This is a genomic window from Thalassospira sp. B30-1 (genome assembly GCF_015767575.1).
GTDB lineage: Bacteria > Pseudomonadota > Alphaproteobacteria > Rhodospirillales > Thalassospiraceae > Thalassospira > Thalassospira xiamenensis.
On sequence record NZ_CP065232.1, the window covers coordinates 555,632 to 786,317 of the forward strand.

The window sequence follows — 230,686 nt, forward strand, 5'->3', positions numbered from 1 at the left end:
AACCATTCCCGAGCGCGATGAAATATTGATGATCGAGCCCGATTTACGCTGGCGCATGGCCCTGATGGCGTAGCGACATCCCATAAATGTACCGTCAAGATTAACCTGATGGACTGCGCGCCAGTCGGCAAGAGATGCATTTTCCGGATCATGTGCGACGATGCCGTCTTCAAAACCAGTAATGCCGGCATTGTTGACCATGACATCAATGGCCGGATAGGCATCGGCAAGTTTTTGCCAGTCATCCTCGTTGCCGACATCAAGGCGCATGGTTTTGCAACCTGCCTCCTTGGCAAATGCCAGAAGCGCACCTTCGTCTCGGTCAGTTGCTATGACGTCAGCACCTTCTTTGATAAAGGCTGTTGAAATCGCAGCACCAATGCCGCGCGCCGCGCCGGTTATGATGCAAATCCGGTTTTCAAGTCGTTTCATGGTCGCTTCGTTCCCTGTTCGGCCTTTGATGGCCTTTGCCGGTTTCGGTGTTATAGCCAAAAAGAAAGCGGCGCGTCCATCGACGCGCCGCCATCTTTTGTACGGTGTGGGCAGGGAAAGCTTAGCTACCCAAACCTTTTTCCATCACCAGATCAAGGCGACGGGCAAAGCTGACCGGGTCGGGCAGGGCTTCGCCTTCAAGGATGCGGGCCTGATCAAGCAACAGCAGGGCGGCGTCATGAAGGATCGGGGTCTTGGCATCCTTGATGGCAATGTCCGACAGCTTTTTGATCAGGCTGTGTTTCGGGTTGATTTCAAGGATACGCGGGCTGATTTCATCAACACGGTTATGCTGCTTCATCAGGCGTTCCATCCGCAAATCCATACCGGTTTCATCGGCAATCAGGCAGCAGGCCGAACTGGTCAGGCGATCTGATTCACGGACATCCTTGATGCTGGTGCCAAGTGCGATCTTGATCGATGCGATCAGGGCATCAAGGGACGCATCGGATGCGGCATCGTCTTTCTTGTCGTCCTTGTCATCATCCTTGTCATCGGATTTGACGTCGGCAAGGTCTGCACCGCCACGGGTGACCGATTTGAAGTCTTTTTCTTCAAACTGGCCAACAGATGGCAACCAGAATTCATCCACCGGATCGGTCAACAGCAGAACTTCGATGCCCTTGGCGGCAAAACCTTCAAGCTGCGGGCTGCGTTTGAGCGCATCGACGTCTTCGCCGCTGATGTAATAGATCGCCTTCTGACCATCCTTCATGCGGCTGACATAGTCGGCAAGCGTTGTCCAGCCATCCGAATGCGTGGAACGGAAACGTGCCAGTTTCAGGATGCGGTCGCGGTTGGTGTAGTCTTCATACAGGCCTTCCTTGACGACAGAACCGAAGTTTTCCCAGAAGGTTTCGAAACCTTTCGAGTCTTTATTCGATGCGGTTTCAAGTTCGGACAGGAGTTTTTTGGTCAGGCCGTTTTTGATTTTGGTCAGGACCGGGTTGTGTTGCAGCATTTCGCGTGAAATGTTCAGCGGCAGATCCTGGCTGTCGACAACACCGGACACAAACCGCAACCAAGGCGGCAGAAGGTCATCCGCACCCTCGGTGATGAAGACCTTGCGGACATAAAGTTTCAGATGGCCTTTGCGCGCCGGATCATAAAGATCGAACGGGCGCATGGTCGGCAGGAACAGAAGACCGGTATATTCAATCGCACCTTCGGCCTGATAGTGGATCGTTTTCCACGGATCGTCGAAGGCGTGCGAATTGTGTTTGTAGAACTCTTTGTACTGTTCGTCGGTAATGTCGGATTTCGGACGGGTCCAGAGTGCCGATGCCTCGTTCAGCGTTTCGTCATTGCCGTCTGCCTTCATCAGGACAACCGGGATGCCGATATGATCGGAGTAGGTTTTGACGATATGACGCAGGCGATATTCTTCGGTGAATTCCTTGAAATCATCGGTCAGATGCAGGGTGATCTGGGTGCCGTGGCCTTCCATTTCGGCCTCAGCGATGGTGTATTCGCCCTTGCCATCCGATGACCATTTCCACGCCTGATCTTCACCGGCCTTTTTCGTGACGACGTCGACCTGACCCGCAACCATGAAGGCGGAATAGAAACCGACGCCGAACTGACCGATCAGGTCAACATCCTTGGCTTTGTCAGATTTCGACAGGGCCTCGACGAATTTCGCGGTGCCTGAATTGGCAATCGTGCCAAGGTTTTCAATCAGGTCGGTTTTGTTCATCCCGATCCCGTTATCGGCAATCGTCAGAACATTACGGACGTTATCGGTCAGAAGACGAACCTTGAATTCTGAATCCCCTGCGAGCAGTTCCGGTTTTGCAATCGCCTCGTAGCGCAGCTTGTCGCAGGCGTCCGACGCATTGGAAATGAGCTCGCGCAGGAAGATGTCCTTGTTCGAATAAAGCGAATGGACAACGATATCGAGCAGGCGGCTGACTTCAGCCTCGAACCGCATTTTTTCTTCCGTCATGACCTCTGTGTTCTCCTGTAATTTCAATCCACTATGTGCAATTTGCGCTGCTGGGTCCCGATTTGGCAACCTTCAGGCAGTGCTTGATATGCGTCAACGCATCTTGCAGCGCAAGCCCTGTATCCTAAGTATATAAAAAGACGGTTTCATTACAGGGCACGAGGCTTGCGGAAGTTGTCTTGGGTCCTGTCCTGCCCCGAAACGGCAAACGTTTCGGATAATTGCAAGGTGCAATGCCTTGTGAATGTCTCAGGCTCTATAACAGGAGGCCGCAATATGAAGGTTCCCGTTCAAATCACCTACCGTGATGTTGATCAATCAGATGCGCTGGACGAGCGGATCCGCTTCAAGGTGCAAAAACTGGAAGAAACCTTCGACCGCATGACAAGTTGTCATGTCATCGTGGAAAGACCCCATGCATCCCACGCACAGGGAAACCGCTATGCGGTTCATTTCGGAATTCATGTGCCGGGTAAGGAGATTATGGTTAAGCGCGACAGTGCCGATCATGCGCACGAGGATGTCTATATCGCGCTCAAAAACAGCTATCAGGCCGCGCGCCGTCAACTCAAGGAATATGTCGACCGGATGCGCGCCCACTAGGGTTCCTGTTAACAACAGCGAGTAATTGAAATGACGGGGCGGTCAGTTGACCGCCCCGTTCATGATATCGTGACCTCCGGCATTTCGGCCCGGACTTGTGGATAGCGGCCCTCGCGCAATGTGCGCGCCCACCATTTCAGATCATTGACCATGTGTTTAAGGGCCGCCTCGGACCCGGCTTTGTCGATCGGATAACCATTCGGATCAAACTGGTCCCAGACATTGGCAAAGCTGACAACGTCGCGCATGGTCACGACATGCAATTCGGCAAAAACCAGTCGCAATTGTTCGACCGCCCGCAAACCACCCGACATTCCGCCATAGGACACAAATGCCAATGGCTTTCGGCGCCATTCGGGCTTGGCGGCGTCGATCAGCAATTTCAGTTCGCCGGTAAAGCTGTGATTGTATTCCGGGGTGACAACGAGGAAGGCATCGGCTTCGGCAAGAACGGATTGGAGTTCGGCAACACCGGGATGCGCATTGCCGACGTGACGGGATGGCAGATCGAGCTTCGCCGGATCGATAATATCAACCGACAGATCCGGATCTGTTTTCAGGATTTTGATCGCCCAGTCGGCAACTGTGTCGCAGAACCGGTCTTCACGGGCACTGCCATAGATCAGTGCAAGATTGAAAGTCTCTTTCATGACGTCACTCCTTGATTATTTCGCAGCAAGGAGTAAATCTATAGAACCTTAACAATAGTTGAGGTCAATGATGAATTTCAAGCGCATCAGAACGCCATGAAAAAATAACGGAAAGGGCAGGAAAATGGTGAAACCCGGGCCATTGCACCGCTATCTCAGTGTGGGTGAAGTCGCCAAAAGAAGCGGACTTGCCGTATCAGCGATCCATTTTTACGAGCGTAAGGGGCTGATCGCCTCGATCAGAACGGATGGCAATCAGCGACGCTTTCCGCGCGGTATCCTGCGCCGGGTCGCGATCATCAAGGTCGCACAACGCACCGGCATTCCGTTGGCCGAAATCGGGAATGCGTTATCGGGGCTGCCAATTAACCGGGCCCCGACGACACAGGACTGGGAAAAGCTCTCGTCGCGGTGGCGTGATGATCTTGATGCCCGGATCGAACAATTGACCCTGCTGCGCGATCAATTGGGCAAATGCATCGGGTGTGGCTGCCTTTCGATCAGCGACTGCCCGCTTCGCAACCCGTCGGATGAACTGGCAACGGATGGTCCCGGTGCGCGGTTGCTTGAACTTGATGACGCACAGGATCACGAACCGTCAGATGGAACGTCTTGATCCTTAACGGAATGCATTGGGATACTCTTGCCGATGCGGCAGAATGCTTGACATTGTGCGATGCGGCGTGTTGAAAGGCGCATTGATCTAGGCGCGCGAAATCATCCGCGATGCCTGCTGGAAAAGTTTGATGCAGATTTCAACCCGAACCGGTCCCCGTATCCTTGCCATATTGGGGCCCACCAACACCGGCAAGACCCATCTGGCCATGGAACGGATGTTGGCGCATACCTCGGGTATGATCGGTTTTCCGCTGCGGCTTCTGGCGCGCGAAAACTATGATCGCGCGGTCGCCCGTGTTGGCAAGGGTGCGGTGGCCCTGATCACCGGCGAAGAACGCATCCTTCCGAAATCAGCACGCTATTTCCTGTGTACGGTCGAAGCCATGCCGGTCAACAAGCAGGTTGATTTTCTGGCCATCGATGAAATCCAGATGTGTGCCGATCCCGAACGCGGGCACGTATTTACCGACCGGCTGTTGCATGCGCGCGGTATCAGCGAAACCATGTTCATGGGGGCGGAAACCATCCGTCCGGTGATCCGTCAACTGATCGACAATGTCGAATTTGATACGCGCGCACGGTTTTCGACTCTGACCTATAACGGATCGAAAAAGATCCAGCGTCTGCCATCACAATCCGCCGTCGTGACATTTTCCGCACAGGAAGTTTACGCCGTTGCCGAATTGGTCCGCCGCCAGAAGGGCGGAGCGGCCGTGGTGCTTGGCGCGCTTAGCCCGCGCACGCGCAATGCCCAGGTCGAGATGTTCCAGAATGGCGAGGTCGAACACCTGATTGCGACCGACGCGATTGGCATGGGGCTTAATCTTGAACTGAACCATGTGGCCTTTGCGGCCCTTCACAAGTTTGACGGTCAGTTCAATCGCGGGCTTTCGGCGGCGGAAACCGCCCAGATCGCCGGGCGCGCCGGACGTCATATGAATGACGGCACCTTTGGGGTGACGGGCAATCTTTCGGGGATCGATCCCGATATTATCGAACAGATCGAAGCCCACGAATTCGAACCGCTTGCCAAAGTCTTCTGGCGCAATGCGCGACTGGATTTCAGAACCGTCGATGCCTTGCAGAAATCGCTGCGCAAGCGCTCGGACAATCCGACACTTGTTCTGGCGCGCGAACCGGTCGATGAAGTCATGCTGGCGCATTTATCGCAGAACGAAGACGTCGCGCGCATCGCATCGGCCCCGGATCGGGTGCAATTATTGTGGGAAGTCTGCCAGATTCCGGACTTCAGAAATATCCATACCGATGCGCATCCAAGGCTGCTAACATCTATCTATCGCTATCTGGCAAAACCAAATAGTAAACTGCCGGTCGACTGGTTGGGCGAACAAGTCTTGCGCCTGGACCGTTATGATGGTGATATCGATCAGTTGTCATCACGGTTGGCGGGTATTCGCGTCTGGACTTATGTATCGCACAAGCATCACTGGCTCGAAGATGCCAATCATTGGCAGGAACGTACGCGGGCCATTGAGGATAAGCTCTCTGATGTGCTACATGAACGCCTGACCCAAAGGTTCGTTGACAGACGAACTTCGGTTTTATTGAAAAGTCTCAAGGACAAGTCTGAACTCATGTCTACCATCACTGCGAATGGTGAAGTCCAGGTCGAAGGTGAATACGTCGGCCGACTGGAAGGATTCCGTTTCATCGCCGATGAAACCGATGCTGCGTTTGAAGGCAAGGCAATCGCCAGTGCTGCACGTCGTGCACTGACTGGCGAGATTGCGCAGCGTGTCAAACAACTGGAAACCGATGAAGACGACAAATTCGCGGTGAATGGTCAACTGGAAGTCCTGTGGAACGGGGCGGTTGTCGGTGGGCTGAAAAAGGGCGACACCGTCCTCAGCCCCGACGTCCAGGTCATTGACAGCGAGTTTTTTGACGGCCCGACCCGCGAACGCGTACGGACCCGGCTTCAGAATTTCGTCAACGCCCATATCGAAGCGCGCCTGAAAATGCTGACCCGCCTGCGCGATTGTCAGCTTCCCGGTCCGATTCGCGGCCTTCTGTTCCAATTGAACGAAGGTCTGGGCTGTGTGCCGCGTGCCGATCTTGAAAGCCTGATCAAGGATCTTTCGGATGAAGACCGCAAGGCGCTGGCCAAGCTTGGCGTGCGGTTGGGGGTTGAAACGGTTCATGTGCTTGACGCGCTGAAACCCGATCCCGTCGAACTGCGTGGCATCCTTTGGGCGATTTCGCGCGAACTTGATGCGCTTCCCGAACTGCCACCGGCAGGTCGCACATCGGTTCCAAATGATCGCAGCAATTCCAAGGGCTTCTATCTGGCTGCCGGTTACATGCCGGTCGGGCCGCTTGCCGCACGTGTCGACATGCTGGAACGTTTTGCCGCATTGCTGCGCCAGAAGGCGCGCGAAAATGATGGCAAGGTAAAACCCGATCCCGATCTGCTGTCGCTTCTGGGCTGCACGGTCGAGCAGGCCGAAGGCGTGTTTACCGCACTTGGCTGGCGTGCCGAGGTGGTCAAGGTCAGCAAGGCTGAACTTGATGCCAAGGAAGCTGCTAAAAAGGCTTCTGAACCTGCTTCTGAACCTGCTGCTGTGAGTGCAGATGCACCGGAAGCTCCTGCTGAAGCCGCCAATGCCGATGAAGCGGCCAAAGAAGCACCGGCCGACGCCGTCAGCGAAACGCCCGCCGAAGAAGCGGCCCCGGCAGCCGGTGAAGCCGAAGCCGAGCCGGAATTCGTCGAGGTTAAATATTTTGTCCGTGTCGACCGCCGCAAGCGCGGTGGTGCTGGCAAAGGCCAGCGTGGCGGTCCGCGCCAGGAAGCCCATGGCAAAGGCGCGCCGAAAGGCAAAGGCGGTCAACGCCCGAACCGTGGCGGCCCGAACAAGGGCGGCGACCGTGGTGGCAAAGGTCAGGGGCGTCCGAACAATGCACCGGCCAAAAACAATCAGATCAACGAGGATTCGCCATTTGCCAAGCTGAAGGAAATGCTGGCGGCAAAGGGCTGATCCCGACCTGTTTTCTGTGATGCGGCGACCCTTTGCGGGGTCGCCGCATTGCGTTTGGGATGGTAAAATCAATCCATGACACTTGATCAGACAGGCAGCAAAGTCCGTATCGATAAATGGCTATGGTATGCGCGGTTCTATAAGACCCGTTCGCTTGCCAGCAAGGCATGCCAGTCGGGCCATATCGTTCTGAACGGTCAGTCCGTCTCCAAAGCCAGCGTTACGGTCGTTGTTGGGGATCGGCTGCAATTCTTTCAGGGCCCGCATCTGCGCGTGATCGAAGTGGTGGCACCTGGCGAACGACGTGGCCCCGCCCCCGAAGCCCAGCAGCTTTACGTTGATCACTCGCCACCACGTGTGGCGAAAAAAGAGGTCGCGGCCGATATCCGAACCGCTCCGATTGCTGAACGCGAAGCTGGCAGCGGACGTCCGACCAAGGCCGAAAGGCGCGCAACGGACCGGTTGCGCGGCGATGAATAACTTTTACAGGCTGTAATCTGATCTGACACCAGGTACGGCGCGAACAACATACCGGGTTGTAGAACCTTCAGGATTTTCTTGCCTCCAGCATAGGCATGGGCTATTGATACTATATCAAGGTATAATACACCTACTTTAGTATGGTTTCGCTTCGACTTGGAGAATGACTGCGTTATGAAACGCAAGCCTGGCCTGCATATCGGCACTTTGTCACATCTGGGGGCAGGCCGTTTTGCCATATTGCTCGCAGCATTTGTGATCAACCTGCTGTCGCTGGCACTGCCGGTGACCCTGTTGCAGGTCTATGACCGTGTGCTGCCCCATAATGCCATCCCGACTTTGACCTTGCTTATACTCGGGGTTTTTGGCGCGTTGGTGCTTGAAGCGGCTTTGCGCCTTGGTCGGGCCTACATATCGTCGCTGTCGGCGGCAAAGTTCGAACATAAAAGTTCGCAGGCTGCTGTCGGTCATTTGTTGGCGACAAGTCTTTCCGATTACGAAAAAACCGCACCTGGCCTGCATCTTCAGCGGCTGAACAGTCTGAATGTCCTGCGTGACTTTTATGCCGGGCAGGCAATCGGGGCGGTGATCGATCTGCCGTTCATTATCCTGTTCCTTGGTTTGATTGCCATTATCGGTGGCAAGCTCGTGCTGGTACCGCTGGGCATTCTGTTTGCCTTCATGCTGACCGCGATGATCCTGGGGCGGCGGTTGCGTCGCGCGCTTGATGAACGCAGTCAGGCCGACGAGCGGCGCTATAATTTCATTATCGAAACCCTGACCGGCATTCACACCATCAAGGCGATGGCGATGGAAAACCTGATGATCCGTCGCCATGATCAACTGCAAATCCAGTGTTCGGAGGATGACCTTGTCGCCGCGCGTTGCGCCCATGCCGCGATCAATTCAAGTGCCAGCTTTTCGATGATCACGATGATCCTTGTTGCCGGTGTCGGCAGTCTTCTGGTTATCAATGCCGATCTGACAGTGGGTGGGCTTGCCGCCTGCACGATGCTGGCCGGGCGTTCGATCCAGCCGCTGCAACGTGCCATGGGTCTTTGGACCCAGTTTCAAAGCATTCGGGTTGCGCGTGATCGGTGCCGCGAACTTTTCCGTCTGCCGCCCGAAGATGCCGACGATGCTGCTGAAATGCCGCCGCTTGAAGGGCGTATCGAGCTTGAAGATGTCAGTTTTTCGCACGCGGGCGGGGACACAGTTTTTGAAAATCTGACGCTTGCGATACAGCCCGGTGAATCTGTTGCAATCACCGGTGAAAACGGCACCGGTAAAACCACCTTGCTGTGGCTTCTGATGGGGGCGTTACGCCCTGATCGCGGTTCGGTGCGGCTTGATGGTCGTGATCCCGGTAAATATGCATCGGAATCGATCCGCCGCCAGATTGCCTATCTGCCGCAACATGGTGTGATGTTCAAGGGAACGATCCTTGAAAACATCACATCCTTCCGCAAGGAAATCGGCACGGATCGTGTTGTGGAAATTTCACGGCGTCTGGGGCTTGATGAAATCGTCATGCGCATGCCCGACGGTTACGATACCGAAGTGGGCGGGCAGGCATCCGAAACCCTGCCGCGCGGCGTAAAGCAGCGTATCGCGATTGCGCGTGCCCTGATCGACTATCCGCGCATCGTGCTGTTTGACGAAGCCAACAGTTCGCTTGATATCGCGGGTGACAACATTCTTGCCGGTCTTCTGATTGAACTTCGCAAACATTGTACGCTGGTGATGGTATCGCACCGACCGTCACTGATCGCCCTTGCCGACAGACAATATCGCCTGATGGAAAAACGTCTGGTGCCGGTCCTGCGGCGCAGCGGCACCCAGCCGGTGATCGAGGCAGAAGAAGTCGCACGCGCAGGAGGCCGGTCATGAATATCGAAAACATGGACTTCGCGCTGAATTACCGCATGGGCCTTGCCAGCAATGACGCCCAGTCGGATTTTGATGCCTGCCTGTGGCCTTTGTTGCAGGCGCTTGGCTGGCGTGGGCTGCCCCGTCAGGTCGCAGAAGCATTGCCGCATATGGACGAGGCCCTTGATCTGACCGATTTTCGCAATGTGCTGGCGAACCTGAATTACCGGTCGCGCGAAATCGATACCACATTTGATCGGATCGATGATCGGTTGATGCCCTGTCTGTTCGTGCCCGATAACGGCACCGCACTTGTGGTGATCAAGCCGGAAAATGCTGGCATCCGGGTGTTTGATGGCGGCACCAGCCGCGAAATGGTGATCAAGCCGGTCAATCTTCCCGGGCGGTTGTTCCAGTTTACCCAGGCTGGGCGTCACGAACGGTTTTTTGAAGAGGACAAACGCGGCTGGTTTGGCGGAATAACCGACCGGTTTTCCGCCCTCGGTGGACAGCTTTTGCTGATTACCCTGATGCTGAACCTGATGGCGCTGGCCAGCCCGATTTTCGTAATGGGGATCTATGACCGGGTCATTGGAACGCGGTCGATCCCCATGTTGATCCAGTTCGGGATCGGCATGGGGATTGTCCTGATCCTTGACTGGGTCCTGCGCAATCTGCGCAGCCAGATGGTCAGCCATTTTGGGGCGCGCCTTGATACACTTGTCAGCAGTGCCATTTTCGAACGGCTTCTGTCCCTGCCACCCGCCTTTACCGAACGTGCCCCGGTCGGGGTTCAGATTTCGCGGATTCGCGATTTTGAAAGCGTCCGCGAATTCTTTAGCGGCCCGATGGCGCTTGTCATTCTGGAAATGCCCTTCCTGCCGATCTTCCTGATTGTTCTGGCGATCCTTGGGGGGTGGCTTGCACTTATCCCGATTGGGCTGATCGTTGTTTTTGTCCTGATCGGCCTGGTGTCTTTTCCGGTGGTATCACGACGGGTTTCGGAACTTGGCCGCAATGGTGCGAACCGTCAGGAATTCCTTGTCGAAACGGTCGGCAAGATGCAGGCGTTGAAATATACAGGCACAGAACATCGCTGGCTGTCGCGTTTCCGCGATATTTCGGCCGATACGGCTTATGCCGGGTTCCGGGTGGCAATGATCAATAATCTGATCAACACATCGGCACAGATTCTGATGGTCTCATCCGGGGCGCTTATCCTTGCCTTTGGCGCGGTTCAGGTCATGGCGGGTTCAATGACCGTCGGCGCACTTGTGGCATCGATGATGCTGGCATGGCGTGTACTTGGCCCGATCAATCAGGCGTTTGTCGGTATGCCGCGGCTGGCACAGCTTCGCGGGTCTGTCCGGCAGATAAACCGTCTGATGACGCTGGCACCGGAACGTGATCTGGTGCCGCGCACGGTTGGCCAACGCCGTTTCGAGGGCAATGTCACCTTCTCGCGTGTCAGCTTCCGATATACGCCGGACTCCGATCCGGCTCTGGTCGGGGTGAATTTCGATATCAAGGCCGGACAGGTGGTTGCGGTTGTCGGATCGAACGGGGCGGGCAAGTCATCGCTGATCAAATTGATCGCCGGGATGTATCAGCCACAGGCCGGTGCTGTTCTGATCGACGGCGCGGACATCCGCCAGATGGATCCGCAAACCTTGCGTCAGTCCATTTCCTATGTGCCGCAGGATGTTGAATTTTTCCGTGGATCAATTGCGCAAAACCTGCGCCTTGCCAATCCGATCGCATCACCCGATGAATTGCGGATGGCCTGTATGTCGGCGGGTATTCTTTCGGAAATCGAAGCCCTGCCCGACGGTTTTGAAACACGGATCGGCGATCAGCATTCCTCGCGCTTTTCGACAAGCTTCCTGCAACGCCTGGCACTTGCGCGTGCCTTTGTCCGCGAAGCACCGATCATCCTGTTTGACGAGCCGACCAATGGTCTGGATCAAAAAGCGGATCGGGCATTCCAGCATGCGATCAACCGTCTGCGCGGCGGATCGACGATTTTCCTGATTACCCATCGGCCAAGCCATCTTGATCTGGCCGACCGCATCATTGTTCTTGAAGCAGGTCAGGTGCGCGCCGATGCGCCGCCAGCACGCATCAAGCAGCAGGTGCTTGACGGAGGTTTCCTATGAGCGAAGCAGTTCAGAACACCGCAATTGAACGGTTCCGCCAGTCGCGCCGTATGGCACGCTATCTGTCACATGCCGTCTTGCTCGAAGAAGGCGGGATTTCGGTCTTTGTCCGTTCGGCAATGGTGATGCTTTCGGTTGGCTTTATCGCGCTGATCGCGTGGGCGGCAACCACCCAGATCAAGGAAACGGCAACCACCTTCGGGCAGGTCATGCCGACCGGGGCGGTTAACAAGATCCAGCATCTTGAAGGTGGCATCATTTCCGAAATCATGGTGCGGGATGGTGACTTGGTCGAAAAAGACCAGGTTCTGATGCGGTTGAAACCCGAAGCATCACAGGCCGAACTGTCGCAGGCCGAAACCAGACTGGCCAGCCTGCGTCTTGAAGCCGAACGTTATCGCGCACTTGCCGAATCGCGCGATCCCGACTTCACCCTGCTGATGGACCAGTATCCGGAACTGGCAAAAAACCAGCAGGAAATCTATCGGATCAAAACCGACCTTGATAGCAGCCAGCGCGAAATCCTTGACGTTCAGATCAAGGAACGCAACGCCGAACTGGCCCAGCTCCAGCAGCAGGAAGGGACTTTGCGCCGTTCTGTCGAATTGCTTAACCAAGAAGTGACGATGCGCCGCTCGCTGTATGAACAGGGGCTGAACTCCAAGGTCCTGTTCCTCAATATCCAGCGTGAATTGAACGAAGCGCAGGGCAATCTTTCAAGTGTCATTGCGGAAATGGCGCGTGCGCGTGAAACCATCGCCGAAGCCAATCTGCGCCAGAACGAACTTCGAAACAGCCAGCGCGAGGAAGCGCTAAGTGAACTGGGGCGGCTTGGCGGTGAAATTGCCCAGGCCGATGAAGCGCTGCGCAAGCTTAAGGACCGTGTCGCGCGACTTGAAATCCGCGCCCCGTCCAAGGGTTATATCAAGGGGCTGCAATTTACCACGATCGGCGGGGTGATTGCCCCGGCACAGGTGGTCATGGAGCTGGTTCCGACCGATGATGCACTGGTCGCGGAAACCCGGATTTCGACCGAGGATATCGGTCATGTTCATCTTGGACAGCCGGTGACTGTTAAAGTCAGTGCATTTGACTATATACGATATGGTAGTATCAGTGGTGAATTGGTATCGATATCGGCCTCTACTTTTGTTGATGAAGATGGACGACCGTATTATAAAGGACGGGTGGCACTTGATTCCGACCGGGTCGGTGAGGGTGCCCGCGCTCAGCCGATTATCCCTGGCATGACGGTTCAGGCCGACATCCAGACGGGTGAAAGGACATTGCTGCAATATCTGCTCAAGCCGGTTTATGTCTCGCTTGATCAGGCATTTAGCGAACGCTGAGTTTTCATAATGGTCCCGCTGGAAATGTTCATTTCATTTCTACTGCCTGGCCGCACGTTTCTCTGGTAAAACAGAGGATTCTATACTTTTGTATAGAAATGCGGATCAGGGATTCCCGTCCCGCATTTCTCGGAGAATGGGCTAGATGGCGGACGATCCTCGCGACGCAGAAGACACTCGCAACGAACTGGGCGGAAACCGGGCAGATACCGGTACCGGCGGTGATGATCTTATGCGTGATGATCGCAGTGGCGATGACCCGGACGAGCATGTCGAACTGCATGGTGATCAGAATGGCGATGGTGGCATTCCCAACGAACAGTTGGGCAGTGTTCATTATGGCAATCAGGTCAATAACCCGCAGGGCGAAGACCAACGCCAGTTCCGCCAGCGCAACGCGGGCGATCAACGGGCCGAGGAAACAACCCAGGCCGACGCCACGGAAAAGCAGATAAAGGCCGAGGCCGAGCGGGTCGAGCTTGAAAACAATATCGATACGGTTGGCGAGGGCGCTGAAACTGCTGGTGGCAGCTCAGGAAACGACCCGGTTTCCCTGCGGTCAAACGATGCAGGTGGTGCTGATAACCCGCAACCGGTTTCAACACCCGATACGACCATTGTGCCTGGCGCCCGCGAAGGCGGTGGTGGCCGCTCCGGTCAAAATATTGAAACTGATTTTGCGCCCCGGTCCGCACCGGCATCAGAGGCTGCTGTTGCGGCGGCTGATGTCAGTGCGACGGCTTCCGCCGAACTGGACGAGGTTCTGGAACTCGAAACCCGGAACGAGGTGCCAAAAGTCGCCGACGCACCAAGCCTTTCTGCCACGGATGTTGCCGGTGACGAAGACAGTGCGATCTCGCTTGATGTCTCTGCCGCTCTTCGTGACCTTGATGGCGGCGATGAAACCCTTTCGATCACGATTTCCGGCGTGCCTGATGGGGCGGTTTTATCGGCCGGCACGGATAACGGCGATGGCACATGGTCACTGACGCCAGATCAGCTCGCGGGCCTGACGATCACACCGGGCGGGAACTACAATGGCAGCTTTGATCTTTCAGTAACCGCAACCAGCACCGAGGCCAATGGCAGCACATCATCGACAAGCACAAGCTTCACGGTCGATGTCGAAGCCGTTGCCGATGGTGCAACGCTTGATGTCGGCGATGCCGCCGGTGCCGAAGACAGTGCGATTGCCCTCTCGATTGATACCGAACTGCTCGATGCGAACGAGGGCATCTCGATCACCATCTCAGGCGTTCCCGATGGTGCAACCCTGTCCGCCGGAACCGACAATGGTGACGGCACCTGGACCCTCGACGTCGCCGATCTCGACGGCTTGACAATCACGCCGGGCGAAAATTTCAGCGGCAGCTTCGACCTGACCGTATCTGTCTCGACAACTGACGGCACCGATAGCGCAGTCGTTGTCGAAGAGATTACGGTTGATGTTGCGGGGATCGCAGACGCGCCGACATTGGATGTGTCGGATGCGAGCGGGTCCGAAGACAATGCGATTGCACTCGATATTGACGCGGGTCTAACGGACAGCTCCGAAGTTCTCAATGTCACGATCAGCGGCGTGCCACAGGGCGCGACCCTGTCAGCCGGTACCGATAACGGTGATGGCACTTGGACTCTAAGTCCCGATCAGCTTGCAGGCCTGACGATCACGCCAGCGGATGATTTCAGCGGATCGTTTGATCTGACCGTCACCGCGCAGTCTGCGGATGGCAACGATGTTGCGACCACAACGGGCCGGATTACGGTTGATGTTGCCGGTGTTGCCGATGCTCCGACGCTGGATGTCTCTAACGCCAGTGGTTCGGAAGATTCTGCGATTGCACTCGACATTGATGCAGGCCTGACGGACAGCTCCGAAGTTCTCACCGTTACGATTAGTGGCGTGCCAGAAGGTGCGACCTTGTCTGCGGGTACTGATAATGGTGATGGCACTTGGACTCTGAGTCCCGATCAGCTTGCAGGCCTGACGATCACGCCAGCGGATGATTTCAGCGGATCGTTTGATCTGACGGTGACGGCCCAGTCTGCGGATGGCAGCGACATTGCGACAGCGACGGATACGATCACGGTTGATGTTGCAGGCGTTGCCGATGCCCCGACATTGGACGTTTCTGATGCCAGTGGTTCAGAAGATACGGCGATTGCGCTTGATATTGATGCAGGCTTGACGGACAGCTCCGAAGTTCTCTCTGTTACGATTAGTGGCGTGCCAGAAGGTGCTACCTTGTCTGCAGGTACCGATAACGGTGACGGCAGTTGGACGCTGTCAGCAACCGACCTGAACGGCCTGACGATCACACCAGCGGATGATTTTAGCGGATCGTTTGACCTGACGGTGACCGCGCAGTCAGCGGATGGTGAAGATGTTGCGACCACAACGGGCAGTATTACTGTTGATGTCGCAGGTGTTGCCGATGCACCGACGTTGGATGTCTCTGACGCCAGTAGTTCGGAAGATTCAGCCATTGCTCTCGATATTGATGCAGGCCTGACGGACAGCGGCGAAGTCCTGACGGTGACCATCTCCGGTGTTCCGGAAGGTGCGAACCTGTCTGCGGGTACTGATAATGGTGACGGTAGCTGGACTCTAAGTCCAGATCAGCTTGCAGGACTGACGATTACCCCGGCGGATGATTTCAGTGGGTCGTTTGATCTGGCTGTGACGGCGCAGTCAGCGGATGGTGAAGATGTTGCGACGAGCAGCGGCACGATCACTGTTGATGTTACGGGTGTGGCCGATACGCCGACGCTGGAAGTCTCTGACGCCAGTGGTTCAGAAGATTCGGCGATTACGCTCGACATTGACGCAGGCCTGACGGATAGCTCCGAAGTCCTGACGGTGACCATCTCGGGTGTTCCGGAAGGGGCAACCTTGTCCGCCGGAACCAACAATGGTGATGGCAGTTGGACTCTAAGTCCCGATCAGCTCGCAGGCCTGACGATCACGCCAGCGGATGATTTTAGCGGGTCGTTTGATTTGACCGTCACCGCGCAGTCGGCTGATGGTGACGATGTTGCGACGAGCAGCGGCACGATCACTGTTGATGTTACGGGTGTGGCGGATACGCCGACATTGGACGTTTCTGATGCCCGTGGTTCGGAAGATACGGCGATTGCGCTTGATATTGATGCAGGCCTGACGGACAGCTCCGAAGTTCTAACCGTTACGATCAGCGGCGTGCCAGAGGGCGCGACCCTGTCAGCCGGTACCGATAACGGTGATGGCAGTTGGACTCTAAGTCCCGATCAGCTTGCAGGCCTGACGATTAACCCGTCGGATGATTTCTCCGGCAGCTTCGAGCTTGGTGTGACGGCAACGTCTGCCGATGGCGAAGATATCGCGACCACAACAGGCAGCATTACGGTTGATGTCTCGGGTGTTGCCGATGCGCCGACGTTGGATGTCTCTGACGCCAGTGGTTCGGAAGATTCTGCGATTGCACTCGACATTGATGCAGGTCTGACGGATAGCTCCGAAGTTCTGACCGTTACGATCAGCGGCGTGCCAGAGGGCGCGACCCTGTCAGCCGGTACCGATAACGGTGATGGCAGCTGGACTCTAAGTCCCGATCAGCTTGCAGGCCTGACGATCACGCCAGCGGATGATTTCTCCGGCAGCTTCGAGCTTGGTGTGACGGCAACGTCTGCCGATGGCGAAGATATCGCGACAAAAACGGGCAGTATTACTGTTGATGTCGCAGGTGTCGCCGATGACCCGACGTTGGATGTTACGGATGCATCTGGCAACGAAGATTCTGCGATTGCACTCGACATTGATGCAGGCCTGACGGACAGCTCCGAAGTTCTGAGTGTCACGATCAGCGGCGTTCCGGAAGGTGCGACCCTGTCAGCCGGTACCGATAACGGTGATGGCAGTTGGACGCTGTCAGCAACCGACCTGAACGGCCTGACGATCACACCAGCGGACGATTTCAGCGGATCGTTTGACCTGATGGTCACCGCGCAATCTGCGGATGGTGAAGATGTTGCGACCACAACAGGCAGCATTACGGTTGATGTTGCCGGTGTTGCCGATGCTCCGACGCTGGATGTCTCCGGCGCCAGTGGTTTGGAAGATTCGGCCATTACGCTCGACATTGACGCAGGCCTGACGGACAGCGGTGAAGTTCTAACCGTTACGATCAGTGGTGTGCCAGAAGGTGCGAAGCTGTCTGCGGGCACCGATAACGGTGATGGCAGCTGGACGCTATCTGCTGCCGACCTGAACGGTCTGACGATTACACCAGCGGATGATTTTAGCGGATCGTTTGACCTTACGGTCACCGCGCAGTCTGCGGATGGCAACGATGTTGCGACCACAACGGGCAGCATTACGGTTGATGTCGCAGATGTTGCCGATGCTCCGACGCTGGAAGTTTCGGATGCTTCGGGTTACGAAGATTCTGCGATTGCACTCGATATTGACGCGGGCCTGACGGACAGCTCCGAAGTTCTAACCGTTACGATCAGCGGCGTTCCGGATGGTGCAACCTTGTCGGCTGGAACCAATAATGGTGATGGCAGATGGACGCTGTCAGCAGCCGACCTCAACGGCCTGTCGATTACCCCGGCGGAGGACTTTAGTGGATCGTTTGATCTGACAGTCACCGCGCAGTCTGCTGATGGCAGCGATATCGCCACCGCGACGGATACGATTACGGTTGATGTCGCGGGTGTTGCCGATACGCCGACGTTGGATGTCTCTGACACCAGTGGTTCAGAAGATTCGGCGATTACGCTCGACATTGACGCAGGCCTGACGGACTCCAGCGAAGTGCTGACGGTGACCATCTCTGGTGTCCCGGAAGGGGCAACTTTGTCCGCGGGCACCGATAACGGTGACGGCACCTGGGCTCTTGGTTCCGATCAACTCGCAGGCCTGACGATCACGCCAGCAGATGATTTCTCCGGCAGCTTCGAGCTTGGTGTGACCGCAACGTCGGCAGATGGTTCTGATGTAGCAACCACGACCGGTTCAATCACGGTTGATGTTGCCGGTGTGGCCGATGCACCGACGCTGGAAGTATCGGATGCTTCGGGTTACGAAGACCGGCCAATTGCGCTTGATCTTGACGCTGTCCTGACAGACGCCAGTGAAGTTCTCTCTGTCACCATCTCCGGTTTTCCGGATGGCGCAAGGCTCTCTGCCGGTACGAACAATGGTGACGGCAGCTGGACGCTGAGCCCGGATCAACTTGATGGCCTCAGAGTCAGGCCGCCGTACAACTATAGTGGCGCGTTTGAGCTTGATGTAACGGCCCAGTCTGTGGACGGGTCGGATATTGCCACGACAAGCGGCTCAATCACGGTTGATGTCGAAGGCGTCGCAGACCGACCGACGCTTGATGTGTCGGATGCGCAGGGTCTTGAGGATACAGCGATTGCGCTCGATATTGATGCCGCGCTGACAGATTCCAGCGAGGTGTTGAGCGTCACCGTAAGCGGTGTGCCCGATGGTGCGGAACTGTCTGCCGGGACCGACAATGGTGACGGCACATGGACGTTGGATGCCGATGAGCTTGCAGGACTGACGATCACACCACCGGAAAACTTCAGTGGCGCGTTTGATCTTAAGGTGGTCGCACGATCCACAGATGGCGATTCTGTTGCATCAACATCCGATCCGGTGCGTCTTCTGACGCGCAGCGGCAACAGCACAATTACCGTTGAGGTGACCGGTGTCGCGGATGCTCCGACACTCGAAGTAAGTGATGCGTCTGGCAACGAGGACAATGTTATTGCCCTCGACATTGATGCCGGTCTGACGGATTCCAGCGAAACTCTGACGGTCACGATCTCTGGTGTTCCGAATGGTGCAACCCTGTCTGCGGGCACCGACAATGGTGATGGCACCTGGACGCTGGGCTCTGATCAGCTTGAAGGTCTGACGATCACCCCGGCGGATGACTTCAGCGGTTCGTTTGATCTGGGTGTGATGGCGACCTCTGCCGATGGTTCAGACGTTGCGACCACGACGGGTTCGATTACGGTTGATGTTGCCGGTGTTGCGGATGCACCGACGCTCGGCGTCAGTGATGCCAGCGGCAACGAAGACAGTGCCATTGCTTTGAATATTGACGCTGGTTTGGCTGATTCCACTGAAACGCTGACAATTACGATTAGCGGGGTCCCAGAAGGTGCGACGCTGTCGGTAGGTACTGACAACGGTGACGGTACATGGACACTGACAAGTGATGAACTGGAAGGTATCAGCGTTACACCACCGTCTGATTTCAGCGGTAGTTTTGACCTTGAAATTACTGCAAGTACGCAGGATGGCACCGATATCGCATCGGTTACCGACACCGTTATGGTGGACGTGGCCGGTGTGGCCGACGCGCCGACGCTTGATGTCAGTGACGCGTCTGGCAACGAGGACAATGGTATCGCCCTCGACATCGACGCCGCTCTTGCTGACAGCTCGGAGACTCTCACTGTCACCATTAGGGGCGTTCCGAATGGCGCGACCCTGTCGGCAGGGACCGATAATGGCGACGGGACCTGGACGCTGGGTTCGGATCAGCTTGACGGTCTGACGATTACGCCTGCGGATGACTTCAGTGGTTCGTTTGATCTTGATGTGACGGCGTCCTCTGCCGATGGTTCAGACGTTGCGACCACGACGGGTTCGATTACGGTTGATGTCGCTGGTGTTGCGGATGCGCCGACACTGGAAGTATCTGACGCCTCTGGCGACGAAGACAGTGCGATTGCACTTGATATTGACGCAGGCCTGACGGACAGCTCCGAAGTACTGACAGTGACCATCTCCGGTGTTCCGGATGGGGCAACCCTGTCTGCGGGCACCGATAACGGAGATGGCACCTGGACGTTGACCCCTGCACAGCTTGAAGCTCTTACGATCACACCATCGGAGAACTATTGGGGCAACTTTGAGCTGACCGTTACGGCCACATCGGTTGATGGTGAGGACAGTGCAAGCATCTCACAGGTGCTGCAGATCGAAGTGATTGACGATCCGAATGAGAGCGTGATTGGTACGACCGGTTCTGATGAAATCACGACCGCTGAAGGTAATGATTATGTAGAAGGCCTGAGCGGCAACGATATTATCAATTCCGGTACAGGTAATGATACCAACTATGGCGGCAGCGGCGATGACATTATTGATGCAGGCGAGGGTAATGATATCGTCTATGGCGGCAGCGGCCATGACATCATTGATGCCGGTCAGGGTAATGATACCGTCCATGGCGGCAGCGGACGTGACACGATCAGCGGCGGCGAGGGTGAGGATTATATCAATGCCGGTGGCTCGGATGACATTGTAACTGGCGGTGCCGGAGACGACACGATCTACGGTGGCAACGGTCGTGACACGATTTCGGGCGGCGACGGCAGTGATTACATTAATGCCGGAAATTCTGATGACATCGTGGATGGCGGTGCAGGTAACGACACCGTTATTGGCGGCGGCGGCAAGGATACCCTTGATGGGGGTGACGGCACGGATACGCTTTATGGCGGTAGTTCCAACGACAGGCTGACAGGGTCGGGCGATGACAGGCTTTATGGCGAGGCCGGAAATGACGAGATCAATTACACCGTCGATCTGAGCGCAGAGGGAACCGGCATTGTCGATGGCGGTTCAAACACCGATACATTGAAGCTTTATCTGAGTTCGGATCAGCTTTCAGGCGATGGTGTTCTTGAAGCATTGCAGGACCTCAAAGCCCATGTCGAAAGCGGTGAGGGCGGCAGCCTGATGCTTGACGCACTCGGGGTCGAGGTCAGCAATATCGAGAATCTCGAAATTTATGTCGATGGTGCGTCCTATAACCCGGCGGCAGAGGCTCCGGCACTGGATGTCGCTGATGCCACGGGTGCCGAGGATGGCGGCGCGATTGCCCTTGATATTGATGCGTCGCTTGGCGACGCAACCGAAATCCTGAGCATCACCATTTCTGGTGTGCCCGAAGGTGCCACCCTGTCTGCCGGAACCGATAACGGAGACGGTAGCTGGACGCTGGAGGCCGCAGACCTTGAAGGTTTGACGATTACACCGGCCGATGATTACAGCGGTACATTCGATCTTAGCGTTACGGCAACTTCAAGTGCTGGCGATGACAGTGCATCGACCAGCCAGGTCATCACTGTTGATGTCAGTGCAGTTGCAGATGCACCGACTTTGACCGTGTCGGATGCATCGGGCAGCGAAGACAGCGCGATTGGTCTGGATGTCGATGCGGGGCTGACAGATACCAGCGAAACGATGACCATCACCATCAGCGGTGTTCCCGATGGGGCCAGCCTGTCGGCTGGGACCAATAACGGTGATGGCAGCTGGACGTTGTCAGCAACCGACCTGAACGGTCTGACGATCACACCAGCGAATGACTTCAGTGGTTCGTTTGATTTGACGGTGACGGCGCAGTCGGCTGATGGTGACGATGTTGCGACGAGCAGCGGCACGATCACTGTTGATGTTGCCGGTGTCGCCGATGCGCCGACGCTTGAAGTCTCTGACACCAGTGGTTCAGAAGATTCTGCGATTGCGCTCGATATTGACGCAGGCCTGACGGACAGCTCCGAAGTTCTAACCGTTACGATCAGCGGCGTGCCTGAAGGTGCGACCTTGTCCGCCGGAACCAACAACGGCGATGGCAGTTGGACATTATCTGCTGCCGACCTGAACGGTCTGACGATCACACCAGCGGATGACTTCAGCGGATCGTTTGACCTGACGGTCACGGCGCAGTCGGCTGATAGTGACGATGTTGCGACGAGCAGCGGCACGATCACTGTTGATGTCACGGGTGTCGCCGATGCGCCGACTTTGGGAGTCTCTGACGCCAGTGGTTCGGAAGATTCGGCGATTGCACTCGACATTGACGCAGGCCTGACGGACAGCTCCGAAGTTCTAAGTGTCACGATCAGCGGCGTGCCAGAGGGCGCGACCCTGTCAGCCGGTACCGATAACGGTGATGGCAGCTGGACTCTAAGTCCCGATCAGCTTGCAGGCCTGACGATTACCCCGTCGGATGATTTCTCCGGCAGCTTCGAGCTTGGTGTGACGGCAACGTCTGCCGATGGCGAAGATATCGCGACCACAACGGGCAGTATTACGGTTGATGTTGCTGGTGTTGCCGATGCGCCGACGCTGGAAGTCTCTGACACCAGTGGTTCGGAAGATTCGGCGATTGCACTCGACATTGATGCAGGCCTGACGGACAGCTCCGAAGTTCTGAGTGTCACGATCAGCGGCGTTCCGGAAGGTGCGACCCTGTCAGCCGGTACCGATAACGGTGATGGCAGCTGGACTCTAAGTCCCGCTCAGCTTGCAGGCCTGACGATTACCCCGTCGGATGATTTCTCCGGCAGCTTCGAGCTTGGTGTGACGGCAACGTCTGCCGATGGCGAAGATATCGCGACCACAACGGGCAGTATTACTGTTGATGTTGCAGGTGTGGCAGATACGCCGACATTGGAAGTTTCTGATGCCAGTGGTTCGGAAGATTCGGCGATTACGCTCGACATTGACGCAGGCCTGACGGACAGCGGTGAAGTTCTAACCGTTACGATCAGCGGCGTGCCTGAAGGTGCGACCTTGTCTGCCGGTGCCGATAACGGTGACGGCAGTTGGACACTGTCGGCGGCTGACCTGAACGGCCTGACGATCACACCAGCGGACGATTTCAGCGGATCGTTTGATCTGGCGGTCACCGCGCAATCTGCGGATGGTGACGATGTTGCGACGAGCAGCGGAACGATCACTGTTGATGTTACGGGTGTGGCCGATACGCCGACGTTGGATGACTCTGATGCCAGTGGTTCAGAAGATTCGGCCATTGCGCTGGATATTGATGCTGGTCTCACGGACTCCAGCGAAGTTCTAACCGTTACGATCAGTGGCGTGCCAGAAGGTGCGAACCTTTCTGCCGGTACCGATAACGGTGACGGCAGTTGGACGCTGTCGGCGGCCGACCTGAACGGTCTGACGATCACGCCAGCGGATGACTTCAGCGGATCGTTTGACCTGACCGTCACCGCGCAGTCGGCTGATGGTGATGATGTTGCGACCACAACAGGCAGCATTACGGTTGATGTTGCCGGTGTTGCCGATGCGCCGACGCTGGAAGTTTCGGATGCATCTGGTAACGAAGATTCGGCCATTGCGCTCGATATTGACGCAGGCCTGACGGACAGCTCCGAGGTTCTGAGTGTCACGATCAGCGGCGTGCCGGAAGGTGCGACGTTGTCTGCCGGAACCAACAACGGCGATGGCAGCTGGACATTATCTGCTGCCGACCTGAATGGTTTGACGATCACCCCGGCGGATGATTTTAGCGGATCGTTCGATCTGACGGTGACTGCGCAGTCAGCGGATGGCAGCGACATTGCGACAGCGACGGATACGATCACGGTTGACGTCACAGGTGTAGCAGATTTACCGACGCTTGATGCCGCAGATGCCTCTGGCTCCGAAGACAGCGCGATTGCTCTGGATATTGATGCCGGTCTGACGGATAGCTCCGAAGTTCTCACCGTTACGATTAGTGGCGTGCCAGAAGGTGCAACCTTGTCGGCAGGTACGGATAACGGCGATGGCAGCTGGACCTTGTCGACGGTCGACCTCAACGGTCTGTCGATTACCCCGGCGGAGGACTTTAGTGGTTCATTTGATCTGACGGTGACCGCGCAGTCTGCGGATGGCAGCGATATCGCCACCGCGACGGATACGATTACGGTTGATGTGGCGGGTGTCGCCGATGCGCCGACACTGGAAGTATCCAATGCAAGCGGATACGAAGACAGGACAATTGCGCTGGACATCGATGCGGGCGTAACGGATTCGAGCGAAGCCTTGACCGTTACCATTTCCGGCGTTCCGGATGGTGCAAGGCTGACGGCAGGCACGAACAATGGTGATGGAAGCTGGACTCTTGATGCTGGAGACCTGGATGGTCTCAGGATCCGTCCGGTTCACAACTATAGTGGTTCGTTTGATCTTGGTGTCACGGCACAATCTGCGGATGGAAGCGATATTGCCAGCGCAAGCGGCATCATCACAGTTGAGGTTGCGGGCGTTGCCGACAGGCCATTGCTTGATGTGTCTGATGCATCGGGCAATGAAGATTCAGCTATCGCTCTGGATATTGATGCATCGCTCACCGATGATAGCGAAGTTCTGACAGTTACGGTAAGCGGCGTTCCGGAGGGAGCCATCCTCTCGGCAGGCACCAATAATGGCGATGGCAGCTGGACGCTGGGGGCTGACGACCTTGAAGGCCTGACAATCACCCCGCCTGAAAACTTTAGCGGTTCTTTCGACCTTTCTGTTGTTGCCCGGTCCACAGACGGAGATTCTTCGGCATCGACATCAGACCCAATTCGGTTAACGCGCACCCCACATTTTGGGAGCAACACGATCACCGTAGAGGTCACGGGGGTTGCAGATGCCCCGACACTTGATGTTGCGGACGCCAGTGGTTCCGAAGACAGCGCAATTGCACTTGATATTGATGCGGGCCTGACGGACAGCTCCGAAGTTCTGAGTGTCACGATCAGCGGCGTGCCAGAGGGCGCGACCCTGTCAGCCGGTACCGATAACGGTGATGGCAGTTGGACTCTAAGTCCCGATCAGCTTGCAGGCCTGACGATTACCCCGTCGGATGATTTCTCCGGCAGCTTCGAGCTTGGTGTGACGGCAACGTCTGCCGATGGCGAAGATATCGCGACAACAACGGGCAGTATTACTGTTGATGTCGCAGGTGTCGCCGATGCCCCGACGTTGGATGTTACGGATGCATCTGGCAACGAAGATTCTGCGATTGCACTCGACATCGATGCAGGCCTGACGGATTCCGGCGAAGTGCTGACGGTAACCATCTCCGGCGTTCCGGAAGGTGCGACCTTGTCTGCTGGAACAGATAACGGTGATGGCACATGGACGCTGGGTTCGGGCGATCTTGAAGGCCTGACGATCACGCCAGCGGATGATTTCTCCGGTAGCTTCGAGCTTGGTGTGACGGCAACGTCTGCCGATGGCGAAGATATCGCGACCACAACAGACAGCATTACGGTTGATGTTGCCGGTGTCGCCGATGCGCCGACGCTGGAAGTCTCTGACACCAGTGGTTCAGAAGATTCGGCGATTGCACTCGACATTGACGCAGGCCTGACGGACAGCTCCGAAGTTCTGACCTTTACGATCAGCAGCGTGCCAGAGGGCGCGACCCTGTCAGCCGGTACCGATAACGGTGACGGCAGCTGGACTCTAAGTCCCGATCAGCTTGCAGGCCTGACGATCACGCCAGCTGATGATTTTAGCGGATCGTTTGATCTGATGGTGACGGCAACGTCTGCCGATGGCGAAGATATCGCGACCACAACGGGCAGTATTACTGTTGATGTCGCAGGTGTCGCCGATGCGCCGACGTTGGATGTTACGGATGCATCTGGCAACGAAGATTCGGCGATTGCACTCGACATTGATGCAGGCCTGACGGACAGCTCCGAAGTTCTAACCGTTACGATCAGCGGCGTGCCAGAAGGTGCGACCTTGTCTGCAGGTACCGATAACGGTGACGGCAGTTGGACGCTGTCAGCAACCGACCTGAACGGCCTGACGATCACACCAGCGGATGACTTCAGCGGATCGCTTGACCTGACGGTCACCGCGCAATCTACGGATGGCAGCGACATTGCGACGAGCAGCGGCACGATCACTGTTGATGTTGCAGGCGTTGCTGACGCACCGACTTTGAACGTCTCTGAGTCGAGTGGTTCGGAAGATTCCGCCATTGCGCTGGATATTGATGCTGGTCTCACGGACTCCAGCGAAGTTTTGACCGTCACGATTAGCGGCGTGCCAGAAGGTGCGACCTTGTCCGCCGGAACCAACAACGGTGACGGCAGTTGGACACTGTCGGCGGCTGACCTGAACGGTCTGACGATTACACCAGCGGATGATTTTAGCGGATCGTTTGACCTGACAGTCACCGCGCAATCTGCGGATGGCAGCGACATTGTGACCACAACAGGCAGAATTACGGTTGATGTTGCCGGTGTTGCCGATGCGCCGACGCTGGAAGTCTCTGACACCAGTGGTTCAGAAGATTCTGCGATTGCACTCGACATTGATGCAGGCCTGACGGATAGCGGTGAAGTTCTAACCGTTACGATCAGTTGTGTGCCAGAAGGTGCGGCCTTATCTGCCGGTACCGATAACGGTGATGGCAGTTGGACACTGTCGGCGGCTGACCTGAACGGTCTGACGATTACACCAGCGGATGATTTTAGCGGATCGTTTGATCTGGCGGTCACCGCGCAATCTGCGGATGGCAGCGACATTGCGACCACAACAGGCAGCATTACGGTTGATGTTGCCGGTGTTGCCGATGCGCCGACACTTGATCTGTCTGATGCCAGTGGGGACGAGGGCAATGCTGTTGCGCTTGATATCGACGCAGGCCTGACGGACAGCAGTGAGACCCTGACGATTATCATCAGTGGTGTACCGGGCGGTGCGACCCTGTCTGCCGGGACCGATAACGGGAACGGTACCTGGACGCTGAGCCCGGCCCAGTTGAGTGGCCTGAGCCTGACCCCGGCAAGTGATTATTTCGGGACGTTCGAGCTGACGGTCTCGGCCCAGTCGCGTGATGGCAGCGATACCGCCACGACGACGGCGATCCTTCTGGTCACGATTGAGGAAGAAGCCGCCGATCCCAATGAAACCCGTTGGGGGTCGGAAGCAAGCGAGATGTTCCAGACCGGTTCCGGCAACGATACCATCGGCGCGGGTGGCGGTCATGACACCATCTGGACCAATGCGGGCAACGATACGATCTGGGCCGGGAACGGCAATGACGTCATTTATGCCGGTGACGGTGATGACAGCATCACCGGCGATGGGGGCAGCGATTATATCAATGCCGGTGCGGGCAATGACATCGTCCATGGTGGCGAGGGCACGAATACCATCTATGCCGGAGAAGGTAATGACTATGTCACCGGCGGCAGCGGCGATGACAAAATCCACGCCAGCGGTGGTGACAATATTGTCTATGCCAACGAAGGTACGAACACCGTTCAGACCGGCGAGGGCAACGACACCATCTATACCGGCAGCGGCCGGGACACCATTGTTGGGGGGGATGGCAACAACGTCGTCAATGCAGGTGAAGGCGATAACCGCATCTGGACCGGGACCGGCAATGACACGATCCGTGTCGGAAGCGATGACGATTATATCGATGCCGGGGATGGCGACAACACGATCACGGGCGGCGAAGGCCGCAATACCATCCTTGGCGGCAGTGGCGATGACAGCATCACGACCGGCAGCGGTAAGGATACGGTCGCGTCTGGTGACGGCAATGATCGCATTGATGTTGGCGGCGGGGATAATACCGTATGGGGCGAGGGCGGCAACGACTCGATCCATGGCGGATACGGTGATGACACCTTCCTTGGCGGTGACGGTAACGACATCCTGAATGCGGACGGCGGATCGAACTATTTTGACGGCGGATCGGGCAACGATACCCTAACCACCGGCTGGGGGCGCGATACGCTGTATGGCGGATCGGGTGACGACACGATTGATGGCGGTGGCGACAAAGACCGTCTTTATGGTGACGATGGCAATGACACCCTGATTGGCGGTGCGGGGAAAGATACCCTGTCTGGTGGTGCCGGGAATGACATGCTGCTGGGTGGGGATGATGACGACACGCTGATTGGCGGCACCGGCGATGACCAGCTTTACGGTGGTGGCGGGTCGGATCTGTTTATTTTCAACATGGGTGACGGGGCGGACCATGTGGACGGTGGGGCCAATGGATGGACCACCGATACCATCGAATTGCATAGTGCCAATGGTGGCAATATCGATTCGAGTGACTGGACCCTGGTTCTGGATGAAGGCAGCATTACGAAATCGAAACACAACTATATGGAACTCTCCACCGATTCGTCGGGAACCATTGTGTTTTCTGATGGAACCGAGTTGACATTTTCCAATGTCGAACGTATCGAGTGGTGACGAAAAGACGATTTGGATGCCGTCGGGACGCAATCTCGGCGGCATTGTCGGTTTTCTGGGGGAACTCACCCTGTCGCGATTGACAGCCATGGTGTGAAGTCCTATACAGCGGACCTCGAATTTTATCGGATTACCTTTATTAGAACGGAGTAAGTGCAGTGAAGCGCACCTACCAGCCAAGCAAACTCGTACGGAAACGCCGCCACGGCTTCCGTTCCCGCAGCGCGACCGTCGGTGGCCGCCGTGTGCTTACCGCACGCCGCGCCAAGGGCCGCAAGCGTCTGTCGGCCTAATGTTGTGACCGTTTCGGTGGAACGCTTGAAAAAGCGCGCAGAGTTTCTTCGCGTCGCAGGCACCCGCCGGAAATGGGTTACACAAGGATTGATCCTTCAGGGCGCTCCGCGTCCCGGGATCAAACCGGACACAGAATACGCCGGTGAAGATCGACTTGCACGAGTCGGGTTTACCGTCACCAAAAAGGTGGGCAAGGCCGTCGTTCGCAATCGCGTTCGGCGGCGTTTGCGTGCCGTGGCGGACCAATTGATGGCGGATATGGCATTGCCCGGTTGGGATTATGTCGTGATCGGTCGTCAGCAGACCATTGACCGGGATTTTGAAAAACTGGTTGATGATATGCGGTTTGCCCTGCGGCGTATTCCGGATGCCAAACCTTCCGCCCCCGATAGCCAGCGCCCCCGCAAGGGACGTGGATCAAGGCCCGGTGGTGCGACGAAGGCAGGAGACTCTGCTAAATGAGTAACCTTCCCGGATCGAATGTGGGCCCCTTGGCGCGTCTTCTTCAAATCGCGGTTCGCGGCTACCAGCTCTTTTTATCGCCCTATATCGGGTGGTCCTGCAGATATCAGCCGACCTGTTCGGCTTATATGATGGAGGCACTTGCCCGCCATGGGGCAATAAAAGGCGGCTGGATGGGTTTTAAACGGATAATGCGTTGCCATCCATGGGGTGGTCATGGTTATGATCCCGTGCCCGGATGTGGCTGTGAACAAAACAAAGCGCCGTCGGAGGATGAACTCCGGTTAACGGCGCTTTAGTCATGTAAATAGAATACCGGTCAGGCGTCTTGCGCCGCCGGACGAAAGCGGAAAGAGGCGATGAACGAACAACGTAACCTGTGGATTGCGATTGCAGCTTCGGTCGCAATCCTTGTCGGGTTCCAATTCTTTTTCGCTCCCGAACCTGCGCCGCAGGATCGAGAAGCGCAAGTTCGCGAACAACTTGACGTCAATGGCAATACTGCTCCGCAGTCTGCCTCGAACGTGCCCAGCGTACCAGGTGGTGCAGCACCGGCGGCTCCGGTCGTCAACCGCGACGCAGCACTTGCAAAAGCTCCGCGTATCAAGATTGAAACCCCGCGCGTCGAGGGTTCGATCCGTCTGGTTGGTGGCGTGATTGACGACATCCAGTTGCAGGATTACCGCGAGACCGAAGAACCGGACAGCCCGCTGATCCACGTTCTGAACCCGACCGGTAGCGACAATGCGTACTTTGCCGAATTCGGCTGGGTTGCCGCAGACAGGTCGGTCAGTGTTCCCAATAGCGACACCCAGTGGACGGCAAGCTCCAACGAGCTTACCCCGTCAAAACCGGTAACGCTGAGCTGGAACAACGGCAGCGGCCTGACCTTCAACCGCGAGATTTCGATCGACGACAATTATATGTTCTCGATCAAGCAGTCGGTGAAAAACGACAGTGGTTCGGACGTTACGCTGTATCCGTACGGCCTGATTTCGCGCAAGGGCAAGCCGACCACGGCAGGGTTCTATATCCTGCATGAAGGTCCGCTTGGCGTCATTGACGGCACCCTGACGGAAATCGATTATGACGATCTTGCCGAAGACGGTGCCGTGGAAAAGAAAACCACTGGCGGCTGGCTTGGCATTACCGACAAATACTGGCTGGTTGCGCTGGCACCGTCCTCGGACGAGGCACTGACCACGCGTTTCAGCCACCATGTTGCCGAGAATTCCGACAAGTACCAGACGGATTATCTTGGTGCGGCCCGCACGGTTGCGGCCGGTTCCGAAGCCGCTTCGGAAACCCGTCTGTTTGCCGGTGCCAAGGAAGTGTCGCTTCTTGATCAGTATGCCAATGACTATGGTATTACGAATTTCGACCTCGCGATTGATTTCGGCTGGTTCTACTTCCTGACCAAACCGTTCTTCCTGTTCCTGCAGTGGCTGAACCATCTGGTGGGCAACTTCGGCGTTTCCATCCTGATCTTCACGGTCCTTGTGAAGGCGGTGATGTATCCGCTGGCCAACAAGTCGTACAAATCCATGAGTGCGATGAAGAAACTGCAGCCGCAAATCACCAAGATGCGCGAGCAGTTCAAGGATGACCGTCAGCGTCAGCAGCAGGAAATGATGGCGCTTTACAAGCGCGAGAAGATCAACCCGGCATCGGGTTGCCTGCCGATCGTGGTCCAGATTCCGGTGTTCTTCGCACTTTACAAGGTGCTGTTCGTGAACATCGAAATGCGTCACGCACCGTTCTTTGGCTGGATTCAGGACCTTTCGGCACCGGACCCGACCTCGCTGTTCAATCTGTTTGGCCTGATCCCGTGGGATCCGCCGCAGATGCTGATGATCGGTGTCTGGCCGCTGATCATGGGGGTCACCATGTTCCTGCAGCAGAAACTGAACCCGGCACCGGCTGATCCGACGCAGGCCAAGATCATGATGTTCCTGCCGCTGATCTTTACCTTCATGCTGGCAAGCTTCCCGGCGGGTCTTGTGATCTACTGGGCATGGAACAACCTGCTGTCGATCGCACAACAGCGTTACATCATGTACAAAATGGGGATTTGATCCCCATCCTCTCCGCGGGGCGGGCAACCGTCCCCGCGGGGCTCAAGGAACGACAATGACCGAAGAAAAATTGCCATCGGCAACTGCAATCCCGACATTTGAATCGGCTCAGATCGAAGCCGGGCGGAAACTGTTTTCCCGCCCGGTTACTTTCATGTTGGGGGTGGCGCAACTTGAACAGTTGCCCCCCGAAGACAAGATCGAAATCTGCCTTGCCGGGCGGTCCAATGTGGGAAAATCCAGCCTTTTTAATGCCATAACCGGTCGCAAGGATATGGCCCGGACGTCGAACACGCCCGGCCGTACCCAGCAGCTGAACTATTTCGATCTGGATGGGGCGCTTAATATCGTCGATCTGCCGGGCTATGGATTTGCCAAGGCCCCCAAGGATATCGTCGATACATGGCAGAATGTGATCAAGCAATATCTGCGCGGGCGGGTCACGTTGCGGCGCGTGTTTGTTTTGATCGATTCCCGGCACGGCTTCATGAAAGCCGATCTTGAAATGATGAAGATGCTGGATGAGGCCGCCGTGTCTTATCAGATCGTTCTGACCAAGGCCGACAAGCTCAAAAAAGGCCAGATGGAAAAACGCATTCGCGAAGTGGTCGAAGCGGTGAAAAAACACCCCGCCGCCCTGTCGCAGCTTTTTGCGACATCAAGCGAAAAAGGCACCGGCCTTGAAGCGCTTCGCGCAGAAATCGCAACGCTGCTATAATCACCCGATAGCGCTCGTATAACATTGGGGAGAAGACATGAACGAAGAAGTCCGTTCTGAAGAAGAAAGCTCGGAATCCAACGCTTACCGGACATTGGCACGCGCCAAGGTCCTGTCCGAGGCTCTTCCCTATATGCGACGCTATAACGGTCAGACGATCGTGGTCAAATATGGCGGGCATGCCATGGGGGACCCGGAACTGGCCCGCCTGTTTGCCCAGGATATGGTGCTGTTAAAGCAGGTCGGCATGAACCCGATTGTGGTTCATGGCGGCGGTCCGCAGATCGGCCAGATGCTCAAGGAACTTAACATCCAGTCCGAATTCGTTGATGGCCTTCGCGTCACCGATCAGCAGACCATTGACGTTGTCGAAATGGTTCTGGCTGGCAAGATCAACAAGGAAATCGTTTCGAACATAAACCGTGCAGGGGGTGTCAGCGTTGGTCTGTGTGGCAAGGATGCCCATCTGATCAAGGCGCGCAAACTTCAACGCACCAAACGCGATCCCGAAAGCAATATCGAGAAGGTCCTTGATCTGGGCTTTGTCGGCGAACCGGTTGAGGTCAATCCGCATGTGCTTGATTGCTTCATCAATACCGACATTATTCCGGTAATTGCACCGATAGGGGTTGGTGAAGACGGTCAGACATACAATATCAATGCTGATACGGCTGCCGGTGCCATTGCACAGGCTGTCGGTGCCCGTCGCCTTTATATGCTGACTGATGTCAAAGGTATCCTTGATGCCGATAAGCAACTGGTGCGTGACGCGGATATCGACAGTATCAATGCAATGATTGCCGATGGCACGATCCAGGGCGGTATGATCCCGAAAACGGAAACCTGCATGGATGCAGTCCGCAATGGGGTCGAGGCCGCGGTAATCGTCGATGGTCGTGCACCGCATGCGGTCCTGCTTGAACTCTTCACCGAACGCGGGGCCGGAACAATGATCCGGAGCAGCTGATTTAAGTCCTTTCGGCTGTAGATCACCGAGTGATTACCATTATGGATGCGTGGCTGAAGCCCGCGGATTAGGCTAAGTTCCTTGCGAACGAGATGCCTCCGCGGGCTCACGGTCTCTGAAATATGATGGGTAATCAACAGGTGGAGCACCGTTGTGACAGCGACGGATCATCAAGTCTCGAAGCACTGGGATTATGCCAAGGCAACGCTGGATGCTTTGCGCGATCACGGGCTGCGTCCGACACCCGAACTTTACCATGTCTGGTTCGTTTATTACGCCGAGGAAAACCCCGAAATCCTCCGCGTGATTGATGCTGTCAAAGCAACCGGCGAGACGATTGGCGAAGAAACGCTGCTGCAACTTTACTACCGCTATATCTTTGACCGGCAGGCGGCTGATTTTCTTCAGCGCGGCATGGAAGATTTTTCCGATGTTGTCGAAAATAGCGATGCCTGCCTTTCCAGCACCCGCGACGAGCTGCGTGTTTATAGCGATGTGCTGGGCAAGGCGGAAATATCCCTGAAAACCGGCAAAAAGGCCGACGAAGTCATTCACAATGTGGTCCTGCATACCGGGCGGATGCAAACGACTGTCGAAAGCCTGCATGAACAGCTTGGCGACTATCTGAAGACAATCGCCCATCTGCAACGTGAACTGCATGAAACCCGCGAACGATCCTACACCGATGGCCTGACCCGTGTTTCCAACCGCATGCATTTCGAGGAAGTCCTGGCCAGTTGCTGCGTTGAATTTGATAGCGGCGACATTGACGAACCATTTTGCGTGATGATGGTCGATCTTGATCAGTTCAAGGCGGTGAACGACAAATACGGCCATCGGATCGGCGATGAAATCCTTGTTCTGATCGCGTCCATGATCAAAGCCAATACCAAGGGACGGGATCTGGTGGCGCGCTATGGCGGGGACGAGTTTGCAATCCTGCTGCCACAAACACCGCTCAGGGATGCGATGATGCTGGCCGATGATATGAGCAAGCGGATTGCCGCCCGCGAGGTGCGCGCCAAATCAAGCGGGACGTCATTCGGTCACATGACCGTTTCGGTCGGTGTGGCCGAATATGTTAAGGGCGAAGGGGCCGCAAAGGTCGTTGATCGCGCGGATAGTGCGCTCTATCGGGCCAAGAGGGATGGCCGCAATCGCAATTTTGCCGCCGAATAGAATTCCGTCCGTGCTTGATGCATGTGTGCCATGAACCGGCCAGACTTGCATTAAAACTGCTAAAAGCGTATGTAACCAGCGCCCGGCAAGGCGATTGAGCTTGCCGGACTTTCCGTACTGGCAGCAGGCAAATCATTGGCTGGCGCCGACGGAAGTGTTTTGCAAACCGGAATGGATCCTTAAAAGGGCGAGCATGACAGAGCCGCGCGTCGTTACATTTGGTTGTCGCCTGAACACCTATGAATCCGAGGTGATGCGCGACCATGCCAAAAATGCCGGTCTTGATGATGCGATCATTATCAATACATGCGCGGTTACGACCGAGGCAGAACGCCAGGCCCGTCAAAGCATCCGTCGCCTGCGTCGTGAAAACCCCAATGCCAAGATTTTCGTGACCGGCTGCGCTGTTCAGGTCAATCCTGACAAATTCGCCAAAATGACCGAGATCGACCGTATCTTTGGCAATGATGCCAAGATGAAGGCCGAAACCTTCCTGATGCCCGAACATGAACGTGTCGTGGTCAACGACATCATGTCGGTCGAGGAAACCGCAAGCCATCTGGTTTCCGGCTTCGAAGGCCGCGCACGCGCCTTTGTGCAGGTCCAGAACGGCTGTGATCATCGCTGCACATTCTGCATCATCCCGTTTGGTCGCGGCAATTCGCGCAGCGTCCCCATGGGCGAGATCGTCAGTCAGGTCCGTGAACTGGTCGCCAACGGTTACGGCGAAGTGGTTCTGACCGGGGTGGATATCACCTCCTATGGTCATGATCTGCCGGGCAAGCCGACATTGGGGCAGATGGCACGCCGTCTTCTCGCCCAGGTGCCCGAACTGCCGCGCCTGCGGATTTCATCGATTGACCCGGTCGAGGTCGACGAGGATATCTTCCGCCTGATCGAAACCGAACCACGCCTGATGCCCCATATGCATATCAGCCTTCAGGCGGGTGACGACATGGTGCTCAAACGCATGAAACGTCGCCATCTGCGTCAGGATGTCATCGATTTCTGCAACAAGGTACGCGGACTTCGGGCCGATGTAACCTTCGGCGCCGATATCATTGCAGGTTTCCCTACCGAAACCGATGAAATGGCGGAAAATACCCTGCGTCTGGTTGATGAATGCGGGTTGATTTACCTGCATGTGTTCCCCTATTCCGCCCGTCCGGGAACACCGGCGGCCCGTATGCCCCAGGTGCCCAAGGATATCCGCAAGGAACGCGCCGGCGCGCTTCGTGATGCCGGTGAAATTCAGTTGAACAATTTCCTGAAATCACGCATCGGCCTGACCGAAAATGTGTTGGTGGAAAAGGAAAATACCGGACATACGGAGCATTTTGCTCCCGTTACGCTCGATCGCGTGATAGAACCGGGCACGATTGCAAAGGCCAAAGTCATTGGCGTTGAAGACGGAAAATTGAAAGCGGAGCTTGCGGGATGAGTGAAGAGGGGAAAAAAAGCTGGTTTGCCCGACTGAAAGACGGGTTGAAACGCTCCTCCTCGAAACTGACCACCGGGATTGCAGATATCTTCACCAAGCGCCGTCTGGATGATGATGCGCTTGAAGAATTCGAAGATCTGCTGATCACATCCGATCTGGGTGTCACCACGGCGGCAAAACTGGGCGCAGAATTGTCGCGCACCCGTTTCGACAAAGAAGTCGATCCCGCCGAGATTCAGGAATTCATCGCCACCGAAGTCGCCAAAATCCTTGAACCCGTGGCAAAGCCGCTGGTGATTGATGCGACCAAAAAGCCCCATGTGATCCTTGTGGTTGGCGTTAATGGATCGGGCAAAACCACTACAATCGGAAAACTTGCCAAAACCTATCGCGATCAGGGGCTCAAGGTCATGATGGCGGCGGGCGATACATTCCGTGCTGCCGCTGTTGAACAGCTCAAAGTCTGGGGCGAACGGACCGGATGCCCGGTGATTGCGCGTGATACCGGGGCCGATGCCGCCGGGCTTGCCTTTGATGCGATTGATCAGGCCAAGCGCGAAGGTTATGACCTTTTGCTGATTGATACGGCCGGGCGTTTACAGAACAAGGCGCATCTGATGGACGAACTTAAAAAGATCGTCCGTGTCATTCACAAACGCGATGAAACCGCCCCGCATGATACGTTGCTGGTGCTTGATGCCACCACCGGACAGAATGCCCATTCCCAGGTCGAAGTCTTTTCCGAGGCAACCAATGTCACCGGCCTGATCGTGACCAAGCTGGATGGCACGGCAAAGGGCGGCGTTGTTGTCGCACTGGCCGAAAAATTTGCCAAACCGGTTCATGCGATCGGTGTTGGCGAAAGTGCCGAGGATCTTCGCCCGTTCGAGGCCAAATCATTTGCCCGCAGTCTGGCCGGGCTCGAAGACTGAGCCGCCAGACATCAAATCAGAAAAAGGCGGGGAAAATCCCGCCTTTTCTATGCCTGGAATTCATCCAGACTTTGCTGCAAATCACCGATAAGCTCCTTCATATCCTTAAGGGGCGCGGATATGTCGCCCGGAATATCGTCAAGAGCACATAGATCAAGTGTCTTTCCGAGTTCGACGGACTGGTTTTTCAGACCCCGCGCAAGGCGCATATCGGCATCGGGCAGCATCCAGGACATTGCCCGGTCACGTAACTGTTCCAGACTGTGCAAATCCGGATCGGGGGACGATGTCGGCAGGCCATAGGGCCGAAGGGCCAGTTCAAGACGGCGATTGATGTCACGCAGGCGATTGGCGGTATCGTGGCAGATCGCCTTCATCTGGTTGTCTGTGGCCATGGGGTAGATGGCCGATAGCCGCAGCGAAAGGTCAAGCGCGTCGAGCGCAACGTCATTGACGATTTCCTGATCCTGAAACGATGCCGTGCGGTCCGTTTCGCCGTGAAAGGCGTTGGGGGCGAAAACCGGAAGGACCTTGGCCTCCAGGGTGAAGTGCGCAGGCAACTGGCTGATGATTTCGCCGTCGGCCAGAATGGGTTCACCTTCGCCACCTTCAAGGCGGATGTCGTCGCATTCCTGACTGATCGCATATGAGCTGTCATCAACCGAGCCAAACAGCAATTCAGCCGCAATATCCATGCCCGACAATGTGTCGACATTGGCCTGAATGGCAAACATGTGAAGTTTGCCGTCATCAAGGCGTTTGTTTTCGCGCGGACGCAAACCGCCGCCAAAATACTGGCCATTGGTAACCGTCAACTGGCGCAGTTTCAGATTTCTTGCCGGATTGTCGCCACAGGTCACACTCAGTTCCAGTGGCTTCATGTCGTTCCAGCTTTGCCAGTTCGCCACCGCATAGCTGATGGCCCCGGTCCAGCGTTTCAGATCCGGGTCAATGCGTTTTCGGGCATCGGCGGGGACGCCGATACTGGCCGCATTCACAAAGCTCTTGCCATTGACCCGCCCGATATCAAGCATGGCAATCTGGCCATTGATTGCCGCGCGCGCGGCCTGAAGGATATCGTCGGGGATATACAGGCTGCGGGCAAAATCGTTTGCCGTGCCAAGCGGCAGGGGAACCATCACCACGCCCGCCTTGATCACGGTATCGATAACCGCATTGATCGTTCCATCACCGCCGCCGATCACGACAATATCGCCCCGTTCGCAGGACACGCTGATGAAGTCATTCATGGCGACGGGATCGTCACACAGTTCCAGTTCGGCCCGATAACCGGCATCCTCGAAAATGGCCCGCAATGGTTCTGCACCATTGTCCCGCCATGCGTCGGGCACCTTGTGGCGTGTCAGAAGGATACAAACCTTGCCTGTCAACTCGGTCGATTTCACCTTGATGCCTCCAAAACGGGTGCGGGACTTGCTGCCTGTTTACCATGCTCAAACAGAACGGCAAGATTGAGACACAAAACCGGCGCCAATCTGGCGCCGGTTTTGTAACATGTGATTTAGGAAATGGTTGCGCGAAGCATCCATGCCGCTTCTTCGTGAACGCCAATGCGTTCCGTCAGAAGGTCGGCCGTCTTGACGTCCTCTGCCGCTTCGGCCTCTGCAACACCTTCGCGCAACAGGCGCGATACGCTATCGTGGTCTTCGACCAGTTCCTTGACCATGTCATTGGCCGGAAGAAGTTTGGTCTGATCCTTGACCACGGAATGTTCCATCATTTCCGCAAGGCCGGTGGGGGCCTGGAAGCCGATTGCACGAATGCGTTCTGCCATATCGTCAATCGCTTCGTTCAGGTCCTCATATTGCTCTTCGGTCATTTTATGCAGCGAATAGAAAGCCGGACCGACCACGTTCCAGTGAACCCCGCGCGTTTTGGCATACAGTACGTGCGACGAGCCAATGATCTTGGTCAGCATCTTGGCCAGTTCGCGACGGTCTTTGCGGTCGACGCCGGTTTTGACCGGAAATTCTTTCGCAACGCTCTGCATACTGCTGTGTGCCATTTTTAACTCCTGTATTTCTTTATAACGTTCTGTCGTTCTGACCCCGACCCCGTTATTGGCGGCCGGGCATATCCCGAACGCATGCCCCAAAAACGTCACCCGAAAGCAAAGGTTCCAGAAAATAAAATCGGAATAATTGGAACATTCTTTTGGATCACCCGTTTGAATGGGCAAGCAGTGCGAAAGAAAAAGCGCTGTTGTTTAATAACCAGGAGGTTGTGATGCTTAATAAAACTGTTCTGATGGCTGGTACTATTATGATGTCTGTTGCCGTGACTGCACCGGCTTATGCAGATGCATCGAAAAGCTCGGATCAGACAGGCACGATGGCAACCGACGACGCGATGAAAGCGGATGCCGAAAAAATGGGTGACAAAGCCGCGGCCGAATATGATCAGGCCAAGGAATTCACCTATGAGCAAAAGAACGAGTTCCTCGCCTGGGTTGAAGAAAAATCCAATCAGCTTGGCGAGAAATACGATGAAGTATCCGCAAATGTCAGCGATGACAGCGAGGATGCTGTCGATGAACTCGCCGAAGCATGGGATGGTGCGAAGGTAAATCTGAGCGAGGCCTATGAAGATACCAAGGATGCATCGGCAGAGACGTGGGAAAACGTAAAAGCCAATACCCTTGAGGCACTTGATAATGCCGAACAGGCGCTCTCGGACGATCACACCACCGAATAAGACATCACAACCTTAACTCGGTGAAGTGGTGTTCCGGGTGTTGGCGGCCCACCCTTAACGGGTGGGCCGTTACTTGTTTGACCGTGTATCAAGAGCATCCATGGAAAAGAAAAACAGAAAATCAAACAAAGGCGGCTTTCGGCGATGGTGGCGTTTATGGCAACTTCGTCTTGAAAAGCTCGCCTCCGGTCGCAAGGGCCTTGGGGGCATCACTGTTGCGTCGTTTCTTGAAACCACCATCATTCCCATACCAATCGAAATCCTGATTGCCCCGATCATGGCCGCATCCCGTCGGCGTGGGGCAATCGTTGCGACGGTGACCCTCGCAGGCAGCGTCGCAGGAGCGGTGTTTCTGTATCTGGTGGCTTATGGGCTATCAGATGAATTTGTCCGCCCTCTTGTTGAACTGTCCGGCGGGCAGCAGGAATTTCAGAAGGTCGAACAACAGTTCCGGGACGGCGGTTTCTGGGTGGTTTTTGCAATCAGCATTGCACCGGTTCCGATGCAGCTTGCCGCGATTGCCGCCGGGGCAACAGCATATCCCTTCTGGCTGTTTCTGATCGCAATCGGGATATCGCGTGCCTTGCGATATTACGGGTTGTGGTTGCTGGTTCTGGGATTTGGTGTCGGTATCGCCCGTCTTTTCGAGGGCAAGAAACCTGACAGGCTTGAAAAGCCCGAGAAAGGTGATTCGGTTTAATCCGAAAACACGCAAAATCGAGATAGAAATAACAAAGCCCGGCTATTTGCCGGGCTTTTTTCAGAGATATTGAAAAAAAATCTCTTCGGACTATTCCGCTTCAATCCGGAAATCGGTGGTGGTTTTGCCTTCGGTTTCCGGATCTTCGACATCCTCGGAGACCAAGCCGCGGCGAATCAGTTCACGAATGGCTGCTGCTCGGGTTGGCATGCGATGCTCAAATCGCCAGTCGTCGATGAACTTCAGCTCATCGTCGTCGAGCATAATCTGAAGCTTTTCAGTTCGTTTCGAGGTTGACACTCGTGGGCCCTCATTAAGTTCAGACGTTCTAGGGTGCGTCTGAAACCATTGATACGCAACGTGTTCAGAAATTTTGGAGTAACTTACGTTACCTCCGTTTTCTACATATTACAACCAGGTTCCTGAACTGAACCAGTCAACGCAACCTGATCAAGTAATGTAAAGTAATGATTAAGTGTTATCTGCGTATAATGATCATATTGATGTGATTATGTTTGTTGAGCTTGTTGTTGTTGTTAATGATTTGAAGCAGGTTCATTGTATTGCCTAAGTGAACCATACGATTTTACTTTAAATAATATTTTCTTTTGTTACGGTGGGGACATCCAAAAACGGAGGTTGTGATGTCTGATCAAGTTATGAACGAAATTGAAGATCACGTTCCCGCTCTGCGTCGCCATGCTTATCGGCTGACCAGCAGCATGGACCGTGCACAGGATCTCGTGCAGGACACCTTGCTGAAAGCCATCAGCAAGAAAGATCAGTTTGAAGAAGGCACCAGCCTTAAAGCCTGGTTGCACCGGATTCTGTTCAACACATTCATTTCGGGCAAACGTCGGGAGAAAACCCGCGGGCATCATGTCGACTGGGATGACCTTGGCGATGTGTATGGACATGGCAGTAATCAGATGGCCCGTTTGCAATTGCGTGATGCCGATCGTATCCTTGGTGAACTTCCTGAACAGGAACGTCAGGCGATCCTTTTGACGGCTGTTGATGAAGTTTCCTATCAGGACGCCGCCGACCAGATGAATGTCGAGATTGGCACGGTCAAATCCCGTGTAGGTCGCGCACGCCGGAAGCTGCGTTCTTCCGTCGGCCGTATCGAAGCCCGGGAACACGCATCGCGGTTCGTGGGGGAGGCAGCCTAATGACCCATGTGCTTGCTGTTTACGGCAAGGACGACATCGTAAGTTACGTGCACGGATCCATTGACGATGAAGACAAGGGCGATATCGAAGATCTTGTCCAATCGGATCCGCGCGCCGCAGGAATTGTCCGTGATTTCGAAAAAGATCATTTAAGTGACGGAAAGACAGTTGATCTCCTGCGTTACCGTCGTCTTAAAAAATTGAAGTCTCTGGCTTCTGGTGCCGGTCTCCTGCATGAGTGATGCGTTAAATGCAATAGTGCATTGAAGCGAAAATTTATTGACTTTGTTGACCAACGGTCAGATAAAGTATGCATCGGAGTTGATCGTCTTTTCCCTCAACGTCTAAGGCCCTTCTCCGAAATCGGCCGGAACCTCTTGGTTTCGGCCCTTTTTTTGTCTTGATGCTGCCTTGCCAGCGATGAGGCCGCGAATCGATGATCTCCATCCCCGTGCGGAGATGAATTTCGCGTCATGGTTATGAGCCATGCATCAAAACTGTCATTTGGATTTTTTGAAAATAATCCCGACATATATGTCTGGCATGTTTCCGTGTGGCCCGGCTTTATGCGCCTCCGGCACAATCGGTATCCCAACTTTGCGTAACGGATCCGCCGTTTTGATGTTCGGCCATGCATGAATTGGGGGTTGCCAGAGGCAAGGCTAGCGGTGATAAATCTCTCGCTCAATACAACAATAAGAAAAAGGAGCAACTTATTATGGTATCCGACGTCCACGGATCGGTCCGCGATCTGTTTGAATTTACTGACGCCGAAAAGGCAATTGCCCGTATCAAGGAAATTTATACGACGGGTGCGGAATCTGTTCGCGACGCCTTCACCCGCTTTGGAAACGGTCAACAATCCTCGCCTGTGCGCGCCTATTACCCGTATCTCGGGATCGAGGTGCCGCCCGAGAAATTGCATGTCGAAAGCACCCTGTCCTACGGTGCGCCGCGTGACCCCGGCATTTATGGCACGACGCTGACGCGCCCGGACCTGTTTGAACAATATTACCGTGAACAGATCGAACTTCTGCTGAAAAACCACGATGTGCCGGTCGTTGTCGGTGTGTCGGATCGTCCGATCCCATTGCCGTTTCTTGTTGAAACCGCAACCGACAATATCGGCCCGACCGACATCCGCCAGCTTCAGATGATCTTCGATATGCCCGATCTGGCGCGCACCGATGATGATATCGCCAATGGTGTGCATTACGGCATTACCGAGGGGCCAAAGCCGTTATCGCTGTTTTCAGGCGAACGTGTTGACTACTCGCTGGCGCGTTTGCGGCATTACACCGCGACATTGCCGGAACATTTCCAGAAATTCGTGCTGTTCACCAACTATCAGCGCTATGTCGACGAATTCATCGAATTCGCCAAGCTCCAGCTTGAAGACCCCCAAAGCCCCTATGTCGCCTTTGTCGAACCAGGCCCGAAAGTCCATGTTCGCAAAAACGCGCCAAAAGGCTGGGTCGAAAGCGGCGAACCGGTCGCACAACTGCCGCAGATGCCGTCCTATCACCTGATCCGTGAAGACGGGCTTGGGGTGACGTTGGTGAATATCGGCGTTGGTCCGTCAAATGCCAAAACCGCAACCGACCATATTGCCGTTCTGCGCCCGCATTGCTGGTTGATGCTGGGCCATTGTGCCGGTCTTCGGCGCAGCCAGCTTCTTGGCGATTATGTTCTGGCCCATGGTTATGTGCGCGATGATCATGTGCTCGACTCCGATTTGCCGCTCTGGATTCCGGTGCCCCCGATTGCAGAGGTGCAGGTCGCCCTTGCCAATTCGGTGGCCAAGATCACCGGTCTTAAAGGGCGCGAAATGAAGGCCCGCATGCGGACCGGGACCGTGGCGACCACGGATAACCGGAACTGGGAACTGCGTTACAGCGAATTGTTTGTCCGCCTGAACCAGTCGCGGGCGATTGCGGTGGATATGGAAAGCGCCACGATTGCTGCCAACGGTTTCCGTTTCCGTGTGCCTTACGGCACGTTGCTGTGCGTTTCCGATAAACCGGTGCACGGCGAACTGAAACTGCCGGGCATGGCCAACAACTTCTATCGCCAGCGTATCGGGCAACACCTTCAGGTCGGTCTTGATACCATCGATACCCTGCGAAACGAGGTCAACCAGCTGCATTCGCGCAAACTGCGTTCCCTTGACGAGCCGGCCTTCCGCTAGGTCCTCCTGACATTCACGAGAACGCCCGTTGCCTCACGGCGGCGGGCGTTTCAGACCGCTGACACCACACTCCCAACCTGATCGTCATACCATTTCGATGGGATGTGGATTCCGGCTCTGTGCCCCGAATGACGATTTGATCAATCGCCCGGCTAATCCCGCCAGCCAACCAACCCCGGACCGCTGACAAAGCATTGTCAACCTGATCGTCATTCCCGCGACGGCAGGAATCCAGTCTCTTTCAACGGGGCATGGATTCCGGGTCTGCGCTTCGCTGCGCCCGGAATGACAGTTTTGATCAATTGCTAAACGCCACCAACCAGAGGGGCCGCGAACCGAACCCTGCTGCCTCGAACAAACGCTGCTCGCTCCCGGTTGCCCCAAAACACACCTCACCCCAAGGGCAACGGCGTTGCGGCATGGCAGACACACAAATCCCGCCATCTATCACCGGCCTTTCGGCATCTCCGAACGCACCATCGGCCCGCTGGCAACCGATCCTGCCAGCCAATCCCGACCAGACGATCCCGTGCCGATCCCGTGCCGATCCAATCCGGGCGCAATTCGGGCCCGCTGATTCTCGGCATTGTCACGCTTCAACGACCGGACTGGACTGAACTGGACCGAACCAACTTCGTCCCGGTTCTCGCTGCCCCGAACCAACACCCTTACCCTAAGGGCACATCTCTCCCGTCATGATAAACACCCGTTTTTCGTAAATTTCCCTCGGCCTCACGGCCCAGACGCACCACCGCCGTAATGACTTTTCCATGCGCCAGTGACGGCCCGTTGGCGATACCGCCAGCGTCCTTTCAGACAATCAGATCGCTGTCCCGTCATCATCCCATTCCTGTTTTTGCCGCCCGAAACGCAAAAAACCCGCAAAAGCGAATCACGCTTTGCGGGTTTTGTCTCCGGACCCATTTGTCCTGTTGACTTTATCTTTATGCCACAACGAAAAGAACAAATCAAGAACTTTCTTCCAGAAAGCCGGAAAAAGTTCCCAATCAAAGCTCGGCACGGAAAGAATGGTATATTTTTCAATATCTTAGCCGGGCGTTTTGTGATGGTTTGATGAAGTCGGCAAAACCGGCTGCTTTGGGCTTTGGCCCTGCCATTGCATCCATTATCCTTCGCCCTTGGTTCCATCGGGACCGCAGTGATCTGAGCACGGGGAAAGCATGACCGACCAAAACCTGGCCAAGCCCGATTTACGCCTTTGGCAGATTTTCCTGATTTTTCTGCGTCTGGGTCTAACCAGCTTTGGCGGGCCGGTCGCCCATATCGGCTATTTCCGCGAAGAATTCGTTCTGCGCCGCAGGTGGCTTTCGGATGCAACCTATGGCGATCTGGTTGCACTTTGCCAATTCGCGCCCGGTCCGGCCAGTTCGCAGGTCGGCATGGGGATCGGCATGTCGCTGGGCGGGCTTGCCGGTGCCTTTGTAGCATGGCTCGGTTTTACCATGCCATCGGCAATCGTTCTGGCCGCACTCGGGCTTGGCCTTTCGGCGGCTGATCTGGCGGCGACCGGGCCGGTGATCTGGGGGCTTAAGCTGGTTGCGGTTGGTGTGGTGGCGCATGCGCTTGTCGGTATGGCACGCAGCTTATGCCCGGATGTCCCGCGCGCCATACTGGCGTTGATTGCGGCGGCGTTGATGATTGCGATCAACAGTGTTGGCATGCAGGCAATTGTGATTATCGGCGGGGCCTTTGCCGGTTTTGTGTTTCTGCGCGGTGATCATGGAAAGGTAGAGGGAAGCCTTGGTGCAGGCCTATCGCCGAAGGGGGCCATATGTGCCTTGGGCCTGTTTGTTCTGTTGCTGATCGGGTTGCCTTTATTGGCCAATATTGTCCCATCGCCCTGGCTTGCGGTGTTTGACGGGTTTTATCGCAGTGGCGCACTGGTTTTCGGCGGCGGGCATGTGGTGCTGCCGCTGTTGCAGGAAGCCGTGGTTGCCCCCGGATGGGTCGATCTGGATGTGTTTCTTGCCGGTTACGGTGCAACCCAAGCCGTGCCGGGGCCGATCTTTACGTTTGCGGCCTATCTGGGGGCTGTGTTGCAAAATGGTGCCGGGGGAATTTGGGGCGCTTCTGTGGCCCTGATCGCGATTTTCCTGCCCGCGTTTCTTCTGGTGATCGGATTGTTGCCGTTCTGGGATCGCGTGCGGCATATGCCCAAAATGCGCGCCGGACTGGCCGGGATCAATGCGGCGGTTGTCGGTTTGCTGGCATCGGTTTTATATGACCCGATCTGGACCGGAACCATCCATGACGTAAAGGACGTGGTTATTGTGGCCCTTGCGTTCGTCGTTTTGCAATGGCGCGTAATGCCGGTCTGGGCGCTTGTTCTGGCCGGGGGTGCCGGCGGGGCAGTGATGGGTGTTTTGGGTTTCGCCGGGGCAATCGCCTGATCCGAAATTTAGATCCATGGATCCCTTATTCCGCGACCTGACGGGCACTTTCGACTTCTACGGTCGTATCCCCGTTGCGGGCGACAATATCGGGAAACAGGGCCGCAATCGATCCGACAAAGCGACGCAGATCAAAGGCATCTCTGTCGCGCGTCAGTCCCAGACGCACGATCACCAGGTCCTTTGATGGAATGATGCTGATCGATTGTCCGTCATGACCAAGGGCAAAGAACGCGTCATCCGGAACAGGCGGCCCATCGTCACGCAGATTTCCATCGCTATCGCGTGCCCCCGGAAGTTCAAGCCACCAATGTGCGCCATAGATGCCGTTTGGTGCGGCGGGGGCCGGGGTGACGGAATAATCGACCCAACCCGCGGGCAGCAGCCGTTCATCGTTCCAGACGCCATCCTGCAGGAACAATTGGCCAATCTTGGCCCAATCCCGCGCGGTGGCATGCATGAAGCTCGACCCGATGAAATAACCGTCCTGATCTGTTTCAATGACGGCATTGCCAATGCCAAGCGGCCGGAACAGCAAATCAAACGGAATACGCTGATAGCTTTGGGACGAGCCACTGATATTGCGCATCGCAGCCGACAGAATGTTTGTCGCCCCGGAATTATAGGCAAAGACGGTGCCCGGACGATGTTCAAGCGGGCGGGCAACAGCAAATCCGGCGGCCGCCGGTTCGACAAACAGCATCTGAACCACGTCCGATAACGGGTTCCAATAGCTTTCATCAAATGCCAGCCCGCTGCTCATATGCAGCAATTGGTCATAGGTGATAACCGAACGCGGATCGTTAAGCTGTGATTGCCATTCATTGATCAGGACCGGGCCGTCAACGCCGGGGAGCATATGTTCCTGCTGCATGCGGCCAAGCAGGGCATTGAAGACGCTTTTGGTCATTGACCAGCCGGGCAGGGGGGTGCTGGCGGTGATGCCGGGTGCATAACGTTCGGCAATGACCTTGCCCCGGTGCAAAACAACAATAGCCCGGCTGCGCCGCGAGGCATTGGTGCCCGGTTCGTCCATGGCGTCTGCAAGAATGGTGCTAAAGGCGCGCCGGTCAATATTGCCGGGCACGGATGCCGTTCGAAGCGGCTGGGCCGGGATCGGGCGAAGTAACGGGCTTGTCGTGCGAAGCTGTTCTATGCGTGCCGGATCATCGGAAAGTGTGCAGCCCAGATTGGGCCGATAAACAGCAATCCGTTTGCGAAAACCGAATGCATGCGCGCTGACCGTCTGATGACGCAAATCGACATTGGCGGTAATCAGCGACAAAGCAGGATTGTTATCGGCCAGAACATCTTCTTCAAGTGCCCGGTTCGATGGCAGGCCATTCACAAAAATGGCCGAACACATGATTTTGGCCGTATAGCCCGCGCCGACCGGTGCCAGCCAGATAAAGAACGCGGAAATCACAAGAATGCCAAGCAATATCATGCCGATAAAGGTGGCTTTAATCCAGGTCATTCCGTTTCCCTTGTGCAGAGCGTTATGTGCTCCTCGTATTTGATCAGGGAAGAAGGGTCGCCTGCTTTGCGGGATAGGTCAAGACAGCGCATTGTATAGTCGGACTAATCCGTGGCTACGATGCGGACCGCGCGGTATCGAAGCGAAATGACAAATCCCGCAAGGTAAAATCCGGCCAGCAGAAATGCCGCCCCCTGCCAGCTTGCCCAGTCGATCATGGCACCGGCGACCGGTGGAACAATCACAACGAAAATCTCGGCAAACTGGGCCAGCATCCCCTGAAGGGCGGGCATCGAAAGATCGCGACCGGCAATGCGCGGCAAAAGGGCAAAACATGTACCGGCAACCGATCCCTGCCCGATATTGAACAGGATTAATGCCAAGACGCTGATCACGATGTTCTGACTGACAAACAGGGCGAAGATGGCGGCTGCCATCACCGGAAGGCCGATGGCAAGGATCCGGCGGCCCGGGACATCGCGGCCCAAAATCATGCCGGCGCCGACGCTTCCGATAATGTTTCCGGCAATCGCGGTGGTGCCGATGATGGCGGCAGCCAAAGGAATGCTGATTGAAAGATTATCGGCCATCATGGCGGGCATGAACGCAAGGGCGGCGGACGTTGCCCCGGCAAAGGCCGCGAATGTCAGCGCAACCTGCATCGCCGGACGGGATTTCAGGACGCCGGAAATACCCGATGTCAGGGACCGGTTGAAATGCTGGTCGCGCGGTTTGGTCAGCAACATCAGGGCAGGCAGAAGAACGGCAACCGGGACGGTGCAGGCAACAACCGCCATGCGCCAGTCAAGCCATGCGACAATCGCGGCACTGGTCCAGTTCCCCATGGCAATGCCGACCGGGATAAAGGTGCCCCAGATGCTCATGGCCATGGCGACGGTTTTCGGATTGCCCAGATTGGCCATCCAGCTTGGCGCGCCCACCACAATCAGAAGATATCCGATACTGGTGACAAGGCGCCCGACATAAAGCATTCCGGTGTTTGATGCTGTTGCAAAGATTGCGGCCCCGATGATCATCATGATGCCGCCCAGAAACAGCGAACGGCGTAATCCGGCCTGTGCGGCCCAGACGCCTGCGGGAATCGCAAAAAGGGCCCCTGCCGCCGTGATCAGCGATGCGACAAGACCGAACTGCGCCTGACTAAGATCAAAACCGGCACGAAGATCGGGGGCAATCGGCCCCACCAGACCAACCTGCATCGAGGCAGTCAATCCAAGGCCATACAGAACAAAAATTGCAAAAATCGGTGGCATGAGGGGCAATCCGTTACGTCAGCAAACTGTCTGGTCGGGGCAAACCAGAAGAACGGATTTCTTTTAGCTGAAACCCGTTGCAACGATCCACGTATGAAATATGCGAGAAACGGTTATGCAGGTGGGTGGTCAAAGCCGGTCGTCAGACGAACGGCGGTACCATCGGACAGGAAAAAACGTTCCCACAGGATGAATTTATCGACAATCGGCATCGGCGGGCCGTTGCGCCCGGATGTTGCGAAACTCAGGTGATCGGCCTGATCTTCGTGCCAGCCCATATGATGCAGGCGTTTTTCCGCCTGTGCGATTTCCGGCGTGGCAAAGCGCCAAAGGGATGTGCCAAGAAGATCACCAGAATCCCGTTGCCATTCCTTTTCGCGCGGTCCCGATGCGCACAGCAAACGATGGCTGCGATCCTCGATCAGATGAACACGTTGCCGCGAATGGATCACCAGCCGTTTGATCGCCTGATCCAATCGGAAATTGCGGTTGCGCGTCATCATCTGATGCAAAAGGTCGATCTGAAGCGGGGCGGGCGTTTGCAAACCCTTTTCCCATCGCGATACGGTTGCCTGTGTCACGCCGACAATATCGGCAAGGCGTGCCTGTTTGATCTCGCTTTCGCGGCGCCATTGGCGCAGGCGGCGACCAAATTCAGGATCGGGTGCTGTCGGGGGCAGTAACTTCATTGCTTAACATCGCCTGACATTTCGAAAGGCAGCCCACCATAACACAGCCGGGAAATCAATAAAGGTTCAGGACGCAGCGCCAAGGCGATAGATATCGATCTGGCAGCGGCCATATTTTCGGCTATCAAGGGTTTCAAGGCCGTCGACTTCCGGTGCCGGTTCGCGCGGATCGCGTTCGGCAATGATCAGCGTTTCATCATTGATCCAACCGGCATTTGCCAGTCCCGTAATACTGGGGCCAAGCAAATCCTTCTGATAGGGCGGATCAAGAAACACCATGCTGGCCGGTTCGGGGGCACGTGGCGGTTTGGTCGCGTCGGCACGTTGAACGCGGGTTTTATCACCCAGTTTCAGATCGGCGATATTCTGTTCGATGGCGGCCAGTGCACCGCGATCAAGGTCAAAGAAAACCGCCTTTTGCGCACCGCGTGAAATGGCTTCAAGGCCGAGCGCCCCGGAACCGGCATAGGCATCCAGAATAAGCCCGTCATAAAGCGGGTTCTGGTCGTCCTCGTACCAGCGCGATGCATGTGTCAGGATGTTAAACAGGGCTTCGCGAACGCGATCCAGTGTCGGGCGTGTATCGCGCCCGGTGGGGGCGGTCAAAAGCCGCCCGCGAAGACTTCCGCCAACAATCCGCATTCTGCCTTAACCCTTTTTGCCGCGCGGACGATTGCCCGCCGGTTTCGATCCGCTGCGTCCCGCCGGGCGGTTGCCGGGTTTGCCATCGGCAATGCTGCCGCGGTTGTTGCCACCGGTATTGCCAGACGGCTTGCCGCGACCCCCACCAAACGATTTGCCGCCATCGTTGTTACGCTCACCACCGGCTTTGCCACCGGGCGCATAACGCCCGCGGCCTTTGTTGGCCGGGCGGTTTGTATTGTCGCGATCATCAAAACGATTATCCCGGTCGTCCCGAGTACCGCGGTCATTACGATCTTCGCGGTTTTCCCGCGCCGGGCCGCTACGCGATACTTCTCCGCGTGCGACGGCCGGTTTGGCGCGATTACCCGGACGTGTCCGGTTTTCAAAGCTGTTCTCGGTCCGGGTGTCATCGGTGCTGGCGTTTGGGTTGCTGCCCTGCTGGCGGCGGCGGGGGGCGGCGGGTTTGCCAAATACGGTACGCGGTGCCTTGGGGCGGCCGGTACCACCGCGGGCGACCGATTTCTTTTCGGAAACCTTGCTGTAATCACCCTTGAAGAACGCGGCCAGCTGTTCTTTCATCACCTTGCCGGTGATTTCCTCGCAATCGCCAGGTGCCAGATTGCCCAACTGGAACGGGCCATAGGATACACGCATCAGGCGCGTCACCGGCCAGCCAAGATGTTCCATCACGCGGCGGATTTCACGGTTTTTGCCTTCGCGAAGGGTTACGGTCATCCAGGCGTTGCTGTCTTTCTGAACGTCAACTTCGGCCTGAATCGACCCGTAATTGATCCCATCAACCGTGACACCGTCTTCAAGCTGTTTGAGTTTTGCCTCGTCAATCCGGCCATGCACGCGCACCCGATACCGGCGTGCCCAGCCGGTGGCGGGCAGTTCAAGATAACGGGCAAGCTCGCCATCATTGGTCAGCAGCAAAAGACCTTCGGAATTCAGATCAAGGCGCCCGACCGAAATCACGCGCGGCATGTAGCTTGGCAGATGTTCGAAAACCGTATCGCGGCCCTGCTCGTCGCGGTGGCTGGTGACCAGCCCGCGTTTTTTAAACAGACGCCACAGACGCGGCTTTTCCTTTTGCGGCAAGGGTTTGCCATTGACGTAAATTTCGTCTTCGTCGGTGACGGTCACGGCCGGGCTGTCAAGCACCTTGCCGTTTAGCTTCACCAGACCTTCCTCGATCATGCGTTCGGCGTCGCGTCGCGAACAAACGCCGGAACGGGCAATGCGTTTGGCAATGCGTTCGGGTTTGCTTTCTTCGGTATCTTCGGTCGGGTTCGGGGTCTGGTCGCTCATTTGCGGGCCTCGGAAATCAGGGCGTCGAAGATTTTCGCATCGCCCGAACTGATATGAAATTCAGGATGCCATTGCACCCCAAGACAATAACGATATCCCGGATGCTCAATCCCCTCGATCACGCCATCCGGGGCGACGGAATTGATGATCACATTCGGGCCAACCTTATCAACGGCCTGATGATGCGCGGAATTGACCGACAGGCTTTTGACATCGCCAACAATGCGCGAAAGCAGGGTATCGGCTTCGACGGTCACATCATGCCCCGGCTCGTTGCGCGGGTTGGGCTGTTCATGCGCCAGACAGTTTTCAACACTGTCTGGGATATGCTGGATCAATGACCCGCCAAGGATCACGTTCAACAATTGCTGCCCGCCGCAAATGCCCAGAACCGGCATATTGCGTTTCAGCGCACCTTCGGCCATCGCCCATTCAAACTTGGTGCGGCGGTCTTTGGTGATCACCGTGTCATGGCGTTCTTCGGCACCAAACAGACTGGGATCGACATCAAACGCACCGCCAGTAACCACAAGCCCGTCAATCAGATCGAGCAGATCGGGAACCAGTTCCACCTCGTGGGGCAGGGGCATCGGAATGCCACCCGCCGCCGTGACCGCACCGGCATAGTTTTCACGCAGCGCATACCACGGAAATTTGGAATAGCCACCGGGTTCCTCGGAATCAAGGGTAATGCCGATGATCGGTTTTCTGGCACTCATGTTCTGTCAAATCCCGTTGGTGGTGGCAGTTGGTCGCTATGTTTGCTGGCGATGCCATGAATTTGGCCGGAAACTAACCCCGGTGCGTTAGAAGGGCAACGGCAATTCACGCATATGTGCAATCGGTCGCGATCTTATCACCGCTTGACCGATCCTTGCACAGATTGCAATCTCATATGCTTAACGCCTGATAAAAAACAAAACAAATCAAACCCGCAATGTGCCTGTTGGGGGCAATTGCTTTTCCGGGATGGAAAACAGATCATGAGCGCAGACAGCTTTATGGATATGGCGCTAGATGAGGCGCGCGCCGCCGCAAGGCGCGGTGAGGTGCCGGTTGGTGCTGTTCTGGTCGATGCCGACAGTGGCGAGGTCTTGGCACGTGCCGGCAACCTGACCGAGGAACTCAATGATCCGACAGCCCATGCCGAAATCCTTGTGATCCGTGCCGCTGCCGGGGCCAAGGGCGAACCGCGCCTGCCCAATTGTGATCTGTATGTCACGCTGGAACCTTGCCCGATGTGTGCCGCCGCCATTTCATTTGCCCGCCTGCGGCGGGTTTATTTCGGGGCCTATGATCCCAAAAGCGGTGGCATCGATCACGGTCCGCGCGTGTTCGAAAGCACAAGCTGCCATCACCGCCCCGAAGTCTATGGCGGGATTGGCGAGGTCGAGGCGGGCAAGCTTTTGAAGGATTTCTTTGGGTCGCTGCGCTAAGTTCCAAGACCAAAAGCAAAGGCCCGCCAATTTGGCGGGCCTTTGATCTATTCTCTGGTCTGCCCCCGAAGTCCTGGCAAATGCTGGAACATCCAGGTTTCGCTAAGCGGCGCATCACCACGTTTCAGATACATCCGCAAATCAACCGGCTCATTGCCCTCGACTTTAAGGTCAAACGCCGCACGCCAGATGCGGGTATCCATGATCGGTTCGATCTTGGTGCGGACAATTTCCCCGCGCGAGGTTGAAACAATGACTTCCGGGAACTCGCCATAGGCCAGGGTTCCAAGGATTTCCCCCTCGAATTCGACCGAAAATTTCAATTCGTCCTTCGGTCGGACCGTGCCGGGATTGCCACCGCGGCCCATACGGGTGGCGGTCGCATGGGCAAGCTTGTCCATCGGGAACGGATTCTGTGCCTGCCAATACAGGCGATAACGGAACTGATAGCTATTGCCTGCCTTGGCCGGAGCATTCGGCACCCAGAAGGCTCCGATATTGTCATGAATTTCATCGTCGGTCGGGATTTCGACAAGCTGCACGGCCCCGTCTTCCCATGCGCCAAGCGGTTCGACCCACAGGCTGGGGCGGCGGTGATAACGCACACCGTCAAGATAATGGCTGACTTCGCGGTCACGCTGCATCAGGCCAAAACCACGCGGGTTTTTGTCACCGAATGCTGATGTGCGGATGATTTCCGGATTGTTCAACTGACGCCAGATGCGTTCGCCATTTCCGGTCCAAAGCTCCAGCCCGTCGCTGTCATGGACTTCGGGACGCCAGTCAAAGCGGAACGATTTGTTCTGTTCCGAATACCAGAACATGCTGGTCAGCGGTGCGATGCCAAGGCGTTCGATATCCTTGCGCAGGAACAGGTGTTTTTCGACATCCATGGTCACACCTTCGCCGCGCGTCAGATAGAACCGATAGGCACCCGTGATGCTGGGGCCATCCAGCAGGGCATAGACCGTGACCGGGGCATTGGCCGATTTCGCGGGCTCGATATAAAATTCGCGGAAATCGGGGAATTCTTCGGGCTGGGACGTTGCCGTATTGACGACAATACCGCGCGCAGACAGGCCATATTGACCTTCATCGCCAATCGCACGGAAATAGGATGCGCCAAGAAACGCTGCCCAGTCCTGTGTTTTCCAGTCATCACGTTCGACATTTTCATGCAGACGGAACCCGGCAAAACCGCTGTTTTCCGAAAGCTTGCGCGCGATGCTGTCTTCGGGCATGTCGAAATAGTCGGGCGTATAAACCACTTCGCGCGATTTGCCACCGTCAACCAGATGCATATGCACCGGTTTGGCAAAATACATGCCGAGATGAAAGAAGGTCAGCGGATAGGTGCCCGAACCATCGGCGTATGGCGAAAATTCGCGCTTGTAATGCAGCTTGCCATGAATGTCGTAATCGATCTTGCCGACAATTTCGGGATCGGGGGCGACAGGCGGCTCGTAAGGCGATTTTGCCATGGCTTCGGCGCGTTTGATCAGGGCGTCAAAGCTGAAGCTTTGCGGTTCGCCAAGATCAAGTTTTTCGTTCGCGGCCGAGGCACCATTGACCATCGACATGCCCGGCAGGATCAGCCCGGCAGCGGCCATGGATTTCAGAAATCGTCTGCGTTCCACAGAAGTCGTCATCAATCAGGTCCCGTTAATTTAAGATGTCCGGAACTATACCGGACAGTGTGGACGTAATCGGGATAAAACATGGCGAATTCAAGATCGTAATATCTGCATTTTTCGCATAGCGGTATGCCAGATGTCTGCCTAAATAAACTTGCAATCATTGAAATGGCGAGGTCGCCATCGCAGAAAGGCATGTTCATGCAGCAAACCGTTATGGGAAAGCCCGGGCAGAGAGCCATTTTCCATCAGGCGGAACAGAACGGTCTGCGACTGGCGATCAAGGGGCGTCTGGTCGCGCTGATCCTGATGGGGGTCTGGCTTGTGGCGTCGCGGTCGGGTGACCCGTTACGTGCCATTGAATATCTGATTGCGCTTGGTGTCTTTGCCGGGTTTGGCATCATCCATTACCGGATTATCGGATCATCCTATGACCGGAACTGGATCAAGTATCTGTTCATTGCACTTGATATCGGGTTCCTGTCGCTTCTGATTGCGACCCAACCGGTATTTGACAATGTCGATCTGCCCCAGGCGGTGATTTTCCGCACGCCGATCTTCCCATTCTATTTTATCGTTGTTGGTGTTGCGGCGTTCAGTTTTTCGCCCGGCCTTGTTTTGTGGGCCGGTATGTGCGGGGCGGCCGGGTGGCTTGGTGCGTTTCTTTATGCCATCCGTGATATGGATGAGACCTATGACTGGCAGGATATCGGCACATCTCCCGATACCCAGACTTTTGTGACCTATTTCTTCAGCCCCGATTTTATCGGCGCCTGGAGCCGCGCACAGGAAGCCCTCTCGCTGGTTGTTGTTGCCATTCTGATTGGTCTGGTCATGTGGCGTGCGCGCCATACGGTGCGCCGCCAGATCGAGGCGGAACAGGAACGTAGCGCCATTTCCGATATTTTCGGACAATATGTGCCGCCCGCCATTGCCGAAGTGCTGATTTCCAAACGCGGATCGCTGGCCCCGGTCGAGCGTGAGGCAACCATCCTGTTTGCCGATCTGGCCGATTTCACCAAGCTGACCGAAACCATCGGCCCGAAAGGAATTGTCGAGGTTCTCAATACCTATTTCGATGCAGTGTCACAGATCATTACCCGTCATCATGGTGTGATTACCCAGTTTCAGGGCGATGCGGTACTGGCGACTTTCAATGTTCCGGTCGAGGATGCCGACCATGCCAGATGTGCCGTGCGGGCCGCACGCGAGATTTCCGATCTTGTGCAAAGTCGGGATTTCGCCGGGATTCATGTTCGTACGCGTATCGGGATATGCACCGGCACGGTGATTGCTGGCAGTGTCGGCGGGGGTGGGCGTCAGAACTATACCGTGCATGGCGATACGGTAAATATGGCGGCCCGATTGGAAGTGATGAACAAGGAACTGGGAACCGACGTTCTGATTTCTGCAACGACGGCACAGTATCTGACCGCAGAAGATTTTCGCAAGATCGGGCAAATGGATGTCCGTGGGCTTTCCGAACCGATTGATCTGTTTACCTTTGCCACGGCTGATGAACGGAATGTCGCGACTGGCAATGTGCCCGTGACAGCGACCTGATTATTGGCAAAGTTTTCGCGCATGAAAATGAAAAAAAGGAACGGCATCCATTCGATACCGTTCCTTGCGGGTTCTGCGCCGGGTTAGCCGGTGCAGCGGGGCTTTTAAAGCCTGAATGCTATTGTATGGGCTGGCGATACATCACCATTCCGGCGTGATACAGAACACCGTCCTCGAAATATCCGTCGGCGGTAAAACCGGTATCATCCCAGTAATCGATGTGATTGCCGGAAATTTCATAACGTCCCTGATAGGCAGACGGGCGATTGCCGCGCGCCTCGTCATAACGTCCGATGGCCAGCAATTCCTGACGGATATTGCCGTCTGCCGTGACCCACATGCCAACATAGGGATGCGGGTCGTTCGATGTGGTTCCGGACATGACGGTTTCCTCCTGTGCGGTGGCGGTGCTGGAAAACAGCATCAGAAGACTGGCGATAGAAGACGCAAACATATGACGTGCCATGTGGGCCTCCTTGGGCGTTACGGATCAATATGCCGATGCGGTCGGGCGCACGATGATCTCGTTGACATCGACGCTTTCGGGCTGGGCGATTGCGTAAAGCACCGACCATGCAATGGAAATCGGGCTGAGTGCGGTTTTGCGCAGTTCACCGAGAAACCCTTTGGCATTGTCATCGGTAATGTCGTTGCCAAGTTCTGTTTCGGTAACGCCCGGCGAAATGGTGGTGACGCGGATATCGCGGCTTTCCTGACGCAGGCCATCGGAAATCGCCCAGACGGCATATTTCGTGGCGCAGTAAACGGCTGCAGTCGGGGATACCAGATGTGCGCCAATGGATGCGGTATTGATGATGTGGCCGCTACCCTGTTCCTTGAACAATGGCAGACCGGCGGCAATGCCATTCAGGACGCCGCGAATATTGACGTCGATCATCTTGTTCCACTCGTCAATTTTCAGTTCGGCAAGCGGCGACAAGGGCATGACACCGGCATTGTTGAAGATCACATCAACGCGGCCATAGGTGTTTTTGGCGAAATAGATCAGTGCTTCGACGTCGTCGGCATCGGTGACATCAACCGCGCGACATGTGGCGGTGCCGCCTTCGGCTTCGATTTCGGCGACGATGGAATGAAGCTTTGCCGTGCGTCGGGCCGCAAGAACGACCTTTGCACCATTTTCGGCCAGAAGTTTTGCCGTGGCCTCGCCAATTCCGCTGCTGGCACCGGTAATGACGACAACCTTGTTTTCAACATTGTTGGACATAAGCGACATGACATCCTCCTTGTCTGGATCATGGCGCTTACTGTGATTGCAAATGGTGGCCTGATGAATACACAGAACTCTTGATCAATTGCCTGATTCTCCAGACAGGGTGAAAACCGCTTTTCAGGATGGTTTTGGTTGCTATAGTTCATATTAGAGAAACAAAGGAGTTTGGCGATGCCTGTGTTTGAAGAGATGTCTGAGCTGATTGACAGATACTGCGAAGGCGAAGGTGTTGCCGAGACGCCGGTAAAGGCGGTGCATCTGTATCGTGCGACCGGGCCGTCGATGAAAGTTCCGACAATCTACAAGCCATGCCTTTGCATTATCGCGTCAGGTGCCAAAGAGGTCACTCTGGGCGAGGCGGTTTTCAGTTATGCGCCCGGAAAGTATCTGGTGGCGTCGGTCGACCTGCCGATTGTCGGCTGTGTGACAAATGCCAGTGCAGCACTTCCGTATCGCAGTTTGTCGATTGAACTGGATGGTCAGATGTTGGGCGATCTTGTCACCCAGATTGATCTTCAGGTCGGCTCGGCATCCGAAAGCGATTGCGGTCTTCATGTCGATAACGCCAGCGATACCTTGCTGGATGCCGTGATGCGCCTGTTGCGCCTGTGCGATGAGAAAGACGATATTTCGGTGATGGCGCCGATGCTTCTGCGCGAAGTGCATTATCGCCTTCTGCGCGGCCTTCAGGGGGCCAGGATTGCGCAAATCGGCATGGGCGGCAGCAACATGCAACGCATTTCCAAGATCATCCGCCTTATGAAGGACGATTTTGCCGCACCGCTTCGGGTCGATGATCTGGCGGCACAGGCGAATATGAGCCCGTCTTCCTTCCATCATCATTTCAAGCAGGTAACCTCCATGAGCCCGCTTCAGTATCAGAAACGCCTTCGCCTGACGATGGCGCGCCAGATGATGCTGACCGAAATGAAGGATGCGGCAACCGCGGCCTATGAAGTCGGATATGAAAGCGCATCACAATTCAGCCGTGAATATGCCCGCATGTTTGGCGCGCCACCGATGCGCGATGTCTCGGCGATCCTTGGGCGGCTGGGCGGCGATGGCACGGCGGCGGCGAACGCCTATTGAAAATTGTAATCATTGCGATTTATTCGCAATTGGCTTGACCGGCCTTCGTGACTATGTGACACCGATAGATGTCAGTATCCGACAAGGATAAAGGGAATTCGAAGCCGTCCGTGAAGACGGTTAACCGAAGCTGCCCCCGCAACTGTAGGCGGTGAGTGTTTCCTTCTGAAAGCCACTGGGATATTTCCCGGGAAGGCAGGAAAACACAACGACCCGCGAGCCAGGAGACCTGCTGACATGAATACGACGGACCGGGCGGGGTGCCCCGGAGGATGTCGGTATATGTCACCGTTCCGGGCGGGCTGAAAGCCATTGGACCGCCCTTGGATCCCGGCATTTCCCGCCATTTTTCAGCACTTTAGCCAGTCCCTTGACCATAGTAGCTTTGATGTTATGTTATAACATAACATTTATTGGTTTGGTATGTCCGGTCGGGAAATGAAATTCCCGATCAGCATATCCATGAAAGGACGCAAAGTGATTGAACTGAACAAAAAGGTTCTTGCAGTCGGGGTGTTTGCTGCAGGACTGGCTTCTTTCGCGCAATACGCATCTGCCACGGAATATCCGCTCACACTGGAAAATTGTGGTCGAACCCTGACCTTTGATCAGGCTCCGAACCGTGTCGTATCGCTTGGCCAAAGCAGCACTGAACTGCTTTATCTTCTGGGACTGACCGACAGGGTGGTCGGAACGGCCGTATGGCTTGGCCCGGTGCAGGAACAGTTTCGCGACGTCAACGCCACCATTCCGCGTCTGGCAGACAACGATCCCAGCTTTGAAAGTGTGGTCGGCCAGAAACCCGATATGGTCGCAACCCAGTTCCAATGGCATATCGGCCCGAATGGCAAGGTCGGAACGATTGACCAGTTTGCTGAACTTTCAATCCCGGTCTATACCGCACCAGCCGATTGCGTCGGTAAGGACAACACCACGGGCGGTGACGGAACGCGGATTGATGCCTTTTCGATGGATCAGATCTATCAGGGGATAGCCGACCTTTCGAAAATCTTCGATGTCGAGGAACGCGGCGCAGATCTGATTGCCGATTTCAAAGCCCGCGAACAGGCTGCGCGCGAAAAAGTTGCCGCCGTGAATGGCAAGGGAATTTCGGCACTGTTCTGGTTTTCCAGCGCCGAAATCGATGTTGATCCGTTTGTTGCCGGGCAGAAAGGCGCACCGGCCTATGTCATGTCGATCCTTGGTGTGGAGAATGTCATCGACAGTGATGATGAATGGCCCACAGTCGGGTGGGAAACCATCGCACGAACCAATCCCGATATCATTGCGATTGGCAAAATGGATCGTCGCCGTTTTCCGGCCGATGACTGGGAACTGAAAATGCAGTTCCTGAAATCCGATCCGGTAACCCGTCAGATGAATGCGGTCAAAAGCGGAAATATCGTCGTCATGGATGCCCAGTCGATGAACCCGACCATGCGGACAATCGACGGCATTGAAACCCTGGCCAAGGCAATCGAGGCGTTCGAGGCAACCCAGTGATCGGGCCAATGATCGGGAATATCATTTCCAGCCCCGTTTTCATGAAACGCATCAGCGTGGCATTTGCCGCGCTGATGTTGCTGGCAGCGGTCCTGGCGGTTGCCGCATCGGTGGGCGAAACAGCGATCCCGGTGGGCACGGTGATCAATACGATTGCCAATCATTTGTGGGATGCCGGTCATCCGGTGGATGCGATTGATGCCGGTATAATCTGGAACTATCGGCTGAGCCGCGCCATCGTTGCCGCAAGTTGCGGGGCGGCCTTGGCCGTTTCCGGTGCGGTCCTGCAGGCGCTTTTGCGCAACAGTCTTGCCGATCCCTATCTGCTCGGCATTTCGGCCGGGGCATCGACCGGTGCGGTCAGCATCGTGATCCTAGGTCTTGGGGCCGGGATGCTTTCGCTGTCACTTGGTGCATTTATCGGCGCAGTGGCGGCATTCGCCTTTGTGACCCTTCTGGCGTTACAGGCCGGGCGCGGCACGGGGGCGATCATTCTGGCCGGGATTGCCGGATCGCAGATGTTCAATGCCCTGACATCCTTCATTGTCACCAAATCGGCTAGTGCCGAGCAGGCGCGCGGCATCATGTTCTGGCTTCTGGGCAATCTTAGCGGCGTGCGCTGGCCCGATGTGTGGCTGGCTTTACCCGTGGCTCTTGTCGGGCTTGTCGTGTGTCTTTGGCATGCTCGCGCACTTGATGCCTTTACATTTGGTAGGGAATCCGCCGCATCGCTTGGTGTTCCGGTCAGGCGTGTGTATGCGATCCTGATTGCCGCGTCCGCGATGATGACCGCGGTAATGGTCAGTATTGTTGGCTCCATTGGTTTTGTCGGGCTCGTGATCCCGCATGCGGCGCGCTTTTTTGTCGGAACGCGCCATGGGCTGCTATTACCGCTATCGGCATTGATTGGCGCACTGTTTCTGGTCTGTGCCGATGTGATTTCACGCGTGATCGTTCCGGGGCAGGTTTTGCCAATCGGGGTGATTACCGCCCTTGTCGGGGCCCCGGCCTTTGCCCTGATCCTGTGTCACGGAAGGATTTTGCGATGACCCTGGAACTGCGCGATATCGTCTGGTCTGCCGGGTATCGCAAGATCATCAAAAATGTCTCCCTCCGGGTTGAACCGGGCGAGTTCCTTGGCCTGATCGGGCCAAATGGGTCGGGCAAAACCAGTTTGATGTCGGTTTTGGCCGGTATTCGTCCACCTGATCAGGGGCGTGCGATGCTGGCAGGGCAGGACATGAAAAAGCATGGTCGTCGCAAACTGGCCCGGCAGATCGGCTTTGTCGAACAGCAGGCCGATACCACGGACCGCCTGACCGCGCGCGAGGCGGTGGCACTTGGACGCACACCTTATCTCAGCATGCTGTCGCCTTGGTCGGAACGCGATGATGCGATTGTGGAACGCGCCCTTGGTGATGTCGACATGACTCATCTGGCCGACCGGTTCTGGCATACACTTTCGGGCGGTGAGAAGCAGCGGGTTCATATTGCGCGTGCGCTGGCGCAGGAGCCGAAATTCCTTCTGCTGGATGAACCGACAAACCATCTGGATATCCGCCATCAGCTTGGATTGCTGGAACTGGTGCGCGAATTGCCGGTTACCGTGGTCGCAGCCTTGCACGATCTGAACCATGCCGCGATGTATTGCGACCGGATTGCCATGATGCGTGACGGGGAACTGGTGGGGATCGGCAGTCCTGCCGATATTCTGACGACCCAAAATCTGCGCGATGTGTTCGGTGTGGATGCCACCATCGAACATGGCCCTAACGGGCAATGCGCGGTGCGCTATCACGCAGGCATGAAAAAAGACCGGGCTGCATGACCCGGTCTTTTCCAATTCAAAGGCTTACTTCTGTTCGCGGGCAATCGCGCGCCAGCCGATATCACGACGGCAAAAACCACCCGGCCAGTTAATGGCATCAACCGCTTCATAGGCGCGTTTCTGTGCCTCGGTCACCGACGTGCCACGTGCGGTAACGCCAAGAACACGCCCCCCCGTCGCGGTCAGTTTGTCACCATCCATTTTCGTGCCCGCATGCAGGACCTTGACCTTGTCCATCGCATCGGCATCGGCCACGTTTTTGATCTCGGTGCCTTTGTCGTAGCTGCCCGGATACCCCTTGGCGGCCATGACAACGACCATGGCGGTTTCGTCATGCCATTCGGGTTTGACGGTATCGAGTTTTCCGGTTGCCGCCCCATCAAGGATATCAAGCACATCCGATTTCAGACGCGTCATCAGAACCTGGCATTCCGGATCGCCAAAACGGATGTTGTATTCGATCAGTTTCGGATTGCCCGCATCGTCAATCATCAGACCGGCAAACAGGACGCCCTTGAACGGATGGCCTTCGGCGGCCATGCCCTTGACGGTCGGAACAATGATCTGTTCCATGACCTTGTCCTCAACCGACTGCGTAAAGACCGGGGCGGGGGAATAGGCACCCATACCACCGGTATTCGGGCCGGTATCGCCCTCGCCGACGGCCTTGTGATCCTGTGCGGCAATTAGCGGAATGACGTTTTCCCCGTCACAAACCGCAAAGAAAGATGCTTCTTCGCCAGTCATGAATTCCTCGATCACCAGCTCCGCACCGGCATCGCCGAATTTGCCACCGACCATGCATTCGTCAATCGCCGCAAGGGCTTCGTCGATTGTCTGGCAGATCGTCACACCCTTGCCCGCGGCAAGGCCGTCGGTTTTGACAACAATCGGCGCACCGTGCTTTTCAACAAAGGCGCGGGCATCGTCGGGCGTGGTGAAACGGCCATAGGCCGCGGACGGGACGCCAAACTTTGACACCATGTCCTTCATGAAACCCTTGGAGCCTTCAAGCTGTGCCGCCGCCTTCGAACAGCCAAACGATTTGATGCCAGCCGCATCCAGCGCATCGACAAGGCCCGCGACCAGCGGGGCTTCGGGGCCGACAACCACCAGATCGACAGCATTGTCGGTGGCAAATTTCACAAGGCCGTCAATATCGCTGTCTGAAATGGCGACACATTCTGCTGAATCGGCAATCCCGGCATTGCCCGGCGCACACCAAAGCTTGGTCAGTCGCGGGCTTTTGGCAATTGCCCAGCACAATGCATGTTCACGTCCGCCACCGCCAACGACCAGAACCTTCATGATTTTAACCTCGATTACGTGTCCGACTGCTTGATGGTCCAGACGGGATGAACTAGGCTTGCACCCCATCCCGCTTGAAAATTTATGCGGGCTTTTAGCATAAAGTGCCCTTGATGACGCAAGATTTGTTCGACCCGTTTGCCCCGATGCCCGAAGAGCCCGCGAAACCGGGAAATCTGCCCGAATTTTCGGTCTCCGATCTTTCCAACGCGCTTAAACGCACGGTCGAGGATGCGTTTTCTTTCGTGCGTGTGCGCGGCGAGATTTCCGGCTTCAAGCGCGCAAGCAGCGGTCATCTGTATCTGGCACTCAAAGACGATCAGGCGGTGCTGGATGGTGTTTGCTGGCGCGGGCAGGCATCCAAACTTGGCATCGCACCCGAAGACGGTATGGAAGTCATTGTAACCGGCCGACTGACGACATTCCCGGGCCGGTCGAAATACCAGATTGTCATCGAAACGATGGAGGTTGCCGGCGAAGGCGCGCTTCTGAAACTTCTGGAAGAACGCAAAAAGAAACTTGCTGCCGAAGGACTGTTTGATGCGGATCGCAAAAAGCCGATCCCGTTCCTGCCCGATGTCATCGGGATTGTAACATCCCCGACCGGGGCGGTGATCCGCGATATCATGCATCGGCTGCGCGAACGTTTCCCGCGCCGGGTTCTGTTATGGCCCGTATTGGTACAGGGAACCGGTGCCGCCGAACAGGTCGCGCAGGCCGTGCGCGGTTTCAATGATCTTTTGCCCTATGGCAATATTCCGCGCCCCGATGTCCTGATTGTTGCGCGCGGTGGCGGATCGCTTGAAGACCTTTGGGCATTTAACGAGGAAATCATTGCCCGCGCGGTGGCGGAATCCGACATTCCGGTGATTTCTGCAGTCGGTCATGAAACCGATACCACCCTGATTGATTTTGTGTCTGACCTGCGTGCGCCTACTCCGACGGGGGCCGCGGAAAAGGCCGTTCCGGTGCGGCTTGATCTGATCGGTCAGGTCGAGGAAGACGGCCTTCGTCTGACGCAGGCGGTCCGTCGGCTTGGTGTGGAAAAACGCACCGCCCTTGAAAGTCTTGCGCGTGGTCTTGGCGATCCGCGCCGGATGCTTGAGGAACGCAGCCAGACCCTTGATAACTGGGCCGACCGGCTGCCTCGTGCAGCAGGCAGTGTCTTGCAGCAGGCGCGCGCACGCCTGAACGAAGCCGGGGCACGGTTGGTTAGCCCGCGTGAACAGCTTTCGGAAAAACGCGGGCGATTGGAAAATGCCGGTCTGCGACTGGATGGAGCGATCAAATCGGCCATCCAGATGCAAAAGGCACGTCTTGATCAGGCCGCCGCCGGACTTCGCCCGGCAAATGCCAGACGCGATATCACACGCGACCGCAAACAGATCGATGATCTGGCCGGTCGGATGCAGGCGGCGGTTAAAAATATCCTGAACCGCGAAGCCGAAGGACTGGCGCGGTATGATCGTCTTTTGGAAAGCTATTCGTATCGCAATGTTCTCAAACGCGGCTTTGCCGTGGTGCGCGGTGCGGATGAAGGTTTGATTGGCAAAGCATCGGATTTAATTGCCGGGCAGGGTTACATTCTGGAAATGCAGGATGGACGTGCCGATGTAACAGCAGGGACGTATTCCTCTGGAGCATCCGAGGCGGCACCGGTTGCCACGGTCGCGCCGAAATCGGCTGCCAAACCGAAACCGGCCCGGAAAAAAGACCCGGCCCCCAAAGATGACGACAGGCAAGGGAGCCTTCTGTAATGCGTTTCGCAATGAAGATGTTTTTGGCGGCAACCGGTTTGATGGCGTCATGCGTTGGGGCAATCGCGGCCGAGCCGACCTATCAGGGCCAGTTTGTTCAGGGCGGCATCGTGTTCGGTCAGGCCGAACCCGGAAGCAGCATCCTTCTGGATGGCAAGCCCATTGATACGATTGGCCCGGACGGGGCGTTTATCCTTGGCTTCCCCCGCGATTACGAGGGGCCGGCGAAGCTGACACTGCGCAAGGCTGATGGGGCAGTCGAAGAATATGCTTATGATATCGGTGATCGAGAATTTGATATCCAGCGGATTGATGGCCTGCCGCCCAAGATGGTGACGCCGGACCCTGAGGTCATGGAACGGATCAGGGATGACTCGCGTCAGGCCCGCGAAGCCCGCATCGAACGGTTTACGCAGGAATTTTACAAGAACGGCTTTATCTGGCCGGTTCTGGGTCCGATCAGCGGTGTCTATGGATCACAACGCATCTTGAATGGTGAACCGCGCGCCCCGCATTGGGGGGTGGATATTGCCGTTCCCACCGGCACACAGGTCGTGGCCCCGGCGGACGGGATTGTGACGCTGGCGCATCCCGATATGTATTTTTCCGGGGCGACCCTGTTTATTGATCACGGGCTTGGCATGGTTTCGGCGTTTTTGCATCTGTCGGAAATCGATGTGAAAGTCGGCGATGTCGTTCGGCAGGGTGATCCGATTGCCAAGGTCGGGGCAAGTGGCCGGGCAACCGGGCCGCATCTGGATTGGCGGATCAATGTCGGGGATGCCCGTGTTGACGCCGCCCTGCTTGTGCCGCCGATGGAAGATGCACAAAAGGCCGCGAAAATGAAGGCCAGCAATTGATGACGAATAAACAATAAGGAACCTCTGCCATGAAAAAGCACGGAGCCGTCGCCGCAGGACATGATGTCACCGCACGCGCGGCTGCCGATGTGCTTGAGGCGGGCGGCAATGCCTTTGATGCGGTCACTGCGGCGATGTGGACGGCGTGCGTGGCGGAGCCGGTTCTGGCATCATTGGGCGGGAGTGGTTTTGTCATGGCACGCCCGGCGGGAAAACCGCCCCGGCTTTATGATTTTTTTGTCGAAACCCCGCTTGCCAAACGCCCGCGCGAAGAACTTGAATTCGAAAGCCGGTTTGCGACATTTTCCGGTGGCGTTACCCAGGAATTTCACGGCGGATACGGTTCGGTTGCAACACCGGGCGTGGTTGCCGGTATTTTCAAGCTGCATGACGATCTTGGATCCCTGCCGATGGCGATGCTGGCCGAACCGGCAATTACAGCCGCACGCGACGGGATCAAGCTGGATGCGTTTCAACGGTATGTCATGGGGATCGTAACCCCGCTTCTGGCATTTTCCAAAGATAGCCGGGCCGTTTTCGGTGCGCCGGGGCATCAGGATGAAGACGGATTTGAATTGCCGGACGAGGGCTCCATTCTTCGTCAGGCTGATATGGCCGATAGCATTGAATATCTGCTGCGGATCGGGGCCGATGGCTTTTATCACGGCGATCTTGGTCATGCGCTGGTGACCGAATGCCGGGAATATGGCGGCTATCTGACAGGGGCGGATTTGGCGGCATACCGCGTTCTGGTCCGTGATCCGCTTTTGATTGCCGGGCGCAACGGGCGGTTTGTTTTAAACCCGCCACCGGCGTCGGGCGGGGTTTTGGTTGGCTTCGGGCTTAAGCTTGCGCGCGAAATAGAACTCGGGGCATTTGGATCGGCCCGTCATCTCGAAGCCATTTCGCGCATTCTTCATGCCACCGGGCTGGCACGTAGCGAACATGGCGCAAGCCCGACAATCCTTGCCGACGAATTCTGCGAATCCTACCGGTCTATGATTGGCGAACGCCCGCTTAGCCAGAATGGCACGACCCATATTTCCGTGGTTGATGGCGATGGCAATCTTGCCGCGGCGACGATTTCAAACGGGTCCTGTTCCGGGCGCATGGTGCCGGGGACTGGTATCATGCTCAATAACATGCTGGGCGAAGCCGATCTGTCAACCGACGGGTTCCATCACTGGCCATGCGGTGTGCGGATGACATCGATGATGACTCCGGCCCTGTATCTGGCGGGCAATGGTGATGCGATTGCACTTGGTTCTGGCGGGTCAAACCGCATTCGTTCGACCATGTTGCAGGTGATGCTGAATATCGATGCCTATGACATGACCCTGCATGGGGCGGTGGCGGCACCGCGGCTTCATGTCGAAGACAGTCTTTTGTCTGTCGAACCGGGATTTGACGGATCGCTTCTGGATGGCCTTAGCCTTGAAGACCAGCAACGCTGGGATACGGAGGATATGTTCTTTGGCGGTGTTCACGCCGCCAAGGTCAGTGGTGACGGCAGGAAATTCAATGCGGTTGGTGATGCCCGACGCAATGGCCACCAAGTGGTGATTGCCGACCTGTAATCCGGTTTGAACTGACCTAACGCGGAATTTCGTCGGCAGGGCGGACGTCAAGCAATGGGGCCGCATCAATCTTTTCCGCATTCATCATTGTCGCGACCCGCTGCATGGATGACAGAAGCTGCGTTTTTTCCCAATCGGGCAGGGCTTCGAATTGGGATATGAATTCTTCGTGCAGCATGGTTGGGGCTGCTTTCAGGACGTTCTGACCTGCCTCTGTCAGAACCGTATTGACCACGCGCTTGTCCGTGGTGCTGCGGCGGCGTTCTGCCAGCCCGCGCTGTTCAAGGCGGTTCAGGATTGTTGTGACCGTTGCCTGGCTAAGGGACACATGATTGGAAATGCGGCGCACCGTAACGTTCTGCAATTCGTCAATCGCGCGCAGGACCATCACCTGCGGGATGGTCAGACCACAGGCTTTCATCATGCGTTTGGAATGCAGATCGGTTGCGCGAATGATTTGGCGCAATGCAACCAGAATGTCCTGCCAATAGGCCTGTGTCATTATTTCTTAGTTTCCTCGGACGATCGCTCTTGAGCCAGTCGGTAACGGGGTTTGATCACATTATCAACGCAATTTGTCCTGCAACAAAGGATGCTGATCCTAATTTCCCCGAATGCGGCGTGTGGCGAAAAAGATCATCGCGAAAATAGCGATCAGGACAAGCGTTACACCCGCGATCAACATCGCCTGATTCAGGCGCAGATCATATTCCTGTTTGCGTTCGACATAGACAATAACCTGTCGGCGCAACTGATCCATTTCCGGTGTGATGTCGAAGCTGGTCCGATACATTGTTGCCCCGGCACGGGACAGAAGGTCGTTGGTTTTATTGAGACGTTCGATGAACATGGCAAAACGTTCTTCGGTTGCAGCCAGTTCATCAAGCGGGCTTTCTTCCGCGTCGCGATCTTTGGCACGTGCAATCGATAGTTTGGCTTGCGTCAGGTTATCGTTGTCTTCGGCAATGCAATCTGACAGTGATTTCTTTTCGCCGCTGGCACCGCATTCGATCTGGCGATCACCGAATTTTTCGACCGCTTCTTGCAGATGTGTGCGCAACTGCTGATCAAGCTCGGCAATCCGTATGCGCACATTTTTTGAACTGCTTTCGATCTTGCCGATGTCGCCCTCAAGCGCAAAGGACGGCCAGACCGCAAACATCGATGCAATAAGGATCAGGAAAAGCGGGACGACGAAACGCAGCAAAAAGAAACTTCCCCGGAGATGGTGGTGAGGTGGCCACCAGTCTGGTGCAAGGTCGTTCCAATTAGGTTAATGCCAGCGTGATAATTGTCGCTTAGTTCGGCCAGCGTTTGTGAAGCCAAAGCCATTGTGCCGGCCGTTCACGGATCCAGCCTTCCATGATGGCGTTCACTTCGGTCATGATACGAAGGACATCTGCCTCGCGGTCTTCGGTGGGGATAATTGTCAGCGCCGGATAAAACGTCATCCGGAAATTGGCACCGCTCAACCTTTCGACCCTCACCGGAATGACCGGGCAATCGTATTTCAGGGCAAATTGTGCCAGTGCGGGGGCCGTCATCGCATCGCGGCCAAAGAAAGGTACGGCGATCCCGTTATTGAGCTTCTGATCGACCAATAGGGCTGCGTGGCCACCTTTTTTCAGGAAGGCGGCAAATTTTCGTGCACCTTTGGCACCCTTTGGCACCAGTTCGCCGCGAAATCCCTTGCGAACGCTTTTGAAAAGTTTATCGACCCAGGGGTTATCCGGTGCGCGATAAATGGTCATCATTTCCATATCAAGCGCATCGCCAATCTTGGTCGAAACTTCCCAGTTCCCCATATGGCCGGTAAAGAACAGACCGGGTTTGTTATCTTCCCTTGTCGCCATACCGTTTTCCAGACCGACGATTTCAAGGCGGGGGCTTCCGCAATCCAGCGTTGGAAGATGGGGAATTTCTGCCGCACTACGACCGAGATTCTCCCACATATCTGTAATGATGGCTTCGATTTCTTCGGCTGACTTTTCCGGAAAAGCCTTGACGAGATTATTTCGGGCTTTCTTGCTTTGCCCAAGTTTCGGGCCAATCGCGCGCAGAAGCCGACCGCCGATAGCAGACGCAAGATCAATCGGCATGACCTTGAAAAAGCCAAACAGCAAATAGGCGCCAAGCCCCTGTAAAGGGTGGGAAACATATTTCTGGCGTGCTTTGTAAAAGGCGCTGCGTTCAGCCATCAGACAATACCGCTTTAATGATTTTCTCAAGCTGGTCCGGGGCTTCGAATTCCAGTTTGATGCCAAGTGTGCTTATGCCGTTGCGCGCCGCGACAGGCAAGCGCATCAGATCTTTTTCCGTTGTTACCAGATCCGCGTTCAGGGCTGCGGCCCTTTGGCGCAGGTCAGCCAGTTCATTCGGGCGAAACGGATGATGGTCCGCGAAATCGACGGTGGCAACAATATTGGCACCAACGGTACGCAGGCTGTCATGGAATTTCGCCGGGCGGGCAATGCCCGCAAATGCAAGGACCCTGCGACCGTCAAACTCGACACCGTTGCAAGGCACAACTCGGGCTCTCAGAACCGGGACAGAGGCAGGAAGATTTGCCAGAAATGGCGGATTTCCATCGCCAATCAGGATGATGGCGTGGACTTTTGCCAAGCCCTGTTCAAGTGTTTCGCGCATCGGCCCAGCCGGGATCACGCGACCATTCCCAATGCCGAAACCACTATCGACAACGGCAAAGCTGCAATCCTTGATCACGGACGGGTTTTGCAGTCCGTCATCCATGATAATCGCATCGGCCCCGGCATTACGGGCGGTTTCGGCCCCCATGCCCCGGTCACGCGAAACCCACGTTGTGGCGGTATGTGCCAAAAGCAGCGGCTCATCACCGACATCGGAGGCCGTATCGGTCGCCGGATCAACGCGATGCGGGCCGATTTCACGCCCGCCATAGCCACGGCTCAGAAAATGGGCGTTGATGCCTATATGGTGCAGCGTGTGATAAAGCGCGATTGCCGTCGGGGTTTTTCCAGCACCGCCGATGGTAAAATTGCCAACGCAGAAAACCTTGCATCCGGGATGACGCATGGTTGTTTTCATGGCGCGAATGCCCGCACCCGCCCGCCACAGCAGCGACAGGGGCGATAATGCCTTGGCCCAGAAACCATCCGCTTGCCAGAAATCAGGGGCGCGCATTGGCGGCCTCGCTGATTAAAAGCGGCGCGATTGCATCCATCGTCCGATCAAGCACCTCGGCCTTGGAATTGGCATATTCCAGCGCAGCATTTGCCAGTTCCCGGGCCTTTTCCGGATATGTCAGAAGGGTATCAACCTGCCGGGCCAGATCATCGATGTCGGCAACCGGACGGCATGCCCTGGCGGCAAGAAGTTCGCGGCTGATTTCGTTAAAGTTGCTCATATCCGGGCCATGCAGGATCGCACAGCCAAGCCTTGCTGGTTCCAGCGGGTTTTGCCCACCCGATGCGCAAAGGGTTTTGCCGATCAGGCATACCGGTGCAAGCCGGTAATAAAGCCCCATCTCGCCCATGGTGTCGCCAAGATAAACATCAACCTGATCGGTAATCACATGGCCAAGGCTTCGGCGCGCGACGCGCAGGCCCTTTGCGATCAGGTCGGTTTCGATATCGTTGGCCCGATCAGAATGGCGGGGAACGATCACCGTCAGAAGGTTTTCATGTTTGCTGGCAAGGCTTTTATGAACCTGTGCGCATGCGGCTTCTTCGCCGTCAAACGTACTTGCGGCAAGCCATACGGCACGATTGCCAATCTGTGTCCTGAGTTCGGACAACGTGTCGCTATCAACCGGCAGGGCGGGGGCTGCGAATTTCAGGTTCCCGACCGCACGAACATCGGTTCCGCCCAATGCGATGAAACGCCCGGTTTCCTCTGCCCCCTGACTTAGGATCAGGTCAAAGGCCGAAATCACCGGGGTAATGAAGGAAGGGAACCGGGAATAGCTTTTAAAACTTCGGGACGAGATACGACCGTTCAGAAGTGCCAGTCTGGTCCCCGCCTTTTTGGCCTTTGTCAGAATGTTGGGCCAGAAATCGCTTTCAAGCCAAAGTGCGACATCAGGTTTCCAGTGGTGCAGGAAACGCGCAACGCAGACCTGTCGGTCAATTGGAATAAACTGATGGATCACACCTTCCGGAAGGCGTTGATACATCATTGCCGCGGATGTGACGGTGCCGGTGGTGACAAGTATCGACACATCGGGAAAACGCGCGCGAAGGGCATCAATCACCGGCAGGGCGGAAAGGGATTCGCCAACGCTGGCCCCGTGTATCCAGACCAGCTTTCCCTTCGGGCGCAATGCGCTGGCATGACCGAACCGTTCGCCGATCCTTCCTGCATCTTCCTTGCCGCGTTTTTTGCGCCGTTGCAGATAAAGACCAAGTACCGGACCCAAAAGCCGTGTCGCAACGCGATAGGCGTAAAACAGGCTCATTTGGCCGTTTCCTGTTCTGCCGCCGCCGCCACGGCCGACCGCTTCTGTTTGGGAAGTTCATCCGGTCCGGCTGGTTCAATCACGTCAAGGCCAAGCTTGGCATCGCTTTCCTGTGTCAGCTTGGTCAAAGCTGCTTCAAGTTCCAGCCGCTTTTCTTCCAATCCGTCGTCATCCAGATCGCGCGGGATATGGATGGGATCGCCCCAGCTAAAGACACCTTTTGAAAATGGAAGCGGCAAAACAAACCGGTCCCAGCTGCCAAAAACGCGGCGTCTTGAGGCAGAATAGGTCAGTGGGAAAATCGGGACTTCGGCCAGTCGTGCGGCCTGAACGATGCCATCGGAAATCCGCATGCGTGGTCCGCGCGGTCCATCCGGGGTCATGCCGACGACTTCGCCGGACTTGAGGGCCTTGAGAATACGCCGCAACGCTGCTGCGCCGCCCTTGCCTTGTCCGGTTGACCCGGCAATTGTCGCAATTCCGAAATGACCGATGGTGCGGGAAATGATTTCACCGTCGCGATGCGATGAAATCAGCATGTTAAACGGTCGGTTCCCCGCAACCGAACGCCATGTATAGGGCATCATCAGCAACCGCTGATGCCAGAAAGCCACGATAAAGGGTTTTCCTTCGGTCAGGAAATGCGCAGGATGATCGCCACCTTCCGTGTGCCAGCGACCGGTAAGACGAATGAACCGGATATAGGTTGCCGCAAGCCAGCACAAAGTGCTGCGCGCCTGATCGCTTTTTATGATCCGCTTATGAAACTGCACGCCAGTTTATCCCGATTTCTGTCGGCCTAGTTATCGCTCTCTTCCGAGAATTGCAGATTATAGAGATTGGCGTAAGCCCCTCCAAGCGCAAGCAATTCTTCATGGCGTCCCTGTTCGGTAACATGCCCGTTCTGAATGACGCAAATTTTGTCGGCATCGACAATCGTCGAAAGGCGGTGCGCGATGACAAGCGTCGTCCGTCCTTTCATCAATTCGGTCAGGGCCCCCTGAATGTGGCGTTCGGATTCCGTATCAAGGGCTGATGTTGCCTCGTCCAGAAGCAGGATCGGGGCGTTTTTCAGCATCGCACGTGCAATCGCGATCCGCTGGCGCTGGCCGCCTGAAAGCTTCACACCATGTTCGCCGACAATGGTGTCATAACCGTTTTCAAGTTGCAGGATGAAATCATGGGCTGCTGCATGACGCGCGGCTTCTTCGATTTCGGCATCGCTTGCGCCAAATCGGCCATAGGCGATGTTGGATCGAACCGTATCGTCAAACAGCGTGATTTCCTGGCTGACCAGTGCGGTCGCTGATCGCAGGCTTTCCAGCGTTACATCGCGGATATCCTGACCATCAATCGTGATTGCACCGGCATTGATATCATAGAACCGCGGGATCAGGTTCAGGATGGTCGATTTACCGGCCCCTGATGGCCCGACAAGGGCAATCGTCTGACCGGCCTCTATATCAAGGCTGATGTTACGCAGCGCCGTCGTTTCATTGTTATAAGAAAAGGAAACATCCTTGAACTGGATGGCGCCACCCTTGACCTGAAGCGTTTTGGCATCGTCGGCATCGCGAATTTCCGGTTCGATATCAAGGACGGTAAACACGCGCTGCGATGCTGCAAGACCGGCCTGCAGATTGATATTGATATTGGCAAGGCGCTTGACCGGCTCGTAGGCCAGCAACAGGGCGGTGATGAACGAAAAGAAACTGCCTGGATCGCTTGCCCCGTCAATGACGCGGCTACCGCCGTAAATAATGATGGTCGTGATCGCAGCGCCGCCGAGTGTTTCCATGATAGGGGACGAACGTGCACTGACTTTCTGCGCCTTGAAGCTCAGATCAAAGACGGTTTCAACAAGCTTTTCCATCCGCGAACATTCATAGGGCTCCATGCCATAAGCTTTGACATGGCGGACACCTTGGAAGGTTTGTTCAAGGAGGGTTGCAAATTCACCGATCTGCTGCTGGGTGTTGGCGGAAACCTTGCGCATGCGCTTGCCCAGACGGGCAATCGGCAGAATGGCGGCGGGAAACACCGTGAACGCAATGATGGCAAGCTGCCAATCCTGATAGAACATGACGCCAATCAGCACGATGGCGGTCAAAAAGTCCTTGCCAAAGCCGGTCAGTGATACGGAAACGGCGGCCCGCATCGCGGTGATATCGCTGGTGAAACGCGTGATCAGTTTGCCGGTATTGGTATTGTGGAAGAACCCGATATCAAGCCGGATGACATGTTCGTAAAGCTTGTTCTGAATATCGGCAAGGATGCGACCACCGACATAGCTCATCAAAACCGACTGCCCATAGTTGGCAAAGCCTTTCAGCGCAAAAGCCGCAAGGACGGCAACCCCGACAGGGACCAGCATCGCCGGGTTCTTTTTGACAAAGACCTCGTTAATCACCGGATCCATCAGATAGGCATAACCGCCAGTCGCGGCAGCCATAAGCGCCATGCAAATCAGAGCCAGAACAATCTTGCCGAAATAAGGGGCAACCGCATCCTGAACGATGCGTCTGATCATTGGCCACGTATTCCAATGTTCCGTCGTGTGATCTAGCGAATGCTTTGGCAATGAATTCTTCCCGGTCGTGCGACGCCATTTCCGATTGTGTCAGTCCGACACTATCTATATGGATGAGGCATCATGGATATCTTGATCTTTCCGGGCTGTTGCTAGCATGCCCGGGCAGGTGCGGCAAGCCGCAGCAACGTAACTTAACTGATACTGACAGGGCCTGCAGGAATGCAGGCCACGAAAAACGACATATAAGATAAAAAAATGACAGAGCAACTCCACGATATCGTGGAACAGACGATTGCCCAAGGTGTTGGCGCACGGGTTTTTCCATTGCGGTGGAAAGGACGGCGTATCTGGATCAAACAGGCTGTCCGGCCAAAGCAAAAGGGCTGGCACCGCTTGCAGCGTTTTGTCGCAACCCTGACGCGGATACCGATGTTGCGCCCGACAGTGTCGCCAGGCGGCAAGGCCGGTCTGGCAAGCGAGGCTGAAGTCCTTCATGCCCTGAACCGTGCAGGCGTTCTGGTGCCTGATCTTCTCGAAGTCGCCGATAACTGGATCGCTATTGGCGATAACGGGGCGATCTTGCAAACCGTAATCAGCGATGCGGTCAAGGGTGGGGATGAAGCACGTGTTGCTGAACTGATTGCCATGGCCGGAACTGCATTGGCGGATTTGCATGCCAATGGTTTTGCGCATGGCGCCCCTCTTTTGCGCAACATGACCATTCGGGATGATGGCAGGATCGGTTTTATTGATTTCGAAGAAGACCCCAATAAACGTATGCCATTGCCCGACGCACAGGCGCGCGACATTCTGCTGTTTGTGTTTTCCATACAGCGCGGTTTTAAACGTCGTCCCGATCTTTTGCGTTCCGGATGGCAGGCTTATCTGAGCCGCAGTGGCATGACCGCACCACAGATGAAACCTCTGTCCCGTATCGTGGCGGTTATCCGGCCGGTTTATGTCGCGCTTAAACCGTTCCGTCGGTGGCTTGGGACGGATGCGATCAATGCGATGCGGGCATATGGCACTCTACGCCGAAGCCTGCGAGGGAAAGAAACCCCGCAGGACGGATCCCAGCTTGCCAGATAATAAATAAATGGCTGCCAGTTATTGCGCCGGCATGACAATCGCCGGTTCTTTTGCTTCGGTTATGTCTTCAACGGCCAGACGTTTGGCTGCCGCCCCGTCAAACCCGCCTGAAAACGGTGCCAGATTGTGCAGGAACTGACTGGCGGAATTGCGCCAGCTATATTGTTCTGCGAGTGCGCGCGCATCCTTGCCGTCAAGTTCAAGGGCCGCCATCGCCGCCTTGCGAAGGTCGGCATCAATGGCGCCTGCCTTGGTCCCGCGCACGATGTCGGCTGGTCCCTGAACCGGGAAAACCGCAACCGGTGTTCCGGACGCCATCGCCTCAAGGATGACAAGGCCGAAAGTGTCGGTTTTGCTTGGGAAGACAAAAACGTCTGCCGATGCGAAACAGACAGCCAGTTCTTCGCCAACCTTTTTCCCAAGAAACTGTGCATTCGGGTATTTCGATTTGAGTTCCGCCAGTTGCGGCCCGTCGCCGACAACAAATTTTGTCCCCGGTAGGTCAAGGTCAAGGAAATGGCCGATATTCTTTTCAACCGCCACCCGACCGACAAACAGCCAGTGCGGTTTTGGGAAATCCCCGAAACTTGCATCGGGTCGCGGTTTGAACAGGTTAAGGTCAACACCCCGCGACCAGATATTCAGCCTGTTAAAGCCGCGATCAGCCAGCTCTTCGCGAAGCGATTCCGTGGCCACCATGACCGATTGTGATTTGTTATGGAACCGCCGCATCCCGCGATAGGAAATCGAAAGCGGCAGCCGTGTCCGCGCATGCAGATATTCCGGGAACCGGGTGTGATAGGCTGATGAAAACGGTAGTTCGCGTTTCAGGCAATAAGCACGTGCCGCCTGACCCAATGGGCCCTCGGTCGCGATATGGATCGCAACCGGTTGCAGGGCATCAATCATCCGGGCCAGTTTGCGTTTGGCAAACAGGGCCAACCGGATTTCAGGATAGGTCGGGCAGGGGATCGTCCGGAATTGATCAGGCGAGATGATATGCACATCATGTCCCATCTCGCCCAGTTCGCTGCGCACGGTTTCAAGGGTGCGCACCACACCATTTACCTGAGGATACCAGGCATCGGATACGATCAAAATTCTCATGCGGTCTTTCCAATTGGCGTGCCGCTGTTCTTTTTGGAACTGGCATTGGCAGCACGGTTATTGTCCCCGACAACCCGAAACAGCGACATCAGTTTGCCCAATCCAAGGGATGGGGCACTGGCAGCATCGCGGCCGGGTTGGGAATGTGTCATCGCCATCTGGCGCATTTCAGCCCAGTACAGCAGTTCAAGCTTGCCGTTCTGGTCTTCGGTAAGGGCCGTGCAGCTTTCAACCCAGTCGCCGTCATTGCAGTAAAGGACATCGCCAATCATGCGTTTTTCTGCATGATGGATATGGCCGCATACAACACCGTCCACCTTGCGCTTGGCAGCTTCGTGGGCGACGGCATTTTCAAAATTGCAGACGAACTGAACGGCGTTCTTGACCCGGTTCTTAAGATAGGCCGACAGTGACCAGTATCCGTAACCCAGTTTGCGACGGATGCCGTTATAATAACGGTTCAGGACAATCGCGAGGTTGTAGGCCGTATCACCCAGATAGGCGAGCCACTTGGCATATTTGACCACACCGTCAAACTCGTCGCCGTGAATGATCAGAAGCTTTCTGCCATCCGCCGTCTCGTGAATGTCGTTCATCTTGACTTCGACATGTCCAAAGGTCATATCGACAAACTCACGGGCGAATTCATCATGGTTGCCGGGGACAAAAATGACCTTTGCCCCGTTCTTGGCCTTTTCCATGATTGTCGTGATAACGGCGTGGTGGCTTTCGGGCCAGTACCAGCTTTTCTTGAGCCGCCAGCCGTCAATGATATCGCCGACCAGATAATAGGTATCTGCCGTCACTTCATTGAGGAAATCCAAAAGAAGATCTGCCTGACATCCACGCGTTCCGAGATGGACGTCTGAAATCCAGACCGTGCGGTAATGCGGTTGCAGCGTCATCGCTGTCATTGCCGCTCCTCCGTATCCTGCCAAAAGGATGGCTGGAATTCGACGGTTTTACATGCCGAATAGTGTCCCCAACCAGTAATGGTTTAAAACAAATCGCGCGAATATATAACCCGTTCATATAAATTTATCGGTTCTGTCAATATACTGTTACATGTTTCATTTTCTATAAAGAGAACGCGAAAGTAATGTTTCATTTTTATTACGGAAGTTTTTCGCAATGACCCATTCCGGGGTGACTGTTATCTTCAATCCGCGCGCTGGCGGGAATAAACAACGTTTCCTTTCAAGCATTTTGCAAAAAGCCGGTGTAAAGGTTGAATTGTTACAGACAACCCATCCCGGTCATGCCCGCGAACTGGCGCGCAAGGTGCGTGCCCATCAACGGCTGTTTGTTGCCGGTGGCGATGGATCACTGAACGAGGCCCTCAACGGCCTGCTTGATGCCCAGATCGAAGGTCACGAAGTCCCGCCGCTTGGCATCATTCCGCTGGGAACTGCCAATGTTCTGGCGGTCGAGGTCGGGCTTGAAATCCGCGCACAGGCGATTGCCGATTATATCAACAATCCGGCCCAGGTTTGGGTGCGGCCCGGTCTGGTCAATGGCCGGGCATTCTTTTTGATGGTCGGCATGGGGGCGGATGCCGATACGGTCGCAAATGTGTCACTGAAACTCAAAAGACTGATCGGCAAGGGTGCCTATGTGATCGAAGGTTTGCGCAATATTATCTTTCCGCATCACCGCGATTTCGAAGTTAATATCGGGCGCGAACAATATCGCGTTGCCGGTGTGGTTGCGACCCATGCCAAGCATTATGGCGGGGCGTTTGTGATTTCCCCCGATGCCAAACTGACCGATAACAGTCTTGATGTCGTGCTGATGCCCGGCAGCGGCTTTATGGCGCTGGCACGCTACGGGATTGCTTTGACCCTGAACCGTTTGCATGCGCAAACCGACGTGTCGGTCGTGCAGACCGAACGTCTGACCATCACCAGCCATTGCGGCCCCGCACCCTTGCAGATTGACGGCGAAAGTGCCGGTAAACTGCCGTGTGAAATCAGCCTGTCACCTTATCCGGTGCGGGTTATGGTGCCTCAGGCCTATGCCGACCAATGCAATGGCCGCCAAAATGAAAACAGGGATGCGCAAAACGCACCCCTGTTACAAATCACATCCAGATAAAAAGTCGGCTTATTGCCCGGCCAGCGTCATGCCATCAATCCGGATTGTCGGGGCATTCGTGCCGTATTTGAAGGTCAGGTCATTGGCCGGAACAGCCGTTTTGAACATGTCCTTCAGGTTTCCGGCAACCGTGATTTCGGAAACCGGATAGGCCAGTTCGCCATTTTCGATCCAGAAGCCCGATGCCCCGCGCGAATAATCACCTGTCACGCCGTTGACACTGCTGCCGATCATTTCGGTGATGTAAAGGCCCTGCTTGATATCCTTGATCATGTCGGCGGGCGAAATGGTGCCCGGTTCCATGTAAAGGTTGGTGGTGGATGGTCCCGGCAGGCTTCCGGCCCCGCGCGATGCGTTGCCGGTCGATTTCAGGCCAAGCTGGCGGGCGGACCGCAAATCCATGATCCAGGTCTTCAGAACACCATTTTCAATCAGATGGCGTTTCTCGTTGGCGACGCCTTCGGCGTCAAACGGTTTGGACCGCAGGCCACGTTTGCGGTGCGGGTTATCAATGATGTTGATCCCCGGCGCAAAGATTTCCTTGCCCATGGCATCCAGAAGGAAGCTGGTGCCGCGTGCAATGCCCGATCCGTTGATCGCACCGGCCAGATGGCCGACGAGGGATGCCGAAACACGCGGATCATAAATCACCGGCACCTGCGTGCTTTTCACCTTGCGCGGGTTCAACCGTTTCAGGGTCTTTTCCGCCGCTTTCAGGCCAATCTCGACCGGATCGCGCAGATCGGTCGAAAACACCGCACTGTCATAATCATAATCGCGTTCCATCCCGGTGCCGGTTCCGGCAAGGACCGATACGGAAATGTGGCTGCCGCTGCCGGCATAGGAATTGGCAAAGCCGTTGGTCGCGGCAAGCGTGATCTGGTGGGTGCCCCAACCGGCATCCGCGCCCTCGGAATTGGTGATACCTTCAACCGACCGTGCAGCCTCTTCACAGGCGGTCGCCCATGCCATCAGTTTTTCCTGGCTGACTTCGCCCGGCTCGCAAAGCTCAAGCGCCTCGACATCAAATGTTTCGGCCAGTTCGGAGGGATCGGCAATGCCACAGAACGGGTCTTCGGGGGCGTTTTTCGCCATCGCAACGGCGCGCTCGACCAGTTCGTTCAACGCGCTTTCGCTGGTATCCGATGACGACACAACCGCCTGCTGCTTGCCGATCAGAACACGCAGGCCAAGATCGGCCCCCTCGGATCGTTCAAGCTTTTCCATCTTGCCCAGTCGCTGCGATACCGAAAGTGACGTGCCTTCGACATAAACGGCATCCGCATCGTCGGCACCCGCCTTTTTTGCGCGCGCCAGCAGGTCGGTGATGCGATCGAGTGTCATATCGGTTTTGGGCATGGAAGCTCCCTTTGGTCGGAATGTGGTTTCCTATGGTTATAGGCAGGCTGATCGCTTTTCGCAAAGGGCAAGAAAAGGCAGTCGCCTGAAAGACCCAACCAGATACCGTCTGACGCACATTTGAATGATCCATTTGGCGAAAGCCGATCTTTGGTCATTTTTTCTTCGCAAGTTGCTATTATGACCTGAAATCCGAACCGGGACGAACCGGAAACCTGCAAGAGAATGACGGGAAACACACGTGCGAAACCTGTTTGTGGCAACACTGCTTCTGGGCACTTCCCTGACGATGTTGCAAGCTGATGCGCAAGAAGCCAAAACCGCGGCACCAAGCGATACGATGGCAGCACCAGTCACCGCCAATGATCTTTACCGCGAAATGCGCATTCAGGCCGGACAATATGCCGCGCAAAACCGTCATCAGGTTCTGGTCGGGGATTTTACCTGTGACGATATCAATGACCAGATCGTCGGCTGGGTGGATCGTGACAATCCCGAGGGACCGTTTTTCGATGTCCTGATGGTCACCAGGCACAATGGTCAATTACATTCCGAATTCAAACAGATCCCGTTTGCGCAATCGGAACAATACGCCCTTTGCATCGACGATAAAACCGCCCCGCCGGTCATGAGCTGGCAGGTCAACGACCCTGAATATATCCGCGATGTCATTGGCAATGGCGACCTTTGCAATATCGCCGTGCGGGTCGATGATTTCATGTGCGACGCGCCGCAATTCTTCTGGTCGGAAAAGCCGGACGAAAGCGGCGAACACTGGATGTTCTTCCGGAATTGAGGCAAGAGACTATGCGTGATATAATGCGCATATATGATGCACATGAATTATGGGCGGAATTATGGGCGCTGTTACGAACAAACATACCCGCAAGGCAACCAATGTCAGTCTTGATTCCGAACTTCTGGAAACGGCAAAGCAGCTTGGAATCAATATTTCACGCAGTGCCGAGGCCGGACTGAGAGACGCCGTCTTAAAACGACAGGCCGAAATCTGGAAAAAGGAAAACAGTGCGGCGATACAGGCCAGCAATGACTATGTTGAAACGCACGGTATTCCACTGGCATCGCATCGAAAATTCTGATGGCACGTTATGATATCCATAAGCTTGCCAACGGATATGTTGTGGATGTGCAGGCCGATCTTCTTGCCGATATGAACACGCGTGTGGTTGTGCCGCTTCGTCCGCATTCGGAAATACCAAAACCAATCGGGCGTTTGAACCCGGTCATTATGATTGGCGACACCCGATGGGTTTTGCTTCCACAGTTCATTGCGACAGTAACAGTCGCCGAACTCGGAGAGGTGGTCGGTGAGTTTTCTGAAAAATTCGTCCTCACCGACGCACTGGACATGGTGTTTCAGGGAATTTAATCCCGCCAGATTTTCTTGCCCGATCCCGGCAATCCGTATCGATCCCATTTGGCATCAACCCGGTCGATAATCTCGTCTTCCATGAAGATCTTTTCTCCCCATTCCCGATGGGTTTCGGGGGGCAGCTTGTTGGTGGCGTCAAGGCCAAGCTTGCCGCCAAGGCCGCTTTCGGGTGATGCGAAATCAAGATAATCGATCGGTGTTTCGGTCACGGTGGTGATGTCGCGCACCGGGTCCATGCGGGTCGAAATCGCCCACATCACGTCTTTCCAGTCGCGCACATCAATATCGTCATCCACCACAATGACGAATTTCGTATACATGAATTGCCGCAGGAACGACCACACCCCCATCATCACGCGCTTGGCATGCCCCGGATAGGCCTTCTTCATCGATACGACCGCGATGCGATACGAACATCCTTCGGGTGGCAGCCAGAAATCAACGATTTCGGGGAATTGCTGCTGCAATAATGGCACGAAAACATCGTTAAGCGCCTCACCAAGCACCGACGGCTCATCTGGCGGGCGACCGGTAAAGGTCGACAGATAGATCGGCTTTTTGCGCATGGTGATTGCGGTGATGTTAAAGACCGGGAATTCCTCGACCGAGTTATAATAACCGGTATGGTCGCCATACGGCCCTTCGGGCGCGTATTCATCCAGCGACACATAACCTTCCAGAATGATCTCGGCGGTCGCCGGGACTTTCAGCGGAACGGTTTTGCACTCCACCAGCTCGACCTTCTCCCCGCGCAGCAATCCGGCAAACTGATATTCTGAAAGCGTATCGGGAACCGGGGTCACGGCGGCAAGGATCGTACCCGGATCGGCACCAAGGACGATTGCGGCGGGCAACGGATCGCGCTTTTCCTTTTTCCAGCGCGCATGATGCTGCGCCCCGCCGCGATGTTTCAGCCAGCGCATGATCGCCTTGTTCTTGCCCAGAACCTGCATGCGATAGATGCCAAGATTGAACACATCGCGTTTATCGCCGCCTTTTTCATTGGCGGTCGGGCCTTGTGTCACCACCAGCGGCCACGTGATCAGCGGGGCCGGCTCCCCCGGCCAGCAGGACTGGATCGGCAATTTTGAAAGGTCAATGTCATCGCCCTGAAGAACGATTTCCTGACAGGGGGCCTTGGAAACCGTTTTGGGCTTCATTGCCATCACGGTTTTGGCCAATGGCAGCATTGAAAATGCTTCCCTGAGGCTTCCGGGCGGTTCGGGCTGTTTGAGAAATGCCAGCGTTTCACCGACTTCGCGCAATTCTTCGGGTTTGCGGTTCATGCCGGCCGCCACGCGGTCCACGGTGCCAAAAAGGTTCACAAGAACCGGGATGTCATATTTCTGGCCATCTTCGCCAATGACATTTTCAAACAGAACTGCCGGGCCACCTTCGGCCAGAAGGCGCGTCTGGATTTCCGTCATCTCAAGATAGGGCGAAACCGGTTCGCTCACCCGGACCAGACGGTTTGTCTTTTCAAGCGCGTCGATGAAATCGCGAAGGGATTGATAGGGCATGGGCACCACAATCTGTGAAGTCGGTCGGTCTGAGCTGGCAATAGCGGGGCCAGCGACAAACCGGGCCAACAATAAATCTGTTGTTTCACGAATTAATACGGTGCAGGCGCGATGTCCAGCATCCACTCCCTTATCGGTGGGGAAGGGAGCAGATGCCAGACAGGAAAATTACGACGAGCGATTGGTGTAATAGGCGACGTTTCCATCATTATCGACGGTCGCCAGCTGCCCCGCCTTGGTCAGGACCGACATGCAATCGTCTTCTTCATCCCGTCCCCAAAGACACAGATATTGCCCCTGTTCGATGGTCCAGAGTTTTTCGCGCATGCCGCGATCACCATCCTCGTCAATCCAGGTGATCGATGCCTTGCCATTCTGGAAATAGGTGACATTCACATTGGTTTCCTTGCCCTCGTCACGATAGGAAAAGGTCTGATCATTGATCGTATTGACCAATGCGGTACCGGTTAACGGGCTGTATCCCGACGCAACAACCGTCGCACTGGCTTCTTCCATGTCGTCACTTTGAACATCAATATCCGGGGTCGCCGATGGTGTGCCGCAGGCAGACAGGGCCGCGGTGATCGAAATAACGCCAGCAAGACCGGCACGCTTGATATGTGTTATGTTCATTTTGTTTTCCTTTTGCTCTTTGTGCCCACCAAATCATTTGGGATATCTGCTGCCCAAAGCGGCGATCCGGCAGAGCGAACCGTCAGAATAAAAAGGAAAATTGTCGCCTTCTGGTCGTCCATGCGTCGACTGAATGGCAATATTGACCAAATTGGTGGTGTCGGTCGCAGACGGATTTGGTTATACAAGGGCAGGAAACCGGGTTGCGCAGCACCACCCTGCACGGCCTGTCGACATTCACCAAAGCATGAAGGACGCACAGATGGCCAAGTACTGGGTTATCGGGGGCACCTATCAGGATACCGGTTTTGACAAGCCGATCGGCGAAGAAACCAAAGTCGGTCCGTTTGGCAGCTTCGAAGACGCGGAAAAAGAATGGTCCAAAATGGCATGGCAGTCGGTTGACGACGCCAATTCGCGTTACCGCATCGAACGCCTTGAAGAATACTGGGTTGTCGGTGGCGAATACGAAACCACCGATTTCGAAAAGCCGGTCGGCGGCGAAGAAGAACGCCACGGCCCGTTTGCGACCTTCAAGGATGCCGAAAAGGCATGGTCGAAACTGGCATGGCAGCACGTTGATAACTGCAACTGCCGTTATCGCGTCGTTGAAGGCTGAATCGGGCTTCGAACCGGAGCCGATCGAGAAATAGAAAACGCGCGCAAGACATCCTTGCGCGCGTTTTCATATTGGTACTTCGTGCCTTACGAGGACGGGCTATTTATCGCGATCTGGCAAAAGCTGCCAGATACGGGTGTATTTGGTGTCGACATCCTCGACCGCGACATCGACTGGCACGTCATAGGTTTCAAGTTCGTCGATATTGTGCGTCGGGGCATATGTCCGGCCCGGATCGGCAAGAATGACCCGCGTGCCAAGCCGTGCCTCGCCCATCAGCCATTGCAATACCGCATTGGCCATATCCTGCTGATAGCAGACATCACCGGCAAAAATCACATCCCAGCGACGGGTTGCCGATTGGGTGCCGACAAAGTTTTCGGTGGTGGTTTCAAAGGCAACGCCATTGCGTTCGGCGTTCAGGCGGGTTGCCGTAATCGCCACCGGATCAATGTCGTTTGCCAGAATGCTGTCCGCACCGGCCATGACACACGCAATCGCCTGCATGCCGCCGCCACACGCAAAATCCAGAACCTTTTTGCCGCGCACCAATTCCGGATGATCAAGGATATATCGCGTAATCGCCTGTCCGCCCGGCCACGCAAACGCCCAATAGGGCGGCGGGATATCCAGCACGCCAAGGATATCCTCGGTCGCCTGCCAAAGTGGCGTGATATGCGTTGCCAGATACATTTCGATTTCGGGCGCCAATGGCACCCGTGCCGGCACGGTAAATGTATCGATCAGATCGGCAAACCGCGGATCGTCGACTTCGGGGACCAAGGCATCGGCGAAAACATTATCGGTCATGATCGGCCCATATCGGGGTGAAACGGATTGCCGGGGCTTACTTGCTTTGTGCCTCGGGCGCAAGTGAAGTCGCCTTCGGGTTTTCGTCAGGCTTCTGGCTGTTCTGGGCATTGCGGCCAAGATACAGCAAAATATCACGCGGCTTTGCCTTTGGCATATCGGGCCCCATATGAAGCTGCGCCCCGCGGACAAGGGCGATGACCGGTGGTTCGCATCCCTGAACGTCAATGAAATCGTCCCAGCCGAATTCGTCGGTCAGACGGGTTTGCCGGATTTCGGCACCATGCCGGAAATCCTCCCGAATGTCGTCGGTTGTCATCGGTTCGGAAAACAGTGGCAACCCGCCCAATGTCTGGCTATGGCGTTTCGGGTCTTCGGGCGATCCGTGCATGCCGGTCTGAAAAACGGCGCGGCGGCCAAATTCCGGCGCGAAATCGGTACAGACCAGCGTGTTATAGGCATCGTTATCCGTGGTCGCGATCAGCGTGCCAAGCGATGAAGTATCAAGGTGATGTTCGAAAACTTCCGAAAGCACTTCCCCGTAATAGGTTGGCAATCCGGCCTCGCGTGCCAGACGCATGCTGTGCCAGCGGCTGTCGGCAAGAACAACCGGAATGTCGAGCTCGACCAGACGCTTGGCGAAATCAATCGTCCAGCGATGCGCACCGACAATCAGAACACCCGGCGGTCCTTTGACCGCCAGATCGAGCTGGCGGGCCATCGGTCGGATTGAAAAGCCGTGCAACACAACGGTCGAAAATACCATCGCAAAGGCCAGCGGGATCAAAAGTGCCCCGTCGGCATAACCAAGTTCGACAAGTTCGGTCCCGAACAGGCCGGAAACCGCGACCGCCACAATCCCGCGCGGCGCGATCCAGCCAACCAGAAGCCGTTCTTTCCAGCTCACCCTTGAAAAGGCCAGCGAACCGATCACCGAAACCGGCCGCACGATAAACAGCATGGCCAGAACAAAAAGCCCATGCCCCCATGTCAGTTCGGCAATCATCGACCATTCAAGCGTCGCGGTCAGGATGATGAACACGCTGGACACCAGAATAACCGTCAGGGTTTCCTTGAACCGGCGGATTTCATCAATCGCCAGCAAATGGGCATTGCCAATCGTCAGGCCCAGCACGGTTACGGCCAGCAACCCACTTTCTTCCTGAATTTCATTGGCCCCGGCAAAGCAGGTCAGAAGCACGCCAAGAACAAGCGGGGCTTTCAGGAATTCGGGAATCCAGCCACGCTTGAAAATCTGAACCGTCCCCAGACCAAACGCCAGGCCGATCAGAACCGCCAGCAGAATGTTGATCGCCAGATGACCGACGGCTGCGCCAAAGCCGTTGCCATGCTGGCTTGCGGCAATGACTTCGTAAGCCAGCACCGCAAACAGGGCCCCGATAGGGTCATTCACGATGCCTTCCCATTTCAGAAGCGTCGCCGGGCGCTTGGACAGTCGGGCATGACGCAACAGCGGTGCAATCACCGTCGGGCCGGTCACGATCATGATCCCGCCAAACAGGGCCGCCACCGGCCATGAAAGATCGGCCAGATAATGCGCCGCCCCCGCACCCAGAAGCCACGCCACAAGCGGGGCAATGGTGGTCAGGCGGATCACACCGCTGACACTGTGCGTCAGTTCCCGAAAATCAAGCGCAAGCCCGCCTTCAAACAGGATCACCGCGACCGCCACCGCAACAAGCGGCTGCAACAATGTACCGAAATCATTGACCGGATCGATCAGATCGGTTCCCGGTCCCAGCAGCAGGCCGACGATGGACAGCAAAACGATTGCCGGAATACCGGCCCGCCATGCGAACCATTGCGCCCCGACACCCGCAAGGATCAATCCGGCAATCATCAGGGCAAGCGGTGCGATCATGGGCGGTCTTTCGATAATGGTGCAGATGAAGGATGGATCAGCCCGTATGCGGGCCTAAACTAAAGCCCGGTCCCGACCAGATTGGCAATGATGATGGCAGCCAGCACCATCAAACCGAAATCACGGTTTGATTTAAACCGTTTCAGGCAGTTCGCGGAATCATCAAGTTTGACCGTGGCAACCTGCCACGCCAGATGCAAACACGCCGGTGCCAGAAGCGGGAAGTAAATCCAGTGCAGTCCGGCCAGCACACCCGAAACACCCAGCAAAAGGGTGGTTACGGTATAAAACCCCATCGCCCATCGCGGTGTTGCATCGCCAAGCCGAAGCGCCAGTGACTTTACCCCGATCTTGATGTCGTCATCCTTGTCCTGATGGGCATAAATGGTGTCGTAACCAAGCGTCCAGAAGAAGCCCGCAACATACATCGCAACCGCCGCCGGTGCGACAGTTCCGGTGACAGCCGCCCAGCCGACAAGCGCCCCCCAGTTGAATGTCAGCCCCAGAACCGCCTGCGGCCAATAGGTAATGCGCTTCATGAACGGATAGGTAATGACAAGCGGCAGGGAACAGATACCGACAATAATCGCCTCGATCCGGAACTGCACCAGCACGGCAAGCCCGATCAGAAGCAGCAGGCCCAGAAACGCGATTGCCTGCCAGACCTTGACCTGGCCGCTGGGAATCGGGCGGGTTGCCGTGCGTTCGACCTTGCCGTCAAAATTGCGATCCGCCAGATCGTTGACGACGCAACCGGCCCCGCGCATGATCAATGCACCAATGGCAAAATAAACCATCATCAACAGGCTGGGCGCGCCGTCGCTTGCCATGGCGGTTGACCACCAGCAAGGCAGAAGCAGAAGCCATGTGCCAATCGGACGGTCAAGTCGTGCCAGCTTAAGATACGGCCGACTGGCCAACGGCGCGAACCGGTCGATCCAGCCATCAGACGGCATATCGTTCTTCGTGTTCTGTATCGGTTGGTTGACCTGTGACATAATTGGCCTATGTAACTCTTTAACAAACTGAACTTCGCCGCATAACCGGCCTGGGGACATATATGACAGACGACGCCACCCGCGCCCGGCAACGCCTATTCGTTTCCGATCCTATCACGCCGGGATGCGAGATCGAACTCGCACCTGAACAGTCTCATTACCTTGAACATGTGATGCGCCTCAAGCCCGGAACGCCAATCAAGATATTTAATGGTCTTGATGGTGAATGGCTGGCGACCATCGATCACCTTCGCAAAAAGAAGGGCACCTTGACCGCCGAACGGCAATTGCGTGACCAGATTGTCGAACGCGGCCCGATCCTGGCTTTTGCGCCAATCAAAAAGCAGCGCCTTGATTTTCTGATCGAAAAGTCGGTCGAAATGGGAGTTGGCACCCTGCAACCGATTGTCACTGCACACGGCATTACCGACAAGGTCCGCCTTGATCGTTTGCAGGCCCAGGTGATCGAGGCCGCCGAGCAATGCGAACGCCTCAGCGTGCCGGAAATTGCCCCACCGGTAAAATTGCTTGATTGGCTCGCGGACTGGCCGGAAAACCGGCATTTGCTGTTCTGTGACGAGACGGGATCGGGCTCACCAATTGGTGAAGTGTTAAGTCAGCTATTGGCAAAGGGCGCTGGCTCGGCTATCGACAACGACAATGTTGTTAACCATGCAATCGTGATTGGACCCGAAGGCGGCTTTAGCGCCGACGAAATTGAACGCATCCGCAAACAGCCTTTTGCAACGCCTGTAAGCCTTGGTCCGCGTATCTTGCGGGCCGAAACTGCGGCAATTGCTGCTTTGTCCGTGTTTCAGGATCGCATCGGCGACTGGTCGATACCTCCGGTCACGAGAGATTAGGGGAAGCCCTTATGACTGTCAGCGCCTCCACCGGCGACAGCCCGGTCATCGAAAGCCGTCGTCAGCTTGTCGAATGGTTCGAGTCCGGATGTACACCGAAAAAAGACTGGGCCATCGGCACAGAACACGAAAAATTCGCCTTTACCCGTAACGATCTTCGCCCGATCCCGTATGACGGCGAACGGGGGGTAAAGACCCTTCTGACACAACTTGCCGAACGCTTTGATTGGGAACCGATCATTGAAAACGGCAATGTGATTGCGCTTACCAAGGATAATTGTTCCGTCTCGCTTGAACCGGGCGGGCAGATCGAATTGTCCGGTGCGCCGCTTAAAAACATCCACCAGACCTGTGGCGAAGTGCATCAGCATCTTCATGAAATCCGCGAAATCTGCGGTGATCTTGATATCGAAATGCTTGGTGTCGGCCATCAGCCGAAATGGGAACGCAAGGATATCCCGTGGATGCCCAAGGGCCGCTACGCGATCATGCGTGACTATATGCCCAAGGTCGGCAATCTTGGTCTGGACATGATGCTTCGGACCTCGACCATTCAGGTCAATCTGGATTTCGCCTCCGAAGCCGACATGATCAAGAAATTCAGAACGTCGCTGGCACTTCAGCCGGTTGCGACCGCGCTGTTTGCCGCATCCCCGTTCGTGGATGGCAAACCAAGCGGCTATCTGTCTTCACGATCCCATGTCTGGACCGATACCGACCCGGACCGTTGCGGCATGCTGCCCTTCGTGTTCGAAGACGGTTTTGGCTTTGAACGCTATGTCGATTACATGCTCGATGTGCCGATGTATTTCGTTTATCGCGATGGCAAATACATCAATGCCGCAGGCAAATCGTTCCGTGATTTCATGGCCGGAAAGCTTGACGTTCTGCCGGGTGAACGCCCGACGATGAATGACTGGTCCGATCACATGACGACCGCCTTCCCCGAAGTGCGTCTCAAGAAGTTTCTTGAAATGCGCGGTGCGGATGGTGGCCCGTGGAAACGCATCTGCGCGCTTCCGGCCCTTTGGGTTGGTCTGTTGTATGATGACGCGGCACTGGATGCGGCATGGGATCTGGTCAAGGATCTCAGCCATGCAGAACGCGAAGCCCTTCGCGACGATGTGCCGCGTACCGCCCTTGCCACGAAGTTCAGGAACGGCACCGTTCAGGACCTCGCCAAGGATGTGCTGGCCGTCTCCAAACAGGGGCTTAAGGCGCGCGGTCGCATGGATGCCTATGGCGACGATGAAAGCCATTTCCTCGACAGCCTCGAAGACGTCGCCGAAAGCGGCCGTACCCTGGCCGAGGAATTCCTCGATAAATATGAAACCGAATGGAACGGATCGGTTGATCCGCTGTTCCGGGAATACGCCTATTAGACATTGTGAAGTGGCGGTGAATAATCACCGCCATTTTTCACTTTTCGTGAATAATGAAAGTTCTGCCGTGATGACGACCAAAGCCAACCCTTGCGAAACCATGTCCGATGTACGTGCGAATGTGGACCGGGTGGACAGGCTTCTGGTGGCGCTGATGGCGGAACGGTTGAACTATATCGAACAGGCCGCGCGCATCAAACCGACCCGGGATGCCGTGCGTGACGAAGACCGGATCGAGGACGTGATCACCAAGGTCCGCGCCCAGTGCCGCATTGATGGCTTTGACGAAGACATGGCCGAACGGATGTGGCGGGCGATGATGGAAGATTTCATCGCCCACGAATTCGTCAAATGGGATGATCTGCGCAAGTAACCGGTTGCCGGTTACTTACTGTGCGGCAAGTTGATCCGCGCTGTTTGCAAACCAGTCCCGAACCGCGTTGATATCGCTTTCTTTCATGCCAAGGCCAAGCTTGGTTCGTCGCCAAAGAACATCCTCGGCGGACCGGGCCCACTCGTGCGTCATCAGGAAACGGAGTTCCGCCTCAAACAGGTTGGGCGCAACTTCCCGACCCAGATCACCAATTGCCTTGGCATCCGGTGCAATATCAAACAGGCGCGTGCCATAACAGCGCGCCCAGCGATGGGCGATCTGTTCGGGCAGCCAGTTCAATTTTGTTCTGACACCGGCCAAGAACCGGTCGAAATTGCCATCACTCATGTCCCCACCCGGCAGAACCGATGTCGCGGTCCAGTCCGATGCATCATTGCCCAGAACCGGACAAAGCTTTTGCAGGGCATGTTCGGCCAACCGGCGATAGGTGGTGATCTTCCCGCCATAGATCGACAGGATCGCGGGGGCATCGCCGTCCCCGGTATCCAGATCAAACACGTAATCGCGCGTGACCGCCGATGCGTTGCTGTTCTTGTCATCATAAAGCGGCCGGACACCGGCATAATCCCAAACGATATCGGCCCGCGTTAACGGTGTCGCCAGATAGCCATTGACCAGATCAAGCAGGTAATCGATTTCGTCATCATTGATCTTCACCTCGGCCGGATCGCCGTCATAGGGCACATCCGTCGTCCCGATCAGGGTGTAATCCTGCTGATAGGGGATGGCAAAGGCAATGCGGCCGTCCCCGTTCTGGAAGATATAGCAATGATCATGCGGGTGAATGCGCGGCACGACAAAATGGCTGCCCTTGACCAGCCGTAACCCTGCGGCCTTGTCGCCAAGCCCGGCACGGTTGACCATTTCGGTCACCCAAGGGCCTGCGGCATTGACCACGGCTTTTGCCGAAACGCTGGTTTCTTTGCCGTCTTCGGCTTGCAGTGTCGCGGTCCAGCCATCCGTTCCGCGCACAAGGGCGGCACAGCGCGTCCGGGTTTTGATCACCGCCCCGCGTGCCTGCGCATCAAGGGCGTTCAGCACGACAAGCCGCGCATCATCAACCCAGCAATCGGAATAGGAAAAGCCGCTGGTGAACTGGTCCAGAAGCGGTTTGCCTTCTTTCGTGCCGTTCAGGGATAGCGCACGGGACCCCGGCAGGCGTTTGCGCTTTGCCAGATGGTCATAAAGAAACAACCCGGCCCGCAGCATCCATTTGGGCCGAAGCCCTTTATGGTGCGGCAGGACGAAGGTCAGTGGCCAGATGATATGCGGGGCGGCAGCCAGAAGAACCTCGCGTTCCTGCAAGGCTTCGCGCACCAGCCGGAACTCGTAATGTTCAAGATACCGCAGACCGCCATGGATCAGTTTGGTCGAGGATGAAGACGTGGCCGAGGCAAGGTCGCGCTGTTCGACCAGAAGGACGGACAGACCGCGACCGGCGGCATCACGGGCAATACCCGCACCATTGATGCCGCCGCCTACGACCAGAAGGTCGTAATGTTCAGACACGTCAGATCACCTTTTTGCGCAGCCAGGCCGCCAAGGCCTCGCCCACGATCACAAGACCGATGATCGCCAGAAGAATGGTGGCAACCGTCTGCCAGGCAAAGGTGTCAATTGCGCCTTGCAGGACAATACCGATCCCGCCGGCACCAACCAGACCCAGAACCGTACTTTCGCGGAGGTTGATGTCCCAGCGCAGGATCGAAACCGCAAAGAAGGTCGGCATGACCTGTGGCACAACCCCGTAAATCAGGATTTTGAACCGCGATGCACCGACGGACTCAAGCGCCTCGATCGGAGCCCGGTCGATTTCCTCGATCGCCTCGCCCAGCAATTTGCCGATAAAGCCGATCGAACGGAAAATAATCGCCAGAATACCGGCCATCACGCCGGGGCCGAAAATCGCCACAAACAGCAGCGCCCAGATGATGGTATTCACCGACCGCGACGACACCAGAATGAACCGGCCAATCCAAAGCGTCAGCTTGTTCGGTGTGGTGTTCTGGGCCGCGATCAGGGCAATCGGCAATGAAAGGAATACCGCAAAAAACGTTGCAATCGTCGCAATATTGACGGTTTCAAGCAACGTGATGGCGATCATTTCCCAATCATTAAGCGACGGCGGATACATGCGCGAAAAAAGATCGCCCATCTGTTGCGGGGCATCCCAAAGCCACGGCCAGATGATGTTGATCGTCGAAAGCGACCAGACCGTTGCCAGCACGACACCGCCATACATGGCAAAGCGCAGCCAGCGTTGTTTGGGGGTATAGCGTGACCATTCGCGTTCGGCGATGGCGTCCGGTCCGGTGTTTTTTGTTGTCGTTACCATATGTTCCTCCGGATCCGGCCGCTTATGGCTTCGCTGATCAGGATGACGCCGATAATGCAAAGCGTGATCGCAAGCGCGAAGTCATAGTCATAGCGCCGAAACGCATTCATCAGGGTCGATCCGATCCCGCCCGCACCCACAATGCCGACCACGGCGGATGCACGCAGGTTACTGTCAAGCTGATAGATCGAAAGACCGATCTGGCGGGGCATGATTTGCGGGATCACGGCATAAAGCATGGTGATGAATGTCCCGCCCCCGGCCGCCCGGATGGCTTCGACCTGGCCCCAGTCGATTTCCTCGATCCGTTCGGCCAGCATTTTGGCAACGAAACCGATGGAATAGATCGTCAGGGTCAGAATCCCCGCCAGCGGACCAAAACCGACCGCCTTGACGAACAGGATGGCAACGATCACCGGATGGAAACTGCGTGCGATAATGATCGTGGCACGCCCGATGTTATAAAGCCATTTGGGCGCAATATTGGATGCGGCGGCAAAGGCAATCGGCACGCTGAGCATCACACCGGCAAGGGTTGCAACGATGGCGATCTTGATGCTTTCAAGAAAACCCTGCAACACCAGTTCACCCCGGATCATGTCCGGCGGGAAAGCGCCCTTGAAAATACGGATGGCGCGCGGAATGCCTTCCTGAATACGTTCCCAGTTAAACGGCAGGCTGGTGACCGCCCACACGACATAGGCCAATACGCCAAGAATAATCGCCCAGCGTATCGCCGGATTGGCGATAAAGGGCGGCTTTTTCCAAGTGCGATGGCCCGTTGTTTTTTCAACGGAGCTGGTCATTGCGATACCACCTCGCGCAGGGATTCCGCATCACCGGTTTCGCCGCGTTCTTCTGCCGGAACCCCGGCATAGATTTCATCCATGGCATCCTGGGTAAGGTCGGTCGGCACACTGTCAAAGATGATGCGACCAAACCGCATGCCGACGATGCGCTGGGTATATTCCTTGGCCTCGGTGACATTGTGGATATTGATCAGAACCGGCAGGTGCAGCTCGGATGCAAGCGCACGCAGCAATTCCATGATCTGTCGGGATGTTTTGGGGTCAAGCGACGCGGTCGGTTCATCGGCCAGCAGGATTTCAGGTTCCTGCATCAAGGCACGAACGACGCCGACGCGCTGGCGTTCGCCACCCGATAATTCATCGGCGCGTTTGTTGGCATAATGGGCAATGCCGACACGTTCCATCAATTGAAACGCACGATCAATGTCGCTTTGGGGGAAATTGCGCGTCATGGCGCGCCAGGTCGGGACATATCCCAACCGTCCCGACAGAACATTTTCCATCACCGTCAAGCGGTTGATTAGGTTAAAACCCTGAAAAATCATGCCGATACGACGACGCGCCAGACGCAACTCGCCACCCGACAAAGTCGTCAGTTCGGTGCCGTTAAGGTCAATCGAGCCCGATGTCGGTTCGACCAGACGGTTAATACAGCGCAAAAGCGTGCTTTTACCAGCGCCCGATGCCCCAATGATGGCAACGACGCTTTCGCCCGGAACTTCAAGGTTCAGGTCCTTGAGAACGGCCTCATCCTTGCCATAGCGTTTGACCAGATCTTTGATACGCAGCATCACGATACCTTGAAAAAAGACTACCGGGACCGAAAATCGATCCCGGCAGAAGCAGTTTGAAAAAAGGGATTACTTCAGGTTGTCCGGGGTGTATTTCACACCGTTGGCAGCCTGGATTTCACGAATGACGTCCCAGTCTTTCTGATAGGTGACCGGTACGAATTTGGTGACACCCTTGAATTCTTCGCCAAGTGCCGTGCCCTTCATGTCGAAGGTAAAGAAGGCTTCCTTGATCTTTTCGATCAGTTCGGGCTTCAGGTTATAGGCATAGTTGAACGAAGTGGTCGGGAACGGCTTGCTTTCATAAAGGATTTTGACGTCAGCCGGATCGTACAGATCACGCTGGGCCATGCGTTCAACCACTTCGGATGCGACCGGGGCGGCGTCATAGTCACCGGCGACAACGCCCAGCATCGACTGGTCGTGCGAACCGGAATAGACGACTTCGTAATCCTGTTCCGGGACGATGCCCTGACCGGGCAGAAGGGCGCGCGGTGCAAGGTTGCCCGAGTTCGAGGTCGGGGACGTATGGGCAACACGTTTGCCTTTAAGATCGGCAAGCGAATTGATGCCGCTGTCAACCCGGGTATAAAGCTGCAATGTGTAACCAAAACGGCCATCATCCGCCCCCATCAGGGCAAACGGAACCGCACCGGCAAGGTTAACCGCAAACGGGGTCGGCCCGGTCGAGAAACCGGCAACATGCAGACGGCCGCTGCGCATGGCTTCGACTTCGGCGGAATTCGACTGAACCGCAAAGAAATGAACATCCTTGCCGGTTACTTTTTCAAGATGTTCAAGGAACGGTTCCCAGATATCGGCATAAACCGCCGGGTCTTCGACCGGGGTATAGGCAAATACGAGGGTGTCGGGGTCAACCTGCTGATCGGCAGCCGGTGCATCGGCGACCAGATCGCCATCCATGTCGCAATACATCTGGTCAAGATCGCCGCGTGCGATGCAATCATCGGCCGCATATGCCTGGGTGCTGCCAAAGCTCATCATGCCGATGGCGGCAAGCACCGTAGAAACTTTCAAAAAGTCTGTTTTTTTCGCATGTGAAAACATGTGGTCGAACCTTTCTTCCCTGTAAACGCTGGTAAAGCGCCATTTTTAATGTGGTTTTGTTGGTTTTATTGTTGCTTTTATCAACATTATAGAAGGTCAAAAAGTTGGAAAAGCAACACAAAACTGTAACAAATGGTTACAAAGATTGCTGCTAACCTTGCCGGAATGAGGTGTGATCAAAGGTATTCAGGGGAGAGAGCGTCTTTGCGTATCGGAAAAAAAGAACGTCAGCAGCGCATTCTTCAGGAGCTGCAAATCCATCCGCATGTGAGAGTTGCCACATTGGCGGAGCGATTCGATGTGGCAACTGAAACAATTCGCCGTGATCTTGATGCGCTAAGCGAAAATGGCCTGATCAAGCGCGAATTCGGCGGCGCATCGGCACAACCGATGGGCCATCAACCCGATCTGGCGCAGCGACAGATGACCGCGGTTGCCGGGTTCGAACGGATCGGCATCATGGCCGGAACCATGATCCGGCCGGGTGATGTGATCATGATCGATGCCGGTTCCACCGTCAGTCAGCTTGCCCCCTATATGGCCCAGAATCCCGGCGCATTGCGGCGCACGGTTCTGACCAATTGCTATGCGGTGGTGCATGGCATGGGCGAACAGGCGGTGATTGATGACGTCATCATGTGCCCGGGGCAGTTCGATCCACGTGAAAATGCGGTTTACGGCAATGATACCGTCGAATTCCTGCGCCGTTTCCACGCCAACAAGGCTTTTATCGGGGCATCGGGTGTTGCATGGCAGGGGTTTAGTGACGTTAACCGTCGCGCGGTTGCGGTCAAGCGCGCCATGATGGAACGGTCCGATGAAACCTGGCTGATGGTCGATCACACCAAGTTCGATCAGCGTTACCTTGAAAACATCGCACCGCTCGAAGCCCTGACCGGGGTGATCACGGATCGTTTGCCGCCTGAAAAACTGCTATCCCATCTTGATCGCATCGGCGTTCAGATTGTCGCATGGCAGGACAATGTTTCCGCAGATCATGGGGCAATCGTCGGCTGATATTTTATTGCTGGCGATAAAACTGCATTTTTTCAACATAGTGACTTTGCGCGAACGATCATTTGCGCCCATATTCGGGAACGGCAAAAGATAATTGCCTGCCGGGTTCCCGCCCCGGTCAGTATGTTTTCTGACACGGAGGATTTCTATCGTGACCAATCCAGTGACCACCCGCACCGAACAGGACACCATGGGCAGCATCGATGTGCCTGCGGACCGGTATTGGGGGGCGCAGACCCAGCGATCCAAACAGAATTTCCGCATTGGCGGCGAACGGATGCCCGATGCCCTGATCCGGGCGTTCGGGATACAGAAACTTGCCGCCGCACGCGCCAATGCTGCCCTTGGCAATCTGGATGCCAACCTTGCCGAGGCAATCGAGGCCGCCGCGCGCGAAGTCGCCGATGGCAAGCTTCTTGATCACTTCCCGCTTGTCGTCTGGCAGACCGGCAGTGGCACGCAGACCAACATGAATGCCAACGAGGTCATCGCCAACCGCGCGTGCGAAATCCTTGGCAGGCCGATGGGCAAACGCGATCCTGTTCATCCCAACGATCATGTCAATCGCGGGCAGTCGTCCAATGACAGCTTCCCCGCCGCCATGCATATCGCGGCTGTGGTCGAGATCGAAGAAAACCTGAAACCGGCCCTGGCCCATTTGCGAAGTGCGCTGGATGCCAAGGTCGAAGCCTTTGCCGATATCGTCAAAATCGGCCGCACCCACATGCAGGATGCGGTGCCGCTGACTTTGGGGCAGGAATTCTCGGGCTATGCCGCCCAGATCGCGCTTGGCCTTGATCGGATTGATGATGCGCTGGTCCGGCTTCGCAAACTGGCACAGGGCGGGACTGCCCTTGGCACCGGCCTTAACGCGCCAAAGGGCTTTGACGTCGAATTTGCCAAACAGGTATCCGATATCACCGGCCTGAAATTCGAAACGGCGGCCAACAAATTCGAAGCCCTTGCCGCTCACGATGCCTGTGTCGAGATGTCGGGTGTGCTGAACGTGCTGGCGACGTCGCTGATGAAGATCGGCAATGATATCCGTCTGCTGGGGTCCGGGCCGCGTTGCGGGCTTGGTGAACTGGTGCTGCCCGCGAACGAGCCGGGATCATCGATCATGCCGGGCAAGGTCAACCCGACCCAGGCCGAAGCCCTGACCATGGTTTGTGCGCAGGTGATCGGCAACCATGTTGCGGTCACGGTTGGCGGGTCAAACGGTCATCTGGATCTGAACGTGTTCAAACCGGTGATCATTTATAACCTGCTGCAATCGATCCGCCTGATCGCCGATGCCTCGGTCAGCTTTGCCGATAACTGCATCGTCGGCCTTGAAGCCGATCAGGAAAAAATCGATCACTATGTCGAACAAAGCCTGATGCTGGTGACCGCCCTGGCACCCCATATCGGTTACGACAATGCCGCCGCCGTCGCCAAAAAGGCGCACAAGGATCGGAGCAGCCTTAAGGAAGCAACCATTGCGCTCGGCTTCCTTGACGGGGCGAAGTTCGATGAACTGGTCCGCGCACGCGATATGATCTGATGTGATGGGATGATGCGGGCCGGTTTTGACCGGCCCGTTCTTTATCTGCCTATCGGGATGCGAATGCACCGTTCAGCATCGCGGGCACAATCGCCTTATGAAACGGCATGATGGTGCCAAGATACATCCGACCCAGCATATTGTGCCGCCGGATCAGGGTGCTGGACCGGATCACCGTCTGCCCGCACTGGAATTTTTCGACCTCTACCGTCAGGCGAAAATCAAGATGCCGGTCATCCATGCCCAGCACGATGAAATCGTCCCCGCGCTCGATCACCGGGAAAAGGCCGATGACATCGGCGTCCGGTTCGGGCGCGGTTTTAAGGCCCAGTGGCCGGACCATCGCGTTACGCAGCGCCAGCAGATACCCCATCCAGACCGGCCTGCCATCCATGATTTTTTGCGCGGCGCGTTCGGGCGTGATGTCGGGATCGTCAATCGTGATCGCAAAACTGTCCGCCCAATCGGCGTCGATCATCGCAGGATGGGGCAGGGATATCGGAACAGCCATCGCGTAGGGCAAAAACGTATCCTTTCGATCAGCCTGGATCAGCTTTTTCGGCGGTGATCGTGCCCCAATTGTTACCCTGCGGCAATGATATATCTCATTGTCGCGGGGGGTAAATTCAGGCATACCCAATCCATGCGTATTCGTACCAAACCGATGCTGTCACATATGAATATCCGGGCTGCGGGCAAACTCCTGCGGGTCTGGATGCTGGCATTCGTCATCCTGATGACCGGGGTGACGCAATCGGGTTTCGTAAGCGCGATGTTTGGCGGTGCCAATGGCAATGGGGTAACCGCCATTACCGGGGCAAATGCCGCCCCGGGTGGGGATGTGATTTTCATCTGCACGGCGGATGGTGTGCGCGCGGTATCGTTTGGCGATGCCGGACCCAATGCCACATCGCAAAATTCCGGCGGGCATTCTGCCGGTCATGGTTTCTGTTCGCTTTGTGCGTCCCATCATGGGGCGATGGCAAATCTGGATGTGCCGTTTGGCGCACCGGTTTCGATCATCCATGATGCCGAATATGTGCAAGCCCGCCTGCTTGCCGCCACGATCACATTGCCGCGTACGCGCTATTCCCGCGCACCACCGCTTTCCATCTGATTTCCCGATACACCCGAAATCAAATCACCGGTGTGATGCAACCAATCCACACCGGATCAGGATGGAAACAAAGATCATGAAAAAACTGTTTGCTGTTGTCGCGACCCTTGCCGGTCTGTTTGCTGCCACTCAATCGTTCGCGGCTGATATCGAAGTCAGGGATGCCTGGGCCAAGGCATCGCTTGGCAAGGTGCCAAACGGTGCAGCCTTCCTGACGGTGGAAAATACCGGCATGGCGGATCGCATTGTCGGGGTGAAATCCGATCTGGCCGATAAAACCGAACTGCACACGCATATCATGGAAAACAACGTCATGAAGATGCGCCCGGTCGAAGGCGGGATCGATGTGCCGATGCATGGCGAAGTCCTGTTCAAACCGGGCAGCTATCACGTCATGCTGATCGGCCTGCACAAGCCGCTGGTCGAAGGCGAAAAAATCGACGTGACCCTGACCTTTGAAAAGGCGGGCGACATACCGGTGACCATTGATGTGATGGATACCATGTCCAAAGGCCCGCATGGTGATGCCGGGATGGATCACGGCAACATGAAAATGGGCGATCAGGAACACAAGGGCCACTAGGCCGCGATTTCACTGATCGATCAATCCACCGATACAGAAAATACCAGGGGGACGGTTTGCACCGTTCCCCTTTTTTGTCATGATGGTCGGCCATCATCCACCCCATGCAGGGAAGTGCGCCATGTCCCGCGATATCACCATCGACCAATTGATCGAAAAACTCGGCCTGCAACCTCATCCCGAAGGCGGCTTTTACGCCGAAACATTCCGCGCGCTGGAAACCTGCAATCCGGGCAACCGGTATCTTGGCGTGCGATCAACGGGGACCGCGATCTATTACCTGCTGACCCCCGATACCTTCTCAGGCATGCATATCCTGACCAGTGACGAGATTTTCCATCATTACCTTGGCGATCCGGTCGAACAGCTGCAACTTTATGCCGATGGCAGTCATCGGCTGGTTGAAATCGGCAATGACCTGCTGGCGGGGCAGAAACCGCAAATGATCGTGCCGAAAAATGTCTGGCAGGGGGCGCGCCTGAAACAAGGTGGCAAATTTGCCCTTCTGGGCTGTACGGTGGCACCCGGTTTTGACTTCGCCGATTTCGCCATGGGCAAGCGGGCCGACCTGTCGTCGAAATGGCCGGCGGCGGCAACGATGATTGCCGCCTTGACGCGCGACTGAATTTCGGGCGCAATCAGCCGGTCACCCATTTTTCACAGGACTTCCCGAAATGCAGCTCGATACATGGTTGCTGTTTTCCGGCGCGGCCTTGGCGCTTTCGATGGCCCCCGGACCGAATAATCTTCTCGCGATGTTCAATGGCGCGCGTCATGGCGTTGCGTCAGCCGCCATTGGCGGGGCTGGACGTCTGCTGGCTTTTGCCCTGATGATCGTTGTGACGGCCATGGGGCTTGGCGTGGTGCTTGCGGCCAGCGAAACCGCCTTCATGATCATCAAGTGGGGTGGGGCGATCTATCTGGTTTATCTGGGCCTCAAAAGCTGGCGAACCAAAGTTGCCGAGCCGGAGATTCCCGGTGATAGCGTCGGTTTCGTCGCTCATCCCGGTGCGATGTCACTGGCCCGGACGGAATTCCTGACCGCAATCGGCAATCCCAAGGCGATCTTGATCTTTACCGCCTTCTTCCCGCAATTCCTTGATCAGGCCGGTTCATATGGCCCGCAATTCGCGATCATGGGGGTGACCTTCATCGCGATGGAGGCCTGTGTCCTTCTCGGATACGGGCTTGTCGGCGGGCAGGTAAAGGGGCTGATCCGTTCCGCCCGCCACATGCGCTGGCTCAACCGCATCAGCGGCAGCCTCCTGATCGCCGCAGGGGTGCTGCTGGCCCTGACGGACCGCACGCGTAGTAGCGCCTGATCCGCGACGGTTTGCGGATGTGATGGTCCTAGCCATCACTTTTTCAGGATGGCGCTGGTGATGACATTGAACAGATGATCCGCACGTGGTGCCGATGATGGCTGATCGCCAAGCCAGGCAAGTGCGCCCACCATCGCAAACAGGTCTCCGCCATCAATATCGGTGCGTGCGACGCCTTTTTCCTGTGCCCGGACAAGAAGCCTTGTCCCCGCGGCTTTCATGGTAACGCACGACGCATGAAGAGCGGACTCTTCATCCTCAATGGCGGCCACCATCGCGGCAATGACGCCGCGATAGTCGTTCGCGCACGCAACAAGATCACGTAACCACGATACCAGCGCATCATCCGGCGAACTTGCGGTTTCGCGTTCGCGCGCTGATTCTTTCAGCCCGTCAAAGCTCTCGCGAAGCAGGGTTTCAAGCAGTGCCTCGCGCGTTGGAAAATGTCGGTACAGCGTACCAAGTCCCACCCCGGCTTTGCGGGCGATGTCGCGCAAAGATGCTTCCGCCCCCTGATCCTTGACAACCTCTCGCGCGATGGCAAGCAGATGTTCGTAGTTCTTCTTTGCGTCGGCTCGCATATGTTCCTCTTGACAAACGGAGCACTGCTCCATAAATGCGGATCAGTGCTCCGATTATGGATAGCATATATGCGATGAAAGAAGAAGCAGTGATGACAAAGATGATGAAGGCGGTCCGTCAGCACGCGTTCGGCGGGCCCGAGGTCATGCGCTACGAGGACGCGCCGATACCTGATCCGGGACCGGGTGAAATAAGGGTCCGGGTGCACGCGGTCGGGATTAATCCCCCTGATTGGTATCTGCGTGATGGCTACAGGATGCTTCCGCCGGAATGGCAGCCGCAAATATCCTTCCCGGTGATACTTGGAACCGACATATCAGGTGTCGTTGACGCCGTTTCTGATGATGTTACCGGCTTTGCGCCAGAAGACGACGTTTACGCCATGGTTCGTTTCCCGTCGGGTCTTGCCGGGGGAAGCAGGGCCTATGCGCAATATGTCACGGTCCCTGCATCGGAAGCCGCGCCCAAGCCGGACGGGATTGATCATGTGCATGCGGCGGGGGTACCAATGTCGCTTCTGACCGCTTGGCAGTTCCTGGTTGATCTGGGACATGACGAACCAAATCCGCTTCAGTCCTATCAGCATAAGCCGGTTGAACTTTCGGGGAAAACCGTTCTGGTGAATGGCGCTGCCGGTGGTGTTGGGCATTTTGCCGTGCAGGTCGCAAAACTCAAGGGTGCCAGGGTCATCGCGGTTGCGTCTGGCAAACACGAGGCGCTTCTGCGCGACTTGGGGGCTGACGAGTTTATCGATTATACGAAAACCCCACCCGAAGACGTCGTGCGGGATCTTGATCTTGTGATTGATGCCCTTGGCGGACCGACCGCCGGGCGTTTCCTGCCCACGATCAAACGGGGTGGTGCCCTTTTCCCGGTGTTCCCGCTGGGCTTTTCCAGTCACGAAGAAGCCGAAAAGCTTGGCATTACGGTATCGGCAACGCAGGTTCGCTCGAACGGTGATCAATTGGCGGAGCTTGCCGGTCTGCTGAGTGACGGCACAGTTCGCGTCGTGCTCGACAGCACATACCCGCTTGCCGATGCCCGCAAGGCTCATGAACGTGCGGCCAAAGGGCACATTCAGGGCAAGATCGTGCTTGTGGTGGAATGACATGATCATCCTGATGGGGCACATTCATGTTGATCCACATGAAATTGATCAGTTCATCGCCGACGTTCAGGTGATCGCGCGCAATGCAAAACCCGAAAAAGGCTGTCTTTTTTATGCGGTTAATCCTGATGCGGCATGCCCGGGGCGTCTCGTGATTGCCGAACGTTGGCGCGATCAATCGTCATTGAAAGCCCATCTTGAAACACCAGAGGTTTTAGACTTCGTGCATAACTGGCAAGGCAGGATGAGAAGCGGGATACAGCAATATCAGGCCACGCACGAAGAAACATTCTTGGGCTGAGTTTTGTTCTCAGGGTTCGCATACAGCAAGCAAAGCCTTTGCGGGCTTTCTTGTGACCCTGAAAGGCTCAGGGGCGCAGCTTTATAAAAGCGCGCCCCCTTGCTCCCTTGTCTACCCGGATATCCGGGTGATCGCCTGTTGTCAGGCGATTTCTTCGACCCGATGGCACGCCACCTCGCGGCCTTCATACATGCGCAATTCAGGACGAACCTGTGCGCAATGGTCGGTCGCAAACGGGCAGCGTTTATGAAACGCACAGCCCGACGGCGGATTGATCGGTGAAGGCAGTTCACCGGTAAGCGGTTCTGCCTTGACGCGATGCGCCGGATCGATCTTTGGTGCCGATGCCAGAAGCGCCCTTGTATAGGGATGCAGCGGCTTGGCAAAGATTTCTTCGGTCGGTCCCTTTTCAGCGACGCGCCCCAAATACATCACCATGACGTCATCTGCAATATGGCGAACGACAGAAAGATCGTGCGAGATGAACACATAGGCGACATTCATCTCTTCCTGCAGGTCCATCATCAGGTTCAGAACCTGTGCCTGCACCGACACGTCAAGGGCGGAAACCGGTTCATCGGCAACGATGACTTTCGGTTCAAGGATCAGCGCACGCGCAATCGCGATACGCTGACGCTGCCCGCCGGAAAACATATGCGGATAGCGCCCGTAAAATTCGGGGCGCAGGCCAACCTTGGCCATGGTTTCGCGCACACGTTCCTCGCGCTCCTTGCGACCCAGATCCATGTTAAGCAACACCGGCTCGCCAAGGATCTGACCGACTTTCTTGCGCGGGTTCAGCGACCCGTAAGGGTTCTGGAAGATCATCTGAACCGTGCGACGGAACAGTTTGGCTTCCTTGTCGCTCAGATCACCAACCGCTTCGCCGTTGATTTTAAGCTGTCCGGCACTGGGCTTTTCAATCAGGGTCAACTGACGGCCAAGCGTGGACTTACCACAACCGGACTCGCCAACAACCGCCAGCGTCTTTTTGGCTTCCAGCGTAAAGGAAACACCATCAAGCGCCTTGACCATCGCACTGGGTTTGCCAAGGCCGCGGCTGACTTCATAGTGACGGACAAGATCATCGGATTCCAGCAACGGAACACCGGGTTTTGCATCAAGAAAACTCATTACACGGTCTCCCCGGTGTTTTGGCCGGTGGTTTGGCCGGTTGGCTGGCCGCGGTCGTCAAGCGGATAGAAACAACGCACATCGCGCCCGTTATAGGCACCAACATCGGGGCGTTCGACAACGCAACGATCATTGGCATAACGGCAACGCGGTGCCAGAAGACAGCCCGCCGGGCGGTCATACTGGCCCGGAACCACACCGGGGATGGTGCGCAGGCGGTCATGCCCTTCGGAACGTTCCGGCAATGCCTCAAGCAACGCCTGGGTATAGGGATGGCGCGGGGCGGCAAAGATGCTGTCCGCCGGGCCACTTTCAAACAGCTGACCGGCATACATCACCTGAATGCGATCCGCGGCTTCCGATACCAGTGCCAGATCATGCGTGATCAGGATCAGGGCCATGTCGCTATCGTCCTGCAATTTCAGCAGCAGGTCGATGATCTGGGCCTGAATGGTCACGTCAAGGGCGGTGGTCGGTTCATCGGCAATCAGCAGGCGCGGATTGCACGCAATTGCCATCGCAATCACGATACGCTGGCTCATCCCGCCCGAAAGCTGATGGGGATAGGCGGTCATGCGTGATTTCGGATCGGGAATACCCACCTGGTTCAGAAGGTCAAGCGTACGTTCACGCCGCTCTTTTTTCGAACCGCCCTCATGGACTTTCAGGGCTTCCATGATCTGGGCTTCAACCGTAAAGCACGGATTAAGGGCCGACATCGGATCCTGAAAGATCATGCCGATATCCTTGCCCGTAATCGCACGGCGTTTGCCAGGCGACATCGTCAGCAGGTCCTGACCGTCAAAGGTCAGGCTGTCGGCGGTGACACGACCGGGGTAGTCAATCAGGCCCATGACGGCAAGCGAGGATACGGATTTACCCGACCCCGACTCCCCGACGATGCCAAGGACTTCGCCGCGATCAACGGAATAGCTTACATTATCAACAGCACGGAACGGCCGGTCTTCGGAGCCGAACTCGACTGTCAGGTTTTTAACTTCGAGAAGAGCCATGACTTACCGCTTCATCTTGGGATCAAGGGCATCGCGCAGACCATCACCCATCAGGTTGAAGGCAAGCACGGTGACGAGGATGCAAAGGCCGGGGAAGGTGATCACCCACCATGCCGATCCCACGAATTCACGGGCTTCGGCCAGCATGGTACCCCATTCCGGCAGCGGCGGCTGTGCGCCAAGGCCAAGGAAGCCAAGGGCGGCAGCATCAAGGATGGCACTGGAAATGCCCAATGTGCCCTGAACGATCAATGGCGCCATGCAGTTCGGCAGGATATTGACGAACATCTGGCGCATATGACCGGCACCGGCAATCTGCGATGCGATGACATATTCCTTGTTCAGTTCGGATACCACCGATGCACGCGACAGGCGCACATAATGCGGCAACTGGACAATCGCAATCGCCAGCATGGCGTTTTCAAGTCCCGGGCCGAGGATCGCGACAATCGCCATCGCCATGATCAGGCTGGGCAGCGCCAGCATGGTATCCATCAAGCGCATGATGCCGACTTCGATCCAGCCGCGGAAATATCCGGCAACCAGTCCAAGAACGATACCGGCAACCATCGAAATGATCACGACGAATACGCCGATGGTCACCGAAAGCTGCGCGCCATGGATCAGGCGCGACAGGATATCGCGACCAACCGCATCCGTGCCAAGGATATAGCGCGGATCAGCACCTTCCATCCAGATCGGCGGCTTCAGGAACGCGGTGCGGTCCTGTGCAATCGGATCAAACGGCGCAATCCATTGGGCGAATGCCGCCATGAACAGGATAAAGCAGATGATGATCAGGCCAACATAAGCACCACGGTTCTTGCGGAAATAATTCCACGTTTCCATGAACGGACTTGGCGGGTTGATCTTCTGGTCTTCCACTGCCGCCGCTTCGGCTGCTGCCGTTTCGGGGGTGGTTGATTGGGTATTCTGGTTTGTCATTTCCCGTGCCCCCTTAACGCTTGTGCCGGATGCGGGGATTGATCACCCCATACATCAGATCGACGAACAGATTGACCGCCATAACCACGAAGGCAATCATCAGGATGCCGCCCTGGATGGTCGGGTAATCGCGGCGGTTCAGTGCCTCGACAATCCATTTGCCAATACCGGGCCACGAGAAAATGGTTTCAGTCAGGATCGCACCGGCAAACAGCACACCGACCTGAAGGCCGATCACCGTAATCACCGGGATCAGGGCATTGCGCAGCGCATGGACCATAATCACCCGCATCGGGGTTAGGCCCTTGGCGCGTGCCACCCGGATATATTCCTCGCCCAGAACTTCAAGCATCGAGGACCGCGTCATGCGCGCAATCACGGCCATCGGAATGGTGCCAAGCGCAATCGTCGGCAGGATCAGATGACGGAGCGCACTGAGAAACGCGCCTTTTTCATCGCTAAGCAACGTATCGATCAGCATGAAACCGGTGGTCGGCTCGATGTAATACATGATCGACAGGCGACCGGAAACCGGTGTCCAGCCAAGCGTTGTCGAAAAGAACATGATCAACAGCAGCGCCCACCAGAAAATCGGCATCGAATATCCGGTCAGCGATAAACTCATGGTCAGGTGGTCAAGCCACTTTCCCCTGTTGATCGCGGCAATGACCCCCAATGGCAAACCGATAATGATCGCAAACAGAATCCCCGCGACGGACAGTTCGATCGTAGCCGGGAACAGGGTCGCGAATTCTTCGATCACCGGACGTTTGGTGACAAAGGACTCACCAAGATCACCCTGCAAAACACCGCCCAGATAATCGAAATACTGAACAACAAGCGGCCTGTCGAAACCATATTCCTTTTGCAGTTCGGCGTATCGTTCGGGGTCGATACTGCGTTCACCTGCGCGCATCTGGATCGGGTCGCTCGGGATCAGGTGAATCATCAGAAACACCAGAATGGTAACGCCAAAGAAAGTCGGTATGACGTCACCCAAACGGCGTAAAAGGAAACCTAACATGCCATTGGGCCTTTTTTGGCATCCGCGCGCGGGCCTGCGGGCGGACGTCTCTCTCTATTGCGGAATTGCAAAGAGGCCCGGAAAACCGGGCCTCCTCGGCAAGGTGTAGGGGCGTGTTATTCTTTGATATCGACGCCGTAGAAGATGTGACCGCCAAACGGATCGATCTTGTAGTCGACAACTTCGTTACGGATCGGTTCGAAAACGATCGAGTGCGCGATGGTTGCCCACGGTGCTTCACGTTTGAAGACGGCCTGGGCTTCTTCGTACAGACGGGTACGCTCAAGAACATCAGCAGTGGTTTTCGCCTGCTGGATCAAGCTGTCGAATTCCTCGTTGCACCACTGTGCACGGTTCGCACTGCCAACGGCATCGCAACCCAGCAGAACAGCAAGGAAGTTATCGGGGTCGCCGTTATCGCCGGTCCAACCGAGCATGAAGCTGCCCTGTTCACCTTTTTTGGTGCGATCAAGATATTCGCCCCACTCGTAGGAAACGATTTCGGCATTCACGCCAATCGCAGCCCAGTCAGCCTGAACGAGTTCAGCCATACGGCGGGCGTTCGGGTTGTAAGGACGCTGTACCGGCATGGCCCAGATATCGGTGGTGAAACCATCCGGATAACCGGCTTCTGCCAGCAACTTCTTGGCGGCTTCCGGATCATACGGATCGTCAACGGTATCGTTGTTGTACGACCAGATGGTCGGCGGGATCGGGTTTTTGGCGGCAACGCCTGCACCCTGATAAACACCTTCGATGATCGCAGCCTTGTTGATCGCCATGTTCAGGGCCTTACGGACCTTGACATTGGTGAACGGCTCTTTCTGGGTGTTATAACCAAGATAACCGACGTTCAGACCTTCCTGGCTCATCAGGTTGATGTCGCCATCGGCTTCCATCGCGGTCAGGTCAGCCGGGTTCGGGTACGGCATGACATGGCATTCACCGGCTTTCAGCTTCTGGTAACGAACCGTGCTGTCCGGGGTGATGGCAAAGATCAGGTTATCGATCGGTGCCTTGCCTTCCCAGTATTCCGGGAACGCCTTGTAACGGATGACCGCATCTTTCTGATACTGGACAACCTGGAACGGGCCGGTACCGACCGGGTTCAGGTCGATCTGTTCCGGCGTACCGGCAGCCATCAGCTGATCGGCATACTCACCCGACAGGATGGATGCGAAATCCATCGCCATGTTGGCAATGAACGGTGCTTCCGGACGGTTCAGAACGAATTTGACGGTGTAATCGTCAACTTTGACGATGTCCTTGATCAGTTCGCCCATGGACATCGAGTTGAAATACTCGTAACCGCCACCCGAAACCGGATGGTACGGATGTTCTTTGTCCCACTGGCGACGGAACGAGAAGATCACGTCGTCTGCGTTGAAATCGCGGGTCGGGGTGAAGGCATCGGTGGTCTGGAATTTAACGCCTTTACGCAGGTTAAAGGTGTATTCCGTGCCATCGGCCGATACGTCCCAGCTGGTGGCCAGGCCCGGAACGATGGTGGTCGTGCCGCGCTTGAACTGTACCAGACGGTTGAAGACCTGACGCGAGGTGGCGTCAAAGGTGGTACCCGCGGTGTAAAGCTGCGGGTTGAAGCCTTCCGGGCTTCCTTCCGAGCAATAAACCAGGGTTTTTGCCGAAGCGGCAGTCGGAGCAGCAAGCGCAGTCGCTGCAAGCAGACCTGCACCGATCGCCGCTTTGACGAAATTCGCTTTCATATAAGATGCCTCCCTCAAGGCTGGCCCGAACAATTTGCGCTGGTGGCTGCTGGCCTTGAACGGCTCATGCATTGCAATTTGCGCAAATAGACGGGCGGGTTTACCCGATCCAACATTTATGTTGGCAATCGACGAGGGAAAATAATCAGGGTTTCTGGGTATCGTCAACGTTTCCTGCGGGGTTTTACGTAGGACGATCTGATCGAAGGAATGATGAATTTATGTCAAGTGTTTGTTATTTTTATGAAATTGTCCCCCACAATCGGGTATGGGAGCCGTGCATTTTTTTCGGGTCTATACATGACCGAACGGAAAAACACATAAAGCTAACGTGCTTTTCCATCCGATCTATCTTCTTGAAATTTCTAGATTCGTTTGATCACGGAACCCCTTGCGCCGATCAATTGCGCGCAATGCGATCATTAAGCTCACTGATTTGCGCGATATCCGTGTTCCACGCTGTCACAAATCGATAAATATCCGCCCCCAATGACGGCCACGGATAAAACAGCGCCCCGGCATCGCGCATTTTCTGCGCCAGTTCGGCGGGGATATTCGCAAAAATCTCGTTGCCATCAGCGGCATGCGCCAATGTCGCCCCATGCGAAACCAGCATGTCACAAAGGGTTTTGGCCGCCCCGTTGGCGTGGCGCGCATTGCGCAGCCAAAGATCATCCTTCACATAGGCCAGAAGCTGCGAGGCCAGATAACGATGCTTGGAATACAGATGCCCGCTGCGCTTTCGGGCCTGCTCGACCTTGCCGCGAAGCGACGTATCAAACAGGACAATCGCATCAACCGCCTGCGCACCGTTTTTGGTTGCCCCAAAGCTGATCGCATCAACACCGGCCTTCCACGTGATATCCGCCGGATGACAGCCCAGATGGGCGACCGCATTGGCAAACCGCGCCCCATCCATGAAAAGCCGCAGGTCGCGCTTTTTGCAAATCGCGCCAATGGCGGCAACTTCATCGGGGGAATAAACCGTGCCCAATTCGGTCGCCTGTGTGATCGCCACGCATTCCGGGGCCACCGAATGCACCCCGCGATCCACCCGGCTTGCCAGAAACGCATCCAGATTGTCGGCTTCAAGCTTTGCCGCCGGGCCATCAACCGGCATCAGCTTTGCGCCACCGGTAAAGAATGCAACACCCGTGCTTTCATCTTCGTTGATATGGGCCTCGTGATGGCAAACAATGCCACCAAACGGCGATACCAGCGCCGACAGGCTGATACAGTTTGCCGCGGTGCCGGTGGCGACCGGAACAACGGCCACTTCCCTGTCAAACAGCTCGGCAAAGGCCGCATCAAGCTGACGGCTGGTGTCATCACTGCCATAGGCCGGTGCATTGCCGTGGGCTTCGTGCTCGAGGGCGGCCAGGATTTCCGGGCACAGGGGCGATACATTGTCAGAGGCAAAATTCATCGAACGGGTCCGTATCTTGTAGTGGCGTTAATGCGGGGCCGGGCGTCATTCCGCCAACCGGCCACCCTTTATCACATGCGATCCGTTTGAATGGCAATGATGCCTATAGTGTTTCCGGCAAGGTACGGATTGCCTCAATCGGGCTGTTCCAGCCGCTAACAAAGCGAAACGCATCCGCCCCTACCGCGGGCCATGGCCGAAATACCAGCCCCGCCTTGCGCAACCGATCCGCCAGATCGTCATCCATATGCACAAACAGCTCGTTACCCTGCGGGGTGAAGGCCGCCCGCGCGCCAAGGGTTTCAAGCGACTGGCAAAGGGCGCTTGCGGCCTGATTGGCATGGCGCGCATTGCGCAGCCACAGATCATCCTTCACATAGGCCAGAAGCTGTGCAGCCAGATAGCGATGCTTGGAAAACAGATGCCCGCCCCGTTTGCGCGCCTTTTCGACCCTTGCGCGCAATGACGGGTCAAACAGGATGATCGCATCCACCGCCATCGCCCCGTTCTTGGTTGCCCCAAAGCTTAAAACATCAAGCCCCGCCTTCCAGGTAATATCCGCCGGATGGCAGCCAAGGGCGGCAATGGCATTGGCAAATCGCGCCCCATCCATGAAAAACTTCATGCCATGCGCCCTGGCAACCCTGCCAATCGCCTGAACTTCATCAACGTCATAGATCGTGCCGAATTCGGTCGCCTGCGTGATGGCAACACATTCCGGGTCAACCGAATGTATGCCATGGGTGTTTTCGCGGGTTAAAAACGCATCAAGTGTCTCGGGTTCCAGCTTCGCCGATGGCCCCTCCATGGTCAGAAGCTTCGCCCCGTTGCCATAAAATGCCACCCCGGTCGATTCCGTCCGGTTGATATGTGCCTGATGATGGCAGGCCACCCCGCCAAACGGCGATACCAGTGCCGACAACCCGACCAGATTGGCCGCCGTCCCGGTGGCGACTGGCACCACCGCGACCTCCTTGCCAAACAGGTCCGAAAACGCATGATCAAGCTGCTGGCTTGCCGCATCCGCACCATAGGGCAGGGCGGGATCACTGGCCTCGCCAATCGCGGCAAGGATTTCCGGGCAGATCGGCGACACATTATCAGACGAAAAATTCATCGGGGCCTCGGTTCTTTAAGGTGGGGCAGGGGCTTTAGGTGACGGGATACTCAGCTTCGGTTGATCGCATTTGAAATGCAAGGGAACGGATTACTTGCTGGTCGCGACAAAAACACCGTCCCAGTCCGAAGGTGGCGGGCTTGCACGGAATGTCGCAATGCGATCACGATAAAGCCCGTAAAGCCCCGCAAGGTCAAATTGCCCGATCATATCGGTCGCAAGATTGATGCATTCCTCAATCAGTCGTTCCGTACCATCCCAATCCTGCAATCGATAGCTCTGGATCATCTGCATATGGCGGTCACGCAGGTCGGTAAATTCCGCGCTATGGGCAATTGTACTGTCGCCCAGCAGGGTAAAGATGCGCACCGCCTCGCTTTTGCCCTTCACGGCAATCAGATCAAGCTCAAGGATGGCGAAATCATCCGCCGCCTGCCTTGCCGTTTCCTCGCCAATGACAATGCCGACACCGTAATTTTTTGACTGCCCCTCAAGCCTTGAAGCCAGATTGACCGCATCGCCCAGCACCGAATAATCAAACCGCTGATCGGATCCCATATTGCCGACAAGGCAATTGCCGCTATTGATCCCGATCCCGATATTCAGTGGCAGATAGTCTTGGCCTTCCTCGGTCGCTTCTTCTGCACGGCGCGCATTAAGGTGTTCAAGTGCATCAAACATCGCAAGCGCACTTTCGCAGGCCCGGCGCGCATGCGCCGGCACATCAAGCGGCGCGTTCCAGAACGCCATGATGCAGTCGCCCATATATTTGTCGATGGTGCCTTCACGGTCCAGAATCGCCTTGCTAAGCGGGGTGAGCAACCGGTTGATCAGGCGGGTCAATCCCTGCGGGTTGGATTTGAACCCTTCCGAGATCGACGTAAACCCGCGCACATCGCAAAACAGCAATGTCATGTCGCGGGTTTCCCCGCCCAGTTTCAAACGTTCCGGGTGGCGGGCAAGCTGTTCAACCAGTGCCGGTGACAGATAGTTGGCAAAGGCCGCGCGCACCTGTTTGCGTTCGCCTTCGGTGCGCATGAAGCCGATTGAACTGGCAATCAGATAAACCGCCACCAGCGACACCGCGCCGTATACCGGATCGATCAGGATTTGCTGGCTGCTATAGGCCCACCATGAAAACCCGCCTGCTGCCACGGTCATGGTGCCACCAATGATTGCCGGCCAGACCGCACCAAGCTTCGGGATCGCCAGAACGAAAAACAGGCCCACCAGCAACAATACAAGCGTCTCGATCTCCGCAACCCAATATGGCCGCGTCAGGAACTGCCCCAGAAGCATCTGTTCTAACATCTCGGCATGGATTTCAACACCGGGCAGAACCGGATCAAGCGGCGTGGACCGCAAATCAAGCAACCCCGCCGCACTGGTGCCAATCAGAACAACCGTGTTTTCAAGGGCCCGTTCGGGAAGGTTACCTTTGATCACGTCGACCGCCGAAATATATCGTTCGGCGCGGTGCCCGGCGAAATGGACCCACATATGGCCCGATTGATCGGTGGGGATGGTGACCTCGCCAACCCGGATGGCTTCAACGCCTTCGGCGGTGGTCCATCGCGTTGCACCACTGGCACCTGATAGCCGTACATTCATGGTGCGCGGGGCATCCTGAAGAATACGGAAAACTTCCATCGAAAGCGTCGGGTAAACCGGCTTGCCGATCAGCGTTTCCTCGTGATCAAGCGCTAGCATCAGTGGAACCCGGCGCACAACCCCGTCCTGCTCGGGCGATACATTAATGATCGCATTGCCGGCGGCGGCTTCCTCAATCACCGAAAGGTTCGCGGTCGCCCCCGAAAGAACCGGGATGAAATCCACCAGATGCCGACCGGCTTCGCCGCCAACGCTGAAATTGCCGACCTGCCGGGGCAGGGTGCTGAACGGTTGTGATGTCAGTTGGGCGGCGGTAACCACCTGCCCGACACCATTGATAAACTCGGCAAACAGCAAATCATGATCGGGCAGGGTTTCGGCAAGTTTTGCCAGGGCGTCGCTGTTATCATTTTTGGGCCAGTCATGCACGACCCGCTGGGGCGATGTGCGGTCCGGTTCGGCAAATACGATATCGAAACCGACAACCTGTGCCCCTGCCAGCCGCAACCGGTAAATCAGTTCCGCAAGCCTCGTGCGCGGCCACGGCCATTGCCCCATTTCATCAAGGCTGCGCTCGTCAATATCGATGATCCTGACACCGACATCCTCGAACGCACGCGGCGCGATCCGCTGATAGGTGTCAAACACCGACATCCGCAACTGCCCGACCAGCGGCACATCCTGCCAGCGCAGAACCACACAAACCAGAAGCACGGCCAGCGGCACCAGATAATGCAGCCACAGGGTCACGCGTGCGCGTGAAAGGCGACCGGGTGTGTTTGGTTGATCACTCACTTAACATGTCTGATAAAAGGGGTTACGGGGTAAGAGTTGCTGATCCGCCTGCGCCGGAGGAATTTGCCGTTGTCGTCAAATTAAAATCAACATTGGTAGCATCGCTAAAGTCGGTGGACGCACTACAGCCACCTGCGGTGCACTCGCCGTCATAAATGAAATTTGAGCTACCAAAACTCGCTGCACCATTGCTGGACGTGAAATCGTATGTCCCGGTTGTGGCCGCCCCTTTGAAAGTCGCGAATGCTGCACTTCCGTCGTCGACATTATCAAAATCAATTTTGATCGTGCGAGATCCGAAGTCTACTTGAGCGGTGTAGGTGTAGCTCAAAGAGCCAGAGCTTACGTTCTGGGTTGCGCTATAACTACCGGACGAGATCTGGCGCATGCCATCAAATGTGAATTCGCTGCTGCCGCCATCTCCACCGCTACCCCCACCATTATTCTGCGTGGTTTTTTCAATCTGGTTCAAGGCCGTAGCGGCATCCGTGACGCTACCCCCGGCATTCGTGCTCGATACCTGTGCCATGGCGACGTCAAGTGTCGAGGCCATGGTTGATCCGGTTTGCGTCGTTGCCTGACGGGTCTGTTGTGTCGTCAGGCTGTTGCCACCCGATGCAGACGCGGAGGATGCTGTGCTACCGCCCTCGTTCTGGCTGTTCGATGCGGTGCGGACCAATGCGCGCGAAAAGTCGAATGTTGCAAGGCTTTCCGGGAAGCGGATCGGTTCGGTGACCTTGTTGTTGGCAACAAACACGCCGAAATTCTCGCCGGTCACGTTTTCACTATTGCCGTTCTGGTCGAACACGGCAAAGGCACCGGGGCGCGATGTGGTGTCATTGCGCGAAAGGCCCGGCCCCTGATTGACCGCCATGAAAATCTGCGGGCCTGTGCCGCTATTGTTTCCATCGCTTGAAAAATCAAAACTGCCCGGCACGATCTGGTTGGCTTCATCGGCTGAAACCGACCGGATCAGGCCGATGGTGCCGCGAATGCCAATCGATCCGACCGGCAGATTGACATCCATGCTCGATGGATTTTTAAGCGGGATTTTACCGGTGACAAACCGCACGACGCCGCGCGCCATATCGGCAACGATCCTGCCATCGCCGGTCACCGGGTCATAAACGAATTCATCAATCGCAAGGTCGCTGTTCGGGCCGATGGTAAACACCGTTTCATCCAGCAACAGGATCTGCATGCCTGAATTGGCCGATGTCGTGATGCGGTCGCCAAGGTAAACCGGCATGCCGCTTTCAACCAGCACGCCAACCTCGCCAACCGACTGCGCCAGCATCACCTCGCCCCTGACCGCAGCAGAAACCCCGGCCATTTCACCGCTGCGTTCGGCCTGTGCCATGGTAACGCTGGCCAGAAGTGCTGCCCCTGAAAGGACTGCAAGCTGCAAATGTCTTGTCCGCTTTGCGAAACGGGGGGCCAAAGCTTTAAATACCGACATCCCTAAAACTCCCATTCCCTAGAACTCCCGCCCCTTAGAATTCCCAACGGCGCGTCAGGAAAAACTGCGCGCGCGCGTTATGATATTCGTAATTGGGAATGTTTGATTCTGTGTTCAGATATTCACCGGTGACCGACCAGTTGATCGGTGCCAGAAAGGCATATATCTGTCCTGCCGTTTTGCTATCCCCAAACAAGTCATCTGGCAGCATTTGCGAAAGCGGCGCACCATAGGTCAGTCGCAATCTCGTCGTCCGGTCCTGTCGGTGTTGCGGCGAATTGCCGGTCACCAGAAAGTCCGGATCGCGATATTGATCAAGACCATAGCGAACACTTCCGCTGATATAACTTCCCCCGCCAAACAGATAAGCATGGATCAGTTCCGCACTCAAGCTGTCATAACTGTTGAAATTGCGTGCGGCTTCTTTTTTACCCGCATTAAGATCAATCGTCGTGCGGTTTGACGGGCTCCAGGCGTAATTCACCCCGGTTCGTGCGCCATATCGCTGCCCGGAATGCAGCCGAAGCGCACTTGATTCCGTCGTATTCTGGTACCGTTCATCGGCATAGCTGACTTCGCCATACAGATTGGTATCGGGCCGGATGTTCCAGTCCGCACGCAATCGGCCGCTTCGCGATGTCAGGTATTTTTCCCGCGAAAGCGATTGCACCGTCTGGTTTATCACCGGTGTCAGGCTGAAATATCCGCCGCGGATACGCGCGCCAAGGTCAACCGAAAACGAGCCCAGATCGAGGCTGTCGATCTGCACCTGATCGCTGCCATAGCCGGTCAGGGCGGCAAAAACCTCGTGCCCTTCCTGATAGCCAAGGTCATAGCTGATGTCATAACGCATCGCCCCGATATGGGCGATATCGTTGCGCGGCTTGTCCTCGGATGCCGTGATGTTGGTCAGGGTCCCGGTAACAAGCTGCTGCTTGTCTGACGGTGCGGCATTGCGGTTGCTGTCAATCTGGCTGCCAAAGGTCACGGTCAGGTACTGATGAAGCCGCTTGCGCCGTGTCTCAATCGCCGAAAGATAACGGTCAATATCGGCCGCAACATCGGGCGATACATTCATCGCCCGCAGGCGTTCAAACTGCGCACGCGCCTCGTCAAGGCTATCAAGCCGATAAAGCACAATCGCGTAATAAAGCCGGACTGCGGCAAGATCGGGATCAAGCACAAGGATGCGTTCCAGTGTCGCCGACGCGCCGCGAACATCCCCGCGCGCAATCTGTGCCTTGGCCCAGCGGAAATTCAGGACAACATCATCGGGACTGGCCAGAACATCGGCAAAACTGATATCGCTGCCATCATCGGTCTGAAGCAAAAGGCGCGACCGTTCCGCCGCATCCATGATCTGCGTAAAATCGCCAATGAAATTCCGGGCTTCATCTGTACGGACATCGACACTTTGCTGTGCGCTTGTTGTTGTCGCGCCTGTTATCAGCATGCCGCACAGGACAATCAAACCCGTGCCACACCGCCATCTGAGCGATTTCAATATTTTTCCCCAAGGTCGCAACCCGGCTTTGCTTTTTTCAGTCTACCCACCCCAATGCGATACCTGAACAAAACCGGTCTGATTTTATCGTTATAGATTATTGATTATACGGCCTGTGGGAAAGTCATGCGTTTGAATGATGCCAAGTCTATGCAATGGTCTTTATACTTATTCGTAAGTACAAAGGCCCGGCAATTTGCCGGGCCTTTTGCTTCAAAAGAAGTTCTAAATTCAACCTAAACGGCCGTGCCGCCAACAGTCAAACCATCAATGCGAAGTGTTGGCTGACCAACACCGACCGGAACACCCTGGCCATCCTTGCCGCACGTTCCGATCCCGTCATCAAGCTTCATGTCATTGCCGATCATGGAAACCTTGGTCAGGCTGTCGGGGCCATTACCAATCAGGGTCGCCCCCTTGACCGGCGCACCAAGCTTGCCGTTTTCGATCAGATAGGCCTCGGATGCGGAAAACACGAACTTGCCCGATGTGATATCGACCTGTCCGCCGCCGAAATTGACCGCATAAATGCCTTTCTTGACCGACGCCAGGATTTCGCCCGGGTCTTTATCCCCGCCCAGCATATAGGTATTGGTCATGCGCGGCATCGGCGCATGGGCATAGGATTGACGCCGCCCGTTGCCGGTGGATTTCACACCCGTAAGGCGCGCATTCAACCGGTCCTGCATGAAGCCCTTCAGGATGCCATCTTCGATCAGGACCGTGCGCTGGGTCGGGGTGCCTTCATCATCAATCGAAAGCGACCCGCGGCGATCATGGATCGTGCCGTCATCAACAACCGTGACACCCGGCGATGCAATCCGCTGACCCAGCAAACCGGCAAAGGCCGATGTGCCCTTGCGGTTGAAATCGCCCTCAAGCCCGTGGCCGATGGCTTCATGCAACAGAATGCCGGGCCAGCCCGGACCAAGCACCACGGTCATCTCGCCCGCAGGGGCGGCAACCGATTCAAGGTTCAGCGTCGCCTGACGCAGCGCTTCGTCAACCGCCGATTTCCAGCTTTTTTCTTCAAAGAACCCGTCATAGCCAATGCGCCCGCCCTGGCCATGCGATCCGGTTTCCATGCGGTCGCCCTGCTTGACGACGACTGAAACGTTAAACCGCACCAGCGGGCGAATATCGCCAATCCGCTGCCCGCCGCTGCGCCAGATCTGCACCGCCTGCCAGTTGCCCGAAATCGATGCGGAAACCTGCACCACACGGGGGTCCTTGGCGCGCGCATAGGCATCGATCTTGCCCAGCAGATCAACCTTCGCCTCGAACGTTGCCTCGCCCAGCGGATTGACATCGGAATAAAGCGACACATTGGTGCCGATTGATCCCAGATCGACCTTGCCCGACCTTCCATTGCCAACCGCCTTGACGGTCTCGGCCGCACGGCCAACCGCGTCATTGGAAAGCTCGTTGGAATGCGAAAAGGCGGTGGCTTCATCGGCAACCGCACGCAGGCCAAAACCCTGTGCGGTGTCGAAATTCGCACTGCGCAGGCGGCCATCATCCCATGTCAGGCTTTCGGACTGCCGGTATTCAAGGAAAAGTTCCCCGTCTTCTGCCGCGCCCAGCGCATCATTGACCTGCTTTTCAAGCCGGTCGCGATCAAGGTCGCCATTGGCGAAAAACAGGCTGTCGGTTTTGCTCAGATCGGTCATGAAACCTCCTTGCGGGCGTGCCGGATGGCAACAGATGGGCGACGGGCGGCCAGTTTTGGCCAAGCGGGCGATATTAAAGCATTTGTGACAGTATTTTCCCTTACGTTTTCAGGGCTATCTGCCACCTTGGACTTTCGTCTATACAGAACGTGTCAGGGCGTTAGGGTTCTGACCCTATATAGACCGCAATGGCCAATTATGAAAGCCCGTGGCAATGTTTGTTGAACATCCCCAGCGTGTCGCCCTTCATAACGAAATCCATGCCCGCCCGTTTGGCGGCGTGCAAAGCCCGGCCCGCTGCACCTGCATCGCCTTTCACGCAGGCGAGGAACTCGATACCGATGTCCGCACCCATTTTCAGGGCTTCTGCCAGCGATACAGCCTGACACCCCCGGCACCCGATCAGAAATATTACGAAGCCCAGTGCGACGGTTTTTCCGTCATCTGGGAACGCCACGCGGAATTCACGGTCTATGTCTTCAAACGCCAGGCCGCCTTTGACCATCCGTTTGATGATCCGGTCATCAACCTGATCCCGCAGGACTGGCTTGCTGCCACCCCGGGGCTGCTTCTGGTGGGCTTGCATATCGCGATGGATCGCGACGAACGTTCGTCTGATGAAGTATCGCGCCTGTTTGATCATAACGGCCTGACCGGCAGCCGCGTTCTGGGCGGCACGGCAATGGTCTGGACCGATTTTCGCCTGCATGGCGATGGCTTTGGCCGCATCCTGATCCGCGATCAGGGCCTTGAGGTCCTGCAGGCCGGCCGTCTGATCCAGCGGCTCAAGGAAATCGAGGTCTATCGCATGATGGCGTTGCTGGCCTTTCCGTTGGCCCATTGCGCAACGCCCAAGGTCTCGGAAATCGATACCCGCCTGTCATCGATCACCGCCGAAATGGCCAGCAAATCGCATACCGACGACGAAGGCACCCTGCAAAAACTGACCGACCTTGCCGCCCAGACCGAAGAAATGGCCGCCTCGCTGAACTACCGTTTCAGTGCGGCGCGCGCCTATTACCGCATCCTGCAGGCCCGCCTTGTCGAACTGCGCGAGGAACGCGTCGAAGGCCTGCAAACCATGACCGAGTTTATGGAACGCCGTCTGGCCCCGGCAATGCGCACCTGCCAGAATATCGGTGACCGCCTCGAAGTCCTCTCAAAACGTGTCGCGCGTGCCAACAACCTTCTGCGCACAAGGGTCGATATCCTGCTCGAAGCCCAAAACCGCGACCTGCTGGCCAGCATGGACCGCCGTGTGAAACTGCAACTGCGCCTGCAACAAACCGTCGAAGGCCTGTCCGTGGCGGCGATCACCTATTACGCCGTCGGGCTTCTGGGATATCTGTTCAAGGCGCTAAAGGATACCGGCCTTCCGATCAACGACCGCCTCGCCACCGGCCTCGCCGTGCCCGTCGTCCTTGCCGCGATTTGGGTTTCGATGCGCCACATCAAAAAGGCGCTGCATCGCGACGAGGGGTGAGGTTGCTTTAGACTAAGGCTTAGCGATTGGAAGCTTATTGGACGCAGGCGGCCCTGCAATGTTCGGCCTTAGGCTCATTTGTGTTCAACTTCAGGTATAGAGTGATAAAAATCATATACTGTACTTGTATAGTAGGCCCTCAGGTTTTTTTGTTGCTAGAGGCGTCTTGCATGGTGTAAATATATCAATGGCTTACAGGCAGAATTGTTGTCCGGTTTCGAGACATATGTACCAATTTCAGGAGGGCTTTTGTGCTTCCTGGATACTTATTGCGGGCTATTCGTGTGTTTAGATTACTCGATGTACGCGTAGGAGTGCCTGTAAGCCTTTTTATTCGTGAGGTTCCGTGTCACATCTAAAAAAACTTAAAGCAGCCACGTCACGGAAGGAACTGGCAGCAGTCTTGGGGTATGCTCCAGCATCAATGACCGCCATTGTGTATAAGATGCCTAAAGATCGGAAATACACAACGTTCGAGATTGATAAAAAGTCTGGGGGTAAGCGGACAATAAAGGCTCCAGTAGCGAAACTCAAAAAACTTCAATCCCATCTTTCTCATGTGTTGTATCAATGTCTCTCTGAAATTGAGAAGGATAGGGGCGCAAAGCCAATTTCTTTCGGATTTCGACGGGATAGATCTATCGCGGAGAATGCATCGCGTCATAAGAGGCGAAGATGGGTTCTAAACTTGGATTTGGAAGATTTTTTCCCATCTTTTAATTTTGGACGGGTTCGAGGGTTTTTTCTGAAAGACAAGGCGTTCCATCTTCATCCTGAAGTGGCTACGACGATTGCGCAAATCGCCTGCGATGGAACTGCGTTGCCTCAAGGAAGCCCATGCTCACCGGTCATATCAGAGCTGATCGCGCAGATTTTGGATATGCGGTTGGTCCGGCTAGCTAAGAAGTATAGCGTGACGTATACGCGCTATGCAGACGACATTACATTTTCTACAAGCCAGAAAGAATTTCCAAAGGGACTTGCTCACGTAGATGCGAATGATCCGTCGATCTGGCATCTGAGCGACGAACTTGTAGGCGAGATTACTGGATCAGGTTTTGTGATCAACAATACCAAAATCCGCATGCATTTTCGTGGAAGCAGACAGATGGTTACGGGCCTTGTCGTGAATGAAAAGGTCAATATCCGCAGTGACTATTATCGTCGTGCTCGTGCAATGTGTGACTCTCTATTCCAGACAGGGAAATATTTTACGGTCACGCAGCCACCAGCAGGTGAGGGCGAAGAGCCAGTGCCGGAGCTCATCGATAGCCTCAGCCCACTTGAAGGCATTTTGGGACATATTTATACCGTTACCCAAAGCGAAGAACGTAGATCAGTGCAGGAGCAGCGGCAGCAACCACGCGCAATCCGAAAGCTGTATCGGCGTTTCCTCTTTTATAAATATTTCATGGCACTCAAGGCGCCTCTAATTGTCACAGAGGGAAAGACTGATCCAATTTATCTTCGGGAAGCCATTCAAAGTCGGGCAGATTCCCACCCCGTGCTGGGTGTCTTGGGCGAAGACGGATTTAATCACGCTGTCCGATATTTCAATTACGAAGGGCTGGCTCATGAGATCATGGATTTGGGGGGAGGTACTGGGGATTTGAAATCCATTCCTCTTGATTATTTGAGGAATCTCAGGCCATCAAAGGAGGCGCATAAACCACTTCTTCACAAACCCATGGAGCATCCGGTAATCATCGTTCTGGATAATGATGAAGGGCTTGCAAGCGTAGCAAGCACGGTGAAGAAGAATTTTGGGGTTTCAATAAACCTGAAATCGACTTCCGACTTTTATAATGTCACGGATAATCTTTATATTGTGAAAACACCAGAGAATGGATCAAACGGTACCTGCATTGAAGACCTGTTTCCCAAGGAATGGAGGAATTACAAGGTAAATGGAAAGAAGTTAAATACCGCAAGCAAGATTGATCCATTGAAGGATCTTAGCAAAGAGGCTTTTGCAAAATCTGTTGTCCGTCCAAATGCCGACTCAATAGATTTTTCCAAATTCGATTCTTTGTTAGGTCGTATATCTAAGGCTATCGAGCATTACGCAGCTAAACCCTAATCATGGCAGACAATTAAGATAATTAAAGGTGATATTGGATATTCTGGACTAGAAAGGGGAGCATAACCCAAAAGGGGACAGATTTATTTTTAGCATCAGCTTTGGGGTGCGCATATTCTGCCATCAAACCCCTTCAAGCACCCCGATCCTCAGACAACCTGTAAACCGCATAAGTCATCGCCCCGACAAGCACCACCGCCCCCGCCTGATGCGCCACACCCAGCGGCAACCACACCACACTCAGCAACGTTGAAATCCCTAATGTCACCTGAAGGCAAACCGCCGCCAGCACCAGATGGGTGGCAAGGCGTTGCTGCGGTGACAGGTTCCATTTCCCGGCCCGCCACCAGAACAGAAGCACCGCGATAAAGGTCAGTTTCGCCAGCCACCGGTGATCCCACTGTACCGTCATATGGTCCTCGAACGGGGCCAGCCATGCCGGGCTATAGACAAACAGCCCGTCGGGGATCAGTTGCCCGTCCATCAGCGGGAAGGTGTTATAGGTATGTCCGGCATTGATCCCGGCAACAAAGCCACCCGACAGGGCGGTAAACACGATCAGCGTCAAAAGCTGCCAGCCACGTTTGGAGGCAGGGGTTGAAATGCCGCGCGGCGCATATTGATTAAACCCGACCCACATCAACGCGATGAAAATCACCAGCGCCAGACCGAAATGCGCGGTCAGGCGGTACTGGCTGACATCGGGGCGGTCGACAAGGCCGCTCATGACCATGTACCAGCCCATTGCGCCTTGCAACCCGCCAAGGATGAACAGGCCCCAAAGCTTCCATTTGGTCGCGCCATCAATGGATTTTTTGGCAAGGAACCAGACAAACGGCACAAAGAACACAACGCCAATCAACCGGCCCCAAAGCCGGTGAATGAATTCCAGCCAGAAGATCGATTTGAAATCCTCGACCGACATCCAGGCATTGATCTTCTGGAATTCAGGATACTGGCTGTATTGCTGATAAAGCGCCATCCAGTCCGCCTCGTTCATCGGCGGGATGATCCCGGTAAACGGCCGCCATTCCACGATGGATAACCCGGACTCGGTCAATCGCGTCAGGCCGCCAATCACCACCATGATGAACACCATGGCCGCCACAAAAAACAGCCACATCGCAACATTCTTGTGCGGGGCGGGGGCTGTGGTTGCGGTATGGGGCAGGGCGGATGAAACGCTGCTGGTATGCTCAATCGGGGACATCGGCGGGATCTCTTTGTCATGCGAAGCGCTTAATTTCGCGCCCAATATAGGATGAAATTTCAAAAAGTGCAGGAAAAGCTTCACCGTAGTGCTTTTACGGCCGTCATCGGGGCCGGATCACGAAACGTATTTGCGCAATAAATAGTGTTCTATAAATATAAAACACATAAAAAATGTATTGAATTGTCCGATATACACAATCATAGTCTTAATCAACCAACAGAAACTTTCTTTTGAGGATCGACGATGTTTCCCATCAATCTGGACCTTGCGCGGCTGTCGGTCGCGCTGGTGGGCAACGGTCAGGCAACCCTGAACCGTTTGCGCCAGCTTGACGGTGATGGGGCGAGATACGTCACCGTTTATGCCGAAGACCCGATTGCCGAACTGGTCGACCAGGCCGGCGACCGGTTGCACCGCTATCTCCCGAATTCGGCCGATGTCAACGCGGCTGCAATCCTGTTTATTGTCGATTTGCCGCATGAAAAGGCCGCCGAACTGGCCGCCATCGCCAAGGCCGTCGGCACGATTGCCAATGTCGAGGACGTCAAGGAATACTGCGATTTTTTCTCGCCAGCGCGGGTAACGCGCGGTGATCTGATGATTACGGTGTCGACCAACGGGCACAGCCCGCGTCTGGCCGGGCGTATCCGCCGTGCGATTGAAAACTGGCTGGTGCCCAAATGGGATCAGCGCCTGCGCGAGCTTTCCGGTCAGCGTGAAAAATGGAAGGCCGAAGGGGCGGATATGAAACAGCTCCTGAAAATGACGGACGATTATATCGACCGTCGGGGATGGTTGTGATGACCGTCATGCGCGAAGAAGACATTGTCACCGGCGGCTCGATGTCGGTCGAGGAAGCCGAAGTCCGCGCGGCCGATCTGCTGTCGCGATACGGCCACTTGCAGGGCATTTCCCTGATCGAACCGATGGTGCACGAGGAATTCCACGGCAAAATCACCATGACCTCGTCCTTTGGGACAGAGGCCGCGGCACTGCTTGCCCTTGTCTCCGAAGTCGATCCCAACCTGCCGGTGATCTTCCTTGATACCCGCAAGCTGTTTGGCGAAACCCATCGCTATCGTGAACAGCTCGTTGATCAGCTTGGCCTGACCAATATCCAGATCATGCGCCCGGATGAAACGCTTCTGGCGGCGGATGATCCCAACGGCATGCTGTTTGCCACGGATACCGCCAAATGCTGCTATCTGCGCAAGGTCGAACCACTGCAACGTGCGCTCAAGGGCTATGACGCGTGGCTGACCGGGCGCAAACGGTTTCACGGTGGCGAACGCGGGCAATTACCCGTGATCGAAACCGCCGGTACCCGGATCAAGATCAATCCGCTGGCCGGTTATAACCGGGCTGATATCGAAGATATCTTCGAAAACCGCGCCCTGCCGCATCATCCGCTGGAAGCCGAAGGCTTCCTGTCGATTGGCTGCATGCCATGCACGGATCGGGTTGATCCCAATTCAACCGATGTCCGTGCCGGTCGCTGGGCCGGGCAGGACAAGACCGAATGCGGCATCCACTACATCATCTGAAAATCAAAGCCCGGTCCTTGTGCCGGGCTTTTCAGATTGCGGGCAAAGCCTTCCCGACCTGATCGTCATTCCCAACCAGATCGTCATTCCCGCGACGGCGGGAATCCAGCCTCTTCCAATCGGGCATGGATTCCGGGTCTGCGCTACGCTTCGCCCGGAATGACGGTTTTGATCCATCGCCAAACCAATCCCGCCAGCCAACCCCGGACCGCTGACAAAGCACTCCCAACCAGATCGTCATTCCCGCGACGGCGGGAATCCAGTCTCTTTCAACGGGGCATGGATTCCGGGTCTGCGCTGCGCTTCGCCCGGAATGACGGCTTTGATCAATCGCCATACCAATCCCGCCAGCCAACCCCGGACCGCTGACAAAGCACTCCCAACCTGATCGTCATTCCCGCGACGGCGGGAATCCAGTCTCTTTCAACGGGGCATGGATTCCGGGTCTGCGCTGCGCTTCGCCCGGAATGACGGTTTTGATCCATCGCCCAACCAATCCAGCCAGCCAACCAACCCCGCTGCCCCCGGTATCGCCAAACGCCACCGACCGGACGGACCACGCCCCGGACGGCCCCCGCTCTCGGTTGCCCCAAAACGCACCTCACCCCAAGGGCAACAACGTTGCCGAATGGCAGGCACACAACTCCCGCCATCGATGACCAGCCTTTCGGCATCTCCGAACGATCCATCGGCCCGCTGGCAACCGATCCTGCCAGCCGATCCCGTGCCGACCCAATCCGGGCGCAATTCGGGCCCGCTGATTCTCGGCATTGTCACGCTTCAACGACCGGACTGGACTAAACGGACCGGACGAACTTCGCCTCGCCCCGGCTATCGCTGCCCCGAACCAACACCCTTGCCCCAAGGGCACATTTCTCCCGTCATGATAAACACCCGTTTTCGTAAGTTTCCGACGGCCTCACGGCCCGGACGCACCACCGCCGTAATGACTTTTCCATGCACCGGTGATGCCCCTTTGGCGATACCGCCCCCGCCATGTCATCGCGTCAGATCGCTGCCCCGTCATCTTCTCATTCCTGTTTTTGCCGCCCGAAACGCAAAAAACCCGCAAAAGCGAATCACGCTTTGCGGGTTTTGTCTCCGGACCCATTTGTCCTGTTGACTTTATCTTTACGCCACAACCAAAAGAACAAATCAAGAACTTTTTCAAAGAAAACCGGAAAAAGTTCCCAATCAAAGCTCGGCACGGAAAGAATGGTATATTTATCAATATCTTAGGCGGGCGAACCTGCCGGGCTTTCGCGTTAAATCGTAATGCCCTGAAGTTTGCGAAACAGCGTCACCGCATAGCGGTCCGTCATGCCGGAAATGTAATCCATCACCCGCATGATCCGGGCATAAAGCCCGTCGGCTTCCGAAAGCTTCCCCGACAGAAGTTTGTCGATCCGGTCGGCCTGCGGCGGCAGGCGCTTGCCGTGTTTCTGATGTTCTTCAATGTCGATTGCCGCCCGGACAAAGCTGTCAAGCAGGCCGTTGATCACCTCGAACCCGGCCATTTCAATCGGCAGGACATGCGGCGCGTTATAAATCCGTTCAACCGCCAGCATCTTGCAGTTTTTGGCATCTACGCCAAGCGGCGTATTGGCCAGCAGATCACCTTCCAGTGTGCCCGAAAGCAACGCGTCCTCATGCGCGATAAAGGCATCAACCGCCGCCTTCACCAGATTGCCAATCGCCTTGCCGCGCAAAAAGCCGATCCGGTCATCTTCGGATTTCTCGGCATACCAAGGCTCTGCCCGCAAATCGGCCCAGCGTTTTTCGGCATCACCCGGATATTTTTCCGGGTGGCGGGCAATCGGGGCAAGGGCGCGTTCGACCTGCTCGAAACTCACACAATTAAGTTCCCAGCCATCTTCAAGATCGACCACCGAATAACAGATGTCATCGGCCGCCTCGACCAGATAGACCAGCGGATGGCGTCGCCACGCGCCGTCAAACCCGTCAAGCGGCGATAACCCGCAAACATTGGCAATCGCATGGGCAATGTCGCGTTCCGCCTGATAATATCCGGGTTTCTTAAGCCCGGTATATTCGCGGCGTCTGCTATCGGGCACCGACGTGCTGCGCGGATATTTGATAAAGCTGCCGAGCGTCCCGTAAGTCAGGTTCAGCCCACCGTCAAACCGCTTCATTTCAAGCTGGCTGATGATGCGCAACCCTTGCGCATTCCCTTCGAAATGCCGCAAATCTTCAAGCTCCGGCCCGGTCAGCCGCCCGGTCAGTTCTTCCTTGGCAAGGCGTGATGTGGTGAACCATTCATTGATCGCATCCTCGCCCGAATGGCCGAATGGCGGGTTGCCGATATCATGCGCAAGGCACGCGGCCTGCACCATGTAACCGATATCGGCGATGGTGATCGGGCTGTCTTTTGGCAGGTGTTTGACGATATGCGCACCCGCCATAAGGCCAAGCGACTGCCCGACCGATCCGACCTCTATCGTGTGGGTCAGGCGGGTATGCACATGGTCATTTTCCGAAAGCGGATGAACCTGTGTCTTGTTCTGAAGACGGCGGAACGAGGATGAAAAAATGATCCGGTCAACATCGATCTGGAACGGGCTTCTGCCATCCGGGCTTGGATGCGGATCACCATCGGGCAGGCGGATCTTGCCATCCCGAAAATCAAGCCGGTGTGGTGAAAGCAGATTTTCCCAGCGCATTTTGGCCGGTTGCATCGAACCCATGGCGATGCGACTCCCTGTCCGTGTCGTGTGTGCGTCCGCAAACCCGACTTTAACGGGGTGGGGAGTCGGGCGCAATCGGACAAAACCGATTGCGCCAAATCAGTGTGATCTTATCCGAAGAACCAGCTTTTCGGATTATCAATCGGGCTGCCGTTAAGCGCGCGCAAAAGACCGATCACGTTGCGCCCGATGAACCACGCGGTGGTATAAAGCGCCATCAGCCCGACAATTGCCCAGCCCAGAAGCGGCACCCAGCCGATCACCAGCGTGAAAAAGCCCAGAATGATCGCATAAAGGATGCTGATCCAGAATGTGCGGATGATGAATGTGTAATGGCTGTTGGTCCAGTGATCATCATCCTCGCGCGCGACATAGGCAACGATCAGCGCGATCAGACCGGTGGCAAAGGCGGTAAACAGGGTCGCAATCATCAGGCCGTAACAGACGACAGCCGTATTGCCGCCGCGCGTATCTGCATATTGCGGGGCATTGTCAAACGATGCGTCCTGACCTGTCATCCGGTCACTCATGGGCGTTGTTCCTGTGTTGTGGGGCCGTTCATCAAATCACCGGCTCTTTTCAGCATATAGCAAGAAAATTACCAAATGCTATCTTCGGTTGGGTGAACCGGCATTCCGGGGCATTTTTTAACGCGATAACGCGAAATTCATCGCAAAGGGGCGGCTTTTGCCTCGACTCTTGTGATTTCCGCCCTACATTTGGCCCCATATCACGCAATGATCACCATGATCGAGAAATAAGGATTTCCGCATGTCGGATTATGATTTTGACCTGTTTGTCATCGGTGCCGGATCGGGCGGGGTGCGGGCAGCACGCGTTGCATCTGGCTATGGGGCAAAGGTCGCGATTGCCGAGGAAAGCCGCGTTGGCGGTACCTGTGTCATTCGTGGCTGTGTGCCCAAAAAGCTTCTGGTTTACGGCGCACATTTTGCCGAGGATTTCGAAGATGCGGCCGCCTATGGCTGGACCCTTCCGGGCGAGCCCAGCTTTAGCTGGAAAAAGCTGATTGCCAACAAGGATGCGGAAATCGACCGCCTGAATGGCATCTATAAAAAGCTTCTGGCGGGATCGAATATCGAACTGTTCGAAAGCCGCGCGGTGCTTAAGGATGCACACACCATTGCCGTTGGCGATAAAACCGTAACGGCGGATCGTATCCTGATTGCGGTGGGCGGCACGCCATCACTGCCCGATATTCCCGGTGTCGAGCACGCGATTTCCTCCAACGAGGCCTTCCACCTTGACGATCTGCCCGAACGGATTGCCGTTGTTGGCGGCGGCTATATCGCGGTTGAATTTGCCGGGATTTTCGCAGGCCTTGGCGCGCAGGTGACGCAATTCTATCGCGGCGATCAGATTTTGCGCGGTTTTGATCATGATATTCGCGAACACCTGGCCCGGGAAATCGTCAAAAAAGGTATCGACCTTAAGCTGAACACCAATGTCACCGCGATCAGCAAAAATGACGACGGGACGCTTTCCCTGACTCTGACCGGCGGCGGACATCAGGTTGTCGATGCCATCATGTTTGCCACCGGCCGCAAACCGAAAACCCATGGCATGGGTCTTGAGGAGGTCGGGGTGGAGCTTAAGGATAATAGTGCCATCATCACCAATGCGGGGCTGCAAACCAGCGTGCCAAATATCTATGCGGTTGGCGATGTCCGCGATCATGTCCAACTGACCCCGGTCGCGATCAAGGAAGGCATGGCGTTCGCCGATACGGTATTTGGCGGCAAACCGTGGTCGATGTCCTATAACGCCATCCCGACCGCGGTGTTCAGCCAGCCACCGGTCGGCACGGTTGGCCTGAGCGAGGAAGAAGCCCGCGCGAAGGGGGGCGAAGTCGTCATTTACAAATCGACCTTCAAACCAATGCGCCATACTCTTTCGGGGCGCGATGAAAAAACGCTGATGAAACTCATCGTCGATAAAACCACCGACGTCGTTCTTGGTGCGCATATGGTCGGCCCGGACGCCGCCGAAATCATTCAGGGTATCGGCATTGCGGTCCGCATGGGCGCAACCAAGGCCCAGTTCGACCAGACCGTCGCGGTGCATCCGTCGGCGGCGGAAGAATTCGTCACCATGCGCTTCCCGGTTGGTGAGTGATTTTTAACCAAAAGGGATGGCATCACGTGATACCATCCCTTCTGGATTTTAAATCTTAACTAAGAAACGGAAGCATTTTCCGTTCTTGTTATAGATACGGCGACCGGTGTGGCGATTCGTGATGTACTTAGAATAGACATAACGATACCCCGGTGGAGGTAGATCCTCTGACACAGTCATTGGAATTCCTTACTTTCGCAGGATTTTGTTGACACCGGAGTCCACTACAAGGCACGCTATGTATACCAAAACAAGTGTGCTGGGACTTTCCCGGCCCTCCGATGGGGGCAAATCCTGTGTACCCTGGAGGATTGTTTGCTGCCCTGTAGTTAGAGCTACGGGGCAGTTTTCTATGAAGGCTTATCATCATCATCGGTGATCAGTAGTTCGATCTGCTTTTTTATTATCTCTTTATCGGAACTGTAAAACGGTATCGGTATTTCAAGCCATGCTCTCCGTCCTCCTTGCAGGCGTACAGGTATCCGGTCTGTCTCGGTGGAGAGAGATGGGGGCTGATGTGTTTGGCCCTGAACCGCTATGGTATGCTTCGGCTCTTTTATTTCCGGAGTTTCGGCAGGCGAATAATATTCTCCTTGCGAGAATATGGCTTCATCATCTCCCGCTTTTGCATCTACAAACGATATGGAATCTTTGAAAGTTTTTACGCAAATTTCTGCTTTGTCTGGAATGAACCCCATCTGAATCAGGTCATATTTGACTGCTGCATCCGATGGTAAGTGTCCATCGTATTTTTGGTAAATCTCTTCAAAAATTTGCGGGTTCAGAAGCCATTTTCGCAGTATTTTTTTTCTTTCTGTTGCGCTGGGGGCGTATCTATAAGTCTCCAAGTCTTTACTTGCAGCTAGCTTACCATTTCCAACGCGATCAACCAGGCCATAATATTTCAAAGCCGCCAAAGTCGACAAGGAGGCCCCGTTGTTGGCTCCAGCATAGCCCATGCTCTGTGCTGCTGCATCATTGGCTACAGGATGCAAATGATTGGCATCGTAGAATTGAAGCGCTTTGCTGAGAGCGTCCTCTAAGCTCAATGAAGGATATCGAGGACTCTTTCTTTTGGGTTCATCAGACATAATTATTATCCTGAGCTAATCTACCGCAAGTTTGCCCGGTTTTGCAGTGTTGGTCAAGAGAGTTTGAGAGTAAAAACTTTTGTCGCGAATGGTATTCTTCTGATGCGAGTTAATTAATTAAATATTTAACGAATTAATTAATTAAAAAAAATCATTAAAATCATATGGTTAATATTTTAAACTTCAATACAAATGATGAATGAGATATCAAATAAGTCTATATTTTATGATGAAAGTTTTTCTCGTGAGGCATCTAGAATGCCAACGGCGCATTATCGACAACCTCTTTCATCACGAAAAACGTTCGCGTTTGCCGCACACCGGGAAGCGCAATCAGTTGATCGCCATGCAGGTGATTGAAATCGGCCATGTCGCCAGCCCGGATTTTCAGGAAGTAATAGAAATCTCCCGCCACCAGATGGCAATCAAGGATAAAGGGCAGTTTGCGGCACGCGGTTTCAAACGCGGCGAAGCTGTCAGGCGTTGATCGGTCCAGCGCCACGCCAACCATCACCAGTTCGACCAGACCGTAGCCGTGCACCCATCCGCAGCCGAGGAATTCGTGACCATGCGCTTCCCGGTTGGCGACTAAATTCCGGTTTCCGGCCAGTCTTCTGAAAACAGGTGGTTTCCCGTAAACCACCTGTTTTTTTGTGTGATGTTTATGCTGGACGACGGACCACAAAAAACCTTTATTGTGCAGAAGGATAAAAATCAGAATTCTGCCAATAAAATAAAAATACAGAGGTTCGGATGCGTTGCGTGAAATGGCTGACAGGCCTTTTTTTCTTGATGGTTACCTTGCCGGCTTTAACGGCTCTTGCTCAGGAAAAGGGGCCGTCACAGACGCCCGTGATCTATGCCGCAAGTTTCCCGTGCGAACGCGCATCAACGCTTGTTGAACATGCGATCTGCCAGAACGAAGACCTGGCAAAACGTGACCTTGAAATGGCGCGACGTTACCAGTCGGTAATGTCCATGTCAGACCCGGATCAGCAAAACAGCATCGAAAGCGATCAGGTGGGCTGGCTTTGGGAACGCAACCGCGCCTGCAGTTTTGACGCATCGGAAACCGCAAAAATCCATGACTGCCTTGCGGGGCAATATGATGCCCGGATTGCGGTTCTTGCCGGAATGCTGCGCGGGGATATTGTTCTTCAGAATGTGTCGGTGGCATCGGACAAAGCGGTGAGCGAAACCTGCTTTGTGTTTGATCACGAATTGCGTGCCGATCAGGATCTTGAATTGCGTGCCTATATCGAATTGTCGCCAAAACGGGACTATTCGGCGCGCATTTCCAACGGTGCACTGTGTCTGTTTGGCCTTCCGCATTCGCAAATCACCAATGTTACCCTGCGCAAGGGCCTCAGAGGCCCCCACGATTTTACCCTGGCAGAGGATCTCAGCCACGATGTGAAGGTCGGGACGCGCCGTGCCACGATTTCGCTGGGTACAAACAGCTATATCCTGCCAAAAAGTGATACACCGGTCTTGCCGGTTACAACGGTCAATCATGATCGTGTGGCGCTTAAATTCTATCGCGTTGTGGAACGAAACATCGTTACGACGCTGACCCGCAATCTTCTGGCGCGTGAACTTGATAATTGGGACATGCGCCAGATCAGCAATGATATCGGCGCAGAAATCTGGTCTGGAACGCTTGATATTCGCAATCGTCCGGATCAGGACGTCGTCACCCAGATTCCCCTGCGCGATATGGTTTCGGACTTCAAGCCGGGGCTCTATGTTCTGGTCGCAAGCGATCCGGATCAGGATGAAAGCTGGGCCAACCAGCCGACCCAATGGTTGGTGGTCACCGATCTTGGTCTTTCGGCCTATAGCGGCGAAAATGGCCTGTCGCTTCAGGTCCGGTCGCTTAAATCGGCCGAACCGGTCGGGCGGGCGACGGTGCGGCTTGTCGCCCGCAATAATGAAATACTCGGTGAAGCCGTCACCAGGGCGGATGGCTGGGCGGACCTTTCGGGGGCATTGTTAAACGGCACCGGCGGCAAACAGGCGGTCTATCTGACCGCAGAAACCAGAGACGGTGATTTTTCGTTTATTTCGCTGACCCAGCCAGCACTGGAGCTGTCGGACCATGGTGTCGCGGGCAAGGCGCCGCCCAAACCGCTGCAAACCTATCTGTACTCGGAACGTGGTATCTATCGACCGGGCGAGACGGTGAAGCTTGGTTATTTGCTGCGTGACGACAAGGCCAATGCGCGCGCCCAAATCCCCCTGACCATTGTTTTGTATCAACCCGATGGCAAGGAAGTTTTCAAAACCGTTCAGTCCCCTGATGATTTGGGCGGCGGGCGTGTCGATATCCCCATTTCAGGCGCTGCCGCGACCGGGAAATGGCGGATTGCTGCCTATAGCGATCCAAAGGCGGATGCCATCGGCAATCTTGAAATTCAGGTCGAGGAATTCGTTCCCGAACGTCTTGAAGTCAGCGCGCATGTATCGGCCCCCTATATGGCCTTTGGTGCATCCATGCCGGTTGATGTTCAAACCGATTATCTGTTTGGGGCCCCGGGAAGTGGCCTTCGGGTCAGCGGGGATGCCTTGCTTCAGGTTGATCACAAACCGTTTGAGACCTATGGCGATTATTATTTTGGCTTGGCATCGGAAACGGCGCAAATCCGCAATGCTTTCGACCCTGTTAAAAGCGATGACAGTGGTTACGCCGAACTGAAGGTTCCGGCCTTTGACGAGGTTGATGTTTCCTCGCCGCTGCGCGTCCGGCTAAACATCGAGGTTGCCGATATCGATGGCCGTCCCAGCCGGGCGACCGTCAATCTGCCGCTGCGCAATAGCGACACCTTTGTTGGTGTAAGAGCCCGCTTTGATGGCGATACCCTGTCTTATGGGCAAGCCGCGACATTTGATGCAATCGCGCTGAATGCCACGGGTGATCCAATCGCCAATCATGAATTGCAGATCGAATGGGTCCGCGAGGAACGCGATTACAACTGGTTCTATCAGGATGGTCGCTGGCAATCGAGTTACGAAAAATACGACATTCCCGTTGATCGGGAAATCGTCACGACCGGCCCGGATGGCGTTGTTTCGTTCGATCGCGGATTTGATGACTGGGGATATTATCGCGCGGTCATTCGCGATACCCAGACCGGCAGTGCGGCCGATCATACCTTCCATGTCGGCTGGTGGTCGAACGGGCAATCCCCCGACCGCCCCGATCAGCTTGCCCTGACGGTTGAGGCCGACGACGTCAAACCGGGTGATACGATCAATGGCTTTGTCAAAGCACCGTTCGAAGGCAGACTTCAGGTAACGGTTGCCCACAAAAACATTCTGTGGCGTCAGGAATTTGATCTTTCGGCGGATGGCACGGAATTCAGTATCCCTGTCCGTGCGGAATGGGGCAGCGGCGCCTATGTTCTTGCTACGGCCTATCGTGCGGGTCTTGATACCGATCAGCACGGTCCGTTCCGTGCCGTCGGGGCCAAATGGATTTCGTTTGACAGTGAAAGCCACAGATTGAAAGTCGATTTTGACCTGCCCGACGAAGTCCTGCCATCCAGTCATCTTTCGGTGCCGGTCACGGTTTCGGGCGAGGTGGTTGGTGATGAAGACCTGCGCGTCAATGTCTTTGCCGTTGATGAAGGCATCCTGCGTCTTACCGGTTTCAGGACACCGCGCCCTGATCTTGATCTGCTGGCACAACAATATCTGCAACTTGGCTATTATGATCTTTATGGTCATCTGATCGCTCCGCAATCCGGGGATGCAGGAACGATCCGGTCCGGGGGGGATGAAACGGATTCTGGGAATCTGGGGTCATTGCGTGCCCGCGTATTCAAATCGGTGGCACTGGCCAGTGATACCTTGAAACCCGATGAAAACGGTGTGGCGACCGCACAGTTTGATCTGCCTGATTTTAACGGCAAACTGCGTTTCTTTGCCGTGGCCTATAGCAAAACAGCCACCGGTGGTGGGGCGGCAAATATGCTGGTACGTGCCCCGATTGTCGCCGAACTTTTACCCGCCCGTTTTCAGGCACCGGGGGATGTCTCCAATGTGGCTCTGCGTCTGCAAAATCTAAGCGGTCCGGCTGGCGATTATCACGCCCGCTTGTCGTCCAGTGATGAATTTGCCATCGCCCAGCCCGACTGGAACGGTGTTTTGGCGCAGGGCCAGCAAATTGAAACTGCATTTGACATTACCGCGCGAAAGATCGGTGTCGGGACGCTGACACTTGACGTTTCCGGGCCGGATGGCTACCGCCAGCAGCGCCAGTGGGATATGGAAGTCCGTCCTGCCCAGCCGTGGGAAAACCACACCGCACAGTCGGAATTGACCGCGGGTGATGTCCTTGATTTCGATGCTGACATCCTCGGTCAGTATTTGCCTGAAACGGTCAATATGAACCTGACCCTGTCCTCGGTTCCCGAAATCAGGGTTCAGGACCTGATCACGGCACTTGATCGCTATCCCTATGGTTGTCTGGAGCAAACCACCAGCCGGGCGTTCCCGTTGCTGTCGTTTGGGGATGCCCAGTCACGCTGGAATGACGTCCGTTTCGATGCGGCCGGTCTGGACGACAAAATCCGTGACGGCATCGTGCGCATTCTTGCCAAGCAGCGCGGCGATGGCAGTTTCGGTTTCTGGGATCGCCATAATGATCCCGAACCGTGGCTGACCGCGTACGCCACCGATTTCCTGACGGCCGCGCGTGCGCGCGGATATACGGTGCTGGATGACCGTTTTGATGATGCGCTGGATTGGATGCAGGATGTTGTGCGCTATGAACAATACCCGCCCGAAGCACGCGCCTATATGGTGCTGGTGCTGGCGCGCAATGATCGGTATTCCGTGTCGAACCTGAAATACGAAGCAGAAAAACTGCTCAATACCGGCATCGGGTCGCTGGCGCGCGCTCAGGTGAATGCTGCCCTGGTGACGGTTGGCGCGGACGCCGATCCGGTTTCAATGGATGACATCCTTCAAAATCTTGGCTCGACCGGGCGCTATTATCACAGCTTCGGCTCGTCCTTGCGCGATCTGTCGGCAATCCTGACCCTGCCAAAGGAAATCTTTGCCAGCGAAACGGAACGCCTGGCACTTTTGCGGGCTGTCACCGAACAATCCGATCAGGAACGCTATACAAGTACCCAGGAAAAAGGCTGGCTGTTGCAGGCGGCGACCAGCATTACCAAAGATGCCAGCCAACTGGTTTCCCTGCGTCTGAACGGACGAGACATGGAACCGGCGCGAAGTTATCGCCTGACATTGCCGCCCGAACTTGTGACACCGGGATACATGGTGGAAAATATCGGGGATCACACGGTTTTTGCCCGCTGGTCCGTTACCGGCATTCCGGCCAGCCCACTGGCACCAGAGGCCCATAACCTGTCGATCAAGCGCCAATATTTTGATCTTGATGGCAAACCGGCCTCTTTGGAAAATGTCAAAACCGGTGACCGGTTGATTGTGGTTCTGTCGGGGAAAAGTACGGCCAAACTGTCGCACCGTGCCTTGGTGGTGGATTTGCTGCCTGCCGGGTTTGAAATTGAAAGCAACGCGCATTTCCCTGAACTGGATGGCAAGCTTTCTCTTGGCCCGGATGACGTCTCCTGGACCGATTTCCGTGCCGAACGCGATGACCGGTTCGTCGCCTCGATCAATATTGGCAGTGGCGGCTATGGGCGTTACGAGAAAGCCGATTTCCGCCTGTCTTACGTTGTTCGTGCGGTGACGCCGGGGACCTATATTCTTCCGGCACCTTATATCGAAGATATGTACAAACCGGCCTTCTTCGCCCGTGGTGCGGTGTCCTCGCTTGTGGTCAAACCGATCAACTAACCGCGAAAGACATCCGCCGTGACATTGACATGGCCCAAACCCGGACGCGCTTCTATCATTGTCGGCAGTTTTCTGCTGGCAATGGCGTGTCTGTGGGGGCTTGATCGGGTTTTCCCGCCCAATCTTTCCCGGTTGGATGATCTTTCAATCGTGGTTGAAGGTGAAAATGGTCGCCCGTTGCGGGTTTTTGGCACCGCCGATGGATTGCTGCGGCTGGAAACGCGGATTGCGGAAATTGATCCGAAATATATCCGGTTTCTGAAATCCTATGAGGACCGCCGTTTTGACAGTCACTTTGGCGTTGATCCGCTGGCCCTTATCCGCGCCGTCGGGCAATGGGTGCGGGCAGGGCATGTCGTGTCGGGCGGATCAACACTGACGATGCAGGTTGCCCGCCTTCTGGAGCCGCGTGATCGCACGATCCTATCGAAAATCGTCGAAATGCTGCGCGCCATCCAACTCGAAGCCCATTATTCCAAAACGGAAATCCTTGATATGTATGTCACGCTGGCTCCGTTTGGCGGGCGTGTCGAAGGTATTCGAAGTGCCACCCATGTCTATTTCCGCAAAGAACCCGATCACCTGACAATTGCCGAGGCGGCCTTGCTTACCGTGCTGCCGCAATCGCCCGGCCGTCTGCGCCCGGATCGTTTTCCCGAAACGGCGCGTGCTGCCCGTGACAAGGTGCTGGATCGGCTATATTTAACGAATGCCATTTCCCGGGCCGATTATATCGAAGCTTTGGCGGAACCTTTGCCTGTTGCGCAATATCCTTTGCCGATGCTTGCCCCGCATCTTGCCGAACGATTGGTCGCAGCCAATCGCGATCAGACCCGTATCGTCACGACGATTGATCCGGCCCTTCAGGCTGACCTTCAAAAGCTTGTTGAATTTCACGGTGGGGATCAGGCCCCCGAACGTTCTGTGGCCATTATGGTTGTTGAAAACAGCACGTCAAAGGTCCGTGCCCATCTGGGGTCTCGCGATTATCTGGATCGGGTCAGTCACGGGTTCGTCGATATGACGCGCGCCATCCGTTCCCCCGGATCAACGTTAAAGCCGTTCATCTACGCCCTGTCATTTGATGATCACCAGACCCATCCCCAGACCATGATCTGGGATCGGGAAATTGCCGATGGCAGTTACCACCCGACCAACTTCGATCACGGCGAATATGGTCAGGTCAGCATTGCCGACGCCCTGCGATTTAGCCTCAACATCCCGGCCGTCAAGGTGCTTGAACGATATGGCCCGATCCGGTTTGCGCAAAGCTTGCGCCGAAATGGCCTTGAAATGCGGTTGCCCGGTGAAGCGCAAAGTCCCAATCTTGCCATGGCGCTTGGCGGGGTTGGCGTGCGCCTTGAAGACCTGATCGGGTTTTATCGGGCACTGGCTGCGGATCGTAAAAACTGTCCGTTGCAATATCTGCGTGATCGGGCGCCCGTTCCGTGCCTGTCCGACAGCGATATGTTTTCAGTTCGAACTCAAAACTGGATCACGGGTATTTTGCAAAATACGCCGCGTCCTGCGGGATATCGTTGGCAATCGTCGGACAATACCAATGCCACGCCGATTGCCTTTAAAACCGGTACCTCATATGGCTATCGCGATGCTTGGGCATTTGGCTATGCGGGGGATTATACCGTTGGCGTTTGGGTGGGGAAGGCATCCGGGCAACCGATACCGGGCCAAACCGGCCTTGGCGCTGCCGCCCCCATTTTGTTTTCCGTGTTTGAAAAACTCCCTCGTCCGCCTTTGCCACCGGCCAGGAAAGCGGCCTTTAACCTTTGGAAAGCCCCGCCGCCCGACCTTCTTAAGGACTTTTCGCGTCAACAGAAGGGCACAACAAAACAGGCTGCCAACGGCCTTGATATCATTTCCCCTGCCGAGGATGCGGTTTTCCTGCTCGGCGATATTCAGCAGCGCGGCGTGCCGCTGCGTGCCCGCAACGGGTTGCGCCCTCTGATCTGGATCATCAATGGCGTGCCGCTTGTTTCCGACCCTTGGAAACGCACCGTAAACTGGATGCCCGATGCACCGGGTTTTTACGATATCACCGTGCTTGATCGTCAGGGAGCAGCGCACCATCGCCGCATCACCATTCGTACAGCGTTGCCGTCCGACCGCTAACTCTGTTGATCTTGTTCTTGGTCAAAACGCTAGCGGTGCATTGTCGACGACCTCTTTCATCACAAAAAACGTTCGCGTTTGCCGGACACCGGGAAGCGCAATCAACTGATCGCCATGCAGGTGATTGAAATCGGCCATGTCGCGGACCCGGATTTTCAGGAAGTAATCGAAATCCCCCGCCACAAGATGGCAATCAAGGATGAACGGAAGTTTCCGGCACGCGGTTTCGAACGCGGCGAAGCTGTCAGGGGTTGAGCGGTCCAGTACCACGCCAACCATCACCAGTGCCGCGCGATCCACCTTGTCCGGGGCGATCTGCGCGCGGATGGAGGTGATATATCCTTCTTCAAATAGGCGTTGCATCCGGCGATGGCAGGTGGCCGGGCTGACATTGACCCGTTTGGCGATATCGGCATTGCCCATCCGCCCGTCACTTTGCAACAGGCGCAAAATCTTTTGATCAATGCGGTCTATTGGGGCGGCATTCGCGGGACTGGCATGCTGCGTCATGAAAGAACCTTCCGGAATTCTGTAAATTTTCGAAATTCTAGGCACATTTTTATATGTGATGAAAGCTTCGTGTGAAAAATTGGCACGAAGTTCGAGAACACCTTTCACGCGGTTGGCGGTAGCATTTCCCCTTCATGAGGTTCGTTTCCCATGTCGTTCTGCAAATCAGGGAGTGCGCGATGCGCCTGGATAAATTTGAAAAATACAAACTGACCTTTGGCCCGACCCCGATCGAGGCCTTGCCGCGTCTTTCCGCCCATCTTGGCGGCGATGTCGAGCTTTATGCCAAGCGCGAGGATTGCAATTCCGGGCTGGCCTTTGGCGGCAACAAGGTCCGCAAGATGGAATATATCATCCCCGATGCGATCAAATCCGGGGCCGATACCCTTGTCACCATCGGCGGTGTGCAATCCAACCACACAAGGCAGGTTGCGGCCATCGCCGCCAAGATCGGCATGAAATGCCGTCTGGTGCAGGAAAGCTGGGTGCCGTTTAACGATGCGGTTTATGACCGGGTCGGCAACATTCTGATGAGCCGCGTCATGGGGGCGGAGATCGAGCTGGTCGATGAGGGCTTTGATATCGGTATCCGCGAAAGCTGGGAAGCCGCCCTTGAGGATGTGAAGGCCAAGGGCGGGGTGCCTTATCCGATCCCGGCCGGGGCATCGGTGCATAAATATGGCGGTCTTGGTTTTGTCGGCTTTGCCGAGGAAGTCCGCGCCCAGGAAGCCGAGCTTGGCTTTAAATTCGATTATATCGTGGTCTGCACCGTGACCGGTTCCACCCATGCCGGGATGGCTGTCGGTTTTGCCGCCGATGGCCGTGCGGATAAGGTGGTTGGCATTGATGCGTCGGGTACCCTCGAACAGACCCGCGCGCAGGTTCTGGCGATTGCGCAGAAAACCGCCAATTTGGTCGAACTTGAAGGCGGTATTTCGGATCGCGACATCACCCTGATCGAAGATTATGCCTATCCGGCTTATGGCGTGCCGTCCGATGAAACCAACGAGGCAATTCGCCTGTGTGGTCGTCTGGAAGGCATGATGACCGACCCGGTTTACGAGGGCAAATCGATGCAGGGCATGATCGATCTGGTCAAAAAGGGCTATTTCCCCAAGGGGTCCAAAGTCCTGTACGCCCATCTTGGCGGTGTGCCGGCGATCAATGCCTATAGTTACCTTTATCGTAACGGCTGACTGGCCGTTCACAACCCTTGCACCCGCGCCACCCCGTCATTCCCGTTCTGGCGGGAATTTGGTCTCCCACAGCTCTCCCTCGAGGATGAGGTGGTGCGAACGCAAAGGGGAAGCCGTTATGGCTTCCCCTTTGTCGTTTTGGGTCTCTATCGGTCCGGATGATCCTATCGCCCTGTAATTCCCGGGAAGATGATCAGAATGGCCACGGCCAGCACCTGCAGGCAGATGAATGGCACCAGTGCCTTGAAGATCGTGCCAAGCGTTATGTCCGGTGGTGCCACGGATTTCAGGTAAAACGCGGCAGGGCCAAACGGCGGGGACAGGAAGCTGACCTGCATGTTCATCGCAAACAGCACCCCGAACCATACTGGATCAAAGCCAAGCTGTTTGATGATCGGAACAAAGATCGGCATGGTCAGAAGGGCGATCCCGACCCAGTCAAGGAACATGCCCAGCACGAACAGGATCAGCATCATGAACAGGATGATGATCATCGGGTCATCGGAAATGCCGGTAATCAGGACGGATACAAACTTGATCCCGCCCATCAGGTTGAATACTCCGACCAGTGCCGATGCGCCAATCCCGATCCAGACAATCATGCCGCATGTCGACAGTGTCTGAAGCGATGCGGCCTTGAGCATGGAAAGCGAAAATTCGCGCCGAACGATGGTCGAGGCAACCACCCCGGCAACACCGACGGCCGAGGCTTCCGTGACCGACGCAATTCCGCCATAGATCGACCCCAGAACACAGATCACGACCAGGAACGGCAGGATCAGGCCCTTGAGCAGGCGGATTTTTTCTTCGTTCGGGATTTTTTCGGTGCGCGGCGGCGGGGCAATATTATCCCCCGTGTAGCTTCGAAACAGCACATAGGCGACATAGAACCCCGCCAGCATGAAGCCCGGCAGAAAGGACGCGGTAAACAGATCGCCGATCGATACATTCGCCGTCAGGCCGTAGATGATCAGAACGATGGATGGTGGCACCATAGTACCCAGCGACCCGCCAGCACAGACAACCCCGATGGCCAGGTTCTTGTCATATCCCTGACGGAGCATCTGTGGCAGTGCCAGAAGGCCCAGCAACACGATCTCGCCGCCGATGATGCCGCTCATGGCAGCCAGAATGACGGCGACAAAAATCGTCTGGACCGCAACCCCGCCCTTAAGCCGGCCACCAAACAGGCGCATGGCTTCAAACAGGTCCTTGGCAATGCCGGATCGATCAAGGATTGCTGCCATCATCACGAACATCGGGACCGAGACAAAGACAAAGGATGACACAAACGAATAGACCCTGCTTGTGATCAGCGGCACCGCCATCGGTCCGAACCAGCCAAGGGTAAACAGCAGGGCAATCAGCAGGGTCACAAATGCCAGCGGCATGCCGGTCATCAAAAAACCCAGCAGCAGCACGAACATCGCAAGCGTGCCATATTCAATGCCAAGGGACTGCAAATCAAACATCGGGATTTATCCTGTTGCGCCGGATATAACGGTCTTCATGCTGTGCATGGGCGAGTTTGGGCAGGAGTTCGGGTCAGTCATTGTCTTTTGCCGCCCCGGAATTTGCGCGCACATCATCAGGTTTGGCGCGGACATAATTGATCGCCAGAACGACAAACTGGATCGTTAACGCGATCAGAACCAACAGCATGAAGATTTTCAGTAATCCCGGATAAGGCGCGTTAAAGGCGCTGCCGGTGGTTTCCAGATGGATGCTACCATCGGGTTTGAAGGCGGCACGCTGCACCATCAACCACCCCGCCCAGGCGAAAAAGCCCGACGAAATGGCACAGACGATTGATATGCCGATATCAAGTGCCCGACGCAATTTTGGCCCGGCAATGTCATAGATGATGACAACCCGGATATGTTTGTCGCGCGATGCACAGTAAAGCCCGGCAAAAACAAAGCCGATGGCCGATAAAAACGTTGTGGTTTCATGCGCCCAAAGGGTCGGGCTGTTAAAAACGTGACGCATGAAAATCTCGAAAATCAGGATACCCATCGCCAACAGGAAACCCAGCGCGAAAACCGTGCTGATCTTGTCGACAATCCGGCCAAAAATGCCGGAAACCTCTGGTACGGGGGTTAATGCGCCATCCGGTTCCAGGGCAGGGGGAATTTCGCTATGCGCCATTTTTTCTGCGCTCGGGGCCATTTTCAGCATTCCTTGTCACGACAAAGAATACAATCCGGCAACGGGGAGGACCGCATCACCCGATAGCGTCTCTTCTATCTGGCTTGGCCGGATTGTACCGGGTCGTTCCGGCGGGCCTTTGCGGGCACCGCCGGAAACGGATGTATCAAGGCAGGCTCAGATCATACCCTGTTCGGTCAGGTATTTGACGAGTGTATCATAAACCTTCTGGGCATTTTCCGAACGTGCCGCGACTTTTTCCCACTGGCTGGTTGCGATTTTACGGAATTTGTTGCGTTCCTCGGCTGACCAGTTGTGGATGGTAACCCCACCTTCGGCACGGGCCTTGGCAACGGCTTCCATGTCTTTCATGGCCAGCTGTGCGTCCATATCGCGCGCAAGATCACGGACCGAAACTTCCAGAATGGTCTGGAGGTCTTCGGGCATGGAATCCCATTTCGCCTTGTTGACCGAAACTTCAAGCATCGGCATGGAATGGAAGCCCGGATAGACCGGATGTTTGGCGACGTCATGCAGACCCATTGCCTGGTTGGTCGAGAACACGGTCGCATCCGCAGCATCAATCACCTTTTTATCAAGGGATGTGAAAACTTCGGACTGCGGAATGTTCACAGGCGACGCACCGGCCGCGGCAAAGACTTCCTGCACCATACCTTCTGGTGCGCGCATTTTCAGCCCCTTGAGATCGGCAACGCCATCAAGCGGTTTTGACGAAACGAATGCCTCAAGGCCCGGTGTCACCGCCCCGATGAAATGCAGGCCATAGGGTTGCAGCAGTTCATTCATCAGTTCCTTGCCGCCACCATATTCAACGAAACGCAGCATTTCGGACGGTGCCGACCATGCACCGACCGGATTGGCGATCAGGCCGAATGCCGGGTCTTTACCGGTGAAATAGCTGGTATCGGTGATGTGGCCGTCAATGATGCCAGCAGCAATTGCGTCCTGGGTTTCGGCATGTTCAACAACCGAGTTGACCGGCAGCATTTCAACCGAAATGCGTCCGCCCGACATTTTGCCGACACGCTCCGCCCATTCCTGCTCCAGTACAAAGTTCGGCACGCCAGCCGCATCGCTTGACTGGACTTTAAGGGTGAATTCCTGTGCATTTGCGATCAGCGGTGATGCCATCATCAGGCTGGCGGCAAGTGCGGTTCCGGCGAGTGTCTTGAACGATAGGGTCATCTGTCTTCTCCCTGGGTTACCGGTTTTCCGGCGGTGTTATGCGTTTTGGTGGATGGACTGTCGATTTCGCCGGCCGCAAGACGGGCAGCAGCGGTCGAAACCACGGCTTCAATCGGGGCGTCGATGGAAACAGTCACGCTGATCTCGTCCGGCCCCAGCGGTTCGAGATCGGCCAACTGACTGTCAAGCAATCCGGGCGGCATGAAATGGCCGACCCGGCGATCCAGCCGGGACCGGATCACTTCGCGCGAACCGTCCAGAAAAACAAAAGTTACGGGTGCCATGTGATCGCGCAGGAAATCGCGATAGCGCCGTTTCAGTGCCGAACAGGCGATAAAGATTTTCGGCGATACATGGTTTGGCTCAATTCCATGCGCGACTTCTTTGGCAGCCGCCCCAAGTGATGCCAGCCAAGGCCAGCGCATCTCGTCATCAAGCGGGATGCCATTGCGCATGTTTTCGACATTTTGCGGGGGATGATAATCGTCCGCGTCAAGCCACACACCATTCATGATGCTGGCAAGGCCCTTTGCGACCGCGGTCTTGCCTGATCCGCTGACACCCATCACGATGACAAATTCGGCTTTGATGGCTAATCCTCCCGCCACTTTTATTTCGTCTTTTCTTGAGCGGGTCTTGCCCGCCTTGCTTTGTTAGCGCTAACATAATGATAGCGCTAACATCGAGTCAACAGATATTGTGCAACGCCGGGATCGCGGATATGAGGAACAGGGCATGAGAAGGAAGACATGAGAAAACGCAGAGGGGCCGGACGGCCGACCATCGCTGATGTGGCTGATAAGGCCGGGGTCAGCACGATCACCGTTTCACGGGCCTTGCGTGATCCGGCCAAGGTATCCGCCCCGTTGCGCGAACGCATCGATGCCGCCGTTCGCAAGCTTGATTATGTTCCCCATTCCCATGCCAGTGCGCTGGCATCATCGCGGTCCAACATTGTTGGCGTGATCGTGCCGTCGCTGACCAATAACGTGTTTGCCGATACGCTGCGCGCGATTTATGACGAGCTCGAACAGGGGCCGCTTCAGGTGCAGCTTGGCAATTCGCGCTATGTCGCGGCAGAAGAAGAACGCCTGATCCGCATTTTCCTTGGGCAGCGTCCGGCTGCCCTGATTGTTGCGGGTGGGGATCAGACCCCGGCGGCGCGGGCCTTGCTGGAAAGTGCCGATTGTCCGGTGGTGCAGGTCATGGAAGTCGATCCCGATCCGATTGATATGATGGTCGGATTCTCGCATTTCGAAGGCGGGCGCGCGGCCGGATATCACCTGTTGCAGCGCGGATATCGCAATATCGGTTTCATCGGTGCACGCATGGACCCGCGATCACGCCGCCGCATGGAAGGCTTTGCCGAAGCACTGCGATCAGCAGGCCGGTATGATTCGGAGCTGTTCATGACAACAACCCGGTCATCAAGCACATCACTGGGCGCAGAACTGATCGCAACGTTGCGTGCAAAGCGCCCGGATATTGAAGCGGTTTTTTGCAACAACGATGATATGGCGCTGGGCGTTCTGTTTGGCTGCCAGCATGCCGGTCTTAGCGTGCCCGAGGACCTTGGCATTATCGGTTTCAACGATCTTGAAATGATGGCAGCGGCCTGTCCGTCATTGACCAGTATTCGGACAAACCGCTACGGGATCGGTAAAACGGCGGTTGATATGATCCGGACAAGGTTCGATGGTGAAGAACCGGAAAACCGCGTTGTCGATCTTGGTTTCCAGTTGCAGGAACGCCAAAGCACCGCGCGGCGGGGCTGATATCCTGTTCTAATCGCGATGGATCGGGAAACGTCCGGCCAGTTCGGCAACCAGATCCTTTGGTCCTGAAATCCGGATATGCGTGCCCATGCTATCAAATTGCCGGTCCAGAACCGTGATCCCATCCTGTGCGCAGGCCTGTTCGAGCGTTCCGGCGTCGGAAAATCCGGCAAACAGTTCGGCCTCTGCCTTTGGGACATAATCGATGAAATCAGCGACGCTGCAAACTGCATTTGCCGCCCCGCTATAAGCGCGCACCAATCCGCCGGTGCCAAGCTTCACCCCGCCAAAATAGCGCGTGACGATCACCGCAACATTGATCAGATCACGCCCCTGAAGCACCTTAAGGCAGGGAACGCCCGATGTGCCCGATGGTTCGCCATCATCCTTGCCATGTTCGATCAGCTGGTCTTCGTCATTCAGGTATCGATAGGCGGTGACATGATGATTGGCCTTGGGATGGGCCGCGCGCAATTCCGCAAGCCGCGTCGCGAGATGGTCATAAGGGACCAGCTCGGCCAGGAAGCGCGATTTCTTTTCTTCGGTTTCGGCAAATGCGGCGCGGGCGATGGTTTTCATCACGACTGGATAGCAAAGGCAGGCGCATTGCACCAGCGTGCTCAAGCGTTAAGGGTGAAACAGCGCGAATTTGCCGATCAGGATCACCCCGAAGATCACCAGCATGATCAGAACCAGCCTGCGGAAACTTTCCGCATCCATGCGTGATCTGACAATGCCGCCAAGCTTGGTGCCCAGATAAACCGGGATCAACCCGGCAAGAGATATCCAGACAGTTTCAAGCGTCATCAGGCCAAGTTTTGACAGGCCAATGGCCATAACGATGCTCGACAGGCTGAAGGAAATATTGATCGCCTGTATGAAACGTTTCGGGTCCAGACGAAGGGCCAGAAGGAAAGGCAGAACCGGCATGACCTGTGATCCGGTAATGCCATTGACAAGCCCCGTTGCGAACCCCATCACCGGGGCCAATGGTTTTTGCAGTTTTTCCGGTACCGGCCGCCCCGGCCGCCATAACGTCAATGCGCCGTAAACCATCAAAACAATGCCAAGAACCGCCCCCGCCATCAGGCTGTTGACCAGATCAAGCACCACAAGCCCGACGACAAGCCCCGGCACGGTGGCAACAAACATCGGCCAGAACCGCTTGACGGTTTCGTGAAAATGCCCGGCCTGTGCCATGACGATGCTGTTGCTGACCAGTGATGGAATGATCACCAGCGGCATCGCGGCTTTTAACCCGATACCAAGGGCGAGAACCGGCAAGGCGGATGTTGAAAAGCCAAGCCCGGTTGCCCCTTTGACAAAAGCGGCAATGAAATAGGCGCAGGCAATGATCACTGCCGTTTCGATTGTCATAGGGGTTCCGTTGATCCTGCTTGGAATACCCTTGTCTAATAGTTGATAAGTTTATCGATTAATACTGGTTTTCAGGGTTTAACGCCGGAATCTACAAGGCGGTTACGAGGACTAAGTATCCTCGTCTTGCATATCGACATCATCGTCATTCTGATAAGGTGAGGGAGCGTTGTTGCAGTCTCCTTCCGGGGGAACGGTATAGGTTACGCCCTGATTGGTTGGCATTGCGTTTGCCTGCCGAATGTTTGCGCCGGGTAGTTGACGCACTTCTTGAGTAAAAGGCTCGTGGGCTGGATAAAGTGCATTGGATTTTGCCTGATTGCAGGCCAAACAGATCATACAAAGATTATCGTGGTCGGCGCAGGCCACATCGACCAGAGAATGGGTGATCGGGTTCTGGAAGGCAGGCACATTGAACCTGAACTGTGTTTGCCCGTTGACGCGTGTGGCGGTCAATATTTCTATTGGATCGTCTTCATCGTCATTGCGCCATGTTTCGTAGAATGTCTTGTCGGTCTCCCCGTAACCGAGGACGTAATATTGAACAAAACTGAAATCGGGGAGACTGATGGTCGTTTCCCCCAATGTGTTGCCCCAGGAGCCGTTGCCAGCCATAGGGTTATTATTGTGCTGCGCAGCCAGATTACTAATCGCTTGGTATCTGTTTTGATTTGCACCGGTAAACATGTCTTTTAATAGGCTGTCGGGAAAATTGTGATCTGCCTGTGCAAAGGCATTGGGAACTTTGCGTTGGCAGGCAGGGCAGGTAAACCATGCCTCGCATCCGGATCCAAAATCGAAGTCGCCCGACGTGCCGGCTGTTCCCGGGTACCAGTATGAATTGTAAGCTGTTGATGCTTCGGGTGTCGGGCGTAAGAGATTTCCATTTGTGTCCAGAAGAACAAACATGGCGTTACATCCCTATAAAATCTGGCTGACATAGAGGCGCCAATTCATGATCGGCGGATCAAACGGTCCCGGTGCCATGGATGGCAGGCTGGGCTTATATTGCTTGCTGGCTTTTTCAAGCCGCCACTCAAACCGCATCTCGGATGTGGAAGTTGGCAGGGGTGGCGGAACCGGATTATCTGAACTTTGGCAGGGGGCCACGCTGTCGGTCGGTTTCCATGGTCCCCAAACCGGACGCGGTATTGGAATTGCCGGGCCAGGCGGACCCATCAATGATTTGCGAAAGGCAAAACTATTGCTGTTGGTTGTGGGCATGGCCTTTATCTTTCCAAAGTTGCTGGCCTTTTGCCGACGGACGCGAGGTAAGTTTGTGATGGACAGATACGAAAACCGGAAGTGCTGATAGGGCGTTGATGGCATGAAAGACAGCCGGATTCGCAAGATTTCCAGAGCCCCGACGAGAACGAGCATCCTCCCAAATCCATCTGGAATGGCGGCTTGGGGTGGAATTTTGCGTTTTGTTTGTGGGTATTGGTAAAAATTTGCGGGTTTTTCTTTGCGAATTGCACGGAAGGGGTGGAAATGCGGTTGCAAAACCCGTATCAAGTTTGGCCCGGTTGACAGCACCGGCGATATGGGCGGAAATCCGCTGTGACGCTGATTATATGGTATAGTAACGGCATGATGAACATGCCGGATTGAGAGGAAGCAAATGAGCAAGAGCTGGAGCATTGATAGTTGGCGCAAACTGCCTGTGAAGCAGATGCCGACATATCCGGATGCACAGGCCGTCAAGGCCGTAGAGCAAGAGCTCGGCAGCTATCCTCCTTTGGTATTTGCTGGCGAAGCGCGCGCGTTGAAAGAAAAGCTTGGTGAAGTTGCCGAAGGCAACGCATTCCTGCTGCAGGGCGGGGACTGTGCCGAGAGCTTTAAGGAATTTCATCCCAACAACATTCGCGACACCTTTAAGGTCATGTTGCAGATGGCGGTTGTCCTGACCTATGGCGCGGCATGCCCGGTGGTCAAGGTTGGCCGTATGGCGGGGCAGTTTGCCAAGCCGCGCTCGGCGGATACCGAAACCATTGATGGCGTCGAACTGCCAAGCTATCGCGGTGACAATATCAACGGCATCGAGTTCACATCCGAAGCCCGTGTTCCGGATCCGCAGCGCCAGATCCGTGCCTATAACCAGTCGGCATCGACGCTAAACCTTTTGCGTGCTTTCGCGCAGGGCGGGTTTGCCGACCTGAGCAAAATACACCGTTGGAACCTGTCATTTGTCGATAACAGCCCCGCGGGCGAACGATATCGCAAGATGACAACCCAGATTGACGAAGCTGTTGCCTTCATGCAGGCGTGCGGCATCACGGCCGAAACCGCCCCGCAGATGCGCGAGACGGATTTCTATACCTCGCACGAGGCGCTTTTGCTGGGTTACGAACAGGCCCTGACCCGTCAGGACAGCCTGACCGGTGACTGGTATGACTGTTCGGCACATATGCTGTGGATCGGTGATCGTACCCGTCAGCTTGACGGGGCGCATGTTGAATTCATGCGTGGTGTGAACAACCCGATTGGCATGAAATGCGGACCGACCACCGAAGAAGACGATCTGATCCGTCTGATCGATGCGTTGAACCCGAAAAACGAAGCCGGTCGTCTGACTCTGATCGCGCGCATGGGAGCGGGCAAGGTTGAAGATCACCTGCCCCGTCTGGTGCAGCGGGTCAAGGCAGAGGGCCGCAAGGTTGTCTGGTCCTGCGATCCGATGCATGGCAACACGATCAAGGCGGCGAACGGTTATAAAACCCGTCCGTTCGATGCGATCCTGTCGGAAGTCAAATCGTTCTTTGATGTGCACAAGGCCGAAGGCACCCATGCCGGTGGCGTTCATTTTGAAATGACCGGTACGGATGTGACCGAATGCATTGGCGGTGCACGTGAAGTGACGGTCGACAGCCTGTCGGATCGTTACCACACCCATTGCGATCCGCGTTTGAATGGCGGGCAGGCCCTTGAACTTGCCTTCCTGATCGCCGAAATGATCAAAAAAGAACGCGACAGCGTTCGTGCGGAGCAGCTTGCAGCGTCGGCATAATTGAACATCGAACAATTGATGCGAAAAGGCGTTCGGGAAACCGGACGCCTTTTTTATAGATGGCATGTCTTTTTGAGAGTTGAGTTCGTGGTTTTTTCTATTTAAGGGATGCGTGGCTGGAGGATGTTTCGTTAATTCTGACAGTGAGTATGCATTTTGCCTCTACACTGATTGGCACAACATCCTTAAGTATAGACAATCGCGGCACGATATCGCGGGGATTTTGGGGAAGGGGTCGCACGAAACATGGTGGATGAGGCGGATTTCGCCGCATGGCAGAAAAAAGTGGAGGGAACCAACATTTCCTCGACCACGCTGCTTGCGACCGATTACCTGAACCATTTCAATGAAATCGTGATGCTTCTGGAAATGGTTCCGGACATGCCCGACATGATTGAGGACTGCAAGGAATGGGCGCCGAAAAGCTATCAGGACCATTTCCGTGACAGTGCCTTTTCCGACAAGGAATTGGCGATTGAGGCCTATGATCATGTGCCGGCTCGTTTCCGCCGCCCGTTCGAGGAAACCATCGAGCATATGAATGCCATCGTGTTTCGCGCCAACGAACAGCTTGATGCGCTGATTGCCGAGGGTAATGAAGACCTTTTACGCGAAACTGCCAGTACGGTGACATTGTCCCTGCAGCGTTTCATGGATGTCGCAAGTGGCATCATCCATGGGTCGGCCAAAACCATGAGCCAGGATGAAATTGACGCTGCACTGGCGCTGTAAAAATTCCGCATAAAAAAGGCCGGGTGTTTTATGCTTCCCGGCCTTCGCATTGTCGGATCGGTCGATCAATCCATCATCTCGGCCAGTTCTGCATCAAGCGTTTCGATTTCGCCACGCAGTTTTGGCAGGATATCGTTGCGTGCAGCCGCGACCTGCTGTTTCATGTTTTCAATGGCGCGACGGGAATAGCCGTTGGCTGACTGTTGCTGGAACAGACTGGTCATCTGGGCTTCGATACCGGTATAGAAACGACGCACGCCGGTAATGATTTCCGGATGGACCTCGAACGTACGCGGTGAATAACGCATCGTCGACCAGACCATATCGTCAAGGCGATGCGTCGCTTCTGGCGTCAGTTCGCGGGCGTGCCATTTCATCGGGGCTTCGGGATATTCCGCGATCCATTGTTCTACACGCTCGATATTGTCGACAAACTCGGCCTCAAGCGATTTTTCCAGATAGCTGACATCCGACAGACTTTGATAGCGGTCGAAATCAACCGCAATCCGGAAGCCGGCAAAGCTTGCCAGATACACACCAAGAACCGTTGATGCCAGAATGATGCACTGGGTGAACCAGAATTCGATATTGGGTTTGCCGCTGACGCTAAGAAAGCGGAACGGGGATAAAAAGAGACGCATTATTCTGATCCTTCCGGAGCTTCGTATTCGTCGTAGATTGCTGATTGCCCTTCGAGGGCATCGACATATCGTTCGAAAGCTGTCTGTAGAGGTATCGGTTCACCAAGCGGCAGATTGCGGTCCGTGACCATTTTATTAAGGCGTCGCACGCGATCCATTGGATGAGGGTGCGTGCCGAGATAATCAAGCATGCTCTCATCCTCCTGCATCATTGCAAGCTTGGCAAAGGTGGTTGCGACATCGGTGGCATGGCCATATTTCGCCATGACGATATCGAGTCCCCATTTATCGGCATCAAGTTCCTGGGATCGGGAATAATCCAGGTCGGCCAGCATTTTCGGCCAACCAGCGATCCAGGTGGTCAGAACCGCATCGGCCTGGAACATCATCGCCGACAGGGCAACGCCAACCGCCTGCCGCCCTAGCCCTTCAAGATGATCACGGCCATTATAATGGCCGATTTCATGACCAAGGATGGATAACAGTTCGTTTTCGGTATCGACCAGTTCAAGCATGCCGGTATGCACAAGGATCAGCCCACCGGGCAGGGCGGCGGCATTTGGCGTGTCATCGGGGATGATGACAACTTCGAAATCATAGGCCGCAGCCGGGCCAAGGGCTGATTTCGGGATCGAGTTGATCAGATCAAGGATATAGCGTTCCGGCAGGCTGCGTTGATCATCGCTGCGGCGTTCGGTGATGTAGTCGCCTTCAAGCTCGGACCAGATGGCGATTTCATCCTCGATCGAAATCTGGCGGGTTGCCCATTCGACAGCAAAACCGCTGGTAGCGTAAATTCCCCAGCAGATAAACAGAAACGCCGCACTTGCCGATGTAAATTCAACCAGCAGGTTTTTATGGCTGATATTGATGCCATCATCAGGCAGGGCAGACGGAAAGCCGCCGCTGGGGCGTTTGTCGGTATAAAGGGCCGTGCCCGAAACCATCATTTCAACCATGCCGCGGCCAAGCTGGGCGGTAGTCATGCGGATGCCGGTAATGTGGGATGCGCCCTTGGCGTCGGTCCGCATGCGCAGCATGGCTTCGCGTTTGGCACGCGTGATGGTGGCTTCGTGTGCCCCCAATCGGCCGCCAACGAAAATGCGCAGACGCGCAAGCAGATTGCGGAACCGGTCTTCGCCGATCACAACCTTGCCGGTGACCATTCTGCTGTAACGCAGAAGGATGTCTTCGGGGGCATGGTCCTCGGTGCTCAGGTGCTGATTTGGCAAAAGTTGCTCGTCACGGCGCAGGGCGCGTTCGTGGGCGGCTTCAGCCAGACGGCCTGTCACAAAGGCGATCCCGATCAGGATCATTAGCATGATCCCCGGAACAAATAGTTCCTGCATTGGAAAAGACTCCGGGGATTATTTCAGGCGAACAGCCGTGCCATAGGCAAAGATTTCAGCCGCCTTGTATGCGACCTGCGATGTGGAAAAATGCACATCAACAACCGCATCGGCATCCATCACACCGGCCTGTTTGACCAGACGTTCGAGGGCCTCGGTCTGGGCCTGTTCTAGAAGGCGGGTATAAGAACGCACTTCGCCGCCAAACAGGTTTTTGAAAAAGGCAAAAATATCAAACAGGAAGCTTCGGCTGCGAACTGAACTGCCAAATACGATGCCCAGATTTTCGCTGATTTCACGGCCCGGAATATGGGATATTGTCACGACCGGCAATTCTGCCACCGTGTTTTGGTTTTTCGTCATTGGTTTGCTCGTCTCAAATTATTGTTTTTGGTGCCGATTTTTCGGCTGGCGCAATAAAGCCACTTTGCGAACGTATTGCAAGCGATTATCAAGTGACGGTGAATGAAGTTGCGGTGACAGTGCAAAAATACGGCATTGTTGCCGATGCAGTGCTGCTATCGCGCATTCGGCAATTGACACCAAACCGGACGCCTCCTATTCCAACATCATGACAAATATGCTTGCCATCGCGATTGCCCAGCTTAACCCCATTGTCGGCGACGTTGCCGGGAATGCCGAGAAAGTTGTGGCTGCCTGGGAAACTGCGGCCGATCAGGGCGCGGATATTGTCCTTTATTCCGAACTGGTTCTGTCGGGCTATCCGCCCGAGGATCTGGTGATGAAGCCTGCCTTCATGCGCCATCTGCGTCATGCGGTCGAAGATATCTGCGAACGCACCAGGTCGCGCAAAAACGGCCCGGCCTTGTTGTTAACGACACCGTGGGATATTGACGGGGAACGCTTTAACGCGGTTCTTCTGATCGATCAGGGCAAGATCGAAACGGTGCGGGCAAAAAACGACCTGCCGAATTATGGCGTGTTTGATGAAAAACGCGTGTTCAGTGCCGGACCGATGCCCGACGTCGTGTCATTCCGGGGGGTAACACTTGGTGTGCCGATCTGCGAGGACGTTTGGACGCCAAAGGTTGTTGCCCATCTGCGCGATCGCGGGGCGGAAATTTTCCTGGTGCCGAACGGATCACCGTTTGAGGCCGACAAGGGCGATCTACGCCGTAACCTGATTGCGGATCGGGTGCGTGAAACCGGCGTTCCGATGATTTACTGCAACGAAGTCGGTGGTCAGGACGAACTGGTGTTTGATGGCGGTTCATTTGGCCTTAACGGTGATGGATCACTAGCCGTGGCCCTGCCGGGCTTTGCCGAGGATGTCGCCACCAGCACATGGTCGCGCAGTGAAAATGGTAGCTGGCGGTGCGATGAAAATGCACCAAAGGCCGATTATCCAAGCGGGCTTGATGCAATATACCAGACATTGGTTCTGGGGCTTCGGGATTATGTGAACAAAAACCGGTTCCCGGGTGTTGTGATCGGCATGTCGGGCGGGATTGATAGCGCGCTTTCAGCCGCCATTGCTGTTGATGCGCTGGGATCAGATCGGGTGCGGTTGGTGATGATGCCCTCGCCTTACACGTCGCGCGAAAGCCTTGAAGATGCCAAACAATGCGCGGGGATGCTGAAAACCGGGATTGAAAGCATCAATATCGGGCCTGCCATGGATGCATTCGAACAGATGCTTGCCCCGGCATTCGAAGGCCGCGACCCGGATATTACCGAAGAAAACATTCAGGCCCGTTCGCGCGGGATCATCCTGATGGGGCTTTCAAACAAGTTCGGCGATATGGTTCTGACGACGGGCAACAAGTCGGAAATGTCGGTTGGCTATGCCACGCTGTATGGTGACATGTGCGGTGGCTATTCGGTTTTGAAAGATCTTTATAAAACAACGGTGTTTGCGCTTTGCCATTGGCGCAATGCCCATCATCCGGTGGGCGCACTTGGCCCGGACGGCGTCGTGATCCCGGAACGGATCATTACCAAGCCGCCATCAGCCGAATTGCGCCCGGATCAGAAAGACGAAGATAGCCTGCCGCCTTATGACGTTCTTGATGATATCCTTCATCAGATGATTGAAGGCGAACAGTCTGTTTCCGAGATTGTGCAAAGCGGCCATGACGAGGCTACGGTACGCCGGGTCTGGCGATTGCTTGACCGGGCGGAATATAAACGCCGACAGGCACCGCCCGGGGTCAAGATCACGCCGCGTGCCTTTGGCCGCGACCGCCGCTATCCGATTACCAACGGTTTCACGAATTTAGTGACCTGAAAAAAGTTTGAAATGACAAAACCTGTCCTGCGATTTGCGCCCAGCCCGACCGGGCTTCTCCATGTCGGTAACGCCCGCGTTGCCATGATGAACTGGCTTTATGCCCGGAAACATGGTGGCGAGTTCATCCTGCGCTTTGACGATACCGATCCGGTCCGTTCCAAAGACGAATATGTTGATGCGATCCGCGAAGACCTGAAATGGCTTGGCATCGACTGGGACCGCGAAGAACGTCAAAGCCTGCGACAGGATAAATATGACGCGGCGATTGATGACCTGAAATCGCGCAACATGCTTTATCCGTGCTATGAAACCGAAGGCGAACTTAACTGGAAACGCAAGGCCGCCCGCCAGCGTCACCAGCCGTTTATCTATGACCGCAAGGCATTGACGCTTTCGGATGATGAAATTGCCCATCTTGAGGCCGAGGGCCGCAAACCGCATTGGCGCTTCCTTCTGACGGATGGCGTGGTTGAATGGGATGACCTGACGCGCGGGATTTGTACGTTTGACACCGAACATGTGTCCGACCCGGTTCTGATCCGCGAAGACGGATCGCTGCTTTATATGCTGGGTTCGGTTGTTGATGATCTTGAAATGGGTGTTACCCATATCATTCGCGGCGAAGACCATGTGACCAACACGGTATCGCAGATCCTGCTTTACATGGCGATGGGCGGTAAGCCCGGTGCGCTTGAATTTGCTCATATGCCGCTTTTGGCGGGGCCGGGTGGATCGCAGTTGTCGAAACGTCTTGGCAGCCTTTCGCTGCGTGAACTGCGCAATGACGGGTTCGAGGTTGCATCACTTGTCGGTCTTCTGAGTGGGCTTGGCGCATCGGACAAAATCGAACCGGCGACGCTTACCGAAGTGCTTGGGAAATTCGATCTGTCGCATTATGGCCGTTCGACCCCGAAATTCGATCCGGCGGAACTGGCCAGCCTGAACGAAAAAGTCATTCATGACATGTCGTTTGAAACGGCAAAGCCAAAGCTTGACGCCCTTGGTTTGGGCGATGCGCCGGAAGAATTCTGGAACGCGGTGCGCGGCAATTGCTGGCGCGTGGCAGAAGCAGTTGAATGGTGGGATGTGATCACCAAACAGGTTATTCCGCAGATCGATGATGCCGATGCGGAATTTTTAAAGCAGGCGGCCGATATGCTGCCCGAAGGCGACCTTGACACAACCAGCTGGAAAGCATGGACCGGTGCGATCAAGGATGCGACCGGCCGCAAGGGCAAGGATCTTTTCATGCCGCTTCGCAAGGCGTTGACGGGGCGTGAACATGGCCCGGAAATGTCGGCGATGCTGGTTCTGATCGGACGTGAAAAGGCGTGTGAGCGGCTTTGTGGAAAGGCGGTCTAAGGCAAACAGCTTTGACCGCCGGAAATACCCGCAAACCCGAAAACACAAGCCATATGGACCGAAAACATGACCAAGACCACATTGCGTATCTATGACACCTTAAGCCGCGAAAAGCAGGTGTTCGAGCCGATCGATGCCAACCATGTCCGGCTTTATGTCTGCGGCCCGACGGTTTATGACTATGCCCATGTCGGCAATGCACGGCCTGTTGTGGTGTTTGATACGCTGGTGCGTGTGTTGCGCCATATCTATCCAAACGTGACCTATGTGCGCAACGTGACCGACGTTGATGACAAGATCAACGAACGCGCCCGCCAAAGTGGCGAGCCGATTTCGGAAATCACCAAACGCACCCATCAGGCATATCTGGATGATATGGGCGCGCTTAATGCCGCCAAGCCCGATATCGAACCGCGTGCGACCGAACATATCGCCGAAATGATCGCGATGTGCGAAAGCCTGATCGAACAGGGCTTTGCCTATGCCGCCGAGGGGCATGTGCTGTTTTCGGTCGGCCAGTATGAAGAATATGGCAAACTGTCGCGTCGCGACCGCAAGGAAATGATCGCCGGTGCCCGGGTTGAAGTCGCGCCTTATAAAAAGGACCCGGCGGACTTTGTGCTTTGGAAACCGTCCGATTACGAGACGCCGGGCTGGCAAAGCCCATGGGGTCGCGGACGTCCGGGTTGGCATATTGAATGCTCTGCCATGTCTACGCGCTATCTGGGCGAGAATTTCGATATTCATGGCGGCGGATCGGATCTGGTCTTCCCGCACCATGAAAACGAAATCGCGCAAAGCTGCTGCGCGAACAAGGGATCCAGCTACGCCAAATACTGGATGCATAACGGCCATCTGATGGTCGAAGGTGAAAAGATGTCCAAGTCGCTTGGCAACTTTGTCACTGTGCATGAATTGCTCGAAAGCTGGCCGGGCGAGGCGATCCGGCTTGCGATGCTGGGAACCCATTATCATCAGCCGATCAACTGGACCGAAGAAAACCTGCGTCAGGCCAAAGAGGCCTTGGACCGGTTCTATACCGCCCTTCGTCAGACCACTGATATCGAACCGGAAAACACTCCGGTGCCGGAATCGGTCCTGAATGCGCTGTGTGATGATCTTAATACGCCGCTGGCGATTGCGGAATTCCATGAACTGGTGACCGAACTGAACAAGGCGACCAAGAAATACGACAAGGCCGAGGCCAAGGGCCGTGTTCTGGCGGCGGCAACGTTGCTGGGTATTCTTGAAAATGATCCGGAAGCCTGGTTCACCGGTTCTGCCGATGAGGACGAGGCCGCCGAGATTGACAGCCTGATCCAGCAGCGTGCCGAAGCGAAGAAAAACCGGGACTTTACCACCGCTGATCAGATCAGAAATGATCTTTTGGCGCGTGGTATCCTGCTTGAAGACTTCAAGGAAGGTACGAGCTGGAAACGCGTTTGATCCGTCGGATTTGAATTGGAAAAGGCACCGCAGGTCTCCCGGCGGTGCCTTTTTACTTTAAGCGTCCATGGCGTCCAATTCGTCAAATAGTTCCTGTGCGCCATTCAGGCCGTTGATCGCGGCGGGAAGACCGCCATAAACCGCCATCTGCCAGATTGCTTCGATGATTTCTTCGCGCGTTGCCCCGGCGGCAAGGCTGTGTCTGATATTGACCTTAAGCTGCGGTGCGGTTTGCCCACCCAGAACCGTCAGGGCGGAAATCGTGCAGAGCTGACGGGTTTTCAGATCAAGGTTGGGCCGCGCGTAATGGCGGCCGTAGGCCCATTCAACGAGGCTTTCGGCAAATCCGGGCACCAGAGCATCGTATTTTTCGGCCAAGGCACCCTCCAGGGGTGGATTAAGACGTGCGACAACATCGCGCCCGGCATCGAGCGCGTTTTTCTGTTCAGCCATAAGGGGTTCCTGCGAGGTTTATTATGGGGTCAGGCCGTTTTCTTGCGGCCGATTTCGTCGTAGTTGGCGATCTTGTAATCAAGCACTTCGAGGGTTTCGGTCAGTTCGGCGATTTTTTTGGCCAATCCGGTCCGATAGATTTCGAGAAGTTCCCGCCGTTCACCAACCGTCTGTTCGCCCTCGCTGCGCAGACGGGCAAACCGCACCCGATCACGGATCGGCATGCCAAGATCCTTGAGGCGTGAAATGAAAGTCAGCCAGTCAAGAATTTCCGGGTCATAGCACCGTCGGCCGCCCGCATCGCGTGACGGTTTGGGCACAAGACCGATTTTTTCGTAATAGCGCAGCGTGTGAATGGGTAAACCGCTTTTGGCCGAGACTTCACCAATCATCATGTCGGTCACCTGTCAGCTTGGGGAACTTTCAAAAGGCTAGCTGCTGGAGTGTACTTTAGGTCAAGCGCGAATTTTTTGCCAGTTTGTGCAACAGCTTGCGGTTGCGTCCGCAGGGTAATCTGACCACCTTCTAAGCTGTGACCGGTTTGAAACGACAATGTTGGGATTGCGATGTTTTTTCTGGGTCGACGGAATTTCCTTCGTGGGGCGACGGCGATTGGCGCAATAGCGGGCCTTGGCGCGATCAAGCCGCTTTGGGCGCAAACGCTTGATAATCGCAAGATCCCCGATGTGATCAAAAAGCCGATCCCGTCCAGTGGTGAAATGATCCCGGCGGTCGGTCTGGGCAGCTGGATCACGTTTAATGTCGGGAATGATCCGGTTTTGCGCGATCAGTGCGCCAATGTCATGCAGGCGTTTTTTGACGGGGGCGGACGCATGATCGACAGCTCGCCGATGTATGGATCATCCCAGGAGGTGATCGGTTACGGGCTTGATAAACTGGGCGCGCGCGACCGGGTATTTTCCACCGACAAGGTTTGGACTTCGGATGATGGTGCCGAACAGATCGCGCAAACATCCGAGCACTGGAACATCGAAAAATTTGACCTGTTGCAGGTTCATAATCTGGTGGGTATCAACGACAACCTGCCGCTTCTGTTTGATATGAAGGATGCCGGACGGCTGCGTTATGTCGGCGTTACGACATCGCATGGCAGGCGAACCGATGATTTGATGGCGGTGATGAAAAACACGCCGATTGATTTCGTGCAGGTGACTTATAACCCGGTGGATCGCAAGGTTGAGGATTACCTTTTACCGCTGGCCGAGGAACGCGGCATTGCCGTGATCGTCAATCGACCGTTTCGCGGTGGCAGTCTGATTGACCGCTTAGAAGGTGAAAAGCTTCCCGATTTTGCCGCCGAGATCGAGGCAAAAAGCTGGGCGCAGCTGATCCTGAAATATCTGATATCTCACTCGGCGGTAACCTGCCCGATCCCGGCAACCACGCAACCGATGCACGCCATGGAAAACATGCAGGCCGCCACCGGCCCGATGCCCGATGACGACATGCGCCAACGTATTGCTGCCGTGATCGGGGGCCTGTGATGAGCGAATGGTGGAGCTACAGTCTGGCAGATTTTCTGCTGTTTTCGCCGCGCGTTTATTACCGGCTGTTTGAAACGCTGAATACCACGTGGTGGCTGGCGGTGAGTGCCGCACTGGTCGCGGGGATGATCACATTTGGTCTTTCCATCCGGCATGGCAATCGCGGCAACCGGGTGGCGCTTGTTCTGCTGGCGATGATCTGGGGCTGGGTGAGTGCGGGCTTCCTTTGGTATTATTACCAGCCGATCAACTGGATAATCCCGTATTTCATTCCGGCCTTTATTACCGAGGCATTGTTGATGGTGATGTTTGCCGCGCGCCGGATGCCTTTGCGATTTGGCTGGCGCGGTGATTTTTCCTGCATTGCCGGGGTAGTGATGATCGCGATTGCGATTTTCGTCTATCCCTTTGTCGGCTTGATCGAAGGACGCGACCTGATACAGGCGGAACTGTTTGGCAGTGCTGCCGATCCGACGGTCATCGGGACGCTTGGCTTTATCCTGCTGGCGCGCGGGTCGTGGCGCTGGATTTTATTGCCTGTGCCGATGGCGTGGTGTGTACTGGCGAGCGGCACATTGTGGGTGATGGATCAGGATATCGCGCTGCTGCCATTGATTGCGGTCTGGCTGACAGTGCTTGGTGGCTGGATGGATCAGAAGAACGGTGTCACCCGCCGGTCATTGCTTGATGCTGGCGCGGATGACTAGCGCCCGGCAAGCAGGCGAATGCCAACCGCGGCAAAGAACACGCCAAGCAAACCATTAATCCAGCGCGCCGCGCGGCGATAAAGCGAAATGGCTGGTGCGGTCGAAAAGGCGGTGGCATAGGCGAAATGCACAAGTGTTGAAATCGTGCCGCAGCCGATTACGATCACCCACCCCACCCAAATCGGTGTGCCATCGGCAAAGCCGATGGAGATGATGGCAATCCATGTCAGAATTGCCTTGGGATTGGTCAGGTGAAGACCGAGTCCCCGGCCGAAATACCCGACCGGCGAGATGGCTTTGTCGTCGCGCGCAATGGCATCACTGGCCGGTTGCACAGGGCGGAACGCAGAACGAAAGGCTTTGAAAGCCATCCACAAAAGATAAATCCCGCCGGCAATACGAATGACGGTCATGGCATCAGCCCAGCTTGCCAGAAGGGCAGAAAGGCCGGTCAGGGTCAGAATGCCAATGCAAAGCGATCCGGCCCCGATCCCGATGGCAAAGCAATGACCCGCACGGCGCCCGCGTTCAAGTGAGACCCCCATCAGACCCAGCAAGGCAGGGCCGGGGCTGATCAGGCCCATCAGAAGGGCCGCGTAGGCCAGAAATATTCCCGGCAGATAAGGGGCGATATCGGCAAAGTCGATCATAGGGCGATCCTTTGTCAAACATGGTGGCAAACATGCCGTGGTGGCGGCATGAAAACTGTACGCCCCGGTTGTGGTTCTGTCGAGAATGCAAAAGCCCCGGTGCGAGAGGCAACCGGGGCTTTGGATGATCATATCCGATGACGGTATCAGTCGTCAAAAATGACTTCGTCGTCGGCAACCTCGACCTGACGGGCGATTTCGGACAAGGCCTGTTCGAAAACCTCGGGCGGATGGCCGCCGGAAATGGCGTATTTACCGTTCACGACATAGGTTGGAACCGATGAAATACCGGCATTGCGGAATTCTTCTTCTTCGGCGCGGACTTCCTTGGCGAACATATCGCTGCCAAGAATTTCGACTGCCTTTTCCGGTGAAAGGCCAACTTCCTCGGCGGCGCGTTTAAGAACACCGTGTTCGCCGGGGTTTTCGCCCTCCTGAAAATAGGCGCGGAACAGGGCCAGTTTCAGTTCGGTCTGTTTGCCTTCTTTGCCCGCCCAATAGAGCATCCGGTGCGCATCAAAGGTATTGTAGATGCGGCTGTCGGAGCTAAAGCGGATGTCAAAGCCGACATTCTCGCCCATCATCGAAATACGGTCGCGGTTTTCCGCACTTTGATCCGGGGTCAGACCGTATTTTTCCTTGATATGTTCTGACAAGTTCTGCCCTTCCGGACCCATATCTGGATTCAGTTCAAACGGGTGCCAGCGCAGCTTGATGTCGACCTGACCGTCAAGGCGTTCCATCGCCTGTTCAAGGTTTTTATAGCCGATGATGCACCAGGGGCAGACAACGTCGGAGACGATATCGATCTGCATCGGGATGCCGTTGCTCATGAATTGTGCCTTGTCTTATGAATATCTGGATGGCCCAGACATAAGCGCTATGGAGCCAAACGCAAGGAAAGATATGCAGGGCGGCAAAAGAAACGGCCTGTCCGGGGGAGACAGGCCGTCATATGTGCAACAACTCGGCGGGGGGAGGTCGATCAACGATCTAATCCGAGTTTCGGGGTGTGCACGTGGGACGCTTCTGATGGCAGCGCGGCCAACAGGGTGCGAATTTCAATCCATGCCTTCGATATTCTGGCGACGGGCGTTGTCGACCATATATTCGGCAAAGGTTTCAAGAGTGGGACAGGACCAGTCAGCCGCCATTTTCTCGCCGTCGCGTTCCCATTGACCGTACCACCGGTCATCAGGTTCGAGAAAAATCGTATAGGCGGCGAAACGGTCAGACGCCGTCCAGCTGTTTTTGCCAGCACGGTGCCATGTCAGACCCGCAAGCAGCATAACGTCAAAATCTTCGGCGGCTTTTAATGCCATTTTGGTGTCCCCATCCATGTGAAGCCCGAAGAAATGGGGGGGGTGTATTCCCGGTCGCCTCACAATGTATGGTAGAGTTAATCACTACTACCATACCTTTACAACCATTCAGGGGGACAGGTTTGCTATCCTAAAGGTGGGTAATTACGCGATTTCGGGCAAAAAGCAGCGCATAATTGGCATGTCTTGTAATGCGGTTGCGTAAATGACGGTTTTGCGGCAATTTGCCAGACCGCCCGGCAAGCGCCGGAACAAGACAAGATCGATCAGTTTTGGAATGAATATGTCAGACAAGCGCGTCTATCTATACGACAGTACCTTGCGCGACGGGCAACAGACCCAGGGCGTGGATTTTTCGGCAGCGGACAAAACCGCAATTGCCAAGGCGCTGGACGAGCTGTCGATTGACTATATTGAAGGCGGCTGGCCCGGGGCAAACCCCACCGATGACGCATTCTTTGCCAATCCGCCGAAACTTAAAAATTCGAAACTGACCGCCTTTGGCATGACACGACGCGCAGGGCGTTCGGCATCCAATGATCCGGGGCTGACAACGTTGGCCCAAAGCGCGCCGATTGTTTGCATGGTCGGAAAAAGCTGGGATTTTCAGGTGACCGAGGCGCTCGGGATTGAGCTTTCGGAGAACCTTGCGATGATTTCGGAATCCATCGCACATCTGAAAAGCCAGGTTTCCGAGGTCATGTTCGATGCCGAGCATTTCTTTGACGGCTACAAGGCCAATCGCGACTACGCCCTTGCCGCGATCAAGGCGGCCTATGAGGCCGGTGCGCGCTGGGTTGTCCTTTGCGATACCAATGGCGGCACCCTGCCTGATGAGATTTTCGACATTGTCACCGATGTCTGCACCCATGTGCCGGGCGGAAATGTCGGCATTCACTGCCATAACGACACCGAGAATGCGGTGGCGAACTCGTTGGCGGCGGTCCGGGCCGGTGTGCGCCAGGTGCAGGGTACGTTGAATGGTCTGGGCGAGCGTTGCGGCAATGCCAACCTGATTTCGATCATCCCGACCCTGATGCTGAAGATGGGATATGACGTCGGCATTTCGCATGAACAACTGACCCATCTGCGCCGTATTTCGCACATTCTTGATGAACGGCTTAACCGCGAACCGACCCGTCAGGCGGCCTATGTCGGGGATAGCGCCTTTGCGCACAAGGGTGGGTTGCATGTTTCAGCCGTGGAAAAGAACCCGGCCTGTTACGAGCATATCGAGCCGGAGCTTGTAGGAAACCAGCGTCATATCCTTGTGTCGGATCAGGCGGGGCGTTCAAATATTCTGGCCCGGTTCCGCGAAATCGGGGTCGAGGTTGATCCGAAATCCGATGCGGTCGGCAAGCTTGTCGAAGCGGTCAAGCAACGCGAATTTGATGGTTATGCCTATGACGGTGCCGAAGCCAGTTTTGAACTTCTGGCGCGCAAGGCATTGGGTGAGCTTGACCGTTATTTCCGTGTGACATCCTTCCGCGTGATTGACGAACGCCGCTGGGTGGACGAGCAGGACGAACAGGTCATCACCATGTCCGAGGCCACTGTCAAGGTTGTGGTCGGCGATGGACAGTTCATGTCGGTGGCAGAGGGCAACGGTCCGGTCAACGCGCTTGATGCCGCATTGCGCAAGGTGCTTCTGACCGTGCCGGAATATGTCGAAGCCGTGCAGCAGATCGAACTGATCGACTATAAGGTCCGCATCATAACGCGTGGCGACGGTACGCGCGCGGTCACCCGCGTCATGATCGAAAGCCGCGATGCCGAAGGCAACAGTTGGTCAACGGTGGGGGTTTCCACCAACATTATCGAGGCGTCCTATAACGCGCTTCGGGATTCGATCACCTATAAACTGTTCAAATCCGGCGTACGCAGCCAGCATGCGTGACGGTTGGTTCAGGCGATAAAATGGCAAAGGGCGCGTTTTGATCCGCGCCCTTTGACGTTTAGATTTGATGGTGATGCGGGTGGTCATGACTTTGATCGTGATGATCGTGTCCATGTTTGTGCCCATGCCCAAAGCGTGCGGCCATGAAGCTTAGCAGGTCGATATCGGCCCGTTCGGTCATCGACACATAGGTGAATGTCATGGTTTCGCGTTCCTCGATCATGCTGCCGGGGAACGGCAGATAAGCCAGTTCGCGGGTAGCAAAGGCCGGGCAGGCGGTGCCGATTTGCCAGTTGGTTGTGATTTTGGCATCGACCAGATGCATGGTCAGGCCATCCTTGCCGATCTTTTGAAACGGGATATCGGCAAGGCGAAGGTAGCTTGCCTTGTCATCGGCTTTGCGGAAGCCTTCGACGAAGCTTGAGGACAGGACCTGTAATTCCTCGGCATGGTCGGCGTCGCTTTGGCCGTGGACATGGGAATGCAGGTGATCGTGGTCCGGGGCGTGATTATGCCCCGGTCCGTGAGAATGGTTGTGGCCGTTATCGTGATGATCATGGGGCATCTGGTTACTCCACATCCGGGCCGGCGGGGATGGTGACCGGTTTGTCGATGATGCCGCGATGCGATCCCATTTTGCCATGTGACACCAGTGTACCCAGCACATCGACAATCACGCGCGTTGCCAGCAGGGCGGTAATGTCCGAGCAATCATAGGGCGGCGAAACTTCAACGACTTCAAGGCCGCAAATTCCCTCTGCCGCGACAAGCGATACAAGCTCCAATGCCTCGCGCGGCAGGAAACCGCCAGGTTCGGGCCAACCGGTACCCGGAACGAACCCGCAATCGACACTGTCGATATCAAACGAGATATAGACCGCATCTGCATCCTTCCATGCCAGTTCAAGCGCGCGCGCGGCGGTTTCGGCAAGGCCAAGTTCCTCGACATCGCGCATGGTGAAGATGTTGGTATTGCGATTGCGTGCAACTTCGACCCCTTCGCGCGGCACCTGCCAGCCGCCAATGCCGACCTGCACAAGGTTCACCGCCGGAACATTGACCAGATCGGTGGCATGGAACCACGGCGTGGTGTGCATGCGTTCATCAAGGTCTTTTTCCTGAATGTCGATATGGCGGTCGAAATGCACGATGCCGATACGTTTGGATGTGCATTGCGCAATGCCACGCACGCACGGGAAACCGATGGAATGATCGCCGCCGATCATGATCGGCAGTGCGCCACTGGATGCAACGTGGCTGACCGCGCGCGTAATCTGATCAAAGGTTTTTTCGATATTGGCCGGGATGGTGAAAACATCACCTACATCGCAAAGCGTCATCTGTTCGCGAAGATCGACCCCCATTTCATAGTTATAGGGCGTGTAAAGGGCGGATATCTTGCGAACCCCCTGCGGGCCGAAACGCGTGCCGGGGCGGTATGTCGTGCCGCCATCAAACGGGATGCCTATAACCGCCGCGTCATAGGCACCGACCTTGGTGACGTCTTCGATATAGGGTGCCTTCAGAAACGTGTTGATCCCGGCATAATGGGGCAGTTCGCCCCGGGCAAAGGTCGGGATCGATTTATCGGTCAGGCAATCCGAGCCGGTCAAACCCATGCGAAGCGCCCACTGCTTTTCCTTTTCCCAAGCGGCAGATGGCAGCAAGGCTTCTTTTTCCGCCGATTTCCAACCACGCAATTGCAGCTTGTCGAAATTCGGGTGGTGGTGACGGGTTGCGGCGGGGGAGGGCAATGTTCCGGCCACGCGATGTCGGCGGACATTTTGGGGGGCAAAGAAATCGCGCATAGTTGTTTCCTTCGGGTTGCGTCAGTCTTTGTTGGGGTGGCTTTCGGGTTTGAAATCAGGGAACCGGCGCGGTCGCCATCAGGGCGGCCGAGAAATTCATGCCGTCGGTTTCATCGGTTTCGCCATTGGCACCGGGAAGCGGTGCGGCAGACAGGTCAATCGGCAGGTCGTATGTGATGGTCGCGCCATAGGCTTCTGGCGCGTGCGGATCATCGCGCAACTTGTCAAATACCAGCATCCGGGTGCCGAGTTTGAAGGCCTCGTGGATGTCGTGCGTGACCATGAAGATCGTCATGTCATGCGCCTTCCACAGGTCCAGCAGCAATTCATGCATGTCATTGCGAATACCCGGATCAAGCGCGCCAAATGGCTCGTCCAGCAGCAGCACGCTGGGTTTCATTGTCAGGGCCTGAGCAATGGCAAGGCGTTGCTGCATGCCGCCCGAAAGCTGACTTGGATATTTGTTGGCCGCTGGTGACAGGCCGATGGTTTCAAGTAGTTCGGCAACATCATCGCGGGCCTTCTTGCGCGCGCGACCAAACAGGCGCCCGGTCAGTTTGCGGGCGGCAAATTCCGCGCCGATCATGAGGTTTTCAGCAACGGTCAGATGCGGAAAAACCGAATAGCGTTGAAAGACAATGCCGCGATCAGGGGTGGGTTGTTGCGGCAGTGGTGCGCCATCCATCAGGATATCGCCGCTGCTTGGCAGCTCCTGGGACAGCAGCATGCGTAAAAAGGTCGATTTGCCACAGCCCGATGCCCCGACCAGCGTGCAAAAAGCCCCGGCTTCGATATCCAGATTGATGCGTTCAAGCACCGGATATTCGCCGTAAGACTTGGTCAGGTTGCGGATCATGAATTTCGGGTCGCGCATCACAGGCTATCCCCCGAAAGGTGGTTCCAAGGGAAAGCCTTGCGCGATGCCATCAACAGCAACCGGTCAAGAATAAAGGCCAGAAGCGTGATCCAAGCGACATAAGGCAGGATCACATCCATCGCGAGGTAACGACGCACCAGAAAGATGCGATAGCCAAGGCCGCTGGTTGATGCGATGGCCTCGGCGGAAATCAGGAAAATCCATGCCGGGACAAGGCCAAGCCGGATGGCAGTGATCAGTTTTGGCATGACTTGCGGCAAAACCACACGCGTGATCATTTGCCAGGTCGAGGCGCCCAGCGTTTCAGCCTTGATGATCAGTTCGCGCGGGATATCCATCACCGCCTGCGCGATTGTCCTGATCATGACCGGGGCGGTGCCAATCGCGATCAGCATTACCTTGGAAGTCTCGCCCAATCCGAAAATGATGAACAGGATCGGCAGGATGGTGATTGGAGGGATCAGGGACAGGGTGGCGACAAAGGGTGCCAGACCGCGCCTGATATGCGGAATGAAGCCGATGGAAATGCCAAGCCCGATGGCAAGCAGGGTGGAAATGAAAATGCCGACCGCAAGGCGCGACAGGCTATCGATCGTATCAAGCCACAGAAGGTAATCGCCCGACCGTTTGTCGGCCTCGAACCCCATGCGCCAGATCGCATCCCCCATACTGCCAAGCGACGGCAAAAGCTTGTCGGCCGGATTATCGATCCGGCGCAGATGGCTTGCGATGGCATAGGCCCCGATCAAAAGCGCAAACGGGATCGAGCCCAGCAATATGGCTGCACGCCGGGAAAGGGTGCGATTGATGATACGCATGGCCGTCACCTTGCAATTGCAAAAACGGGGCAGTGGTCAAGACGGGCAAAAATCTGAAAGGTCGGCCATCCGAACCTGATGCAACTGGTGCAACGAATGTTACAAGGCCGGATGGCCGACAGAGTTAATCAGCGAAGCGCTTGGTGGCGTGGCTAATACACGGTTTTAAAGCTCGCCCTTGGTGGCCATCTCCATATAGGTCGTGTCAAATTTCAGCTTCACATTGGTGCTATCGCCATAGATGCTGCCATCCGGGAAGCTGACGCCGACGAATTCCGGGCTTGGTGCGCCTTCACCAAGGATGCCCTTGTCGAACAGGAATTCGGCGACGAATTTCATGGTTTCGGAAAGCTCGGCCGATTTGGTGAATTCAACCGCCTTGTCCGGGGTAAAGAACATCGCCGTGCTGGCAAGCTGGGCATCGTATCCGGCAAGATCGGTGCCTGATGCTTCGGCCATCGCGGTGCGTGCGGCAATGCCTTCGTCGGTGTCGGATGCCATGATGCCCATCAATTCATACCATGCGCCAACCAGTGCCTTGCCGAATGCTGGATTGTCGGCAAGGGTTTCGGTGTTGACCATCATGATATCGATGATTTCGCCGGGGATACCCGCACTATCAAAGACGAGTGTCGCGTTATCGTTGGCGGCAATTTCCGACAGAAGCGGATTCCATGTCACGACCGATGTCACATCGTCAGTGGCATAGGTCGCGATCATGTCGGCGTCGGATGTATTCACGACCGTGACGTCCTGTTCGGACAGGCCGACCTTTTCAAGTGCACGCGCCAGCAGGTAATGGGAGACGGAAAGTTCAACCAGATTGACGTTTTGCCCCTTGATGGCGGCAAGGTCAGTTGCGTTTTTCAGGATGATGCCGTCATTGCCGTTGGAATAATCGCCAACAATCAGGGCGGTGGTATCAATCCCGCCACCGGCCGGGATCGAAAGCGCGTCCATATTGGTCATTGAGCAGCCGTCATATTCGCCAGCGGTGTATTGATTGATCGATTCAACGTAATCGTTGATCTGCACGATATCGACCGAGATGTCGTATTTGTCGGCCCATTTTTTCATGATGCCGCTATCCTGCAGATACCCCCACGGCATCCAGCCGACATAGATCGACCAGCAGACTTTGAAATCGGACTTTTGTTCGGCGTGGGCGGGTAGGGAAGCCAAAGAGGCAGAAAGGACGGCGGCAAACGAAAGTGTTTTGAAAAACGTCTTTAACATGTGTGCGCTCCTGCTTGTTTTGCGGATCACTTCGGATCAGTCAATTCAAGAAAGGCTCTTGCACACAAACCGGGAGAAGGCTTGTGCGCGACAAACCTGTGCAGTTGTCTCCCGGGATTTTGGCCCGCCGTGTCACCAGCCTGTGAAACTCTGGCTGGCTTGCGCCTCTTGGACCAGCATTCCTTTCGGAACCGGAACCCTAGGCGCGCTGCACACTCAAACAGAAGCAATGCATATGCCAGTCACCTGAAATACGTCTTTGGATGTTGGTAATGCTATGGAAATAAAGGATAATACTGATGTTAGTGACGCTGCCTGTTGCGCGAAATGCATATATGCAGCCTGCAATTTTTGATTAAAAAATAACCATAAAAATAAATATGATCAAAAATAATGCATCTTCCGTGCGTGTAATGTGTGCTGGCATCGTGCATTGGCTTTTGGTAAAGAAACGCCAATATTGACGGGCATGCCCGCACTTTACCCCATGCAAAGACCGGAGAATTCAAGCGATGAGCGACGTCGCAGACGCGGCTATGCCGGATGGCGCAAGACCCGAAACCGGCGGTATCGCCAATCCGCCTGTCATCATCCTGATCGAACCGCAGCTTGGCGATAATATCGGCAAGGCGGCGCGCGCCATGCTCAATTGCGGTTTGGTTGACTTGCGCCTTGTGCGGCCGCGTGATGGCTGGCCCAATGACAGGGCAACCGCGAATGCGTCGGGGGCTGATATTGTCATCGACAATACCAAGGTGTTCGAGCGCGAAGAAGATGCGCTTGCGGATCTGAACCGGGTTTATGTGACGACCGCGCGGACGCGCGACGCGATCAAGCCGGTTTTTACCCCAAAGGGACTGGCACCTGAAATGCGCGCCAATGTCGCGCAGGGGGAAAAGGTCGGCGTGATGTTCGGGCCGGAACGCACCGGTGTGCGCAACGAACATATTTCGATGGCCGATGCGGTCGTGACAGTGCCGCTGAACCCGGGCTTCACATCGCTTAACCTTGCGCAGGCTGTGCTGCTGATCGGGTATGAATGGTGGCAGGCCGGTGTCGATGTGCCCGATTACCAGATGATGATGAACGATACCTTCCCGGCAACCCGGGACGAGTTGGATCGTTTGTTCGAACATCTCGAGGCGGAACTGGATAATTCCGGTTTCTTCCGGGTCGAGGCAAAACGCCCGAATATGGCACGCAATATCCGCAATATTTTCAACCGCGCCAACCTGACCCACCAGGAAGTTCAGACACTTCGCGGCATGATCGTCGCGATGCGGGGCGGTAAGCACAAGCCATAGCTGCATGTCTGCTTCTGCGCAGATTGGTACACAACACCCGCCGATTTTGGCGGGTGTTGTTGTTTGGGGTGCTTTCAGTATTCAGCCGACAGCTTGGTGCTGCCCCGTGAGCCACGACCGGCTTTGTGTGAATTTTTTTAGACAAATGTAATAATGTAAGGCGATTTGTAATTGTAGTTACAAAATTATCCGTGACATCGCCTGTTTTCCCGACCTATCCTTGAGTCTGGGATTCATAACACAATCTTATAAGAGATGGGTCACCCGGACGGGGGTTCAGAGGTTTCTCAAATGTTTGAGCATTGGGGTGGGGTATGAAGGGATTTCTAAATCTTTCGGTCAAGGTTCAGCTGCTGATTTCGATGGCGGCACTTGCGTTTTCTGCGGTTGCGGTGGTTTTGCTGGTTACGCAATCTTCGTCATTTGATGCCATTCACAAGGTATCGGTCGAACAGGCGCGCGAACAGGCTTATCGATATGCCAATTCGGTTTCGGAGGAATTGAATATTCCGGCGGAAGCCGTTCGTTCGACAGCCTCGGCGCTAAAAGGCATGGTTGCGGCAGGTAAGCCTGACCGCGAAGTTGCCGGTGAAATCATTTCCGAATTACTGCGCCAGCATCCCGGAATTGTCGGCAGTGGAACGGTGTGGGAACCGAACGCCTTTGACGGTGCCGATAGCAGCAACGCCAATGTGGCAGGCAGCGATGATGCCGGTCGGTTTGTGCCCTATTTCTATCGTGATGCATCGGGCAAGATCGCGTTTGAGCCGCTGATCGGGTTTGAAACGCCGGGGGATGGCGATTGGTGGTTGGTTCCCCGTGACGAACGACGTGAAACCATTGTCGAACCTTATGTCTATCCCGTGAACAATGTCGACGTGTTAATGACAACCATCAGTGCGCCGGTATTTGAGGGGGAACCGGGCAGTAAGGTGATTGGCGGCGTAACCGTCGATCTGGCGCTTGAAACGCTGCAGGGCATTATCGACCAGATTGCCTTGCCCGAGAGTGGTATGGCTACCCTGATTTCAGAAGGGGGCTATGTTGTCGCACACAGTGCCAAGGATCGGGTTGGCCAGAATATCAGCGATATTGATCCGGCACTGGCACCGGTCCTGGAAAGTATTGGCAAAGGTGAGGCTTTTGGCCGTGAAATGAAGCTCGGTGCCGATAGTGCGTCTTACTATGTCACCTTTACACCGATATCGATTGGCAAAACGGGTACGAACTGGGCATTGGGTACGGCGATCCCGATGAAAGCTATTCTGGCAGAGGCAAATAACCAGCTTTATATCGCCCTCGTCGTGGCGGCTGTTGCGGTTCTTGCGGTTGCGATTATCGCTTTTTGGCTTGGCGGTGCGTTGGGGCGTCCGGTGTTGCGGATGACCGAACGGATGAATGCGCTGGCGCAGAATGATGTCGATGTCGAGATTCCCTATACCGACCGTTCGAACGAGTTTGGCCGCATGGCACAGGCCGTTGCGGTGTTTCGGGAAAATGCCGTGCGTGTTCGCAATGCCGAGGCCGAAAAACTTAAAGCCGATCATGTGGCCGAGGAAAGGCGCCGTACCCAGTTGAACCAGCTTGCAGACTCGTTTGAAAGTTCTGTTGGAGGAGTGGTCGGCTCGGTGAGCAATGCTGCGGATCGTCTGTCGTCGTCTTCCGGGGTCATGAACCAGATCGCTGTTGACACGCGATCACAGGCCGCAGCGGTGAATGCAGCAGCCGAAGAAGCATCCAATAATGTACAGACTGTGGCTTCCGCGACCGAGGAGCTGTCTGCGTCGATCCGTGAAATTTCGTCGCAGGTTGCGCAATCAAACGAGATTGCGGGCAATGCCGTAGAAGAAGCCAATAGAACAAACCAGTTGATCGGTGGTCTTGCCGATGCGGCGGAAAAGATCGGCGATGTTGTAACCTTGATTCAGGATATTGCGTCGCAGACAAATCTTCTGGCGCTGAATGCGACAATCGAGGCTGCGCGTGCCGGGGATGCCGGCAAGGGCTTTGCAGTTGTCGCAAATGAGGTCAAGAATCTTGCCAGTCAGACCGCGCGTGCAACAGACGATATTTCCGGTCAGATCGGCGGTATTCAGGGGGCAACCAGGGATGCGGTCGAGGCAATTGGCGGGATCACTGAAACCATCGGTCGCATCAGCGAAATCGCATCGACGATTGCGGCCGCTGTTGAACAGCAGGGGGCGGCGACCGAAGAAATCGCGCGCAACGTCGGGCAGGCGGCACAGGGCACGACCGAGGTTACGTCAACGATCGGACAAGTGACGGCATCGACCGGCAAAGTTGGCGAATCTGCAAGTGATGTTGCAAGTGCTGCTGAGGAACTGACCGGGCAGGCTGCAAGCTTGCGTCAGCAGGTCGAGCAATTCCTGCGAGATATTCGGGCAGGCGTCTGATTTTGCATTGAAAATCGGCTAAACGGTTATCAGGGGCACTCGGGTTGGGAAACCTGGGTGCCTTTTCGTTTGACTCTGCGGTCTTGATCTCTATATTGCGCCTCACTTCCGAGAAAGTGGGGCGAAACAGGTGTTTTCGTCCCCGTTCCTGTTTGGGTTAACCGAAACAGGAAACTATCGGGACAATAAAGTGATCTTAAAAAAGAGAGTTACAAAATGTCGAAACGTATTGCTGCAAAGCATAAGATTGACCGCCGCCTTGGCGTGAACCTTTGGGGCCGTGCAAAATCGCCGCTGAACAAGCGCGAATATGCACCGGGCATGCACGGCGCGACCCGCCGTAAAAAGCCGACCGATTACGGCACCCAGCTGTTCGCCAAACAGCAGCTTAAAGGCTATTACGGTTCCATCTCCGAGAAACAGTTCCTGCGTTACTACAAAGAAGCATCGCGTCGTCCGGGCGATACTTCCGAAACGCTGGTCGGTATTCTCGAGACCCGTCTTGATGCCGTTATCTACCGCATGAAATTCGTTCCGACCGTGTTCGCAGCGCGTCAGTTCGTTAACCACGGCCACATTCTTGTCAACGGCAAGAAAGTCACCATTCCTTCTTACCTCGTTAAAGAAGGCGACGTTGTTGAAGTCAAACCGGCTTCGCGCGAAATCCCGATGGTTATGGAAGCTGCCAACCTGAACGAACGCGACGTTCCGGAATATCTCGACGTTGACGCGAAGGCCTTCAAAGGCACCTTCGTTCGCGTTCCGAAATTCGCAGAAATCCCGTACCCGGTTCAGATGCAGCCGAACCTGGTCGTCGAATTCTACTCGCGTTAATCCTTATCGGATTTCGCGAAGACGAACACAAAACGCCCGCTGGAAACAGCGGGCGTTTTTTGTTTTGCTGATGCGTTATCTGAGCAGGTGTTGGTTTGCTTCAAGTTGCATTCTACTCTTGAGGGCGGGTTGACACCTTTGCCTGCTTCCTGAATGCTGATCTGTGCTCTTTATGTATATTTTCAGGTTGAGGATGAAGTTATGAAGATATTGAAAATGGCAGCGATTGTTGGGCTGTCTGTGCTCGGGTTAACTGGCTGCCAAACAACAAAAGAGGCTGCAAATATGGTTGCTTTGGATGTGTCATTCGATTGGCATGGGACTTCCGCCTGCTCCACCAAGCCGCCTGCGTTTGTTATTTCAAACATTCCTGCTGATACAGCATCACTCCGCTTTAAAATGGTTGATCTTGACGTTCCAACCTACAATCACGGAGGAGGGACGATCGATTATTCTGGTTCCAATAAAATTCCTGCAGGTGCCTTTTCCTATAAAGGGCCGTGTCCCCCGAGCGGATCGCATGACTACCGCTTTACCGTCACGGCTTTGAATGCCGATGGCAGCATGATTTTGGGTAAAGGCGAAGAAACCCAGGCATTTCCACCCAAGTAAGTCAAATTGTCTTACTTTGGGCATCAAGCTCTGTAATCTCGAACTTCCGAGCCATTCGGTTCGGAAGTTCGTTTTGGGAATGGATCAAGCAGATGGCTTGTTAACCTGTTCGTATGCCTGCTCGGCGGCGGCAATCGCTTCTTTCTTCTGTTCCGGTGTGGCGTCGTCCGGCACATCGACCTTCACATTGCGCGAGGCCATCTGGATGCCGTTTTCCTTGAACATCGCCAGAACGCTTTGATAGACGGTTTTGCGGATGGTGAATTGTTCGCCGGGCTTGGCGGTATATTTAAGCCCGATCACCATGTTGAATTCTTCCATCCGGCGCACGCCCTGAGATTTCAGTGGCTCGATAAAGCTGTCACCGATCAGCGGGTCTTCAAGCAGTTCGGCAGACAGCCTTTTGACCAGCTTCTTGATCTTGTTGACGTCGGTTTCAAACGGCACACGGAATTCAAGTTTGACGATCACCCAGTCGCGGCTGTGATTGATGATCGATTTGATTGCGCCAAAGGGCACGGTTTGCAGGGGGCCACGATGATGGCGCAACTGCATCGACCGGATCGAGATATTTTCAACCCGTCCGCGCAGATTATCGACTTCGATATATTCGCCAAGCCGGAAGGCATCATCAAGCAGGAAGAAAACCCCCGCGACAACGTCGCGTACGAGCGCCTGACTGCCAAAGCCGATGGCAAGGCCAACAACGCCAGCACCGGCAATCAGCGGGCCGATATCAACCCCAAGGGCGGACAATGTCACCATCACCACCATGATGACGATGACGGTCAGCGCGAAGTTTTTCAAAAGCGGTAACAGGGTTTCAATCCGCGATAATCCGGTGCCGCCCCCTTCGCCGTCGCCATGTCCGCCGCCCGCGCCGCTTTGGCTCATGCGCTCGTCAAGGAACGCCTTGATCAGGGACCAGACCAGATCGGCGATCAGCAGGATCATGATGATCTCGGTCGAGGCATCAAGCGCACGCGCGATGATCCCGGCATCTTCGGCAAGCGCAAGTCGATCAAATCCCCAGATACGCCAGAAACTGGCAAGAACAAAGACGATGGCAAGTAACCGCACACCGCGTTTCAGAACCGGGGTAAAGACCGGAAGGTCCGGCTGAACAGGTTTGAATTCTTCCCCGGCTTCAATTGTCGCTGCTTCGGCGCGGGCATTGATGGCATCTGCTTTGGTCTCGGCCATTCTGGATTTTTTGCGATGCTGGCTTTCGATGATGCTGCGTAAAATCACATCAAACAGGCAGGCAATGCCAATCGCCAGCAGGAACTTCATGAAACGGTCTGCCGCCAGAATGGTCGTCGCGCCGAGTGCCACCAGATAGGCGCAAACAATGACGGGCCATAAACGGGCAAGCGATACGGGCAGGGCAATCTTTTCAACTGTGCCCGTGAGTCGGTGAGTGGCGAAATAACGCGCCAGCGAAACCGTCGCGATGCAAAACGCCAGAACACTGATCACGACCGCGATATCAAAAAGAATGATGTCGCCATGGACCATTGCCGGTGACTGCCGGAAAACCCCGGCCAGTGCAAAGGCAAATAATGACACGCCACTTGCGATGGTGATGGTACGTGCCAGTGTCGCTGCGGTCTGCGGATCGACATCGATCATCCGAAGGCCTTCAGCCTGCGGCGCAAACAGGAATTGCAGCACGATCATGACAAGACGCAGAGCAAAGAACGCGGCGAGCATCGACAGAAGCGCTCCCTTCATCAGGGGCGGCCAGTCAAAAATCATGAAAGCACCGATTGAGCCGATGGCAAAGACCGTCAAAGACAGCAGCGACAGGACGGATAAAAGCACCATCTGACGCAGTCGGTCGAAAAATCGGGTGGGGTGTTGTGCTTCAAGATAACTACAGAGCGGGGCAGCAGCCCGGCGATACAGAAATTCGACGATCAATCCGACACCGACAAAGATCACGGTAAACAGCGCAAGGCGCATCAGCCCCCTGCGGCCGATATCTGATGACAGAAAATCGCCGGTTTGTGCCATTTCATCGGGAAAGGTTTCAAGGCCGGTAATCGTATCTGCAATCTGTTCGCGGGTTCGCGCCACCCCGGCATCAAGGAAGTCGTAATAGCTGAAGGTCGTTTCAGCCGTATCGGACAAGGCATCATCGGACGGATCGGTTGTTTCCGTGGTCTGTTCTTCGTTTTGAGCGGCCATTGTAGCCAAGGCAGGCTGTGCATGTGCCCAGTCTGGCATACCCGTCACAAGCAGCCAGAGGCCGAAACACATCAGGATCTTTGTTGTGATTTTCATAATGTCCCGCCCAAAGCCCTGTTCGTAAAAACGAATTCCTTTTTGCAAGCATGGTACAGCCAAACAGGGGTGTTAAGGAATGGTTTTACAGCATCGACCCATATGCATGCAGGGATTGAGGCAATAAAAAACGCGCCGGGCATCTGCGCGGCGCGTTTTAAATCATCGGGTGTCAGACCGGTTCGGGTTTGCGTCATCCGCCTTGATCAGGCAGCGACAGCAACGCCCTTGTCTTTGAGGTGCTGGGCCAGTTCGCCCGAGGCATACATTTCACGAACGATGTCGCAACCGCCAACGAATTCGCCTTTGACGTAAAGCTGCGGAATGGTCGGCCAGTTCGAGAAGTCCTTGATGCCCTGACGGATTGCCGGGTCGACCAGAACGTTGATGTCCTTGAAAGGCGCGCCGAGTTCGGCAAGGACCTGAACGACTGCGGCCGAGAAACCGCATTGCGGGAACATCGAGGTGCCCTTCATGAACAGAACGACGTCGTTGTCGTTGATGTCTTTCTGGATGCGATCAAAAACCGGATTGTCGGTCATGTTGGTTGTCCTTGGCTGCAAAGGCGGCGATCTCTCTGCCGCGATATTTCAGGTTATGGTTTTATGGCCGAAGATATGGCTGGAAGGGGCGGTTCTGTCAACTCTTGCGGCGTAATTGCCGTGCAGTCCGCAAATTATCCCAGGTGAAAATGCCAAGTCCGATCCAGACCAGCGCGTAAGTTATCATATGCGCCTGGGTAAAAGTTTCGCCGAGCAAGAGAACCGCAACAAAGAACTGGATCGTCGGATTCAGATACTGCATCAGGCCAAGCGCGGAAAATTTCATGTTCCGGGCAGCAAAGGCAAACAGCACCAGCGGAATGGTTGTGACAGCGCCCAGCGACACCAGCAGGGCATCATGGCCAATCCCCAGATTGGTGAAGGCCATGGTGCCCGATGCATTCAGCCAGACCAGATAGCCAAATGCCACCGGCGACAGCAGCAGGCATTCGACAAACAGACCGGCAATCGGATCGGCCGGAACAAATTTGCGGATGACGCCATAAAAGCCGAACAGCAACGACAGGCTAAGCGCAATCCACGGCAGTGATCCGAAAAACACCAGAAGGTTCAGAACCCCGGCAAAGCAGATCAGTACCGAGACGATCTGAATGCGATTAAGCTTCTCGCCAAAGAAGATGCGACCAAGGATCAGCATGATCAGCGGCATGATGTAATAGCCAAGGCTGGCTTCAAGCGCATGTCCGATATGAACCGACCAGATATAGATCACCCAGTTCCCGGCGATCAGCAGGCTGCTTATGAATAACAGTCCCATGGTGCGCCTAGACGACAGCAGGTCCCACAATCGCGCACGACGTTTCAGGACAAAAACCAGTGTCAATGTCAGGATCGCCGACCATAGGATGCGATGGGCGAGAATTTCAAACGGGCTCGCGAAATCGATGATTTTGAAATAGAAGCCCAGAAAGCCCCAGATGACAAAGGCACCAAGCCCCGCTAGCGGTCCGGCACCGATCAAAGCCGGTTTTTGGGATGAGGACATCGTTATTGAACCATGGTCATTTTGTGGGGCCAAACGGCAGGTGCCCGATGGGCGGAACGATATTCAAGCCTGAACCGGAGCGGAAACCCGGATATTGATCCGGGTTCGAATACGGGTAGTCATTCTGGTCTGGGTCGGGAATTATCAAGGGCACCGAAGCTGATCGGTGCCCGTAATTTTCTGGCGGCCTTGCAAGGATGGTGGCAAACGCAAGGCGGTCCCGTGCGTGCGGCCGGAACTTATTCCGGTGCGGAAGTCTGAAGCGCAAGGGCGTGCAGGTCACCGCCCATTTTGCCTTTGAGGGCCGAATAGATCATCTGGTGCTGCATCACGCGGGTTTTACCGCGGAAGGACTCGGACACAACGATTGCCGCATAATGATCGCCATCACCGCGAAGGTCCTCGATGCGGACCTGTGCATCGGGAAGGGCTTCCTTGATCATCGTTTCGATTTCGTGGGCTTCCATGGCCATGGCGCTAATTCCTTATAATTGGTCGAATACCCTTGCGCCCTGTTTGGCGCATTCATCCGGGTGCCCGGCGATATTTGTTAATTCTGGTATATGTTGTCCCTGTAGGGGCTGTCAATTTCTGCAAGCGGTAATGCGCTTCGCGCGGTCAAAGATATGGTGGTGCTTGTGTTTTGCGGCACATTGCGCTACGAAATGCGCGGTTGCACACACCGGCCGTTCGCGGGGCTTTGGCTCATGGTAAAGTGATGCAGACGATTTTATCGGTTCCCCGTCTTCTTGTGACGTCGGACCGGCAATGCGGACACCCGGCCTCCTGTCAGGAGACGAAAATGACCCAACCCGTTCATAACCCGCCCGAAAAGCCTGAACAGACACCGGTCGAGCTTGCCGATTTTGCGATAATCGCATCGGGCGATCCGGCGGAAATACTTAAGCAGCAGGCAAAGCGCCTGCGCAAGGCACTGGCCAGCCGCAAGATGACGGTTTCCCACACCGGAAGCCTGGAGCTTCTGGCGCAAAGCCACGGATTTCGTGACTGGAACACCGCGATTGCCATGACGCGCAAACGCGAACCGGTCCGGATTGCCGATCTTGGTATCGGCAAACGCTTTGCCGGGTCCTATCTCGGCCATGCGGTGTGCGGCCAAATCCGCGGTGTCACCAGAACCCCGGTTGGCGGTGTTTACCGGATCGAGGTTCATCTGGATCAGCCTGTTGATGTCGTGACGTCGGAACGTTTCAGTGCTTTGCGACAGCGCATCGCGTCACGGATCAACGAGGATTGTGAACCCGTGCTTGCCAATGGCACGCGCGGCCCCGGTCTTTCGGTTGATCTGCTGCTGTGACTTTGACGCAGCTTGTTGCTGACATAAATAATGAAACCCTCCGGCAGCTTCCCAAAGTTGCCGGAGCCTACATTCTCGTGATTGATCTTTCTGCTGATCTGGTTTTACGGAACAAACGCTTCGCCGGGGCCATCCTGCGCCGGGGCACTTATCTTTATTGCGGTTCTGCCAACGGATCGGGTGGCATTGCGGCCCGTGTCAAACGTCATTGCCGGACGGAGAAAAAACAGCATTGGCATGTCGATGAACTGACCAACGGCACCGGGCACGTGGTTGCGATGCTTGTCATGCCCGATGGGTGTGAATGCGATTTGCGTGCTGCTTTGGGTATGGTGCCGGGCATTTCCATTCCGATTGCCGGGTTTGGCAGTTCGGATTGCGCGCGTTGCCCTGCTCATCTGCTGGCGGCGGAAAGCCATGCCGTCGCGATGACGGCAATCGAGCAGGTCCGAAAGGCGTTCACCTAGTCCTTGCGGTTGCCTGCCGTGCCGTCAATCAGCGGACGGAAGCCCGATGCAACAATCTTTGGGCCGATCCTGCGCATAAGGGTATTGCGCAACCAGACACCGGTCTTGCCGCGGATTTTGGCGAAACCCATGCGTTGCAGGGATTGTTGCTGGACCCAGTGTGCTTCGGGCAGTCGGGCGGCCTGCCAGTCGGCAAGCGCGATTGTGATGTCGGGTTGTTTGTGAAGGGCATTGGCCAGTGCCAAGCCATCCTTGATCGATTGCGTTGCCCCCTGTGCCATGGTCGGAAGGGTGCCATGTGCCGCATCCCCGATCAGTACCACACGCCCCGCAACCCATTCGGGCATGACCATTTGCTGAAGACGGCCTTCGTGAATGACGGTGTCCGTTCCGATTGTGCCTAGCATATCGCACACCGATCCATCAAACCGGGCAAAATGCGCGGCAAGTTCGCTTGTCGGCAAGTCGTGTATTCTTTCGCCCGGATCATAGGTGCTGGCATAGATATAAAACCGGCTATCACCCAACGGCATCAGCAGAATAACCTGCCCGTGACCGATGATGAATTTGGGCGCTGTCAGGCCGAAGGGATAATCCGTGATCCAGCGCCAGCAGATATAACCAGTCGGCTGCGGGACATGTTCCGGGCCAAAAACCAGGCGTCGAACGGCTGAATTGATCCCGTCCGCACCGATCACAAGATCAAAGCTGCCGGTCGTGCCGTCGGTAAAACGAACCTGTGCCTGATCGGGTGCGTTACTGATGTCGGATACGGAAAGACCAAACCGGATGGTCGGTGTTGTTAGTCTGGCGCACAGGATTTCGTGAAAGTCGCTGCGGGTCAGGGCCTGAAATGTCGGCCAGCCGAGCTGTTCGGTTTCAAGCGCAAACAGTTTTCGGTCACGATGATCGAAATAATCAAGCCTTGGAAAGGCACAGGATTTGTCGGCAACATCCTGATCAATGCCAAGGTCCCGAAGGGCCGTCACCGCATTGCCGGGCAGGTGCAACCCTGCCCCGGCCGGTTTCCAGCCATCAAGGGTTTCGGCAATCGTAATGTCATGTCCGTCGCCTTGCAGGGCAATGGCCGCAGACAAACCGGCGATGCCGCCGCCGACAATCAGAATGTTCATTTTATGCCTGTAACTGGAATGGGGTGATGTTCGGATCAGCCGCCCGTCATGCTCATATGGCGACCGACTGCAGGTTTCTGGCCCTTGCGGTCGATGACGAAATCATGACCCTTGGGTTTCAGCAGCATGGCTTCGTCAAGTAGACGGTCAAGGGTTTCGGGCGCGCCCGAGCGGAGGGCCGCGCGCAGATCAACGTGGTCTTCCTGACCAAGGCACATGTAAAGCGTACCGGTACAGGTCACGCGCACGCGGTTGCAGCCCTCACAGAAATTATGGGTAAGCGGTGTTATGAAACCAAGACGCCCGCCGGTTTCGGCAACCGTGACATAGCGTGCCGGGCCGGGGGTGACATGGTTGCTGGGTACCAAGGTATATTCCTGTTCCAGCCGTTCACGAACGGCGGTCAGCGGCAGATATTGATCGGTGCGATCCCCGTCAATATCGCCAAGCGGCATGGTTTCAATCAGGCAAAGATCAAAGCCTTCCTTGCCGCACCAGGCGACAAGACGGGAAATTTCGTCTTCGTTGAAATTGCGAAGGGCGACCGTGTTGATCTTGATCTTGAGCCCCGCCTGTTTGGCAGCTTCAAGCCCGCTTAGTACTTGTTCAAGGCGGCCACGGCGGGTGATTTCGGCGAATTTCTGATGATCAAGGCTATCAAGCGAGATGTTGAGCCGTTTGACGCCAAGACGTGCCAGATCATCGGCGTAGGTCGCAAGCTGGCTGCCATTGGTCGTCATGGTAAGTTCGTCAAGCGCACCGGATTTAAGATGACGCGACAAATCCCTGATCAGGTCCATGATGCCACGGCGCACCAGTGGCTCGCCCCCGGTCAAGCGCAGTTTGCGTACACCGCGCGCAATGAAGGCCGAACAGAGCTGATCGAGTTCTTCAAGTGTCAGGACTTCGGATTTTGGCAGAAAGATCATGCTTTCGGCCATGCAATAGGTGCAGCGGAAGTCACAGCGATCCGTCACCGATACCCGAAGGTACGATACATGGCGGCCATATTTGTCAATCAGCGGTCTGGTCATGGCGGCGGCGCTTGTTTCTGTTTATTGGTCTGGAAACGCTATGTAGTGCGCAAGTTCGACTTTGGCACAGGGGGGATTGATTTGGCCACCCCGATTTGTGATGAAATCATCACCTTTCCGTCAGATGACATCAGAAAAACCGCGGGAAATATCCGCCGCGGTGTTTCTATCTGTCAGGAAATTCAGGAATTATCGAATGCCTATTCCCAGTTTTCGGCTTCGCGGATGTGGAGGGTCGCGACGTCGCGATCAAGCGATGCCATGACATTGCGTAGCGTCTCGACATTCTCGCTGCCAAGCTTGGCAACCAGTTCGGCCGAACGTTCCGGCTTGGACAGGGCGGAACGTACATCGCGGAACAGGGCGCGCAGCAATCGCACACAATGTTCCTCGGTAAAGGTCCATGCATGATCGCCATGCGGCATGTTGTCATTGACCAACTGGATCATCCAGTTTTTACGCCGCTCGTAATCCTTGAAATGCAGGGCCATGCGCGAGAAGACCAGATTAAGCCGGTTGGCGACCTGTGGCTCTTCGGCGAGGTGATCCCAGTAATCTGTCGGATCACGCAATTCATCTTCTTCGTCGGCATGCTGTTCAATGATGGTCTGTATTTCGCCATCGATTTCCTGTAGCATATCCATGCCAACCATCATGCGGATGACCTTGAAGAAGGGTTGCAGGATTTCGCGCGACAGTGCCCCATGTTCCAGATCGCCCGCTTCGCGGCCTTCAAGCTGATGGGCAAAACGGCTGACCAGAAGGCGGCCCAGCGGATCGTGGCGGACAGCGGCATTCTGGCGGGTCTTGACGGTATCAAGATCGGCTTCAAGCGTCATCCATGCCGCGTCAAACAGCTTATTCTGCCCGCGCAATGTTTCCAGCGCGCTTGAAATCTGTTCGGCGCTGATGGTGCCGCCATGCGCCTTGGCCTGTTCGATGAGGCCGGCGGCAAATTGTTCGAGTACGGCGAATGCGGCGGAGTGGTGACGCTGTTTGAAGCTGTCCCGCGGTGGTTTGACGATTGCAATCATTTACCCGTTCCGACCTTGTTATCATTTAAATCAGATCACCGGATTGGTTCGCCCGGTAGCCGATGGATGCGATCTTGCGTATCAAATTCCGTCAAGACGCCGAATTATTCAATCTTTTCATTTCAGCAAGTTCCGTGCCATCGCAGGCGGTTACGTGCTGTTATTCATAGCCGACGGCAGCCTCGACAATTTCAAGCACGACATGGCGTGGGCGGATGATCTGGCGTCCGGCCTCTTCGAAATTGACGGCGATCCTGTCGCCGTCTACCGCCTGAATGCGACCAAGGCCCCAGTCGGGCTGGCCAGGATGGCGGACAATGGTGCCAGGTGTGAGCAGAAAATCCATGATCAAGCTCTTTTGTCTGATGTTGGTCTTTTTAATATAGTCAGGCAATAGGCCCGGAACAAATAATGCGCAATGATGACAGTCACATCTTTTGAGGCTCGTCGATGATGGGCAAAATTTGCCGGTCTGCAAATGCGGCAAAAATCCGCAGGTTAAAGAAGGTTTTAACACATCAGGCTGCAATCTGGGCGCGGTTTACACCGACCGTGATCCGATCATGTCCCAAATATCGACCGGGCGGCCAGATGTGAGCCACGTATTGTTTTGGGGAAGCAGTGCGGACCTGTTGAACAGAATTCTTGGAGATACCCGTTACATGGAACAGGACAGAGCAGTGGAACTGATCCTGATCGAGCTGATCAGCTCGCGCATTTGCCACGACCTTGTCGGGCCTGTGGGGGCTGTGAATGCCGGTGCCGAACTGATGGGGGAGGCCGGTGTTGCCGATGACGAGGCACTTGCGCTGATGCGCAAAAGCGGGCTTGAGGCCGCGCGCCGGTTGCAATTGTTCCGTCTGGCATTCGGGCGCGCCGGCAACAGTGTTGACACAAAATCCATGCGCGATGCGGTTGCCCAGAGTTTCGAGGCCGAAGGCAAGGTGACCCTTCTGTGGGATCAAACTGGAATTGGAATTGATCCAGCTCATGGAAGGCTTGTGCTCAATATGGTGATGTTGGCCCGTGAAGCTTTGCCGTTTGGTGGGGATATTGTTGTTACCTGCGAATCCGGGGGGCGGATTTCGGTCAATGCAACCGGAAAACGTGCCGCGTTTCGCCCCGATGTGGAAAATGTCATGAAAAATGAAGTGGCCCCGGAACAGCTTGATCCCCGGACCGTACATGGCTTTTTCCTGCGAAATCTTGCGCATCGGACCGGTGGTGCGCTTTCAGTCTTGCAAGAGGACGGAAATGTTGCATTGATCTATGATTAAAAAAAACACATGCGGGTCTGGTAATACGGTGTGCTAGGTTCTACGTAAGTAACGGATTGAACGTGTGTTTCGCGCAGTGGTCGTGGGGATGGGCGTTCCGGTTCCGGCAAACAGTATGATTGTCGGAGATGTGGAGGGGGTTTATGGACGATCTTTTAAGTGAATTTCTGACAGAGACTTCGGAGAGCCTTTCGACGCTTGACGTCGAGCTGGTCAAACTGGAGCAGAATCCGAACGATCCGGATATTCTGTCGAATATTTTCCGCCTGGTGCATACCATCAAGGGGACATGCGGATTTCTTGGTTTGCCGCGACTGGAAGCAGTTGCGCATGCCGGTGAAAACGTGCTTGGCAAGATCCGTGATGGCGAACTGGTTGTAACACCGGATGCGGTGACGCTTGTTCTTGAATCCATTGATACGATCAAATATCTGCTGAGCGAGCTTGAGCAGAATGAAACCGAACCGGATGGCAATGATGCCGATCTGATCGCGCGTCTTAACCATTTTGCCGATACCGGTACGATTATGGGCGGCAGCGCCGCACCGGCAGCCGCCCCGGTCGAGGAAGAAGTCGCCGAAGAAGTGCCGATGACCGATGATGAGCGGTTGCAGGCAATTTTCGATGCAACCGAAGTCGACCCGGATATTCAGGAGCCGGAACCTGCTCCTGCGCCCGAGAAACCCGCACCGGCAGCCGCCCCGCCCGCAGCAGCAAAGTCGCAGGCAGTTGCCCCGGCCAAGGCCGCTGCCTCCGAGGGGCCAAAGGCCGAAGCGCAGCGTGTCGAGGCGAAGGAAAGCTCTGTCGCGGCTCAGACGATCCGTGTGAACGTCGAGCTGCTTGAAAACCTTATGACCCTGGTTTCCGAGCTTGTTCTGACCCGTAACCAGCTGTTGCAGATGGTTCGCGGCAAGGATGACAGCGAATTTACAGTTCCCTTGCAGCGCCTGTCGCACATCACTACCGACCTTCAGGAAGGTGTGATGAAAACGCGTATGCAGCCGATTGGCAACGCTTGGGCGAAACTGCCGCGTATTGTTCGCGACCTTGCGCTTGAGATGAACAAGAAAATCGATCTGCAGATGATCGGTGCCGATACGGAACTTGACCGTCAGGTGCTTGAACTCATCAAGGATCCGCTGACCCACATGGTCCGTAACTCTGCCGACCATGGTCTTGAAGATATTCCGGGGCGTCGTGAAGCTGGCAAGCCGGAAACCGGTACGGTTACGCTGAATGCCTATCACGAAGGCGGTCACATCATCATCGAGATTTCCGACGATGGCCGCGGTCTCAATATCGAACGGATCAAGGCCAAGGCGATTGCCAACGGTCTTGCAACCGAAAGCGATCTTGACGGCATGGCGGATTCGCAAATCCACCAGTTCATCTTCAAGGCCGGTTTCTCGACCGCCGAAAAGGTGACCTCGGTTTCGGGGCGTGGTGTCGGCATGGACGTGGTCCGTACCAACATCGAAAAAATCGGTGGTACGGTTGAACTGAAATCGGTCGAAGGCCGTGGTTCGACCTTTATCATCAAAATCCCGCTTACCCTTGCCATCGTTTCGGCACTGATCGTTGAAAGTGGCGGCGAACGTTTCGCCATTCCGCAGATCAGCGTTCTGGAACTGGTCCGGGCTTCAAGCAATTCCGATCATTCGATCGAACGCATCCACGATACGCCTGTCCTGCGTCTGCGCAACCGTCTGCTGCCGCTTGTCACTCTCAAGAAAATTCTTGGTCTTGATGACGGCGAAACAACGGTCGATGACGTGGATGAAGAAGCCTTCATCGTCGTCACCCAGGTTGGGACCTATTCGTTCGGTATCATCGTTGACCGCGTGTTCGACACCGAGGAAATCGTGGTTAAACCGGTCGCACCGATCCTGCGTGACCTGTCTCTGTTCTCGGGGAACACCATCCTTGGCGACGGTAGCGTGATCATGATCCTGGATCCGAACGGCATTGCGACCCGCACCGGCGAAATCACCGTTGGTGGTTCGCAGGGTGTCGAAAGCAAGGCGCGCTCCGATACCGGTGATCGCGAAACGACGTCCATGCTGGTCTTCCGGGCTGGCGGTGCAGAAGTTCGTGCCGTACCGCTGGCACTGGTTGCCCGCCTCGAAGAAATCGATGTCGAAAACATCGAATATTCGAACGGTCGTCCGCTGGTTCAGTATCGTGGCAAGCTGATGCCGCTGGTCTTCATTGATGGTTCCTATCAGATGAAAGCCGAAGGCCGTCAGCCGACCCTGGTCTTCCAGGATCGCGAACGGACCATGGGCCTTGTGGTTGACGAAATTGTCGATATCGTCGATGACGTCCTTAATGTCGAACTGACAGCCGATCAGGATGGTCTGGTCGGGTCTGCGGTGATCGACGGCAAGGCAACCGATCTGATTGATGCTGGCTACTATCTTGAACTGGCGTTCTCGGACTGGTTTGGTCATGAGGATACCGGCGGCGAGAAAAAGCGTGTGCTTCTGGTCGATGACAGCCCGTTCTTCCGTAACCTTCTCACACCGATGCTGTCGGTGTCCGGTTTCCGTGTCATTGCCGTCGAGAATGCCGAGCAGGCGCTTGATCTTAAAAATCGCGGTGAAATGTTCGACGCGATCATCAGTGATATCGAAATGCCGGGCATGAACGGCTTCGAATTTGCCGAAAGCCTGCAGAATGATGAACATTGGGGGGATACCCCGATCATCGCGCTGTCCTCGCACACCAGCGAGGAAGACTTCGAACGGGGTCGTCAGGTTGGCTTTAGCGACTATGTCGCGAAATTCGATCGAGATGCGCTGGTATCAACGCTGATCCAGACGCTGAGCGCAGTGTAAATCGGGGAAAAGTCCAATGAGCGATAAAAAGGCACTCGTCCCGAGCAAAGAACAGAGTACGGCCCTTGACCTTGGCGGGGCGACGAAGGATTTCGTTACCGCCTATATCGGCAAGCAGTTGTTCGGTATTCCGGTCCTGACGGTTCAGGATGTTCTTGGTCCGCAGCGCATCACGCGCATTCCGCTGGCTCCGCCCGAAGTGGCGGGGTCGCTGAACCTGCGTGGGCGCATTGTTACGGCGATTGATGTTCGCAAACGTCTAGGGCTTCGTGAACGCGAAGACGACGTGCCGGGCATGAGCATAGTGGTCGATCAGGGTGGTGAACTATACAGCCTGATGGTCGATCAGGTCGGAGAAGTTCTGAGCGTTCCGCAAAAAGCGTTCGAGCAGAACCCCGCGACGCTCGATCCGCGCTGGCGCGAATTTTCCGATGGCATTTTCCGGCTCGACAAGCAGCTTCTTGTCATTCTGGATGTGACCCGTCTGCTTGATTTCACGGTTTCTGTGAAACAGGCTGGCTAGCTATGTTAGTCTGTACCGGGTGCAAAATGCATCCGGTACAATGCCGGTTTTGGCTTAACGATCTAATTTGCGAGAAGGAAGTCGATGAAGAGTTGTCTCGTCGTCGATGATTCGAAAGTCATCAGAATGGTGGCACGCCGTATCCTGGAAGAAATGGGATTTGCGGTCATTGAGGCTGTGGATGGGCAGGAGGCAATTGATCGATGCCTTGAAGCCATGCCAGACGCGGTGTTGCTTGATTGGAACATGCCGGTGAAAAGCGGGATTGATTTCCTGCGGGAACTGCGCGCAGCCCCTGGTGGTGATGAGCCCGTTGTCGTGTTCTGCACTACAGAAAACGATCTCGAGCATATCCAGGAGGCCATCACGGCCGGTGCGAACGAGTACATCATGAAACCGTTCGACAGCGAGATCATCCAGGCAAAATTTGAGCAGGTGGGTCTGATTTAAGGTTCCTGTCAGCGTCGCTGTGCATTTGCCTTGGTTTTTGGTCCGGTTGCTCTAACGGGAACGTCGGTACGTGGAAGACACGCCAATTCATCCACCCTATAAAGTCCTGATTGTCGACGATTCCGCAATCGTGCGTGGTCTGGTAACCCGCATGTTGCAGGAAGACGACGATATCGAGGTCGTCGGTTCTGTTGCCAATGGCGAAGACGCGCTTGGCGTCATGCGTCAGGAGATCGGTATCGAAGCGATCGTTCTCGACATTGAAATGCCGGTCATGGATGGTCTGACGGCATTGCCCAAGCTGCTTGAAATCGATCCGACGGTTCGCGTGATCATGGCATCGACCCTGACCAAGCGAAACGCCGATATCAGTTTTCAGGCCATGACGCTGGGTGCTGTGGACTACATTCCCAAACCGTCCTCGGCCAAGGACCTTAATGTTGGCGAAGGCTTCCGGGCCGAGTTGCTCGACAAGGTCAAGGCCTGGGCTGAACAGCGTCGCAAGATGCTGGGGGCGGATCAGGCACGGCTTGAAGAAATCCATGAAGAACAGGTCGTCGTTGGCGATGCGGATACCGCCGAACGGCATGAAGAGTTGCCGGAATCTGCTGCACCGGAAGATGACGCCTCCGCAACAGAAAAGCCCGCTGGCGATGCTCCGGCACCGTTCCGGGCCGAACTGTCGGCGGAGCATCAGATATTGCAAAAGCCCGGCCGGGTTCAGCGCAAACGGTTCACCGCTGAACTGCGCCCGCGTCCGACGCACCAGCCCGGTCGTCTTGGCCCGATGTCGACCCGCCCGATGCCTCAGCCCCAACATCCTCAGCACGTGCAGCCTATATCCCCGGAACAGGGGCAGGGTAAAGAAGGCGGGGCCACGACCATTAACCGTGATGCGGCTACACAAACAACCAACATGCCTGCGCGCGATCCGGGTCGTCTGATCCGCGAGGCGGCAATCGCAGCCGGTGATGCCAAGGCAACAGGCGCGAATGTCAAACCGTCAACCCGCCAGACATCGGGTGGTGCTGTTGGTGGTGGGGCAGTGGCGCGAAATGCGCCGGTCAAACAGGCACCACAACGTGCCGCCCCGGCCGCACGCAGTCCAGCCGCCGCGGCGGCAGCGCGTGCCAAGGCGCCGACCGGTGCCGCTGCACCGGCGCCGGCAAAACGGGTGATCACGGGCGGACAGATCAGTCTGCTTCCCGAAAAACGGCTTAATGTCGAAGCGATTGCAATCGGAAGTTCTACCGGTGGTCCGCAGGCCCTGTTCGAGGTTCTGCGTGGTCTTGCCGGTGTGCGTCAGCCGATTTTCATTACCCAGCATATGCCTGCGACTTTTACCACGATCCTTGCCGAACACATCACCCGCCTGACCGGGCTTAAATGTCAGGAAGGCCAGACGGGCATGCAAATTCAGGGCGGACAGGTTTACCTAGCCCCCGGTGATTACCACATGGTGATAGAGGGCCGTGGCAACAGCAGGAAAATTGTTCTGAACCAGAACCCGCCAGAAAACTTCTGTCGTCCGTCGGTTGATCCGATGCTCCGCAGCCTTGTGGAAAGCTACGGTGGTAATATACTCACGGCTATCCTTACAGGTATGGGACAGGATGGTATGCTGGGTGGGCGTGCTGTCGTGGGTGCTGGGGGGATGGTTGTTGCACAGGACGAACAGACAAGCGTTGTATGGGGAATGCCCGGTGCCGCGGCACATGCAGGCATTTGTTCGGCGGTTCTCCCCGTGGGTGGCATCGCGGCCTATATCAAAAAATTTGCAGGGGGTCGTTAAGCCGAGATGATGAGGCCGGAAGACTTCGATTTCGTCAGCAGACTTATAAAGTCAAAATCCGGGCTCGTTCTGAGCCAGGACAAGACATATCTGCTCGAAAGCCGGCTGATGCCGATTGCACGCAAGCGCGGGCTTAAGGACCTGACCGAGCTGATCGCGGCATTGCGCGGCGGTGACCGCGTGCTTGTCGAGGAAGTCGTCGATGCGATGACAACCAATGAAAGTTTCTTCTTCCGCGATACCAAGCCGTTTGATCAGTTCCGGCATGTCGTTCTGCCGCACATGATCAAGGAGCGCGCGTCAAAGCGCCATCTGCGCATCTGGTGTGCGGCGGCGTCTTCGGGGCAGGAACCCTATTCGCTGGCGATGATCCTTGAAGATTTCAAATCCCAGCTTTCCGGCTGGCGGGTTGAAATTATCGGAACCGACATTTCGCGCGAAATCCTGACCAAGGCGCGTGCTGGTTTGTATTCCCAGTTTGAAGTTCAAAGGGGACTTCCGATCCAGCTTCTGGTCAAATATTTCCAGAAGAAAGAAGACCAGTGGCAAATCTCGCAGGAAATCCGCTCCAAGGTTCAATACAAGGAATTCAACCTGCTTGAGGATTTCCGGCCGCTGGGTCAGTTCGATATCGTCTATTGCCGCAACGTTCTGATTTATTTTGATCAGCCAACCAAGACAGATGTGCTGGCGCGTATATCGGCATTGATGCCCGATGATGGCTTCCTGTTCCTTGGCGGGGCGGAAACGGTTCTTGGGATTTCCGACAAGTTCAAACCGCTTGCGCGTCAACGCGGCATCTATCAGTTGAACCGTCCGGGAGCGCCGGATGTCGATGTTTCAGCACTTGAGAAAATTCAGGCGGGTGCCAGTGCGGCGGCTGGGGCGGCGAGTGGTACCGCGACAGGCGGTCTTGCGTTTCCCAAGCCGAAACATATGCAAACTGCCACCGGTGGTACGACTGCCAGTGCGGGTGCCGGAGCCGCAACCCCGCCACGTCCCGGGCTTTCGACCGGAACCACGGCACGCCCCACGACCCCAACGGGCACCGGCACAACAGCCCGTCCGTCAACAACGGGAACAACCGGTACTACCGGCAGCACATATTCACGTCCTTCAACCGGCACTACCGGGACGGCAGGATCAACTGGGACGGCTGGATCGACATATCGCCGTCCACTGGGCACAACAGGCACCGCCGGTTCAAGCGGCACGGGCAGCACTCCGCCCGCAAGGCCGTCAACCGGAACCGGCAGCACGGGCAGCGGAACAACCCGCCCGTCCACGACCTTTGATCGGTCGCGCTTTGGCAAGCCGGAAGACAAGAAATAGAAATCAGGATGGTTGCCGTGTAACGCGCACCCGCCAAAAGCAAAACGCCCCGACGATCCATCGGGGCGTTTTTGACTTCGTGCGCAGCGGAACGCGATAAAGTTGCGTTGCGTTCAGGCGGCAGCACTACTGTTTACATCCGGATCGCGCAGGACATAGCCCCGGCCCCAGACTGTATGGATGTAATTGTCGCCCTTGGTGGCGGACTGGATTTTCTTGCGCAGCTTGCACACGAAAACGTCGATGATCTTGAGCTCCGGCTCGTCCATACCGCCATAGAGATGGTTCAGGAACATTTCCTTGGTCAATGTCGTGCCCTTGCGCAGCGACAGCAATTCAAGGATGCCATATTCCTTGCCGGTCAGATGCAGCGGCGATCCATCAACATCAACCGTGCGCGCATCAAGATTCACATTCAGTCTGCCGGTGGCAATCATCGATTGTGCGTGGCCGCGCGACCGGCGAACGATCGCCTGAATGCGTGCCAGCAGTTCAACCTTGTCAAAGGGCTTGGTCAGATAGTCATCCGCGCCAAAACCAAGGCCTTTGACCTTGTCTTCGGTTTCGGTCAACCCCGACAGGATAAGCACCGGGGTTTCAACGCGTGCGTCGCGCAAACGTCTGAGAACTTCATAGCCGTCGATGTCCGGCAGCATGAGATCCAGAAGAATAATATCGTAGTCATACAATTTACCGATCTCGAGGCCATCTTCCCCAAGATCCGTGGTGTCGACAACCATGCCCTCCGATTTCAGCATCAACTCGATGCTGTCAGCAGTGGCGTTGTCATCTTCGACAAGCAGCACCCGCATGTTCCGCTCCGTTACCGTGTTCCGCAAAAAATCCGTGTTAATCCGGCTAATTTCGACAAGCGCCCCAACGATTGCCGTGTGGAATTTTATTCCATTCCGTTAACGATACGTTGCTTTGCGACTCGTGGCAAGCAGGCGAGTCGCATGTTGTTAACTTTTTTTCATCGATAAAGGCAGATGGTGCGGGGAATGTGAAGTTTCCCAACGGTTTGCGCCGTTAACGACCATGATTGCCGATACCGGATTTTTAATGGCAATTCCGCATATACGGGTTTTTAATACCGTTTATGCCACTTATATCTGGTGCGACGCGGTCGAATTTGCCACCCTTTGACATGGGACTGCGATAAAATTCCCGATCGCATCACATATCGGAACCCATCAAACAGAAAAGCGCAAACGTGTTCCAGATTGGCCGAAATATTGTCGCCGAACTTCGCCGCATTCCAGATTACCGGACTGTCGGGCGGGTAACGGCTGTTCTTGGCCTGCTGGTTGAAATTGGCGGGGTTGAAGGGGCGCTTTCGGTGGGGGATCGTTGCAAGGTCAAACGTCGTGATGGTGTGGCCGTAATTTGCGAAGTCGTTGGTTTCCGGAATGAACGAGCACTTTTGATGCCGTTCGGGATGCTTGACGGCATCGGGATTGGCTGTGAAGTCGAACTGGCCGACACCCAACCGCAAGTCTATCCCGATGAAAGCTGGCTGGGGCGTGTGGTCAATGCGTTCGGCCAGCCGGTCGATGGCAAGGGCCCGCTGACCGAAGGACCGACACCATACCCGATCCGCAATGCACCGCCATCGGCCCATTCGCGCCAGCGTGTGGCGGGGAAGATTGATCTGGGTGTGCGGGCGATGAATACCTTTCTCACCTGCTGCCGGGGGCAGCGTATGGGCATCTTTGCCGGGTCCGGGGTTGGTAAATCCAGTTTGCTGTCGATGATGACCCGCCATACGACATCCGATGTTTCGGTTGTCGGCCTGATCGGTGAACGTGGCCGCGAAGCCCGCGAATTCATCGAAGACGATCTGGGCGAAGAAGGCCTTCGCAGGTCTGTTGTCGTGGTTGCCACGTCGGACGAGCCGCCATTGATGCGACGTCAGGCTGCCTATATGACCATGGCGCTGTCGGAATTCTTCCGCGATACCGGGCGTGACGTGCTGTGCATGATGGATTCTGTGACCCGTTTTGCCATGGCGCAACGCGAAATCAGCCTTTCGGTCGGCGAACCACCCGCGTCAAAGGGCTATACCCCGACGGTGTTTGCCGAATTGCCGCGCCTTCTGGAACGTGCCGGGCCGGGCGGGCCGGGGCAGGGATCGGTGACCGGCCTGTTTACCGTTCTGGTCGACGGGGATGATCATAACGAACCGATTTCCGATGCGGTGCGTGGTATTCTTGATGGCCACGTCGTGCTGGACCGCGCAATCGCCGAACAGGGTCGGTATCCGGCGATCAATATCCTGCGCAGTGTTTCGCGTACCATGCCCGGATGTAATAGCGAGTATGAAAACCAGATCGTTTCGCGCGCCCGTCAGCTGCTGGCAACCTATGAAGACATGGCGGAACTGATCCGTCTGGGGGCCTATCGTCTGGGGACGGATCCCAAGGTGGACGAAGCCATTCATTACTTCCCGCTGATCGAGGAATTCCTCAAACAGCGTAAAACCGAATGTACCCGGCTGGCCGATGGTTATGCCGAATTGGCACGTCGTCTTGATCTGGCACCCGCCCAACAGGAAGTCCCGGATGCAGGTGGCCAACCGGCAGCCAACCCGCAGGGCGCAACCGTTATGGAACGCAACCGGCTTCGCCCGCAGGTCAATAGCCGTTCAACCGTGACGAATGCGGGTAATGATCTGAATGCGGCCAAACGGGCGCTTCGCCGCGATCAGCAGTAATCACATGATCATGCTGATGCCGCGTCCGCCATATTTCAGGTAACTGACCACGATGGCCAAGGATTTCAAAACACTGATCCGCATGCGCAAATGGGCGCTGGATGATAAACGCCGCGAACTTGGCGAAATGCAGGGCATACTGACCAATCTTCTGGCGGAAAAGGATGCGCTGGAAAAGGCCGTGATAGCCGAGCAGAAGGTTGCCGCCGAAAACCCCGAACTGGCCGGTTTTGCCTATGGCCCCTTTGCCAGTGCCGTCGTGTTCGAGCGCGAAGCACTGGTAAAGCGGATCGCAGAACAGGAAGCCAAAATCGACGCGTTCCGCGATGAGGTCGCGGATGCGTTCAAGGCCGTCAAGACCGCGGAAATCGCTGAACGCAACCGTGTCGAAGCAGAACGCGCCGAAGAAGATCGCAAGGAGCAGGCCGAACTTGATGAAATCGGTGCACGTTCGGCAACGCGTGATGACGGTCTGATCTAAGCCTGATCAGGCCGAAATATCCACACCCGTGTCAACACCCGTCACCGCGCGAAGTTCATCTGGCATCAGGGAAAACACGGTTTTGGGTGTGCCTGCGGCCAGCCAGATTATCTTTTTCGCAAGCAGCTTTTCATCAATCAGGGTCTCGACCGGGCCGACATGTCCAAAGGGCGGAACACCGCCAATGGCGTAACCGGTATGGGTGCGGACTTCGTTGGCATCCGCCTTGCGGATATCAAGGCCAAGCAGATGGGCAACCTTGGTTTCATCTACCCGGTCGGCACCGTTCATGATGATCAGTACCGGTTTGTTGCCTTCGGTCATGAAAACCAGTGATTTGCCGATATCACTGACATCGCAACCAATAGCCGCCGCGGCATCCGCGGCCGACCGTGTGCCATCAGGGAATTCGAGAACCTTGACATGGCCAAGGTGGTGATTGTTGAAGGCGTTCTGCAGGCACGAGGGCGGTGAAACCTGTTTCATTTGGCTGCTCCCAGCTCTTTGGCTTTGCGTTTACGTTTCTGATTGATCAGATTGAGCGTCTCGACACCCAGGCTGAATGCCATGGCGAAGTAAATGTAACCTTTTGGAACATGGATTTCGACACCGTCAAGCAGCAGGACAAACCCGACCAGAATCAGGAAGGCCAGCGCCAGCATTTTGACCGACGGGTGCTTTTCGACAAAATCGCTGATGGTGCCGGCTGCTGCCAGCATGACGAGAACCGACAGGACAACCGCGATCATCATGATCGAAAGATGATCAACCAGTCCAACCGCCGTAATCACGCTGTCGAGCGAGAATATCATATCAAGCAGCATGATCTGGGTGATGGTCATCGCAAAACTCGACATGATCTTGCCGGGGCCGTGTTCTTCGGGTTCGTCAATTGTATGGTGAATTTCCTTGGACGCCTTGGCGATCAGGAACAGGCCACCGATAATCAGAATAAGGTCACGTCCGCTGACTTCCTGCCCGAAGGCGGCAAACAGCGGGGCGGTCAATTCCATCACCCAGGCGATACAGGCCAGAAGCACAAGCCGCATGCCCATCGCCCCGATAAGGCCGATGCGACGAGCTGATTTCTGTTGATTTTTCGGGAGTTTGGAAACAATCACCGACAGGAAAACGATGTTATCGATGCCCAGTACGATCTCAAGCGCGGTCAAAGTCGCAAGCCCCATCCACATATGCGGATCTGTGACCCATTCAAACATGATCTTTTCGTTCCTATGTCACGGGTGCCAAAACCATCGGCAGAGATTAAGCCCAGACACCTGCCATCTAACGCAAGCGTGAATTGATTTTAGACTGCCAAGATTGGAAAAATGATGGCAACAAAAACAGACAGGTATCGCCGATGGTGCCAGATTGCTTCAATCAGGTAGTGTTGAGAGGCCCTTCAGCAACAAGGATTTCCAGTATGCGCGCTTTTTTCGCCGGTCTGAGCATCGTCACAGGCCTTGCAATGGCCATGGTATCGATGCCCGCAAAAGCCGACCCGGCCCCCGATATCGGCAATTGGCAGTCGGTGCTTGATCAGGCGCGCGGCCAGACCGTGTATTTTCATGCCTGGGGTGGGGAGCCGCGCATCAATGATTATATCGCGTGGGCGGGTGCCCAGGTACAGGAACGGTACGGTGTGAATGTCGTACAGGTGAAACTTTCCGACACGGCCGATGCAGTGGCAAAGGTGTTGTCGGAAAAGACGGCTGGCGTCGATGATGGCGGGGCGGTCGATATGATCTGGCTGAATGGTGAAAACTTTGCCGCCATGAAACGCAATGACCTTCTGTTTGGGCCGTGGGCCGAACAGACGCCGAATTTTGCCTATGTCGATGTCGAAGGCAAGCCAACCGTAATCAACGATTTCACGGTTCCGACCATGGGCCTTGAAGCGCCGTGGGGTATGGCGCAGGTCAGTTTCTATTATGATACCGCACGCCTTGATAGCGTACCGAAGTCAGCTCAAGCCTTGCTGGAATGGCTGGTCAAACATCCGGGGCGCTTCACCTATCCCCAGCCGCCAAACTATATGGGATCAACTTTCCTGAAGCAGATTCTGGCCGAACTGGTAACGGATCCGAAAGTTCTGCAACAGCCCGCCAATGAAACGGACGCCAAAAAGGTTCTGGCACCTCTTTGGGGATATCTCGAAGACTTGCAACCGCTATTGTGGCGCAACGGGCAGGCCTATCCGCAAAATGGTGCCTCGCTACGTACGATGATGGCCGATAACCAGATCGATATCGCGTTTTCGTTTAGCTCGGGCGAAGTCTCATCGGCAATCGAGGCGATGGAACTGCCCGATACAGTCCGATCCTATGTGTTTGACAAGGGTACGCTTGGCAACACCAACTTCGTTGCCATCCCCTATAACGCATCGGCCAAGGCCGGGGCGGTCGTGCTGGCCGATTTCCTGATGTCACCCGAAGCCCAACTGCGCAAACAGGACCCGCAATACTGGGGAGCCGATACGGTACTGGCGATGGATAAATTGCCAGAAGACATGCAAAAGGCCTTTGCCGATCTGGATCTTGGCATTGCGTCTCTGTCGCCTTCCGAACGTGGTACGGTTCTGCCGGAACCACATCCAAGCTGGATGGAACTGGTTGAAACAGAATGGCAGAAGCGCTACGGCGTGGTGCAATAAGCCCAAATGCTCCGGCTTTTTCCGGCTTTTACCCTTATCCTGATGATCGGCCCGGTCTGTGCCGGGCTGATCGGGACGATATTACCGGCATTCGGGTATCTTCCGGCGCTTGGCGGCGATGTAATATCGATTGATCCTTGGCGGGATTTGATCAATCAGCCGGGGCTTGGCATTTCGATCAGGTTGTCATTGATCAATGGTTTGATCGCAACACTGATCTCGTTTCAGGTTGTCATACTATTTTGTGCCGCATGGCAGGGAACGCGGATTTTTGGCGTCATGCAACGCCTGCTGTCGCCGATCCTTTCCGTGCCACATGCAGCCGCGGCCTTTGGGCTGGCTTTTCTGATTGCACCAACCGGCTGGATCGTTCGGGCGGTCGCGCCGCTTGCCGGATGGGAACGTCCACCCGATATTGTGACCTTGCAGGACCCGTTGGGGATTGCCCTGATTGCCGGGCTGGTTGCCAAGGAAATTCCGTTTTTATTGTTGATGACGCTGGCGGCCCTGCCGCAGGCAGATGCCGACCGGACGCGCCAGGTGGCCTTGACACTTGGATATGGTCGCGTGGTTGGCTGGCTTAAAGCCGTTTTGCCACGGGTCTATCCGCAAATCCGTTTGCCGATATTGGCGGTGCTGGCCTATTCGACCTCGGTCGTTGATGTCGCGATGATCCTTGGCCCAACAACACCCGCACCGCTGGCGGTGCGTATTCTTGGTTGGCTATCCGATCCGGACCTGTCGCGTCGTTTTCTGGCCTCTGCCGGGGCCATTTTGCAATTTGTCCTTGTAATGATCGCGATGGCGATCTGGTGGGGTGGGGAAAAGCTTGTGGCGTGGTGGGGGCATGTCTGGGCCGAAGGCGGCATGCGCGGGCGACGCGATGATACCGTTCGAAGCTTTGCCGCCGTGACGGCAATCCTCTCGTCGGCTGCGGTGTTTCTGGGCCTGGCAAGTCTTCTGGTCTGGAGCTTTGCCGGGTACTGGTCCTTTCCGGAGTTTCTGCCGCGCAGTTTCAGTCTGCGTCTTTGGATGCGCGAATATGACATGCTAGGTGCAACACTTTGGACCACACTGATGATTGCGGTTCTCTCGGTCGGGGGGGCGATTACCCTGGTTCTGGGATGTCTTGAAAACGAAACCCGCCGGTTTCAAGATCCGGGGCAGGGGGCGATGTTATTGATTTATCTGCCGCTTTTGATGCCGCAAATCAGCTTCATGTTCGGGCTTCAGGTGTTTTTTACCGGCATCGGGCTGGAACGAACGTTGATTTCCGTCGTGATCGTTCATTTGATCTTTGTGCTGCCCTATATCTTTCTCTCACTTGCCGATCCGTTTCGCGCCCTTGACCCTCGATATTTGCAAACTGCCTTATGCCTTGGGGCATCACCGGCGCGGGTGTTCTGGTTGGTGCGCCTACCATTATTGACCCGCGCGGTTCTGACCGCCTTTGCGGTCGGCATTGCGGTCAGTGTCGGGCAGTATCTGCCAACCCTTTTGATCGGGGCGGGGCGATTTGCGACGGTAACGACCGAGGCGGTAGCACTGGCATCAGGCGGAGACCGGCGAATGATCGGGATTTACGGGCTTTTGCAAATGATCCTGCCGTTTGCCGGTTTTGCCCTGGCCCTTCTGATCCCGGCGGTTTTATTCCGCCACCGGCGCGGCATGGGAAACCGAAACAGGATATGATCAGCCGATGAGCAGCACACAAACCAATAACAGCACCCTCGCCCTCGCCCCCGCCACTGCCAAAGGTCTTGAATTACGCCGGGTTTCCATTCGCCTCAATGGGCGTGTACTGGTTGATATCGATACCATCATCAAATCGGGCGAGATCGTGACGCTGATGGGGCCGAGCGGTTCGGGAAAATCAAGTCTGCTGACCTATATTTGCGGAACATTGCCGGTGGGCGGAACCGCCGGGTTTGAGGTCAGCGGGCAGGTTGTTCTGAATGGCCGGGGGCTGGATGGTCTGGCACCACAGGATCGCCATGTCGGTATCCTGTTTCAGGATGATCTTCTGTTTCCGCATTTATCGGTTGGCGGCAATCTGGCGTTTGCCCTGCCATCAAGTGTTCGGGGGCGGTTAGAACGCAGAACGCGTATCGAGGACGCGCTGGAAAGTGCGGGGCTTGGTGGTTTTGCCGACCGTGACCCGGCAACATTGTCCGGCGGGCAGCGTGCGCGTGTCGCCCTGATGCGGGTGTTGCTGTCCGAGCCCGGCGCACTTTTGCTCGATGAACCTTTTTCAAAGCTTGATACCGAGTTACGGGATCAGATCAGGACATTTGTTTTTGAACAGGCGCGGTTGCGTGGTTTGCCAACCCTGATGGTGACCCATGATCCCGATGACGGGGCGGCAGCCGGCGGCAGGATCATAAATCCGGTATAGCATGCACGCGCTTCTTGCATGATTTTCGCGCTGGTCAATCGGTGCGTTTGGTCCTAAGAGAAGCGCACCGCAAAGAATTGTCTTGGGCCCGAAACACGAAATCAAAGGCCCATGCGGCATTGGAGAATGTCGTGAATGTTTCCAGAAGAAATGTATGCGATCGTCCCGGATGCGCTTGATCGTGCAACCTGCAATCGACTGATTGACGGATTTTCGCAAAAACTTGACGATGGTGGCCTTGTTCAGGGCCAGTCGGCAAGCCATATCCGCCGGTCACAGATCACCTGGTTTAACGAGACACAGGAACCGGCCGTCATGCGCCGGATCGTTGACATGGTTGCGGATGTAAACCGCAATGTGTTTGATTTTTCTTTGTCGGAATTCGCCGAAGATGCACAGATTGCCTGCTATGCCGGGGATCAGCGCGGTCACTATGACTGGCACAGCGACGTTGGCGCATCCGATATTGCACGCCGTCGCAAACTGACCATGGTGATCCAGCTATCCGAACCCGACCAGTATGAAGGCGGTTTGTTGCAGCTAAACCCGGCGGGGCATGTTTTTGATGCGCCGATGGAACGTGGCACGGCGATCTTTTTCCCGAGCTTCGTTCTGCACCGCGTCGCCCCGACGACAGCGGGCCTGCGTTATTCGCTTACCCAATGGGTGCATGGAACGCCTTTCCGCTGATCAATACCGTTCCAACCGGTCCAGAAGGCGTGGGTTGTGCCATTTCGGCTGCCGGTCTTCGAGTGCGGCTTCGTGGTGCTGGACGCTGGCATTGTCGGCCTTTTGCTTGTCAAGGCGCAGATTGATCCAGCGCGGAATGATTTCGTTGTTGAAATCTTCCATGAGAAGCACGGCTGCGGTCTCGAAATTATCAAACGGGATACGCGCGATTTCGGCGAAATATTCCGCGAGGCAATCGGGTTTTATGATCAGGCGGTCCGGGACATAACGCAGGGTCATACGGGCCGGAAACACGGTTTCGCATCCGCTCAGTTCGCTTTGCAACGTCACGACATAATCAAGCTGTGCACCGGGATTATGTTCTGTCAGCAACAGGTTTCGACGTTCAAATATTTCCAGCATCAGGCCTACCTGCGTTTATTCGTTTGATAATCAAGATTACCCCCACCTTTCGGGAACGAAAAGGCTTCTTTTCCGGGGCAGGTGGGGCGAATGGCCGCTTATGCGTCAATCCCGCGATGCCGGTTGACAACTGCTTCGTTGACCGGCGGGGCAATTTCAACAAAGCGCGAGCCATCCTGAAAAATCAGGTGCCCCTTGTAGCCGGAGATTTGCAAAGCCTCGCGGAAGATGCCGCGAATATCGTCGCGATTATCAGATTGCAGTGGATTTTCAGTGCGCACGATCAAATCGAACTTGCTGTCTTCGCCTTTGACCAGACCGTCAAGCTGGGTGTGGCCGACTTCGCTGAAAGACAGGTCGAGCAGAAAGCGCGTGCCGGGTTCTTCCCTTTCGCCTTTCTCGTTTTCGTCGTCGCCATGTCGCCATGCCAGACGAACCTGTTCGATTCGTTCCCCCATCTGAAACGGCATCGGCATCACACGCCAGCCATCCGGGCGTTCGTCGGCGGCCATGCCCCGCAATCTGCTGAAATCGCCTTCGAGCTTTTTAAGAATATCGTCGCCGTTCCCGTCAATCGATGACAGGCTGTTGCTGGCGCGATCCCCCAACCAGCCGCGTGCTGTTCCCCCGGGGCCGGTCATGGCGGCAAAAAAGAACATCATCGTGGTGGTCAGTTTCGGTCCGGCCTGCGGAATATTGTTCAACAGAGCCGCTGCCGCGCCCGGATCGTGTTGTGCCAGTGCGGTCACCGCCTGCTGCAAACTGCCCCAGTCTCGTGACAGGGCTGCGTTCTGCCCGCGTGCAATCAATTCTGCCTCTGTCATCGGAGGGGCTTGAGTGCCGCGTCCGGCGGCGGTATTGGCATCGACACTAAACGACAGGGTCGCACCAACCGGGGCTGGAACCGGCAATTTGATGCCGACAACACCGGCAGATGTGCGAAGGGCGGTAAAGCCGTTCGGCAACGTCCGGGCTTCGGCGCTATCGGGTGGCAGAACCGTCCCGGTCAGCACCAGCGGGGTTGCTGTTCCGGCCGCACCTGTACCGCCTGCGACAACCTGACCTGAGATACCCGCACCCGATGGCGTTCCCAGCGCGCCGCCGGTTGTTATAGTGGGTGTCATGGTGCCAGTTGCATTCATGTTGGCAATCTGGGCGGCCTTGCCGGCACTGACGGCACCCTGACCGACAAAGATAACCTGTGTCTGGCTTCCGGCGGGTAACTGACTGCCATTAGGCAAGGTCAGGCTGCTTGTTGTGATGGCGTTAAAGGCCTGGCCGGGGATCAGAACGTTGCCATTGATCCCGGTGGTCGGCAATCCGCCGCCAGTTCCGGTTGTACCCGGTGTCAGCGTTTGCGGCAGCACCTGAAGGCGAAGGGCGGCTGCGGGATCGCTGCCCTGCTGCGGCTGTCCCTGGGGCATGATCCGCACCCAAAGAAAGTCCCCCAGATTGGTTGGAAGGGGTGTTGGCAGTTTTATATTAACCTGCCCCAGACTGGTCAGAAGAGTCAGTTCATTACCCGAACGCGACTGAACAGACGCCTGAAGCAGGCTTTCGACCGGCAGTTTTGCAATGGCATTGGCGACCTGCTGGGCAGCACTGACCTGAGAAGGCGGCTGTGGACTACCCGATGCCCCGCCGGCCGTCGCACCGCCCTGACCGCCAACGGCAGTGCCTGGTGTTACGGCTTGTGGCGGGAGAGTCATGGCGTCAGCCCTCCAGCAGCTTTTGCGTGATCGCTTCCATATCGTGGGCGGCATCGCAATTGGGATGGCGCATCAGAAGCGGGGTCTGTGACCGAATGCATTCGGAAACACGCGGATCGGCACGTACAACACCCAGAAGTGGCGGGCTGATTTTCAGGAAACCTTCGCAGGCTTTAAGAAGCTTGTTGTAGATCGCCTCGCCTTCCTTGCGGTCCTTGGCCATATTCACCACCACCCGGATATCGGTTTTGGGTCGCGCCATATGTGTGACCTTGATAAAGGCATAGGCATCGGTCAGCGATGTCGGATCACCGTTGGTGATGACAATCACCGTATTGGCAAGGCTGGTCATCTGACGCACACCCTGATCAACACCCGCGCCAAGGTCGATCAGGACCTTGTCGTAACTTTTACCGGTCTGGATCAAATCATCGGATAGGGCCTGAAGACGGGTCACGGGCAGATTGGCAAGACTGCCCGATCCGCTGCGCCCGGCAATGATGTCAAAGCCGCCATCGGGGAAGGGGGTTACGGCATCGCGCAAACCGATCCGTCCGGAAATCACCCCGCCCAGATCATGTTTGGGCATCAGGCCAAGCTGGATGTCGATGTTGGCAAGGCCAAGATCACCATCAAACAACAGGGCTTTTTTGCCTTCGCGCACCAGCGAATGGGTCAGGGTAATGGCAAACCAGGTCTTGCCCACGCCCCCCTTGCCAGATGCGATGGCAAGGACGTTGCGGCCTTTGGCGCGCGGAGCAGTTTTGGATACTTCATCAGACTTGGCAGTCATTTCACGACCTCGGAGAAACTCGGTTTCGCGTTCTCGGCGCGATGGGACGGTATCAGAAGTTTGGCCAGGGCGACGGGGCTTATTGCGGTTAGACCGTCTGCGACCTGGGCCGTCATACTGACATTGCAAAGGGAAAGATTTCCTGAATCCGCACCGTATAACGCGCCGCCAAGGCGCGATGCAACATCCAGTCGGGAAATCACCATGCGCGCAACGCCGCAATCGGCAAAGGCATTGGCGATATCGGCACATTCGTCGGCATCAATCCCGGCGGGATTGACCAGTACGGGTTCGCTTGGCACAACGGACATGAAATCGCCCAGTGCCTTGATGTCGGCATCGACATAGGGATTGCAGCTTGCCGTGTCGACCAGAACCATGTCGGCATCCCGCATACGGGCAAACTGGGCTTTGAATTCTTCGGGTGTTTTGACCAGTGACAGATTGATGTTCAGGATACGGGTGAATGCCTCAAGCTGGGCCACACCGCCTGCGCGTTTGTAATCGGTGGTCAGAACCGCGACTTTTCGCTTTTTCATCACTGCACGGGCAGCAGTTTTGGCAACCGCCAGCGTTTTGCCGCAACCGGGCGGGCCGACAAAGGCCAAGGCACGCGGCGTGTTTTTTTCCGGCAACGGCGAAAAATCAAAAATCTCGTCCAGTGCCGATGCCAGTAATTGCTGTGCGGTAGTGGCACCGCTTTCGCGGCCCATAAGATCACAAAGCCGCAAACGCAGCCGTTCGGGCAGATTATGACGGAGAAGGGCTTCTTGTGCGTGATCAAACAGTTCCTGATGACCCGGAGGGCCTTGATCCGCGATATCGAAATCCAGATCCGGATCACGATCAAGGGCCGCGGTCAGCCGCACGCCCGTGCCCGGAATATCCTGGGTCGATACGATAATGGCATCCGATCCCATATGCTCTTTGACCAGTGCCATCGCCTCGGTCATGGTCGGGGCGCTGAACGTCTTAAGGCGCATATGCTGTCCCCTCGCAACGGATCATCATATCTGCCCCATGGTTTTGAGTTGGGCCTTGGGATGAATTTCATTTTGCGACATGACAACCGTGGTGGGCCGGAATCGTTCGACAATGGATCGGACATAGGGACGAATGCCGGGACTGGTCAAAAGAACCGGGCTTTCGCCCATCATGCCAAGTCGCTCGAACGTGGTGCGAACCTTGTTGATAAATTCCTGAAGCTGGCTTGGCGGGATCGAAAGTTGCTTTTCCTCGCCAGAGCCGACCAGACTTTCGGCAAATATCTGTTCCCACTGCGGTGACAGGGTCACCAGCGGGATCACGCCATCATGGTTGGTATTCACATCCGACAACTGTCGTGCCAGGCGGGAACGCACATGTTCGGTCATGAAGGTCGGATTACGCGTAAAGGCGGTGGATTCCGCAATTCCTTCAAGAATGGTCGGCAGATCGCGGATCGATATGCGTTCGGTCAGAAGGTTTTGCAGAACGCGCTGAACCCCGCCAACGGAAACCTGACCCGGTACGATGTCTTCGACCAGTTTTTTCTGGTCGTCGTCGAGCTCGTCCAGAAGCTTCTGGGTTTCGGCATAGGACAGAAGTTCGGGCATGTGGTCCTTGATCACCTCGGTAATATGGGTGGTGATCACGGTTTGCGGATCAACAACGGTATAGCCACGGAACATGGCCTCTTCCTTCATGCCCTGTTCGATCCACATGGCTGGCAGGTTGAAGGTCGGTTCCATGGTTTTTTCACCGGCAAGGGTGATTTCCTCGCCGCGCGGATCCATGACCAGCAGCATGTTGGGGCGAAGGTCGCCACGGCCGGCCTCGATTTCCTTGACGCGCAGTACATAGGTGTTGGCGGGAAGCTGCATATTGTCTTGAATACGCACACTGGGCATGACAAAGCCCATATCGGTCGCCAGCTGACGGCGTAGTGCCTTGATCTGATCGGTCAGCTTCTGGCCGCGTTCGGTGCTGATCAGCGACAGCAGGCCATATCCGAGTTCAAGCCGCACATAATCCATGCGAAGCGCATTGGCGATCGGCTCTTCGGGGGGCGGGCCTGCGGCATCGGCGGCGGTCTGGGCTTCTTCCATTTCGGCGTTGGCGGCGGCTTCTTTCTGTTTTCGGCCCAAATGCCACGCAAGATAGCCCAGCACAATCGCCAGACCAAGGAACCAGACCATCGGAATACCTGGCAAAAGCGACATGCCCGCCATCATCGCCGAGGCAACGCCAAGAGCTGCGGGGTAATTGCTTACCTGTCCGAAAACGGCCTTTTCAGTTGCGCCGTCAAGGCCGCCCTTGGTGACAAGAAGGCCAGCGGCCGTCGAGACGATCAGGGCGGGAATCTGCGACACCAGACCATCGCCAACAGTCAGGATCGTGTAGGTTTCAGTGGCTTCGGCCAGGGATAGGCCCATCTGGGCGGTGCCGATAATAATGCCGCCGATCACGTTGATGAAGGTAATCAGGATACCTGCAACCGCATCACCGCGGACGAATTTGGATGCACCATCCATGGAACCGAAGAACGAGCTTTCATCTTCCAGTTCCTTGCGGCGTGCCTTGGCCTGCGCTTCGTTGATCAGACCCGATGACAGATCGGCGTCAATCGCCATCTGTTTACCGGGCATGGCATCAAGGGTGAAGCGTGCAGCGACTTCGGCGATACGACCGGAACCCTTGGTGATAACCACAAAGTTGATGATCACAAGGATGGCAAAAACAATAATCCCGATCACGAAATTGCCCGAGATCAGGAAGCTGCCGAATGCCTCAATCACCGCACCGGCAGCATGGGTGCCTTCGTGTCCGTGGCCCAGAATCAGACGCGTGGTTGCAATGTTTAGCGCCAGTCGAAGCGACGTCGCGACCAGCAGGATCATCGGGAAAGAGTTGAATTCCAAAGGTTTCTGGATGAATAGCGACGTCATCAGGATCAGCACCGAGAAGCTGATCGACAGGGCGAGCAGGAAGTCGAGTAGCCAGGGCGGCATCGGGAACATCATGACCACAAGGATCAGGATGAAGCCAAGCGCCATGGCGATATCGCCACGTTTCATGGCCGACCGGACGCGTGACTGGATACCAGCCATATTCAGGCCGCCCGCACTTTGGGGGCCTTGTGACCCGTCAGATCCTGCCGGTGTGATGTCTCGACCGTCGGCCATGTTGACTTCTGGTTACCCTATGTTGCGCGATCCCGGGAATGCATCCCTTGTTCTGATATGGGGTGCACCGGTCGTTTTGTAATAATCAGTCCTGACCATTGCCAGGTTGCGGCACGGCAAGGCCTTCGTCGGTATATTGACGAAGCTTGTTGCGCAGTGTGCGGATCGAAATGCCGAGAATGTTTGCCGCATGGGTGCGGTTGCCAAAGCAATGTTTCAGCGTATCGATGATCAGATCGCGTTCGACATCTGCAACCGTGCGACCGACCAGGGCTGCCGTGACCGATGAATCCGCGTTGGTGTGATCGGCGCTATCCGCATCATGGTCGATCGGTGCTGCCGGGCAGGGTGCTGCATAATCGTCGTGATGATCAGGCAGCGGGGCAGGTGCGTATGGTGCCTGCTGTGCCGGGGGAACCGGACGATAGGCCGCACCACCATAAGCCGCATTGGCATTGGCATAGGCCGAACTTGCGCGGGACGGTGCACTGGGGGCTGGCTGCGAAAGAGCCGGGGCAGGTGCCGCTGTTTCGGGGGGCGGAGCAGACTGCCAGCCCGGTTCGCTACTTCCGGCACCCGAAAGCATGATGGCTTCAGGGCCGATTTCCGTCGGACCGGCAATCAGGACGGCGCGGTGCATGGTATTTTCAAGTTCGCGAACATTGCCACGCCAATGATGGCTACGCAAACGCGTGATTGCCAGCGGACTGATCGGGCGGATCGGTACATCGTTGGCTTCGGAATATTTTTTAACAAAAAATTCCGCCAGAACTGGAATATCGTCAGGCCGTTCGCGCAGCGAAGGAATATCGAGATTGACGACGTTCAGGCGGAAATAAAGATCTTCACGGAAGTTGCCCGCATTGACTTCGGCCTCAAGATTGCGGTTCGAGGTCGCAAGAATACGGACATCAACCTTGACCGGGCTTTTACCGCCCAGACGGTCGATTTCCTTTTCCTGAATGGCGCGCAGCAGCTTTGCCTGAAGGCGGACATCCATTTCGCTGATTTCATCAAGCAAAAGGGTACCGCCATTGGCTTCTTCAAACTTTCCGATGCGTCGGGCCTGTGCGCCGGTAAACGCACCTTTTTCATGGCCAAACAGTTCGGATTCAAGAAGGTTGTCGGGAATCGCGGCACAGTTCACGGCAACGAATGGTTTGTCCGCCCGGTTGGATTTACGATGAACAAAGCGCGATATGATTTCTTTGCCGGTACCGCTTTCGCCCGTAATCAGGATGGAGGCGGAACTGTTGGCGACCTGGGTTGCCAGACGAAGGGTTTCGGCCATGCGGGCATCGCGATGGATCAGGGCATGGCTTTCTTCGGTAACGGCCTCGAAGATGGCGGCAATCAGGTCGGCTTCGGGGGGCAGGGGGATGAATTCCTGGGCACCGGCCTTGATGGCATTGACCGCACCATTGACGTCATTGCCGATGCCACACGCGACAACCGGGACATTGATCCGTTCACGATGCATGGCTTCGATCAAGGCTGCAACATCAAGGGTGATGTCAGCCATGACAAGATCGATCCGGTTGCCTGCGCGCAGGATATTCAGCGATGTCGTGACACTTTCGGCCAACTGGACTGTTGCGCCGCGTGCCATCGCGATCTTGCTGGCTGCGCCGATCTGACCGCCCAGTCCACCAACGATCAATACCTGCATAGTCTCATCTCTTTCCGCTTCGTTCCCAATGGCAATTTCAATTGGCGGGTTTCACCGATCAATCGAAATAGCTGACCCGTTTTGACGGGGGCAGGATGGAGTTGATCAGCATTTCCAGACGACGGGGGTTTTCCTGTCGCCCGATGGAGACGGCCCCCACCATATAGACCGAATTCAAAAGTTCTTCTTCGCCCGAGTTGCGTTCAAGTTTGGCAGCAAGCGGCATAAAAACCATGTTTGCCAGAACCGCACCATAGAAAGTCGTCAGAAGGGCAACTGCCATGGACGGCCCGATCGAGGACGGGTCATCAAGGTTGCCCAGCATCTGCACCAGACCGATCAGTGTCCCGATCAGCCCCATGGCCGGCGCGATATCGCCAGCCTTTTTCATGATGTTTGCACCTTTCTGGTGGCGACCGATGGTGGCGTTCATGTCCTTGCGCATGATGGCTTCGACTTCTTCGGGTGGTGTGCCATCGACGACAAGCGACAGTCCCTTCCAAAGATATTCCTCGCTTTGCAGACTGTCGAGATGCCCCTGAAGCGATAGGACCCCGCCTTTGCGGGCGATTTCAGCCAGTTGCAGGATTTGCAGGGCAGCATCGGCAGGGTTGCGCGATTTGTGGAAAATCGTGCGCATCAGAACCTTGCCAGCCCCCAGGAATTCGCCCAGCGCAAAACACACAGCGGTAATCGCAGCCGTGCCGCCGATCACGATCAGAACGGATGGAATATCAATAAATGCCCCGGGCGATCCCCCCAATACGATCGCCGCGATAATAAGTGCGAAGCCAATAGCCAGCCCCGCAACCGTCGCGATATCAAACGACGTTTTAGTCCCCCCGTCCGCCATACCCGCTCATCCTCTCAAAAGACTAGTTTTTCTCGGACTTGATGATTTCCGTCATGGTTACCCCCAGACGGTCTTCGACAACCACCACTTCGCCGCGTGCGACCAGACGGTTGTTTACATAAATATCAATAGCTTCCCCAACCTTGCGGTCAAGCTCTACCACTGCGCCACGCCCCAGTTTTAGCAGCTGACTTACCTGCATGGTTGCTTTTCCAAGGACTGCCGAAACCTGAACGGGAATGTCGTAAACCGCTTCGAGATCCTTGGAGGTCTTCATGGCATCGCTGCCGATCTCGGCGGCGGCCAGAAGTTCGGTACCTTCGCCCTCTAGCTCGATATCATCATTATCGAGTTCCGAGAGTTCAAGATCGTCATCATCGGCCATTTTCGTCTCCTGATCCTTGAGCTTCCTGCGTCACATCGGCTTCTGTTTCGTCCCGGGTATCGGGGGTGCGATCTTCCTGCAACGGGTTCCCATCCTGTTGTCGCGGATCGCTTTTCTCCTCATCCCGGATCTGAGTGTGCGACGCATCATCCTTGGGGGATGTTGGCATATTAACCTGTTCTGTGCCATGACCTTCTTCGATCTGGCCTGTCGGTTGACCGGCTTGGTGTGATCCGGTTCCACTATCCCCGATATGATTATCACCTGTCGGGGCGGCCTGCATTTCGGAAGTATCAGGTTCTGTCGCATAGGTTGGTGTCAAATCATGCCCCGAAACGGTTGTTTCCGGTTTCGCCGACGGGGTTTCTGGACTTGCCGGGCGGGGGGCGGGCGAAAGGTCGGCAAGCCGGGTGTTCTGGACATCAGGATCGCCCATGTCATTTTCTTCAAACTCATGCTCCTCGCTATGATTTTGAAGGACACGTTCAACGATATCGTTGATTTCGGCCCAGATGCGTTTGGTTTCCCGCACAGCCGTTCCGTCACCCCACGATACATGGCAGTCACCCAGATCAATATCGGGCTCGCCAACAACCGCGACCTTACCCGAAAAACCCCGCGACTGTGCGATTTTTTCAACACTTTCGGAAACCATGTCGCTGATATCGGGGTGGACCTGAACGATCACCTTGGGAACATCGAACAGATTGGCAAGGCACTGACGGACTATGCTTTCGATTTCAGTCAGTTCGAACTGTTTTGACCAGGCCGGTGCGATTTTGCGCATGATGCCGACGGCAACATGAATGGCATCCTCGTTGATGCGGGCATTGGCGCGTTTCTGCTGCTCGTCAATTTGCGCAAGTTTTTCGGCAAGTCGTGCGGACGTATCTGTCAAAGCTTGTTGCAGCGATGACTGGATTTCCGCGCGGCCTTGCTCGACACCGCGCGCAAAGCCTTCTGCGTCGGCGGCCTCGCGCGCAACTGCCTCGGCCCCTGCAATCATCTGGGCGGCCTGTTCTTCGGTATAAACTGCCGGAGGCGGAGGCGGGGCTTCGTCCTCTTTCTTCTTTTTCTTTTTGCCCAGAGAATAATGTTCATCATCCGAACCGGACGAACGAATGACGTTATCGGCATCATCGAAACTGAGCGAGAATTTGAATTTTTCAATGGCCGTCATATCGAACCGCTGGTTTGATTTGTGCGACAAGCAGGCCGGCGGCCTTATGCCAACCTGCCCATGAATGAACCTTCAGGCATATCAGGTTTCCTGATAAAGCCAGTTGCGAATGATCGACAGGGCCTCTTCCGGGTGCTTTTCGACAATTTCACCAATTTTCTTGACCGAAGATGCTTTAACCCGGCCCTCGACCATCGACAGATTGATCAGTTCTTCGCCTTCATCACTCATCCCCGGCGCCATCGGTACGGGGGATGGGCCTGTCAATGCGGGGGTGCCGTCTGCGGACATGTCTTCAGACAGCAACTGGCGCTGTGCCATGTCGGCGGCACTTGGCAGTGTTTCGAATGCACGGGTCAGCAGCGGCCTGACCACCAGCAGGATCACAAGGATCGCGACAATTGCCAGCACCAGCATTTCTGCGATGCGGAAGATTTCTGCCTTATCAAGACCAAGGAATGTTTCGACAGCTTCATCCGCGAAGAGGTCTGCTGTATCGGCAAATCTCATATTGATCACTTCGACCTGATCACTGCGCGCCGGGTCATAACCGATTGCGCTACGAACGAGGGCCGCAATCTTTTCCAGATCTTCAGGCGAGCGCTCCTGATAAAGCCGTTCGCCGTTTTCATCTGTTGTGTAGGTGCCATCGACCAGAACCGCCACAGTCACACGCGAAATTTCGCCGATTTCCTTGACCTTGGTGGTCGTGGTTTTGGAAATCTCGTAATTGACAGTTTCCTCGGAACGGGTTTCCTGACTGTTGGTGCCAGCACCCTGTGCTCCACCAAGATTGGGATCCGGAAGATTGTTCTGCAGCGTAACCGGGTCTGCACCCTCTGTCTCGCTGTTGGTCGAGTTTTCATCAATCGTCTGGCTAGAGCGCACCACCCGTTCGTCGGGATTAAATCGCTCGTCTGCTGTCGTCACCTTGTTGAAGTCCATTTCGACCGACACCTCGGCACGAACTTCGCCATAACCAAGGGACCGGGAAAGAAGATCTTCGATCGTGTTGCGCAGACGCGTTTCGTTGCTAATGCGCATCTCATCGGCGGTCTGGGTCAGGAAGGTTGAAGACTGTTCTTCACCCTGACCACGCGCCAGAAGACGACCGCGTTCATCAATGATGGAAACCTTGCTTGGTGTTAGCTGGGGAATAGCCGCTGCAACAAGATGCTGGATCGCTATAACCTGTTCGGGTTTAAGTTCCCCACCGGCCATTTTAACTGCAATTGATGCGCTGGCTTCCTGGGTCTCGCGCGAGAACATCTGACGTTTGGGCAAAACCAGATGTACACGGGCCTGTTGAACGGACTGTATGGAGGCTATGGTACGGGCCAATTCGCCCTCAAGGGCGCGAACATGGTTAATGTTCTGTTCGAAACTTGTTGCACCAAGGCCGCTGCCACTATCGAACACTTCGTACCCGACGGAGCCGCCGGTCGGCAACCCGCTTTCCGCCATTGACAGGCGCATGCGATTGACCTGATCGGCGGGTACAAGAATTTCGGTGCCGTTATTCAGAAGCTGGTAGGAAACCTGCTGTTCTTCGAGACGGTTGACGATCTGGCTCGCATCCGCCGGGTTCAGATCACGATAGAGCAACTCCATATTCGGTGCCGAAACACGCAGAATAAGGAATGCAAAAAACACAAGCAGCAACACCCCGACGCCACTGATGGCCATCAGGCGTGTCGGTCCAAGACCTTTAAGCGTTTGCAATAAACCGCCCACGTTCGACTGCTCCGGATCGATTGTTACCACTGTCCCCAATACCGGCAGATGTCCGCACAATAGCTACCAGTATCATCAACGAATAGAAGCGCATATTGAAGAACAGGTTAACGACCGGCAATTATTGCCCAGTAATGTGTTCAAAATTCGCCAGCGATTTGAATCATTTGAATCTTTGGCACGTTCAATATGCTGCCCCCTATGTAGGTATTCCGTTCCCAAAAAAGAAGCCCGGCTAAAAAAAGCCGGGCGAGTCCCTGTAAACATGCAGTGCATCGGGGCAGGAAAACCGCCCCGATGGCCTCAATCAATTACTGTTTGATACGGATCAGCTCGCTGAGCATTTCATCGGTCGTGGTGATCGTCTTGGTGTTTGCCGAATAGGCGCGCTGGGTCACGATCATGTTTGTGAACTCCTCGGCAAGGTCGACGTTCGACGATTCAAGAGCAGATGCCACAACGTTACCTGCACCATTCAGACCCGGCTCACGCAGTAGATAGTCACCCGATTCACGTGTCTGGCGGTAAACGTTGCCAGTATGGTTTTCCATCTCGTCAGGTGCCTCGAAGGTGGCGATCGCCAGTTTGTAAATCGGGCGTTTTACACCGTTGGCAAATTCGACCTGAAGGAAGCCATCTTCGGTGAAGCCGTAGTTAACCATCGAACCTGCCTGCGCACCGTTCTGGTTAATGAAGCGGGTGTCATATTCTACGAGGTTGCCGTTCGAGTCCGAACCTGCGCCAAACTGCGTGATACCATTCGTCAGGCCAACTGTACCGAGATCAATTGTGATCTGGTTTGCATTTGAACCATTGCTCCAGTTAACAGCAATATCCTGATCCACCAGACTTGTTGTTCCGGCATTATCGGTAAAGGTCCGCAGGCTACCATCACCGTTAAAGGTAATGATACCGGACTGGATCAATCCGTTAGGATGAAGGGTCGGATCAAGTTCGTCCGCACCAGTGCTGCCTGTCAGTTCAAACCCCCAGCGGTTTTGGCCCAATTTGATAACCTGCAATTCGACAACATGTGCCGATCCAAGGGAATCATAGATTGTCACGGGCATCCTGTTGTTTTCAGCAACAGCCCCTGACGCCAGATTACCTCCTGTATAGGTTGCTGCCAGTGTCGCCGGGAACGGGCCTGTAAAGCCAAGGGCGGTCAGAGGGGTGTTGTTGTTGTTGGTAATCACAACATTCTGATCGGCAAACGAACCGTTAATGGTCAGGGTATCATTGGCACCGGTTGTGGTGGCCGTCGCACTGACGCCCGTCACCGCGCTGATTTTTGTCGCGATGTCTGCCAGCGTATCCGTGCCGGTTATCGTTATTGTCGTGGTGGTACCGTTATAGGTGATATCAAAAGAGTCACCGGCGGCAATACCGGCCTGACCGGCAAGGGCAGCCGTCCCGTTGATGCCCAACGTTGTCGAAACATTCGACCCACCGGCCAGCGGTGTTTCGTTGGCATTAAGGTTTGCCCCGAACTCGATGGTTGTGGTTGACGCCGCTGCTGTCAGGATCGAGTTGATATCAAGAACCTGCAAATCAGAGATCGCCGAACTGTTCGACGTCGTTGCCGTTCCGGTCGGATCAAGAAGACCACCGTTACGATCCGTCGCCCAACCCTGAACGTAATATCCGGCGGTATTGCGTAGATAGCCGTCATCATCCGGTTTGAAATCACCTGCACGTGTGAAGAAAATCTCGTTGTCTGAACCGGGAGTATTCGTATCACGGACAACAAAGAAGCCATCACCGGAAATTGCTGCGGCTGTATTTGACGAGGTCGCCTGCAACAGGCCCTGCTTGCTGATCAGGGCCGTCGGATGGAACCGCACACCACCGGGGGTGTAACGGGTGTTGGTCGCAGATTCCGTGACAAGCGTTGAAAAACGCCCGACGGTACCCTTGTAACCAACCGTGTTGAGGTTCGAGATGTTATCCGAAATGACGCCCAGGTTTTGCGACTGGGCATTCAGGCCGGATACACCGGAAATCATAGCACCAAAAAGGCTCATTGTATTTCTCCTGCACCTACAGGGTGTTGATCAAAATCCGGATGAAAGCCCTCAGGCTGCTTCGTCCTGTTCGTCTGTTCCGGCATTATTGTTGTCGCCGGTTTCGGTTCCGGTATCCGTGCTGTTCGCGCCAAGTTTGACGTTGGTCAGCGTTCCGAACGGTACAGAAACGTCACCGATACGCAGATAAATATCGTCATCACCAATATCGACGCTGTCGACATTGCCAATGATGCCAATCGCCATCGAGGCCGGTTTACCTTTTTCGTCCTTGAACGTATCACCGTTGGCTGCCATCGGTTTAAGCACGAGGGTATAAGCACCTTCGGCCTGCGCGACGCCGCTATTGTTTTTGCCATCCCAGGTAAAGTTCTGGAGGCCGGAAATGTCGGTGAGATCTTCGGAATAAACCGTCTTGCCGTCTTGATCCTGAACCTGCAATTGCAGGCGCGGAACTTCTGGCGAGATGTTGTATTTGTATTTGAGCTCGCCACCCTCTTCGAGCCAGTTGGTATCACCAACAGCCTCGATTTCTGCCCCGACATAGGACAGGGCGGAAAGCTGACGCTGCTGGCTTTGCATCGCAAGCAGGTTTTCAAGGTTCTTGTTGCTCTGGATTCCTTGCTCCACCTGGGCGAACTGGCTGAGCTGGTCGGTGAATTTGTCACTTTCCATCGGCGAGGTCGGATCCTGGTTCTTGAGCTGGGTGGTCAACAGCGTCAGGAACGTGTCGAAGTTCTGGGCCAACTGGCTGGCGGAGCTGCTGGAGGCAGCATTTGTATTGTTTCCTGCCACGCCAATATTGGTAGTTGATGAAACGGTCATGGTCCTGTTCCCCTACCTTTCCTAAATCCGGATATCAACGAGGCCGTTGGGATTGATCCCATAGCCAATCGCGACATGCTCAGCGAGCTCGGCACCACTCATGACATCGCCTTCATCAGGCATGCTGCCAGAATTGTTTGCCATTCTGGATTGGCCGTTGCCTTCCTGGCTTTGGCCGCCTTCGTTCCTGTGCTCGAAGGTGAAACTTTGGCTGTCTGCGTTCAGGCCAGCATCCTTGAGCGCCTGTTGCAGAGCACGTGAATCCTGACGGAGCATGTCGAGTGTTTCGCGTGTATCGGCCTGAATGACGCCCTGAACACGGCCATCATGGCTGATTTCAAGTTTCACATCGACCCGGCCCAAATGTTCGGGGCGCAGTTGGACCGAAATTTTGTCCACACCCTCGCTGGCGGCATTGCGGATATGAACCGCGACCTGCTGTTGCACCTGCTGGGCGGGGGCGCTGCGTGCCGTATGCGCGGTTTGCCCGGCAGAATTGCCTTGGGTCAGGTTGCTGTTGCCGGTAAGCGTTCCATTGGCTGTCTGACTTGTACTTTCGCCTGATCCGGTTGCATTGATGGTTGTTGCTGCATTACCGGTCGTTGCGGTCTGTGCCTGTACGCCTGGCTGCATATTCGGCACATTTGCCGCAGCAGCCATTGCCTGCTGAGCGGCCTGACTGGTGCCGTTCGCAGCCGTCGCATTACCCGTCGAAGCAGGGGTTTGCTGAGCTGCGCTGTTGTTTGCGTTCGCAGCACTGGTGCTGGTGCCCGAGTTCTCTGTTTTTGTGCCGGATTTGCTATTACCTTCGCCGCTCATGGCATCAACGACCTTGGCGATAAAGCTGTCATTGTCGTCGGCAGCGGAGCCGGTTCCATCCAGACCGTTAAGGGCAGATTTTGCAGTTGCACCCGCTGCGGGTTGCGACAGGGCGGTGGAATTCATCAATCCATCGGTGGTGCCCTCGGCATTCTGCGCCGGATTTGTTGAAACAGGCTGAGCCGTTGTTCCTGCGACTCCCGTCGCTGTCTGTGTAACTGTACTTCCAGATGTTTGCGGGGGGGCCGCCGGATTGACAGAGGGTACCGCGACCATATTCGGATCAATCGTCTGCTCATCTTGCGAAGCAGGATCTGCAGAAGCGACAGTTTCGTCTTTCACCTTCGCAGGCTGATCGGCATTGGCCGCTTCTTCATTCTGCCCGCCAGAAGCTTCTTTGGGATCATTCGTCGAGGCTGTTTTGGTTTCATCCAGATCGTCGCGTGTGTTGTCACCCTTTTTGTCGGCCACATCACGTGCCGGGTGGGCATCATCACCGGTGTCCGCTGCGTTGACATCGTCATAACGGTCACGGTCATCATTATTGACGGGGGTATTGGTCCGCGGTGCATCGGGTTTGGTATAATCATCGCGCGACTTGCTGTTTGCGGTGTCGCTGCGTCTTGCCTCTATATTCTCGCGGATTTGTGCCTGGGCATTTTTTGCCGTGTCATGTTGGACCTGGGCGTTGCGTTCTGCCCAGTTGTCAGTGATCTGCTCCATCACGTCGCCAAAGGATACGTCGCTGCTGGCAGACGCAGTTTGGCCCGGAATGGATACGGTTGGAGATGCCGATCTGATAATCGCAGAGCTGTTCATGACATGGTCCTTCTTAAAACAGTGTCACAACATCTGCAAAAGACGGGCCAGTTTTGAGCGTTAAGAAACTGTATATAAAACAGCTACTTGGTCTATGGCTCAATCAGAAGGTATTTTTTGCCGGGCTTTCTTTTCCTTAAACGTCATCAACAAAAAAGCCCCCGAGTGGGGGCTTGAAATGGTACGCGGACACGGTACTACGCCAAGTAAATCTAGGCAGAAATTGACAAACCGGAAGGCCGCGGCCGATTCTGATTCTCGTCAGTAGATGCGTGGGAACGCTGATGCGGAACAGGTTGCGTTTGTGGACGAGGCTGGCTTTGCTGAACCGCCATAATAGCCTGGCGCATATCGTCTTCACTTTTGTCTGCAAGAGCGGCCCAGGAATCACGCAAAGGCGTCAAAAGGCGGATAACTTCATTTGCCGCGTCGGCGCTATTGTGGCGATCAACATCCATCAACCGGATCATACAGTGGGTATATAAACGTTCAAGGTTGGCAGCGATTTCACCACCTTGATCCATATCCAGTGTGTTCGACAGATGTGCAATAAGTTCCTGTGCCTTGCAATTGGCATTGCAGCGTCTTTGGATATCTTTGACTTCGATCGCGCGAAGAGCTTCCTGCAAGCACGACAGCGTCTTCTCAAACAGCATGAAAACCATCTTGGCGGGGGATGCTGTATTGACTTGCTGATTCTTGTACGTCTGTGCTGCACGTTCGTTCATGCTACACTCCTTGGTCTGCTAGGCGTCCTGTCAGTGTGCATGTATGGCAGCAAAAAGTTAATTCTTATCTTTTCCTGCCGCCATCAATTCATCGAGAGAATTCTGGATGTTCTTCATGCGGGCCAAGGCCGTTTCCATGTTGATGAACCGGTCCATCAGGTTTTCACGCTGGCTTGCCAGACGCTCATCAATCCGATCAATCTTGTCTTGATAGGATGTATTTTGCGTTTCAAGCGCAGTGACTTCCTGGCTCAGAGTGCCGGTTTCATCTTTCAGAAGCGAATCGAGTTCGAAAAAGATCTGAGCCCCGATGCCTTTGCTTGTGTTTAATGTTGCGGTGCTTGCGGCATTTCCGTCACCGCTATAGATCAAGCGCAGACCATCGGCGGTCGTTACGGTATTTCCGTTGATCATGGCTGTCTTGCCTGTGGTTGTAACACCGTCAACGGTTATATCATACGTAACACTATTCAGTGTGCCACCGGATGCATCTATATTAAAGCTGTATTCCGCAGCATTGGTTTTGCCACTGAAGCCTGTCATGGTCAAATCCGAATTGTCGGATTTGCTTCGGAACAGGAAGAGCTCCATAACTTCATCTGGCTCTTTAAGAAGAGCATCGTTCAATTTGGTTTCGTCAATTTTAAGCGTGTTATTGAGCAAGGGATCCTGATTGGTGCCGTACGCAATAAAATCAATGCCGATTTCAGCCAGAACCGAATAATCATCCTTGCCGGCCCTGTCGGTCACGCCTTGGGCGAATGAACCTGCAATTTGCTGTAACGCGGATTCAATGGTTTTGACTGTCGAATTGCCCAGCAGAATAGCATCTTCGGATGCCTCGCCTGTGGTCGGATCAACAAATGTTTTTTCGTTGATAAAGGATTGCACGGCATTATATGCGTCAACAAAACCCACGATGGCTGTTTTGGCCTGATTCAAGTCCTGTTCAACATCAATTTTGATCTTTGTTCCGGGTTCCGCATCATAAAGGCTGATGCTCAACCCGTCGACAAGATCCGAAAACTCGTTTGAAGAACGGCTAACAGTAACCCCGTCAAGTTTGATCAGGGCATTGTTTCCACCATCAATCACGTTTGCCGCGTTGATGGTGGTTGGATCACTTAGAACGCCAAGATTTTGCAGAACTGCACCAGTGTCATCGCTAAAGGAAATCCGATTGTCTTCACCTTCTGATGTCGAAGTAAAGATCAGTGTGCTTTCCGTCGGCGAGACTTTGATTACAGAGGCCTGAACGCCTGTGCTGTCCGTGAGGTTGTTAATCTTGTCGCGAATATCCTGCAAGGTATCACCAGCATTCACGGTAATTTGCGAGCTTCCCGTGCCGCCGGTAATCGTAAATTGGCCTGTACCGGATATTCCTGTCGCATCTGCGCCAGCTGCGACACCAATCGTGTCACTTGAAAGCTTGTGTTTGGTCGCGATTTGATCGACTTCAAAAGAGTAGGAGCCGGTTGCCGCAGCATTGGATGCGGTGATACCAATCAACTCGCCTGCAGTGGTCGAACTGTCAGTCGATGCATATATCTGTTTTGACTCGAAAATATTCTTCGATTTGTCAAAGCTGGTCGCCCCATAAAGATTCGCCATGGAATCCTTGAGCGTTCCCATCAATTTCTGAAGATCTTTCAGAGCTTTCAGTTTGTCGTCATTGGACTCAATCCGTTTTTCCAGAGAGTCCGCAGGAATGCGACGTGCAGCGATCATCTTGTCGACAACATCAACAAAGTCGATGTTCGAAGATCCGCCCGAAAGTTGGATTCGGCCGTTGTCGCCAACATAGATGTTATTCAGGTTTACGCTGCTCATTTGGTTAGCTCCCTGGGCACGTCGGTAGGCAATTATTGCACTTCTTGCCTTAACACGGTTTTCTACGCAAGAAGCGTGCCTTTTCCGGAAAGCCCGATCGCTGAATTAAATTTCTTCGTCAACGATACTGCCAAGATATTCCCGGATTTGCGAGAATAAATGCTGCAACTCTTTTGACGGAATTTCACGAAGAACTTCGCCGTTTGACCGATCCGTAACTTTGGCGATGACACGTCCGGTATCCTGATTGAAGTTCAGTTCGATACGGGCATTGGCATCGGCAAGTTCGGGGATATCAAGTGAGGACAAAGCTTTTTGAAGTCTGTGTCCGGCATCTGCCTGAGCGGGGCCTTTGGTATCGAATGAAGGCTTTGCTGAAATCGAAACAGACTGGCCAGCTGCATTGTTTGACGCAGTAGGTGCTGAACCAGAAACTGATCCTGCAGAACGTTGGTTTTGATATGCGCTTACAATTTCCATCTGACCCTCCTATGCCGCCTTTGCGACAAAGGATAATCCGGATGAAGGATGGGAGGTAAACTCCCATCCTTCCTCGGATATCCGGATTACTGCAGCAGACGCAGCAGGTTCTGCGGCATCTGGTTTGCCTGAGCCAACATCGCGACACCAGACTGAACCAGGATCTGTTTCGAGGTGAACGCAGTCATCTCGGCAGCAACATCAAGGTCCATCAGGGTGGAACGAGCCGATTCAGTGTTTTCCTGCGTAGAAGCAAGGTTCTGACCGGCGAAGTCCAGACGGTTCTGATAGGTACCAATCGCAGCACGTGCGCGCTGCAGATCGTCGATCGCGGTTGTGACAACTTCAACAGTCGCCTGGGCACGTGCGGCCGTGGTGATATCCACAGAAGCAGCGTTCAGGGCCGTACCGGTACCGGCAGAACCCGTACCCAAGGTTGCAGTGTCAACGGCCGTCAGGGAAATCCCAAGGCGGTCGTTTGCAGTGTTACCGCCGCCAACCTGGAAGTCGATGCTTGCAGGCAACTGCTGGCCATTGTCGGCGGCCATATTAACCGTGGTCAAAGATGCGTTGATAACCGCGCCACCAATTGTGAAGGCGGTCGCTGCCGCGACACCGAAATCTTGGTTGCCGCCAGTACCTGCCCCAACAACGTCAACGTTGTCGGTGAAGTTATCGTTGATGTCGATGGTCAGGCCAAGCTGATCAAAGTTCAGGGTGCCGCTGTCACCAGGGCCCATGGCTTTGCTACCGCCGGTCAGGTAGTCTGTCACATCAATCGACTGGGTCAGTGGCGCATCAGCACCGGCAGTCAAGTCGACATTTGCGGTTACGGTCATGATGATCTGTGTGCCGCCACCGCCAACAGTAACTTCGTTGATCGAAACCGAGAAGTTGTTGTCGGTTACGCCGTCCTGTTCACCGTCCGATGCCCACAGATTGTTATCGGTAATGCCAAAGCCGCTGAAACCGGTTGCCGGGGTCAGTGCCGCACCAGAACCACCGGTATTAAGATCGGCATAGTTAAGGGCAACATCGCCACCATCGCCAAGCAACTGAATGCCGTTGAAGTTGGTCGAGGACGAAATACGATCAATCTCGTCACGGAGCTGGGTGAATTCGTCGTTGAGGAAGCCGCGTTCGGTATCGGACAGGTTGCCCGAGGAAGACTGAACAGCGAGCGTTTTCATGCGAACGAGAATGTCATCAATGGTTGCCATGCCGCCATCGGCAATCTGCAGCATCGAGTTGGCCTGGCCAACGTTGGTAGATGCCGTTTTGAGTGCCTGGGTGGTTGCATTCAGACGGGCACCGATAGCCATGGAAGCCGCATCGTCACGTGCGGAAACAACACGCGTACCGGATGACAGTTTCGACAGCGAACGTGTCGCCATTTCATCCGAAGCCGAAAGGTTACGGTGAGCAACGTTGGCAGCATAGTTGGAAATAATATTAAGAGCCATGGTGTAATCTCCTACTTGGATAGCTCGGAACGGCATCTTGCCATTCTTGAACCTGGCAACAACGCCAGATAGTTCCCAAGGATCTTCCTGATCAATGAAAACTGGACTTCTTGTATTGCGAAATATACCTATGGATGGGGCGCCTGTCCAGAGAAATTTTTCTTTGCAATTCGTCTTTTAAAATCAGTTGCTTGTAGGTTTTTGGCGAAGGTGTCTACCGGATGTTTTCTCAACGAGAAGGCGTATTTTGCTGTGGATAGTGGCGCCGTTTTGTGTGGTTTTGCGAATCGTGACTAATACCTATGTATGGGGTCGCTTGGTGTTGTCGCCGATTGCTAATGAAAAAGAGCGACAGCATTTGCCATCGCTCTTTGTTGGTTCCAGTTTTTAATCCGGTAGCAATTAACCTTGCAGCAGACGTAGCAGGTTCTGCGGCATCTGGTTTGCCTGAGCCAACATTGCGACACCAGACTGAACTAGAATCTGTTTTGATGTGAACGAAGTCATTTCCGATGCGACATCAAGGTCAAGCAGGGTAGAACGAGCCGATTCAGTGTTTTCCTGCGTCGTCGCAAGGTTTTGACCAGCAAAGTCCAGGCGGTTCTGATAGGTGCCGATACCTGCCCGTGCGCGCTGCAGATCATCTATTGCTACGGTTACGACTTCAACAGCTGCTTGGGCGCGTGCGGCCGTGGTGATGTCCACAGTGGCAGCATTCAGGGCCGTACCGGTACCGGCGGCACCCGTACCGAGCGTCCCGGAATCAACAGCTGTCAGTGTGATTGCCAAGCGATCATTGGCGGTGTTGCCCGCGCCAACCTGGAAGTCGATGCTTGCAGGCAACTGCTGGCCATTGTCGGCGGCCATATTAACCGTGGTCAAAGATGCGTTGATAACCGCGCCACCAATTGTGAAGGCGGTCGCTGCCGCGACACCGAAATCTTGGTTGCCGCCAGTACCTGCCCCAACAACGTCAACGTTGTCGGTGAAGTTATCGTTGATGTCGATGGTCAGGCCAAGCTGATCAAAGTTCAGGGTGCCGCTGTCACCAGGGCCCATGGCTTTGCTACCGCCGGTCAGGTAGTCTGTCACATCAATCGACTGGGTCAGTGGCGCATCAGCACCGGCAGTCAAGTCGACATTTGCGGTTACGGTCATGATGATCTGTGTGCCGCCACCGCCAACAGTAACTTCGTTGATCGAAACCGAGAAGTTGTTGTCGGTTACGCCGTCCTGTTCACCGTCCGATGCCCACAGATTGTTATCGGTAATGCCAAAGCCGCTGAAACCGGTTGCCGGGGTCAGTGCCGCACCAGAACCACCGGTATTAAGATCGGCATAGTTAAGGGCAACATCGCCACCATCGCCAAGCAACTGAATGCCGTTGAAGTTGGTCGAGGACGAAATACGATCAATCTCGTCACGGAGCTGGGTGAATTCGTCGTTGAGGAAGCCGCGTTCGGTATCGGACAGGTTGCCCGAGGAAGACTGAACAGCGAGCGTTTTCATGCGAACGAGAATGTCATCAATGGTTGCCATGCCGCCATCGGCAATCTGCAACATCGAGTTGGCTTGGCCAACGTTGACGGTTGCTGTTTTGAGTGCCTGGGTGGTTGCATTCAGACGGGCACCGATAGCCATGGAAGCCGCATCGTCACGTGCGGAAACAACACGCGTACCGGATGACAGTTTCGACAGCGAACGGGTCGCCATTTCATCAGAAGCTGACAAGTTACGATGCGCAACGTTGGCAGCATAGTTGGAAATAATATTAAGAGCCATTTTTCCCTCCTACATGGATCCAAAAGAATGGCTTCAAGCCATCCGATCCGTCGGCGTCATTGCCTTGCATTCTCGTCAGCAAAGATCGTGCCAGTTGAGCTAGGCAAAAATTACAGGTCGTGTTGTACCGAGTATTTGTCGTTAGGCATGATGTGCTGCCATGCCACCTGTCGAACGGTGTCAATCAGGATTGGTGCGCGCAGATTGGTCGACATTGTTATGCCTTTGCCATCCGTCGCACTTCTCACTGTCACAACCATAATAATTGCAACATCTTTATGCTCTATCGCCAAGCTCTTCAGCGCGATCTCCAAGTCCTTGTCCGAATAGACGCCACTTTCCATATTATAGGGGGCTACGATAAAGGATAGATTGGCGTCTGTGAGGCTTTGGTAAAGTTTGAATTGATCCAGCGACGTGTTGGGGATGTTGGCGATGCCAAACACATGATGTTCGGGAAAACCAAGCAATCCGACGGGCATATAAATGCCCTTGTCCCAACTGAATTCGATATCGCCAAAGCGCGTTTCAACAATCACGGACTCAGGTATTTCTTTTTCGGCGACTTTTTCGGAATCCATAACCGATTTTACTCCGGCGTTTAGAAGTTTCGGCCACGCATGGCCGTGAAGTTAATAGCCCACGATAATCCGATTATGGATCATTAGCGCAAATAGTTGGCCAAGGACAATTCTGAAGCACGCGAGATTGCGATGAAGCTGGCGTTCAACGCCGTAGAGTATTGCGCTGATTCGGCCACCACTAACGGTACATCGACACCTTCAATGTCACTTATTGCCTGTGATGCAAACACTTTGTAATCTTGGTGCCGTGTTTCAACACGTTCAATATTTGCGATGTTAAGGCCAATTTTTCCCTGAACATTTGGCAGGTTGTCGATAGCGTCGGTGATATGACCCAGTGCAACATTAATCGCATTCTGGTCGGTTGTGCCCGCCGCAATCCCCAAGCCTTGGATCAGGCTTTGGAATGCGGGGTCATCGGCAAGTACGCCATAAGAAACATTATAACCATCATCAACGCGCGACGAGAGGATCTGTTGGTCGCCAGCATAATAAGAAGTATCCGGGCGCGGGTTGGGGATTTTCGTCATGCCCAGCACGTCAAGTAGGTCACCACCGGCAATTTCGGTGATTGTGATTGACCCGTTGCCCACATTTTCGATGTTCAGCCGCGGGCCTTCATGTTCGTCGAGGCCGCGTAACGTTGCAATTGCACCATCGGTTGTGTTGCCATTGATCGCTGCGCGCAAGTCGCCGATTGTCCATGTAGCCGGATCATAGTCAACAGTTGATGTGACGCTGTTACCGTCGATATCCGTACTGACAATCTGGAGTTCGCCATCCGTAACGCCGAGGGAGGCAAGAGTAAGGCCGTCTGTGATGGTGGTGCCGGACTTGCTCATGTAATTGTCTGGAGCGTACATCTTGTCGATATCGACAGCCGGTAATTCCGAGCGTCCGCCGGCGAATAAATATCGCCCATCAAGGTTGGTATTGAGAAGGCTTGCAATCTGCTCCATCGCCTGCTTGGCTTCGTTGTCAAGGTTGACGTCCGCAGCCTGATTGGCGTTAAGCGACTGGACAAGCAATGTCTTCATCTTGACTGCAATGTCCATCATTGTGTCAACGGCGCTCTCCATATTCTGAAGGCGAAGCTTGGTCTGCGTGGTGTTACGCAAATATTGCTCTGTACGGGTATATTCCGCTTCGAGGTTCAGAAGGCGCTGGGAGCTATCGGCAATTCCGGAATAATTGCGTGATTTTTGCCCGCTGGATTGCTGGGTATTAAGGTCAGCAACCTTGGCTGCGTTTCTCAGCGCCAAGTCGGACAGTAGCGTATGGTTTGTATATGTAGCTACGCGCGTTACCATTTTGCCCTCACAAATCCTTGTCGCAGTTTAAACTGCATTCAGCAGCGTATCAAACAATTCATCAACCGTGGATATGACCCGGGCAGATGCACTGTAGGCGCGTTGGAAAATAATCAGATCCGACATTTCTTCGTCCAGATTGACGCCCGCTTCATTCTGGATGCGGTTGCCCAAATCTGTAACGAGATTGGACTGAAACTCGTAGCTGTTGCTGGCAACCGATGCCTTGGTTGCGGCAGTTGCGATGATGCCAGCGGCAAAGTCGGTCAAAGAAGTTCGTTCTGCCGATAGCCCGCCCGCAGATTCAAAATCAATGTCGGTACGTTCAAAGGTTTGGCTCAGCGCAAGTGCAGCACTGTTGTCGCCCTCGTGCACGCCATGCTGAATGCCCAATCCCGGAATTTCTGTCAGACTGTCGCCTGCTCCTGCGCCACTGTCCTGGAAGAAGAATGGGTCGCCATCGGCATCGGTGACACGCAACTTGTATCCACCCAATGCACTGTCGAAAACGACCTGTGCATTAATGTTGTTGTCTGTCAGTGTGGCGCTGTTGTTGATGGCATTTGCGATGTCTTCGAGCGACGAGTTGCTGTCGTAATTGATATTCACACTCGTGAAATCGCCAGCAACCGTAAGTGTATAGTTGACGGGTGGGGGGACAAGAGGCCCCAACCCCGGAATAGCGGTTGCTGTATCGACAACCGCTGTAGATGTTTCATACGTGTCGGCATTCAATTGACCGCGGACAATACGCGCCGGATCATTTTTTATGCTGGAGGCGACGTCCATATTCCCGGCAAGGACAGGCATGTCCTCGGTCATGCCAATCGTCTTGGACATGTTGCCGGAGTCAGTGATTGTCATGTTGGATGTATAACTGATCACGAGACGATAGCGATCGCCATCCTCAACCAGATACGCGGTTTCGGCGGCGTCGGCGGCCGTCATGCCTGCACCCTGAAGGGCAGTCCGGATCGCGTCACGTACATCCGTGAGGCTGTCATTCGCGGTGTAGTTCACCGTAATGCCGGGTGTGGTCAGAACCCCGCTGCCAGCACTGATAACCATTGAGCTCGCCGTGACGCCAAGAGCCGCGGTTGCACTGTCTTGTGCCGAAGAGGTCATTGTATCGGAACGTTTTACCGTCGCCACGAAGTCGTTCAGGCCGAAATAGTGTGACATACCCTGGCTGCGACCATCGCTCGTTGTGATTGAACTGGTCATTTCATTGATTGAAATGCGGCTGCCGTCCAGTCCTTCGATAACCATCCGGCCATCGACTAGAGATGCGGTAAGATAAGTACCTGCGGTGGAGCCGTTTATCGCGTCGATCATTCCCTGAACCGTAGCGGGAGCAGTCGGCAGACTGATATCGGCCCAGCTGTCTGTCGCGGTCAGGTTACCATCTGCGTCAAGTGCGGCAATACGGAAGGTTCCCGTTGCCGTCAGTGGATCGTTCGCAGCAACCATCCGGGTGCCCGACAAGTTGGCCGGAGGCGGGAAGGCGGTGCCTTTATTGTGTTCTTCGTTAATGGCGTCCCGCAATTCACCGGCCAGTTCGTTTATCTGGTCGTTCAGGCGCGGCAATTCCGTGTCGCGCATTTCAAGCAAACCCTTGATTGTGCCATTCTGGATGACATCGGTTACATCCTCTCCGTTCAGCATGATACCGGACCCGCCAGTGCCAGGTTCGAAACCTGCGGTGGGGCTGAAGGAAATGGTGGCAGGGGTTCTATCGAGAAGTGTGCGATTGCCATTGGCCGTAAACAGAACCATGGATCCGTCACCACGGTTATACGTGGTCACGTTCATGATTTTGGACAACTGGTTAATTTTCAGGTCGCGCTGGTCCTCAAGTTCGGTGGTCGGTTGCCCTAGGTTCTTCTGGCGTACCACGTCCGTATTGAGTTCGGCGATTTCATTGAGCAAAGTATTCGCGCGGTCGACTTCGTCAGAGATATTTTTGTCAATATCGCCACGCATATGCTGAATCTGTTCGGACAGGTTCTCGAACGCATCCATAACCTGAATGGCGCTTTCGATAACTTCCACTTTTGGGGAATTCTGCTCGGGAGTATTGCCAAGTTGCTCGAAAGCGTCGGCAAGGTCACTGATGCGTTGGCTTATCGCACCGTTGGACTGAGGTGTTCCGAACAGAGTCTGAATGCGTTGAAAGAATTCAAAGCGTACTTCTTCCCGGCCAGCTTTGCCAAGCTCGCCGCGCATTTCACGCACAAGGCCTTCGTTGACGTTGCGATAAATGTCACCGATCTGCGAACCTGCGCCAACCCCGTCTAGCACCAGGGTTTCCTGTCCGGCTATCTTTTTCGAATAGCCGGGGGTATTCACGTTCGAGATGTTCGAGGACGCGATGGAAATCCGGGCTTGGGCAGTGTTGAGGCCAGAAATTGCGCTATTGAGTGCCTGAGTCAGTGACATGATCTTCGCCTTTACCCTTAGAGCGTTTCGTTAACGCTGTAAGACGTGCCGGGTTTGCTGGTCGGGCGGCCGTAACCGCCAATGGATGCCTTGCCGGTCTGGCCAGAACGGTTATAGGTTGTGCACTCTTCCTTGGCCTTGTCATTCACCGCGCGCACAATGGCATTGACCATGCGTTCATTCGTGGCCTTGGCGGCCTGAAGGGCGGTCATGTTACGGCGGGCGGCCTGCTGGAATTCAGCCTGAAGGTCACGAAGTTCGGCTTTGTCGTCTTCGGGAAGCTGGCGCAGTTCGGGACCGCGCGCACGTAACTTGACGACCAGCTGTTCATACTGCATCGACAGGGCAGATTTTTCCGACACGAACTGCTCATACTCGGCAATTTCGAGCTTGCGCAGTCCCTGGGTCTCACGCTCCAGCAGGGAAATCAGGTCATAAGTGACGCTTTTGAGTTCGATAACCATCTGTTCGGTGGTCATGGTCATTATCCTTCCTGCACCTTGAGGATTTCGCGTGTAACGGCATCTGCAATTCCGATGCCACCCGCGCGCGTCATTTCTTTGGCATATTCATCAACAAGCAGGGACCGCATCATGGTTTCGCCATGACCGCCGCCAAAGGTTTCGTTGGTTTCGATACCTGCAAACATGTGGCTCAGCATCTGGCCTAGAAACATTGATTCAAATTCCTGGCCTGCTTTACGCGCCTGGGCCTCGGTTTTGATATGTCCGTCTGTCAACTGGCTTGCGCGGTTCGAGACATTGTTCTGGCTGCCATACTGGGCAGATGCCTGCGCCTGCGCCATCAATGCATTGGTGCTGTCGATCATCATCACATCACCTCGATTTCGGCTTGAAGTGCGCCGGACGTTTTGATCGCCTGAAGGATGGTGATCATGTCGCGCGGTCCGACGCCAAGGCTGTTCAGGCCATTAACCAGTTCCTGCAGGCTGACGCCGCTTTCAAGAACGCCAAGCTGGTTGTCCTCGCCTTCATCCACCTCGATATTGGTTCGGTCGACGGTTTCGGTCGTGCCGGTTTGCGAGAAGGGAGAAGGCTGAGAAACTTGCGGAGTTTCAGTTACGCGGATGGTCAGGTTGCCCTGCGCGATAGCCACGCGGTTGATGCGAACATTTTCGCCCATCACGATCGTGCCGGTGTTTTCATCAATGACGACACGTGCGATCTGATCAGGTTCAACGCGAAGCTGTTCGATGTCCGTCAATAAAGCCACGACATTCTGATTGTAGCGTTCCGGAATGTTGATGCGAACGGTGCCGGGGTCGCTTGGGCGCGCGGCGATTTCTCCAAGATAGGCATTGACGGCTTCGGCAATGCGGCTGGCTGTGGTAAAGTCAGGGTTGCGCAAGACAACCGACATGTTCTGCATGGAATTGAGATTGAAATCGATTTCGCGTTCAACGATGCCGCCATTCGCGATACGCGCGGAAGTCGGAACACCCTTGACCACGGTTTGAGCATTGCCGCCAGCAGAGAACCCGCCGACTGCAAGGTTGCCCTGGGCAACGGCGTAAACTTCACCGTCAGCACCGACCATGGGTGTAACCAGAAGGGTCCCGCCCTGGAGGCTTTCGGCAGTGCCGATTGCGCTGATGGAGACATCAAGGCGCGACCCCTGACGCGAGAAAGGCGGCAGGGTGGCGGTGACCATTACGGCTGCGATATTGTCGGAATCAATGTCATCGATCTGGCTGCGCACGTTGATGCCGAGCCGTTCAAGCATGGCTACAAGGCTTTGGCGGGTAAAGTCGGCATCACCAAGATCGTCACCCGTTCCGTTCAAACCGACAACCAGGCCGTAACCGACCAGCATGTTGTCACGTACGCCTTCAAAGTCGGCGATATCCTTGATGCGCGACTGGGCGTTTGCCGGGACAACCTGCGTCAGGGCGATCATGCCGAGCACTGCTGCCTTTAATGCATATTTGCCTAGACCTTTGATCATATTCTTTGTTCCGCTTCCGGGGATGGGTTTGCCACCCGATACAATTTGCAAACACTTCAGCGAAAACCGTGCCAGATGGCAGAAAGCCAAAGCTTTGGATCACTGATTGCGCAAGTTGCCGGAAAATCGGTGTGTTTTTGACGAGCAGACGAACTGCACGGCAATAGTGGAGTGCAGACCCGGCATTTTTTTCCCGTTGCGTCAGGCAACGCTTTGGGGGAGACTCGGGCTAACGGGATCACTGTCAAAGGGCTGTGCGGATTGAGCCGACAGGCTTTACACAGCTGATTGACGTAGTGATGGCTGCATGTTCGATCCCGGCAAGCTTACCACATAGCAGGCGGAAGTGAAAAATGAAGGTCAGCGGATCCAAAGCGACAGGCACGAATAGCACGACACGCAAGAAAACATCTGGCGGTGGCGGTGCGGGCGGTTTTGCTGATGCAATTCGTTCACTCGATTCCGCAGGCGGAGCAAGCGGGGCAGGTGGTGTGCATAGTGCGGGAACGGTCAGTGCGCTTGATGCATTGCTGGCGTTACAGCAAAGTGGTGATGCTCTTGATTCCCCGAAAAAGCACGCCGTCCTGCGGGCCGAAAGCTTGCTTGAGCAGCTTGAAGGTGTGCGGGATGCTCTGTTGAGCGGGACTTTGCCTGCCAGCCGACTGCGCCAGCTTGTCGGGCTGTTGGATCAGCAGCGCGAAAATATCTCCGATCCAGCCCTTTCTTCTGTGCTGGACGAGATTGATCTGCGGGCACAGGTCGAGCTTGCAAAGCTTGAAGTTTCGGGTTTGGCCTGAAATTTACGGTTTGGGCAATAGCTTTGGTCGCAAAACCCAAGGTTATGAAGGCTTTCAGGCTAATTCAGATTTATTTACTCAATCAGCTTGCACCCATTGCGCGCGCCCTCTATATTGCCGCGCGTTCGATGAGTCCTGTATAGAGGGCGTACATGACTATCACGCTACCACCAGACTATCGTCCCGCTGAGGACGAAGAGTTCATGAACCCGCGCCAGCGGGAATATTTCCGGCAGAAGCTTTTGGCCTGGCGGGCTGAACTGCTGCAAGAATCTTCGGAAACATTAGCGAGCCTGCAGGATGGCGGGGGACTTCAGGAACCGGATTTGACCGATCGTGCATCGGCCGAAACAGACCGGGCCTTGGAACTCCGCACTCGTGACAGGGCGCGTAAGCTGATTTCAAAAATTGATGCTGCTTTGCGTCGAATTGAAGACGGATCATATGGTTACTGCGAAGAAACCGACGAGCCGATCAGCCTTAAAAGACTTGAAGCTCGTCCGATTGCGACCCTGAGCATCGAAGCCCAGGAACGCCACGAACGGATGGAGCGCACTCGCCGCGACGACTGATCGCGTCGGGAATAAACACGGGTCGCGCCTGCGTTGATCCGGTCAAATGGCAAAAGCCAAGGCTCTGTTGGGGAATACCGGTTAGGGATAACCAAAATCAAAGGTCCGGCTGTAATTTGCAGCTGGACCTTTTTTTGTTTTGGCCTGGTTCAGGCGAAACAAAACCGGCCTGTGGCAGGCCGGTTTTGGTCAATCGTGATTGCCCACGGGAATCCAGGAAGGCGCAGGCGATCAGGATTAATCAGAACGGTAGAATGACATCCATGATTTCGCTGCCGTAACGCGGCTGCTGTACATCGGAAATCGTACCGCGACCACCATAGGAAATACGGGCTTCCGCGATTTTGTCATATTCGACTTCGTTGGACGAACTGATGTCCGCGGCACGTATGACGCCCGCGATCTGAACTTCACGGACTTCGCTGTTTACCCTGATTTCCTGACGACCGTGAATGACATAATTTCCGTTCGGAAGGACCTGAATGACGATGGCCGCCACACGCAGGTCAATCGCTTCATTACGGTCAAGCGTGCCACTGCCTCTGTTGGACGTCGCGCTGTCCATATCGAACATCGATGACGGGTTGATCGTCTCCGGCAGTACTTTGGTGAGTTCGGACTCGAGGCCAAAAAGGTTTGGCACCGCCAGATCCTCGCTATTGGTGCGAGAACGTGCGGTGGTGTTGGCCAGTGCCGCACTGTCCTGCATATCGACAACAACCGTCAGAATGTCACCAACCTGATTGGCGCGCTGGTCCTTGAAGAACGAACGTGCACCGGAACGCCATAGCGAGTTCGGATTGCTTTCTGCGACCTGCGGTGCAGGCATTGGCAAGCTTACCGGTCGATAGGTTTCTGACTGCGTGGGATTGTCGATTGCCGACAGCCTCGGTGCCTCGCCGACTTCGGAAAGGCGTTTCATCGCGTTGCAGCCTGAAAGCAGTGCCGTAGCACCGATCAGGCCGGTTACAATTGCCAAGCGGCGCATTGAAATCTGCATGTGATTAACGGGCAT

General features: G+C 55.4%; 197 protein-coding genes, 1 pseudogene and 2 riboswitches (1 of these 200 only partly in view). Of the genes and pseudogenes, 86 read left to right on the forward strand and 112 right to left on the reverse strand.

Annotated elements, in window-relative coordinates; translation table 11 throughout:
• Positions 1–432, reverse strand: the 5' portion of a protein-coding gene (locus tag IT971_RS02565) for an SDR family NAD(P)-dependent oxidoreductase (protein WP_063093056.1). It extends 348 nt beyond the left edge of the window; only the first 432 of its 780 coding nucleotides appear in the window; it begins with the start codon at positions 430–432; the stop codon falls past the left edge of the window.
• Positions 433–553: 121 nt separating this feature from the next.
• Positions 554–2,437: a molecular chaperone HtpG gene (gene htpG, locus IT971_RS02570; protein WP_063093055.1), complete on the reverse strand. Its 1,884-nt coding sequence runs from the start codon at positions 2,435–2,437 to the stop codon at positions 554–556.
• 276 nt (positions 2,438–2,713) lie between these two features.
• Between htpG and IT971_RS02575 the strand changes: the two genes are divergently transcribed.
• Positions 2,714–3,040 (forward strand): HPF/RaiA family ribosome-associated protein, encoded by a 327-nt coding sequence (locus IT971_RS02575; RefSeq protein WP_007088900.1) that lies wholly within the window; start codon positions 2,714–2,716, stop codon positions 3,038–3,040.
• A 59-nt stretch (positions 3,041–3,099) separates the two neighbouring features.
• Here the strand turns inward: IT971_RS02575 and IT971_RS02580 are convergent, their stop codons facing one another.
• On the reverse strand, positions 3,100–3,690 hold the full coding sequence (locus IT971_RS02580) for an NADPH-dependent FMN reductase (protein WP_063093054.1): 591 nt from the start codon (positions 3,688–3,690) through the stop codon (positions 3,100–3,102).
• A 124-nt stretch (positions 3,691–3,814) separates the two neighbouring features.
• Here IT971_RS02580 and soxR point away from each other — a divergent pair, with 124 nt between their 5' ends.
• From soxR to ftsY, 16 genes are all read left to right on the forward strand, one after another.
• Positions 3,815–4,306: a redox-sensitive transcriptional activator SoxR gene (soxR, locus tag IT971_RS02585; protein WP_007088898.1), complete on the forward strand. Its 492-nt coding sequence runs from the start codon at positions 3,815–3,817 to the stop codon at positions 4,304–4,306.
• A gap of 130 nt (positions 4,307–4,436) precedes the next feature.
• The gene (locus IT971_RS02590) at positions 4,437–7,304 is read left to right on the forward strand and encodes a helicase-related protein (RefSeq protein WP_037988122.1); all 2,868 of its coding nucleotides are present in this window, start codon (positions 4,437–4,439) and stop codon (positions 7,302–7,304) included.
• 75 nt (positions 7,305–7,379) lie between these two features.
• Entirely contained in the window at positions 7,380–7,784 is a 405-nt protein-coding gene (locus IT971_RS02595; protein ID WP_063093053.1) for an RNA-binding S4 domain-containing protein, read from the forward strand.
• 174 nt (positions 7,785–7,958) lie between these two features.
• Positions 7,959–9,674, forward strand: coding sequence for a peptidase domain-containing ABC transporter (locus IT971_RS02600; RefSeq protein WP_063093052.1), 1,716 nt, complete (start codon positions 7,959–7,961; stop codon positions 9,672–9,674).
• Positions 9,671–11,809 carry a peptidase domain-containing ABC transporter gene (locus IT971_RS02605; protein ID WP_063093051.1) on the forward strand — a complete coding sequence of 713 codons (2,139 nt, stop codon included), beginning with the start codon at positions 9,671–9,673 and terminating at the stop codon, positions 11,807–11,809. The genes IT971_RS02600 and IT971_RS02605 overlap by 4 nt, the downstream gene beginning before the upstream one ends.
• Positions 11,806–13,158: an HlyD family type I secretion periplasmic adaptor subunit gene (locus IT971_RS02610; protein WP_007088893.1), complete on the forward strand. Its 1,353-nt coding sequence runs from the start codon at positions 11,806–11,808 to the stop codon at positions 13,156–13,158. Before IT971_RS02605 ends, IT971_RS02610 begins: the two co-directional genes overlap by 4 nt.
• A gap of 145 nt (positions 13,159–13,303) precedes the next feature.
• Positions 13,304–28,189 (forward strand): Ig-like domain-containing protein, encoded by a 14,886-nt coding sequence (locus tag IT971_RS02615; protein ID WP_196871105.1) that lies wholly within the window; start codon positions 13,304–13,306, stop codon positions 28,187–28,189.
• A gap of 158 nt (positions 28,190–28,347) precedes the next feature.
• Positions 28,348–28,482 (forward strand): 50S ribosomal protein L34, encoded by a 135-nt coding sequence (gene rpmH / locus IT971_RS02620; protein WP_007091264.1) that lies wholly within the window; start codon positions 28,348–28,350, stop codon positions 28,480–28,482.
• Positions 28,483–28,498: 16 nt separating this feature from the next.
• Complete coding sequence (rnpA, locus tag IT971_RS02625; RefSeq protein ID WP_230729395.1) at positions 28,499–28,945, forward strand: ribonuclease P protein component; 447 nt, start codon at positions 28,499–28,501, stop codon at positions 28,943–28,945.
• Positions 28,942–29,244, forward strand: a complete 303-nt coding sequence (gene yidD / locus IT971_RS02630) for a membrane protein insertion efficiency factor YidD (protein WP_062950731.1) — start codon at positions 28,942–28,944, stop codon at positions 29,242–29,244. Before rnpA ends, yidD begins: the two co-directional genes overlap by 4 nt.
• A 60-nt stretch (positions 29,245–29,304) precedes the next feature.
• Positions 29,305–31,020, forward strand: coding sequence for a membrane protein insertase YidC (yidC, locus tag IT971_RS02635; protein WP_007091261.1), 1,716 nt, complete (start codon positions 29,305–29,307; stop codon positions 31,018–31,020).
• A 55-nt stretch (positions 31,021–31,075) separates the two neighbouring features.
• The gene (yihA, locus tag IT971_RS02640) at positions 31,076–31,738 is read left to right on the forward strand and encodes a ribosome biogenesis GTP-binding protein YihA/YsxC (RefSeq protein WP_007091260.1); all 663 of its coding nucleotides are present in this window, start codon (positions 31,076–31,078) and stop codon (positions 31,736–31,738) included.
• Positions 31,739–31,775: 37 nt separating this feature from the next.
• Positions 31,776–32,705: an acetylglutamate kinase gene (gene argB, locus IT971_RS02645; RefSeq protein ID WP_007091259.1), complete on the forward strand. Its 930-nt coding sequence runs from the start codon at positions 31,776–31,778 to the stop codon at positions 32,703–32,705.
• 153 nt (positions 32,706–32,858) lie between these two features.
• The gene (locus tag IT971_RS02650; RefSeq protein ID WP_063095489.1) at positions 32,859–33,884 is read left to right on the forward strand and encodes a GGDEF domain-containing protein; all 1,026 of its coding nucleotides are present in this window, start codon (positions 32,859–32,861) and stop codon (positions 33,882–33,884) included.
• Positions 33,885–34,077: 193 nt separating this feature from the next.
• Entirely contained in the window at positions 34,078–35,325 is a 1,248-nt protein-coding gene (gene mtaB / locus IT971_RS02655) for a tRNA (N(6)-L-threonylcarbamoyladenosine(37)-C(2))-methylthiotransferase MtaB (RefSeq protein WP_063095491.1), read from the forward strand.
• The gene (gene ftsY, locus IT971_RS02660) at positions 35,322–36,257 is read left to right on the forward strand and encodes a signal recognition particle-docking protein FtsY (RefSeq protein ID WP_007091256.1); all 936 of its coding nucleotides are present in this window, start codon (positions 35,322–35,324) and stop codon (positions 36,255–36,257) included. Before mtaB ends, ftsY begins: the two co-directional genes overlap by 4 nt.
• A 47-nt stretch (positions 36,258–36,304) precedes the next feature.
• Here ftsY and IT971_RS02665 read toward each other — a convergent pair whose 3' ends face one another.
• Positions 36,305–37,663 carry a diacylglycerol kinase family protein gene (locus tag IT971_RS02665; protein WP_063095487.1) on the reverse strand — a complete coding sequence of 453 codons (1,359 nt, stop codon included), beginning with the start codon at positions 37,661–37,663 and terminating at the stop codon, positions 36,305–36,307.
• A gap of 116 nt (positions 37,664–37,779) precedes the next feature.
• Entirely contained in the window at positions 37,780–38,283 is a 504-nt protein-coding gene (locus tag IT971_RS02670; RefSeq protein ID WP_063095485.1) for a Dps family protein, read from the reverse strand.
• Positions 38,284–38,504: 221 nt separating this feature from the next.
• On the opposite strand from IT971_RS02670, the gene IT971_RS02675 reads away from it, so the two are divergent.
• Entirely contained in the window at positions 38,505–38,972 is a 468-nt protein-coding gene (locus IT971_RS02675; protein ID WP_223304986.1) for a hypothetical protein, read from the forward strand.
• Positions 38,973–39,072: 100 nt separating this feature from the next.
• On the forward strand, positions 39,073–39,672 hold the full coding sequence (locus tag IT971_RS02680; protein WP_063095481.1) for a YqaA family protein: 600 nt from the start codon (positions 39,073–39,075) through the stop codon (positions 39,670–39,672).
• Between the two features lie 90 nt (positions 39,673–39,762).
• Here the strand turns inward: IT971_RS02680 and IT971_RS02685 are convergent, their stop codons facing one another.
• On the reverse strand, positions 39,763–39,936 hold the full coding sequence (locus IT971_RS02685) for a hypothetical protein (RefSeq protein WP_007091251.1): 174 nt from the start codon (positions 39,934–39,936) through the stop codon (positions 39,763–39,765).
• Between the two features lie 380 nt (positions 39,937–40,316).
• Here IT971_RS02685 and IT971_RS02690 point away from each other — a divergent pair, with 380 nt between their 5' ends.
• The 4 genes from IT971_RS02690 to chrA all read left to right on the forward strand — a co-directional run bounded on the left by IT971_RS02690 (position 40,317) and on the right by chrA (position 45,443).
• Positions 40,317–40,844 (forward strand): sigma-70 family RNA polymerase sigma factor, encoded by a 528-nt coding sequence (locus IT971_RS02690; protein WP_007091250.1) that lies wholly within the window; start codon positions 40,317–40,319, stop codon positions 40,842–40,844.
• A complete protein-coding gene (locus IT971_RS02695) occupies positions 40,844–41,086 on the forward strand; it encodes a hypothetical protein (RefSeq protein WP_007091249.1) in 243 nt (80 codons plus the stop codon). Before IT971_RS02690 ends, IT971_RS02695 begins: the two co-directional genes overlap by 1 nt.
• Before the next feature lie 476 nt (positions 41,087–41,562).
• Positions 41,563–43,032 (forward strand): AMP nucleosidase, encoded by a 1,470-nt coding sequence (locus tag IT971_RS02700; protein WP_063095479.1) that lies wholly within the window; start codon positions 41,563–41,565, stop codon positions 43,030–43,032.
• Positions 43,033–44,213: 1,181 nt separating this feature from the next.
• Positions 44,214–45,443 (forward strand): chromate efflux transporter, encoded by a 1,230-nt coding sequence (chrA, locus tag IT971_RS02705; protein ID WP_063093262.1) that lies wholly within the window; start codon positions 44,214–44,216, stop codon positions 45,441–45,443.
• Positions 45,444–45,468: 25 nt separating this feature from the next.
• On the opposite strand, the gene IT971_RS02710 is transcribed toward chrA, so the two are convergent.
• From IT971_RS02710 to IT971_RS02735, 6 genes are all read right to left on the reverse strand, one after another.
• Positions 45,469–46,920, reverse strand: a complete 1,452-nt coding sequence (locus IT971_RS02710) for a serine hydrolase (protein WP_063093263.1) — start codon at positions 46,918–46,920, stop codon at positions 45,469–45,471.
• A 104-nt stretch (positions 46,921–47,024) separates the two neighbouring features.
• Entirely contained in the window at positions 47,025–48,194 is a 1,170-nt protein-coding gene (locus IT971_RS02715) for a CynX/NimT family MFS transporter (RefSeq protein WP_063093264.1), read from the reverse strand.
• 113 nt (positions 48,195–48,307) lie between these two features.
• Positions 48,308–48,883, reverse strand: coding sequence for a helix-turn-helix transcriptional regulator (locus IT971_RS02720; RefSeq protein WP_063093265.1), 576 nt, complete (start codon positions 48,881–48,883; stop codon positions 48,308–48,310).
• A 66-nt stretch (positions 48,884–48,949) separates the two neighbouring features.
• A complete protein-coding gene (gene rsmD, locus IT971_RS02725; RefSeq protein WP_007091241.1) occupies positions 48,950–49,525 on the reverse strand; it encodes a 16S rRNA (guanine(966)-N(2))-methyltransferase RsmD in 576 nt (191 codons plus the stop codon).
• Positions 49,526–49,531: 6 nt separating this feature from the next.
• Positions 49,532–50,839, reverse strand: coding sequence for a pseudouridine synthase (locus IT971_RS02730; protein ID WP_063093266.1), 1,308 nt, complete (start codon positions 50,837–50,839; stop codon positions 49,532–49,534).
• Complete coding sequence (locus IT971_RS02735; RefSeq protein WP_063093267.1) at positions 50,836–51,558, reverse strand: gamma-glutamyl-gamma-aminobutyrate hydrolase family protein; 723 nt, start codon at positions 51,556–51,558, stop codon at positions 50,836–50,838. Before IT971_RS02735 ends, IT971_RS02730 begins: the two co-directional genes overlap by 4 nt.
• 264 nt (positions 51,559–51,822) lie before the next feature.
• Here IT971_RS02735 and IT971_RS02740 point away from each other — a divergent pair, with 264 nt between their 5' ends.
• On the forward strand, positions 51,823–52,275 hold the full coding sequence (locus IT971_RS02740; protein ID WP_007091239.1) for a nucleoside deaminase: 453 nt from the start codon (positions 51,823–51,825) through the stop codon (positions 52,273–52,275).
• Positions 52,276–52,322: 47 nt separating this feature from the next.
• Here IT971_RS02740 and IT971_RS02745 read toward each other — a convergent pair whose 3' ends face one another.
• Complete coding sequence (locus IT971_RS02745; RefSeq protein WP_063093268.1) at positions 52,323–53,924, reverse strand: glucan biosynthesis protein; 1,602 nt, start codon at positions 53,922–53,924, stop codon at positions 52,323–52,325.
• A gap of 186 nt (positions 53,925–54,110) precedes the next feature.
• Here IT971_RS02745 and IT971_RS02750 point away from each other — a divergent pair, with 186 nt between their 5' ends.
• Positions 54,111–55,472, forward strand: a complete 1,362-nt coding sequence (locus tag IT971_RS02750) for an adenylate/guanylate cyclase domain-containing protein (RefSeq protein WP_158526671.1) — start codon at positions 54,111–54,113, stop codon at positions 55,470–55,472.
• 118 nt (positions 55,473–55,590) lie between these two features.
• On the opposite strand, the gene IT971_RS02755 is transcribed toward IT971_RS02750, so the two are convergent.
• A complete protein-coding gene (locus IT971_RS02755) occupies positions 55,591–55,938 on the reverse strand; it encodes an Atu4866 domain-containing protein (RefSeq protein ID WP_063093270.1) in 348 nt (115 codons plus the stop codon).
• Between the two features lie 24 nt (positions 55,939–55,962).
• A complete protein-coding gene (locus IT971_RS02760; protein WP_007091235.1) occupies positions 55,963–56,709 on the reverse strand; it encodes an SDR family oxidoreductase in 747 nt (248 codons plus the stop codon).
• 168 nt (positions 56,710–56,877) lie between these two features.
• On the opposite strand from IT971_RS02760, the gene IT971_RS02765 reads away from it, so the two are divergent.
• The 4 genes from IT971_RS02765 (at position 56,878) to IT971_RS02780 (ending at position 61,126) form a co-directional block, all read left to right on the forward strand.
• The gene (locus tag IT971_RS02765) at positions 56,878–57,795 is read left to right on the forward strand and encodes an AraC family transcriptional regulator (protein WP_007091234.1); all 918 of its coding nucleotides are present in this window, start codon (positions 56,878–56,880) and stop codon (positions 57,793–57,795) included.
• 55 nt (positions 57,796–57,850) lie between these two features.
• Positions 57,851–58,047, forward strand: a riboswitch (cobalamin riboswitch).
• A gap of 210 nt (positions 58,048–58,257) precedes the next feature.
• Positions 58,258–59,298, forward strand: coding sequence for an ABC transporter substrate-binding protein (locus IT971_RS02770; protein WP_063093313.1), 1,041 nt, complete (start codon positions 58,258–58,260; stop codon positions 59,296–59,298).
• A 41-nt stretch (positions 59,299–59,339) separates the two neighbouring features.
• On the forward strand, positions 59,340–60,347 hold the full coding sequence (locus IT971_RS02775) for an iron ABC transporter permease (RefSeq protein WP_306460228.1): 1,008 nt from the start codon (positions 59,340–59,342) through the stop codon (positions 60,345–60,347).
• Complete coding sequence (locus IT971_RS02780; protein WP_063093271.1) at positions 60,344–61,126, forward strand: ABC transporter ATP-binding protein; 783 nt, start codon at positions 60,344–60,346, stop codon at positions 61,124–61,126. Before IT971_RS02775 ends, IT971_RS02780 begins: the two co-directional genes overlap by 4 nt.
• A gap of 24 nt (positions 61,127–61,150) precedes the next feature.
• On the opposite strand, the gene purD is transcribed toward IT971_RS02780, so the two are convergent.
• Positions 61,151–62,434 carry a phosphoribosylamine--glycine ligase gene (purD, locus tag IT971_RS02785; protein ID WP_063093272.1) on the reverse strand — a complete coding sequence of 428 codons (1,284 nt, stop codon included), beginning with the start codon at positions 62,432–62,434 and terminating at the stop codon, positions 61,151–61,153.
• Positions 62,435–62,547: 113 nt separating this feature from the next.
• Here purD and xseA point away from each other — a divergent pair, with 113 nt between their 5' ends.
• From xseA to IT971_RS02800, 3 genes are read left to right on the forward strand one after another with little or no spacing between them, the layout of a single operon-like run.
• Positions 62,548–64,191, forward strand: coding sequence for an exodeoxyribonuclease VII large subunit (gene xseA / locus IT971_RS02790; protein WP_063093273.1), 1,644 nt, complete (start codon positions 62,548–62,550; stop codon positions 64,189–64,191).
• Positions 64,191–65,051, forward strand: a complete 861-nt coding sequence (locus tag IT971_RS02795) for a M23 family metallopeptidase (protein ID WP_063093274.1) — start codon at positions 64,191–64,193, stop codon at positions 65,049–65,051. Before xseA ends, IT971_RS02795 begins: the two co-directional genes overlap by 1 nt.
• Positions 65,052–65,080: 29 nt before the next feature.
• On the forward strand, positions 65,081–66,628 hold the full coding sequence (locus IT971_RS02800) for a gamma-glutamyltransferase family protein (RefSeq protein WP_063093275.1): 1,548 nt from the start codon (positions 65,081–65,083) through the stop codon (positions 66,626–66,628).
• Positions 66,629–66,644: 16 nt separating this feature from the next.
• On the opposite strand, the gene IT971_RS02805 is transcribed toward IT971_RS02800, so the two are convergent.
• The 7 genes from IT971_RS02805 to IT971_RS02835 form a co-directional block, all read right to left on the reverse strand.
• Entirely contained in the window at positions 66,645–67,130 is a 486-nt protein-coding gene (locus IT971_RS02805) for a MarR family winged helix-turn-helix transcriptional regulator (RefSeq protein ID WP_063093276.1), read from the reverse strand.
• Between the two features lie 99 nt (positions 67,131–67,229).
• Positions 67,230–67,835 carry a hypothetical protein gene (locus IT971_RS02810; RefSeq protein ID WP_063093277.1) on the reverse strand — a complete coding sequence of 202 codons (606 nt, stop codon included), beginning with the start codon at positions 67,833–67,835 and terminating at the stop codon, positions 67,230–67,232.
• A gap of 91 nt (positions 67,836–67,926) precedes the next feature.
• On the reverse strand, positions 67,927–68,826 hold the full coding sequence (locus IT971_RS02815; protein ID WP_063093278.1) for a lauroyl acyltransferase: 900 nt from the start codon (positions 68,824–68,826) through the stop codon (positions 67,927–67,929).
• On the reverse strand, positions 68,819–69,790 hold the full coding sequence (lpxK, locus tag IT971_RS02820; protein WP_063093279.1) for a tetraacyldisaccharide 4'-kinase: 972 nt from the start codon (positions 69,788–69,790) through the stop codon (positions 68,819–68,821). Before lpxK ends, IT971_RS02815 begins: the two co-directional genes overlap by 8 nt.
• On the reverse strand, positions 69,777–71,063 hold the full coding sequence (locus tag IT971_RS02825; RefSeq protein ID WP_063093280.1) for a 3-deoxy-D-manno-octulosonic acid transferase: 1,287 nt from the start codon (positions 71,061–71,063) through the stop codon (positions 69,777–69,779). The genes lpxK and IT971_RS02825 overlap by 14 nt, the downstream gene beginning before the upstream one ends.
• Entirely contained in the window at positions 71,060–71,836 is a 777-nt protein-coding gene (locus IT971_RS02830; protein WP_063093281.1) for a lysophospholipid acyltransferase family protein, read from the reverse strand. The genes IT971_RS02825 and IT971_RS02830 overlap by 4 nt, the downstream gene beginning before the upstream one ends.
• Positions 71,837–71,862: 26 nt before the next feature.
• Positions 71,863–73,593 (reverse strand): ABC transporter ATP-binding protein, encoded by a 1,731-nt coding sequence (locus tag IT971_RS02835; protein ID WP_063093282.1) that lies wholly within the window; start codon positions 73,591–73,593, stop codon positions 71,863–71,865.
• Positions 73,594–73,851: 258 nt separating this feature from the next.
• Between IT971_RS02835 and IT971_RS02840 the strand changes: the two genes are divergently transcribed.
• Positions 73,852–74,685 (forward strand): hypothetical protein, encoded by an 834-nt coding sequence (locus IT971_RS02840; RefSeq protein WP_037991738.1) that lies wholly within the window; start codon positions 73,852–73,854, stop codon positions 74,683–74,685.
• 18 nt (positions 74,686–74,703) lie between these two features.
• Here IT971_RS02840 and IT971_RS02845 read toward each other — a convergent pair whose 3' ends face one another.
• Together IT971_RS02845 and IT971_RS02850 are read right to left on the reverse strand one after the other, a co-directional pair.
• A complete protein-coding gene (locus IT971_RS02845; RefSeq protein ID WP_063093283.1) occupies positions 74,704–75,792 on the reverse strand; it encodes a glycosyltransferase family 1 protein in 1,089 nt (362 codons plus the stop codon).
• On the reverse strand, positions 75,789–76,706 hold the full coding sequence (locus tag IT971_RS02850) for a UDP-2,3-diacylglucosamine diphosphatase (RefSeq protein WP_063093284.1): 918 nt from the start codon (positions 76,704–76,706) through the stop codon (positions 75,789–75,791). The genes IT971_RS02845 and IT971_RS02850 overlap by 4 nt, the downstream gene beginning before the upstream one ends.
• 217 nt (positions 76,707–76,923) lie before the next feature.
• Here IT971_RS02850 and IT971_RS02855 point away from each other — a divergent pair, with 217 nt between their 5' ends.
• Entirely contained in the window at positions 76,924–77,886 is a 963-nt protein-coding gene (locus IT971_RS02855) for a diacylglycerol kinase family protein (RefSeq protein ID WP_007091216.1), read from the forward strand.
• 9 nt (positions 77,887–77,895) lie between these two features.
• Here IT971_RS02855 and IT971_RS02860 read toward each other — a convergent pair whose 3' ends face one another.
• Positions 77,896–79,245: a TldD/PmbA family protein gene (locus IT971_RS02860; RefSeq protein ID WP_063093285.1), complete on the reverse strand. Its 1,350-nt coding sequence runs from the start codon at positions 79,243–79,245 to the stop codon at positions 77,896–77,898.
• Positions 79,246–79,486: 241 nt separating this feature from the next.
• Between IT971_RS02860 and IT971_RS02865 the strand changes: the two genes are divergently transcribed.
• The 3 genes from IT971_RS02865 (at position 79,487) to IT971_RS02875 (ending at position 80,635) form a co-directional block, all read left to right on the forward strand.
• Positions 79,487–80,041 carry a hypothetical protein gene (locus IT971_RS02865; RefSeq protein WP_063093286.1) on the forward strand — a complete coding sequence of 185 codons (555 nt, stop codon included), beginning with the start codon at positions 79,487–79,489 and terminating at the stop codon, positions 80,039–80,041.
• 61 nt (positions 80,042–80,102) lie between these two features.
• Complete coding sequence (locus IT971_RS02870; RefSeq protein WP_007091213.1) at positions 80,103–80,345, forward strand: type II toxin-antitoxin system CcdA family antitoxin; 243 nt, start codon at positions 80,103–80,105, stop codon at positions 80,343–80,345.
• Positions 80,345–80,635: a CcdB family protein gene (locus IT971_RS02875; RefSeq protein WP_007091212.1), complete on the forward strand. Its 291-nt coding sequence runs from the start codon at positions 80,345–80,347 to the stop codon at positions 80,633–80,635. The genes IT971_RS02870 and IT971_RS02875 overlap by 1 nt, the downstream gene beginning before the upstream one ends.
• Here IT971_RS02875 and IT971_RS02880 read toward each other — a convergent pair.
• On the reverse strand, positions 80,632–82,158 hold the full coding sequence (locus tag IT971_RS02880) for a UbiD family decarboxylase (protein ID WP_037991731.1): 1,527 nt from the start codon (positions 82,156–82,158) through the stop codon (positions 80,632–80,634). The two genes, IT971_RS02875 and IT971_RS02880, sit on opposite strands and share 4 nt — an antisense overlap.
• Before the next feature lie 168 nt (positions 82,159–82,326).
• The gene (locus tag IT971_RS02885; protein ID WP_063093287.1) at positions 82,327–82,791 is read right to left on the reverse strand and encodes a hypothetical protein; all 465 of its coding nucleotides are present in this window, start codon (positions 82,789–82,791) and stop codon (positions 82,327–82,329) included.
• 262 nt (positions 82,792–83,053) lie between these two features.
• Between IT971_RS02885 and IT971_RS02890 the strand changes: the two genes are divergently transcribed.
• On the forward strand, positions 83,054–83,410 hold the full coding sequence (locus tag IT971_RS02890) for a DUF4170 domain-containing protein (RefSeq protein WP_007091209.1): 357 nt from the start codon (positions 83,054–83,056) through the stop codon (positions 83,408–83,410).
• Positions 83,411–83,509: 99 nt separating this feature from the next.
• On the opposite strand, the gene IT971_RS02895 is transcribed toward IT971_RS02890, so the two are convergent.
• From IT971_RS02895 to ubiA, 3 genes are read right to left on the reverse strand one after another with little or no spacing between them, the layout of a single operon-like run.
• Positions 83,510–84,220, reverse strand: coding sequence for a methyltransferase (locus tag IT971_RS02895; protein ID WP_082822710.1), 711 nt, complete (start codon positions 84,218–84,220; stop codon positions 83,510–83,512).
• A gap of 37 nt (positions 84,221–84,257) precedes the next feature.
• Positions 84,258–86,102, reverse strand: coding sequence for a sodium:proton antiporter (locus IT971_RS02900; RefSeq protein WP_063093288.1), 1,845 nt, complete (start codon positions 86,100–86,102; stop codon positions 84,258–84,260).
• Positions 86,103–86,161: 59 nt separating this feature from the next.
• Entirely contained in the window at positions 86,162–87,100 is a 939-nt protein-coding gene (gene ubiA, locus IT971_RS02905; RefSeq protein ID WP_063093289.1) for a 4-hydroxybenzoate octaprenyltransferase, read from the reverse strand.
• Between the two features lie 62 nt (positions 87,101–87,162).
• On the opposite strand from ubiA, the gene IT971_RS02910 reads away from it, so the two are divergent.
• The 3 genes from IT971_RS02910 to IT971_RS02920 all read left to right on the forward strand — a co-directional run bounded on the left by IT971_RS02910 (position 87,163) and on the right by IT971_RS02920 (position 89,718).
• Positions 87,163–87,963, forward strand: a complete 801-nt coding sequence (locus IT971_RS02910; RefSeq protein ID WP_063093290.1) for a 16S rRNA (uracil(1498)-N(3))-methyltransferase — start codon at positions 87,163–87,165, stop codon at positions 87,961–87,963.
• A gap of 11 nt (positions 87,964–87,974) precedes the next feature.
• Positions 87,975–89,345 (forward strand): glutamate--cysteine ligase, encoded by a 1,371-nt coding sequence (locus IT971_RS02915; protein WP_063093291.1) that lies wholly within the window; start codon positions 87,975–87,977, stop codon positions 89,343–89,345.
• A 70-nt stretch (positions 89,346–89,415) separates the two neighbouring features.
• Positions 89,416–89,718 carry a chorismate mutase gene (locus tag IT971_RS02920; RefSeq protein WP_037991166.1) on the forward strand — a complete coding sequence of 101 codons (303 nt, stop codon included), beginning with the start codon at positions 89,416–89,418 and terminating at the stop codon, positions 89,716–89,718.
• A 15-nt stretch (positions 89,719–89,733) separates the two neighbouring features.
• On the opposite strand, the gene glpD is transcribed toward IT971_RS02920, so the two are convergent.
• From glpD to phnD, 5 genes are all read right to left on the reverse strand, one after another.
• Positions 89,734–91,248, reverse strand: a complete 1,515-nt coding sequence (gene glpD, locus IT971_RS02925) for a glycerol-3-phosphate dehydrogenase (protein WP_063093292.1) — start codon at positions 91,246–91,248, stop codon at positions 89,734–89,736.
• 1 nt (position 91,249) lies between these two features.
• Positions 91,250–92,074, reverse strand: a complete 825-nt coding sequence (gene phnE, locus IT971_RS02930) for a phosphonate ABC transporter, permease protein PhnE (protein ID WP_007091201.1) — start codon at positions 92,072–92,074, stop codon at positions 91,250–91,252.
• Positions 92,068–92,880, reverse strand: coding sequence for a phosphonate ABC transporter, permease protein PhnE (gene phnE / locus IT971_RS02935; RefSeq protein ID WP_063093293.1), 813 nt, complete (start codon positions 92,878–92,880; stop codon positions 92,068–92,070). The genes phnE (IT971_RS02930) and phnE (IT971_RS02935) overlap by 7 nt, the downstream gene beginning before the upstream one ends.
• Positions 92,877–93,674 (reverse strand): phosphonate ABC transporter ATP-binding protein, encoded by a 798-nt coding sequence (phnC, locus tag IT971_RS02940; protein ID WP_063093294.1) that lies wholly within the window; start codon positions 93,672–93,674, stop codon positions 92,877–92,879. The genes phnE (IT971_RS02935) and phnC overlap by 4 nt, the downstream gene beginning before the upstream one ends.
• Before the next feature lie 69 nt (positions 93,675–93,743).
• Positions 93,744–94,712, reverse strand: coding sequence for a phosphate/phosphite/phosphonate ABC transporter substrate-binding protein (phnD, locus tag IT971_RS02945; protein ID WP_223304988.1), 969 nt, complete (start codon positions 94,710–94,712; stop codon positions 93,744–93,746).
• A gap of 195 nt (positions 94,713–94,907) precedes the next feature.
• Here phnD and IT971_RS02950 point away from each other — a divergent pair, with 195 nt between their 5' ends.
• Together IT971_RS02950 and fumC are read left to right on the forward strand one after the other, a co-directional pair.
• A complete protein-coding gene (locus IT971_RS02950) occupies positions 94,908–95,759 on the forward strand; it encodes a DeoR/GlpR family DNA-binding transcription regulator (protein WP_065701904.1) in 852 nt (283 codons plus the stop codon).
• Between the two features lie 151 nt (positions 95,760–95,910).
• Positions 95,911–97,302 carry a class II fumarate hydratase gene (fumC, locus tag IT971_RS02955; RefSeq protein ID WP_074624801.1) on the forward strand — a complete coding sequence of 464 codons (1,392 nt, stop codon included), beginning with the start codon at positions 95,911–95,913 and terminating at the stop codon, positions 97,300–97,302.
• A 49-nt stretch (positions 97,303–97,351) separates the two neighbouring features.
• Here fumC and IT971_RS02960 read toward each other — a convergent pair whose 3' ends face one another.
• On the reverse strand, positions 97,352–97,825 hold the full coding sequence (locus tag IT971_RS02960) for a DUF2867 domain-containing protein (RefSeq protein WP_158526672.1): 474 nt from the start codon (positions 97,823–97,825) through the stop codon (positions 97,352–97,354).
• Positions 97,826–97,945: 120 nt separating this feature from the next.
• On the opposite strand from IT971_RS02960, the gene IT971_RS02965 reads away from it, so the two are divergent.
• The 4 genes from IT971_RS02965 (at position 97,946) to IT971_RS02980 (ending at position 100,324) form a co-directional block, all read left to right on the forward strand.
• Complete coding sequence (locus IT971_RS02965) at positions 97,946–98,419, forward strand: DUF2946 family protein (protein WP_063093296.1); 474 nt, start codon at positions 97,946–97,948, stop codon at positions 98,417–98,419.
• Between the two features lie 76 nt (positions 98,420–98,495).
• Entirely contained in the window at positions 98,496–99,002 is a 507-nt protein-coding gene (locus IT971_RS02970) for a copper chaperone PCu(A)C (protein ID WP_223304990.1), read from the forward strand.
• Between the two features lie 121 nt (positions 99,003–99,123).
• Positions 99,124–99,627: a cupin domain-containing protein gene (locus tag IT971_RS02975; protein ID WP_037991160.1), complete on the forward strand. Its 504-nt coding sequence runs from the start codon at positions 99,124–99,126 to the stop codon at positions 99,625–99,627.
• A gap of 49 nt (positions 99,628–99,676) precedes the next feature.
• Positions 99,677–100,324 carry a LysE family translocator gene (locus IT971_RS02980; RefSeq protein ID WP_063093298.1) on the forward strand — a complete coding sequence of 216 codons (648 nt, stop codon included), beginning with the start codon at positions 99,677–99,679 and terminating at the stop codon, positions 100,322–100,324.
• A gap of 35 nt (positions 100,325–100,359) precedes the next feature.
• Here IT971_RS02980 and IT971_RS02985 read toward each other — a convergent pair whose 3' ends face one another.
• Entirely contained in the window at positions 100,360–100,905 is a 546-nt protein-coding gene (locus tag IT971_RS02985; protein WP_007091190.1) for a TetR/AcrR family transcriptional regulator, read from the reverse strand.
• 92 nt (positions 100,906–100,997) lie between these two features.
• Between IT971_RS02985 and IT971_RS02990 the strand changes: the two genes are divergently transcribed.
• The gene (locus IT971_RS02990; protein WP_063093316.1) at positions 100,998–102,014 is read left to right on the forward strand and encodes an NADP-dependent oxidoreductase; all 1,017 of its coding nucleotides are present in this window, start codon (positions 100,998–101,000) and stop codon (positions 102,012–102,014) included.
• Between the two features lies 1 nt (position 102,015).
• Positions 102,016–102,315, forward strand: coding sequence for a putative quinol monooxygenase (locus IT971_RS02995; protein WP_063093299.1), 300 nt, complete (start codon positions 102,016–102,018; stop codon positions 102,313–102,315).
• A 141-nt stretch (positions 102,316–102,456) separates the two neighbouring features.
• Here IT971_RS02995 and IT971_RS03000 read toward each other — a convergent pair whose 3' ends face one another.
• The 11 genes from IT971_RS03000 to tldD all read right to left on the reverse strand — a co-directional run bounded on the left by IT971_RS03000 (position 102,457) and on the right by tldD (position 117,737).
• Positions 102,457–103,449 carry a peptide ABC transporter ATP-binding protein gene (locus IT971_RS03000; RefSeq protein WP_063093300.1) on the reverse strand — a complete coding sequence of 331 codons (993 nt, stop codon included), beginning with the start codon at positions 103,447–103,449 and terminating at the stop codon, positions 102,457–102,459.
• Positions 103,449–104,462, reverse strand: a complete 1,014-nt coding sequence (gene dppD / locus IT971_RS03005) for a dipeptide ABC transporter ATP-binding protein (RefSeq protein WP_007091186.1) — start codon at positions 104,460–104,462, stop codon at positions 103,449–103,451. Before dppD ends, IT971_RS03000 begins: the two co-directional genes overlap by 1 nt.
• Before the next feature lie 3 nt (positions 104,463–104,465).
• Entirely contained in the window at positions 104,466–105,407 is a 942-nt protein-coding gene (locus IT971_RS03010; protein WP_063093301.1) for an ABC transporter permease subunit, read from the reverse strand.
• A gap of 13 nt (positions 105,408–105,420) precedes the next feature.
• Positions 105,421–106,431 (reverse strand): ABC transporter permease subunit, encoded by a 1,011-nt coding sequence (locus IT971_RS03015; RefSeq protein ID WP_063093302.1) that lies wholly within the window; start codon positions 106,429–106,431, stop codon positions 105,421–105,423.
• A gap of 116 nt (positions 106,432–106,547) precedes the next feature.
• The gene (locus tag IT971_RS03020) at positions 106,548–108,155 is read right to left on the reverse strand and encodes an ABC transporter substrate-binding protein (protein WP_063093303.1); all 1,608 of its coding nucleotides are present in this window, start codon (positions 108,153–108,155) and stop codon (positions 106,548–106,550) included.
• A gap of 400 nt (positions 108,156–108,555) precedes the next feature.
• Positions 108,556–109,581, reverse strand: a complete 1,026-nt coding sequence (locus IT971_RS03025) for a low specificity L-threonine aldolase (protein WP_063093304.1) — start codon at positions 109,579–109,581, stop codon at positions 108,556–108,558.
• Between the two features lie 103 nt (positions 109,582–109,684).
• Complete coding sequence (locus IT971_RS03030; RefSeq protein WP_063093305.1) at positions 109,685–110,698, reverse strand: low specificity L-threonine aldolase; 1,014 nt, start codon at positions 110,696–110,698, stop codon at positions 109,685–109,687.
• 90 nt (positions 110,699–110,788) lie between these two features.
• Positions 110,789–113,104 (reverse strand): CHASE2 domain-containing protein, encoded by a 2,316-nt coding sequence (locus IT971_RS03035; protein WP_063093306.1) that lies wholly within the window; start codon positions 113,102–113,104, stop codon positions 110,789–110,791.
• A 22-nt stretch (positions 113,105–113,126) separates the two neighbouring features.
• The gene (locus IT971_RS03040) at positions 113,127–114,512 is read right to left on the reverse strand and encodes a FecR domain-containing protein (RefSeq protein WP_223304991.1); all 1,386 of its coding nucleotides are present in this window, start codon (positions 114,510–114,512) and stop codon (positions 113,127–113,129) included.
• 85 nt (positions 114,513–114,597) lie between these two features.
• Positions 114,598–116,067 carry a tetratricopeptide repeat protein gene (locus tag IT971_RS03045; protein ID WP_223304993.1) on the reverse strand — a complete coding sequence of 490 codons (1,470 nt, stop codon included), beginning with the start codon at positions 116,065–116,067 and terminating at the stop codon, positions 114,598–114,600.
• A gap of 236 nt (positions 116,068–116,303) precedes the next feature.
• A complete protein-coding gene (tldD, locus tag IT971_RS03050) occupies positions 116,304–117,737 on the reverse strand; it encodes a metalloprotease TldD (RefSeq protein ID WP_007091177.1) in 1,434 nt (477 codons plus the stop codon).
• Between the two features lie 214 nt (positions 117,738–117,951).
• Here tldD and IT971_RS03055 point away from each other — a divergent pair, with 214 nt between their 5' ends.
• Both IT971_RS03055 and IT971_RS03060 read left to right on the forward strand, forming a co-directional pair.
• Positions 117,952–119,220 carry a DUF3422 family protein gene (locus tag IT971_RS03055; RefSeq protein WP_063093309.1) on the forward strand — a complete coding sequence of 423 codons (1,269 nt, stop codon included), beginning with the start codon at positions 117,952–117,954 and terminating at the stop codon, positions 119,218–119,220.
• Between the two features lie 346 nt (positions 119,221–119,566).
• On the forward strand, positions 119,567–121,300 hold the full coding sequence (locus tag IT971_RS03060; RefSeq protein ID WP_065701905.1) for a retron Ec67 family RNA-directed DNA polymerase/endonuclease: 1,734 nt from the start codon (positions 119,567–119,569) through the stop codon (positions 121,298–121,300).
• 133 nt (positions 121,301–121,433) lie between these two features.
• Here the strand turns inward: IT971_RS03060 and IT971_RS03065 are convergent, their stop codons facing one another.
• The gene (locus tag IT971_RS03065) at positions 121,434–122,510 is read right to left on the reverse strand and encodes a COX15/CtaA family protein (RefSeq protein WP_223304995.1); all 1,077 of its coding nucleotides are present in this window, start codon (positions 122,508–122,510) and stop codon (positions 121,434–121,436) included.
• Positions 122,511–122,756: 246 nt separating this feature from the next.
• Between IT971_RS03065 and IT971_RS03070 the strand changes: the two genes are divergently transcribed.
• Both IT971_RS03070 and IT971_RS03075 read left to right on the forward strand, forming a co-directional pair.
• Positions 122,757–123,314: a bifunctional precorrin-2 dehydrogenase/sirohydrochlorin ferrochelatase gene (locus IT971_RS03070; RefSeq protein ID WP_037991171.1), complete on the forward strand. Its 558-nt coding sequence runs from the start codon at positions 122,757–122,759 to the stop codon at positions 123,312–123,314.
• Complete coding sequence (locus IT971_RS03075; RefSeq protein WP_306460229.1) at positions 123,314–124,057, forward strand: phosphoadenylyl-sulfate reductase; 744 nt, start codon at positions 123,314–123,316, stop codon at positions 124,055–124,057. The genes IT971_RS03070 and IT971_RS03075 overlap by 1 nt, the downstream gene beginning before the upstream one ends.
• 1,265 nt (positions 124,058–125,322) lie before the next feature.
• Here the strand turns inward: IT971_RS03075 and IT971_RS03080 are convergent.
• A complete protein-coding gene (locus tag IT971_RS03080; RefSeq protein ID WP_063095941.1) occupies positions 125,323–126,762 on the reverse strand; it encodes a deoxyguanosinetriphosphate triphosphohydrolase in 1,440 nt (479 codons plus the stop codon).
• Positions 126,763–126,872: 110 nt separating this feature from the next.
• Positions 126,873–127,292: a hypothetical protein gene (locus IT971_RS03085; RefSeq protein ID WP_063095943.1), complete on the reverse strand. Its 420-nt coding sequence runs from the start codon at positions 127,290–127,292 to the stop codon at positions 126,873–126,875.
• A gap of 241 nt (positions 127,293–127,533) precedes the next feature.
• Between IT971_RS03085 and gor the strand changes: the two genes are divergently transcribed.
• Complete coding sequence (gor, locus tag IT971_RS03090) at positions 127,534–128,895, forward strand: glutathione-disulfide reductase (protein ID WP_063095945.1); 1,362 nt, start codon at positions 127,534–127,536, stop codon at positions 128,893–128,895.
• A gap of 350 nt (positions 128,896–129,245) precedes the next feature.
• On the opposite strand, the gene IT971_RS03095 is transcribed toward gor, so the two are convergent.
• Positions 129,246–129,986, reverse strand: a complete 741-nt coding sequence (locus tag IT971_RS03095; protein WP_063095947.1) for a hypothetical protein — start codon at positions 129,984–129,986, stop codon at positions 129,246–129,248.
• 253 nt (positions 129,987–130,239) lie between these two features.
• A pseudogene (locus IT971_RS03100) lies at positions 130,240–130,503 on the reverse strand (Lrp/AsnC ligand binding domain-containing protein); the annotation flags it as partial.
• Positions 130,504–130,778: 275 nt separating this feature from the next.
• On the opposite strand from IT971_RS03100, the gene IT971_RS03105 reads away from it, so the two are divergent.
• Both IT971_RS03105 and pbpC read left to right on the forward strand, forming a co-directional pair.
• Complete coding sequence (locus IT971_RS03105; protein ID WP_158526673.1) at positions 130,779–135,812, forward strand: MG2 domain-containing protein; 5,034 nt, start codon at positions 130,779–130,781, stop codon at positions 135,810–135,812.
• Between the two features lie 18 nt (positions 135,813–135,830).
• The gene (gene pbpC, locus IT971_RS03110; protein ID WP_063095951.1) at positions 135,831–137,942 is read left to right on the forward strand and encodes a penicillin-binding protein 1C; all 2,112 of its coding nucleotides are present in this window, start codon (positions 135,831–135,833) and stop codon (positions 137,940–137,942) included.
• 21 nt (positions 137,943–137,963) lie between these two features.
• On the opposite strand, the gene IT971_RS03115 is transcribed toward pbpC, so the two are convergent.
• Entirely contained in the window at positions 137,964–138,452 is a 489-nt protein-coding gene (locus tag IT971_RS03115) for an Lrp/AsnC family transcriptional regulator (protein WP_063095953.1), read from the reverse strand.
• 179 nt (positions 138,453–138,631) lie between these two features.
• Between IT971_RS03115 and IT971_RS03120 the strand changes: the two genes are divergently transcribed.
• The gene (locus IT971_RS03120) at positions 138,632–139,648 is read left to right on the forward strand and encodes a 1-aminocyclopropane-1-carboxylate deaminase (protein ID WP_063095955.1); all 1,017 of its coding nucleotides are present in this window, start codon (positions 138,632–138,634) and stop codon (positions 139,646–139,648) included.
• Positions 139,649–139,812: 164 nt separating this feature from the next.
• On the opposite strand, the gene IT971_RS03125 is transcribed toward IT971_RS03120, so the two are convergent.
• The 4 genes from IT971_RS03125 to IT971_RS03140 all read right to left on the reverse strand — a co-directional run bounded on the left by IT971_RS03125 (position 139,813) and on the right by IT971_RS03140 (position 143,610).
• Positions 139,813–141,120, reverse strand: coding sequence for a TRAP transporter large permease subunit (locus IT971_RS03125; RefSeq protein ID WP_007091270.1), 1,308 nt, complete (start codon positions 141,118–141,120; stop codon positions 139,813–139,815).
• A 73-nt stretch (positions 141,121–141,193) separates the two neighbouring features.
• Positions 141,194–141,817, reverse strand: coding sequence for a TRAP transporter small permease subunit (locus IT971_RS03130; RefSeq protein WP_007091271.1), 624 nt, complete (start codon positions 141,815–141,817; stop codon positions 141,194–141,196).
• A 156-nt stretch (positions 141,818–141,973) separates the two neighbouring features.
• The gene (locus IT971_RS03135) at positions 141,974–143,002 is read right to left on the reverse strand and encodes a TRAP transporter substrate-binding protein (protein ID WP_037989447.1); all 1,029 of its coding nucleotides are present in this window, start codon (positions 143,000–143,002) and stop codon (positions 141,974–141,976) included.
• Entirely contained in the window at positions 142,999–143,610 is a 612-nt protein-coding gene (locus IT971_RS03140; RefSeq protein WP_063095957.1) for a gluconokinase, read from the reverse strand. The genes IT971_RS03135 and IT971_RS03140 overlap by 4 nt, the downstream gene beginning before the upstream one ends.
• Positions 143,611–143,751: 141 nt before the next feature.
• On the opposite strand from IT971_RS03140, the gene IT971_RS03145 reads away from it, so the two are divergent.
• Positions 143,752–144,777 (forward strand): LacI family DNA-binding transcriptional regulator, encoded by a 1,026-nt coding sequence (locus tag IT971_RS03145; protein WP_063095959.1) that lies wholly within the window; start codon positions 143,752–143,754, stop codon positions 144,775–144,777.
• 9 nt (positions 144,778–144,786) lie between these two features.
• On the opposite strand, the gene IT971_RS03150 is transcribed toward IT971_RS03145, so the two are convergent.
• From IT971_RS03150 to IT971_RS03165, 4 genes are all read right to left on the reverse strand, one after another.
• Positions 144,787–145,356, reverse strand: coding sequence for a YigZ family protein (locus tag IT971_RS03150; RefSeq protein WP_063095961.1), 570 nt, complete (start codon positions 145,354–145,356; stop codon positions 144,787–144,789).
• A gap of 48 nt (positions 145,357–145,404) precedes the next feature.
• The gene (locus IT971_RS03155) at positions 145,405–146,154 is read right to left on the reverse strand and encodes a sulfite exporter TauE/SafE family protein (protein ID WP_037989454.1); all 750 of its coding nucleotides are present in this window, start codon (positions 146,152–146,154) and stop codon (positions 145,405–145,407) included.
• 111 nt (positions 146,155–146,265) lie between these two features.
• Positions 146,266–147,063 carry a hypothetical protein gene (locus IT971_RS03160; protein ID WP_063095965.1) on the reverse strand — a complete coding sequence of 266 codons (798 nt, stop codon included), beginning with the start codon at positions 147,061–147,063 and terminating at the stop codon, positions 146,266–146,268.
• 12 nt (positions 147,064–147,075) lie between these two features.
• Positions 147,076–147,657 (reverse strand): hypothetical protein, encoded by a 582-nt coding sequence (locus IT971_RS03165; RefSeq protein ID WP_139189999.1) that lies wholly within the window; start codon positions 147,655–147,657, stop codon positions 147,076–147,078.
• 118 nt (positions 147,658–147,775) lie between these two features.
• Here IT971_RS03165 and IT971_RS03170 point away from each other — a divergent pair, with 118 nt between their 5' ends.
• Both IT971_RS03170 and IT971_RS03175 read left to right on the forward strand, forming a co-directional pair.
• Positions 147,776–149,161: a class II 3-deoxy-7-phosphoheptulonate synthase gene (locus IT971_RS03170; RefSeq protein ID WP_007091279.1), complete on the forward strand. Its 1,386-nt coding sequence runs from the start codon at positions 147,776–147,778 to the stop codon at positions 149,159–149,161.
• A gap of 246 nt (positions 149,162–149,407) precedes the next feature.
• Positions 149,408–149,893 carry a hypothetical protein gene (locus IT971_RS03175; RefSeq protein ID WP_007091280.1) on the forward strand — a complete coding sequence of 162 codons (486 nt, stop codon included), beginning with the start codon at positions 149,408–149,410 and terminating at the stop codon, positions 149,891–149,893.
• A 65-nt stretch (positions 149,894–149,958) separates the two neighbouring features.
• On the opposite strand, the gene IT971_RS03180 is transcribed toward IT971_RS03175, so the two are convergent.
• Genes IT971_RS03180 through IT971_RS03190 form a run of 3 tightly spaced genes read right to left on the reverse strand, consistent with a single transcriptional unit; the run spans position 149,959 to position 152,246 of the window.
• Positions 149,959–150,534: a hypothetical protein gene (locus IT971_RS03180; protein ID WP_007091281.1), complete on the reverse strand. Its 576-nt coding sequence runs from the start codon at positions 150,532–150,534 to the stop codon at positions 149,959–149,961.
• Positions 150,534–151,883, reverse strand: coding sequence for a M48 family metalloprotease (locus tag IT971_RS03185; protein WP_037989461.1), 1,350 nt, complete (start codon positions 151,881–151,883; stop codon positions 150,534–150,536). The genes IT971_RS03180 and IT971_RS03185 overlap by 1 nt, the downstream gene beginning before the upstream one ends.
• Before the next feature lie 18 nt (positions 151,884–151,901).
• On the reverse strand, positions 151,902–152,246 hold the full coding sequence (locus IT971_RS03190) for a YbjQ family protein (protein ID WP_037989462.1): 345 nt from the start codon (positions 152,244–152,246) through the stop codon (positions 151,902–151,904).
• Between the two features lie 208 nt (positions 152,247–152,454).
• Between IT971_RS03190 and IT971_RS03195 the strand changes: the two genes are divergently transcribed.
• The 3 genes from IT971_RS03195 to cysS all read left to right on the forward strand — a co-directional run bounded on the left by IT971_RS03195 (position 152,455) and on the right by cysS (position 156,942).
• Positions 152,455–154,131, forward strand: a complete 1,677-nt coding sequence (locus IT971_RS03195; protein ID WP_037989464.1) for an NAD+ synthase — start codon at positions 152,455–152,457, stop codon at positions 154,129–154,131.
• Between the two features lie 12 nt (positions 154,132–154,143).
• Entirely contained in the window at positions 154,144–155,496 is a 1,353-nt protein-coding gene (locus IT971_RS03200; RefSeq protein ID WP_063095967.1) for a glutamate--tRNA ligase, read from the forward strand.
• Positions 155,497–155,562: 66 nt separating this feature from the next.
• Complete coding sequence (gene cysS, locus IT971_RS03205) at positions 155,563–156,942, forward strand: cysteine--tRNA ligase (protein WP_063095970.1); 1,380 nt, start codon at positions 155,563–155,565, stop codon at positions 156,940–156,942.
• A gap of 57 nt (positions 156,943–156,999) precedes the next feature.
• Here cysS and IT971_RS03210 read toward each other — a convergent pair whose 3' ends face one another.
• On the reverse strand, positions 157,000–157,395 hold the full coding sequence (locus IT971_RS03210; RefSeq protein ID WP_063095972.1) for a carboxymuconolactone decarboxylase family protein: 396 nt from the start codon (positions 157,393–157,395) through the stop codon (positions 157,000–157,002).
• A gap of 29 nt (positions 157,396–157,424) precedes the next feature.
• Positions 157,425–157,790 carry a MerR family transcriptional regulator gene (locus tag IT971_RS03215; RefSeq protein ID WP_063095974.1) on the reverse strand — a complete coding sequence of 122 codons (366 nt, stop codon included), beginning with the start codon at positions 157,788–157,790 and terminating at the stop codon, positions 157,425–157,427.
• A gap of 171 nt (positions 157,791–157,961) precedes the next feature.
• On the opposite strand from IT971_RS03215, the gene IT971_RS03220 reads away from it, so the two are divergent.
• Positions 157,962–158,900: an aldo/keto reductase gene (locus tag IT971_RS03220; RefSeq protein WP_063095976.1), complete on the forward strand. Its 939-nt coding sequence runs from the start codon at positions 157,962–157,964 to the stop codon at positions 158,898–158,900.
• On the forward strand, positions 158,900–159,607 hold the full coding sequence (locus IT971_RS03225; protein WP_063095978.1) for a DUF6064 family protein: 708 nt from the start codon (positions 158,900–158,902) through the stop codon (positions 159,605–159,607). Before IT971_RS03220 ends, IT971_RS03225 begins: the two co-directional genes overlap by 1 nt.
• Here the strand turns inward: IT971_RS03225 and IT971_RS03230 are convergent.
• The 3 genes from IT971_RS03230 to IT971_RS03240 all read right to left on the reverse strand — a co-directional run bounded on the left by IT971_RS03230 (position 159,604) and on the right by IT971_RS03240 (position 161,579).
• Positions 159,604–160,257, reverse strand: a complete 654-nt coding sequence (locus IT971_RS03230; protein ID WP_063095980.1) for a LysE family translocator — start codon at positions 160,255–160,257, stop codon at positions 159,604–159,606. The two genes, IT971_RS03225 and IT971_RS03230, sit on opposite strands and share 4 nt — an antisense overlap.
• Positions 160,258–160,403: 146 nt before the next feature.
• Positions 160,404–161,090, reverse strand: a complete 687-nt coding sequence (locus tag IT971_RS03235; protein WP_063095982.1) for a DsbA family oxidoreductase — start codon at positions 161,088–161,090, stop codon at positions 160,404–160,406.
• 228 nt (positions 161,091–161,318) lie between these two features.
• On the reverse strand, positions 161,319–161,579 hold the full coding sequence (locus IT971_RS03240; protein ID WP_037989561.1) for a hypothetical protein: 261 nt from the start codon (positions 161,577–161,579) through the stop codon (positions 161,319–161,321).
• 283 nt (positions 161,580–161,862) lie between these two features.
• Between IT971_RS03240 and cimA the strand changes: the two genes are divergently transcribed.
• Positions 161,863–163,476, forward strand: coding sequence for a citramalate synthase (gene cimA / locus IT971_RS03245; protein ID WP_037989562.1), 1,614 nt, complete (start codon positions 161,863–161,865; stop codon positions 163,474–163,476).
• A gap of 58 nt (positions 163,477–163,534) precedes the next feature.
• Here the strand turns inward: cimA and IT971_RS03250 are convergent, their stop codons facing one another.
• The 5 genes from IT971_RS03250 to IT971_RS03270 all read right to left on the reverse strand — a co-directional run bounded on the left by IT971_RS03250 (position 163,535) and on the right by IT971_RS03270 (position 168,215).
• Positions 163,535–164,041: a hypothetical protein gene (locus tag IT971_RS03250; RefSeq protein WP_007091295.1), complete on the reverse strand. Its 507-nt coding sequence runs from the start codon at positions 164,039–164,041 to the stop codon at positions 163,535–163,537.
• Between the two features lie 4 nt (positions 164,042–164,045).
• Positions 164,046–165,284: an agmatinase family protein gene (locus IT971_RS03255; protein WP_063095984.1), complete on the reverse strand. Its 1,239-nt coding sequence runs from the start codon at positions 165,282–165,284 to the stop codon at positions 164,046–164,048.
• A gap of 55 nt (positions 165,285–165,339) precedes the next feature.
• On the reverse strand, positions 165,340–166,158 hold the full coding sequence (locus IT971_RS03260) for an ABC transporter ATP-binding protein (RefSeq protein ID WP_007091297.1): 819 nt from the start codon (positions 166,156–166,158) through the stop codon (positions 165,340–165,342).
• The gene (locus IT971_RS03265; RefSeq protein WP_063095986.1) at positions 166,158–166,979 is read right to left on the reverse strand and encodes an ABC transporter permease; all 822 of its coding nucleotides are present in this window, start codon (positions 166,977–166,979) and stop codon (positions 166,158–166,160) included. The genes IT971_RS03260 and IT971_RS03265 overlap by 1 nt, the downstream gene beginning before the upstream one ends.
• A 165-nt stretch (positions 166,980–167,144) precedes the next feature.
• Positions 167,145–168,215: a putative urea ABC transporter substrate-binding protein gene (locus tag IT971_RS03270; protein WP_063095988.1), complete on the reverse strand. Its 1,071-nt coding sequence runs from the start codon at positions 168,213–168,215 to the stop codon at positions 167,145–167,147.
• 106 nt (positions 168,216–168,321) lie between these two features.
• A riboswitch (guanidine-I (ykkC/yxkD leader) is annotated at positions 168,322–168,429 on the reverse strand.
• A gap of 298 nt (positions 168,430–168,727) precedes the next feature.
• On the opposite strand from IT971_RS03270, the gene IT971_RS03275 reads away from it, so the two are divergent.
• The 4 genes from IT971_RS03275 (at position 168,728) to IT971_RS03290 (ending at position 173,379) form a co-directional block, all read left to right on the forward strand.
• Positions 168,728–169,519: an RNA methyltransferase gene (locus IT971_RS03275; RefSeq protein ID WP_082822610.1), complete on the forward strand. Its 792-nt coding sequence runs from the start codon at positions 168,728–168,730 to the stop codon at positions 169,517–169,519.
• A gap of 314 nt (positions 169,520–169,833) precedes the next feature.
• Positions 169,834–171,933 (forward strand): methyl-accepting chemotaxis protein, encoded by a 2,100-nt coding sequence (locus IT971_RS03280; RefSeq protein WP_063094777.1) that lies wholly within the window; start codon positions 169,834–169,836, stop codon positions 171,931–171,933.
• Positions 171,934–172,149: 216 nt separating this feature from the next.
• Complete coding sequence (gene rpsD, locus IT971_RS03285) at positions 172,150–172,767, forward strand: 30S ribosomal protein S4 (RefSeq protein ID WP_007091302.1); 618 nt, start codon at positions 172,150–172,152, stop codon at positions 172,765–172,767.
• Positions 172,768–172,968: 201 nt separating this feature from the next.
• Positions 172,969–173,379: a YbhB/YbcL family Raf kinase inhibitor-like protein gene (locus IT971_RS03290; protein WP_196871107.1), complete on the forward strand. Its 411-nt coding sequence runs from the start codon at positions 172,969–172,971 to the stop codon at positions 173,377–173,379.
• A gap of 84 nt (positions 173,380–173,463) precedes the next feature.
• Here the strand turns inward: IT971_RS03290 and IT971_RS03295 are convergent, their stop codons facing one another.
• The 4 genes from IT971_RS03295 to IT971_RS03310 form a co-directional block, all read right to left on the reverse strand.
• The gene (locus tag IT971_RS03295) at positions 173,464–175,665 is read right to left on the reverse strand and encodes a mechanosensitive ion channel family protein (protein ID WP_063094775.1); all 2,202 of its coding nucleotides are present in this window, start codon (positions 175,663–175,665) and stop codon (positions 173,464–173,466) included.
• A 206-nt stretch (positions 175,666–175,871) separates the two neighbouring features.
• A complete protein-coding gene (grxD, locus tag IT971_RS03300; RefSeq protein WP_007091305.1) occupies positions 175,872–176,207 on the reverse strand; it encodes a Grx4 family monothiol glutaredoxin in 336 nt (111 codons plus the stop codon).
• Between the two features lie 97 nt (positions 176,208–176,304).
• The gene (rarD, locus tag IT971_RS03305; protein ID WP_063094773.1) at positions 176,305–177,213 is read right to left on the reverse strand and encodes an EamA family transporter RarD; all 909 of its coding nucleotides are present in this window, start codon (positions 177,211–177,213) and stop codon (positions 176,305–176,307) included.
• A 239-nt stretch (positions 177,214–177,452) separates the two neighbouring features.
• Positions 177,453–177,686: a BolA family protein gene (locus tag IT971_RS03310; RefSeq protein WP_007091307.1), complete on the reverse strand. Its 234-nt coding sequence runs from the start codon at positions 177,684–177,686 to the stop codon at positions 177,453–177,455.
• 329 nt (positions 177,687–178,015) lie between these two features.
• On the opposite strand from IT971_RS03310, the gene IT971_RS03315 reads away from it, so the two are divergent.
• Together IT971_RS03315 and IT971_RS03320 are read left to right on the forward strand one after the other, a co-directional pair.
• Positions 178,016–178,531, forward strand: a complete 516-nt coding sequence (locus IT971_RS03315; RefSeq protein ID WP_063094771.1) for a glyoxalase superfamily protein — start codon at positions 178,016–178,018, stop codon at positions 178,529–178,531.
• Positions 178,532–178,608: 77 nt separating this feature from the next.
• A complete protein-coding gene (locus IT971_RS03320; RefSeq protein WP_223304997.1) occupies positions 178,609–178,998 on the forward strand; it encodes a DUF123 domain-containing protein in 390 nt (129 codons plus the stop codon).
• On the opposite strand, the gene IT971_RS03325 is transcribed toward IT971_RS03320, so the two are convergent.
• The 4 genes from IT971_RS03325 to IT971_RS03340 all read right to left on the reverse strand — a co-directional run bounded on the left by IT971_RS03325 (position 178,995) and on the right by IT971_RS03340 (position 182,545).
• Positions 178,995–180,131 carry an FAD-dependent monooxygenase gene (locus IT971_RS03325; protein ID WP_063094769.1) on the reverse strand — a complete coding sequence of 379 codons (1,137 nt, stop codon included), beginning with the start codon at positions 180,129–180,131 and terminating at the stop codon, positions 178,995–178,997. The genes IT971_RS03320 and IT971_RS03325 overlap by 4 nt on opposite strands.
• A 35-nt stretch (positions 180,132–180,166) precedes the next feature.
• On the reverse strand, positions 180,167–181,165 hold the full coding sequence (gene moaA, locus IT971_RS03330; RefSeq protein WP_063094767.1) for a GTP 3',8-cyclase MoaA: 999 nt from the start codon (positions 181,163–181,165) through the stop codon (positions 180,167–180,169).
• Positions 181,166–181,365: 200 nt separating this feature from the next.
• Positions 181,366–182,199, reverse strand: a complete 834-nt coding sequence (locus tag IT971_RS03335) for a hypothetical protein (protein WP_063094765.1) — start codon at positions 182,197–182,199, stop codon at positions 181,366–181,368.
• A gap of 160 nt (positions 182,200–182,359) precedes the next feature.
• Positions 182,360–182,545, reverse strand: a complete 186-nt coding sequence (locus tag IT971_RS03340; RefSeq protein WP_007091313.1) for a DUF3553 domain-containing protein — start codon at positions 182,543–182,545, stop codon at positions 182,360–182,362.
• Positions 182,546–182,861: 316 nt separating this feature from the next.
• On the opposite strand from IT971_RS03340, the gene IT971_RS03345 reads away from it, so the two are divergent.
• The 6 genes from IT971_RS03345 (at position 182,862) to IT971_RS22565 (ending at position 190,410) form a co-directional block, all read left to right on the forward strand.
• Positions 182,862–183,476: a histidine phosphotransferase family protein gene (locus tag IT971_RS03345; protein WP_110252634.1), complete on the forward strand. Its 615-nt coding sequence runs from the start codon at positions 182,862–182,864 to the stop codon at positions 183,474–183,476.
• Positions 183,477–183,619: 143 nt separating this feature from the next.
• Positions 183,620–186,313 carry a chemotaxis protein CheW gene (locus tag IT971_RS03350; RefSeq protein ID WP_063094763.1) on the forward strand — a complete coding sequence of 898 codons (2,694 nt, stop codon included), beginning with the start codon at positions 183,620–183,622 and terminating at the stop codon, positions 186,311–186,313.
• 16 nt (positions 186,314–186,329) lie between these two features.
• Positions 186,330–186,836, forward strand: coding sequence for a chemotaxis protein CheW (locus IT971_RS03355; RefSeq protein ID WP_063094761.1), 507 nt, complete (start codon positions 186,330–186,332; stop codon positions 186,834–186,836).
• Positions 186,837–186,920: 84 nt separating this feature from the next.
• Positions 186,921–187,286 carry a PleD family two-component system response regulator gene (locus IT971_RS03360; protein WP_062952925.1) on the forward strand — a complete coding sequence of 122 codons (366 nt, stop codon included), beginning with the start codon at positions 186,921–186,923 and terminating at the stop codon, positions 187,284–187,286.
• Between the two features lie 70 nt (positions 187,287–187,356).
• Complete coding sequence (locus tag IT971_RS03365) at positions 187,357–189,078, forward strand: chemotaxis protein CheB (RefSeq protein WP_063094759.1); 1,722 nt, start codon at positions 187,357–187,359, stop codon at positions 189,076–189,078.
• Between the two features lie 9 nt (positions 189,079–189,087).
• The gene (locus tag IT971_RS22565) at positions 189,088–190,410 is read left to right on the forward strand and encodes a protein-glutamate O-methyltransferase CheR (protein ID WP_306460230.1); all 1,323 of its coding nucleotides are present in this window, start codon (positions 189,088–189,090) and stop codon (positions 190,408–190,410) included.
• A 113-nt stretch (positions 190,411–190,523) separates the two neighbouring features.
• Here the strand turns inward: IT971_RS22565 and ctrA are convergent, their stop codons facing one another.
• The gene (ctrA, locus tag IT971_RS03375) at positions 190,524–191,222 is read right to left on the reverse strand and encodes a response regulator transcription factor CtrA (RefSeq protein ID WP_007091320.1); all 699 of its coding nucleotides are present in this window, start codon (positions 191,220–191,222) and stop codon (positions 190,524–190,526) included.
• 401 nt (positions 191,223–191,623) lie between these two features.
• Here ctrA and fliI point away from each other — a divergent pair, with 401 nt between their 5' ends.
• A complete protein-coding gene (gene fliI, locus IT971_RS03380) occupies positions 191,624–193,123 on the forward strand; it encodes a flagellar protein export ATPase FliI (protein ID WP_063095185.1) in 1,500 nt (499 codons plus the stop codon).
• Between the two features lie 52 nt (positions 193,124–193,175).
• Positions 193,176–193,604, forward strand: a complete 429-nt coding sequence (locus tag IT971_RS03385; RefSeq protein WP_037989518.1) for a flagellar FliJ family protein — start codon at positions 193,176–193,178, stop codon at positions 193,602–193,604.
• A 6-nt stretch (positions 193,605–193,610) separates the two neighbouring features.
• Here IT971_RS03385 and IT971_RS03390 read toward each other — a convergent pair whose 3' ends face one another.
• Positions 193,611–194,090 (reverse strand): YbaK/EbsC family protein, encoded by a 480-nt coding sequence (locus tag IT971_RS03390; RefSeq protein WP_037989520.1) that lies wholly within the window; start codon positions 194,088–194,090, stop codon positions 193,611–193,613.
• Positions 194,087–194,824, reverse strand: coding sequence for a TerC family protein (locus tag IT971_RS03395; RefSeq protein WP_063095183.1), 738 nt, complete (start codon positions 194,822–194,824; stop codon positions 194,087–194,089). The genes IT971_RS03390 and IT971_RS03395 overlap by 4 nt, the downstream gene beginning before the upstream one ends.
• A 206-nt stretch (positions 194,825–195,030) precedes the next feature.
• Here IT971_RS03395 and IT971_RS03400 point away from each other — a divergent pair, with 206 nt between their 5' ends.
• From IT971_RS03400 to IT971_RS03415, 4 genes are all read left to right on the forward strand, one after another.
• On the forward strand, positions 195,031–196,260 hold the full coding sequence (locus IT971_RS03400) for an ABC transporter substrate-binding protein (RefSeq protein WP_063095181.1): 1,230 nt from the start codon (positions 195,031–195,033) through the stop codon (positions 196,258–196,260).
• Between the two features lie 6 nt (positions 196,261–196,266).
• Entirely contained in the window at positions 196,267–197,952 is a 1,686-nt protein-coding gene (locus IT971_RS03405) for an ABC transporter permease (protein ID WP_063095179.1), read from the forward strand.
• Between the two features lie 7 nt (positions 197,953–197,959).
• The gene (locus IT971_RS03410) at positions 197,960–198,655 is read left to right on the forward strand and encodes an ATP-binding cassette domain-containing protein (protein ID WP_063095176.1); all 696 of its coding nucleotides are present in this window, start codon (positions 197,960–197,962) and stop codon (positions 198,653–198,655) included.
• Positions 198,656–198,790: 135 nt separating this feature from the next.
• Positions 198,791–199,345, forward strand: a complete 555-nt coding sequence (locus tag IT971_RS03415) for a 2OG-Fe(II) oxygenase (RefSeq protein ID WP_063095174.1) — start codon at positions 198,791–198,793, stop codon at positions 199,343–199,345.
• Here the strand turns inward: IT971_RS03415 and IT971_RS03420 are convergent, their stop codons facing one another.
• The 24 genes from IT971_RS03420 to IT971_RS03535 all read right to left on the reverse strand — a co-directional run bounded on the left by IT971_RS03420 (position 199,346) and on the right by IT971_RS03535 (position 228,302).
• The gene (locus IT971_RS03420; RefSeq protein WP_007091331.1) at positions 199,346–199,747 is read right to left on the reverse strand and encodes a hypothetical protein; all 402 of its coding nucleotides are present in this window, start codon (positions 199,745–199,747) and stop codon (positions 199,346–199,348) included. It abuts the gene before it with no gap.
• A 98-nt stretch (positions 199,748–199,845) separates the two neighbouring features.
• The gene (locus IT971_RS03425) at positions 199,846–201,456 is read right to left on the reverse strand and encodes a hypothetical protein (protein ID WP_063095172.1); all 1,611 of its coding nucleotides are present in this window, start codon (positions 201,454–201,456) and stop codon (positions 199,846–199,848) included.
• 4 nt (positions 201,457–201,460) lie between these two features.
• Positions 201,461–202,249: a MinD/ParA family protein gene (locus tag IT971_RS03430; RefSeq protein WP_037989531.1), complete on the reverse strand. Its 789-nt coding sequence runs from the start codon at positions 202,247–202,249 to the stop codon at positions 201,461–201,463.
• Positions 202,246–203,232: a GTP-binding protein gene (locus IT971_RS03435; RefSeq protein ID WP_007091334.1), complete on the reverse strand. Its 987-nt coding sequence runs from the start codon at positions 203,230–203,232 to the stop codon at positions 202,246–202,248. The genes IT971_RS03430 and IT971_RS03435 overlap by 4 nt, the downstream gene beginning before the upstream one ends.
• Positions 203,233–203,256: 24 nt before the next feature.
• Entirely contained in the window at positions 203,257–205,413 is a 2,157-nt protein-coding gene (flhA, locus tag IT971_RS03440; protein WP_063095170.1) for a flagellar biosynthesis protein FlhA, read from the reverse strand.
• An 85-nt stretch (positions 205,414–205,498) separates the two neighbouring features.
• Positions 205,499–207,082: a sigma-54 dependent transcriptional regulator gene (locus IT971_RS03445; protein ID WP_063095168.1), complete on the reverse strand. Its 1,584-nt coding sequence runs from the start codon at positions 207,080–207,082 to the stop codon at positions 205,499–205,501.
• A gap of 58 nt (positions 207,083–207,140) precedes the next feature.
• Entirely contained in the window at positions 207,141–207,935 is a 795-nt protein-coding gene (locus tag IT971_RS03450) for a motility protein A (RefSeq protein WP_007091337.1), read from the reverse strand.
• A gap of 22 nt (positions 207,936–207,957) precedes the next feature.
• Positions 207,958–208,320, reverse strand: coding sequence for a flagellar motor switch protein FliN (fliN, locus tag IT971_RS03455; protein WP_007091338.1), 363 nt, complete (start codon positions 208,318–208,320; stop codon positions 207,958–207,960).
• Entirely contained in the window at positions 208,310–209,500 is a 1,191-nt protein-coding gene (locus IT971_RS03460) for a FliH/SctL family protein (protein ID WP_063095166.1), read from the reverse strand. The genes fliN and IT971_RS03460 overlap by 11 nt, the downstream gene beginning before the upstream one ends.
• 81 nt (positions 209,501–209,581) lie before the next feature.
• A complete protein-coding gene (gene fliF, locus IT971_RS03465) occupies positions 209,582–211,234 on the reverse strand; it encodes a flagellar basal-body MS-ring/collar protein FliF (protein ID WP_074624841.1) in 1,653 nt (550 codons plus the stop codon).
• 311 nt (positions 211,235–211,545) lie between these two features.
• Positions 211,546–213,258 carry a flagellar hook protein FlgE gene (locus IT971_RS03470; RefSeq protein ID WP_063095164.1) on the reverse strand — a complete coding sequence of 571 codons (1,713 nt, stop codon included), beginning with the start codon at positions 213,256–213,258 and terminating at the stop codon, positions 211,546–211,548.
• A 51-nt stretch (positions 213,259–213,309) separates the two neighbouring features.
• Positions 213,310–214,083 carry a flagellar hook assembly protein FlgD gene (locus tag IT971_RS03475; RefSeq protein ID WP_063095162.1) on the reverse strand — a complete coding sequence of 258 codons (774 nt, stop codon included), beginning with the start codon at positions 214,081–214,083 and terminating at the stop codon, positions 213,310–213,312.
• A 21-nt stretch (positions 214,084–214,104) separates the two neighbouring features.
• On the reverse strand, positions 214,105–215,721 hold the full coding sequence (locus tag IT971_RS03480) for a flagellar hook-length control protein FliK (protein WP_063095160.1): 1,617 nt from the start codon (positions 215,719–215,721) through the stop codon (positions 214,105–214,107).
• A gap of 212 nt (positions 215,722–215,933) precedes the next feature.
• On the reverse strand, positions 215,934–216,449 hold the full coding sequence (gene fliS, locus IT971_RS03485; protein ID WP_063095157.1) for a flagellar export chaperone FliS: 516 nt from the start codon (positions 216,447–216,449) through the stop codon (positions 215,934–215,936).
• Between the two features lie 57 nt (positions 216,450–216,506).
• Complete coding sequence (gene fliD / locus IT971_RS03490; RefSeq protein WP_063095155.1) at positions 216,507–218,279, reverse strand: flagellar filament capping protein FliD; 1,773 nt, start codon at positions 218,277–218,279, stop codon at positions 216,507–216,509.
• A gap of 105 nt (positions 218,280–218,384) precedes the next feature.
• Complete coding sequence (locus tag IT971_RS03495) at positions 218,385–218,759, reverse strand: flagellar protein FlaG (protein ID WP_063095148.1); 375 nt, start codon at positions 218,757–218,759, stop codon at positions 218,385–218,387.
• Positions 218,760–218,845: 86 nt separating this feature from the next.
• Entirely contained in the window at positions 218,846–220,222 is a 1,377-nt protein-coding gene (locus IT971_RS03500; protein ID WP_065701912.1) for a flagellin, read from the reverse strand.
• Between the two features lie 402 nt (positions 220,223–220,624).
• Positions 220,625–222,004 carry a flagellin gene (locus tag IT971_RS03505; protein ID WP_065701913.1) on the reverse strand — a complete coding sequence of 460 codons (1,380 nt, stop codon included), beginning with the start codon at positions 222,002–222,004 and terminating at the stop codon, positions 220,625–220,627.
• A gap of 110 nt (positions 222,005–222,114) precedes the next feature.
• Positions 222,115–222,585 carry a flagellar assembly protein FliW gene (gene fliW / locus IT971_RS03510; RefSeq protein ID WP_063092726.1) on the reverse strand — a complete coding sequence of 157 codons (471 nt, stop codon included), beginning with the start codon at positions 222,583–222,585 and terminating at the stop codon, positions 222,115–222,117.
• An 83-nt stretch (positions 222,586–222,668) separates the two neighbouring features.
• Positions 222,669–223,898, reverse strand: coding sequence for a flagellin (locus IT971_RS03515; RefSeq protein ID WP_063092727.1), 1,230 nt, complete (start codon positions 223,896–223,898; stop codon positions 222,669–222,671).
• A gap of 27 nt (positions 223,899–223,925) precedes the next feature.
• Complete coding sequence (gene flgK / locus IT971_RS03520) at positions 223,926–226,337, reverse strand: flagellar hook-associated protein FlgK (RefSeq protein ID WP_074624802.1); 2,412 nt, start codon at positions 226,335–226,337, stop codon at positions 223,926–223,928.
• Between the two features lie 17 nt (positions 226,338–226,354).
• Entirely contained in the window at positions 226,355–226,816 is a 462-nt protein-coding gene (locus tag IT971_RS03525) for a flagellar protein FlgN (protein WP_139190000.1), read from the reverse strand.
• Positions 226,817–226,821: 5 nt separating this feature from the next.
• Positions 226,822–227,169, reverse strand: coding sequence for a rod-binding protein (locus IT971_RS03530; RefSeq protein ID WP_063092730.1), 348 nt, complete (start codon positions 227,167–227,169; stop codon positions 226,822–226,824).
• The gene (locus IT971_RS03535) at positions 227,169–228,302 is read right to left on the reverse strand and encodes a flagellar basal body P-ring protein FlgI (protein ID WP_007092330.1); all 1,134 of its coding nucleotides are present in this window, start codon (positions 228,300–228,302) and stop codon (positions 227,169–227,171) included. The genes IT971_RS03530 and IT971_RS03535 overlap by 1 nt, the downstream gene beginning before the upstream one ends.
• A 353-nt stretch (positions 228,303–228,655) precedes the next feature.
• Here IT971_RS03535 and IT971_RS03540 point away from each other — a divergent pair, with 353 nt between their 5' ends.
• Together IT971_RS03540 and dksA are read left to right on the forward strand one after the other, a co-directional pair.
• On the forward strand, positions 228,656–229,099 hold the full coding sequence (locus IT971_RS03540) for a flagellar assembly protein FliX (RefSeq protein ID WP_007092331.1): 444 nt from the start codon (positions 228,656–228,658) through the stop codon (positions 229,097–229,099).
• 152 nt (positions 229,100–229,251) lie between these two features.
• Positions 229,252–229,671, forward strand: coding sequence for an RNA polymerase-binding protein DksA (dksA, locus tag IT971_RS03545; protein WP_007092332.1), 420 nt, complete (start codon positions 229,252–229,254; stop codon positions 229,669–229,671).
• A 241-nt stretch (positions 229,672–229,912) separates the two neighbouring features.
• Here the strand turns inward: dksA and flgH are convergent, their stop codons facing one another.
• A complete protein-coding gene (gene flgH / locus IT971_RS03550) occupies positions 229,913–230,686 on the reverse strand; it encodes a flagellar basal body L-ring protein FlgH (RefSeq protein ID WP_223304999.1) in 774 nt (257 codons plus the stop codon).

What these genes read in the sequence shown, in the direction of transcription:
- dksA (WP_007092332.1), top strand. Translation starts at nt 229,252, where the DNA reads ATGACTATCACGCTACCACCAGACTATCGTCCCGCTGAGGACGAAGAG.
- ctrA (WP_007091320.1), bottom strand. Translation starts at nt 191,222, where the DNA reads ATGCGGGTGCTGCTTGTCGAAGATGACAACGCCACTGCTGACAGCATC.
- IT971_RS03475 (WP_063095162.1), bottom strand. Translation starts at nt 214,083, where the DNA reads ATGACCGTTTCATCAACTACCAATATTGGCGTGGCAGGAAACAATACA.
- gor (WP_063095945.1), top strand. Translation starts at nt 127,534, where the DNA reads ATGTCGGATTATGATTTTGACCTGTTTGTCATCGGTGCCGGATCGGGC.
- ubiA (WP_063093289.1), bottom strand. Translation starts at nt 87,100, where the DNA reads ATGTCACAGGTCAACCAACCGATACAGAACACGAAGAACGATATGCCG.
- IT971_RS03260 (WP_007091297.1), bottom strand. Translation starts at nt 166,158, where the DNA reads ATGCGCGACCCGAAATTCATGATCCGCAACCTGACCAAGTCTTACGGC.
- IT971_RS02850 (WP_063093284.1), bottom strand. Translation starts at nt 76,706, where the DNA reads ATGACAGCGATGACGCTGCAACCGCATTACCGCACGGTCTGGATTTCA.
- IT971_RS02780 (WP_063093271.1), top strand. Translation starts at nt 60,344, where the DNA reads ATGACCCTGGAACTGCGCGATATCGTCTGGTCTGCCGGGTATCGCAAG.
- IT971_RS02750 (WP_158526671.1), top strand. Translation starts at nt 54,111, where the DNA reads ATGCAGCAAACCGTTATGGGAAAGCCCGGGCAGAGAGCCATTTTCCAT.
- IT971_RS02600 (WP_063093052.1), top strand. Translation starts at nt 7,959, where the DNA reads ATGAAACGCAAGCCTGGCCTGCATATCGGCACTTTGTCACATCTGGGG.
- IT971_RS03390 (WP_037989520.1), bottom strand. Translation starts at nt 194,090, where the DNA reads ATGAAACAGGTTTCACCGCCCTCGTGCCTGCAGAACGCCTTCAACAAT.
- IT971_RS03265 (WP_063095986.1), bottom strand. Translation starts at nt 166,979, where the DNA reads ATGCGTATCATCAATCGCACCCTTTCCCGGCGTGCAGCCATATTGCTG.
- IT971_RS03360 (WP_062952925.1), top strand. Translation starts at nt 186,921, where the DNA reads ATGAAGAGTTGTCTCGTCGTCGATGATTCGAAAGTCATCAGAATGGTG.
- soxR (WP_007088898.1), top strand. Translation starts at nt 3,815, where the DNA reads ATGGTGAAACCCGGGCCATTGCACCGCTATCTCAGTGTGGGTGAAGTC.
- IT971_RS03170 (WP_007091279.1), top strand. Translation starts at nt 147,776, where the DNA reads ATGAGCAAGAGCTGGAGCATTGATAGTTGGCGCAAACTGCCTGTGAAG.
- mtaB (WP_063095491.1), top strand. Translation starts at nt 34,078, where the DNA reads ATGACAGAGCCGCGCGTCGTTACATTTGGTTGTCGCCTGAACACCTAT.
- purD (WP_063093272.1), bottom strand. Translation starts at nt 62,434, where the DNA reads ATGAAGGTTCTGGTCGTTGGCGGTGGCGGACGTGAACATGCATTGTGC.
- IT971_RS03185 (WP_037989461.1), bottom strand. Translation starts at nt 151,883, where the DNA reads ATGCAGGAACTATTTGTTCCGGGGATCATGCTAATGATCCTGATCGGG.
- IT971_RS02730 (WP_063093266.1), bottom strand. Translation starts at nt 50,839, where the DNA reads ATGAGCGACCAGACCCCGAACCCGACCGAAGATACCGAAGAAAGCAAA.
- IT971_RS03030 (WP_063093305.1), bottom strand. Translation starts at nt 110,698, where the DNA reads ATGAATTTTTCGTCTGATAATGTGTCGCCGATCTGCCCGGAAATCCTT.
- IT971_RS03085 (WP_063095943.1), bottom strand. Translation starts at nt 127,292, where the DNA reads ATGAGTGACCGGATGACAGGTCAGGACGCATCGTTTGACAATGCCCCG.
- IT971_RS02990 (WP_063093316.1), top strand. Translation starts at nt 100,998, where the DNA reads ATGACAAAGATGATGAAGGCGGTCCGTCAGCACGCGTTCGGCGGGCCC.
- IT971_RS03200 (WP_063095967.1), top strand. Translation starts at nt 154,144, where the DNA reads ATGACAAAACCTGTCCTGCGATTTGCGCCCAGCCCGACCGGGCTTCTC.
- moaA (WP_063094767.1), bottom strand. Translation starts at nt 181,165, where the DNA reads ATGACCAGACCGCTGATTGACAAATATGGCCGCCATGTATCGTACCTT.
- IT971_RS03150 (WP_063095961.1), bottom strand. Translation starts at nt 145,356, where the DNA reads ATGAAAACCATCGCCCGCGCCGCATTTGCCGAAACCGAAGAAAAGAAA.
- IT971_RS03275 (WP_082822610.1), top strand. Translation starts at nt 168,728, where the DNA reads ATGAGCGACGTCGCAGACGCGGCTATGCCGGATGGCGCAAGACCCGAA.
- IT971_RS02825 (WP_063093280.1), bottom strand. Translation starts at nt 71,063, where the DNA reads ATGAGCCTGTTTTACGCCTATCGCGTTGCGACACGGCTTTTGGGTCCG.
- IT971_RS02795 (WP_063093274.1), top strand. Translation starts at nt 64,191, where the DNA reads ATGCGTTTCGCAATGAAGATGTTTTTGGCGGCAACCGGTTTGATGGCG.
- IT971_RS02765 (WP_007091234.1), top strand. Translation starts at nt 56,878, where the DNA reads ATGCCTGTGTTTGAAGAGATGTCTGAGCTGATTGACAGATACTGCGAA.
- IT971_RS03280 (WP_063094777.1), top strand. Translation starts at nt 169,834, where the DNA reads ATGAAGGGATTTCTAAATCTTTCGGTCAAGGTTCAGCTGCTGATTTCG.
- IT971_RS03220 (WP_063095976.1), top strand. Translation starts at nt 157,962, where the DNA reads ATGTTTTTTCTGGGTCGACGGAATTTCCTTCGTGGGGCGACGGCGATT.
- phnC (WP_063093294.1), bottom strand. Translation starts at nt 93,674, where the DNA reads ATGCTGCGTATCAAAGATCTGGTCAAACGCTATGGCAAGGATGAGGCC.
- IT971_RS03295 (WP_063094775.1), bottom strand. Translation starts at nt 175,665, where the DNA reads ATGAAAATCACAACAAAGATCCTGATGTGTTTCGGCCTCTGGCTGCTT.
- IT971_RS03010 (WP_063093301.1), bottom strand. Translation starts at nt 105,407, where the DNA reads ATGACAAACCAGAATACCCAATCAACCACCCCCGAAACGGCAGCAGCC.
- flgH (WP_223304999.1), bottom strand. Translation starts at nt 230,686, where the DNA reads ATGCCCGTTAATCACATGCAGATTTCAATGCGCCGCTTGGCAATTGTA.
- IT971_RS03310 (WP_007091307.1), bottom strand. Translation starts at nt 177,686, where the DNA reads ATGGCCATGGAAGCCCACGAAATCGAAACGATGATCAAGGAAGCCCTT.
- IT971_RS02965 (WP_063093296.1), top strand. Translation starts at nt 97,946, where the DNA reads ATGCGTATTCGTACCAAACCGATGCTGTCACATATGAATATCCGGGCT.
- IT971_RS03540 (WP_007092331.1), top strand. Translation starts at nt 228,656, where the DNA reads ATGAAGGTCAGCGGATCCAAAGCGACAGGCACGAATAGCACGACACGC.
- IT971_RS03070 (WP_037991171.1), top strand. Translation starts at nt 122,757, where the DNA reads ATGTTTCCCATCAATCTGGACCTTGCGCGGCTGTCGGTCGCGCTGGTG.
- IT971_RS02910 (WP_063093290.1), top strand. Translation starts at nt 87,163, where the DNA reads ATGACAGACGACGCCACCCGCGCCCGGCAACGCCTATTCGTTTCCGAT.
- IT971_RS03495 (WP_063095148.1), bottom strand. Translation starts at nt 218,759, where the DNA reads ATGGAAATTGTAAGCGCATATCAAAACCAACGTTCTGCAGGATCAGTT.
- IT971_RS02855 (WP_007091216.1), top strand. Translation starts at nt 76,924, where the DNA reads ATGACCCATTCCGGGGTGACTGTTATCTTCAATCCGCGCGCTGGCGGG.
- yidC (WP_007091261.1), top strand. Translation starts at nt 29,305, where the DNA reads ATGAACGAACAACGTAACCTGTGGATTGCGATTGCAGCTTCGGTCGCA.
- IT971_RS02720 (WP_063093265.1), bottom strand. Translation starts at nt 48,883, where the DNA reads ATGAAGTTACTGCCCCCGACAGCACCCGATCCTGAATTTGGTCGCCGC.
- IT971_RS02970 (WP_223304990.1), top strand. Translation starts at nt 98,496, where the DNA reads ATGAAAAAACTGTTTGCTGTTGTCGCGACCCTTGCCGGTCTGTTTGCT.
- fliD (WP_063095155.1), bottom strand. Translation starts at nt 218,279, where the DNA reads ATGAGCAGCGTAAACCTGAATAACATCTATGTTGGCGACAACGGCCGA.
- IT971_RS03505 (WP_065701913.1), bottom strand. Translation starts at nt 222,004, where the DNA reads ATGGCTCTTAATATTATTTCCAACTATGCTGCCAACGTTGCGCATCGT.
- IT971_RS02815 (WP_063093278.1), bottom strand. Translation starts at nt 68,826, where the DNA reads ATGGCTGAACGCAGCGCCTTTTACAAAGCACGCCAGAAATATGTTTCC.
- rarD (WP_063094773.1), bottom strand. Translation starts at nt 177,213, where the DNA reads ATGTCCTCATCCCAAAAACCGGCTTTGATCGGTGCCGGACCGCTAGCG.
- dppD (WP_007091186.1), bottom strand. Translation starts at nt 104,462, where the DNA reads ATGGCTCTTCTCGAAGTTAAAAACCTGACAGTCGAGTTCGGCTCCGAA.
- IT971_RS03535 (WP_007092330.1), bottom strand. Translation starts at nt 228,302, where the DNA reads ATGATCAAAGGTCTAGGCAAATATGCATTAAAGGCAGCAGTGCTCGGC.
- IT971_RS03145 (WP_063095959.1), top strand. Translation starts at nt 143,752, where the DNA reads ATGAGAAAACGCAGAGGGGCCGGACGGCCGACCATCGCTGATGTGGCT.
- IT971_RS02680 (WP_063095481.1), top strand. Translation starts at nt 39,073, where the DNA reads ATGGAAAAGAAAAACAGAAAATCAAACAAAGGCGGCTTTCGGCGATGG.
- tldD (WP_007091177.1), bottom strand. Translation starts at nt 117,737, where the DNA reads ATGACCGATCTGAGCAAAACCGACAGCCTGTTTTTCGCCAATGGCGAC.
- phnE (WP_063093293.1), bottom strand. Translation starts at nt 92,880, where the DNA reads ATGACCAGCTCCGTTGAAAAAACAACGGGCCATCGCACTTGGAAAAAG.
- IT971_RS03065 (WP_223304995.1), bottom strand. Translation starts at nt 122,510, where the DNA reads ATGTCCCCGATTGAGCATACCAGCAGCGTTTCATCCGCCCTGCCCCAT.
- IT971_RS03430 (WP_037989531.1), bottom strand. Translation starts at nt 202,249, where the DNA reads ATGACTGCCAAGTCTGATGAAGTATCCAAAACTGCTCCGCGCGCCAAA.
- IT971_RS03020 (WP_063093303.1), bottom strand. Translation starts at nt 108,155, where the DNA reads ATGAAAGCGAATTTCGTCAAAGCGGCGATCGGTGCAGGTCTGCTTGCA.
- IT971_RS02995 (WP_063093299.1), top strand. Translation starts at nt 102,016, where the DNA reads ATGATCATCCTGATGGGGCACATTCATGTTGATCCACATGAAATTGAT.
- IT971_RS02880 (WP_037991731.1), bottom strand. Translation starts at nt 82,158, where the DNA reads ATGCCCTATCAATCCCTTCGCGATTTCATCGACGCGCTTGAAAAGACA.
- IT971_RS02775 (WP_306460228.1), top strand. Translation starts at nt 59,340, where the DNA reads ATGAAACGCATCAGCGTGGCATTTGCCGCGCTGATGTTGCTGGCAGCG.
- IT971_RS03105 (WP_158526673.1), top strand. Translation starts at nt 130,779, where the DNA reads ATGGTTACCTTGCCGGCTTTAACGGCTCTTGCTCAGGAAAAGGGGCCG.
- yihA (WP_007091260.1), top strand. Translation starts at nt 31,076, where the DNA reads ATGACCGAAGAAAAATTGCCATCGGCAACTGCAATCCCGACATTTGAA.
- IT971_RS03445 (WP_063095168.1), bottom strand. Translation starts at nt 207,082, where the DNA reads ATGCAGGTATTGATCGTTGGTGGACTGGGCGGTCAGATCGGCGCAGCC.
- IT971_RS03190 (WP_037989462.1), bottom strand. Translation starts at nt 152,246, where the DNA reads ATGACGAAAAACCAAAACACGGTGGCAGAATTGCCGGTCGTGACAATA.
- IT971_RS03340 (WP_007091313.1), bottom strand. Translation starts at nt 182,545, where the DNA reads ATGGATTTTCTGCTCACACCTGGCACCATTGTCCGCCATCCTGGCCAG.
- IT971_RS02980 (WP_063093298.1), top strand. Translation starts at nt 99,677, where the DNA reads ATGCAGCTCGATACATGGTTGCTGTTTTCCGGCGCGGCCTTGGCGCTT.
- IT971_RS02845 (WP_063093283.1), bottom strand. Translation starts at nt 75,792, where the DNA reads ATGAGAATTTTGATCGTATCCGATGCCTGGTATCCTCAGGTAAATGGT.
- IT971_RS03240 (WP_037989561.1), bottom strand. Translation starts at nt 161,579, where the DNA reads ATGGCATTAAAAGCCGCCGAAGATTTTGACGTTATGCTGCTTGCGGGT.
- IT971_RS02835 (WP_063093282.1), bottom strand. Translation starts at nt 73,593, where the DNA reads ATGATCAGACGCATCGTTCAGGATGCGGTTGCCCCTTATTTCGGCAAG.
- IT971_RS03210 (WP_063095972.1), bottom strand. Translation starts at nt 157,395, where the DNA reads ATGGCTGAACAGAAAAACGCGCTCGATGCCGGGCGCGATGTTGTCGCA.
- IT971_RS02695 (WP_007091249.1), top strand. Translation starts at nt 40,844, where the DNA reads ATGACCCATGTGCTTGCTGTTTACGGCAAGGACGACATCGTAAGTTAC.
- IT971_RS03395 (WP_063095183.1), bottom strand. Translation starts at nt 194,824, where the DNA reads ATGTTTGAATGGGTCACAGATCCGCATATGTGGATGGGGCTTGCGACT.
- IT971_RS03525 (WP_139190000.1), bottom strand. Translation starts at nt 226,816, where the DNA reads ATGACCACCGAACAGATGGTTATCGAACTCAAAAGCGTCACTTATGAC.
- IT971_RS03405 (WP_063095179.1), top strand. Translation starts at nt 196,267, where the DNA reads ATGCTCCGGCTTTTTCCGGCTTTTACCCTTATCCTGATGATCGGCCCG.
- IT971_RS03530 (WP_063092730.1), bottom strand. Translation starts at nt 227,169, where the DNA reads ATGATGATCGACAGCACCAATGCATTGATGGCGCAGGCGCAGGCATCT.
- IT971_RS03115 (WP_063095953.1), bottom strand. Translation starts at nt 138,452, where the DNA reads ATGACGCAGCATGCCAGTCCCGCGAATGCCGCCCCAATAGACCGCATT.
- ftsY (WP_007091256.1), top strand. Translation starts at nt 35,322, where the DNA reads ATGAGTGAAGAGGGGAAAAAAAGCTGGTTTGCCCGACTGAAAGACGGG.
- IT971_RS02875 (WP_007091212.1), top strand. Translation starts at nt 80,345, where the DNA reads ATGGCACGTTATGATATCCATAAGCTTGCCAACGGATATGTTGTGGAT.
- IT971_RS03125 (WP_007091270.1), bottom strand. Translation starts at nt 141,120, where the DNA reads ATGTTTGATTTGCAGTCCCTTGGCATTGAATATGGCACGCTTGCGATG.
- IT971_RS02605 (WP_063093051.1), top strand. Translation starts at nt 9,671, where the DNA reads ATGAATATCGAAAACATGGACTTCGCGCTGAATTACCGCATGGGCCTT.
- IT971_RS03215 (WP_063095974.1), bottom strand. Translation starts at nt 157,790, where the DNA reads ATGATGATTGGTGAAGTCTCGGCCAAAAGCGGTTTACCCATTCACACG.
- IT971_RS03325 (WP_063094769.1), bottom strand. Translation starts at nt 180,131, where the DNA reads ATGAACATTCTGATTGTCGGCGGCGGCATCGCCGGTTTGTCTGCGGCC.
- IT971_RS03120 (WP_063095955.1), top strand. Translation starts at nt 138,632, where the DNA reads ATGCGCCTGGATAAATTTGAAAAATACAAACTGACCTTTGGCCCGACC.
- IT971_RS02755 (WP_063093270.1), bottom strand. Translation starts at nt 55,938, where the DNA reads ATGGCACGTCATATGTTTGCGTCTTCTATCGCCAGTCTTCTGATGCTG.
- IT971_RS02615 (WP_196871105.1), top strand. Translation starts at nt 13,304, where the DNA reads ATGGCGGACGATCCTCGCGACGCAGAAGACACTCGCAACGAACTGGGC.
- IT971_RS03435 (WP_007091334.1), bottom strand. Translation starts at nt 203,232, where the DNA reads ATGCGCCTTAAGACGTTCAGCGCCCCGACCATGACCGAGGCGATGGCA.
- IT971_RS03225 (WP_063095978.1), top strand. Translation starts at nt 158,900, where the DNA reads ATGAGCGAATGGTGGAGCTACAGTCTGGCAGATTTTCTGCTGTTTTCG.
- IT971_RS02580 (WP_063093054.1), bottom strand. Translation starts at nt 3,690, where the DNA reads ATGAAAGAGACTTTCAATCTTGCACTGATCTATGGCAGTGCCCGTGAA.
- IT971_RS02860 (WP_063093285.1), bottom strand. Translation starts at nt 79,245, where the DNA reads ATGCCCAAAACCGATATGACACTCGATCGCATCACCGACCTGCTGGCG.
- IT971_RS02770 (WP_063093313.1), top strand. Translation starts at nt 58,258, where the DNA reads ATGAAAGGACGCAAAGTGATTGAACTGAACAAAAAGGTTCTTGCAGTC.
- lpxK (WP_063093279.1), bottom strand. Translation starts at nt 69,790, where the DNA reads ATGCGCGCCCCTGATTTCTGGCAAGCGGATGGTTTCTGGGCCAAGGCA.
- cysS (WP_063095970.1), top strand. Translation starts at nt 155,563, where the DNA reads ATGACCAAGACCACATTGCGTATCTATGACACCTTAAGCCGCGAAAAG.
- rpsD (WP_007091302.1), top strand. Translation starts at nt 172,150, where the DNA reads ATGTCGAAACGTATTGCTGCAAAGCATAAGATTGACCGCCGCCTTGGC.
- IT971_RS03400 (WP_063095181.1), top strand. Translation starts at nt 195,031, where the DNA reads ATGCGCGCTTTTTTCGCCGGTCTGAGCATCGTCACAGGCCTTGCAATG.
- IT971_RS03055 (WP_063093309.1), top strand. Translation starts at nt 117,952, where the DNA reads ATGTTTGTTGAACATCCCCAGCGTGTCGCCCTTCATAACGAAATCCAT.
- chrA (WP_063093262.1), top strand. Translation starts at nt 44,214, where the DNA reads ATGACCGACCAAAACCTGGCCAAGCCCGATTTACGCCTTTGGCAGATT.
- IT971_RS03500 (WP_065701912.1), bottom strand. Translation starts at nt 220,222, where the DNA reads ATGGCTCTTAATATTATTTCCAACTATGCTGCCAACGTTGCTCACCGT.
- cimA (WP_037989562.1), top strand. Translation starts at nt 161,863, where the DNA reads ATGTCAGACAAGCGCGTCTATCTATACGACAGTACCTTGCGCGACGGG.
- IT971_RS02735 (WP_063093267.1), bottom strand. Translation starts at nt 51,558, where the DNA reads ATGAGTGCCAGAAAACCGATCATCGGCATTACCCTTGATTCCGAGGAA.
- rsmD (WP_007091241.1), bottom strand. Translation starts at nt 49,525, where the DNA reads ATGCGGATTGTTGGCGGAAGTCTTCGCGGGCGGCTTTTGACCGCCCCC.
- IT971_RS03270 (WP_063095988.1), bottom strand. Translation starts at nt 168,215, where the DNA reads ATGTTAAAGACGTTTTTCAAAACACTTTCGTTTGCCGCCGTCCTTTCT.
- phnE (WP_007091201.1), bottom strand. Translation starts at nt 92,074, where the DNA reads ATGGTAACGACAACAAAAAACACCGGACCGGACGCCATCGCCGAACGC.
- IT971_RS02985 (WP_007091190.1), bottom strand. Translation starts at nt 100,905, where the DNA reads ATGCGAGCCGACGCAAAGAAGAACTACGAACATCTGCTTGCCATCGCG.
- IT971_RS02800 (WP_063093275.1), top strand. Translation starts at nt 65,081, where the DNA reads ATGAAAAAGCACGGAGCCGTCGCCGCAGGACATGATGTCACCGCACGC.
- IT971_RS03385 (WP_037989518.1), top strand. Translation starts at nt 193,176, where the DNA reads ATGGCCAAGGATTTCAAAACACTGATCCGCATGCGCAAATGGGCGCTG.
- IT971_RS03175 (WP_007091280.1), top strand. Translation starts at nt 149,408, where the DNA reads ATGGTGGATGAGGCGGATTTCGCCGCATGGCAGAAAAAAGTGGAGGGA.
- IT971_RS02595 (WP_063093053.1), top strand. Translation starts at nt 7,380, where the DNA reads ATGACACTTGATCAGACAGGCAGCAAAGTCCGTATCGATAAATGGCTA.
- IT971_RS02610 (WP_007088893.1), top strand. Translation starts at nt 11,806, where the DNA reads ATGAGCGAAGCAGTTCAGAACACCGCAATTGAACGGTTCCGCCAGTCG.
- IT971_RS03415 (WP_063095174.1), top strand. Translation starts at nt 198,791, where the DNA reads ATGTTTCCAGAAGAAATGTATGCGATCGTCCCGGATGCGCTTGATCGT.
- IT971_RS02975 (WP_037991160.1), top strand. Translation starts at nt 99,124, where the DNA reads ATGTCCCGCGATATCACCATCGACCAATTGATCGAAAAACTCGGCCTG.
- IT971_RS02950 (WP_065701904.1), top strand. Translation starts at nt 94,908, where the DNA reads ATGAGGTGTGATCAAAGGTATTCAGGGGAGAGAGCGTCTTTGCGTATC.
- yidD (WP_062950731.1), top strand. Translation starts at nt 28,942, where the DNA reads ATGAGTAACCTTCCCGGATCGAATGTGGGCCCCTTGGCGCGTCTTCTT.
- IT971_RS03250 (WP_007091295.1), bottom strand. Translation starts at nt 164,041, where the DNA reads ATGCCCCATGATCATCACGATAACGGCCACAACCATTCTCACGGACCG.
- IT971_RS03095 (WP_063095947.1), bottom strand. Translation starts at nt 129,986, where the DNA reads ATGTCTGATGAACCCAAAAGAAAGAGTCCTCGATATCCTTCATTGAGC.
- IT971_RS03235 (WP_063095982.1), bottom strand. Translation starts at nt 161,090, where the DNA reads ATGAGCAACGGCATCCCGATGCAGATCGATATCGTCTCCGACGTTGTC.
- IT971_RS03135 (WP_037989447.1), bottom strand. Translation starts at nt 143,002, where the DNA reads ATGACCCTATCGTTCAAGACACTCGCCGGAACCGCACTTGCCGCCAGC.
- IT971_RS02740 (WP_007091239.1), top strand. Translation starts at nt 51,823, where the DNA reads ATGAGCGCAGACAGCTTTATGGATATGGCGCTAGATGAGGCGCGCGCC.
- IT971_RS22565 (WP_306460230.1), top strand. Translation starts at nt 189,088, where the DNA reads ATGAGGCCGGAAGACTTCGATTTCGTCAGCAGACTTATAAAGTCAAAA.
- flhA (WP_063095170.1), bottom strand. Translation starts at nt 205,413, where the DNA reads ATGGCCGACGGTCGAGACATCACACCGGCAGGATCTGACGGGTCACAA.
- IT971_RS03350 (WP_063094763.1), top strand. Translation starts at nt 183,620, where the DNA reads ATGGACGATCTTTTAAGTGAATTTCTGACAGAGACTTCGGAGAGCCTT.
- IT971_RS02590 (WP_037988122.1), top strand. Translation starts at nt 4,437, where the DNA reads ATGCAGATTTCAACCCGAACCGGTCCCCGTATCCTTGCCATATTGGGG.
- IT971_RS03480 (WP_063095160.1), bottom strand. Translation starts at nt 215,721, where the DNA reads ATGAACAGCTCTGCGATTATCAGATCGGCATCTCCAACCGTATCCATT.
- IT971_RS03335 (WP_063094765.1), bottom strand. Translation starts at nt 182,199, where the DNA reads ATGATTGCAATCGTCAAACCACCGCGGGACAGCTTCAAACAGCGTCAC.
- IT971_RS02895 (WP_082822710.1), bottom strand. Translation starts at nt 84,220, where the DNA reads ATGACCGATAATGTTTTCGCCGATGCCTTGGTCCCCGAAGTCGACGAT.
- IT971_RS02700 (WP_063095479.1), top strand. Translation starts at nt 41,563, where the DNA reads ATGGTATCCGACGTCCACGGATCGGTCCGCGATCTGTTTGAATTTACT.
- IT971_RS03160 (WP_063095965.1), bottom strand. Translation starts at nt 147,063, where the DNA reads ATGTTTGTTCTTCTGGACACAAATGGAAATCTCTTACGCCCGACACCC.
- fliN (WP_007091338.1), bottom strand. Translation starts at nt 208,320, where the DNA reads ATGGCCGATGATGACGATCTTGAACTCTCGGAACTCGATAATGATGAT.
- IT971_RS03195 (WP_037989464.1), top strand. Translation starts at nt 152,455, where the DNA reads ATGACAAATATGCTTGCCATCGCGATTGCCCAGCTTAACCCCATTGTC.
- IT971_RS02805 (WP_063093276.1), bottom strand. Translation starts at nt 67,130, where the DNA reads ATGACACAGGCCTATTGGCAGGACATTCTGGTTGCATTGCGCCAAATC.
- IT971_RS03355 (WP_063094761.1), top strand. Translation starts at nt 186,330, where the DNA reads ATGAGCGATAAAAAGGCACTCGTCCCGAGCAAAGAACAGAGTACGGCC.
- IT971_RS02670 (WP_063095485.1), bottom strand. Translation starts at nt 38,283, where the DNA reads ATGGCACACAGCAGTATGCAGAGCGTTGCGAAAGAATTTCCGGTCAAA.
- IT971_RS02675 (WP_223304986.1), top strand. Translation starts at nt 38,505, where the DNA reads ATGCTTAATAAAACTGTTCTGATGGCTGGTACTATTATGATGTCTGTT.
- IT971_RS03080 (WP_063095941.1), bottom strand. Translation starts at nt 126,762, where the DNA reads ATGGGTTCGATGCAACCGGCCAAAATGCGCTGGGAAAATCTGCTTTCA.
- IT971_RS02870 (WP_007091213.1), top strand. Translation starts at nt 80,103, where the DNA reads ATGGGCGCTGTTACGAACAAACATACCCGCAAGGCAACCAATGTCAGT.
- IT971_RS03000 (WP_063093300.1), bottom strand. Translation starts at nt 103,449, where the DNA reads ATGAGTTTTCTTGATGCAAAACCCGGTGTTCCGTTGCTGGAATCCGAT.
- IT971_RS03290 (WP_196871107.1), top strand. Translation starts at nt 172,969, where the DNA reads ATGAAGATATTGAAAATGGCAGCGATTGTTGGGCTGTCTGTGCTCGGG.
- fliS (WP_063095157.1), bottom strand. Translation starts at nt 216,449, where the DNA reads ATGAACGAACGTGCAGCACAGACGTACAAGAATCAGCAAGTCAATACA.
- IT971_RS02575 (WP_007088900.1), top strand. Translation starts at nt 2,714, where the DNA reads ATGAAGGTTCCCGTTCAAATCACCTACCGTGATGTTGATCAATCAGAT.
- IT971_RS02760 (WP_007091235.1), bottom strand. Translation starts at nt 56,709, where the DNA reads ATGTCGCTTATGTCCAACAATGTTGAAAACAAGGTTGTCGTCATTACC.
- IT971_RS03230 (WP_063095980.1), bottom strand. Translation starts at nt 160,257, where the DNA reads ATGATCGACTTTGCCGATATCGCCCCTTATCTGCCGGGAATATTTCTG.
- IT971_RS03460 (WP_063095166.1), bottom strand. Translation starts at nt 209,500, where the DNA reads ATGACGGCCATTGAAAAATTCAAATTCTCGCTCAGTTTCGATGATGCC.
- IT971_RS02745 (WP_063093268.1), bottom strand. Translation starts at nt 53,924, where the DNA reads ATGACGACTTCTGTGGAACGCAGACGATTTCTGAAATCCATGGCCGCT.
- IT971_RS02915 (WP_063093291.1), top strand. Translation starts at nt 87,975, where the DNA reads ATGACTGTCAGCGCCTCCACCGGCGACAGCCCGGTCATCGAAAGCCGT.
- IT971_RS02840 (WP_037991738.1), top strand. Translation starts at nt 73,852, where the DNA reads ATGACAGAGCAACTCCACGATATCGTGGAACAGACGATTGCCCAAGGT.
- IT971_RS03155 (WP_037989454.1), bottom strand. Translation starts at nt 146,154, where the DNA reads ATGACAATCGAAACGGCAGTGATCATTGCCTGCGCCTATTTCATTGCC.
- IT971_RS03180 (WP_007091281.1), bottom strand. Translation starts at nt 150,534, where the DNA reads ATGCGTCTCTTTTTATCCCCGTTCCGCTTTCTTAGCGTCAGCGGCAAA.
- IT971_RS02920 (WP_037991166.1), top strand. Translation starts at nt 89,416, where the DNA reads ATGACGACCAAAGCCAACCCTTGCGAAACCATGTCCGATGTACGTGCG.
- flgK (WP_074624802.1), bottom strand. Translation starts at nt 226,337, where the DNA reads ATGTCACTGACTCAGGCACTCAATAGCGCAATTTCTGGCCTCAACACT.
- xseA (WP_063093273.1), top strand. Translation starts at nt 62,548, where the DNA reads ATGACGCAAGATTTGTTCGACCCGTTTGCCCCGATGCCCGAAGAGCCC.
- IT971_RS02710 (WP_063093263.1), bottom strand. Translation starts at nt 46,920, where the DNA reads ATGACCTGGATTAAAGCCACCTTTATCGGCATGATATTGCTTGGCATT.
- IT971_RS03515 (WP_063092727.1), bottom strand. Translation starts at nt 223,898, where the DNA reads ATGGTAACGCGCGTAGCTACATATACAAACCATACGCTACTGTCCGAC.
- IT971_RS03420 (WP_007091331.1), bottom strand. Translation starts at nt 199,747, where the DNA reads ATGCTGGAAATATTTGAACGTCGAAACCTGTTGCTGACAGAACATAAT.
- IT971_RS03075 (WP_306460229.1), top strand. Translation starts at nt 123,314, where the DNA reads ATGACCGTCATGCGCGAAGAAGACATTGTCACCGGCGGCTCGATGTCG.
- IT971_RS03425 (WP_063095172.1), bottom strand. Translation starts at nt 201,456, where the DNA reads ATGACTCTCCCGCCACAAGCCGTAACACCAGGCACTGCCGTTGGCGGT.
- IT971_RS03025 (WP_063093304.1), bottom strand. Translation starts at nt 109,581, where the DNA reads ATGAATTTTGCCTCTGACAATGTATCGCCCCTGTGCCCGGAAATCCTG.
- IT971_RS02890 (WP_007091209.1), top strand. Translation starts at nt 83,054, where the DNA reads ATGGCCAAGTACTGGGTTATCGGGGGCACCTATCAGGATACCGGTTTT.
- IT971_RS02885 (WP_063093287.1), bottom strand. Translation starts at nt 82,791, where the DNA reads ATGAACATAACACATATCAAGCGTGCCGGTCTTGCTGGCGTTATTTCG.
- fliW (WP_063092726.1), bottom strand. Translation starts at nt 222,585, where the DNA reads ATGGATTCCGAAAAAGTCGCCGAAAAAGAAATACCTGAGTCCGTGATT.
- IT971_RS02685 (WP_007091251.1), bottom strand. Translation starts at nt 39,936, where the DNA reads ATGCTCGACGACGATGAGCTGAAGTTCATCGACGACTGGCGATTTGAG.
- IT971_RS03470 (WP_063095164.1), bottom strand. Translation starts at nt 213,258, where the DNA reads ATGAGCCTTTTTGGTGCTATGATTTCCGGTGTATCCGGCCTGAATGCC.
- IT971_RS03450 (WP_007091337.1), bottom strand. Translation starts at nt 207,935, where the DNA reads ATGGCGGACGGGGGGACTAAAACGTCGTTTGATATCGCGACGGTTGCG.
- IT971_RS03015 (WP_063093302.1), bottom strand. Translation starts at nt 106,431, where the DNA reads ATGTTAGGTTTCCTTTTACGCCGTTTGGGTGACGTCATACCGACTTTC.
- IT971_RS03130 (WP_007091271.1), bottom strand. Translation starts at nt 141,817, where the DNA reads ATGGCCCCGAGCGCAGAAAAAATGGCGCATAGCGAAATTCCCCCTGCC.
- IT971_RS02715 (WP_063093264.1), bottom strand. Translation starts at nt 48,194, where the DNA reads ATGCCACCGATTTTTGCAATTTTTGTTCTGTATGGCCTTGGATTGACT.
- argB (WP_007091259.1), top strand. Translation starts at nt 31,776, where the DNA reads ATGAACGAAGAAGTCCGTTCTGAAGAAGAAAGCTCGGAATCCAACGCT.
- IT971_RS03255 (WP_063095984.1), bottom strand. Translation starts at nt 165,284, where the DNA reads ATGCGCGATTTCTTTGCCCCCCAAAATGTCCGCCGACATCGCGTGGCC.
- IT971_RS03410 (WP_063095176.1), top strand. Translation starts at nt 197,960, where the DNA reads ATGAGCAGCACACAAACCAATAACAGCACCCTCGCCCTCGCCCCCGCC.
- grxD (WP_007091305.1), bottom strand. Translation starts at nt 176,207, where the DNA reads ATGACCGACAATCCGGTTTTTGATCGCATCCAGAAAGACATCAACGAC.
- IT971_RS02900 (WP_063093288.1), bottom strand. Translation starts at nt 86,102, where the DNA reads ATGATCGCACCGCTTGCCCTGATGATTGCCGGATTGATCCTTGCGGGT.
- IT971_RS03315 (WP_063094771.1), top strand. Translation starts at nt 178,016, where the DNA reads ATGACCCAACCCGTTCATAACCCGCCCGAAAAGCCTGAACAGACACCG.
- htpG (WP_063093055.1), bottom strand. Translation starts at nt 2,437, where the DNA reads ATGACGGAAGAAAAAATGCGGTTCGAGGCTGAAGTCAGCCGCCTGCTC.
- IT971_RS02690 (WP_007091250.1), top strand. Translation starts at nt 40,317, where the DNA reads ATGTCTGATCAAGTTATGAACGAAATTGAAGATCACGTTCCCGCTCTG.
- IT971_RS03345 (WP_110252634.1), top strand. Translation starts at nt 182,862, where the DNA reads ATGGAACAGGACAGAGCAGTGGAACTGATCCTGATCGAGCTGATCAGC.